This window comes from Streptomyces candidus (assembly GCF_014207445.1).
In the GTDB taxonomy this organism is placed as follows: Bacteria; Actinomycetota; Actinomycetes; order Streptomycetales; family Streptomycetaceae; genus Streptomyces; species Streptomyces candidus.
The window spans coordinates 55596-281726 of record NZ_JACHEM010000003.1 but is presented as its reverse complement, the minus strand read 5'-3'; the positions used below and the strand labels follow the sequence as shown (position 1 = coordinate 281726).

At 71.0% G+C, this 226131-nt stretch carries 212 protein-coding genes, 4 tRNA genes and 4 pseudogenes (2 of these 220 running past the window's edge); 58 read left to right on the top strand and 162 right to left on the bottom strand.

Going from position 1 to position 226131, the window contains the following annotated elements; translation table 11 throughout:
* Positions 1 to 80, top strand: the 3' end of a protein-coding gene (locus HNQ79_RS07260; protein WP_185028165.1) for a hypothetical protein. Its footprint begins 775 nt before the window's first position; 80 of the gene's 855 nt are visible here — the last part of the coding sequence; the start codon falls outside the window, past its left edge; the stop codon is at positions 78 to 80.
* 70 nt (positions 81 to 150) lie between these two features.
* Here HNQ79_RS07260 and HNQ79_RS07255 read toward each other — a convergent pair whose 3' ends face one another.
* A complete protein-coding gene (locus tag HNQ79_RS07255) occupies positions 151 to 2241 on the bottom strand; it encodes a cell division protein PerM (protein ID WP_185028163.1) in 2091 nt (696 codons plus the stop codon).
* Between the two features lie 161 nt (positions 2242 to 2402).
* On the opposite strand from HNQ79_RS07255, the gene HNQ79_RS07250 reads away from it, so the two are divergent.
* Positions 2403 to 3962, top strand: a complete 1560-nt coding sequence (locus tag HNQ79_RS07250) for a helix-turn-helix domain-containing protein (protein ID WP_185028162.1) — start codon at positions 2403 to 2405, stop codon at positions 3960 to 3962.
* Between the two features lie 121 nt (positions 3963 to 4083).
* Here HNQ79_RS07250 and sucD read toward each other — a convergent pair whose 3' ends face one another.
* The 6 genes from sucD to HNQ79_RS07220 all read right to left on the bottom strand — a co-directional run bounded on the left by sucD (position 4084) and on the right by HNQ79_RS07220 (position 11985).
* A complete protein-coding gene (gene sucD, locus HNQ79_RS07245; RefSeq protein ID WP_185028160.1) occupies positions 4084 to 4968 on the bottom strand; it encodes a succinate--CoA ligase subunit alpha in 885 nt (294 codons plus the stop codon).
* 21 nt (positions 4969 to 4989) lie between these two features.
* Positions 4990 to 6171, bottom strand: coding sequence for an ADP-forming succinate--CoA ligase subunit beta (gene sucC, locus HNQ79_RS07240; RefSeq protein WP_185028158.1), 1182 nt, complete (start codon positions 6169 to 6171; stop codon positions 4990 to 4992).
* Positions 6172 to 6452: 281 nt separating this feature from the next.
* Complete coding sequence (locus HNQ79_RS07235; protein ID WP_229923361.1) at positions 6453 to 7586, bottom strand: VWA domain-containing protein; 1134 nt, start codon at positions 7584 to 7586, stop codon at positions 6453 to 6455.
* A gap of 182 nt (positions 7587 to 7768) precedes the next feature.
* Entirely contained in the window at positions 7769 to 10243 is a 2475-nt protein-coding gene (locus HNQ79_RS07230) for a DUF5682 family protein (RefSeq protein WP_221507445.1), read from the bottom strand.
* On the bottom strand, positions 10240 to 11406 hold the full coding sequence (locus tag HNQ79_RS07225) for an ATP-binding protein (protein WP_185028154.1): 1167 nt from the start codon (positions 11404 to 11406) through the stop codon (positions 10240 to 10242). The genes HNQ79_RS07230 and HNQ79_RS07225 overlap by 4 nt, the downstream gene beginning before the upstream one ends.
* Before the next feature lie 129 nt (positions 11407 to 11535).
* Complete coding sequence (locus HNQ79_RS07220; RefSeq protein WP_185028152.1) at positions 11536 to 11985, bottom strand: MmpS family transport accessory protein; 450 nt, start codon at positions 11983 to 11985, stop codon at positions 11536 to 11538.
* Positions 11986 to 12114: 129 nt separating this feature from the next.
* Between HNQ79_RS07220 and HNQ79_RS07215 the strand changes: the two genes are divergently transcribed.
* Together HNQ79_RS07215 and HNQ79_RS07210 are read left to right on the top strand one after the other, a co-directional pair.
* Positions 12115 to 13488, top strand: coding sequence for an SWIM zinc finger family protein (locus tag HNQ79_RS07215; RefSeq protein WP_185028150.1), 1374 nt, complete (start codon positions 12115 to 12117; stop codon positions 13486 to 13488).
* Positions 13489 to 13548: 60 nt separating this feature from the next.
* Positions 13549 to 15288: a DUF5691 domain-containing protein gene (locus tag HNQ79_RS07210; protein ID WP_185028148.1), complete on the top strand. Its 1740-nt coding sequence runs from the start codon at positions 13549 to 13551 to the stop codon at positions 15286 to 15288.
* A gap of 27 nt (positions 15289 to 15315) precedes the next feature.
* Here the strand turns inward: HNQ79_RS07210 and icmB are convergent, their stop codons facing one another.
* Positions 15316 to 15723, bottom strand: a complete 408-nt coding sequence (gene icmB, locus HNQ79_RS07205; protein WP_185028146.1) for a coenzyme B12-dependent isobutyryl CoA mutase small subunit — start codon at positions 15721 to 15723, stop codon at positions 15316 to 15318.
* A 407-nt stretch (positions 15724 to 16130) separates the two neighbouring features.
* On the opposite strand from icmB, the gene HNQ79_RS07200 reads away from it, so the two are divergent.
* On the top strand, positions 16131 to 17036 hold the full coding sequence (locus HNQ79_RS07200) for an esterase/lipase family protein (protein WP_185028144.1): 906 nt from the start codon (positions 16131 to 16133) through the stop codon (positions 17034 to 17036).
* A 255-nt stretch (positions 17037 to 17291) separates the two neighbouring features.
* Positions 17292 to 18887 carry a M23 family metallopeptidase gene (locus tag HNQ79_RS07195; protein WP_185028142.1) on the top strand — a complete coding sequence of 532 codons (1596 nt, stop codon included), beginning with the start codon at positions 17292 to 17294 and terminating at the stop codon, positions 18885 to 18887.
* A 77-nt stretch (positions 18888 to 18964) separates the two neighbouring features.
* On the opposite strand, the gene pcrA is transcribed toward HNQ79_RS07195, so the two are convergent.
* Both pcrA and HNQ79_RS07185 read right to left on the bottom strand, forming a co-directional pair.
* Positions 18965 to 21436 carry a DNA helicase PcrA gene (gene pcrA / locus HNQ79_RS07190; protein ID WP_185028140.1) on the bottom strand — a complete coding sequence of 824 codons (2472 nt, stop codon included), beginning with the start codon at positions 21434 to 21436 and terminating at the stop codon, positions 18965 to 18967.
* Between the two features lie 140 nt (positions 21437 to 21576).
* Positions 21577 to 21930: a hypothetical protein gene (locus HNQ79_RS07185; RefSeq protein WP_185028138.1), complete on the bottom strand. Its 354-nt coding sequence runs from the start codon at positions 21928 to 21930 to the stop codon at positions 21577 to 21579.
* A 359-nt stretch (positions 21931 to 22289) separates the two neighbouring features.
* Here HNQ79_RS07185 and HNQ79_RS07180 point away from each other — a divergent pair, with 359 nt between their 5' ends.
* Together HNQ79_RS07180 and HNQ79_RS07175 are read left to right on the top strand one after the other, a co-directional pair.
* Positions 22290 to 23375 (top strand): C40 family peptidase, encoded by a 1086-nt coding sequence (locus tag HNQ79_RS07180; RefSeq protein ID WP_185028136.1) that lies wholly within the window; start codon positions 22290 to 22292, stop codon positions 23373 to 23375.
* An 86-nt stretch (positions 23376 to 23461) separates the two neighbouring features.
* A complete protein-coding gene (locus HNQ79_RS07175; protein WP_185028134.1) occupies positions 23462 to 23617 on the top strand; it encodes a hypothetical protein in 156 nt (51 codons plus the stop codon).
* Positions 23618 to 23623: 6 nt separating this feature from the next.
* On the opposite strand, the gene HNQ79_RS07170 is transcribed toward HNQ79_RS07175, so the two are convergent.
* The 3 genes from HNQ79_RS07170 to HNQ79_RS07160 form a co-directional block, all read right to left on the bottom strand.
* Positions 23624 to 24742: an alpha/beta hydrolase gene (locus HNQ79_RS07170; protein WP_185028132.1), complete on the bottom strand. Its 1119-nt coding sequence runs from the start codon at positions 24740 to 24742 to the stop codon at positions 23624 to 23626.
* An 89-nt stretch (positions 24743 to 24831) separates the two neighbouring features.
* Positions 24832 to 25542, bottom strand: a complete 711-nt coding sequence (locus HNQ79_RS07165) for a LuxR C-terminal-related transcriptional regulator (protein WP_185028130.1) — start codon at positions 25540 to 25542, stop codon at positions 24832 to 24834.
* Positions 25539 to 26843 carry an ATP-binding protein gene (locus HNQ79_RS07160; protein ID WP_185028128.1) on the bottom strand — a complete coding sequence of 435 codons (1305 nt, stop codon included), beginning with the start codon at positions 26841 to 26843 and terminating at the stop codon, positions 25539 to 25541. Before HNQ79_RS07160 ends, HNQ79_RS07165 begins: the two co-directional genes overlap by 4 nt.
* A 153-nt stretch (positions 26844 to 26996) precedes the next feature.
* Between HNQ79_RS07160 and HNQ79_RS07155 the strand changes: the two genes are divergently transcribed.
* Both HNQ79_RS07155 and HNQ79_RS07150 read left to right on the top strand, forming a co-directional pair.
* A complete protein-coding gene (locus HNQ79_RS07155; protein WP_185028126.1) occupies positions 26997 to 28370 on the top strand; it encodes a PspC domain-containing protein in 1374 nt (457 codons plus the stop codon).
* Complete coding sequence (locus HNQ79_RS07150) at positions 28357 to 28620, top strand: hypothetical protein (protein WP_185028124.1); 264 nt, start codon at positions 28357 to 28359, stop codon at positions 28618 to 28620. Before HNQ79_RS07155 ends, HNQ79_RS07150 begins: the two co-directional genes overlap by 14 nt.
* Here HNQ79_RS07150 and HNQ79_RS07145 read toward each other — a convergent pair.
* From HNQ79_RS07145 to guaA, 4 genes are all read right to left on the bottom strand, one after another.
* On the bottom strand, positions 28527 to 29051 hold the full coding sequence (locus HNQ79_RS07145; RefSeq protein ID WP_185028122.1) for a DoxX family protein: 525 nt from the start codon (positions 29049 to 29051) through the stop codon (positions 28527 to 28529). The genes HNQ79_RS07150 and HNQ79_RS07145 overlap by 94 nt on opposite strands.
* 105 nt (positions 29052 to 29156) lie before the next feature.
* Positions 29157 to 30446, bottom strand: coding sequence for a hypothetical protein (locus HNQ79_RS07140; protein ID WP_185028120.1), 1290 nt, complete (start codon positions 30444 to 30446; stop codon positions 29157 to 29159).
* Between the two features lie 128 nt (positions 30447 to 30574).
* Positions 30575 to 31183, bottom strand: coding sequence for a Uma2 family endonuclease (locus tag HNQ79_RS07135; protein WP_185028118.1), 609 nt, complete (start codon positions 31181 to 31183; stop codon positions 30575 to 30577).
* A 125-nt stretch (positions 31184 to 31308) separates the two neighbouring features.
* The gene (gene guaA / locus HNQ79_RS07130) at positions 31309 to 32886 is read right to left on the bottom strand and encodes a glutamine-hydrolyzing GMP synthase (RefSeq protein WP_185028116.1); all 1578 of its coding nucleotides are present in this window, start codon (positions 32884 to 32886) and stop codon (positions 31309 to 31311) included.
* Positions 32887 to 33201: 315 nt separating this feature from the next.
* Between guaA and HNQ79_RS07125 the strand changes: the two genes are divergently transcribed.
* Both HNQ79_RS07125 and HNQ79_RS07120 read left to right on the top strand, forming a co-directional pair.
* On the top strand, positions 33202 to 33519 hold the full coding sequence (locus HNQ79_RS07125) for a chorismate mutase (RefSeq protein WP_185028114.1): 318 nt from the start codon (positions 33202 to 33204) through the stop codon (positions 33517 to 33519).
* Between the two features lie 484 nt (positions 33520 to 34003).
* A complete protein-coding gene (locus tag HNQ79_RS07120; protein WP_185028112.1) occupies positions 34004 to 34999 on the top strand; it encodes an LAETG motif-containing sortase-dependent surface protein in 996 nt (331 codons plus the stop codon).
* Positions 35000 to 35142: 143 nt separating this feature from the next.
* On the opposite strand, the gene HNQ79_RS07115 is transcribed toward HNQ79_RS07120, so the two are convergent.
* The 6 genes from HNQ79_RS07115 to HNQ79_RS07090 form a co-directional block, all read right to left on the bottom strand.
* Positions 35143 to 37002 carry a GMC family oxidoreductase N-terminal domain-containing protein gene (locus HNQ79_RS07115; protein WP_229923340.1) on the bottom strand — a complete coding sequence of 620 codons (1860 nt, stop codon included), beginning with the start codon at positions 37000 to 37002 and terminating at the stop codon, positions 35143 to 35145.
* A gap of 82 nt (positions 37003 to 37084) precedes the next feature.
* Positions 37085 to 38701 (bottom strand): succinic semialdehyde dehydrogenase, encoded by a 1617-nt coding sequence (locus tag HNQ79_RS07110; RefSeq protein WP_185028108.1) that lies wholly within the window; start codon positions 38699 to 38701, stop codon positions 37085 to 37087.
* A 201-nt stretch (positions 38702 to 38902) separates the two neighbouring features.
* Positions 38903 to 40609 carry a serine/threonine-protein kinase gene (locus tag HNQ79_RS07105; RefSeq protein ID WP_268253551.1) on the bottom strand — a complete coding sequence of 569 codons (1707 nt, stop codon included), beginning with the start codon at positions 40607 to 40609 and terminating at the stop codon, positions 38903 to 38905.
* A 150-nt stretch (positions 40610 to 40759) separates the two neighbouring features.
* Positions 40760 to 43690, bottom strand: coding sequence for a serine/threonine kinase C-terminal domain-containing protein (locus HNQ79_RS07100; protein WP_185028106.1), 2931 nt, complete (start codon positions 43688 to 43690; stop codon positions 40760 to 40762).
* 218 nt (positions 43691 to 43908) lie between these two features.
* Positions 43909 to 46203 carry a serine/threonine-protein kinase gene (locus HNQ79_RS07095; protein ID WP_185028104.1) on the bottom strand — a complete coding sequence of 765 codons (2295 nt, stop codon included), beginning with the start codon at positions 46201 to 46203 and terminating at the stop codon, positions 43909 to 43911.
* A 293-nt stretch (positions 46204 to 46496) separates the two neighbouring features.
* A complete protein-coding gene (locus HNQ79_RS07090) occupies positions 46497 to 48203 on the bottom strand; it encodes a glycerol-3-phosphate dehydrogenase/oxidase (protein WP_185028102.1) in 1707 nt (568 codons plus the stop codon).
* Positions 48204 to 48521: 318 nt separating this feature from the next.
* Here HNQ79_RS07090 and HNQ79_RS07085 point away from each other — a divergent pair, with 318 nt between their 5' ends.
* Complete coding sequence (locus tag HNQ79_RS07085) at positions 48522 to 49784, top strand: nucleotide sugar dehydrogenase (protein ID WP_185028100.1); 1263 nt, start codon at positions 48522 to 48524, stop codon at positions 49782 to 49784.
* 126 nt (positions 49785 to 49910) lie between these two features.
* On the opposite strand, the gene HNQ79_RS07080 is transcribed toward HNQ79_RS07085, so the two are convergent.
* The 4 genes from HNQ79_RS07080 to HNQ79_RS07065 all read right to left on the bottom strand — a co-directional run bounded on the left by HNQ79_RS07080 (position 49911) and on the right by HNQ79_RS07065 (position 54252).
* Positions 49911 to 51038, bottom strand: coding sequence for a GuaB3 family IMP dehydrogenase-related protein (locus HNQ79_RS07080; RefSeq protein WP_185028098.1), 1128 nt, complete (start codon positions 51036 to 51038; stop codon positions 49911 to 49913).
* A 102-nt stretch (positions 51039 to 51140) separates the two neighbouring features.
* Positions 51141 to 52643: an IMP dehydrogenase gene (gene guaB / locus HNQ79_RS07075; protein WP_185028096.1), complete on the bottom strand. Its 1503-nt coding sequence runs from the start codon at positions 52641 to 52643 to the stop codon at positions 51141 to 51143.
* A 170-nt stretch (positions 52644 to 52813) separates the two neighbouring features.
* Positions 52814 to 53401, bottom strand: a complete 588-nt coding sequence (locus HNQ79_RS07070) for a sigma-70 family RNA polymerase sigma factor (protein ID WP_185028094.1) — start codon at positions 53399 to 53401, stop codon at positions 52814 to 52816.
* Between the two features lie 239 nt (positions 53402 to 53640).
* Positions 53641 to 54252: a response regulator transcription factor gene (locus HNQ79_RS07065; protein ID WP_003948568.1), complete on the bottom strand. Its 612-nt coding sequence runs from the start codon at positions 54250 to 54252 to the stop codon at positions 53641 to 53643.
* A 322-nt stretch (positions 54253 to 54574) separates the two neighbouring features.
* Between HNQ79_RS07065 and HNQ79_RS34425 the strand changes: the two are divergent.
* Positions 54575 to 54898 (top strand): annotated as a pseudogene (locus tag HNQ79_RS34425) (WhiB family transcriptional regulator); the annotation flags it as partial.
* 267 nt (positions 54899 to 55165) lie between these two features.
* On the opposite strand, the gene HNQ79_RS07055 reads toward HNQ79_RS34425, so the two are convergent.
* Positions 55166 to 56062, bottom strand: a complete 897-nt coding sequence (locus HNQ79_RS07055; protein ID WP_185028092.1) for a LysR family transcriptional regulator — start codon at positions 56060 to 56062, stop codon at positions 55166 to 55168.
* A gap of 82 nt (positions 56063 to 56144) precedes the next feature.
* On the opposite strand from HNQ79_RS07055, the gene HNQ79_RS07050 reads away from it, so the two are divergent.
* Together HNQ79_RS07050 and HNQ79_RS07045 are read left to right on the top strand one after the other, a co-directional pair.
* Positions 56145 to 56831 carry an MOSC domain-containing protein gene (locus HNQ79_RS07050; protein WP_185028090.1) on the top strand — a complete coding sequence of 229 codons (687 nt, stop codon included), beginning with the start codon at positions 56145 to 56147 and terminating at the stop codon, positions 56829 to 56831.
* 66 nt (positions 56832 to 56897) lie between these two features.
* Complete coding sequence (locus tag HNQ79_RS07045) at positions 56898 to 57671, top strand: SDR family NAD(P)-dependent oxidoreductase (protein WP_185028088.1); 774 nt, start codon at positions 56898 to 56900, stop codon at positions 57669 to 57671.
* 214 nt (positions 57672 to 57885) lie between these two features.
* Here HNQ79_RS07045 and groL read toward each other — a convergent pair whose 3' ends face one another.
* The 4 genes from groL to HNQ79_RS07025 form a co-directional block, all read right to left on the bottom strand.
* Positions 57886 to 59517 carry a chaperonin GroEL gene (gene groL, locus HNQ79_RS07040; protein ID WP_185028085.1) on the bottom strand — a complete coding sequence of 544 codons (1632 nt, stop codon included), beginning with the start codon at positions 59515 to 59517 and terminating at the stop codon, positions 57886 to 57888.
* Between the two features lie 111 nt (positions 59518 to 59628).
* Positions 59629 to 59937, bottom strand: coding sequence for a co-chaperone GroES (gene groES, locus HNQ79_RS07035; protein ID WP_185028083.1), 309 nt, complete (start codon positions 59935 to 59937; stop codon positions 59629 to 59631).
* 214 nt (positions 59938 to 60151) lie between these two features.
* Positions 60152 to 61057, bottom strand: a complete 906-nt coding sequence (locus HNQ79_RS07030) for a polysaccharide deacetylase family protein (protein WP_185028081.1) — start codon at positions 61055 to 61057, stop codon at positions 60152 to 60154.
* A complete protein-coding gene (locus HNQ79_RS07025) occupies positions 61057 to 62085 on the bottom strand; it encodes a polysaccharide deacetylase family protein (protein ID WP_185028079.1) in 1029 nt (342 codons plus the stop codon). Before HNQ79_RS07025 ends, HNQ79_RS07030 begins: the two co-directional genes overlap by 1 nt.
* 120 nt (positions 62086 to 62205) lie before the next feature.
* Between HNQ79_RS07025 and HNQ79_RS07020 the strand changes: the two genes are divergently transcribed.
* A complete protein-coding gene (locus HNQ79_RS07020) occupies positions 62206 to 63582 on the top strand; it encodes a class I SAM-dependent methyltransferase (RefSeq protein WP_185028730.1) in 1377 nt (458 codons plus the stop codon).
* Positions 63583 to 63592: 10 nt separating this feature from the next.
* Positions 63593 to 63907: a hypothetical protein gene (locus HNQ79_RS07015; protein WP_185028077.1), complete on the top strand. Its 315-nt coding sequence runs from the start codon at positions 63593 to 63595 to the stop codon at positions 63905 to 63907.
* A 256-nt stretch (positions 63908 to 64163) separates the two neighbouring features.
* Here the strand turns inward: HNQ79_RS07015 and HNQ79_RS07010 are convergent, their stop codons facing one another.
* The 6 genes from HNQ79_RS07010 to tsaB form a co-directional block, all read right to left on the bottom strand.
* Positions 64164 to 64526, bottom strand: a complete 363-nt coding sequence (locus HNQ79_RS07010; RefSeq protein WP_185028075.1) for a hypothetical protein — start codon at positions 64524 to 64526, stop codon at positions 64164 to 64166.
* A gap of 200 nt (positions 64527 to 64726) precedes the next feature.
* A complete protein-coding gene (locus tag HNQ79_RS07005; RefSeq protein WP_185028073.1) occupies positions 64727 to 65248 on the bottom strand; it encodes a hypothetical protein in 522 nt (173 codons plus the stop codon).
* Between the two features lie 96 nt (positions 65249 to 65344).
* A complete protein-coding gene (locus HNQ79_RS07000) occupies positions 65345 to 65644 on the bottom strand; it encodes a hypothetical protein (protein ID WP_185028071.1) in 300 nt (99 codons plus the stop codon).
* The gene (tsaD, locus tag HNQ79_RS06995) at positions 65641 to 66759 is read right to left on the bottom strand and encodes a tRNA (adenosine(37)-N6)-threonylcarbamoyltransferase complex transferase subunit TsaD (RefSeq protein ID WP_185028069.1); all 1119 of its coding nucleotides are present in this window, start codon (positions 66757 to 66759) and stop codon (positions 65641 to 65643) included. The genes HNQ79_RS07000 and tsaD overlap by 4 nt, the downstream gene beginning before the upstream one ends.
* Complete coding sequence (gene rimI / locus HNQ79_RS06990) at positions 66756 to 67226, bottom strand: ribosomal protein S18-alanine N-acetyltransferase (protein WP_185028728.1); 471 nt, start codon at positions 67224 to 67226, stop codon at positions 66756 to 66758. The genes tsaD and rimI overlap by 4 nt, the downstream gene beginning before the upstream one ends.
* Positions 67227 to 67264: 38 nt before the next feature.
* Positions 67265 to 67921, bottom strand: coding sequence for a tRNA (adenosine(37)-N6)-threonylcarbamoyltransferase complex dimerization subunit type 1 TsaB (gene tsaB / locus HNQ79_RS06985; protein ID WP_185028067.1), 657 nt, complete (start codon positions 67919 to 67921; stop codon positions 67265 to 67267).
* A 181-nt stretch (positions 67922 to 68102) separates the two neighbouring features.
* On the opposite strand from tsaB, the gene HNQ79_RS06980 reads away from it, so the two are divergent.
* Positions 68103 to 68681 (top strand): hypothetical protein, encoded by a 579-nt coding sequence (locus HNQ79_RS06980; protein WP_185028065.1) that lies wholly within the window; start codon positions 68103 to 68105, stop codon positions 68679 to 68681.
* Between the two features lie 52 nt (positions 68682 to 68733).
* Here HNQ79_RS06980 and HNQ79_RS06975 read toward each other — a convergent pair whose 3' ends face one another.
* From HNQ79_RS06975 to HNQ79_RS06950, 6 genes are all read right to left on the bottom strand, one after another.
* Positions 68734 to 68928 carry a hypothetical protein gene (locus HNQ79_RS06975; RefSeq protein WP_185028063.1) on the bottom strand — a complete coding sequence of 65 codons (195 nt, stop codon included), beginning with the start codon at positions 68926 to 68928 and terminating at the stop codon, positions 68734 to 68736.
* Between the two features lie 157 nt (positions 68929 to 69085).
* Positions 69086 to 69622, bottom strand: a complete 537-nt coding sequence (tsaE, locus tag HNQ79_RS06970; RefSeq protein ID WP_185028061.1) for a tRNA (adenosine(37)-N6)-threonylcarbamoyltransferase complex ATPase subunit type 1 TsaE — start codon at positions 69620 to 69622, stop codon at positions 69086 to 69088.
* The gene (locus HNQ79_RS06965; RefSeq protein ID WP_229923342.1) at positions 69582 to 70898 is read right to left on the bottom strand and encodes an alpha/beta fold hydrolase; all 1317 of its coding nucleotides are present in this window, start codon (positions 70896 to 70898) and stop codon (positions 69582 to 69584) included. Before HNQ79_RS06965 ends, tsaE begins: the two co-directional genes overlap by 41 nt.
* A gap of 28 nt (positions 70899 to 70926) precedes the next feature.
* Positions 70927 to 72150 carry an alanine racemase gene (alr, locus tag HNQ79_RS06960; RefSeq protein ID WP_185028726.1) on the bottom strand — a complete coding sequence of 408 codons (1224 nt, stop codon included), beginning with the start codon at positions 72148 to 72150 and terminating at the stop codon, positions 70927 to 70929.
* Between the two features lie 635 nt (positions 72151 to 72785).
* The gene (locus HNQ79_RS06955) at positions 72786 to 74342 is read right to left on the bottom strand and encodes an NAD(P)H-hydrate dehydratase (protein ID WP_185028057.1); all 1557 of its coding nucleotides are present in this window, start codon (positions 74340 to 74342) and stop codon (positions 72786 to 72788) included.
* Between the two features lie 185 nt (positions 74343 to 74527).
* Positions 74528 to 74896 (bottom strand): holo-ACP synthase, encoded by a 369-nt coding sequence (locus tag HNQ79_RS06950; RefSeq protein ID WP_185028055.1) that lies wholly within the window; start codon positions 74894 to 74896, stop codon positions 74528 to 74530.
* A 225-nt stretch (positions 74897 to 75121) separates the two neighbouring features.
* Between HNQ79_RS06950 and coaA the strand changes: the two genes are divergently transcribed.
* Entirely contained in the window at positions 75122 to 76108 is a 987-nt protein-coding gene (coaA, locus tag HNQ79_RS06945; protein WP_185028053.1) for a type I pantothenate kinase, read from the top strand.
* A gap of 114 nt (positions 76109 to 76222) precedes the next feature.
* On the opposite strand, the gene glmM is transcribed toward coaA, so the two are convergent.
* The 4 genes from glmM to HNQ79_RS06925 all read right to left on the bottom strand — a co-directional run bounded on the left by glmM (position 76223) and on the right by HNQ79_RS06925 (position 80748).
* Complete coding sequence (glmM, locus tag HNQ79_RS06940; protein ID WP_185028051.1) at positions 76223 to 77581, bottom strand: phosphoglucosamine mutase; 1359 nt, start codon at positions 77579 to 77581, stop codon at positions 76223 to 76225.
* Between the two features lie 143 nt (positions 77582 to 77724).
* Entirely contained in the window at positions 77725 to 78252 is a 528-nt protein-coding gene (rpsI, locus tag HNQ79_RS06935; protein ID WP_185028049.1) for a 30S ribosomal protein S9, read from the bottom strand.
* Positions 78253 to 78296: 44 nt separating this feature from the next.
* Positions 78297 to 78740: a 50S ribosomal protein L13 gene (rplM, locus tag HNQ79_RS06930; RefSeq protein ID WP_185028046.1), complete on the bottom strand. Its 444-nt coding sequence runs from the start codon at positions 78738 to 78740 to the stop codon at positions 78297 to 78299.
* A 388-nt stretch (positions 78741 to 79128) separates the two neighbouring features.
* A complete protein-coding gene (locus HNQ79_RS06925; protein ID WP_185028044.1) occupies positions 79129 to 80748 on the bottom strand; it encodes an ABC-F family ATP-binding cassette domain-containing protein in 1620 nt (539 codons plus the stop codon).
* Between the two features lie 525 nt (positions 80749 to 81273).
* Here HNQ79_RS06925 and HNQ79_RS06920 point away from each other — a divergent pair.
* Complete coding sequence (locus HNQ79_RS06920; protein ID WP_185028724.1) at positions 81274 to 82137, top strand: hypothetical protein; 864 nt, start codon at positions 81274 to 81276, stop codon at positions 82135 to 82137.
* 101 nt (positions 82138 to 82238) lie between these two features.
* On the top strand, positions 82239 to 83432 hold the full coding sequence (locus tag HNQ79_RS06915; protein ID WP_185028042.1) for a hypothetical protein: 1194 nt from the start codon (positions 82239 to 82241) through the stop codon (positions 83430 to 83432).
* Positions 83433 to 83491: 59 nt separating this feature from the next.
* On the opposite strand, the gene HNQ79_RS06910 is transcribed toward HNQ79_RS06915, so the two are convergent.
* The 32 genes from HNQ79_RS06910 to rpsJ all read right to left on the bottom strand — a co-directional run bounded on the left by HNQ79_RS06910 (position 83492) and on the right by rpsJ (position 102074).
* The gene (locus tag HNQ79_RS06910; RefSeq protein WP_185028041.1) at positions 83492 to 84304 is read right to left on the bottom strand and encodes a hypothetical protein; all 813 of its coding nucleotides are present in this window, start codon (positions 84302 to 84304) and stop codon (positions 83492 to 83494) included.
* 232 nt (positions 84305 to 84536) lie between these two features.
* Entirely contained in the window at positions 84537 to 85400 is an 864-nt protein-coding gene (truA, locus tag HNQ79_RS06905; protein WP_185028039.1) for a tRNA pseudouridine(38-40) synthase TruA, read from the bottom strand.
* 114 nt (positions 85401 to 85514) lie between these two features.
* Positions 85515 to 86003 (bottom strand): 50S ribosomal protein L17, encoded by a 489-nt coding sequence (gene rplQ / locus HNQ79_RS06900; RefSeq protein ID WP_185028037.1) that lies wholly within the window; start codon positions 86001 to 86003, stop codon positions 85515 to 85517.
* Between the two features lie 97 nt (positions 86004 to 86100).
* Entirely contained in the window at positions 86101 to 87123 is a 1023-nt protein-coding gene (locus HNQ79_RS06895) for a DNA-directed RNA polymerase subunit alpha (RefSeq protein WP_185028035.1), read from the bottom strand.
* 225 nt (positions 87124 to 87348) lie between these two features.
* Complete coding sequence (gene rpsK, locus HNQ79_RS06890) at positions 87349 to 87753, bottom strand: 30S ribosomal protein S11 (protein WP_003948617.1); 405 nt, start codon at positions 87751 to 87753, stop codon at positions 87349 to 87351.
* A 72-nt stretch (positions 87754 to 87825) separates the two neighbouring features.
* On the bottom strand, positions 87826 to 88206 hold the full coding sequence (gene rpsM / locus HNQ79_RS06885; protein WP_185028033.1) for a 30S ribosomal protein S13: 381 nt from the start codon (positions 88204 to 88206) through the stop codon (positions 87826 to 87828).
* Positions 88207 to 88401: 195 nt separating this feature from the next.
* Complete coding sequence (gene rpmJ, locus HNQ79_RS06880; RefSeq protein WP_009740505.1) at positions 88402 to 88515, bottom strand: 50S ribosomal protein L36; 114 nt, start codon at positions 88513 to 88515, stop codon at positions 88402 to 88404.
* 57 nt (positions 88516 to 88572) lie between these two features.
* Positions 88573 to 88794, bottom strand: coding sequence for a translation initiation factor IF-1 (gene infA / locus HNQ79_RS06875; RefSeq protein WP_003956442.1), 222 nt, complete (start codon positions 88792 to 88794; stop codon positions 88573 to 88575).
* Between the two features lie 423 nt (positions 88795 to 89217).
* On the bottom strand, positions 89218 to 90054 hold the full coding sequence (map, locus tag HNQ79_RS06870) for a type I methionyl aminopeptidase (RefSeq protein ID WP_185028722.1): 837 nt from the start codon (positions 90052 to 90054) through the stop codon (positions 89218 to 89220).
* A gap of 126 nt (positions 90055 to 90180) precedes the next feature.
* Positions 90181 to 90834, bottom strand: a complete 654-nt coding sequence (locus HNQ79_RS06865; RefSeq protein WP_185028031.1) for an adenylate kinase — start codon at positions 90832 to 90834, stop codon at positions 90181 to 90183.
* The gene (gene secY, locus HNQ79_RS06860) at positions 90834 to 92153 is read right to left on the bottom strand and encodes a preprotein translocase subunit SecY (RefSeq protein ID WP_185028029.1); all 1320 of its coding nucleotides are present in this window, start codon (positions 92151 to 92153) and stop codon (positions 90834 to 90836) included. The genes HNQ79_RS06865 and secY overlap by 1 nt, the downstream gene beginning before the upstream one ends.
* Positions 92154 to 92376: 223 nt before the next feature.
* Positions 92377 to 92832, bottom strand: a complete 456-nt coding sequence (gene rplO / locus HNQ79_RS06855) for a 50S ribosomal protein L15 (protein ID WP_185028027.1) — start codon at positions 92830 to 92832, stop codon at positions 92377 to 92379.
* 1 nt (position 92833) lies between these two features.
* A complete protein-coding gene (gene rpmD / locus HNQ79_RS06850; RefSeq protein WP_185028025.1) occupies positions 92834 to 93016 on the bottom strand; it encodes a 50S ribosomal protein L30 in 183 nt (60 codons plus the stop codon).
* Positions 93016 to 93618 (bottom strand): 30S ribosomal protein S5, encoded by a 603-nt coding sequence (gene rpsE / locus HNQ79_RS06845; protein ID WP_030084329.1) that lies wholly within the window; start codon positions 93616 to 93618, stop codon positions 93016 to 93018. Before rpsE ends, rpmD begins: the two co-directional genes overlap by 1 nt.
* 46 nt (positions 93619 to 93664) lie before the next feature.
* Positions 93665 to 94048, bottom strand: coding sequence for a 50S ribosomal protein L18 (rplR, locus tag HNQ79_RS06840; protein WP_185028023.1), 384 nt, complete (start codon positions 94046 to 94048; stop codon positions 93665 to 93667).
* A 3-nt stretch (positions 94049 to 94051) separates the two neighbouring features.
* Complete coding sequence (rplF, locus tag HNQ79_RS06835; protein WP_185028021.1) at positions 94052 to 94591, bottom strand: 50S ribosomal protein L6; 540 nt, start codon at positions 94589 to 94591, stop codon at positions 94052 to 94054.
* A gap of 21 nt (positions 94592 to 94612) precedes the next feature.
* A complete protein-coding gene (gene rpsH / locus HNQ79_RS06830) occupies positions 94613 to 95011 on the bottom strand; it encodes a 30S ribosomal protein S8 (RefSeq protein WP_067163170.1) in 399 nt (132 codons plus the stop codon).
* Positions 95012 to 95232: 221 nt separating this feature from the next.
* Entirely contained in the window at positions 95233 to 95418 is a 186-nt protein-coding gene (locus tag HNQ79_RS06825; RefSeq protein ID WP_003956452.1) for a type Z 30S ribosomal protein S14, read from the bottom strand.
* Positions 95419 to 95420: 2 nt separating this feature from the next.
* Positions 95421 to 95978: a 50S ribosomal protein L5 gene (gene rplE / locus HNQ79_RS06820; RefSeq protein ID WP_185028018.1), complete on the bottom strand. Its 558-nt coding sequence runs from the start codon at positions 95976 to 95978 to the stop codon at positions 95421 to 95423.
* Positions 95978 to 96301 (bottom strand): 50S ribosomal protein L24, encoded by a 324-nt coding sequence (gene rplX / locus HNQ79_RS06815; protein ID WP_108151516.1) that lies wholly within the window; start codon positions 96299 to 96301, stop codon positions 95978 to 95980. Before rplX ends, rplE begins: the two co-directional genes overlap by 1 nt.
* 2 nt (positions 96302 to 96303) lie before the next feature.
* Entirely contained in the window at positions 96304 to 96672 is a 369-nt protein-coding gene (gene rplN, locus HNQ79_RS06810) for a 50S ribosomal protein L14 (RefSeq protein WP_003974257.1), read from the bottom strand.
* Positions 96673 to 96800: 128 nt separating this feature from the next.
* Positions 96801 to 97085, bottom strand: a complete 285-nt coding sequence (gene rpsQ, locus HNQ79_RS06805; RefSeq protein WP_028812368.1) for a 30S ribosomal protein S17 — start codon at positions 97083 to 97085, stop codon at positions 96801 to 96803.
* The gene (rpmC, locus tag HNQ79_RS06800) at positions 97085 to 97309 is read right to left on the bottom strand and encodes a 50S ribosomal protein L29 (protein WP_138894199.1); all 225 of its coding nucleotides are present in this window, start codon (positions 97307 to 97309) and stop codon (positions 97085 to 97087) included. The genes rpsQ and rpmC overlap by 1 nt, the downstream gene beginning before the upstream one ends.
* Positions 97309 to 97728: a 50S ribosomal protein L16 gene (rplP, locus tag HNQ79_RS06795; RefSeq protein WP_119286204.1), complete on the bottom strand. Its 420-nt coding sequence runs from the start codon at positions 97726 to 97728 to the stop codon at positions 97309 to 97311. Before rplP ends, rpmC begins: the two co-directional genes overlap by 1 nt.
* Positions 97729 to 97733: 5 nt before the next feature.
* Positions 97734 to 98573, bottom strand: a complete 840-nt coding sequence (rpsC, locus tag HNQ79_RS06790; protein ID WP_185028016.1) for a 30S ribosomal protein S3 — start codon at positions 98571 to 98573, stop codon at positions 97734 to 97736.
* Positions 98573 to 98920 carry a 50S ribosomal protein L22 gene (gene rplV / locus HNQ79_RS06785; protein WP_004571827.1) on the bottom strand — a complete coding sequence of 116 codons (348 nt, stop codon included), beginning with the start codon at positions 98918 to 98920 and terminating at the stop codon, positions 98573 to 98575. Before rplV ends, rpsC begins: the two co-directional genes overlap by 1 nt.
* Positions 98921 to 98961: 41 nt before the next feature.
* A complete protein-coding gene (rpsS, locus tag HNQ79_RS06780; RefSeq protein WP_185028014.1) occupies positions 98962 to 99243 on the bottom strand; it encodes a 30S ribosomal protein S19 in 282 nt (93 codons plus the stop codon).
* Between the two features lie 12 nt (positions 99244 to 99255).
* Positions 99256 to 100092 carry a 50S ribosomal protein L2 gene (gene rplB / locus HNQ79_RS06775; RefSeq protein ID WP_185028012.1) on the bottom strand — a complete coding sequence of 279 codons (837 nt, stop codon included), beginning with the start codon at positions 100090 to 100092 and terminating at the stop codon, positions 99256 to 99258.
* Between the two features lie 40 nt (positions 100093 to 100132).
* A complete protein-coding gene (gene rplW / locus HNQ79_RS06770; RefSeq protein ID WP_185028010.1) occupies positions 100133 to 100450 on the bottom strand; it encodes a 50S ribosomal protein L23 in 318 nt (105 codons plus the stop codon).
* Positions 100450 to 101100: a 50S ribosomal protein L4 gene (gene rplD, locus HNQ79_RS06765; protein ID WP_185028008.1), complete on the bottom strand. Its 651-nt coding sequence runs from the start codon at positions 101098 to 101100 to the stop codon at positions 100450 to 100452. The genes rplW and rplD overlap by 1 nt, the downstream gene beginning before the upstream one ends.
* Positions 101101 to 101107: 7 nt before the next feature.
* On the bottom strand, positions 101108 to 101752 hold the full coding sequence (gene rplC / locus HNQ79_RS06760) for a 50S ribosomal protein L3 (RefSeq protein ID WP_185028006.1): 645 nt from the start codon (positions 101750 to 101752) through the stop codon (positions 101108 to 101110).
* A gap of 13 nt (positions 101753 to 101765) precedes the next feature.
* Entirely contained in the window at positions 101766 to 102074 is a 309-nt protein-coding gene (gene rpsJ / locus HNQ79_RS06755) for a 30S ribosomal protein S10 (RefSeq protein ID WP_003948644.1), read from the bottom strand.
* A 545-nt stretch (positions 102075 to 102619) separates the two neighbouring features.
* Here rpsJ and HNQ79_RS06750 point away from each other — a divergent pair.
* The gene (locus HNQ79_RS06750; RefSeq protein ID WP_185028004.1) at positions 102620 to 103477 is read left to right on the top strand and encodes an RpnC/YadD family protein; all 858 of its coding nucleotides are present in this window, start codon (positions 102620 to 102622) and stop codon (positions 103475 to 103477) included.
* Positions 103478 to 103547: 70 nt separating this feature from the next.
* Here HNQ79_RS06750 and HNQ79_RS06745 read toward each other — a convergent pair whose 3' ends face one another.
* Both HNQ79_RS06745 and HNQ79_RS06740 read right to left on the bottom strand, forming a co-directional pair.
* Positions 103548 to 103763 carry a DUF397 domain-containing protein gene (locus tag HNQ79_RS06745; RefSeq protein ID WP_185028002.1) on the bottom strand — a complete coding sequence of 72 codons (216 nt, stop codon included), beginning with the start codon at positions 103761 to 103763 and terminating at the stop codon, positions 103548 to 103550.
* The gene (locus HNQ79_RS06740; RefSeq protein WP_185028000.1) at positions 103760 to 104617 is read right to left on the bottom strand and encodes a helix-turn-helix domain-containing protein; all 858 of its coding nucleotides are present in this window, start codon (positions 104615 to 104617) and stop codon (positions 103760 to 103762) included. The genes HNQ79_RS06745 and HNQ79_RS06740 overlap by 4 nt, the downstream gene beginning before the upstream one ends.
* 159 nt (positions 104618 to 104776) lie before the next feature.
* On the opposite strand from HNQ79_RS06740, the gene HNQ79_RS06735 reads away from it, so the two are divergent.
* From HNQ79_RS06735 to HNQ79_RS06720, 4 genes are all read left to right on the top strand, one after another.
* Complete coding sequence (locus tag HNQ79_RS06735) at positions 104777 to 105205, top strand: ATP-binding protein (RefSeq protein WP_185027998.1); 429 nt, start codon at positions 104777 to 104779, stop codon at positions 105203 to 105205.
* A gap of 314 nt (positions 105206 to 105519) precedes the next feature.
* Positions 105520 to 106566: a hypothetical protein gene (locus HNQ79_RS06730; RefSeq protein ID WP_185027997.1), complete on the top strand. Its 1047-nt coding sequence runs from the start codon at positions 105520 to 105522 to the stop codon at positions 106564 to 106566.
* 55 nt (positions 106567 to 106621) lie between these two features.
* Positions 106622 to 107212, top strand: a complete 591-nt coding sequence (locus HNQ79_RS06725; RefSeq protein WP_185027996.1) for a Uma2 family endonuclease — start codon at positions 106622 to 106624, stop codon at positions 107210 to 107212.
* 384 nt (positions 107213 to 107596) lie between these two features.
* The gene (locus HNQ79_RS06720) at positions 107597 to 109795 is read left to right on the top strand and encodes a PIG-L family deacetylase (RefSeq protein ID WP_308437325.1); all 2199 of its coding nucleotides are present in this window, start codon (positions 107597 to 107599) and stop codon (positions 109793 to 109795) included.
* A 189-nt stretch (positions 109796 to 109984) separates the two neighbouring features.
* On the opposite strand, the gene tuf is transcribed toward HNQ79_RS06720, so the two are convergent.
* From tuf to HNQ79_RS06650, 14 genes are all read right to left on the bottom strand, one after another.
* Positions 109985 to 111178, bottom strand: coding sequence for an elongation factor Tu (gene tuf, locus HNQ79_RS06715; RefSeq protein WP_185027995.1), 1194 nt, complete (start codon positions 111176 to 111178; stop codon positions 109985 to 109987).
* Positions 111179 to 111390: 212 nt separating this feature from the next.
* Positions 111391 to 113520, bottom strand: a complete 2130-nt coding sequence (gene fusA, locus HNQ79_RS06710; protein ID WP_185027994.1) for an elongation factor G — start codon at positions 113518 to 113520, stop codon at positions 111391 to 111393.
* 38 nt (positions 113521 to 113558) lie between these two features.
* Positions 113559 to 114029 carry a 30S ribosomal protein S7 gene (gene rpsG / locus HNQ79_RS06705; RefSeq protein WP_185027993.1) on the bottom strand — a complete coding sequence of 157 codons (471 nt, stop codon included), beginning with the start codon at positions 114027 to 114029 and terminating at the stop codon, positions 113559 to 113561.
* A 2-nt stretch (positions 114030 to 114031) separates the two neighbouring features.
* Positions 114032 to 114403, bottom strand: a complete 372-nt coding sequence (rpsL, locus tag HNQ79_RS06700) for a 30S ribosomal protein S12 (RefSeq protein WP_003948652.1) — start codon at positions 114401 to 114403, stop codon at positions 114032 to 114034.
* Between the two features lie 455 nt (positions 114404 to 114858).
* Positions 114859 to 118758 carry a DNA-directed RNA polymerase subunit beta' gene (locus HNQ79_RS06695; protein ID WP_185027992.1) on the bottom strand — a complete coding sequence of 1300 codons (3900 nt, stop codon included), beginning with the start codon at positions 118756 to 118758 and terminating at the stop codon, positions 114859 to 114861.
* A gap of 128 nt (positions 118759 to 118886) precedes the next feature.
* On the bottom strand, positions 118887 to 122372 hold the full coding sequence (rpoB, locus tag HNQ79_RS06690; RefSeq protein ID WP_185027991.1) for a DNA-directed RNA polymerase subunit beta: 3486 nt from the start codon (positions 122370 to 122372) through the stop codon (positions 118887 to 118889).
* Positions 122373 to 123021: 649 nt separating this feature from the next.
* Positions 123022 to 123405, bottom strand: coding sequence for a 50S ribosomal protein L7/L12 (rplL, locus tag HNQ79_RS06685; RefSeq protein ID WP_185027990.1), 384 nt, complete (start codon positions 123403 to 123405; stop codon positions 123022 to 123024).
* Between the two features lie 111 nt (positions 123406 to 123516).
* Complete coding sequence (gene rplJ, locus HNQ79_RS06680; RefSeq protein ID WP_185027989.1) at positions 123517 to 124047, bottom strand: 50S ribosomal protein L10; 531 nt, start codon at positions 124045 to 124047, stop codon at positions 123517 to 123519.
* A 324-nt stretch (positions 124048 to 124371) separates the two neighbouring features.
* The gene (locus HNQ79_RS06675) at positions 124372 to 125319 is read right to left on the bottom strand and encodes an SCO4651 family lipoprotein (protein WP_185027988.1); all 948 of its coding nucleotides are present in this window, start codon (positions 125317 to 125319) and stop codon (positions 124372 to 124374) included.
* A gap of 224 nt (positions 125320 to 125543) precedes the next feature.
* Positions 125544 to 126266 carry a 50S ribosomal protein L1 gene (gene rplA, locus HNQ79_RS06670; RefSeq protein ID WP_185027987.1) on the bottom strand — a complete coding sequence of 241 codons (723 nt, stop codon included), beginning with the start codon at positions 126264 to 126266 and terminating at the stop codon, positions 125544 to 125546.
* A gap of 107 nt (positions 126267 to 126373) precedes the next feature.
* The gene (gene rplK / locus HNQ79_RS06665; RefSeq protein WP_185027986.1) at positions 126374 to 126808 is read right to left on the bottom strand and encodes a 50S ribosomal protein L11; all 435 of its coding nucleotides are present in this window, start codon (positions 126806 to 126808) and stop codon (positions 126374 to 126376) included.
* Positions 126809 to 126984: 176 nt separating this feature from the next.
* Complete coding sequence (gene nusG, locus HNQ79_RS06660) at positions 126985 to 127923, bottom strand: transcription termination/antitermination protein NusG (protein WP_185027985.1); 939 nt, start codon at positions 127921 to 127923, stop codon at positions 126985 to 126987.
* Positions 127924 to 128006: 83 nt separating this feature from the next.
* Complete coding sequence (secE, locus tag HNQ79_RS06655) at positions 128007 to 128285, bottom strand: preprotein translocase subunit SecE (RefSeq protein ID WP_185027984.1); 279 nt, start codon at positions 128283 to 128285, stop codon at positions 128007 to 128009.
* Between the two features lie 106 nt (positions 128286 to 128391).
* Positions 128392 to 128464 (bottom strand) — tRNA-Trp (locus tag HNQ79_RS06650).
* Positions 128465 to 128660: 196 nt separating this feature from the next.
* On the opposite strand from HNQ79_RS06650, the gene HNQ79_RS06645 reads away from it, so the two are divergent.
* Together HNQ79_RS06645 and HNQ79_RS06640 are read left to right on the top strand one after the other, a co-directional pair.
* The gene (locus tag HNQ79_RS06645; RefSeq protein WP_185027983.1) at positions 128661 to 129887 is read left to right on the top strand and encodes a pyridoxal phosphate-dependent aminotransferase; all 1227 of its coding nucleotides are present in this window, start codon (positions 128661 to 128663) and stop codon (positions 129885 to 129887) included.
* Between the two features lie 165 nt (positions 129888 to 130052).
* Positions 130053 to 131096, top strand: a complete 1044-nt coding sequence (locus HNQ79_RS06640; protein WP_185027982.1) for an adenosine deaminase — start codon at positions 130053 to 130055, stop codon at positions 131094 to 131096.
* A 3-nt stretch (positions 131097 to 131099) separates the two neighbouring features.
* On the opposite strand, the gene HNQ79_RS06635 is transcribed toward HNQ79_RS06640, so the two are convergent.
* Positions 131100 to 131723: a TetR/AcrR family transcriptional regulator gene (locus tag HNQ79_RS06635; protein WP_185027981.1), complete on the bottom strand. Its 624-nt coding sequence runs from the start codon at positions 131721 to 131723 to the stop codon at positions 131100 to 131102.
* A gap of 99 nt (positions 131724 to 131822) precedes the next feature.
* Between HNQ79_RS06635 and HNQ79_RS06630 the strand changes: the two genes are divergently transcribed.
* Positions 131823 to 132455: an NAD(P)-dependent oxidoreductase gene (locus HNQ79_RS06630; RefSeq protein WP_185027980.1), complete on the top strand. Its 633-nt coding sequence runs from the start codon at positions 131823 to 131825 to the stop codon at positions 132453 to 132455.
* A 15-nt stretch (positions 132456 to 132470) separates the two neighbouring features.
* Here the strand turns inward: HNQ79_RS06630 and HNQ79_RS06625 are convergent, their stop codons facing one another.
* The 9 genes from HNQ79_RS06625 to HNQ79_RS06585 form a co-directional block, all read right to left on the bottom strand.
* Positions 132471 to 133535 carry a UDP-N-acetylmuramate dehydrogenase gene (locus HNQ79_RS06625; RefSeq protein ID WP_221507490.1) on the bottom strand — a complete coding sequence of 355 codons (1065 nt, stop codon included), beginning with the start codon at positions 133533 to 133535 and terminating at the stop codon, positions 132471 to 132473.
* Between the two features lie 169 nt (positions 133536 to 133704).
* Positions 133705 to 134097 carry a DUF3291 domain-containing protein gene (locus tag HNQ79_RS06620; protein WP_185027977.1) on the bottom strand — a complete coding sequence of 131 codons (393 nt, stop codon included), beginning with the start codon at positions 134095 to 134097 and terminating at the stop codon, positions 133705 to 133707.
* Between the two features lie 305 nt (positions 134098 to 134402).
* Positions 134403 to 135860, bottom strand: coding sequence for a DHA2 family efflux MFS transporter permease subunit (locus tag HNQ79_RS06615; protein WP_185027975.1), 1458 nt, complete (start codon positions 135858 to 135860; stop codon positions 134403 to 134405).
* 80 nt (positions 135861 to 135940) lie between these two features.
* On the bottom strand, positions 135941 to 136498 hold the full coding sequence (locus HNQ79_RS06610; protein WP_185027973.1) for a TetR/AcrR family transcriptional regulator: 558 nt from the start codon (positions 136496 to 136498) through the stop codon (positions 135941 to 135943).
* Positions 136499 to 136642: 144 nt separating this feature from the next.
* The gene (locus tag HNQ79_RS06605) at positions 136643 to 137071 is read right to left on the bottom strand and encodes a MaoC family dehydratase (RefSeq protein WP_185027971.1); all 429 of its coding nucleotides are present in this window, start codon (positions 137069 to 137071) and stop codon (positions 136643 to 136645) included.
* Position 137072: 1 nt separating this feature from the next.
* Positions 137073 to 137525, bottom strand: a complete 453-nt coding sequence (locus HNQ79_RS06600; protein WP_185027970.1) for a MaoC family dehydratase N-terminal domain-containing protein — start codon at positions 137523 to 137525, stop codon at positions 137073 to 137075.
* Between the two features lie 88 nt (positions 137526 to 137613).
* Positions 137614 to 137778, bottom strand: coding sequence for a 50S ribosomal protein L33 (gene rpmG / locus HNQ79_RS06595; protein WP_007265873.1), 165 nt, complete (start codon positions 137776 to 137778; stop codon positions 137614 to 137616).
* 89 nt (positions 137779 to 137867) lie between these two features.
* Positions 137868 to 137940 (bottom strand) — tRNA-Met (locus HNQ79_RS06590).
* Positions 137941 to 137988: 48 nt separating this feature from the next.
* A tRNA-Thr gene (locus HNQ79_RS06585) sits at positions 137989 to 138061 on the bottom strand.
* Positions 138062 to 138322: 261 nt separating this feature from the next.
* Between HNQ79_RS06585 and HNQ79_RS06580 the strand changes: the two genes are divergently transcribed.
* Positions 138323 to 139597 carry an amidohydrolase family protein gene (locus tag HNQ79_RS06580; protein ID WP_185027968.1) on the top strand — a complete coding sequence of 425 codons (1275 nt, stop codon included), beginning with the start codon at positions 138323 to 138325 and terminating at the stop codon, positions 139595 to 139597.
* Positions 139598 to 139685: 88 nt separating this feature from the next.
* Positions 139686 to 140342, top strand: a complete 657-nt coding sequence (locus HNQ79_RS06575; protein WP_185027966.1) for an SDR family oxidoreductase — start codon at positions 139686 to 139688, stop codon at positions 140340 to 140342.
* Between the two features lie 257 nt (positions 140343 to 140599).
* Here the strand turns inward: HNQ79_RS06575 and HNQ79_RS06570 are convergent.
* Positions 140600 to 140681 (bottom strand) — tRNA-Tyr (locus HNQ79_RS06570).
* Between the two features lie 190 nt (positions 140682 to 140871).
* On the opposite strand from HNQ79_RS06570, the gene HNQ79_RS06565 reads away from it, so the two are divergent.
* The 3 genes from HNQ79_RS06565 to HNQ79_RS06555 all read left to right on the top strand — a co-directional run bounded on the left by HNQ79_RS06565 (position 140872) and on the right by HNQ79_RS06555 (position 142829).
* Positions 140872 to 141360: a YajQ family cyclic di-GMP-binding protein gene (locus HNQ79_RS06565; RefSeq protein WP_185027964.1), complete on the top strand. Its 489-nt coding sequence runs from the start codon at positions 140872 to 140874 to the stop codon at positions 141358 to 141360.
* Between the two features lie 213 nt (positions 141361 to 141573).
* The gene (locus HNQ79_RS06560; protein WP_185027962.1) at positions 141574 to 142080 is read left to right on the top strand and encodes a methylated-DNA--[protein]-cysteine S-methyltransferase; all 507 of its coding nucleotides are present in this window, start codon (positions 141574 to 141576) and stop codon (positions 142078 to 142080) included.
* A 92-nt stretch (positions 142081 to 142172) separates the two neighbouring features.
* A complete protein-coding gene (locus HNQ79_RS06555; protein ID WP_373312514.1) occupies positions 142173 to 142829 on the top strand; it encodes an alpha-ketoglutarate-dependent dioxygenase AlkB family protein in 657 nt (218 codons plus the stop codon).
* Between the two features lie 15 nt (positions 142830 to 142844).
* Here HNQ79_RS06555 and HNQ79_RS06550 read toward each other — a convergent pair whose 3' ends face one another.
* The 13 genes from HNQ79_RS06550 to HNQ79_RS06490 all read right to left on the bottom strand — a co-directional run bounded on the left by HNQ79_RS06550 (position 142845) and on the right by HNQ79_RS06490 (position 155163).
* Positions 142845 to 143117, bottom strand: coding sequence for a GlsB/YeaQ/YmgE family stress response membrane protein (locus tag HNQ79_RS06550; RefSeq protein WP_185027957.1), 273 nt, complete (start codon positions 143115 to 143117; stop codon positions 142845 to 142847).
* Between the two features lie 93 nt (positions 143118 to 143210).
* Entirely contained in the window at positions 143211 to 143603 is a 393-nt protein-coding gene (locus tag HNQ79_RS06545; protein ID WP_185027955.1) for a YccF domain-containing protein, read from the bottom strand.
* Positions 143600 to 144463: a zinc metalloprotease HtpX gene (htpX, locus tag HNQ79_RS06540; protein WP_185027953.1), complete on the bottom strand. Its 864-nt coding sequence runs from the start codon at positions 144461 to 144463 to the stop codon at positions 143600 to 143602. The genes HNQ79_RS06545 and htpX overlap by 4 nt, the downstream gene beginning before the upstream one ends.
* 157 nt (positions 144464 to 144620) lie before the next feature.
* On the bottom strand, positions 144621 to 146237 hold the full coding sequence (locus HNQ79_RS06535) for an NADH-quinone oxidoreductase subunit N (RefSeq protein WP_229923365.1): 1617 nt from the start codon (positions 146235 to 146237) through the stop codon (positions 144621 to 144623).
* 2 nt (positions 146238 to 146239) lie between these two features.
* Positions 146240 to 147814, bottom strand: coding sequence for a complex I subunit 4 family protein (locus HNQ79_RS06530; protein WP_229923343.1), 1575 nt, complete (start codon positions 147812 to 147814; stop codon positions 146240 to 146242).
* Positions 147815 to 147817: 3 nt separating this feature from the next.
* Positions 147818 to 149854: an NADH-quinone oxidoreductase subunit 5 family protein gene (locus tag HNQ79_RS06525; RefSeq protein WP_185027948.1), complete on the bottom strand. Its 2037-nt coding sequence runs from the start codon at positions 149852 to 149854 to the stop codon at positions 147818 to 147820.
* Positions 149851 to 150234, bottom strand: a complete 384-nt coding sequence (nuoK, locus tag HNQ79_RS06520; RefSeq protein WP_185027946.1) for an NADH-quinone oxidoreductase subunit NuoK — start codon at positions 150232 to 150234, stop codon at positions 149851 to 149853. The genes HNQ79_RS06525 and nuoK (HNQ79_RS06520) overlap by 4 nt, the downstream gene beginning before the upstream one ends.
* Positions 150234 to 150971 carry an NADH-quinone oxidoreductase subunit J family protein gene (locus HNQ79_RS06515; RefSeq protein ID WP_229923344.1) on the bottom strand — a complete coding sequence of 246 codons (738 nt, stop codon included), beginning with the start codon at positions 150969 to 150971 and terminating at the stop codon, positions 150234 to 150236. Before HNQ79_RS06515 ends, nuoK (HNQ79_RS06520) begins: the two co-directional genes overlap by 1 nt.
* Positions 150968 to 151555 (bottom strand): NuoI/complex I 23 kDa subunit family protein, encoded by a 588-nt coding sequence (locus HNQ79_RS06510; protein WP_185027944.1) that lies wholly within the window; start codon positions 151553 to 151555, stop codon positions 150968 to 150970. The genes HNQ79_RS06515 and HNQ79_RS06510 overlap by 4 nt, the downstream gene beginning before the upstream one ends.
* 2 nt (positions 151556 to 151557) lie before the next feature.
* Positions 151558 to 152526 carry a complex I subunit 1/NuoH family protein gene (locus HNQ79_RS06505; protein ID WP_185027942.1) on the bottom strand — a complete coding sequence of 323 codons (969 nt, stop codon included), beginning with the start codon at positions 152524 to 152526 and terminating at the stop codon, positions 151558 to 151560.
* On the bottom strand, positions 152523 to 154124 hold the full coding sequence (locus HNQ79_RS06500) for an NADH-quinone oxidoreductase subunit C (RefSeq protein WP_185027940.1): 1602 nt from the start codon (positions 154122 to 154124) through the stop codon (positions 152523 to 152525). Before HNQ79_RS06500 ends, HNQ79_RS06505 begins: the two co-directional genes overlap by 4 nt.
* The gene (locus tag HNQ79_RS06495; RefSeq protein ID WP_185027938.1) at positions 154121 to 154768 is read right to left on the bottom strand and encodes an NADH-quinone oxidoreductase subunit B; all 648 of its coding nucleotides are present in this window, start codon (positions 154766 to 154768) and stop codon (positions 154121 to 154123) included. The genes HNQ79_RS06500 and HNQ79_RS06495 overlap by 4 nt, the downstream gene beginning before the upstream one ends.
* The gene (locus tag HNQ79_RS06490; protein WP_185027936.1) at positions 154759 to 155163 is read right to left on the bottom strand and encodes an NADH-quinone oxidoreductase subunit A; all 405 of its coding nucleotides are present in this window, start codon (positions 155161 to 155163) and stop codon (positions 154759 to 154761) included. The genes HNQ79_RS06495 and HNQ79_RS06490 overlap by 10 nt, the downstream gene beginning before the upstream one ends.
* Before the next feature lie 278 nt (positions 155164 to 155441).
* On the opposite strand from HNQ79_RS06490, the gene HNQ79_RS06485 reads away from it, so the two are divergent.
* The 7 genes from HNQ79_RS06485 (at position 155442) to HNQ79_RS06455 (ending at position 165344) form a co-directional block, all read left to right on the top strand.
* Complete coding sequence (locus tag HNQ79_RS06485; RefSeq protein ID WP_185027934.1) at positions 155442 to 156692, top strand: sensor histidine kinase AbrC1; 1251 nt, start codon at positions 155442 to 155444, stop codon at positions 156690 to 156692.
* A 177-nt stretch (positions 156693 to 156869) separates the two neighbouring features.
* On the top strand, positions 156870 to 158195 hold the full coding sequence (locus tag HNQ79_RS06480; RefSeq protein WP_185028714.1) for a sensor histidine kinase AbrC2: 1326 nt from the start codon (positions 156870 to 156872) through the stop codon (positions 158193 to 158195).
* A gap of 155 nt (positions 158196 to 158350) precedes the next feature.
* Positions 158351 to 159010 (top strand): response regulator AbrC3, encoded by a 660-nt coding sequence (locus HNQ79_RS06475; protein ID WP_185028712.1) that lies wholly within the window; start codon positions 158351 to 158353, stop codon positions 159008 to 159010.
* A 301-nt stretch (positions 159011 to 159311) separates the two neighbouring features.
* Positions 159312 to 161261, top strand: a complete 1950-nt coding sequence (locus tag HNQ79_RS06470) for a 2-oxoacid:acceptor oxidoreductase subunit alpha (RefSeq protein WP_185027932.1) — start codon at positions 159312 to 159314, stop codon at positions 161259 to 161261.
* The gene (locus tag HNQ79_RS06465; protein WP_185027930.1) at positions 161254 to 162333 is read left to right on the top strand and encodes a 2-oxoacid:ferredoxin oxidoreductase subunit beta; all 1080 of its coding nucleotides are present in this window, start codon (positions 161254 to 161256) and stop codon (positions 162331 to 162333) included. The genes HNQ79_RS06470 and HNQ79_RS06465 overlap by 8 nt, the downstream gene beginning before the upstream one ends.
* Positions 162334 to 162539: 206 nt before the next feature.
* The gene (rarD, locus tag HNQ79_RS06460; protein WP_185028710.1) at positions 162540 to 163526 is read left to right on the top strand and encodes an EamA family transporter RarD; all 987 of its coding nucleotides are present in this window, start codon (positions 162540 to 162542) and stop codon (positions 163524 to 163526) included.
* A gap of 444 nt (positions 163527 to 163970) precedes the next feature.
* Positions 163971 to 165344, top strand: coding sequence for a M28 family metallopeptidase (locus HNQ79_RS06455; RefSeq protein ID WP_185027928.1), 1374 nt, complete (start codon positions 163971 to 163973; stop codon positions 165342 to 165344).
* A gap of 138 nt (positions 165345 to 165482) precedes the next feature.
* On the opposite strand, the gene HNQ79_RS06450 is transcribed toward HNQ79_RS06455, so the two are convergent.
* The 7 genes and pseudogenes from HNQ79_RS06450 to HNQ79_RS34930 form a co-directional block, all read right to left on the bottom strand.
* Positions 165483 to 166070, bottom strand: coding sequence for a TetR/AcrR family transcriptional regulator (locus tag HNQ79_RS06450; protein WP_185027926.1), 588 nt, complete (start codon positions 166068 to 166070; stop codon positions 165483 to 165485).
* Between the two features lie 286 nt (positions 166071 to 166356).
* Positions 166357 to 167235 carry an ABC transporter permease gene (locus tag HNQ79_RS06445; RefSeq protein ID WP_229923345.1) on the bottom strand — a complete coding sequence of 293 codons (879 nt, stop codon included), beginning with the start codon at positions 167233 to 167235 and terminating at the stop codon, positions 166357 to 166359.
* Positions 167196 to 167360, bottom strand: a complete 165-nt coding sequence (locus HNQ79_RS33495; RefSeq protein WP_229923370.1) for a hypothetical protein — start codon at positions 167358 to 167360, stop codon at positions 167196 to 167198. Before HNQ79_RS33495 ends, HNQ79_RS06445 begins: the two co-directional genes overlap by 40 nt.
* A gap of 47 nt (positions 167361 to 167407) precedes the next feature.
* Complete coding sequence (locus HNQ79_RS06440) at positions 167408 to 168352, bottom strand: ABC transporter ATP-binding protein (RefSeq protein ID WP_229923346.1); 945 nt, start codon at positions 168350 to 168352, stop codon at positions 167408 to 167410.
* 82 nt (positions 168353 to 168434) lie between these two features.
* Positions 168435 to 169721: a LolA family protein gene (locus tag HNQ79_RS06435; protein ID WP_185027919.1), complete on the bottom strand. Its 1287-nt coding sequence runs from the start codon at positions 169719 to 169721 to the stop codon at positions 168435 to 168437.
* A gap of 245 nt (positions 169722 to 169966) precedes the next feature.
* Positions 169967 to 170977: a polyprenyl synthetase family protein gene (locus HNQ79_RS06430; RefSeq protein ID WP_185027917.1), complete on the bottom strand. Its 1011-nt coding sequence runs from the start codon at positions 170975 to 170977 to the stop codon at positions 169967 to 169969.
* Positions 170978 to 171689: 712 nt separating this feature from the next.
* Positions 171690 to 171824: pseudogene (locus HNQ79_RS34930) on the bottom strand (helix-turn-helix domain-containing protein); the annotation flags it as partial.
* A gap of 63 nt (positions 171825 to 171887) precedes the next feature.
* On the opposite strand from HNQ79_RS34930, the gene HNQ79_RS06420 reads away from it, so the two are divergent.
* Positions 171888 to 173051, top strand: a complete 1164-nt coding sequence (locus HNQ79_RS06420; protein WP_185027915.1) for an epoxide hydrolase family protein — start codon at positions 171888 to 171890, stop codon at positions 173049 to 173051.
* Positions 173052 to 173113: 62 nt separating this feature from the next.
* Here the strand turns inward: HNQ79_RS06420 and HNQ79_RS06415 are convergent, their stop codons facing one another.
* The 17 genes from HNQ79_RS06415 to HNQ79_RS06335 all read right to left on the bottom strand — a co-directional run bounded on the left by HNQ79_RS06415 (position 173114) and on the right by HNQ79_RS06335 (position 194109).
* Positions 173114 to 173803 (bottom strand): GOLPH3/VPS74 family protein, encoded by a 690-nt coding sequence (locus HNQ79_RS06415; protein WP_185027913.1) that lies wholly within the window; start codon positions 173801 to 173803, stop codon positions 173114 to 173116.
* 184 nt (positions 173804 to 173987) lie between these two features.
* Positions 173988 to 175226 carry a fumarylacetoacetase gene (gene fahA, locus HNQ79_RS06410; protein ID WP_185027911.1) on the bottom strand — a complete coding sequence of 413 codons (1239 nt, stop codon included), beginning with the start codon at positions 175224 to 175226 and terminating at the stop codon, positions 173988 to 173990.
* A gap of 319 nt (positions 175227 to 175545) precedes the next feature.
* Positions 175546 to 177852 (bottom strand): DNA helicase RecQ, encoded by a 2307-nt coding sequence (recQ, locus tag HNQ79_RS06405; RefSeq protein WP_229923347.1) that lies wholly within the window; start codon positions 177850 to 177852, stop codon positions 175546 to 175548.
* Positions 177853 to 177987: 135 nt separating this feature from the next.
* Complete coding sequence (gene nuoN / locus HNQ79_RS06400; RefSeq protein ID WP_185027908.1) at positions 177988 to 179655, bottom strand: NADH-quinone oxidoreductase subunit NuoN; 1668 nt, start codon at positions 179653 to 179655, stop codon at positions 177988 to 177990.
* On the bottom strand, positions 179652 to 181223 hold the full coding sequence (locus HNQ79_RS06395; RefSeq protein WP_185027906.1) for an NADH-quinone oxidoreductase subunit M: 1572 nt from the start codon (positions 181221 to 181223) through the stop codon (positions 179652 to 179654). Before HNQ79_RS06395 ends, nuoN begins: the two co-directional genes overlap by 4 nt.
* Positions 181224 to 181228: 5 nt before the next feature.
* A complete protein-coding gene (nuoL, locus tag HNQ79_RS06390; protein WP_185027904.1) occupies positions 181229 to 183175 on the bottom strand; it encodes an NADH-quinone oxidoreductase subunit L in 1947 nt (648 codons plus the stop codon).
* 15 nt (positions 183176 to 183190) lie between these two features.
* A complete protein-coding gene (gene nuoK / locus HNQ79_RS06385) occupies positions 183191 to 183490 on the bottom strand; it encodes an NADH-quinone oxidoreductase subunit NuoK (RefSeq protein WP_185027902.1) in 300 nt (99 codons plus the stop codon).
* Positions 183487 to 184335, bottom strand: a complete 849-nt coding sequence (locus HNQ79_RS06380; RefSeq protein WP_185027899.1) for an NADH-quinone oxidoreductase subunit J — start codon at positions 184333 to 184335, stop codon at positions 183487 to 183489. The genes nuoK (HNQ79_RS06385) and HNQ79_RS06380 overlap by 4 nt, the downstream gene beginning before the upstream one ends.
* Positions 184332 to 184982 carry an NADH-quinone oxidoreductase subunit NuoI gene (gene nuoI / locus HNQ79_RS06375; RefSeq protein WP_185027897.1) on the bottom strand — a complete coding sequence of 217 codons (651 nt, stop codon included), beginning with the start codon at positions 184980 to 184982 and terminating at the stop codon, positions 184332 to 184334. The genes HNQ79_RS06380 and nuoI overlap by 4 nt, the downstream gene beginning before the upstream one ends.
* Positions 184975 to 186336, bottom strand: coding sequence for an NADH-quinone oxidoreductase subunit NuoH (nuoH, locus tag HNQ79_RS06370; RefSeq protein ID WP_185027895.1), 1362 nt, complete (start codon positions 186334 to 186336; stop codon positions 184975 to 184977). Before nuoH ends, nuoI begins: the two co-directional genes overlap by 8 nt.
* The gene (locus tag HNQ79_RS06365) at positions 186333 to 188879 is read right to left on the bottom strand and encodes an NADH-quinone oxidoreductase subunit G (RefSeq protein ID WP_185027893.1); all 2547 of its coding nucleotides are present in this window, start codon (positions 188877 to 188879) and stop codon (positions 186333 to 186335) included. Before HNQ79_RS06365 ends, nuoH begins: the two co-directional genes overlap by 4 nt.
* Positions 188876 to 190249, bottom strand: a complete 1374-nt coding sequence (gene nuoF, locus HNQ79_RS06360; RefSeq protein WP_185027890.1) for an NADH-quinone oxidoreductase subunit NuoF — start codon at positions 190247 to 190249, stop codon at positions 188876 to 188878. Before nuoF ends, HNQ79_RS06365 begins: the two co-directional genes overlap by 4 nt.
* On the bottom strand, positions 190246 to 191088 hold the full coding sequence (nuoE, locus tag HNQ79_RS06355) for an NADH-quinone oxidoreductase subunit NuoE (RefSeq protein ID WP_185028706.1): 843 nt from the start codon (positions 191086 to 191088) through the stop codon (positions 190246 to 190248). Before nuoE ends, nuoF begins: the two co-directional genes overlap by 4 nt.
* 17 nt (positions 191089 to 191105) lie before the next feature.
* Positions 191106 to 192446, bottom strand: a complete 1341-nt coding sequence (locus HNQ79_RS06350; protein ID WP_185027888.1) for an NADH-quinone oxidoreductase subunit D — start codon at positions 192444 to 192446, stop codon at positions 191106 to 191108.
* Complete coding sequence (locus HNQ79_RS06345) at positions 192443 to 193165, bottom strand: NADH-quinone oxidoreductase subunit C (RefSeq protein WP_373312520.1); 723 nt, start codon at positions 193163 to 193165, stop codon at positions 192443 to 192445. Before HNQ79_RS06345 ends, HNQ79_RS06350 begins: the two co-directional genes overlap by 4 nt.
* Before the next feature lie 11 nt (positions 193166 to 193176).
* Positions 193177 to 193731: a NuoB/complex I 20 kDa subunit family protein gene (locus tag HNQ79_RS06340; protein ID WP_185027884.1), complete on the bottom strand. Its 555-nt coding sequence runs from the start codon at positions 193729 to 193731 to the stop codon at positions 193177 to 193179.
* A gap of 18 nt (positions 193732 to 193749) precedes the next feature.
* Positions 193750 to 194109 carry an NADH-quinone oxidoreductase subunit A gene (locus HNQ79_RS06335; protein WP_019755222.1) on the bottom strand — a complete coding sequence of 120 codons (360 nt, stop codon included), beginning with the start codon at positions 194107 to 194109 and terminating at the stop codon, positions 193750 to 193752.
* 795 nt (positions 194110 to 194904) lie between these two features.
* On the opposite strand from HNQ79_RS06335, the gene HNQ79_RS06330 reads away from it, so the two are divergent.
* Both HNQ79_RS06330 and HNQ79_RS06325 read left to right on the top strand, forming a co-directional pair.
* Positions 194905 to 195786 carry a C40 family peptidase gene (locus HNQ79_RS06330; protein WP_185027882.1) on the top strand — a complete coding sequence of 294 codons (882 nt, stop codon included), beginning with the start codon at positions 194905 to 194907 and terminating at the stop codon, positions 195784 to 195786.
* 178 nt (positions 195787 to 195964) lie between these two features.
* Positions 195965 to 196828, top strand: coding sequence for an SDR family oxidoreductase (locus HNQ79_RS06325; RefSeq protein ID WP_185027880.1), 864 nt, complete (start codon positions 195965 to 195967; stop codon positions 196826 to 196828).
* A gap of 16 nt (positions 196829 to 196844) precedes the next feature.
* Here HNQ79_RS06325 and HNQ79_RS06320 read toward each other — a convergent pair whose 3' ends face one another.
* Together HNQ79_RS06320 and HNQ79_RS06315 are read right to left on the bottom strand one after the other, a co-directional pair.
* A complete protein-coding gene (locus HNQ79_RS06320; protein ID WP_185027878.1) occupies positions 196845 to 197771 on the bottom strand; it encodes a serine/threonine dehydratase in 927 nt (308 codons plus the stop codon).
* Between the two features lie 210 nt (positions 197772 to 197981).
* Entirely contained in the window at positions 197982 to 199280 is a 1299-nt protein-coding gene (locus HNQ79_RS06315) for a geranylgeranyl reductase family protein (RefSeq protein WP_185027876.1), read from the bottom strand.
* Positions 199281 to 199418: 138 nt separating this feature from the next.
* Between HNQ79_RS06315 and HNQ79_RS06310 the strand changes: the two genes are divergently transcribed.
* The gene (locus tag HNQ79_RS06310) at positions 199419 to 199964 is read left to right on the top strand and encodes a GNAT family N-acetyltransferase (protein WP_185027874.1); all 546 of its coding nucleotides are present in this window, start codon (positions 199419 to 199421) and stop codon (positions 199962 to 199964) included.
* A gap of 48 nt (positions 199965 to 200012) precedes the next feature.
* On the opposite strand, the gene HNQ79_RS06305 is transcribed toward HNQ79_RS06310, so the two are convergent.
* The 8 genes from HNQ79_RS06305 to HNQ79_RS06270 all read right to left on the bottom strand — a co-directional run bounded on the left by HNQ79_RS06305 (position 200013) and on the right by HNQ79_RS06270 (position 206653).
* Positions 200013 to 201308, bottom strand: a complete 1296-nt coding sequence (locus HNQ79_RS06305) for a serine/threonine kinase C-terminal domain-containing protein (protein ID WP_185027872.1) — start codon at positions 201306 to 201308, stop codon at positions 200013 to 200015.
* A 123-nt stretch (positions 201309 to 201431) separates the two neighbouring features.
* Positions 201432 to 202421 carry a glutaminase gene (locus HNQ79_RS06300; protein WP_185027870.1) on the bottom strand — a complete coding sequence of 330 codons (990 nt, stop codon included), beginning with the start codon at positions 202419 to 202421 and terminating at the stop codon, positions 201432 to 201434.
* Positions 202421 to 203113: a demethylmenaquinone methyltransferase gene (locus tag HNQ79_RS06295; protein WP_185027868.1), complete on the bottom strand. Its 693-nt coding sequence runs from the start codon at positions 203111 to 203113 to the stop codon at positions 202421 to 202423. The genes HNQ79_RS06300 and HNQ79_RS06295 overlap by 1 nt, the downstream gene beginning before the upstream one ends.
* 134 nt (positions 203114 to 203247) lie before the next feature.
* Positions 203248 to 203802: an imidazolonepropionase-like domain-containing protein gene (locus tag HNQ79_RS06290; protein WP_185027866.1), complete on the bottom strand. Its 555-nt coding sequence runs from the start codon at positions 203800 to 203802 to the stop codon at positions 203248 to 203250.
* 7 nt (positions 203803 to 203809) lie between these two features.
* On the bottom strand, positions 203810 to 205006 hold the full coding sequence (gene mqnC, locus HNQ79_RS06285) for a cyclic dehypoxanthinyl futalosine synthase (RefSeq protein WP_185027864.1): 1197 nt from the start codon (positions 205004 to 205006) through the stop codon (positions 203810 to 203812).
* Between the two features lie 124 nt (positions 205007 to 205130).
* A complete protein-coding gene (locus HNQ79_RS06280; protein ID WP_185027862.1) occupies positions 205131 to 205391 on the bottom strand; it encodes a helix-turn-helix domain-containing protein in 261 nt (86 codons plus the stop codon).
* A complete protein-coding gene (locus HNQ79_RS06275; RefSeq protein WP_376699977.1) occupies positions 205391 to 205681 on the bottom strand; it encodes a DUF2975 domain-containing protein in 291 nt (96 codons plus the stop codon). The genes HNQ79_RS06280 and HNQ79_RS06275 overlap by 1 nt, the downstream gene beginning before the upstream one ends.
* 12 nt (positions 205682 to 205693) lie before the next feature.
* The gene (locus HNQ79_RS06270; RefSeq protein ID WP_185027860.1) at positions 205694 to 206653 is read right to left on the bottom strand and encodes a PrsW family intramembrane metalloprotease; all 960 of its coding nucleotides are present in this window, start codon (positions 206651 to 206653) and stop codon (positions 205694 to 205696) included.
* 94 nt (positions 206654 to 206747) lie between these two features.
* Here HNQ79_RS06270 and HNQ79_RS06265 point away from each other — a divergent pair, with 94 nt between their 5' ends.
* Both HNQ79_RS06265 and HNQ79_RS06260 read left to right on the top strand, forming a co-directional pair.
* The gene (locus HNQ79_RS06265; protein ID WP_185027858.1) at positions 206748 to 207956 is read left to right on the top strand and encodes a cation:proton antiporter; all 1209 of its coding nucleotides are present in this window, start codon (positions 206748 to 206750) and stop codon (positions 207954 to 207956) included.
* 409 nt (positions 207957 to 208365) lie between these two features.
* Positions 208366 to 209397 (top strand): alpha/beta hydrolase, encoded by a 1032-nt coding sequence (locus tag HNQ79_RS06260; RefSeq protein ID WP_185027856.1) that lies wholly within the window; start codon positions 208366 to 208368, stop codon positions 209395 to 209397.
* Positions 209398 to 209504: 107 nt separating this feature from the next.
* On the opposite strand, the gene HNQ79_RS06255 is transcribed toward HNQ79_RS06260, so the two are convergent.
* On the bottom strand, positions 209505 to 210377 hold the full coding sequence (locus HNQ79_RS06255) for a menaquinone biosynthetic enzyme MqnA/MqnD family protein (protein ID WP_268253552.1): 873 nt from the start codon (positions 210375 to 210377) through the stop codon (positions 209505 to 209507).
* Positions 210378 to 210744: 367 nt separating this feature from the next.
* On the opposite strand from HNQ79_RS06255, the gene HNQ79_RS06250 reads away from it, so the two are divergent.
* Positions 210745 to 210948 (top strand): cold-shock protein, encoded by a 204-nt coding sequence (locus tag HNQ79_RS06250; protein WP_112451444.1) that lies wholly within the window; start codon positions 210745 to 210747, stop codon positions 210946 to 210948.
* A 174-nt stretch (positions 210949 to 211122) separates the two neighbouring features.
* Here the strand turns inward: HNQ79_RS06250 and HNQ79_RS06245 are convergent.
* Positions 211123 to 212844, bottom strand: a pseudogene (locus HNQ79_RS06245) (AMP-dependent synthetase/ligase).
* 91 nt (positions 212845 to 212935) lie between these two features.
* Here HNQ79_RS06245 and HNQ79_RS06240 point away from each other — a divergent pair.
* The 6 genes from HNQ79_RS06240 to HNQ79_RS06215 all read left to right on the top strand — a co-directional run bounded on the left by HNQ79_RS06240 (position 212936) and on the right by HNQ79_RS06215 (position 217652).
* Entirely contained in the window at positions 212936 to 213970 is a 1035-nt protein-coding gene (locus tag HNQ79_RS06240) for an AraC family transcriptional regulator (protein WP_185027855.1), read from the top strand.
* A gap of 134 nt (positions 213971 to 214104) precedes the next feature.
* Complete coding sequence (locus tag HNQ79_RS06235) at positions 214105 to 215307, top strand: lipase family protein (RefSeq protein ID WP_185027853.1); 1203 nt, start codon at positions 214105 to 214107, stop codon at positions 215305 to 215307.
* Between the two features lie 344 nt (positions 215308 to 215651).
* On the top strand, positions 215652 to 215891 hold the full coding sequence (locus HNQ79_RS06230) for a hypothetical protein (protein ID WP_185027851.1): 240 nt from the start codon (positions 215652 to 215654) through the stop codon (positions 215889 to 215891).
* Positions 215892 to 216081: 190 nt separating this feature from the next.
* On the top strand, positions 216082 to 216315 hold the full coding sequence (locus HNQ79_RS06225; RefSeq protein ID WP_185027849.1) for a chaplin: 234 nt from the start codon (positions 216082 to 216084) through the stop codon (positions 216313 to 216315).
* A gap of 144 nt (positions 216316 to 216459) precedes the next feature.
* Positions 216460 to 217287: a chaplin gene (locus tag HNQ79_RS34420; protein ID WP_185027847.1), complete on the top strand. Its 828-nt coding sequence runs from the start codon at positions 216460 to 216462 to the stop codon at positions 217285 to 217287.
* A 50-nt stretch (positions 217288 to 217337) separates the two neighbouring features.
* Positions 217338 to 217652 carry a hypothetical protein gene (locus HNQ79_RS06215; RefSeq protein WP_185027845.1) on the top strand — a complete coding sequence of 105 codons (315 nt, stop codon included), beginning with the start codon at positions 217338 to 217340 and terminating at the stop codon, positions 217650 to 217652.
* 159 nt (positions 217653 to 217811) lie between these two features.
* Here HNQ79_RS06215 and HNQ79_RS06210 read toward each other — a convergent pair whose 3' ends face one another.
* Positions 217812 to 218303 (bottom strand): DUF5949 family protein, encoded by a 492-nt coding sequence (locus HNQ79_RS06210; RefSeq protein WP_185027843.1) that lies wholly within the window; start codon positions 218301 to 218303, stop codon positions 217812 to 217814.
* Positions 218304 to 218807: 504 nt separating this feature from the next.
* On the opposite strand from HNQ79_RS06210, the gene HNQ79_RS06205 reads away from it, so the two are divergent.
* The 3 genes from HNQ79_RS06205 to HNQ79_RS06195 all read left to right on the top strand — a co-directional run bounded on the left by HNQ79_RS06205 (position 218808) and on the right by HNQ79_RS06195 (position 221847).
* Positions 218808 to 220055, top strand: a complete 1248-nt coding sequence (locus HNQ79_RS06205; protein WP_185027841.1) for a cytochrome P450 — start codon at positions 218808 to 218810, stop codon at positions 220053 to 220055.
* Between the two features lie 78 nt (positions 220056 to 220133).
* A complete protein-coding gene (locus HNQ79_RS06200) occupies positions 220134 to 220346 on the top strand; it encodes a ferredoxin (RefSeq protein WP_185028700.1) in 213 nt (70 codons plus the stop codon).
* 148 nt (positions 220347 to 220494) lie between these two features.
* A complete protein-coding gene (locus tag HNQ79_RS06195; protein WP_185027839.1) occupies positions 220495 to 221847 on the top strand; it encodes a 3-oxoacyl-ACP reductase in 1353 nt (450 codons plus the stop codon).
* A gap of 117 nt (positions 221848 to 221964) precedes the next feature.
* Here HNQ79_RS06195 and HNQ79_RS06190 read toward each other — a convergent pair.
* The 5 genes and pseudogenes from HNQ79_RS06190 to mqnE all read right to left on the bottom strand — a co-directional run.
* Positions 221965 to 222584 (bottom strand): annotated as a pseudogene (locus HNQ79_RS06190) (TetR/AcrR family transcriptional regulator).
* A gap of 424 nt (positions 222585 to 223008) precedes the next feature.
* On the bottom strand, positions 223009 to 224382 hold the full coding sequence (locus tag HNQ79_RS06185; protein WP_185027837.1) for a dicarboxylate/amino acid:cation symporter: 1374 nt from the start codon (positions 224380 to 224382) through the stop codon (positions 223009 to 223011).
* Positions 224383 to 224746: 364 nt separating this feature from the next.
* The gene (locus HNQ79_RS06180; RefSeq protein WP_185028698.1) at positions 224747 to 224998 is read right to left on the bottom strand and encodes a DUF4229 domain-containing protein; all 252 of its coding nucleotides are present in this window, start codon (positions 224996 to 224998) and stop codon (positions 224747 to 224749) included.
* Between the two features lie 180 nt (positions 224999 to 225178).
* Entirely contained in the window at positions 225179 to 225712 is a 534-nt protein-coding gene (locus HNQ79_RS06175; RefSeq protein ID WP_185027834.1) for a GNAT family N-acetyltransferase, read from the bottom strand.
* A gap of 115 nt (positions 225713 to 225827) precedes the next feature.
* Positions 225828 to 226131, bottom strand: the end of a protein-coding gene (gene mqnE, locus HNQ79_RS06170; protein WP_185027832.1) for an aminofutalosine synthase MqnE. The gene runs 860 nt beyond the window's last position; 304 of the gene's 1164 nt are visible here — the last part of the coding sequence; the start codon falls outside the window, past its right edge; its stop codon occupies positions 225828 to 225830.

The window sequence follows — 226131 nt, the reverse complement described above, 5'->3', positions numbered from 1 at the left end:
CCCTGACGAAGTCGGCACAGCTCTCGTGCAACGAGGAACTGCCCAAGTCGTTGATCCCGGTCTTCGGAGTGAAGGAGTAGGAGCGGCGGGCGCTCGTCGGGGGCGGGCAGCCGCTGTTCCGCCGCGCCCGCACGACCGGCGCTCCGCCCTCTACTCCCCCCGCTCCCGCTCCTCCGGAAGCTCCGGCACCAGCCCCCCGGACGCGTCTCTCAACGCCGCCCACCGGGCCTCCCGCGCCTCGCTGTCATGCCAGTTGTCGGCCTCCCCCGCGTACGGCGATCCGTCTCCGGTAGCACCCGGGGCCTCGGCCGGCCCGGGGACGGCCGGCGCCGCAAAAGGCTCTTTCGGTACGGGAGGCACGGGTGGCGGGGGGCCCGGGGGAGGCGTGAGCGGCATGGGCGGCACGGCAGCCGCGGACGTTTCGAGGGTCACAGGCGGCCGGGCGGTATCGGGCGTGGGGGGAATCGCGGGGGTCGCGGGGATCGCAGGGGCGTCGGGAAGCACGAGTACCTCGGAGATCGCAGGTGCCTCGGGAACGGGCCCGTCGGGGACCACAGTCGGGTCGGGAACCGCGGGTCCGTCGGGGACCACAGTCGGATCGGGAACCGCGGGTCCGTCGGGGACCACAGTCGGATCGGGGATCGCAAGCGCGTCGGGCACCCCGGGCGGGTCAGGGATCGCAAGTACGTCGGGGGCCACGGGTGCCACGGGGGGCTCGGGCAGCAGAGGTACCCCAGGCGCCCCCCGCCCGAGCGAGACCCAGGAGGCCACGGGAGGCACGTACCCGGCAGCCCCTCCGGAAGTCACGGTGTCCCCGGCGTCCTCGCCGGTCCCGGGAGCCCCGGAGGCCGCCTGGGTCCCGCCACCGGAGAAGACCCGGAAAACCCGCCATCCCCGCCAGGGCCCCCGCAGGCGCCAGGCCCGTAGCCCCAGTGCCCCGAGCGTCCCCACGCCCGCCGTCCAGACCGCCGCGCCCAGCCCCGTGGCCCACCACACCGGGCCGAACTCCGCCAGCCGTTCCGCGCCCAGCGGTCCGCCCGACGCCGCCGCCAGCACCGCCGTCGCCGCCCCGCAGCCGGCCCCGGCGAGCGCAGCCGTACCCGCCGTCCTGCTCCGGCTCCAGGCCTCCTCCCGTACGGCATACGCGGGCGCGGCCACCCGTACGGTGAACCACGCCACCGCCAGCCCGGCCGCCAACGGCGCTGCCGAAGCGGCCCAGTTGAGCGGCGTGGCAGGGACCTGTGCGGGCAGCGCCGCCAGCAGCGGGAAGTCCGGCAGCGCGACGTCCCCCGTCGTCCCGAGCGGCGAGACGGTCGCCCCCGTCCCCAGCCCGAACCCCGGCCCGATCCCGTACGAAGCCGCCCAGACGGCGGCGTTGGGCACCAGTGTCAGCGCCAGCAGCAGCACCGCGAACCGCCCGGACCACTCCCCCGCGAGCTGCTGGAACGACTGCTGCGCGAGCTCCGCGTGCATGGTCAGCGACGCTCCGACGACCAGAGCCCCGCCGCCCACCAGCGCCGTCGTCCCGGCTGCCGCCGCCCGCGCCGCGGCCGCGAGCCGGGCGCGCACGAAGGCGCGCCGCACGCCCTCCGGGACCCATCCTGGCAGCGGGCCGCGCGGGCGCCCGTACGCGGTCCACACCCCGGCCCCGGCGGCGGTCGCCACGACGAGTGGCACGTACACGGCCGCGCCGAGCGGTTCGGCGGGCAGCGGTCCCCCGGCTGCGTAGAACACTGCGGCGCATCCCACCAGCAGGTAGCCGACCGTCACGCCACCGAAGGCCGTCCAGCCGGAGGGCACGTTCCGCCGGTCGTCCTCGTCCTCGTCCTCCTCCAGCGCGTCCCTGGCCGCCCGGTGCGCGAGCCACAGCGGCAGCGCGGCAAGGAGCAGCGGGGTCAGCCCGACGGGCGCGGCGACCCCGCTCAGGGTCTCGGCGCGCACGAGGTCGGCGCCGTGCGCGAGCAGCCACAGACCGGCGGCGATGCGCAGCGCGGCTCCGGCGCCCGCGTCCGGGTACGGCGAACTGATCCACAGCACCATCACCACGACGGCGAACGTCCCCAGCCCCAGCCCGGCGGCCAGCGCCCCGCGCAGCAGACAGACGACCGACGCGGACGACACGACGGGTCCGAACACCGCGGACGACCCGGGCGCCGCGGAGCGCGGCCCCCCGTTGCCCTGCTCGCGCTCGTTGTGGCGCTCGTGCTGGTGGTGGGGCTGGGCCACTGGGTTCGGGTTCACGTCGCCATGCTGCCCACGACACGCGCCATCTTCACGTAACGGGTGAATGACCGCCGTGTCGCTCAATATACGTTTATGTACTTTTTCGTCCGATTCAGTGCAACGCGGGTCGCGGGGGCCGCGGGGACCACAGAGGCGGCCGGGGCCGGGGAGGCTCGTCCATGACGCACATCCTCCGGTCCGCCACCACCTCCGCACCCGCGGCGCCCACCACTCCCGCCGCACCCCTCGCTCCCGCGACCTCCGCTGCTCCCGGGGCACCCGTCGCTCCCACGGCGCCCACCGCGCCCGCCGCGCCCGCTGCTCCCACCGCCGGGCCGCCGGACCCCCTGCCGCCCCCGAAGGAGCGCCGAAGGCTGCGCGAGGCCAAGGCGCTGTCGCAGGCACAGGTGGCGACGATCCTGGGCGTCACCCGCGAAACGGTCCGCGCCTGGGAAACGGGCCGCACCACCCCCCGCGGTCACAAGGGGGAGGTGTACGCCGGGCTCCTCGCCGGCATCGAAGAAGAACTCAGGACCGAGGGCCGCGCCACCCCGGCCCGTACCGGCCCCCCGCCCGATACGCGGGACGCACCTGACGCACCGGCATCGGCCGCCCCGCAGGCCTCGGAGGAAGCCGCTGCCGGGACAACCCGCACGAACCCCACCGCCGCCCCGGCCCGACCCGCCGGAACGGCCCGCACGGATCGCCCCGCCGAACGGGTCCGTGCGCGCACGGATCACCCCGCCACCCCGGCCCGCGGGAAGTCCCCCGCCGCGCCGGAGCACCCCGGCGGCCTCCCGCAGCCGGGCCGTCGCACCCCCGCCCAGGCCTTCGACGAGCTCTACGCGCGCACCGCACCCTCCCTGGTCCGCCAGGCCTACCTCCTCACCGGGCGCAACCGGCTTGCCCGGGAGACGGTCGAGCGGGCCTTCCAGCTCGCCTGGCAGCGCTGGCCCGCGGTCGCCACCGACCGCGATCCGGCGGGCTGGGTGCGCGCGGCGGCGTACGAGTACGCGATGTCCCCCTGGCACCGCCTGCGTCCCGGCCACCGGCGCGTCGACGAACCCACCGCGGCGCCGGAGCCCGCGGCAGCGGCGACGGGCGCGCCGTCGGACTGCGGGCCGCCCGCGGAGCCGTCCGCAGCCGGATCCGAGGCCGTCTCCGCGAACGGGGCCGGACCGGCCGCCGTCCCCCGCGCCCTCCTGCACGCCCTGCTCGAACTGCCGCCCCCGTACCGCCGCACCCTCGTCCTCTACGACGGCCTCGGTCTGGACCTGCCCGAGACCGCGGCCGAGACCGAGGCCACCACCCCGGCCGCCGCGAGCCGACTGGAGTACGCACGCTCCGTCGTGGCCCGCCGGCTGCCGGAGGTGGCCGAGGCCCGCACCCCCGCGGAACAGTCCGCCCTGCTGCAGGAACGTCTCGGCACGCTCGCGCTCGCCCAGCCGGCGGACGGCCTCCCGCCGGGCGAGGCGGTACGGACGGGCGGCGAGCGCAGAATCCGGTTCTGGACCCGGGCGGCCATCGCGTTCACCACGCTGATCATCGGCGCGACCGCGTTCACCCTCGCGACCGCTCCGACCCGGTACGAATCGCCGCGCCCTCCGGGCGAACCGGTCGGTGGGGTCCCCGCGCACAGCGGACCGCAGCGGCTGTCCTCGTACGACATGCAACTGCGCGCCAAGCTCCGCGCCGAGCCCGAGGCCGGCCCGGAGCGCCTGCTTCCGCAGCCCCGCTGAGAGGTCGCGGAAGGCGTCGCACAACGCACGTGGCCCGCCCCCCGTCTCCGGGGTGCGGGCCACGTGCTTACGGAAAACCGTGCCGGCGCCGCAGGCGGACGCCGTGAACGGGTGCTGCGGATCAGCCCGCGAGGATCGCGCGCGCCAGCTTCGCCGTCTCGGTCGGCGTCTTGCCGACCTTGACGCCGGCGGCCTCAAGGGCCTCCTTCTTCGCCTGGGCGGTGCCAGACGAACCGGAGACGATCGCGCCGGCGTGACCCATCGTCTTGCCCTCGGGGGCGGTGAAGCCCGCGACGTAGCCGACGACCGGCTTCGACACGTTCTTCGCGATGTAGTCGGCCGCACGCTCCTCGGCGTCGCCGCCGATCTCGCCGATCATGACGATCAGGTCGGTGTCGGGGTCGGCCTCGAACGCGGCGAGCGCGTCGATGTGCGTCGTACCGATGACCGGGTCGCCACCGATGCCGACGGCGGAGCTGAAGCCGATGTCACGGAGCTCGTACATCATCTGGTACGTCAGCGTGCCGGACTTCGAGACCAGGCCGATGCGGCCCGGCTTCGTGATGTCGCCCGGGATGATGCCGGCGTTGGACTGGCCCGGGGTGATGAGACCGGGGCAGTTCGGGCCGATGATGCGGGTCTTGTTGCCCTTGGCCGAGGCGTACGACCAGAAGGCGGCCGAGTCGTGGACCGCGATGCCCTCGGTGATGACGACGGCGAGGGGGATCTCGGCGTCGATCGCCTCGACGACGGCGGCCTTGGCGAAGGCCGGCGGCACGAAGAGGACGGACACGTCCGCGCCCGTCTTCTCCATGGCCTCCTTGACCGAGCCGAAGACCGGGACCTCCGTGCCGTCGAAGTCGACGGACGTGCCGGCCTTGCGCGGGTTCACGCCGCCGACGATGTTGGTGCCGTCGGCCAGCATGAGCTTGGTGTGCTTCATGCCCGTGGCACCGGTCATGCCCTGGACGATGACCTTGCTGTCCTTGGTGAGGAAGATAGCCATGGTGTTTGGAGTCCCTCTTCCTTACTTCGCAGCTGCGGCGAGCTCGGCGGCCTTGTCGGCCGCGCCGTCCATGGTGTCCACGCGCTGCACGAGCGGGTGGTTGGCGTCGGAGAGGATCTTGCGACCCAGCTCCGCGTTGTTGCCGTCGAGACGGACAACGAGGGGCTTGTTGACTTCCTCGCCCTTGCTCTTGAGCAGCTCAAGGGCCTGAACGATGCCGTTGGCGACCTCGTCGCAGGCGGTGATGCCGCCGAAGACGTTGACGAACACGGACTTGACGTCCGGGTCGCCGAGAATGATCTCCAGGCCGTTCGCCATGACCTCTGCGGAGGCGCCGCCACCGATGTCGAGGAAGTTGGCGGGCTTCACGTTGCCGTGGTTCTCACCGGCGTACGCGACGACGTCCAGGGTCGACATGACCAGACCGGCACCGTTTCCGATGATGCCGACCTCGCCGTCGAGCTTGACGTAGTTGAGGTTCTTGGCCTTGGCGGCAGCCTCGAGCGGGTTGGCTGCGGCCTTGTCCTCAAGAGCCTCGTGGTCGGGCTGGCGGAAGTCGGCGTTCTCGTCGAGAGAGACCTTTCCGTCCAGCGCCAGGATGCGGCCGTCCTTGGTCTTCACCAGCGGGTTGACCTCGACGAGGAGGGCGTCCTCCGCGACGAAGGTGTCCCACAGGGTCACCATGGCCTCGGCGACACCCTCGGCCACGTCGGCCGGGAACTTCGCCAGCGCGACGATCTCGCGGGCCTTCTCGATGGTGACGCCGTCGTTGGCGTTGACCGGGACCTTCGCGAGGGCCTCGGGAGTCTTCTCCGCGACCTCCTCGATGTCCATGCCGCCCTGCACCGAGGCCATGGCCAGGAAGGTGCGGTTGGTGCGGTCGAGGAGGTACGAGACGTAGTACTCCGCCTCGATCTCCGGAGACAGCTCGGCGATCATCACCTTGTGGACCGTGTGGCCCTTGATGTCCATGCCGAGGATGTCCGTCGCGCGAGCGACTGCCTCGTCGGGGGTGGCGGCGAGCTTCACGCCGCCGGCCTTTCCGCGGCCGCCGACCTTCACCTGAGCCTTGACGACGGACTTGCCGCCCATCCCCTCAGTGGCCTTGCGCGCCGCCTCAGGCGTGTCAATGACTTCACCGGCCAGCACCGGTACACCGTGCTTGGCGAAGAGGTCCCTCGCCTGGTACTCGAACAGGTCCACGCGCGTCCGTCCCTTTTCTGGTGTTCGCGGTTCGTTATCGCGGTTCGTGTGTTGAATGCGATGGGCGTGCCGCGAAGGCAACGTGACAGCGCTGTCACTAGGGAGGCGTACACGGTTCCGGTACGCGGCATGTCCGTCTCGCAGGTTATCCCCGAGGGACGTGGGTCCCTAAATCGCAGCTCACACCTGAGCGGTGATACCTGTCACAGAGTGCCACTCGCAGCCTTGAGCGCTGTCACGCAGTGTCCGACGGACCGGACGTCCGGTGTTCCCTTGTCCGGTCATGCCGTGTCCGGTACCGGTATGGGCCTCCTCTCGACGGCCGCCGCCATGACCTCGGGGAACAGGTCCGGGGTACAGGCGAAGGCGGGGGCTCCGAGGGCGGCCAGGGCCGCCGCGTGCTCGCGGTCGTAGGCGGGGGCGCCCTCGTCCGAAAGGGCGAGCAGCGTGACGAACTGGACCCCGGAGGCCTTCATCGCGGCGACCCGCTTGAGCATCTCGTTGCGTATGCCGCCCTCGTACAGGTCGCTGATCAGGACGACGACGGTGTCGGCGGGGCGGGTGATCCGGGACTGGCAGTACGCGAGGGCCCGGTTGATGTCGGTGCCGCCGCCGAGCTGGGTGCCGAAGAGCACGTCCACGGGGTCGTCGAGGTCGTCGGTGAGGTCGACGACGGCGGTGTCGAAGACGACCAGTCGCGTCCGCAAAGAGCGCATCGACGCGAGGACGGCGCCGAAGACGGACGCGTAGACGACGGAGGCCGCCATCGAGCCCGACTGGTCCACGCAGAGCACGACCTCCTTCTTGACCGACTGGGAGGCCCGCCCGTGTCCGATCAGCCGTTCGGGTATCACGGTGCTGCGGCCGGGGACGTAGTTCTTGAGATTGGCGCGAATCGTACGGTCCCAGTCGATGTCGTGATGCCGGGGCCGCTGGACGCGGGCGCTGCGGTCCAGAGCGCCCGTGAGGGTGGCGCGGGTGCGGGAGGCAAGGCGCTTCTCCAGATCCTGCACGACCTTGCGCACGACGGCCCTGGCGGTCTCCTTGGTGGTCTCGGGCATCGCCTTGTTGAGCGAGAGGAGCGTGCCGACCAGATGGACGTCGGCCTCTACGGCCTCCAGCATCTCCGGCTCCAGGAGCAATGCGGACAGCCCGAGCCGGTCGATGGCGTCGCGTTGCATGACCTGGACGACGGAGCTGGGGAAGTACGTCCGGATGTCGCCCAGCCAGCGGGCGACCGACGGTGCGGAGGCGCCGAGTCCGCCGGACCTGTCGCCGCTCCCGCCCTGCGTCCCGCTGTGAGCTCCCGAGGCGCCGCGGCCGCCGTAGAGGGCGGTGAGGGCGCCGTCCATCGCGGCGTCCCGGCCGGTGAGCGCCCGGCCGGTGCCGTCGGCGGAGCCGCCGCCGAGAACCATCCGCCATCGCCGCAGCCGCTCGTCGACAGCGGATTCCGGTGCGGTGGGGGCGGGTGGGGGTGCGGGGGTGGCGGTGGCGGTGGCGGTGGCGGGATCGGACGCGGTTGTGGTGGCGGGGGCAGGGCTGGGGCCGGGTGTGGGGTCGGCGGCGGGGGCGGGCGTGGAGGTGGGGCCGGGTGGGGTCATGGGGTGGTCGCCTCCGTCGGAGCGTCTTCCTGGTCAATGCCCAGCAACAGGTGCAGGATCGGAAGCACGGCGTCGGCGCGCGCCGGGTCGAGCGCGGGTCCGAAGCCCGGTGCGGCGGCCTCCGTCCCGGCTCTCGGCCCGCCGCCGGCTGGTCCGGCGGGTCCGCGCCGGACCAGCTCGCCGAGGGTGCGCCGCACCCCCGCCTCGTACGCCGAGAACGTGCGCCGCAGCAGCGGCAGCACATCGGTGAAGGCGTCCGGCGCCACCTCGGTGAGCCAGGCGTCGACCAGGCCGAGGAGGCGCTGGTCGTGGATCAGGAGCATGCCCGATCCGGACGCGCCGCCGGCGAAGCCCTCGACCCAGGCCGCCGCGTCGGCCGGCGGATTTCCGGGCGAGAGGGCGAGGCCCATGAGACGTGCGGTCTCTTCCTCGTCGAGCCGCCCGTCGTCGAGGAGGAGGCGGACGGCCCGGCCCCGGATCACTCCGGCGACGCTGTCCCGCCCCGCGAGCTTGCCCAATACGTGGGCCCACCGCGCGCGCAGGGCAGCGGAGCTGTCGCCGCCCCGCTCCCCGGCGGGACGGTCGAGGAGGGCTGTCACGGTGTGCACGGCATCGAGGTGGCCGCGCATTTCGGCGGCGCCTTCCGCGTCCAGACCCGTACAGGCGGGGGGCAGACCGACACAGATCCGTTCGGCGAGGCCCGCGGCGACGTCGGTGAGGGCGGCGGTGCCGGTGCCGCGCACATCGCCGTACCTGAGGGTGCGGGCGAGGGCGGGGAGTGCCTGGGCGAGGTGACCGACGTCGCTGTCCAGGGCGGCGCGGTCGGCGAGACAGCGCATCACCACGGGCAGCGCGTCGGGGAGTTCGGCGAGCAGACAGCGTTCGGCCAGGGCGGTGATGTCCGCGAGCGCCTTCGCCGAGACCGCCTGGGACTGCGCTTTCGCGGTGGCGGCGGCCAGGACGGTAGTGCCCCAGATCCCTGCCTCGGCGACCTTTACCGACAGTTCGGGCTCCCAGCGCAGCCGCCAGCCCTCGCGGAAGGTGCCGGTGCTGCCCCGCGAGACGGCCGGCTCGCCCCAGCCGACGCCGAGCAGCCGCAGTCGGTGCAGCAGGCGGCTGCGGGCGGCGTCGGTGTCCTTGCGCAGGTCGAGATCCAACTCCCGCACCGCGGCTTCCGCTGTGAGCCGCAGGGTGCGCTGCTGCCGGGTGAGGTCGCGTTGCAGCGGGACGGCGGGGGCTCCCTCCGGCACCTCGCCCAGCACGTCGCCGACGACCAGCCTGTCGTGTACGAGCGAGAGCGGTACGTCGGAGCCCTCGCACATGACGGCCCGGATCGCGTCGGTCGTCTCGGTGAGCCCCGCGAGCGGCCGCCCGCGCATGACGGCGAGGGCCTCGGCGAGCCGTACGGCCTCGATGACGTGTGCGGAGGAGACGGGTCGGTCCTCGTCGCGCAGCAGCCCGGCGGCCTTGGTCATCCAGCGCACGACCGGCTTGTCCGCCGCGTCGAACAGGTGGCCGTACCAGCCGGGCGAGTCGATGCCCGCGCCGTATCCGCTGCGCCGGGCGAGCCGGCGGTGGGTCCAGGGGACCCAGGTCAGCTCGGCCTTGACCTTGGGCAGCCCCTTGAGGAGTGCCCGGTCGGCGGTCAGGGCGGGCGGCCTGCCGGCCAGCGCGGGAACGTGCCACGCGCCGCAGACCACCGCGACGTCGTCGCCGAACTCCTTATTCGCCGCGCGCAACTGGAGGCGCATGTGTGCCTCGCGCACCAGGTCGTGGCGGTGCCCCGCGTCGCCGTACTCCTCGCGCAGCGCCGCCATGGCGTCGGCGACGGCCTGGAACGGGGCGAACGCGTCGCTCTCCCCGGCGGCGCGGTGCTCGACGACGTCCTCCCACCAGCGCTCCGGGTCGTCGTACCCTGCTGCGTCGGCGAGCACGGCGAGCGGGTCGACCCGCAGCGCGGCGGACCCGCCTCCGTCTTCCTCGGGTCTGTCGTCGAACTCAACACCCGGTACGGCCCCGTGGCCGTCCTGACCGCTCTCCTCGGGCTCTTCGCGGGCCGCCAGCGAGTGCGCGGCCGGCAGGTCGATGAAGCGGACGGCCGCGTCGTGCGCCAGCGCCCAGCGGATGGCGACCCACTCCGGGGAGAACTCGGCGAGCGGCCAGAACGACGCCCGGCCCGGGTCGTCCCGCACGTGTGCCAGCAGGGCGACCGGCGGCCGCATCCCCGGATCCGCGGCGAGCGGGAGCAGGGCGTCCCCCTCCGGCGGCCCCTCGATCAGCACGGCGCGCGGACGCGCTGCGTCGAGTGCCTCCCGCACCGCGCGGGCCGAACCGGGGCCGTGATGGCGCACTCCCAGAAGCCAGGGCCCCCGCGGGGGCGACGAGGGGGCGCCCGGTGGTCCGGCGGGCCGGGCAGCCGTGCCCGCAGGGGCTTCGGGTGCCACGGCCGCAACGTCCGCGGCGGTCGTCATGCGGTCACCTCGCGGCAGGCGCGGTAGAAGTCCTTCCAGCCGTCCCGCTCGCGGACGACGGTCTCCAGGTACTCCTGCCAGATGACCCGGTCCGCCGCCGGATCGCGGACCACCGCACCGAGAATTCCGGCGGCGACGTCTCCCGGGCGCAGCACGCCGTCGCCGAAGTGGGAGGCGAGGGCGAGACCGCCGGTGACGACGGAGATCGCCTCGGCGGTGGACAGCGTTCCGGACGGGGACTTGAGCTTGGTACGGCCGTCCTCGGTGACTCCGGAGCGCAGCTCACGGAAGACGGTGACGACGCGGCGGATCTCGTCGACGGCCTCGGCGCCACCCGGCAGGTCGAGGGAGCGGCCCAGCTGTTCGACCCGTCGGGACACGATGTCGACCTCGTCCTCGGGCGTCGCGGGAAGCGGCAGGACCACCGTGTTGAACCGGCGGCGCAGGGCGCTGGAGAGGTCGTTGACGCCGCGGTCGCGGTCGTTGGCGGTCGCGATGAGGTTGAACCCGGAGACGGCCTGGCACTCCTGGCCGAGTTCGGGGATGGGCAGCGTCTTCTCGGAGAGGATCGTGATCAGCGTGTCCTGCACATCCGCCGGAATGCGGGTCAGTTCCTCGACGCGGGCGGTCATCCCCTCGGCCATGGCCCGCATGACCGGGCTCGGTACGAGGGCTTCACGGCTGGGACCGTGCGCGAGGAGCTGGGCGTAGTTCCACCCGTACCGGATGGCTTCCTCGGGCGTGCCGGCGGTGCCCTGGACGAGCAGCGTGGAATCGCCGCTGACGGCTGCGGCCAGGTGTTCGGACACCCAGGTCTTGGCGGTGCCGGGAACGCCGAGCAGCAGCAGGGCGCGGTCGGTGGCGAGCGTGGTGACGGCGACCTCGACGATACGGCGCGGACCCACGTACTTCGGTGTGATCACCGTGCCGTCGGGGAGCGTGCCGCCGAGGAGATAGGTGGCCACTGCCCAGGGCGAGAGCCTCCAACGGGCGGGCCGCGGCCGGTCGTCGGCCGCGGCCAGCGCCTTGAGTTCCTCCGCGAACGCGTCCTCGGCGTGCGGTCGCAGGGCTTCGGGCGCTTCCGGCGGCATCCCGACGCCGGCCGGGCCGGCCGTGTCCGCCGTGCCGTCCGCATCGGTCGAGTCGATTGCAGGCGTGGTCATGGAATCCCCCTCCAGATATCCCGGATGTGGTTTCCACGGTGCACCATGCCACTGACAATCAAGCGTCGTCGCAGGTCGGAGCCCAAATACCGAGCACCCGCGGGCACTTCGGAGCAGGGCGCTGCGGGGCTACCTGTTCATGGGTGCGGCGGCGATGCAGCCGCCCATCACTGCCTTCTGCCCCTTGGCCTCGGCCAGCACCTTGCCCTTGTAGACGATCTTGCAGGCGATGTCGGCGTCGGTCTTGAGCATGTCGGCGGCCTCGGGCATCACGGAGGGCGGCATGGCGCCCTTCAGCGTGACGGTCTTCTGCCACGGGACGGCCGGCTTGTCGACCGTGTCCTCCTCCGGGGCGAGGTCCGTGCCCTTGCCGCCGCTGTACTTGATCAGCACGACGTCCTTGCCTGTGACCTCGTACGTCACCTCGTAAGGCGTCTTGAGCAGCTCGTCGGCCGCCTTCTCCGCCCCCTGGGAAGCACCTGCCTTCACGGCCTCCTCCACCCCGGCGCACGCGCCGAGACCGAACAGGAGGGCCGTGACGGCGGCGGCGCAAGTAGCGGTGCGGGCAGTGCGGTTCATCTCTGGGGTCCCCCGGATCAGGAAGTGCGGAGATCGCACAGAAGCGCAAAGGCCAGGCAAAGTCAAGCGATCGACCGGCGGCCCCGCAGGTCAGACCGATTGTCAGTGGTGGCGTCTACCGTCGGAGACATGAATCAGCTGGGGGTTCGCTGGACGGCGGAACAGGTGCTGGCACTGGCTCCTGACGCCGCGTCGGCACGTGCGGGAAGCAGACTCGGCACCGCCGTGCCGTGGTCGGACGCGGGGTACGACGGCACCGGCGCGCTATGGGGACTGTGCCGGGGCAGCGGCACCCGTCCGTACCGGACGGCCGTGGACCTGACGGGACCCGGGGCCGCCGCCAAGTGCAGTTGTCCGAGCCGGAAATTCCCCTGCAAGCACGCGCTGGGCCTGCTGCTGCTCTGGGTCTCGGACGACCCGGTCGTCGTGCGGGAGACAGCGCCCGCGGACTGGGCGGCGGAATGGCTCGACGCCCGCAGGGAGCGGGCGGCGGCCAGGGGGAGCGCGGAGGAGGAACCGGGGGCGGCGAGCGTGGCCCCCGCCGCCAGGACCGCCGATCCCGAGGCGGCCAGACGGCGGGCGGAGCGCCGGGAGGCCCGGATCAGTGCGGGTGCCGCGGAGCTGGAACAGCGGCTGGCGGACCTGTTGCGCGGGGGACTGGCCGCCGCCGAGCACGCGGGGTACGGGATGTGGGAGGAGACCGCGGCACGCATGGTCGACGCACAGGCCCCGGGACTGGCGTCCCGGGTGCGGGAGTTGGGCGCCCTCCCCGCCTCCGGGCCCGGCTGGCCCGTGCGGCTTCTGGAGGAGTGCGCGCTGCTGCACCTTCTCGACGAGGCGTGGCTCGGCCGCGCACGGCTGCCGTCCGCGCTCGCGACGACCGTACGGACGAGGGTCGGACTGCCCTCCTCCCCCGGCGGCCCGGCGCTCCGCGACCGCTGGCAGGTGCTCGCCCAGTACGACCAGGCCGACAGCAGGGTCGCCACCCGCAGGATCTGGCTGTACGGGCAGGACCGCGGGCGCACGGCACTGGTGCTGTCCTTCGGTGCGGCCGGCCGGGCGCCCGAGGTGTCGCTGCCGGTGGGGCTCGCGGTCGACGCCGTATTGCTGCCGCACGGCGGTGCCGGACAGCTGCGGGCAACCCTGGGCGAGCAGTTCGTCCCGCCGTTTCCCGCTTCCGGGACACCCCCCGGCGGAAGCGTCACGGACGCGGTCGAGGCGTACGGACGCGCTCTGCGGGAGGACCCCTGGCTGGAGTCCTGGCCGGTCGTGCTCGCGGCGGTGATACCGGCCATGACGAACGACGGGTGGCAACTGGCCGACAAGGACGGCCGGTCGGCCCTCCCCCTCGCACCGCGGGCCCTGGGCAGGCCCGGCCTGTGGAAGCTCGTCGCCCTGTCCGGCGGCGGACCTCTCGACGTCTTCGCCGAACTCACCCCCCAGGGCCTCCTCCCCCTCACCGCCTGGTCCCCCGGCTCGCCCGCCCCCACCCCCCTGACCTGACCAGCCCGGCTCCGTAACCGCCGCCCGCACCGCGCCCGCCCACTCTCCCGGAGGGACCCGATGACCGGCCCCGGCCCCCAGCCCGCCCCTGCTGTCCCTGCCACCCCCACCTGGGAAGACCTCGTCACCTCCGCCCTCCTGGGCACCGACCGGCGCCCTCCTGCCACCGGAACCGGTGCGGGCTCGGGCCCCGGCACGGGCGCCGGGACCGGCACGGAGGCCGCCAGCGGCCCCGCCCCGGACGCCGGCCGCCGCGCTCGTTCCGGACCCCCCAAGGAGCCGCCCCTCGCCCTCCTCGACGCTGCCGCCCTGCACACCGTTCGCCGCCGGGCAGCCCTGCTCCCCGCCGCCGCCGGACCTGCCCTCCCGGTGGCCCCGCCGGACCCCCGCCCCGCCCTCCCTCCTGCCGCCCGGCGCCGCCTCGCCCAGCTTCTCGCCGACCGCGCCGCCCCCGCCCAGGCCGCGGGCCGCCGCGGCAGTGCCCCCGACCTGACCGAACTCCTCCCCCAGTGGCTGGCCGCCGCCAACCTCCGCCGTTTCCAGGCGCCCCCGGCCCTCCTCCCGGCCCTCCTCGACGCGGCCCGCGCCCGCACCGATCTGCGTCCGCAGGCCCTGCAGTTCGCGGGGACGCGCGGCCTGTGGCTGGCCCGCCTCAACCCGCAGTGGAAGTTCGCCCTGCGCGGCACCGCGGGCGGCACCACGCTCCCCGACATACGGGACGCGGAGGCCGTACGGAACCTCTGGGAGGAAGGCCTGTTCGCCGAGCGGGTCGGTCTCCTCGGCGCCGTGCGCGCCGCCGATCCGTCCGCCGCACGCACCCTTCTCGCCTCGACCTGGCAGAGCGAGCGGGCCGAGGACCGGCTGATGTTCCTGGACTCGCTGCGCGCCGAACTGAGCGCTGCGGACGAGGACTTCCTGGAACATGCGCTCGCGGACCGCAGCCGCAACGTCCGGTCCGTGGCCGCGGAACTCCTCTCCGCGCTGCCCGCCTCCGCGTTCGCCGCGCGGATGGCGGCGCGGGCCACCTCCTGCGTCGGCCTCGACCGGACGGGCGACGGCGGCATCGTGGTGGAGGCGCCGCACGAGTGCGACGCGGCGATGCAGCGGGACGGAATCGTCGCCAAACCGCCCACCGGCCGGGGGGAGAGGTCGTGGTGGCTGGGACAGCTGGTGGAGTCCGCGCCGCTGCCGGCGTGGAGGGCGCGCCTCGGCGGACGCACCGCCGAGGACATCGTCGCGCTGCCCGTCTCCGACGGGTGGCAGGAGGAACTGCACGCGGCCTGGTGCCGGGCGGCGATACGGCAGGGTGACGCGCAGTGGGCGCGCGCCCTGCTCGGCCCGCCCGCCCTGCCGCCCGACTCCGGCCCCGGCACGGCCTCGCTCGCCGAACGGGCGAAGCTGCTGGCCGCCCTGCCGGACGAGGAGCGGGCCGGCTGGGTCGCCGCGTTCGTCTCGGCGCACGGCCTGTCGGAAGCGTTCCAGCTGTTGGGCGTGTGTGTGGTGCCGTGGTCGCGGACGCTGGGGCGCGCAGTGGTCGACGCACTGGACATCGCGCGGGACGCCGGAAGTTACCCGTGGAGCTTCAGCGGAGTGATGGGCCTGGCCGAACGCTGCCTCGACCCGGGCGAGGCGGACCGCCTGGCCGTCCTCACCACCACACCGGACGAGGCGGAGGGAGCGGCTCCTGGGGCGGGCGGCTACTGGTCGGAGGCGTTCCAGCGGCTGGTGGGGACGCTCCGGCTGCGGGCCGCCATGCGGGCGGAGCTGGACGGCACCGCGCCGGAGGGCACCGCGCCATAGCCCCCGCCCGCCGTACCGCCGCGCCCGCTACACCCCGACGCGGACGTTCGCCCGCACCCACTCCACGATCTGCGTCGTCGTCGCACCCGGCGTGAAGAGCTCCGCGACGCCCTTCGCCTTCAACGGCGCGATGTCGTCCTCGGGGATGATGCCGCCGCCGAAGACCTTGATGTCCGCCGCGTCCCGCTCCTTCAACAGGTCGATGACCTTGACGAAGAGCGTGTTGTGCGCACCGGACAGGATCGACATGCCGATCGCGTCCGCGTCCTCCTGGATCGCGGTGTCCACGATCTGCTCGGGGGTCTGGTGCAGGCCGGTGTAGATGACCTCCATACCCGCGTCCCGCAGCGCACGGGCGATGACCTTCGCCCCACGGTCGTGCCCGTCGAGACCCGGCTTGGCGACCACCACACGGATCGGTCCAGTAACACCCATCGCTGCTGCCTCCCAGTACGCACGCGCCGCCGTTGGCGCGCAACGTCCCCCGCCCCGGGAGGGACAGGGAAGTGAACGAACGTTATCCCGCTGACCACAGCATCCCGCACGCCGCCGTTTCGCGGCGAGTGGAGAGGGGGAAATCACACGTGGGACATGTTCGCTGAGCGTCGTATCCGCATCGGTCGGCAGGGTGAGCAGGAAGACGGGACGAGCACCGCCACCGCCGCACCGGGGCACGGACGCACGGGGAGCCGCAACGAGGTCGCCGTACCACCGCGCCGTCAGCCGCCCGGCACGGCGGTACGGCCCACTCCCCCTCTCCACCGGCCTCCGTCACGGCACCCATGAGGGCACACGGGGATCGAGGCCGTCCCCACGCGTGCCGTTCGGGAGGTCGGCCATCCATGAAGGTCACCCCATTCCGCCCCTTTCCCCTCTCCACGATCTCCGCCGTCTCGCCGCTCCTCCGTGCCACAGCGCTCGAACTGGCCATTTTCTGCGGCCACTTGTTGCTCTATCCGTCGGGGATACGGGCGGAACGCAGCGCCGAGTCCGGCCCTGCCACCGCCGGGCGGCCCCCCGACGAACCGTTCCCGCCGACCGGACAGCCCCCACCGACCAGGCCGTCCGCACCGGCCGGACCGCCCGCACCGGCCGAACTGCCGTGCCCGGCACGCCCGCCGGTCGTTCTGCTGCACGGGTTCGCGGACAACCGCTCGGTGTTCGTGCTGCTCCGGCGTTCACTGGCCCGGCACGGCTGGCGTCATCTCGCCTCGCTCAACTACTCGCCGCTCACCTCCGACATCCGCGTCGCAGCCGAACTCCTCGGCAGCCACGTGGAGGAGGTCTGTGCGCGCACCGGGCACCGGGAGGTCGACATCGTCGGGCACAGCCTCGGCGGTCTGATCGCCCGCTATTACACGCAGCGACTTGGCGGCGACACGCGCGTGCGCACTCTTGTCACTCTCGGAACTCCGCACGAGGGAACACGCGTCGCACCGCCCATGAGTGCCCATCCCCTCGTCCGTCAGATGCGACCCACATCTTCCGTGATCGAGGAACTGGCACTGCCCGCACCCGGGTGCCGCACACGCTTCGTGAGTTTCTGGAGCGACCTTGATCAATTAATGCTTCCGGTGGAAACGGCCCGCATTCACCATCCCGATCTGATCGCCCGGAACGTGCAGGTCAGCGGGATCGGTCATCTCGCGCTGCCGGTCCACCCGGCTGTCGCAGCCGCGATCCGCCAGGCGTTGCAGAGCCAGGGAAACACCGACGCCGACGCCGCAGGAAATGTCTCCGTCGCGTGAACGTAAGGCCCGTGCGCGTCCGGTGAAAGAGCCGTGATCACGGCCCCGCAACTCTCGAACATTCGCCGAACGCAGCCGCAGAGCCACGCCCGCCGTCCACCAAAAGACGGCCGATTGCCCGTTTCCTGCTCGCTCAAAACCAGCCGGAGATTGTCGTCGTCGCATACCGCCGGGTACAGTCGCGCCACTGCTTCCACTCTGGGCGCCCCCGGGCTCCCGGGCACAGGTCCTGCTGCCGAGGCGAGAGAGACGTTGGTGAACGACCAGCAACCCCACGCCGGGTACGACACGTACCCCACCGGCACCTTCGAGAACGGCACCTACGAGAACGACCCCCTCTTCGGCGGTCCGTCCGGTACCAGTACCCCCACCGGCACGTACGACACCTCCCCCTGGGACACCGGCTCGCACGAGAACACCGCGTACGGCGCCTACGCCGCGCACTCGCAGCAGGCACACACCCTGGGTCAGGGCCCCGACCAGGGCCAGAGCCAGGGGTACGACACCTCCGGCAGCTGGGCCGGACCCGGCGACCACGGGCACACCGCCGACATCCCCGCCCAGGCGGGCCCGCTCTCCTACGGCTACGACAGCGGCGACGCGCCGACCACCGGGCAGTGGGACGCGCAGGTCTGGAACCAGGCGGACCAGATCCACCAGGCCCAGCAGTCGCCCTTCGAGAGCGGACAGTTCGACGCGACCCAGTTCGCGTACACGGCCGACAGCTCCGTGGGCCACCAGTGGCAGCCGTACGACCCCAGCCCCGAAACCGCCACCTTCGAAGCGGGCACCTTCGGGACGGGCACCTTCGAGACGGGCGATGCGGGCCACTTCGAACCCGGCGGGCTCGGAACCGGCACCTACGAAGCAGACAGCTTCGACGCCGGCAGCGTCAGCACGAGCGGCGTCGACACCGGCGTCTTCGACGCCTCCGACTGGGACCCGGCCGCTGATTCGGAGCCCGCGGACACCGCCGCCGCCGACGGCGACTACAGCACCGCCGAGTTCCCCGCCGTCCTCGAAGTCCCCGACGACGCGGACGGTCCCGGTCCCGTACCGGAACCCGTGGCGGCCGGCCCCCGTGCCGCCCGCCGAGCCCCCGCGGGCCGTGGCCGCCGCCGCCCGCCCGCCAAGCGCTCCGCGTTCATCAAGGTCGCCGTGCCCTCCGCCTGTGTCATGGGCGTCGCAGGAATCGCCGCCGCCTCCGTGAGCGGCGTCGCCGGAGCCGAAGAGACGAAGCCCAAGCCGGTCGCCCTGACCACCGCCGACCCGGCCACCGTCAAGGCCGTCGCGGTCAACCGCAAGCTCGACACCCAGCTCGCAGGACTGAGCGCCGACGCCCGTGACTTCGGCGACCGCGCCAGCCGTACGCAGGAGCGCATCGACCTCAAGGTGCGGCAGGACGCGGAGCGCAAGCGCAAGGCCGAGGAGGCCGCCCGCAAGGAGGCCGCCCGTCCGAAGTTCGTGCTCCCCGTCGAACAGCACGGCCTCAGCGCGTACTACGGGCAGGCGGGCGTCAACTGGGCGGCGGTGCACACCGGCATCGACTTCCCCGTCGGATACGGCACGCCGGTGATGGCGGCGACCGACGGCGAGGTCAGCTACCAGTACAACAGCGCGTACGGAAACATGATGAAAGTCGTCTCCCCGTCGGGCACCGAGACCTGGTACTGCCACCTCTCCACCACCAAGATCCGCTCGGGACCGGTGAAGGCGGGCGACGTCATCGGCTACGCGGGCGACTCCGGCAACTCCACCGGCGCCCACCTGCACTTCGAGGTCCGGCCCGCCGGCGGATCCGCCGTCGACCCGCTGGCCTGGCTGCGCAGCAAGGGGCTCGACCCCACGTAACCGCCCGTCCCGTCACCGGAGCGGGCCCGCGCCGGACTGTCCGGTGCGGGCCCGCTTCCGTGCGTACGGCGAGGGTGTTACAGCTTCTCCACGGGTGCGTACCGCAGCAGCAGCTTCTTCGGGCGGTCGCCGCCGAAGTCGATGGTGGCCTGCGCGTCGGAACCGGAGCCGGTCACCGTGACCACCGTGCCGAGGCCGAACTGGTCGTGGGTGACCCGGTCGCCGACCGCGAGCGAGATGACCGGCTTGTCGGACGTACGCCGGGTGGCGAAGCCCGACGGGCCGCCGCGCGCACGGGACTGCGACAGCGACGAGGAGAGGGACGCGGCCACGCCGCCGGCCTTGGAACCGGAGACCGGACCGGCCGGGATCTGCGCACCGGTGCGCTTCCACTCCACGTGGGTGTCCGGGATCTCCTCCAGAAAGCGGGAGGCCGGGTTGTACGAGGGCTGGCCCCAGGCGCTGCGCATGGTGGAGCGGGTCAGGTAGAGCCGTTCGCGGGCGCGGGTGATGCCGACGTACGCGAGGCGGCGCTCCTCCTCCAGTTCCTTGGTGTTGCCCAGGGAGCGCATGTGGGGGAAGACGCCGTCCTCCATGCCGGTGAGGAAGACGACCGGGAATTCGAGGCCCTTGGCGGTGTGCAGGGTCATCAGGGTGATGACCCCGGAGCCGTCCTCGCTCTCGTCGGGAATCTGGTCGGAGTCGGCGACCAGGGCCACCTTCTCCAGGAACTCGGCGAGCGTGCCGGTGTCCTCGCCCTCGCGCTCCTGCTCGAACTCCAGGGCCACGGCGGCGAGTTCTTGGAGGTTCTCGATGCGCGTCTCGTCCTGGGGGTCGGTGGAGGCCTGCAACTCGGCGAGGTAGCCGGTGCGTTCGAGCACGGCTTCCAGGACGGTGGCGGGTCCGGCGCCGGACTCGACGATCGTACGGAGCTCCTCCATCAGCGTGTTGAAGCGCTTGACGGCGTTGGCCGAGCGGGCGGCCATTCCGTACGCCTCGTCGACGCGGCGCAGGGCCTGCGGGAAGCTGATCCGCTCGCGCAGCGAGAGGGCGTCGATCATGGCTTCGGCGCGGTCGCCGATGCCGCGCTTGGGCACGTTGAGGATGCGGCGCAGCGGGACGGTGTCCTCGGGGTTGGACAGCACGCGCAGGTAGGCCAGGACGTCCCGGACCTCCTTGCGCTCGTAGAAGCGGACACCGCCGACGACCTTGTACGGCAGGCCGACCCGGATGAAGATCTCCTCGAAGACGCGGGACTGGGCGTTCGTGCGGTAGAAGACGGCGACGTCCCCGGCCCTGGCGTCGCCCGCGTCGGTGAGCCGGTCGATCTCCTCGGCGATGAACTGGGCCTCGTCGTGCTCGGTGTCGGCGACGTACCCGGTGATCCGGGAGCCGGCGCCGGCGTCGGTCCAGAGGTTCTTCGCGCGGCGGTTCTCGTTGCGCTCGATGACGGCGTTGGCGGCGCTGAGGATCGTCTGGGTGGAGCGGTAGTTCTGCTCCAGGAGGATCGTCCTGGCGTCCGGGTAGTCCTCCTCGAACTGGAGGATGTTGCGGATCGTCGCGCCGCGGAAGGCGTAGATCGACTGGTCGGCGTCACCGACGACGCACAGCTCACCGGGGGCGTCGGTGGGGCCGGACGGGCCGACCAGCTCCCGTACCAGCGTGTACTGGGCGTGGTTGGTGTCCTGGTACTCGTCGACCATGACGTGCCTGAAGCGCATCCGGTAGTGCTCGGCGACGTCCGGGAACGCCTGGAGCAGGTGCACCGTGGTCATGATGATGTCGTCGAAGTCCAGCGCGTTCGCCTCGCGGAGGCGGGCCTGGTACATCGCGTACGCCTGGGCGAGCGTCTTCTCGAAACCGTCGGCGGCCTGTCCGGCGAAGGTCTCCTCGTCCACCAGTTCGTTCTTGAGGTTGGAGACCTTGGCGCTGAAGGATTTCGGCGGGAACTTCTTCGGGTCGAGGTCCAGGTCGCGGCAGACCAGGGCCATCAGGCGCTTGGAGTCGGCGGCGTCGTAGATCGAGAAGGAGGAGGTGAAGCCCAGCTTCTTGGACTCGCGGCGCAGGATGCGCACGCAGGCGCTGTGGAAGGTGGACACCCACATCGCGTTCGCGCGCGGGCCGACCAGGGCCTCGACGCGCTCCTTCATCTCCGCGGCGGCCTTGTTGGTGAAGGTGATCGCCAGGATCTGGCCGGGGTGCACTCCGCGGGCGGCGAGCAGGTGCGCGATGCGGTGGGTGAGCACGCGGGTCTTGCCGGAACCGGCTCCGGCCACGATGAGCAGCGGCGACCCGGCGTGCACGACGGCGGCGCGCTGGTTGTCGTTCAGCCCGTCGAGCAGTGCCGCGGGGTCGACGACCGTACGGGGCGCGCCGTCGCGGTAGTACGCGTCCCTGGGCGGGGGCGGACCGTCGAACGCGCCTGCGAAGAGGTCGTGCGGAACCTCCTCCGGAGGTACGCCTGCGTCGGTGTCCTCCGGGGGCGGCGGGGGCGAGTCGTCCCTGGACTGGAGGCCGGCCAGGAAACTGTCGTCAAAGAGGCTGCTCATCGTCCACCGAGTCTAGGCGGAGCCACTGACAACCGGTCCCGGAATGCGCCACCACGGAAGGTGACCGGCCGGTGACCGGCCACCGGGGCGGGCCGGCGCCGCCCGGGGAACGGCCGCCCTCGGGGCGGTGGGGCGCGAGGTCAGACCCAGAGGACGGCGAGGAAGACGTTCAGTGTCGTCAGGGCGCCGACCGCGGCGAACAGGCCCTTCTCCGCCTTCTCCTCGTCACGCTTGACGTAGACGATGCCCAGGATCACCACGAGGATCGCCAGTTTGATGCCGATCTTGATGTGGTTGAGGGCATGGCCCTGGGCCTCGTTGATGCCGACCAGGATCATGCCCGTGATCAGCATGAGCAGCGCTCCGTGCAGCATCGCGGGCCCGAAGCGGGCCGTGCCCGCGCTCATCGCCTTCATCTGGGTGAGGAAGCCGCCGAGGAGCGAGGCGATGCCGATGATGTGCAGGGCCACGAAGAAGTGGAGGAGTACGTCCATGACACGGAGCCTAGCCACGCCTTAGCAGGCTCCCCGCGCCAGGGCGGGCCCCTCCGCCCCTTTGGTCACGGAGCAGGCGGGAGTAGTGGTTCCGCATTCCTGGCGGCAGTCAACGGCGGTCAAGGGCTGACCACTTTCGCTCAGTAGCGGGCATTCGAAGGCCGTGCCGTGAGGCCCAGGTTTAGCGTCCCTCCCCAGGCGGCCGACTCCCCACCGCCGCCCCGGCCCCGGGGCGGCTGTCGGCCGCCGTCGCCACATACACCGGCGGCGGTCCCGTTCCCCCTGTCCGGGACCGCCGCCGGCCGCGTACGGAACCCGCGTCCGCGACGGACGCACCGTGGAAGGACGTGAACGCCCTCGTGGCAGCGCACCGTAAGCCCAAGCAGCGCTCGCTCATCGGCAGCACCGCACGCCGCGCCCGCTCCGCCCGCACCACCGCGGTCACCCTCGCCCTGGCGGGCGCCGCGGGAACCACCGCGCTGGAGGGCACCGCACAGGCGGAGCCGACGCTCACGGCGGCCCAGATCAAGTCGAGGATCGACACGCTGTACCACGACGCGGAGGCCACCACCGAGGCGTACAACGGCGTCAAGGAGAAGTCCGAACGGACGAAGAGGTCGCTGGACGCACTGCGGGACGAGGCGGCACGCAGGACGGAGCGGCTGAACGCGGCCCGCGACGCGCTCGGCGCGCTGGCCACGGCCCAGTACCGCTCCGGCGGCGTCGAGCCCGCGCTCCAGGTCGCGCTGACCTCGGACCCCGACCGGTACCTGGAGCGCGCCGCGCTCGCCGGACGGGCGGGCGACCGGCAGGCCGTCACGGTGCGGGGCGCACAGCGGCAGGCCACCGAGGTGGCCCGGCTGCGCGGGACCGCCGACCGGCGCTTCGCCGAACTCACCGCCGCGCGGGCCGAGCTGCAGAAGCACAAGGCGATGATCCAGGGGAAGATCGCCGAAGCCGAGGCCCTGCTCGCCCGGCTCACCGCCGCCGACCGGGCCGCGTACGCCGCCCAGGACGGGCACGGCGGGACGAACGGGGACCGGGCCGACCGCGGCGCGCGCGCCGGCCTTCCGCGCGGCGGCACCCGCGCGCCCAACGCCCGCGCCGCGCAAGCCGTCTCGTTCGCCTACGGCGCGCTCGGGAAGCCCTACGTCTGGGGTGCCACCGGTCCCGCCTCCTTCGACTGCTCGGGCCTGACCCAGGCCGCCTGGCGGTCCGCGGGCGTCGCCCTGCCCCGTACCACCTACACCCAGATCAACGCGGGACAGCGCCTTTCGCGTTCCCAGCTCGCACCGGGAGACCTGCTGTTCTTCTACTCCGGCATCACACACGTCGGCCTGTACATCGGCGACGGCAAGATGATCCACGCCCCGCGGCCCGGCGCCCCGGTACGCATCGCCCCGATCGACGAGATGCCGCTGACCGGAATGACACGACCCGCGTGAGAGACCGCATCACCGGTTCGGGGGCGGGTACACGTCCGGCAAGGGCCGTGACCTCCACGGCGCACGAGACGACCGGAGGAACAGCCATGCCGGGCATCATCAACAAGCTCAAGAGCTACGCACGCAGTCCGCAGGGGCAGCGCACCATCCGCCGCCAGGCGTCCGACCCGCGACGCCGCGCTCAGGCCAAGTCGCTGCTGGGCAAGCTGCGCGGCGGCCGGACGGGCGGCCGCAGGTACTGACCCCTGCTACGTGCCCACCTGCTCCGAAAGCCACCGGAACACCTCCGGCACCTGCTGCTTCCACACGCTGGTGCCGTGGGGCCCGGTCAGTTTCACCACCCGTACCGTGGTCGGCTCCTTCGCCACGCTCTTCAACGCGGTGCCGCTCTCATAGCCGTCGCCCGCCGCACCCGAGACGAACAGGGCGGTGCGCGGCGGCTTGCCCGCGTCGGTGGCCTTCTTCAGGAGCAGGTACGGGTTGTTGGCGCGCCGCAGCTCCGGCGTCGCCGCGGTGAGCGCGGCGGGTTCCCCGTTGGGGTCGTTGAAGCCGGAGAGGCTCACGCCCGCCCGGTAGCGGTCGGGGTGGGCGACGGCCAGCCTGGCGGCGCAGTGGGCGCCTGCCGAGTACCCGCCGACCGCCCAGTCCGCAGCCCTGTCGGAGGCGCGGAAGGTGTCGGAGACCATCCTGCGCACATCGACGCTCAGCCACGTCTCGGCGTTGACCTTGCCGGGGGTGTTGGCGCAGCCGCTGTCGGTCTGGTCACCGAGCAGGTTGGTGCGCGGCGAGACCAGGATGAACGGCTTGACCTTGCCCTGCTCCATGAGCGGCTTCAGCTGCTTGTTCACCTCAAGGGCGCCGAACCAGGCCTTCGCGGAGCCCGGGTAGCCGGGCAGCAGCTCGACCACCGGGAACTTCTTGTCCCGGTACGCCGGGTCGTCGTACTGCGGCGGCAGCCATACGTACACCTCGCCCTCGACGCCGGATATCCGGCCCCTGAGCTGGGTGACCCGCACACCCTCGCCCATCCTGGCGTCGGTGACCGGCGTGAAGCGGGCCGGCTGCTTCGGCTGCTCGGACAGCTTCTGGCCGCCCGTGCCGTCGGGCCCGAGGTCGGCTGCGGCACCCGAGTGGTCCCCGGTGCCCAGGAGGTCGTCCCACGTGTCGTACAGCCCGTTGGCGTTGTTGACCGCGACGAAGACCACCGTGATGGCCGTGATCTGCGCGAACAGCAGCATCAGCACGCGGGTGCCGCCGCGCACGAGGGCGGGTCCGCGCAGCCGGCTCCACAGCGCCAGGGGCAGCACGAACGCGACCACGAGGAGGCATGCCGCTGTCACGAGGAAGGGGGTGCCGGTCAGACTCATCACATGGGTACTAGAGGGGCGATCCCGCTCCGGGGTTGCTCGCGGTCACGCCCCTGTCCTGTGATGCACGTCCGCCTGCGGCTCGCACCTCAGACGAGCCGCCGCGCGGTCGCCCAGCGGGTCAGCTCGTGCCGGTTGGAGAGCTGGAGCTTGCGCAGCACCGCGGAGACGTGCGACTCGACCGTCTTCACGGAGATGAACAGCTGCTTGGCGATCTCCTTGTACGCGTAGCCGCGCGCGATCAGCCGCAGCACCTCGCGCTCCCGCTGGGTGAGCCGGTCCATGTCCTCGTCGACCGGCGGCGCGTCCGTCGAGGCGAACGCGTCCAGAACGAACCCGGCGAGCCTCGGCGAGAACACCGCGTCCCCGTCCTGCACCCGGAACACCGAGTCGATCAGGTCGGCCCCGGTGATCGTCTTGGTGACGTAACCGCGCGCGCCGCCCCGGATGACCCCGATGACGTCCTCCGCCGCGTCCGACACCGACAGCGCCAGGAACCGCACGGGGCGCTCCGCGTCCGACATCAGCGGCGCGCACCGGCGCAGCACCTCCACCCCGCCGCCGCCGGGCAGGTGCACGTCGAGGAGGACCACCTCGGGCCGGGTCGCCGTGATGACGGTGACGGCCTGGTCGACGTCGGCGGCCTCGCCGACCACCTCGACGCCGGTGACCGCGGTCTGGCCGATCTCGGCCTGCACTCCGGTACGGAACATCCGGTGATCGTCGACCAGCACCACCCGTACCTGCCGGCCGGGGCCGTGCCCCTGCCCCTCCGTGGCCTGTGCGCCCTGTTCGGTCATGAGTCCGCCGCCCTCTCCATCTCCAGCTCGACTTCCGTGCCCCCGTCGGGCGCGGAACGCAGCCGTGCGCTGCCGCCGTTGCGTTCCATCCGGCCGATGATCGACTCCCGTACACCCATCCGGTCGGCCGGTATGGCGTCGAGGTCGAAGCCCGGCCCCCGGTCGCGTACGGACACGAAGACCAGACGGCCCTCGACCTCCGCGAAGACCTGCACCGCGCCGCCCTCGCCACCGTACTTGGCGGCGTTCACCATCGCTTCGCGCGCGGCCTGCATCTGTGCGGCCAGCTTCTCGTCGAGCGGGCAGTCGCCGACCACCACGACCTCCAGGGGCACCCCGTGCTTGTCCTCGACCTCGGCCGCGGCCCGCTTCACCGCGTCGGCGAGCGTGGCGGGTTCCTCCGACTCGTCCTTGCCGGTGCCCTCGGGCCGGTACAGCCAGTTGCGCAGTTCCCGCTCCTGGGCACGCGCGAGGCGGCGCACCTCCGAGCCGTCGTCGGCGTTGCGCTGGATCAGGGTGAGGGTGTGCAGGACGGAGTCGTGGACGTGGGCGGCGACCTCGGCCCGCTCCTGGGCGCGGATGCGCATCAGGCGCTCCTCCGAGAGGTCCTGCCCCATGCGGACCAGGTACGGACCGGCCAGCAGCCCGACCCCGACGATGACCGCGAGGGCGGCCGTCAGGACGTTGCCGAGCTGGGCGGCGGAGCCCCGGACGACCAGGAAGACGGTGAAGCCGACCCCGACCAGGGCGACCCCGGCGAGGCCGCGCATCACCTGGAGCATCCGGCGTCGCCCGCTGTCGGCCTCCGTCCAGTGCGCCCGGCGGGCGTTGTCGGCCTGCCGCCAGACGAGCACGACGCCCGCCCCGGTCAGCAGCAGCGGCCACACGTACCGGCCCGAGCCCGCCGTGTCGACGTTGCTGATGAAGATCGCGGCCCCGACGCACACCGCGACGAGCGCGGCGACCTGCCCCTTGTCGGGCATCCGCAGCCTGCGCCGCCCGTCCGGCAGTGTCTCGAAGGCACTGCGCGGCTCGGCCCCCACCCCGCCGACGCCCAGCGGCACGACGAACCAGAACACGGCGTACACCAGCGCGCCCAGCCCCTGCGTCAGGAACAGCGCGAGGAACGCGATCCGCACCCAGGCCACCGGCAGCCCCAGGTGCCCCGCCAGACCCCGGGCGACCCCGCCGAGCATCCGACCGTCCGCGCTGCGGTAGAGCTTGCGCGGCGGTGGCTCCGCCGAGTCCTGCTCGGAGGCGGGAGTGCGGGCCGCTCGGCGGCTCGGGGCGATGGACGACATGACTCGATGGTCACACGGTGACCGGGCCCGGCACATGGGGGAAGACCCCGGAATCCCCTGAGGGAAACCGCAGGGTGCGACCTGCGGAAATCAGGGATCAGCCAGGGTCGCCCCAGGTGCCGCGGGCCGCGGATGCCGGTCACCATGGGGCGTATGACAGAAGTCCACGACGAAGCGACGGCCGCCGTCCGGCCCGGCCGGGCGGGCGGCCCGGCAGCCGGTCCCGGTCCGGCGGGCGCCCCGGGCACCGCCGCGGGGGCCGAAACGGCCGGCTCCGTCGCCGAGTCCCCCCCGCGGCTGCGGCGCAGCCGGCGGCACAGGACCGTCGGCGGCGTCTGCGGCGGGCTGGGCCGGTACTTCGACGTCGACCCGGTGATCTTCCGCGTCGTGCTCGGCGTGACCGCCGTGACCGGCGGCATCGGCTTGATCGCGTACGGCTTCGCCTGGCTGCTGATCCCGCTGGAGGGCGACGACGAGAACGAGGCCAAGCGGCTGCTGACCGGCCGCGTCGACGGTCCCGCGCTGGTCGCCGTGCTCCTCGCCCTGCTCGGCTGCGGCATGTTCCTCTCGCTGCTGCACAACGGCGGCGCGTTCGGCTTCTCCGTCATGCTCCTGCTGGTCGTGGGGGTCAGCACCGTCTGGTCCCGGCAGCGCCGGGCGGCCGCCGCCTCCGACGAGCCGGGCACCGCCCCGGTCGCCGACGTCGCCGCGCCCCCCGAGACGAAGGCCCCGCCGGTTCCCGGCGCCCCGTCCTGGTGGCGCGACCCGATCGTCAAGGACGGCACCACGGGACCCGTTCCGTACGGCTACCTCTGGGGGCCGCCCGAGGCGCTTCCCGCGGACCGACGCCCGGCGAAGGACGGCCTCGTGCCCCCGGCCCGCGCACGGGATCCGCGCCCCCGCTCCCTCGGCGGCCTCACCTTCCTCGTCGCCGTGATCGCCGGAGGGGCCGGCACGGCGGCGCTCTGGCACTCGCATCCGCTGGGCACCAGTCTCTCGGTCGGACTGGCCTGCGCACTCGCGGTGTTCGGCCTCGGGCTGGTCCTCGCGTCTGTCTTCGGACGCGTCGGCGTCGGAACGATCCTCCTGGCGCTGCTCACCGCCGGCCTGCTGACGGCCGCCACGACGATCCCCAAGGACATCACCGCCCACTGGGGCACCGAGAGCTGGCGTCCGGCGGGCGTCGAAGCGGTCCAGCCGCGGTACGAACTCGGCGCCGGCGAGGGGCGGCTCGACCTCAGTGCCGTGACCGTGCCGCCCGGCACCACCCTGACCACCGGTGCCGAGGTCGGCGCGGGTGTGCTGCGCGTGATCGTCCCCCGCGACGCGACCGTCGAGGTGACCATGGAGGTCGGCATGGGTGACATCCAGCTCCCCGACCAGCGTCCCGACGACATCGACGTGCACTCCGGCCGGCACGAGACGCGCACCCTGCCGCCGCCCCCGGGGGCGGAGCCGGCCGGAACCCTCACGCTCCGCCTCGAAGTGGGCGTCGGACAACTGGAGGTGCAGCGTGCCGCGTCATGACTTCCTGCCGGGCCGCGCGGTCCTGGGCCTGACCTTCCTGACCGTCGTGGCCGTGTACGGCGCCGACGAGTCGGGGGCCTGGCACACTCCGTGGTGGACGCCGGTCCCGGTGCTGTGCGGCGGCCTCGTCGTCGCCGCGGCCGCCGCCCTGGTCGGCTACGGCATCCGGCGGCGGTGCAGGGCGCGCATCGCGTCCAGCGAGAAGACCGACGACCCGGCGAGCACCAGCGGCAGCCACGCCATCAGATAAGCGAGGTCGTTGCCGTAGTAGTACGGGGTGGTCTGCCAGCTGACGGTCAGCCACAGGCTGAGCGAGATCAGCGCCCCGCCGACGGCCGCCACCCGCCCGAATATCCCCACCAGGGTGGCGAGCCCGACGAGGAGTTCCGCGACCGCGAGACCGTAGCCGAAGCCCTCGGGGGCCTTGAGCGCCAGGTCGACGAGCCACGGCACGGCCGAAGCGTCGCGCACCGAGCTCATCACCTGACCGATCGAACCGTTGCCGCTCGCGGACAGGAAGGCGCTGTCGGTGAGCTTGTCGAGGCCCGCGTAGACGAAGGTGACGCCGAGGAACACACGCAGCGGGAGCAGGGCGAAGCGGCTCGCGGTGTGCTTCCAGCCCCGTGGTTCGTTCGTTCCGTACGCGCGCGTGCCGCCCGTCCCGTATCCGCCGTATGCCATGGTCCGGCCCCGCCTTCCTCGCGCTGTGCCTCACGTCCCGTCTCCCGACCCTACGTTCGACGCGGGGGCGGGGGGCTCAGCGGGTGGTGCGGTCGATCGCCGGGCTCAGTCGGTGACGTCGATCTCGCAGCGGTTCGTCTCGACGCCCGCCGCCGTCACCACCTGCACGGCGACCCGTCCCGGCTCCACCTCGACCGGTACCGGCACGGTCAGCGTGCTGTCCGTCGGATTCGCGAAGCCGCCCGGCACCGGCACCAGCGGCACGTGGACGTGGACCGTCCCGATCCGTACGACCATCCGCGCCAGCCGGTCCGGGGTCTGCGCCCCGGGCGGCACGAATCCGGCGCCCCGGATCTCGATGTCGTCGCCCGTGCGGACCGGGCCGTCGAGGTCACCCGCTTCCCTGCCCCGTACGACGGACAGCACGACCGGACGGCCGCCCTCCGCGTACTTCCCGGCGAAGTACGTCGCCGCGGACACCGCCACGAGCAGGGCCAGCCCCCAGGGCAGGTCGGGCAGTTGTTCCGGCCGCCTGGCGAGCCGTACGGCGGCGAAGACGACGGCGACGGTCGACACGAGGACGAACTGCACGTCGCCGAAGTTGCCGCGCCCGGAGTCGTCCGTCAGCAGGTCGGCCGCGCGCGGCCGGTCCGCCCGTACCTTCTGGAGGGTCTGCTTCCGCACCCGTACGCCGACCACGCGGCGTACCACCACGGCGATCGCGCAGGTCAGCGCGAGGACGGTCAGCACGCCCGCGCCCCGGGCCAGGTCGAGTCCCGCGATCAGCGCGTCCCGGTGGGCGGGGCGGGACGCCCCGGCCAGTTGCACCGCGAGCACCAGCACCGCGAAGACGGCCAGCAGGATCCAGCAGGCCGCGACGGTGCGCGAGGTGGAGAGCCGGTTGTCCTCGCCGATCAGCGGTGCGAGCAGCCCCCCGCGCTTGCGGTGCACCCGCGCGGCGGCCGTCAGCAGGGCGGCGGTGACGACGGCGGCCACCAGCCCCGCGGTACGGGCGAGCGTCCAGCCCGTACCGATGGCGGTGAACGCCTGGACCAGCGCGAGGGCCACCACGGCCCCCCACAGCACCAGCAGCGTCCTGCGCCACAGCAGCCGCAGCCACACGTCGCCCGCCTCCCGCGCCCGCTCGGCGACGTCCCGCGCCGACTGCGTCAGCTCGTCCGACACCCACTGCCGGGAGGCGCCGGCCGAGTGGGCGACCGCGGCGGGCAGCCCTCCCCCGGTGGCGAGTTCGTCGCGTTTGGCCAGGAAGGCGGCCACCGCACGCCGATGGCCCTCCCGGGCGCCGCTGGGGCAGTCGCCGCAGACACAGCCTCCGCCGTGCCCCGTGCCGTGCCCGCTGTCGTGCGTGCTCCGTCTCGCCTCTTGCACTGCCACGACAACTGCCGCCCTTTCCCTGCCCGAGCCACCCACGACGGGTGAACGTCCATGCCTCGCACGGGAATTGTGCCGTACCGGGAAGCGCGTGCGGCCCGCGGGCAGGCGGAGGCGGGGTGACGGCGGGGTCAGCGGGAGGTGCGGCGGCGGTCGATCGCGGTGAGGTCGATCTCGAGCGGGTACGGGACGTCCAGCTTCAGGGTGCGGTGGTGGATGCCGGTCGGGACGTACGCCTTGAGCGCGGGGTCGAGTTCGTAGACGTAGACGACCGGCAGGCCCTCGTTCTCCTCCACGCGCCAGAAGTGCGGGACGCCGGCGGCGGCGTACTTGCGGGGCTTGACCTCGCGGTCGCGGTCGCGGGACTCGTCGGAGACGACTTCGACGGCGAGGACGACGTCTACCGGACGGAGAAAGGTCCGCTTCGGTCCGGTGTCCGCGCCGGTGGGCACGACGAGCACGTCCGGCTCCGGTCGGTTCCGGACGTCCAGCTCGACGCTGAACTCGCGGAAGACGTCAAGGTGCTCCGGGGCTTGGTCGAGCAGGCTGTTCTCCAACAGACGCATGGTGCGCATGTGGAAAGTGGTCTGCGGACGCATGAAAACGAGGCTCCCGTCGATCAGCTCCGTGTGCGGAGGCAGATTCGGGAGTGTGTCGAGGTCGTCCGCCAGCCAGCCGCCCGCGGGAGGGCGGGGCCACTCGTAGTCCTCGGGCAGCTCGTAGTCACGTGCGGCGCTCATGATTGCTCCCATGGGACGGAGTCTCGCCTGTCGATTGAGCGTACCCAGCGGGTACGCCGATGCCGCCGCCCAAACGAATGAGCGACGGCATCGGCGCTGACCTCAAGCAGGCCCGAGCAGGGGGATTACTCCCACTCGATCGTCCCCGGCGGCTTGCTCGTCACGTCGAGCACGACCCGGTTGACGTCCGCCACCTCGTTGGTGATGCGCGTGGAGATCTTCGCGAGCACGTCGTACGGCATGCGCGTCCAGTCCGCCGTCATGGCGTCCTCGGAGGACACCGGGCGCAGCACGATCGGGTGGCCGTACGTGCGGCCGTCGCCCTGCACGCCCACCGAGCGCACGTCGGCGAGCAGCACGACCGGGCACTGCCAGATCTCGCGGTCGAGACCGGCCGCCGACAGCTCCTCGCGGGCGATGGCGTCGGCCTCGCGCAGCAGGTCCAGGCGGTCCTTGGTGACCTCGCCGACGATGCGGATGCCGAGGCCGGGGCCGGGGAAGGGCTGGCGCTGGACGATCTCGTCCGGCAGACCGAGTTCCTGGCCGACCATCCGGACCTCGTCCTTGAACAGCTGGCGCAGCGGCTCGACGAGTTCGAACTCGATGTCGTCGGGGAGACCGCCCACGTTGTGGTGGGACTTGATGTTCGCGGTGCCGGTGCCGCCGCCGGACTCGACGACGTCCGGGTAGAGGGTGCCCTGGACCAGGAAGGCGACGTCGGGGCCCTCCTCCTGCATGATCTCGAGCTGCGCCTGCTCGAAGACGCGGATGAACTCGCGGCCGATGATCTTCCGCTTGGTCTCCGGGTCGGAGACGCCGGCCAGCGCGTCGAGGAAGCGCTTCTCGGCGTCGACGACCACCAGGCGGGCGCCGGTCGCGGCGACGAAGTCCTTCTCGACCTGCTCCGTCTCGCCCTTGCGCATCAGACCGTGGTCGACGTAGACGCAGGTCAGCTGGTCGCCGATGGCCTTCTGGACGAGGGCGGCGGCGACCGCGGAGTCCACGCCGCCGGACAGGCCGCAGATGGCGCGCTTGTCACCGACCTGCTCGCGGATGAGGGCGACCTGCTCCTCGATGACGTTGCCGGTGGTCCAGGTGGGCTCGATGCCCGCGCCGCGGTAGAGGAAGTGCTCCAGCACCTGCTGGCCGTGCGTGGAGTGCATGACCTCGGGGTGGTACTGGACGCCGTAGAGCTTCTTCTCGTCGTTCTCGAAGGCGGCGACCGGCACGACGTCCGTGGACGCGGTGACGGTGAAGCCCTCGGGAGCGGCGGAGCACGCGTCGCCGTGCGACATCCACACCGACTGGTCGTCCGGGGTGCCCTCGAAGAGCGTCGAGCCGGACCGGGTGACCTTCAGCGGCGTACGGCCGTACTCGCGGGCGCCGTTGTCGTCGACGGTGCCGCCGAGCGTGGTGGCCATGATCTGGAAGCCGTAGCACATGCCGAACACCGGCACGCCGGCCTCGAAAAGGGCGCGGTCGATGGCGGGGGCGTCCTCGGCGTACACCGAGGACGGACCGCCGGAGAGGATGATCCCCTTCGGATTCCTGGCGAGCATCTCGGCCACCGGCATGGTGCTCGGGACGATCTCGCTGTAGATCCGGGCCTCGCGGACACGGCGGGCGATGAGCTGGGCGTACTGGGCACCGAAGTCGACGACGAGAACGGTGTCTGGCGCGGCAGCGGGGGACGCAGATGACACTGGCGGCCTTCCGGCGGTGGGAGCAGGTGGGTCGGTGTTGTCGATTCTACCGGGGATGACGGTGCCCGGTTCGTCTCACCGTACGAGCCCCGGGTTGACGCGCCACGCGTGCGTGGGGCGATACTGGCGCCATGCGCAAGCACCAGACCTCCGTCTTTACCTATGGCATCCGGCCCGTCCGGCTGCCACGGTCGTGCTGCTTGTAGCAACTGACAAGCGACTTCCCAGGCGCCCCGGGCCGACAGGCCCGGGGCGCTCTGTCGTTTCCGGACCCGGTGACCCGCGGGCGCTCCCCGACACCCCAGGAGTACGGACATGAGCGCCACCATCCCGACGACCCTCCCCGCCCCCGCAAGCGCCACCGACGTCACGGGTGCCCGCACCGAGGACGCCGCCGCCCTCATCACCGGCGCACGCGAACGCATCGACGCCCTCGACGACCGGATCATCGGCCTCGTCCAGGAGCGCATGGCGGTCTCGGCGGTCATCCAGGAGGCCCGGATCACCTCGGGTGGCCGCCGCGTCAACCTGTCCCGCGAAATGGAGGTCCTCGGCCACTACAGGGACGCGCTCGGCAAGCCCGGCACGACGCTGGCGATGACGCTGCTCGAACTGTGCCGGGGGCGCGTCTGACGTGCGCGCCCGGCCGGGTGCCTCAGGTGGGGCAGCATGCGGCGGCGGGGCGCGTGCCTCCGGTGGGGCACGGTGCGGCGGCGGGGCGCGTGCGTTCCCGCACTCACCCGTACGGCGCGTGACCGGACCGCGGGCGGCTTCGTTGGTCCCGGTGCCACGCGTGGCCTCGGCTGGGGCGTGTGACGCACGGGCTCCGGCCCTGCGTCGTGGGACCTCGCCCCAGCGTGCGACCGGACGGTAGGGGACAGCCGCACCGGTCGCCCCAGGCGGTCGGCTCCGGGGACGCCCGGAGCCGGTCGACAGGGGACACGGCGCCCTGTGACGCGGATCACGTAAAGATCCTGTGAGTCCGGGTACAACCTTTCCCCTTGGCCACGGGTCTCCCCTGCGTATCCACGGGACTCTCGATGTACTCCCGCATCGCAGGCCCCTCACATCTCGTGCCACGTCCCCCATGTAGGCGCGCCAGACTTTCTGAGGTCCCATGAAGCTCCGCCGTTCCCTGGCCCTCGCGGCCGCCACGGCCGTCATAGCTCCGGTCGCGCTGCTGTCGGCGCCCGCCGCGTACGCGACCACGCCCACGCCCACCCCGACCGCCACCGAGACGGTGACCCCGAGCGGTACGCCCACGCCTCCGGTCACGCCGTCCGCCACGCCGACCGCGACGGAGAGCGTCGAGACGACGCCGAGCCAGACGCCGGGGACGCCGACCAAGTCGCCGGAGACCACGCCGAGTTCGCCCGCGGCCACCACGCCCGGCAAGACGCCTTCCGGCACGCCGGCCCCGACCGCCTCGGAGAACCCGGGCGAGGGCGAGGACCTGCTGTGCGAGGAGGCCCTGATCGACGTCTCGATCAGCGGCCTGCCCGGCAAGATCGCCGCGGGCAGCGGCTGGCACTCGTTCAACATGAACATCCTGAACAAGTCCGACCGCACGCTGGACGGCGTCGCCTTCTTCGCGGGCGCCTCCTCCGACGCGCTGGGCGAGAACCTCTTCACCACCAAGCAGGTCGAGCTCCAGGCGTACGACGAGTCCACGAAGACCTGGTACTCGATCAGCGAGGACGGCCAGAGCGCCGGTTACGTGGGCGAGACCGACAGCCTCGCGCCCGACTACGAGGTCGACGTCAAGCTGCGCCTCAACGTCAAGCCGGGCGCTCCGGCCGGTGCGGGCTTCTCGCTCGGCGGCGGCGCGTACCTGGACGAGGAGTCGGAGTGCTTCGGCTTCGGCGAGACCTCGTACAAGTTCCAGATCGTCAAGGCCGGTACGGACACGTCCGGCACCAAGCCGCAGGAAGGCGGCAAGACGCCGCTGCCCAGCGGCAAGCCGGCCACCGGCAGCGTGCCGCAGGTCACCGGCAGCCTGGCGGAGACCGGTGCGTCCTCGCAGCTGCCGATGTTCGGCATCGCGGGCGGTGCGGCCGTCGCGCTCGGCGCGGGTGCGCTGTTCATCGTGCGCCGTCGCAAGTCCGAGGCGTAACCGCACGGGTACCTGACCGACCGGGTACCGGGTAGCGCGAAGAGGCTGCGTTCGGAGGGGAATGCAGCCTCTTTGCGTGCCCGGACGGGCGCGTTGACGGTCGTTCGGGTGGCCGGCCGCCCGGAAGGCGTGGCCCGGGAGGCCTACGGCTTCTTCGGCGGCACCGGCGGGACCGCCAGCAGCGGCAGCCTGAGCGCGCCGAACGCCTCCGCCGGAACGGCCGGGTGCTTCGGCTCCACCGGGGCCAGTCGCACGTACGCCTCGCCCTGGGGCGGACGCGGGTCCTGCTCGCCCTTGTTGGGCCACAGGGACATCGCCCGCTCGGCCTGCGCGGTGATGGTGAGGGAGGGGTTGACGCCCAGGTTGGCGGAGACGGCCGAACCGTCCACGACCGAGATGCCCGGGTGCCCGTAGAGGCGGTGGTAGGGGTCGATGACGCCCTCCTCCGCGCTCGCGCCGATCGGGCAGCCGCCGAGGAAGTGCGCGGTGAGCGGAGTGCCCATCAGCTCGCCGACGTTGCTGCCCGCGAAGCCGTTGATCTCCTTGGCGAGCAGGGACGCCGCCCGGGTCGCTTCGGGTATCTGCTTGGGGTTGGGGGCGCCATGGCCCTGGCGGGCGGTGAGCAGGCCCTTGCCGATGCCGTCCGGTTTGCGGTACGTGGTCAGGGAGTTGTCCAGGGACTGCATGACCAGCCCGATGATGGTCTTCTCCGACCAGCGGTGATTGGAGAGCGAGCGGGCGGCCTGCGTCGGGTGGCGGACCACGTTGGCGATCCAGCCGAGCGCGCGCGGGAACTTCTGCGCGTACGGCACCTGGAGGATGGACATCGTCCCCATCGCGTTGGAGCCCTTGCCGTAGCGGACCGGTTCGATGTGGGTGTGCGCGTCCGGGTGGATGGACGACGTGATGGCGACGCCGCGGGTGAAGTCGACCTTCCCCGAGCCGTCGGAGGTGCCGAGCTGTGCGCCGTGCGCCTTGCGGTAGCGGCGGTCCGTGGTCTGGGAGCCCACCAGCGCCTCGGAGTTGGTGCGGGTCAGTTCGCCGAGCCGGGACGAGATGCGCGGCAGGTGGCCGCCGTCCTTCATGGTGTGCAGGAGGGTCTGGGTGCCGTAGGTGCCTGCCGCGACCACCACGTGGGGGGCGCGGAAGACCTTGCGGGTGCCCTTGCGGCGGGCGTCGGTGGGGGCCGTGGCGACGCGGTGGCCGCCGTCGGGGTGCTCGGCGATGCCGAGGACGGACGTCATGGGGTGGATGACGGCGCCGGCCCGCTCGGCGAGGTGCAGGTAGTTCTCGGTGAGGGAGTTCTTCGCGCCGTGACGGCAGCCGGTCATGCACTCGCCGCACTCGGTGCAGGCCCTGCGGGCCGGGCCCCGGCCGCCGAAGTACGGGTCGGGCACCTCCTCGCCGGGTCCGGTCGTCGCTGAACCGCCGGCGTCCCGCCCGTCGCCGTAGAAGACGCCCACCGGAGCGAGGTGGAAGGTGTCCCCCACCCCCATCGCCTCGGCGGTCGCCTTCAGGTGCACGTCGGAGGGCGTCATGGTCGGGTTGAGGCGTACGCCCAGCATCCGCTCGGCCTGGTCGTAGTACGGGGCGAGTTCGTCCTTCCAGTCGGTGATGCCCGCCCACTGCGGGTCCTCGAAGAAGGGGGTGGGCGGCACGTAGAGGGTGTTCGCGTAGTTCAGTGAGCCGCCGCCGACGCCCGCGCCCGCCAGGACCATGACGTTTCCCAGCAGGTGCACGCGCTGGATCCCGAACAGACCGAGCGCCGGGGCCCACAGGTAGTTCTTCAGGTCCCAGGAGCTCTTGGGCAGGGTGTCGCGGGTGAACCTCCGTCCGGCCTCCAGAACGCCGACGCGGTAGCCCTTCTCGGTGAGCCGGAGCGCGGCGACCGCGCCGCCGAAACCGGAGCCGACGACGAGGACGTCGTAGTCGTACGGGGTGCTGTCGGGCTCGCTCGTCCTCGCGGCCGCGTCCTGGTGGTGGGCAGAGCTCTCCTGTGGCACGTGCACTCCTCGTTCGGTGAAAAGTGAATAGGGACACGGCATGCGGCGGTCGGGGCGGGGCTCATTGTCCTGCCCCGGGCCGTCAGCGCAGCCGCAGTGCCTTCATCACCCGGAGGCTGGTCGTCATGAACGCCGCGTACTTCTCGTCGTCCATGCCGAAGGACGGCGCGAGCGGCACCAGCCGCTGCTGCGCGACGGTCTGCGCCTCGGTGTACTTGAGGATGCCCTCGGCGCCGTGCCGCCGGCTCAGCCCGGACTCCTTCATTCCGCCCATCGGGGCCCGGACGCTGGCGTATGCGGGGGCGTAGCCCTCGTTGATGTTGACGGTGCCGGTGCGCAGGCGGGCGGCGACGGCGTGGCCGCGCTTGCCGTTCCTGGTCCAGACGCTCGAATTGAGGCCGTACGCGGTGGCGTTGGCCTCCTCGATCACCTCGTCCTCGTCGCGGAACCGGTAGATCGAGACGACCGGGCCGAAGGTCTCCTCGGCACAGACCGCCATCGGGGCCTCGACGCCTTCGAGGACGGTCGGCTCGTAGAAGTAGGGGCCCACGTCGGGGCGGGCGGTGCCTCCGGCCAGGACGGTGGCGCCCTTGTTGACGGCCTCCTCCACGTGCCGGGTCACCGTCTCCAGCTGGCGCGGGCCGGCCAGGGAGCCCAGATCGGCGCCGTACGCCAGGGCGGTGCCCAGCCGCATCGCCTTCGTGCGGGCGACGAAACGCTGCACGAAGTCGTCGGCGACCGACTCGTGGACGTACAGCCGCTCGATGGAGATGCAGAGCTGCCCGGCGGAGGCGAAGCAGGCGCGGACGGCTCCGGCGGCGGCCTTCTCCACGTCGGCGTCCTCAAGGACGAGCATGGCGTTCTTGCCGCCGAGTTCCAGGGAGACGCCGACCAGGCGGGCACCCGCGCTCTGCGCGATCTCCCGTCCGGTGCGGGTGGAACCGGTGAAGGAGACGTAGTCGGCGTGCCGGACGACCTCGGGGCCGACGACCGGGCCCTCGCCGAGGACGACCTGGAAGACCTCGGGCGGCAGGCCCGCCTCGACCAGCAGGTCCCGGCCCCACAGGGCGGACAGCGCGGTCTCGGTGTCCGGCTTCATGACGAGACCGTTGCCCGCGACGAGAGCGGGCAGGCAGTCGCCCACGGACAGCTCGAACGGGTAGTTCCACGGCGCGATCTGGCCGACGACACCGCGCGGCCGGCGCTGCTCGGTGACCTTGGTGAGGGTCGGCACCGCCCCGATGTGCCGCTTGGCCCGCAGGTACGCGGGGGCCTGGCGGCCGTAGTGCCGGGCGGCCATCGCGACGGCCTGGACCTCCTCGTGCGCGTGCAGCCGGGCCTTGCCGGTCTCCAGCTGGATCAGGTCGAGGATCTCGGCCTGCCGCTGGAGCACCAGGTCGTGGAAGCGCAGCAGGACCGCGGCCCGCTGCTTGACGGGCACGGCCTCCCACACCGGCTGGGCGGCGCGGGCCCGTGCGAAGGCGACGGCGACGTCCTCGGGCGTGGACTCGGGCAGGTCGGACAGCTTCTCGCCGGTGAACGGGCCGTGGTGGGCGGTCCGTCCGGAGCCGGCCACCCCGCGGGTCAGCTGGGCGACGACTTCGGGGGTGATCACGTCCGCCGCCGTGCGCGCGCCGGCGGGCGCGGGAGCGACGGGGTTGGTGCCGAGGGGTGCCGTGAGGGCCTGCGAGTCCGTCATGGACGCGAGCGTATGGCCCGGCGGGCACTTTTGGTACCCGTCGGTAACGGCTTTTCGCCGCCTCGCACGACTGCGCCAGCAGACACTGGCACATAAGCCCTGATCAGCGGCGCTTCCCCGACGGAGCACGGGAGACCGAGGATCTTCGGGCGTCCGGCGAGGTACGGGGCACCGCACCCGGGACGCGGGGTGCGGCGGCCGTCAGCCGTCCGTGCTCCAGCCCCGGAGCACCTGGCGGAACCGGGCGCGTGTCTCCGCCCGGGACCCGTCCGGCCCCGTCACGTAGATCGCGTACTCCGGGGCGCCGCCGTCCCCGAAGTGCATCCGGTCCAGTGCGTACCGCTTGCCCGGGTGGTCCGTCCTCTCCGTGTACGTGAACTCCAGGAGTCCGCTGGGGCGGTCCCGGTAGACGTCCTCCGTCAGCTGCAGCCGTTCGAAGCCGGGCAGCCGCTTCGACAGCCCCTTCTCCACGTCCACCAGGTGCCGGTAGGGGGTGTCGAAGTCCGGCGAGGGGTCGATGTTGACGCGGATGCGGTGGCGGCCGCCGTCCGGCGAGTAGTCGTACTGGTTCTCCTTGGACCGTTCGCGCCGCCATCCCTGGGGGACGGGCAGCCGGAAGCCGTCCCCCCGCTCCCAGCGCCAGCCGGCCGGGAGGGTTCTGTCGGTGCCCGGGTCCTGCTTCGGGTCCTGCTCGTCGTCCCCGCCCTGCCCGGCACCCTCGTCCTTCGCCGTGCCGCCGTCCTGCTGCGGTGTCCGCACCGGTCCCACCGCCGCCTCCGCACCCCTGCCCGCGTCGTCGGCGTCCAGGAGCCGCAGGACCCCGAAGACCGCCCCGCCGCCGAGAACCGCCGCCGCCAGCACGGTCAGCGCGACCTTGCCGCGCGTTCCGCCCCGTGTCCGCACGGGTCCGGTCGGCGCACCGTAGGCCCCGGGCGCCGGGCCCGTTCCTGGCGCATGCGCCGGCAGCGGCGTCGTGGGCTGCGCGGGCACGACGGCCCGCAGTTCGTCCTCGGTCACCCGGCGGGTCGGCACGTGCGCCTGTGCCTGGAGCGGCGCCCGTCCCTCCCTCGCCTCCCGCAGCATCCGCTCGGTCTCGGCCGCCGTCGGCCGCTCCCGCTCCTCCTTGCGGAGGAGCGCGACGACGACGGGACCGAGTGCGCCCGCCCGGTACGACGGCGCGGGCTCCTCGGAGACGACCGCCTGGAGCGTGCCGATCGGCGACGTACGGCGGAACGGCGAGCGCTCCTCGACGGCCGTGTACAGCGTCGCGCCGAGCGCCCACAGGTCGGAGGCGGGCCCCGGGTCCTCGCCGCGGATCCGCTCCGGTGCCAAGTAGTCGATGGAACCGACGAGTTCACCGGTACGGGTGATCGTCGAGTCGCCCTCGATGGCCGCGATGCCGAAGTCGGTGAGCAGCACCCGGCCGTCCCTGGCCAGCATCACGTTGCCGGGCTTGACGTCCCGGTGCAGCACACCGACCGCGTGCGCGGCGCGCAGCGCGCCGAGGACGTGCAGGCCGATCCGGGCGGCCTCGCGGGCGTCGCAGGGCCCGGTCTCCTTGAGCGCGTCCGCGAGGGAGGGCCCGTCGACGTACTCCATGACGATCCACGGCCGGTCGTCGTGGTCGAGCACGTCGTGGACGGTGACGACGCCGGGATGGTTGATCCGGGCCGCGGCGCGCGCCTCCTTCTGCGTACGCGCGTGCAGCAGCGCACGGTCGGCCTCGGCCGCGTACAGACCGGCCCGCAGTTCCTTGATGGCGACGGTGCGGTGCAGCACCTCGTCCCGGGCGCGCCAGACGCGTCCCATGCCGCCGCTGCCGAGGACGTCGCCCAGGCGGTAGCGCCCCGCCAGCAGTTGACCCGCCGTCGTGCCGCTGCCCGCTTCCCCGCCGCTGCCGTTCGCCACGTTCCCGCCCACCGCCCCGTGTCTTCGACGGCCCAGGTTACGGATCGGGCCTGCGACGGGGGAACAGAGGGCCGATCACGAGACCGCACCGTGACCGGGCCGGTCCTCTTCGGCACGGGGTCCGGCGGGCCCGCCGCCCCTCGTCCGCCACTACGTCGTGGGCCGGTAGTACCGCACCGCGGCGTCGAACACCTCGGTCACCTCGTCGCGCGCGGAGTCGGGGCCGATGACCTGGACGATGTGGTACTTCCCGGCGATGATCATCGCCCGGTTGCGCACGAAGACGTCCCGGCCGCTGCTGTCCGTCCAGGTGAACTGGCCCTCCGCGAGCGCCTGCTGTCCGATCCCGATGCGCTTGAGCCCGCCGGAGGTGGCCCAGGTGGAATCGCGCAGCGGCTGCAGCTCCCGCTCGACCCTGAGCTGGTAGGCCATCGGGTCGCCGCCCTTGTCCTTGACCGTGTCACGGCCGGGAACGACGACGAGCTCGATGTCGTTGCCCTGGTAGCGGACCTGGCGGTCCTCGTTCATCTGCGTCCGCTGCCAGTTCTTGGACACGGCGACCTGGAAGCCGTCCGGGTCCTTGCGCAGGACGTACCCGGCGGGCAGGTCGGAGGCCGGGGCCGGCTGGGCGGGCGGCTCGTCGGTCCGCTCACCGGCGGGCGGGGACGCGTCGCCGTTCTTGTCGTCGGCCGGCGGCGGGTCGGCGGGGGCGTCGTCGGAGGGCCCGGGAGCGGGCTGCTGCGGCCCGGACGACGCGGGCTGCCCGCTGCCAGCGTCGCGCCCGTCCCGCGCGGCCTCCCCGCCCTTCGGCAGGAACAGCACGGCGACCGCCACGGCCGCCGCCAGCCCCGCCATGACGAGCACCAGGAGCCACTTGCCCAGCGAGCGCGGCTGCCGGCCGCCGATCCGTGGCTCCCGCTGCACGCGCGGGGCGCGCGGCGGCCCGGCGCCCTTGGCCGCCTTCGTCCGGCCCCTGTCCTGCTTGTTCCGGTGCCGTCCGTGCTGCGCGCCGCCCCGCCGCTTGCGGACGAGTTCGCCCCTGCGCCGTACGATCGGCAGCCGCGCGGCGTCGGGCGGCGACGACGGCAGCGGTACGACCTTGGTTCCCGCGTCCGGCTCGGGAGCCGACCGCACGAGCGACCGCAGCCAGCCCCGCAGCTCCTCGAAGTCGGGACGCTCGGTGGGGTCCTGACGCAGCAGCGACTCCACGACCGGCCGCAGCGGACCGCACTCCTCCGCGAAGGCGGCCGGCTCGGCGCACACCATCTGCACGAGTTCGGCGGCGTTGTCCTCCGGGTAGGGCGCGTGCCCCTGCACGACACGGAACAGCAGGGCGCCCAGCGCCCACAGGTCGGTGGCCGGACCGATCGGCGGAGCCAGCTGCCAGTTCTCGTACACCGGTCCGGCCTGCTCGGGCGCCCAGCGCTCGGTGACCGCGCCGACGACCGCGATGCGGGTCTGCCGGGAGCGCTCGGCGGCGAGCGGCGTGCTGGGGCCGCGATACGGCAGCCCGGCGATGACGTCGTCCCACCGCCCGCCCGAGGACGGCGGCTCGGCGGACCCGGCGGGGACAGCGAGCTGTCCGCGGGAGGAGCCCTGCGCACCCTGCGACCCGTGGGGGTGCCGGGGCGGCCCGGCGCCCCGGGCGGCCGGCCGGGCGGGACCGGGGTGACTGTGCCGAAGGTCGTCCGCGCGCAGCGCCTCGCCGCCCGCGCCGCCCGAGGACCGGGGCAGCGCGCCGTGCCAACTGCCGCCCGGCTCCTGGCCGCCGACCCGCTCGACGCCCTTGCCGCGCTCCCCGGCCGGGCCGTGCCCCGGGTTGGCCCGGCGCCCGGCCCCGGCGCCCCGCTCGGCGGGTGCGCCGCGTTCCACGTCCGTACCGCGCGCGGGGTCCCCGGCGCGCGGGGTCCCCGGGGTTCCGGCGCTCCCGTAGGGGGACACCGCCCCGCCCGGCCGCTGTCCGTACGGTTCACCGGCCGCCGTACGGACCCTGCCGGGCGCTTCGCCGTACGGGGCGACCGGCCCGGTCCCGGCGGCCGCGGCCCCGTACGGGGACACCGCTCCCGGGGCCGTGCCGCCGCCCGGCCCGCTGTCCGGGTCCTGGAGGTACGGGCTGCGCGACGGCTCGACGGCCTGGCGGCGCTGGTCCTCGGTGGCCCTGGCCGCGGCCCGCGCACCGGCCCGGTAGGCGGCTATCGCTCCGGCCCGTGCCGCCCGCGGGTCGGACTCCGCGGGCGCGGGGGGCAGGGCGCGGTCCCCGTGCGGCCGGGTCGGCTCCGCGCCGGAGTCGGGCGCGGAGCGGCCCATGAAGTCGGTGGGGAGCGCGGGCAGCGCCGAACCGTGCGCGCCTCCCGCACCTGCGAGGCCCTCGTCCCCCTGCGCCACGTGACCGCGCGGCACCGGAACCGACGCCTCGCCCCAGCCGGCCGTAGGGCCGCCCGGCGCCGGGGCACCTGCGGCGCCGCTTTCCGGCAGGACTCCGCCGCCCGCGCCGGGGATCGGCGCGTATCCGCACAGGGCCTCCTCGGCCGCGCCGGCCGCCAGCCCCGTCAGGACGATGCGGCCGTCGTCGCAGACCAGCACGGTACGGACGGTGATGTTCCGGTGGGTCCAGCCGTGCGCGTGCAGCACCCGCAGCGCGGTGAGCACGTCGGAGGCGACCTCGGCCGCCCGGTACGGGCTGAGCGGGGCCTCAGCGAGCAGTGCCGCCAGCGGGCGCGCGGCCACCAGCTCACTCACTATCCAGAGGGAGCCGTCTTCCTCGAAGACGTCGAAGACCTGGTCGAGACGGGGGTGGTCGGGGATCTGGGCTGCGGCCTGCGCCGCTTCGATCGCCCGCCGCACCGCCGGGTCGCCGGACCTGCGGGGTCCCCGGCCGGGGGCCGGCCGCCGGTGCACGGGGCCGCCGTCGGCGTCGACGAACTCCGCCTCCACCACCTCGGGCAACGGCACCTGCCGTACCAGGACCTCCTGGCCGCTCGCTCCGTCGAAGGCCCGGGTCTCCACGAGGTCGTACTCGTCGGAAGGCGGCAGCGGCAGGCGGTAGCGGCCGGCGAGCACCCGACCCGCGTAGTCGTCCACGACGCCTCCCCAAAGCGCGCTGTTCCCTGCTGGTCCCGGTCTTCCGCGACCGTGTCCCCGGACATGCGAACCGCCGCAAACCGTCAATCCCGGTCGTTTACCGGCTTATTGCGGCTGCGTACGGTCCGCGGGGTCTCACGATACGTGGCAATACCCCGTCGCGAGGCAGTGTCAACGCATCCTGCCCGGACATCCGTTGGGCAATCGCGGAGCGGGCGTCAGGACGTCGGCCTGAACGTGGCGAACGCCGTCTCGCGCAGCTTGGTGCACTCCTCGCCCTGCCAGGCGTCCGCCGGGCAGCTCACCATGATCGCGTAGCCGCGCTTGCCGTCCACCTTGAAGCCGCGGTTGAGCACGTGTATCAGCTTGCCCTGCTGGACGCGTTCGAACTCCCAGTCGGCGGTGGTGGGGTAGCCGTTGTAGTCGACGGGACGTATGCCGAGGTGCTTGTACCCCTGACTGCTGCCGCTGACGACGGCGACCGCGGCGGCCCACGCCGCCTTCGCGTCGTCCTTCGGGCTGGCGTTGAAGTCGACCTGCACGCGCGGGAATCCGCCGCCCTTGCTGTATATCCCGCCCGAGCTCCGCCCCGCCACGCCCGTCCTCTTGAACCCCTCGGGCATCGCCATGGTGAAGCGGAACTGGGAGTCCGTGACGGTCTCGAAGCCCGCCGGAACCGCGTTGCCGTCGGGCTTCTGGGTGCTCGGATCGCCGGAGGGCTTGGTTCCGTCCGTCGCGCCGCCGGTCTCGCCGCCCGCCGTGTCGTCCTTGTCCTTGTCCGGGGCGGCGCCCTTGTCGGGTTCGGTGCCCTTGTCCGTGCTCTTGTCCGTGCTCTTGTCGCTCCCGCCGGAGGCGGCGCCGCCGGACGTGGCCGCGCCGTTCTTGCCCTCCTCGCCCCTGCCCTTCGCGTCGTCCTTGGCCAGCGCGAGCGCGAGGACCGTACCGAGGACGGCGATCACCGCCACCACCGCGACCACCAGCAGCGCACGCTTGCGCGCGGCGGGCGACATACCGCCGACCGTCCCGGGCGAGGTGCCCCCGCCGGAGCCGGAGCCCGCACCGGACGACTGCATCGCGGCCGTGGCGGCCCCCGCGGCGGACGCGCCGGCGACCGCCGACGCCACCGGAGCGGTGGCGGCAGCCGCGGGCGCCGCGGCCTTCTTCGCCTTCGGGGTGCGCGCCGGCTTGGCCGTGCGGGGCGCCGCCGGCGTCCGGGCGGCCACCGGCTCGGCGGGCAGCGGGGGAAGCGGAACCACCTTCGTGGCATCGGACCTGGCCAGTTCGTCGCCGGCCGCCTCCGCGTCGTCCAGCTGGCTCAGCACGTCGTTCAGGAGCGCCCGCGCCCCCTTGTCGTCAAGCCGCTGCGCCGGGTCCTTGGCGAGCAGACCGTAGATAACCTCCTCCAGCGGGCCCGCGTTCTTCGGCGGGTCCACCGGCTCGGTCATCACCGCGGTCAGCGTCGCGATGGCCGACCCCTTGTCGTACGGCGGGACTCCCTCCACCGAGGCGTAGATCAGTCCGCCCAGCGACCACAGGTCGGCGGCGGGGCCGGGCTTGTGGCCGCGCGCCCGCTCCGGCGAGATGTACGAGGGGGCGCCGACGAGCATGCCGGTGGAGGTGATCGAGGGGTCGCCCTCGACCTGGGCGATACCGAAGTCGGTCAGTACGACCCTGCCGTCCTCGGCGATCAGTACGTTGGACGGCTTCACGTCGCGGTGCAGGATGCCCTGGCGGTGCGCGGCGCGCAGCACGTCGAGGATCGCCAGGCCGACCTCGGCGGCCCGACGCGGCGTCAGCAGGCCGTCCTCACGGACCGCTTCGGCGAGCGACTTGCCCTCGATGAGCTCCATGACGATCCAGGGCCGGTCGTCCTCGTCGACCACGTCGAAGACGGTCACCGCGCCGTGGTTGCGGATCCGGGCGATGGCCTTGGCCTCGCGCAGGGTACGGGTGATCAGGCGGCGCTTCTCGTCCTCGTCGATGGCGGTCGGGAAACGCAGCTCCTTGACCGCGACCGTGCGGCCGAGGGTCTCGTCGACGGCCCGCCAGACGGTGCCCATGCCGCCCCTGCCGAGGACGTCGCCGAGCCGGTAGCGGCCCGCCAGCAGTCGCCCCTGTACCTCCTTCGAGGTGTCGGAGGCCGCGTCCTTGGCCGCTTCGGCCGCCTTGGCCTCGGCCTTCCGCGCGGCGAAGTCCCTCGCTGCGGCTTCCTTGGCCGGGGTGTCCCCGGCCGCGGCGGCGGCCTTCTCGTCGGAGGCGGCCTTGCGGCCGGACACCGCGTTGCCGGCCGGTTTTCCGACCGAGTCACCGGCGGCGCCCCGGGACCCGGCACCCCTGCCCGGGGACGCGGCAGGTTTGTCCTGCGGCGCGGCACCCTCGTCCGCGGAGGCGGCGCGCTCGTCCTGGGAGACGGCTCCCTCGTCCGCGGACGCCGCAGCCTTGTCCGCGGCATCCTTCTTGTCGGACACGGCGTCCTGCGTGCTCTTCCGCGACTGCTCCGGCTCGTCCGACATGCGTCCCCTCTGCGATCCCTGATCTTCGCCCCGTGCCCCGGCCGTACGAACGCGTCGCAGACCCACTCGGCAGCTTCTCCGGCGATGCGGCAACCCGCCCTGGCAGAGCCCTCATTGTCTCTCACGCGCAGACCGCCGACACCCCCGGGGCGCAACGCACCCTCACGCCGCGCCCCTCTTCCTTCCCACCCCCACTCGCGTCCCGTCCCAGTCCGGCTCCGCCCCTGCGGCGGCGCCGCCGCGGCGTGCGCTCCGCGGCGGCCTTCCTTCCCGGATTCCCCGTAACGGCCCTCCTACAACGGTGCGATGTCCGGCGCTCCCAGCCGCGCCGCGTCCGCCGTCAGGTCGTCCGGCTGACGCTGCGACTCGCGCTCCGCCTCGACCCGCTTCTCGTAGTGCTCGACCTCGCGTTCGACCTGCCCCTTGTCCCAGCCCAGCACGGGTGCCATCAACTCCGCGCACTCCAGGGCGCTTCGGGTGCCACGGTCGAAGGTCTCGATCGAGATGCGCGTACGCCGGGTCAGCACATCGTCCAGGTGCCGGGCCCCCTCGTGCGAGGCCGCGTAGACGACCTCCGCGCGCAGGTAGTCCTCGGCGCCGGTCAGCGGATCTGCGAGCCCCGGGTCCTCCGCGATCAGGTCCAGCACCTCCTCCGCCAGGGACCCGTACCGGTTCAGCAGGTGCTCGACGCGCACCACGTGCAGTCCCGTCCGGGCCGCGATCCTGGCCCGCGCGTTCCACAGGGCCCGGTACCCCTCGGCGCCGAGCAGCGGCACGTCCTCCGTGACGCACTCCGCGACCCGCACGTCCAGCGCGTGCACGGCCTCGTCCACCGCGTCCTTCGCCATCACCCGGTACGTCGTGTACTTGCCGCCCGCGACGACCACCAGGCCGGGCACCGGGTGCGCCACCGTGTGCTCGCGGGACAGCTTGCTGGTGGCGTCCGACTCCCCTGCCAGCAACGGCCGCAGCCCCGCGTACACCCCCTGCACGTCGTCCCGGGTCAGCGGCACCGCCAGCACCGAGTTCACGTGCTCCAGCAGGTAGTCGATGTCCGCGCTGGAAGCCGCCGGGTGCGCCTTGTCCAGGTCCCAGTCGGTGTCCGTCGTCCCGACGATCCAGTGCCTGCCCCAGGGAATGATGAAGAGGACCGACTTCTCGGTGCGCAGGATCAGCCCGGTGGACGAGTGGATCCGGTCCTTGGGGACCACCAGGTGGATTCCCTTGGACGCGCGCACGTGGAACTGGCCGCGCTCCCCGATGAGGGCCTGGGTGTCGTCCGTCCACACCCCGGTCGCGTTCACCACCTGCTTGGCCCGGACCTCGTACTCCCCTCGGGTCGCGACGTCCTCGACCCGCACCCCGACGACCCGCTCGCCCTCCCGGAGGAAACCGACGACACGCGCCCGGTTGGCGACCTGCGCCCCGTACGCGGCGGCCGTGCGGACCAGCGTCGCCACGAAGCGGGCGTCGTCCATCTGCGCGTCGTAGTACTGCAGCGCGCCCGTCAGCGCGTCCTTCTTCAGCGCAGGGGCCACCCGCAGCGCGTGCCGGCGCGTCAGGTGCCGGTGCATCGGCAGTCCGCGTCCGTGCCCCGAAGACACCGACATCGCGTCGTACAGCGCCACGCCCGAGCCCGCGTACCACCGCTCCCAGCCCTTGTGCTGGAGCGGGTAGAGGAACGGCACCGGCTTCACCAGGTGCGGAGCCAGCCGTTCCAGCAGCAGCCCGCGTTCCTTCAGCGCCTCCCGCACCAGGGCGAAGTCGAGCATCTCCAGATAGCGCAGCCCGCCGTGGATCAGCTTGCTCGACCGGCTGGAGGTGCCGGAGGCCCAGTCGCGGGCCTCGACGAGTCCGGTGGACAGGCCCCGGGTCGCGGCGTCCAGCGCCGTCCCCGCACCGACCACGCCCGCGCCCACCACCAGCACGTCCAGTTCCCGCTCGGCCATCGCGGCGAGCGCCTCGGCGCGCTCGGCCGGTCCCAGTGTCGCTGTCCTCACTGCTGCCTCCCGTTGGTGCGGTTGGTGTGGTGCGGTTGGTGCGTCTGGTGCGGTCCTCTCGGACGGGTGTGACCGGGGCCACGAACCCGATTCTCGCCGCAGGCGGGCCCTTCAGCCACCGCCTGTGGACAACCGGGGGGTGGACGCAGCACGCGACCCCTCTCCACGATGCCCCGAAATCCCCCATAACGGTCATATTTACGCCTAGTCTGACATTTCCTCGGCTCGAACTGTCCACAGGGCTTGCGCGCCGCCCCGCCCCCGGTTAAGGAGGCGTCGTCGCGGGCCCGGGGACCCAAGGGAAGGACGGCTCACGCCATGCCCGCAGACCTCGCCGTCATCGGACTCGGACACCTCGGCCTCCCCCTCGCCCAGGCCGCCGTCGCCGCCGGCATCGCCACCATCGGGTACGACACCGACCCGCGCCCCGTCGCCGAGCTGGCCGCCGGCCGCTCACCCGTGGACGGCTCGCTCTCGGCCGCGGAGATCCGCCGCATGCTCGCCAGGGGGTTCCGCCCGACCACCGATCCCGCCGAACTGGGCCGGGTCCGCACCGCCGTGATCTGCGCGCCCACCCGCCTCGGCCCGGACCGCACCCTGGACCTGTCCGCCGTCGAGGCCGCCGCCCGCACGCTCGCCGCGCGGCTGCGCCCGCACACCACCGTGCTGCTGGAGTCCGCCGCCTACCCGGGCGCGACCGAGGAGTTCCTGCGCCCCCTCCTGGAGCAGGGCTCCGGCCTGCGCGCGGGCCGCGACTTCCACCTCGCGCACTCCCCCAGCCGCCTGGACCCCGGCAACCGGACCCACGACTACGCGCACACCCCCAAGGTGATCGGCGGCCTCACCCCCGCCTGCACCGAGTCCGCCGCCGCCTTCTACGGCCGCCTCACGGACAAGGTCGTCCGCGCCCGCGGCCCCCGCGAGTCCGAGACCGTCGGCGTCCTGGAGAGCAACTACCGGCACGTCAACATCGCCCTCGCCAACGAGATGGCCGTCCTCTGCCACGACCTCGGCGTCGACCTGTGGGACGTCATCCGCTGCGCGGAGACCAAGCCGTACGGCTTCCAGGCCTTCCGCCCCGGACCCGGCGTCGGCGGCCACAGCGTCCCCCTGGACCCCAACTACCTCTCGTACAGCAGCCGGACCCCCGGCCACCCGCTGCGCATGGTCGGTCTCGCCCAGGAGATCAACGGACGGATGCCGCAGTACGTGATCCAGCGCTGCGCCACCCTCCTCAACGAACACGGCAAGTCCGCCCGCGGCGCCCGCGTCCTGCTCCTGGGCGTCACCTACAAGCCCGACCTCGCCGACCAGGAGGGCTCCCCCGCCCCCGAGATCGCCACCCGGCTGCGCGACATGGGCGCCCACCTCACCTACCACGACCCCCACGTCCCGCACTGGCGCGTGCGCGACGTCCCGGTCCCGCGCGCCGACTCCCTCTACGAGGCGGCGGCGGCGGCCGACCTGACGATCCTGCTCCAGCACCACCGCACCTACGACCTCCAGGGCCTCGCCGTGAAGGCCCAGCTCCTGCTGGACACCCGGGGCGCGAGCCCGGCGGGCGCAGCGCACCGGCTGTGAAGGGGGGCCGCGTACCGCAGAGACACCGGTGGCCCGCCACCTCCGCGAAGAGGTGCCGGGCCACGGGCTTACGCACGCGAGCGCTCAGCCGTACGGCGCGGGCAGCCGGCCGTACGGAGGAGCGGGTCAGCGGCGGTGCTGCGAGTCCGCCACCGTCACCTCGACGCGCTGGAACTCCTTGAGCTCGCTGTAGCCCGTCGTCGCCATCGAGCGGCGGAGCGCTCCGAAGAGGTTCATCGAACCGTCCGGGATGTGCGCCGGGCCGGTGAGGATCTCCTCGGTGGTACCGACGACACCCAGGTTCATCCGCTTGCCGCGCGGCACGTCCTCGTGGACGGCCTCCATGCCCCAGTGGTGGCCCCGGCCGGGCGCGTCCGTGGCACGGGCCAGCGGGGAGCCCATCATCACGGCGTCCGCGCCGCAGGCGACGGCCTTCGGGATGTCGCCGGACCAGCCGACGCCGCCGTCGGCGATGACGTGCACGTACCGGCCGCCGGACTCGTCCATGTAGTCGCGGCGCGCGGCGGCGACATCGGCCACCGCGGTCGCCATCGGCACCTGGATGCCCAGCACGTTGCGGGTGGTGTGCGCCGCGCCGCCGCCGAAGCCCACCAGCACACCGGCGGCACCGGTGCGCATCAGGTGCAGCGCCGCGGTGTACGTGGCGCAGCCGCCGACGATCACCGGAACGTCCAGCTCGTAGATGAACTGCTTCAGGTTCAGCGGCTCGGCGGCACCGGAGACGTGCTCGGCCGACACGGTCGTGCCGCGGATCACGAAGAGGTCGACACCGGCGTCGACGACGGCCTTGGAGAACTCCGCCGTGCGCTGCGGGGAGAGCGCGGCGGCGGTGACCACACCCGAGTCGCGCACCTCCTTGATGCGCTGCCCGATCAGCTCCGCCTTGATGGGCTCGGCGTAGATCTCCTGGAGGCGGCGGGTGGCGGCGCCCTCGTCGTTCAGCTCGCGGATCTCGTCCAGCAGCGGCTCGGGGTTCTCGTACCGCGTCCACAGCCCTTCGAGGTTCAGGACGCCCAGTCCGCCGAGCTGCCCGATGCGGATGGCGGTCTCCGGGGAGACGACCGAGTCCATGGGGGCGGCCAGGAACGGCAGCTCGAAGCGGTAGGCGTCGATCTGCCAGGCGATCGAGACCTCCTTCGGGTCCCGCGTACGCCGGCTCGGCACGATGGCGATGTCGTCGAACGCGTACGCCCTGCGGCCGCGCTTGCCGCGCCCGATCTCGATCTCAGTCACGTTGTGTGGCCTTTCCCTCTTGGTCTGCCGTTCCAGTATCCCCGACACGCCCGAAAGGGACGGCCCCGGGAATCCGGAACCGCCCCTTCCAGGACGCGGGTGCTACTTGCGGCTGTAGTTCGGCGCCTCGACCGTCATCTGGATGTCGTGCGGGTGGCTCTCCTTGAGGCCCGCCGACGTGATCCGGACGAAACGTCCCTTGCTCTCCATCTGGTCCACCGAGGCGGCGCCCACATAGCCCATCGTCTGGCGCAGTCCGCCGACGAGCTGATGCAGCACGTTGGCGAGCGGACCGCGGTAGGGCACCTGGCCCTCGATGCCCTCGGGGACGAGCTTGTCGTCGGAGGACACCTCGGCCTGGAAGTAGCGGTCCTTCGAGTACGAGCGGCCCTGACCGCGGGACTGCATCGCACCCAGCGAGCCCATGCCGCGGTACGACTTGAACTGCTTGCCGTTGATGAACATCAGCTCGCCCGGCGACTCCTCGCAACCCGCGAGGAGGGAGCCCAGCATCACGCTGTCCGCGCCCGCGGCGAGGGCCTTGCCGATGTCGCCGGAGTACTGGAGGCCGCCGTCGCCGATGACCGGGACGCCCGCCGCACGGGCCGCCAGCGCGGCCTCGTAGATCGCGGTGACCTGCGGGACGCCGATGCCGGCGACCACACGCGTGGTGCAGATCGAGCCGGGGCCGACTCCGACCTTGACGCCGTCCACACCCGCGTCGACCAGGGCCTGGGCACCGTCGCGGGTCGCCACGTTGCCGCCGATGACGTCCACGTTCACGGCCGACTTGATCTTGGCCATCCAGGAGAGGGCGTTGCTGTTGTGGCCGTGCGAGGTGTCGACGATAAGGAAGTCCACGCCCGCCCCGGCCAGCGCCTGGGCGCGGTCCAGCGCCTCGGGGCTCGCGCCGACGGCCGCGCCGACCAGCAGCCGGCCCTCGGCGTCCTTGGCGGCGTTGGGGTACTGCTCGGCCTTCTTGAAGTCCTTGACCGTGATGAGGCCCTTGAGGACGCCCGCGTCGTCGACCAGCGGAAGCTTCTCGATCTTGTGGCGGCGCAGCAGTTCCATGGCGTCCACGCCGGAGGTGCCGACCTTGCCGGTGACCAGCGGCATCGGCGTCATGACCTCGCGCACCTGGCGCGAACGGTCCGACTCGAAGGCCATGTCGCGGTTGGTGACGATGCCGAGCAGCTTGCCCGCCGGGTCGGTGACCGGGACGCCGCTGATGCGGAACTTGGCGCACAGCGCGTCGGCCTCACCGAGCGTGGTGTCGGGGCCGACCGTGATCGGGTCGGTGACCATGCCGGACTCGGAGCGCTTCACGAGGTCGACCTGGTTGACCTGGTCCTCGACCGACAGGTTGCGGTGCAGTACGCCGACGCCGCCCTGCCGGGCCATCGCGATGGCCATGCGGGACTCGGTCACCTTGTCCATCGCCGCGGACAGCAGCGGGATGTTCACACGAACGTTCCGCGAGATGAGGGACGAGGTGTCGACCGCGTTGGGGAGCACTTCGGAGGCGCCCGGCAGCAGCAGCACATCGTCGTAGGTCAGCCCGAGCGTCGCGAATTTCTCCGGCACTCCATCGACGTTCGCAGTCATGACACCTTCCCAAATGGTCTTGCCCGGCGCGGATGTCCATGCTAACGGGAACCCGAGGTGTCACATTCCACGATCATGACAACCGGCCGAGTTTGTACGTTTCTCCTGCACGCGGGTACGCCGATGCGGTAGGCGGTGCGCGGTACGGCAGGAGCGGGCCGGTCCGCGGGTCACTGCCCCGCGAGGGCGCGGAGTCTGCTCAGTGCCCTGTGCTGCGCCACCCGCACCGCGCCCGGCGACATCCCGAGCTTCTGTCCCGTCTCCTCCGCGGTCAGCCCGACCGCGACCCGCAGCACCAGCAGTTCACGCTGGTGCTCGGGAAGGTTGGCGAGCAGCTTCTTGGCCCAGGCGGCGTCGCTGCTGAGCAGCGCCCGCTCCTCCGGGCCGAGCGAGTCGTCGGGCCGCTCCGGCATCTCGTCGGAGGGCACCGCGGTCGACCCCGGGTGGCGCATGGCCGCCCGCTGCAGGTCGGCGACCTTGTGCGCGGCGATGGCGAAGACGAACGCCTCGAAGGGGCGTCCGGTGTCCTTGTAGCGCGGCAGCGCCATCAGCACCGCGACGCACACCTCCTGCGCCAGGTCCTCCACGAAGTGACGAGCATCACCGGGCAGCCGGGACAGCCGGGACCTGCAGTAGCGCAGGGCCAGCGGGTGCACGTGGGCGAGCAGGTCGTGGGTGGCCTGTTCGTCGCCCTCGACGGCGTGGTGCACCAGGGCACCGATGGCCCCCTGGGCCGCCACCGCCTCGTCGTCGCGCATCGGTCCATGGTGCCTTGACGTTCCGGCATCCGCGCCGCCGCGCCCGTAGTTGTGCACTGAAGCGTTATGAGCAGGTACGCCAGGACTCATCTCCCGCGCCCTCCCCTTCCGCTCGACCGATCCGTTCCCGAGGAACCCCATCCCTCAAGGATGCGGCATCGGCCGCCGAACCGGGATCGGGCGTCCTGCTCCCCGCCCGCGCGAGGGCGAGCGGGGGACCAAACTCACCTGCTGTCCGGTCAGCGGACCAGGCCCCAGCGGAACCCCAGCGCCACCGCGTGCGCACGGTCCGAGGCGCCCAGCTTCTTGAAGAGCCTCCTGGCGTGCGTCTTGACGGTGTCCTCGGAGAGGAACAGCTCGCGGCCGATCTCGGCGTTGGAGCGGCCGTGGCTCATTCCCTCCAGCACCTGGATCTCCCGGGCGGTGAGGGTGGGGGCGGCGCCCATCTCGGCGGACCGCAGCCGGCGCGGGGCGAGCCGCCACGTCGGGTCGGCGAGCGCCTGCGTGACGGTCGCGCGCAGCTCGGCGCGGGACGCGTCCTTGTGCAGATAGCCGCGGGCCCCGGCGGCGACCGCGAGCGCGACCCCGTCGAGGTCCTCCGCGACCGTCAGCATGATGATCCGGGCGCCGGGGTCGGCGGACAGCAGGCGCCGGACCGTCTCGACACCGCCGAGACCGGGCATCCGTACGTCCATCAGAATCAGGTCCGAACGGTCGGCGCCCCAGCGGCGGAGGACTTCCTCGCCGTTGGCCGCAGTCGTCACGCGCTCGACACCGGGCACGGTCGCGACCGCGCGACGGAGCGCTTCTCGGGCAAGCGGGGAGTCGTCGCAGACGAGGACGGATGTCATGACCGTCCTCCGCAGCTCTTGCGCGTCACCTTGGGCCTCCAGGCTGAATACAAGTCGTCACCTGTGCGGTTGACGCTCTCGGACACCTGCCCGATCGCCTTTTCCTTCAACCGCCTCAGCCAACTCAACGACGGTCACTCGAAAGAGTTACGGCCCGTGATCCGGCCTCTCGTGCCCCCACTGCCCCATTTAGTCGCTTTTCTTCCCTTTTGCTGGTGTCTGTGGCTAGATTTCCAATGAGTCATATTTTCATCTACTCAGATAGTAGATGTACCGTCTCGCACAGAGTTTCCGCCTCAGCACAGACGCAAGGGGACAACCAATGGCAGATTTCTCCCGCCTTCCCGGACCCAACGCCGACCTGTGGGACTGGCAGCTCCTCGCGGCCTGCCGCGGGGTCGACAGCTCGCTGTTCTTCCACCCGGAGGGCGAGCGCGGGGCCGCGCGAAGCGCACGTGAGAACTCGGCGAAGGAGGTCTGCATGCGGTGCCCGGTGCGCGCGCAGTGCGCGGCGCACGCACTCCAGGTCCGCGAGCCCTACGGGGTGTGGGGCGGCCTCACCGAGGACGAGCGCGAAGAGCTGATGGGCCGCGCCAGACACCGGCTGGTTCCGGCAGGAGGCGCCGTCGGCGGTACGGCGGCGGGGACGGCCGCGAAGAAGCAGGACCCGGTGACGGGCGGCGGCATGCAGCACGCCCGACGCGTCACCCTGCTGAAGTAGTCCGCCGCCGACGCCGGCAACGGCCGCCGTCCATCCTTGAAGGAACGTTTCTTCACCACACCGCCCCGCCCCGCGGTCAACCACCCGGATGGCGGCAGGTCGGGCGGCGGGGGCGCCGGGCAACTGCACGGAGGGCCGGCCCCGGCGCCCCACGGACGAAAGGCGGCGCCCGGCCGGCCGGACGAGGGGTGATCAGCGGGCCGCGGCGAGTGCCAGCTGGTCGAGCGTGGCCGCCACGGCAGGCACCTGCGCCAGGTCCGGCAGGGTGAGCGCGACGATCTCGCGCTGTACGGCAGGTTCCACCGCGACGGTGCGCACCGCCTTGTGCAGGACCGACTCCAGCGCCAGTTCCGGCAGGACGGCGACGCCGAGCCCCGCGCCGACCAGGCCCATCACCGCCGGGTAGTCGTCGGTCGCGAAGTCGATGCGGGGAGCGAAGCCCGCGCTCTCGCAGACCTCGACGAGTTGCCGACGGCAGCGCGGGCAGCCCGCGATCCAGGGTTCCTCGGCCAGTTCGCCGATGCCGACGGTGCCGGCCCCGTCGAGCCGGTGCCCCTCGGGGACGAGGCCGACCAGCCGGTCGGTGAGGAGGGGGCGTACGACCAGGTCGGTCCAGTCCTCGGTGGCACCTCCCGGCCCGTACCGGAAGGCGAGCGCCACGTCGCAGTCGCCCTCGCGAAGCATCTCCACCGAGCGCGGCGGCTCGGCGTCGACGAGGGAGACGCGGGTGCCGGGGTGGGCGGCGCGCAGGGCGGCGAGGGCGGTGGGGACCAGGGTGGAGCTGCCGGAGGGGAAGGAGACGAGCCGGACCCGGCCGGCCCGCAGGCCCGCGATGGCGGCGACCTCCTCCTCGGCGGCGGTGAGCCCGGCGAGGATGCCCACCGCGTGCCTGACCAGGGCCTCGCCGGCCTGGGTGAGGCGCATTTCGCGGCCGGTGCGGATGAGCAGGGTGGTGCCCGCCGACTGCTCCAGGGCCTTCATCTGCTGGCTGACGGCCGGCTGGGTGCAGCCCAGCTCGCGGGCGGCGGCGGAGAAGGACCCGGTGGCGGCGACTGCGCGCAGGACGCGGAGGTGGCGGGCTTCGATCATGGGCCGAGTATAAGACGAGCTTGGGTGCAGGAGAGAATTGCGGGTCGGAGCTTTGAGTTCGGCTCGGCTAGCGTTCTGCGTCATGAAGCTACTGAGTGTCAATCGGGGGCGGGCCGCGGCCAGCGCCCACACCGGCCAGCCGGAAGGGCTGACGGGCATAGGCAAACGGCCCGCCGAAGGGCCGGTGGAGGTGCGCGATCCGGGGCCCTCCGGCACCGGCGGCAGCGGGCTCGTCGGCGACGACGTGTGCGACCTGCGGCACCACGGCGGCACCCGGCAGGCCGTGTACGCGTATGCCCGCGAGGAGCTGGACCACTGGGAGGCCGAGCTCGAACGCCCCCTGCGCAACGGGGAGTTCGGCGAGAACTTCACCACCCTGGGCCTGGACGTGAACGGGGCACTGCTCGGCGAGCGGTGGCGGGTCGGCCCGGACCTGGTCCTGGAGGTGACCGCCTCCCGCATCCCGTGCCGTACCTTCGCGGGCGCGCTGGACGAGAAGCAGTGGGTGAAGCGCTTCACTGCGGCGGCGGTCCCGGGCGCGTACCTCAAGGTGGTGCAGCCGGGCTCGGTACGGGCCGGGGACGCCATCGCGGTGCTGCACCGGCCCGCGCACGAGGTGACGGTGGCGACGCACTTCCGGGCGCACACCCTGGAACGCGACCTGCTGCCACGGCTGCTGGAGGCCGGGGACGTGCTCTCCCCGTACACCCGGGAGAAGGCACTCGCTCACCTGGACAAGCACGGCAGCGTGGCACGGGCGGGCAACTAGGGCGGAGAGCGCACCGGTTGGGGATCGGGGCGGTCGGCGATGATCCGGGGCACTACCGTGGTCCACATGACGACTGCACTGATCACCGGAGCGACCGCAGGCATCGGCTCCGCCTTCGCACGGCGGCTGGCCGCCGACGGGCACAACCTGGCGCTGGTGGCCCGGAACACCGAGCGCCTCCGGGAACAGGCGACGGAACTGCACGACAAGCACGGCGTGGAGGCGGAGGTCCTGGCCGCCGACCTGTCCACGGACGAGGGCATCGCGGCCGTCGAGGAGCGGCTCGCGGACCGCACGCACCCGGTGGACCTGCTGGTCAACAACGCCGGCTTCGGCAATAAGGGCGAGTTCCTCGAAGTCCCGATGGCCGACGAGCTCACCATGCTCAAGGTGCACTGCGAGGCGGTGCTGCGGCTGACGTCGGCGGCTGTGCGCGGCATGAAGGAGCGGCGGCGCGGCGGGGTCGTCAACGTCGCCTCGGTGGCCGCCTTCGTGCCGCGCGGGACGTACGGGGCGAGCAAGGCGTGGGTGGTGCAGTTCACCCAGGGCGCGGCGAAGGACCTCAGCGGGAGCGGGGTGCGGCTGATGGCGCTGTGCCCGGGTTTCGTACGCACGGAGTTCCACGAGCGCGCCGGGATGGGCACGGACAACATCCCGTCGTGGATGTGGCTGGACGCCGACAAGCTGGTGGCGGAGGCGCTCAAGGACCTCGCCCGGGGCAAGACGCTGTCGATCCCGGACCCGCGCTACAAGGCGCTGATGGGTGTGGTGAAGGTGGCGCCGCGCGGACTGCTGGGCGGGATCACGTCGAAGACGGGGCGGAAGTACGGCCCGCGGTAGGCCCGTCCGGGGGCTGTGCCGCGCGCGTCGTGGCACAGCGGCTCCCGGCCCTCCGCAGCAGGGCCCCCGGCCCCGGGAGCTGTGGCCGTGACCGCCCGCCACCGCTGTCCGCGGCGCATGCCAGGACGCGCCGAAGCCCGGCTCGCCGTCGCGATGACGGGGAGCCGGGCTTCGGCGCGGTGCGGCCGGACCGGTCGTACTGCCGGTCCTTCACTCAGTGCGAGTGGCCGTGGCCACCGTGGCTGTGACCGGCGTCGCCCTCGTCCTCGGCCGGCTTCTCGACGACCAGGGTCTCGGTCGTGAGCAGCAGCGAGGCGATGGACGCGGCGTTCTCCAGCGCGGAGCGGGTGACCTTGACCGGGTCGATGACGCCGGCCTTGACCAGGTCGCCGTACTCGCCGGTGGCGGCGTTGAAGCCCTGGCCCTTGTCGAGCTCGGAGACCTTCGAGGTGATGACGTAGCCCTCGAGGCCGGCGTTCTCGGCGATCCAGCGCAGCGGCTCGACGGCGGCGCGGCGGACGACCGCGACACCCGTGGCCTCGTCGCCGGTCTTGCCGAGGTTGCCCTCCAGGACCTTCACGGCGTGGACGAGCGCGGAGCCACCACCGGAGACGATGCCCTCCTCGACCGCGGCGCGGGTCGCGGAGATGGCGTCCTCCAGACGGTGCTTCTTCTCCTTGAGCTCGACCTCGGTCGCGGCGCCGACCTTGATGACGCAGACGCCGCCGGCGAGCTTCGCCAGGCGCTCCTGCAGCTTCTCGCGGTCCCAGTCGGAGTCCGTGGACTCGATCTCGGCCTTGATCTGGTTGACGCGGCCCTTGACGTCCTCGGCGTTGCCGCCGCCGTCGACGATGACCGTGTCGTCCTTGGAGATCGTGACGCGGCGGGCGGTGCCCAGTACGTCCATGCCGGCCTGGTCGAGCTTGAGGCCGACCTCCTCGGCGATGACGGTGGCACCGGTGAGGGTGGCCATGTCGCCGAGCATCGCCTTGCGGCGGTCGCCGAAGCCGGGGGCCTTGACGGCCACGGCGTTGAACGTGCCGCGGATCTTGTTGACGACGAGGGTGGAGAGCGCCTCGCCCTCGACGTCCTCGGCGATGATCAGCAGCGGCTTGGAGCCACCGTTCTGGATGACCTTCTCCAGGAGCGGCAGCAGGTCCTGGATCGAGCCGATCTTGCCCTGGTGGATCAGGATGTACGGGTCGTCGAGGACGGCCTCCATACGCTCCTGGTCGGTCACCATGTACGGGGACAGGTAGCCCTTGTCGAAGGCCATGCCCTCGGTGAAGTCCAGCTCCAGGCCGAAGGTGTTGGACTCCTCGACGGTGATGACACCGTCCTTGCCGACCTTGTCCATCGCCTCGGCGATGAGCTCGCCGACCTGCTGGTCCTGCGCGGAGAGCGCGGCCACGGCGGCGATGTCGGACTTGTCGTCGATCGGGCGGGCGGTCGCGAGGAGCTCCTCGGACACGGCCTTGACGGCGGCGTCGATGCCCTTCTTCAGGGCGGCCGGGGAGGCGCCGGCGGCGACGTTGCGCAGGCCCTCGCGGACGAGCGCCTGGGCCAGCACGGTGGCGGTGGTCGTACCGTCACCCGCGATGTCGTTGGTCTTGGTCGCCACCTCCTTCACCAGCTGGGCGCCGAGGTTCTCGTACGGGTCGTCGAGCTCGACCTCGCGGGCGATGGTGACGCCGTCGTTGGTGATGGTCGGGGCGCCGAACTTCTTGTCGATGACGACGTTGCGGCCGCGCGGGCCGATCGTCACCTTCACGGTGTCGGCAAGCTTGTTGACGCCGCGCTCAAGGGCGCGACGGGCGTCCTCGTCGAACTTCAGGATCTTCGCCATGGAGCTTTTCAAGTCCTCTCGGAATACGAACTGCGCAAAACGAGCCGCGCCCCTGACCACCCGGCGTGTGAGCGGGGGCCAGGGGCGCGGTTCAAGCAATGCAGAAGTGAGTTACTTCTCGATGATCGCGAGAACGTCGCGAGCCGAGAGGACGAGGTATTCCTCGCCGCTGTACTTCACCTCGGTGCCGCCGTACTTGCTGTACAGCACTACGTCGCCGACGGAGACGTCGAGCGGCAGGCGCTCGCCGTTCTCGAAGCGGCCCGGGCCCACGGCCAGGACGACGCCCTCCTGGGGCTTCTCCTTGGCGGTGTCCGGAATGACCAGGCCAGAGGCGGTGGTCTGCTCTGCGTCGAGCGGCTGGACCACGATGCGGTCCTCAAGCGGCTTGATGGCAACCTTGGAGCTTGCGGTCGTCACGATCCGGTCTCCCCCTTCGGAGATCTCACGGGGTTAACAGTCTGGGGTGGCGACCAGGAGGATCCGTCGTCGCGGGTGCCGGACCTGCCCGTCGCTGTGTTGGCACTCTCCAGTGGTGAGTGCCAGCACCGAGACTATGACGCGGTTAGCACTCGGTCAAGCGGAGTGCCAATCGAGGCGGGCCGGATGTGCCGGGTGAGGACGAGAAGGCTGCTCACAGGTAGTCCTCCAGGCGGGCCACCGTGAAGCCCTGGTCCTGTATGCGGCGCAGCATGCGGGCGGTCATCTCGGTGATGGTCGAGCCCTTGAGCTCGTCCGGGCCGCGGAAGTGGGCGAGGACGATGTCGCCGGACCTGAGCCGGTCGCCCTCCGCGTACCGCATGTCGTGGATCTGCATCGACTCGCGCCACAGGACCAGTGCCTTCACCCCGCAGCTGCCCGCCGCGCGCACGGTGTCGTCGTTGTAGTTGCCGTACGGCGGACGGAAGAGGGTCGGGCGGGTGCCGAAGCGGGCTTCGAGGCGGTCCTGCTGGTCGCAGATCTGTTTGCGCTGGCCCTCGTAGGGGAGCGTCCGCAGATTGGCGTGGCCCGTGGTGTGGTTCTGGATGGCGCCACCGCCCGCGTCGCGCAGCCGCGCGAAGTGGCCGTAGTCGCTCCCCGCGACGCTGTCCGTGAGGAACATGCTGATCGGGAGCTTCAACTCGCCGACCATCCGCACGAATTGCGGGTCCTTCTCGGCCCCGTCGTCGAAGGTGAGGAAGACGACCTTGTCGTTCGTCCGCACCCGGTCGAACACGACGGGCGGACCGGACGGCTTGAGCACCGGCGTACGGTCCGGCTTCGCCGGAGCCGGTGCGAGGGGCCCCGCCAGTCCCCATGTCGCGTACGCCTTCAGCGGTACGCCCCGGGCGTCGGCCCCCGGCGCGGCGGCAGCACCCTGGCCGGGGGTGGTTCTGTCGGGGGTGGTGTCGTCGGGGGTCGGTGCGGTCGCTTTCGGGGGCCCACCCCCCTCCCCCTCCCCGGCGCCCCTTCCGGAGCATCCGCCCGCCCCCACCACCAGCACGCCGGCCGCCAACGCCCCCGCCACCCACGACACCGACCGGCGTGCCCGTACTCGCATCAGACGTAGTCCTCCAGCTTGGCCACGGCGTAGCCCTTGGCCGTGATCGTCTTCATGACGCGACGAATCATGTCGGGCATGGATCCCTTCCAGTCACCCGGCCCCCGGAAGTGGGTGAGCACGATGTCGCCGGGGTGCAGGTCCTTGTCCCACTCGCGCCATTCCATCCGGTCCGGAAAGGCTTCGGCCGCCCACAGCGGAACGGCTCTGACCCCGCATGTCTTGGCGGCGCGCAGGGTGTCCCTGTTGTAGTTGCCGAAGGGGGGCCGGAAGAGCGGAGGCCGGGTGCCGTAGCGCCGTTCCAGGTTGGTCTGCTGCCCGCAGATCTCCTTCTTCTGCTGCCGGTAGGAAAGTCCGGGCAGGTAGCGGTGGTTGAGGGTGTGGTTGTGCAGCGCCACGCCCTTGTCCTGCATCTTCTTGAAGTAGCCGTAGTCCTCCTTCACCACGTAGTCGGCGAGGAACGCGCTGTAGGGGATCTTCAGCTCGTCCATCATCCGGATCAGCTCCGGGTCCTTCTCGGCGCCGTCGTCGATGGTCAGGAAGACGACCCGCTCCTTGACCGGCACGGTCGTGAAGACCGGCGGCAGCGACTCGGACACCTGCCCGTCCACCTCGAAGCCCTTGCGGGTCCCGATCCTGGGCTTGACGGCGGGCGGTGCGGGTGCTGCCAGCGGCGTCTGGGCGAGGCCCCAGCGCCTTGCGGCGACGGCCCGGGCCACCTGCTGCGCCTCGGCGGCCTCCCGGGCGCGCCGCGCCTGCTCAGCGGGCGGGAGCAGAGCCCCCGCCGCACCGTCCACCGTCCTGCCCGTACGGTTCTCCCCCGGCCCGTTCTCCCCCGGCCCGTTTCCCCCCTTCAGCGCGGCGGCCCCGCTCCGCCCGCCCGTCTCCTCCTGTGCCGGGGTGGCGCACCCCGAGGCGATCGCGGCCAGTACCAGGACCGCGATGCCCATGATTACGCTTTTCCGCCCCCCTGCTCCTGGGTTGTGCACAGGAAGACCTCTTTCTTCGGTTTGTCGTACAAGTCGCATGGCGCCGCATCCTGTCAGCGAGAAACCCCGCGCACCCGCCGACACCGCGAGGGGATGCGCGCCGTCCCCCACTCGGCGCACACCCGGCCCGGCCGACGCAGCCCCCTGGCCTGGCCCACAATGGGCCGGGTGACGAACCACCCCGGCCGCCCCGCCACCGACTCCCGCGCCACCCCCGCCACCTGCGCCGACATCCCCGCCGCAGGCCGGGCCGCCGACCCCGCGACCGCCGCCTTCCGCGCCCTGTTCACCGAGGAGGGTCAGGCCCTGCTCGCCGAGCTGCGGGACCACGACCCCGCCCAGGAGCTGGCCGTGGCGACGCGGCTGCGCCGCGACCACTCCCCCGAGCTGGTGTCGGCGGCGCTGTCCCAGGCGCGGCTGCGCCAGCGGGCGGTGGCGAAGTTCGGGGCTGAGGACGCGCACCGGATGTACTTCACGCCCAACGGCGTCGAGCAGTCCACCCGCAGGTCGGTCGCCGAGTACCGGGCGGCCCGCTTCCGTGCCCTCGGCCCGGTCCGGGTCCTCGACCTGTGCGGCGGCATCGGCGGCGACGCCCTGGCGATGGCCCGCGCGGGCCTGTCCGTCGAGGCCGTGGACCTCGACCCGACGACCTGCCTGGCCGCCCGCGCCAACGCGGAGGCACTGCTCCCGGACCCGGCCGCGCTGACCGTCGTCACGGCGGACGTGACGTCGTACGACCTGACCGGTGCGCAGTCGCTCTTCGTCGACCCGGCGCGCCGGTCGGGGGCGCGCGGCAGGATCTTCGACCCCGAGGCGTACTCCCCGCCGCTGTCCTTCTCCGTCGACGCGGTGCGGAAGGCCGGTCTCGGCGCCATCAAGATCGCCCCCGGCATCCCGCACGAGCTGGTCCCGGACGACTTCGAGGCCGAGTGGATCTCCGACAACGGCGACGTGAAGGAGGCGGTCCTGTGGCACGCGGCAAACGCGCCCACCCACGGGGCCGGCAGCTCCCCGGCCCCCGGAGCCTGCTCCACCCCCGGTGGCTCCCCGGCCCACGGGGCCGCCTCCGCCGCCCCGGTCGTCGCCGGTGTCCGCCGCGCCACCCTGCTGCCGTCCGGCGTGAGCCTCGTCGGCCGGGGTCTGCCGGACCCCGCCGTGCGGAAGGTAGGCCGGTACCTCTACGAGCCGGACGGCGCGGTCATCCGCGCGCACCTCGTCGCCGAGGTCGCCGAGGAGCTCGACGGCGGACTGATCGACGAGACGATCGCGTACATCACCGCCGACGAGCTGCGCCCCACGCCGTATGCCACGCCGTACGAGATCACCGACGAACTCCCCTTCGGTGTGAAGAAGTTGAAGGCCCTTCTGCGGGAGCGCGAGGTCGGCGTCCTGACCGTCAAGAAGCGTGGTTCGGCCGTCGAGCCGGAGGAGCTGCGCAAGAGGATGAAGCTCTCCGGCAAGAACTCGGCCACCGTCTTCCTGACCCGGGTCGCCGGTGCCCCCGCCATGCTCGTGGGCCGCCCCGCACACCCGTAGCGTCATGCCCATGTCCTACACCGGCGAGGCTCTGGACGAACTGCGGCGGGTGCTCGGACACCGCGCCGGCGACGAGTACGGCTGGTCGGCCCACGCCGGAACCCTGAGCTGGTCCTGCCTGCGGACCGCCGAGCACATCGCGCACGATCTGACGGCGCACTCGGGGCAGTTGGCGGCCCGGCCCGACGACTCCTACCTGCCGATGGACCTCACCGTCCGGCCCGGGGCCTCCCCCGGCGACCTGCTGCGCGTGATCACCGCCGCGGGTGGGATGCTCGCCGCAACCCTCGCCGCCTCCGGGCCCGAGGTACGGGCGTACCACTGAGGCCCGTGCGACCCGACGGGGTTCGAGGCGATGGGCGTGCGGGGTACACCGGGCAGTCCGGATCGGCGGGCACTGGACGGCCGGATCGGGAGGCACCGGACGGCCGAATTGGAGGGCGCATCAGGGGCCTGAGGGCATCGGCCGGCCGGGCCGGAGTGCACCAGGCAGTGGCCGGATCCGGGCGCACCGGACGGCCGGAGGAGCGCACCGGACGGTTGCGCCAAGGCGACGGGCGGCAGGCTGCCGGGCCGCCGCGTCAGAGGTCGGTCAGTTCGTCCGCGTACACCTGCGAGAGCGGCTGCGGGCCCACGTACTGCTGGCAGTTGCACGTGCCGGCCTCGAAGCGGACGGGCTTCTTGTTCTCGTCCCAGGCGGTCGGCGTCTCGACCAGCTCGTGGCACTTGCCGGCCTTGTCGTGCTTCGCGAGGTGGTGCGTGCAGCCGCAGATCGGCTCCGGGGGCTTCTGCGCCGCCTCCAGTGCCAGCCGTTCCTGCCGGTGCGCCTCGATCCGTTGCAACTGGCGTTCGTGCCGGGTGGCCAGTGCCTGACGGCCGGCGTTCGCGAGCCCGCCGAAGCCGCCCATCATGAAGAAGATGAACAACCACCAGTACCAAGCCATTCGGACGTTCCTTCCCCCGGCTGCCACGCCTGTACGACCAGAGTACGCCGTTCGGCCGTAGGGGGGCCGGGGGCGTCGGCGGCCGCGCGAACCGGCCTTTCCGGCTGCCGCACGGGGGCGGGGAATGCGCACGGGCCGCCTCCGAGGGCCAGGAGGCCCTGCGGAGGCGGCCCGTGCGGGACCGGCCGAGGGGGACGGGACTACCGGGGTTCCGGTGTCAGCGCGCCCTTCTCGGTCGCGGTCGCGGGGGCGGTGAGGTCCACCGGGAGCGCGGTGTCCGCGGGGACCGCGGCATTCGCCGGGAGCTGCTCGGCCTGCGCTTCGCCGTCCGCCGCCGACCGGTGGTGGCCGCACCAGCCGACATGGCCGAGGTTGTCGACGTACTTGGCGCTCATCCAGCCGGAGCGGTCCCACAGCTTGAACCAGACCGCGTTGCCGGCGACGTTCTGGCCGCGCACCTTGCACGCGATGCGGACCATGGCGTGTCCGCGGTACGAGCCGATCCGCGCCGAGTGCGTGGTCGGGCGGGACCGGACGAACTGGCCGTGCTTCGCCGTCACCTTCCCCGCGACTCCGTGCCGTGCGGTGGCCTGCGCGCTCTCCGTGCCCGCGGCGGGCGCGGGGGACGTGGCGAGGGCGACGGCCGGGGCACACAGGGCGAGCGCGATTCCGACGGACACGGCGCCCAGGCGGGCCTGGGCGACCTTCAGCTGTACGGACATACTCCGGGACTCCTTCGGTGACGACGGGGGGGACACCCCTGGCATCGCCGAGTCTCAAAGGGAATTGTCCGAAAAGCGGTCAGCGCCACTCGCAGGTCAGCCGTTCGGCCCAGCTCCGGCCGACGCGTCCCGTCCGTCGGCCTCGACCGACTCGAAGCGCCACCTGTGCACCGCCCGCGCGATCAGCTCCGCCTCGGGTTCCGGGAGTTCGGGCAGCTCGGCCTCGTAGGGCGCGTCCCACCAGGTGATGACGAGGACCCGGCCCTGCGGTGCCCGCAAAATCTCCCGGCGCACGGGTGCGGCGGCGAGGACCTCCGCCTGGGCGTGGGCCCACTCCAGGAGTTCGGGGCCCCTGCCGTCGACGGCGCGGGCCTCCCACATCAGGGCGACGGTCATGAGTAGAGGTTGTCCTTGCTGATCTCGTGGACGTGGTCGTGGGAGTGCGTGTGCCCGTGTCCCGGTACGTGCGGTTCCGTCACCGGCAGCGAGGAGTCCGCCGAGAGATCCCAGTCGGAGGCCGGACGGTTGCGGGCGACCATCTCCGCCCCCAGTGCGGCGACCATCGCGCCGTTGTCCGTGCACAGGCCGGGCCGTGGGACGCGCAGCCGGATTCCGGCCCGTTCGCAGCGCTCGGCGGCGAGGGCGCGCAGCCGGGAGTTGGCGGCGACGCCGCCGCCGATCATCAGGTGGTCGACGCCCTGGTCCTTGCAGGCGCGCACGGCCTTCTTGGTCAGCACGTCGACGACCGCCTCCTGGAAGGACGCGGCGACGTCGCGCACCGGGACCTCCTCGCCCGCGTTGCGCCTGGCCTCGATCCAGCGGGCGACGGAGGTCTTGAGGCCGGAGAAGGAGAAGTCGTACGCCGGGTCGCGGGAGCCCGTCAGGCCGCGCGGGAACGCGATGGCCCTGGGGTCGCCCTCCTTGGCGAGGCGGTCGATGACCGGACCGCCGGGGAAGCCGAGGTTCAGCACGCGGGCGATCTTGTCGAAGGCCTCGCCCGCCGCGTCGTCGATGGTCGCGCCCATCGGGCGGACGTCGGAGGTGATGTCGGGGGCGAGCAGCAGGGAGGAGTGCCCGCCGCTGACCAGCAGCGCCATGGTCGGCTCGGGGAGCTTGCCGTGTTCGAGCTGGTCGACGCAGATGTGCGAGGCGAGGTGGTTGACGCCGTACAGGGGCTTGCCCAGGGCGTACGCGTAGGCCTTCGCGGCGGTCGTGCCGACCAGGAGCGCGCCCGCGAGACCGGGACCCGCGGTGACCGCGATGCCGTCCAGGTCGGCGGCGGCGATGCCGGCTTCCTTGAGCGCGCGTTCGATGGTGGGGACCATCGCTTCGAGATGGGCGCGCGAGGCGATCTCGGGGACGACTCCGCCGAACCTGGCGTGCGTGTCGACGCTGGAGGCGACCGCGTCGGCGAGCAGCGTCGTGCCGCGGACGATGCCGACGCCCGTCTCGTCGCAGGAGGTCTCGATGCCGAGGACCAGGGGTTCGTCGATACCGCTGGTGAGGTTCATGACTGGATCTTCTCTGTCTCTTCGGTCGTCGTGCGGCGCATCACGAGCGCGTCGACGTTGCCCGGCTGGTAGTAGCCCTTGCGGAAGCCGATCGGCTCGAAGCCGAAGCGTTCGTACAGCTTCTGCGCGCGCGTGTTGTCGACCCGTACTTCCAGGAGGACTTCGGTGCACTCGAAGGCGGTGGCGTGCTTGAGCAGGTCGGCGAGCAGGCGTGCGCCGAGGCCGGTGCCCCACTGGTCGCGGGCGACGGCGATGGTCTGGACGTCGCCGAGGTCACCGGCGGCGGCGAGGCCCGCGTACCCGACGATGCGGCCGGTGGCCGGGTCCTCGGCGACGACGTAGCGGCGGGTGGCGCGGGGGCCGCGCGCGTGGGCCAGCTCGGACCAGAACATGCCGGGCGACCAGGCGTCCTCGGGGAACAGCTCGTGTTCGAGGGCGAGCACGGGATCGATGTCCCACCAGCGCATTTCGCGCAGCACCTGTGCCACGGCGGTCGCGGAAGGGGTCACTTGGGGGTGACCACCTTGTAGTTCTTGGGGACCTGCGCGTCGGGGCGGCGCAGGTAGAGAGGGAGGGGCGCGAGGAAGCCCTCGCCGCCCGCGGCCAGCCGCTCGGCGGCCAGTGAGGCGAGGGCGGCGGCCGACACGTGTTCGGGGCCGCGCGCGTCGGGGAACGCCTCGGGGTACAGGAGGGCGCCCGCGCCCACCACGGGCAGGCCGGCGAGCCGGTCTGCGAGGTCGGCGGGGCGGTCCACGGCGGGTTCGGTGATACGGGTGCGGGGGTCGTCGTAGCGCGCCCAGTACACCTCCTTGCGGCGGGCGTCGGTGGCCACCGCGAAGGGCCCTTCCACCTCGCTCGCGTACGCGAGCGCGTCCAGCGTGCACAGTCCGTGCACGGGGACGCCGAGGGCGAAGCCGAAGGTCTCCGCCGTCGCGAGCCCGACCCGCAGGCCGGTGTACGGGCCGGGGCCGACGCCGACGACGAGGTCGGTGACGGCGTCGAGTTTCAGCCCGGCGTCGCGCAGGGTGGTATCGACGAGGGGCAGCAGCAGTTCCCCGTGCCGGCGGGCGTCGATCCGGGTGGTCTTGGCGACGACGGAGCTGCCGTCGTGGAGGGCGACGGTGACGGCGGGGGTGGCGGTATCCACAGCGAGCAGGAGCACGCAAACAGCCTACGGCCCGGACGGCGGAAGCACGGCGTCCGGACGGTCCGCGCACCGGCTGCTACCGTCACGACAAGTGGTGCGGAAGCTCGTGCGCCAGGTCGCGGCAGGGCCCGGTGGCGGGCTCGCGCGGAACGCGGCGCGGAGCCTCGGACAGAGGCGGAACGAAAGGTGCAGCAAGGTGGCTAGCAGCAGCTCGGGAATCGTGGCCGGGCTCACCGCGGGGGCACTCGCCGTCGTCGGCTTCCTCAGCTACCAGGCCTCGGCGAACGCGCCCGACTCGGTGGCCGCGCCCAGTGCGTCGGTTTCCCCCGGCCCGACGCCCACCGTCAAGGGGAAGGCGGCCCAGCCGTCGCCGCTGGCCCTGCCCGCCGACTCCGGGACCGGCACCCGGGTCGTGTACTCGCTGTCCGGCAAGCGCGTGTGGCTGGTGGACACCAACGCTCCGGCGGCGGCGCGGCAGAAGCCCCCGACGTACCCGGTCGCGCCGAGCGCGGTCAGCCCGTCGCCGGACACCTACCGGGTCTCCACCCGCTCGCTGCGGATCACCGGATCGGACGGCAAGCCGGTCGAGCACGTGGTGCGGTTCGCGAACGTGGACGGGGTGACGGTCGGATTCAGCGCGGCCGTCGACGGCACGATGCCGACGCCGGGCGCGCAGCCCCAGGAGGGGACGGGCGCGGTACGGATGGCGCGCGAGGACGCCACGAAGGTGTGGGAGTTCGCGACGGTCGGCGTCACGATCGTCGTCGTGCCCTAACCCTCGTACGGGTTACTCCCGGACGTCGGGGCGGGCGAAGCGGCAGGGGTCGCTAGGCGGCTTCGCGGCGCCCGGCGGCCCCCTCTTCGCTGTCCGCGGCCCGCTCGGCCGCTTCCCGGGGCGGGGTCGACACCGCCGTGGCCGCCGCGCACGAGGCGAGCAGCGCGCGCATGGTCACGGGAGCACCGGTGCCGGGCGCGGCGGCAGGCGTCATGGGCTTCTCGACTTCTCGTTCCGGTGCCGACATGGACGCCTCCTGGGGCGAGGGGGGCAGGCGCAGCGAGACGGGAGGTTAGGCTGACCTAACCACGGTCTCCCGACCATGTGACCACGCCCGGCACCCCGGATGCAACATCTTCCCGACACGTTGTCGGAATCTACCGGGAGAACGTACGGCGGGCCGCTCAGGTTCCCAGTGCCGCCAGCTCGCCTCCCGCCCAGCGCTGCCCGATCCCGTCCAGCCGTACCGTGCGCACATCGTCGTCGGTGTCTCCGGTCGCGCGGTCGATGACGACGTGCAGCCGGTCCTCGGAGAGCTCCTCGACCTTGCCGTCGCCCCACTCCACGACGATCACCGATTCGGGCAGCGACACGTCCAGGTCCAGGTCCTCCATCTCGTCGAGCCCGCCGCCGAGCCGGTACGCGTCGACGTGCACCAGCGGCGGCCCGTCGCCGAGGGAGGGGTGCACTCGGGCGATGACGAAGGTCGGCGAGGTCACGGCTCCCCGTACGCCCAGACCCGCACCGAGGCCGCGGGTCAGCGTGGTCTTGCCCGCGCCGAGCTCGCCGGTGAGCATCACGAGGTCGCCGGGGCGCAGCAGCCTCGCCAGCGAGTGCCCCAACTCCCCCATTTCGGCCGGGGAGTTGACGGTGAGAAGGTGAGAGTGGACCGGGATGACGTCAGGGGCGTTCGCAGCGGCCCCGCTGTGCGGTGCTTCCATGGGAATCAACGTTAGCCGTCGGCGGCAGGACACCGACGCGGGCCAGCAGCTCCGCGAGGCGCGCGCTCACCAGCTCGGGGTGTTCGAGCATGACGAGGTGACCGGCGTCGGGGACGACGACCAGCTCCGAGTCCGGCAGCAGCGCGGCGATGGCCTCGCTGTGCGAACTGGGGGTGACCAGGTCCGCCACCCCGGCCAGCACCAGCACCGGCACCTCCGCGAAGATGCGCAGCGCGGCCGTCTTGTCGTGGTCCTGGAAGGCCGGGTAGAACTCGGCGACCACGTCTATCGGCGTCCCCTCGATCAGCCGCTCCGCGAACCGGGCGACCGCCGGATCCACGTCCCGCGACCCGAAGGAGTACCGCTTCACCACGCCCGCGAACAGGTCGGCGGTGGCCCGCCGCCCCCGCTCCACCAGTTCCGTCTGCGTGCCCAGGGTGCGCAGGACACGGGGCAGGACACGGCGCACCGCGTTGACGCCCGCGACCGGCAGCCCGAAGCTGACCTCGCCCAGCATCCCGGACGACGTGCCGACGAAGGCGACGCCGACGACACGCTCGCGGATCAGCTCCGGGAACTGGTCGGCCAGCGCCATCATCGTCATGCCGCCCATCGAGTGCCCCACCAGCACCAGGGGTCCCTCGGGCGCCGCGGTGTCGATGACGGCCTTCAGGTCCCGGCCGAGCTGGTCGATGTCGACGGGCACGCCGTGCGCCTGCCCCGCCCCGCGCGCGGAACGGCCGTGGCTGCGCTGGTCCCAGTGCACCGTGCGGACCACACCGCGCAGGGCGGCGCGCTGGAAGTGCCAGGAGTCCTGGTTGAGGCAGTAGCCGTGGCTGAAGACGACGGTGACCGGTTCGGCGGCGCGGCAGCCGAGGAGCGCGGAACGCCCGTCACCCGGCGCGGGCGTCCCCGCCCCGCCCCGGCCCGCCCCGTCGGACCCGCGAGGTCCCTCGGGGCCGTCCGAGGCGTCCGGGTCGTCGGTCTCGTAGTAGAGCTCGGTGCCGTCGTCGGCGAGGGCCGTACCGGGGGTGCCGCGCAGCGCCCCGTACGGGGCGGTCGCGTCGAGGGCGAGCCGGGCCTTCTTGCGCATGCCCCGGCCGACGGTGAGCCGTTCGATGGCCACGCCGGCGGCGGCTCCCGCCGCGACCACCCCTATGGCGGTCCCGGCCAGTCCCGCGCGACGCCAGCCCCCGGCCGGCGCCGAGGCGCTACGGGCCGCGTCGGCCGCCACCCGGGCCGCGGCGGTCACGCCCTCCGCGCTGCTCTCGCTCACGTACCGCTCCTCGCTGCTGCGCTGGTGCCTAGCTGTCCCCGGACGCCCTGTCGCGCGCGTCCGGGCCCCCGTCGACATCCCCATCGACATGGACGCGCGGCACGCGCTGACCGATGCGCGTGACGATCTCGTACGCGATCGTGTCAGCGGCCCGCGCCCAGTCCTCGGCGGTCGGCTCGCCCTGTTCACCCGAGCCGAACAGGATCGCTTCTGCCCCCGGTTCGACGGTTTCACCGCCCAGGTCGACCACGAACTGGTCCATCGCGACGCGACCGCAGGCCCGCCGCCACCGGCCGCCGACGAGAACCGGGCCGCGCCCCGATGCGTGGCGCGGCACGCCGTCCGCGTACCCCAACGGGATCAGGGCGAGAGTGGTGTCGTGTTCGGTGACGTAGTGGTGCCCGTAACTGACGCCGTGCCCCGCCGGGACCTGTTTGACCAGGGCGACGGAGGCACTGAGCTTCATCACCGGGCGCAGGCCCAGCTCGGCGGGCGTGCCGAGTTCGGGGCTCGGCGAGACGCCGTACATCGCGATTCCGGTCCGTACGAGATCGAAGTGCGCGTGCGGGAGGGTCAGGGTGGCCGGTGAGTTGGCGAGGTGGCGCACCTCGGGGGTGAGGCCGCGGGTCTCGGCGTACGCGACCATCTCCCGGAACGCGGTGAGCTGAAGGTCGATGGACGGGTGGCCGGGCTCGTCGGCGCACGCGAAGTGCGACCACAGACCGGTCACCTTCACCGTGCCCTCGGCCTCGGCGGCGCGGGCCGCGGCGACCAGTCCGGGCCAGTCGGCGGGCTGGCAGCCGTTGCGGCCCAAGCCCGTGTCGGCCTTCAGCTGGATCTTCGCCGTGCGGCCCAGGGCGCGGGCGGCGTCGCTTACCTCGCGCAGCGACCACAGGCCGCTGATCCCCATGTCGAGACCGGCCTCGATCGCCTCCCGCCAGGGCCCGCCCGGGGTCCACAGCCAGCACATCACGCGCGCGTCGGCCTCGGTGATCCCGGCGGCGCGCAGGGCGAGCGCCTCCTGCGGGGTGGCCGTGCCGAGCCAGGTGGCACCCGCCTGGAGGGCGGCGCGGGCACAGGGCAGCGCGCCGTGCCCGTACGCGTCGGACTTCACGACGGCCATCAGTGCGGCGCGCGGGGCGCGCTCGCGCAGCGACCGGACGTTGGCGCGCAGGGCGGCGAGGTCGATCTCGGCGCGGGCGCGCACGGGGGGCAGCGCCGTCGCCTGCGTCACCTCTGTCACCGACTGCATCATCGCCCTGCTCATCACGTCGTTCGTCCCGGTCTTCACGGTCATCGCCCCCAGTCTCGCAGAGCGGTCCGGCACACCCGGCGCAGGCTGCGCACCGGCGGCCCGCCGCCGGGCGGCCCCACGAGCCGCCCGGCACGCGCCTGCTCACGCCGTGCCACACCGTCGGCCCGGCCGATTCACCCGTGCGGCAGGCCGTGCGTGGTGCACGGGGCGAACGGGCCGCCGGATGAGACGCAGCGGCAGGCTCGCGTCCAGGAGCCCGCCGCACGCCGCGGAAGCTGAGGAATCCATGGAGCGCGCCCCCTCGTCCGCATACCCGCGCTGTCCGCCCTCGTGGCCGTGGCGGTCGTCGCCGCCCCGGTGCCGTCCGCGTCAGCCACCCCCTCGGGGGCCGCCGTCCCGGCCACGTACGCCGCGCCCGGACCGCCGTGCACCCGCGCCCACCGGCCCGTACCGGGCGGAACTGAAACGCAAGCTGCGCCTCAAGGTCGACGGCAAGCAGTCACCGGCGGACTGCGTCGCCATCCGCGGACTCCAGCGAACATCCCCGTCACCTGGAACCTCAAGACCCCCCTCACCCCCACCCATCCCTAACCCCCGCCACACACCCCGCCCTGTGGGCAGAGGGCCGCCCCCTACCCCCTCCCCACCCCCCGCCAGGCCCCCGCCACCGCACCCGCCACATCGCCCGCCCCCACCGGCGCACCCCGCGCCGCCGACCTCCCCGCCAGCCCGTGCAGATACGCCCCCACCGACGCCGCGTCCACCGCCGCCAGGCCCGCCGCCAGCAGCGACCCCACCAGCCCCGACAGCACGTCCCCGCTGCCCGCCGTCGCCAGCCACCCCGTCCCCGTCGGGTTGACGCGCACCGGCCGCCCCCCGTCCGGCGGCGCGACGAGCGTCGTCGACCCCTTGAGCAGCACCGTCGCCCCGTACTTGACCGCCAGTTTCCGTACGGAGTCCAGCCGCCCCGACTCCACCTCCGCGCGCTCCACCCCGAGCAGCCGCGCCGCCTCCCCCGCGTGCGGCGTCAGCACCGTGGGCGCGCTCCGCCCCCGTACCTCCTGCGGGTCGAGGCCCGCCAGGGCGTCCGCGTCGAGGAGCACCGGCACGTCCGACGCCAGTACGTCGGCCCGCGCGTCCTTCACCCGGTCGTCCAGTCCGGGACCGATCACCCACGACTGCACCCGCCCCGCGTCCGCGGGCGCCCCCCCGCTCACCAGCACCTCGGGAAACCGGGCCAGCACCGCGTCCCCGCCCTGCCCGACGTAGCGCACCGCGCCCGCGCCCCCGTGGAGCGCGCCCGCGACGGCGAGCACCGCCGCCCCCGGGTAGCGGGCCGAACCGGCGACGACGCCCACCACGCCCCGCCGGTACTTGTCGCTCTCCGCAGCCGGTACGGGCAGCAGCGCGGCCACGTCGGCGTGCTGGAGCGCCTCCAGGTCGGCGGGGGTCCCGGCGGTCTCCAGCCCGAGATCGACGAAGCGCAGCGCCCCGGCCCGTTCCTTCGCCGGGTCGATCAGCAGCCCCGGCTTGTACGCCCCGAACGTCACGGTCACGTCCGCCCGTACGCATGCGCCGTCCACCCGGCCGCTGTCGGCGTCGACGCCGCTCGGCAGGTCCACCGCGACCAGCACCGCCCCGGAGGCCTCGGCCGCGCGCACCAGCGGCACCGCTTCGGGGCGCAGCCCTCCCCGGCCGCCGATCCCGGTGATCGCGTCCATGACCAGATGGGCGCGGTGCAGCGCCACGTACGCGGCGGACCCGGTACCGCCACCGGCGTGCGCCAGCGGGGCGGCGGGCCCGTCCGCACCCGTCCCGTGACCCTCGTGCACCTCGTGCACCTCGTGCACCTCGTGCGGTCCCGTCACGACCCGGCCCCCGGCGGCCATCAGCGCGGCGAGTCCGCCCGGGTGCGCCCGCTGCCGCGCGTCGACGAGCACGGCCGTCACACCGGCCCCGCGCCGGGCGAGCCGCGCCCCGGCGTACAGGGCGTCGCCCCCGTTGTCGCCGGCGCCGACGAGCAGCACCACCCGGGCGCCGTACACACGCCCCGGCGCCCGGCCCAGCAGGTCGGCGCAGGCGGCGGCCAGTCCCGCCGCCGCCCGCTGCATCAACGCCCCTTCGGGCAGCCGTTCCATGAGCTCGCGCTCGGCGTTCCGTACGGTCTCCACGCTGTAAGCAGTACGCATACGCCCGAGTCTGCTCCCACACGCCCCCGCTCACACACCGGCCGCTCGGCGACCCGCCGATCAGCGAGCACCCGCCCGGCGGCCCGGTCGTCCTGCCCGGCGCCGCGTGCCACGGCTGCCCCGCGGGACCTGTGGTCGGCTGACCCGTGACCCGCCTCCGCCCAGCCCCTCCGCCGGCCCGCCCGTCACCCCTCCGCGATCACCACCGCCGAGGCCACCCCCGCGTCATGGCTGAGCGACACGTGCCAGGACCGCACGCCCAGCGCCTCGGCCCGTGCGGCGACGCTCCCCGACACCCGCAGCCTCGGCTGCCCGCTCTCCTCGACGTACACCTCGGCGTCCGTCCACAGCAGCCCGGCCGGCGCCCCCAGCGCCTTGGCGAGGGCCTCCTTGGCGGCAAACCTCGCCGCCAGCGAGGCGATGCCCCTGCGCTCCCCGCTCGGCAGCGTCAACTCCCGTTCGGAGAAGAGGCGTTCGGCCATCTGCGGGGTGCGCTTCAGCGCCGCCCCGAACCGCTCGATCTCGGCGACGTCGATCCCGACCCCAACAATCACGTGTCCACCCTCGCTCACTCGCTCACACCACGGTCACGGCCCCGCCGGGCCTCCGCCGCACAGCCCCGCGGCCCCGCGAAGAAGGTCCTGCGGGGGCGCGACGAGGACCGACGGCTGAAGAAGCGTAGGCGTACCCGGCGCCCGGACCGGCCGGTCGGCGGTCCCGCCCCCACGTGACCCACCCCACCCCCCTCGATCGGCGACAAGCGGCCCCGACCCCCGACAATGGACCGTGTGATCACTTCGCCGCCACGAAGCTCCCACCGCCGGGCAGAGTCGTCCCCGTACCTGGACCTCACCCGTGCCGAGTGGAGCGCCCTGCGCGAGAAGACGCCGCTGCCCCTCACCGCCGAGGAGGTCGAGCGGCTGCGCGGTCTGGGCGACGTCATCGACCTCGACGAGGTGCGCGACATCTACCTCCCGCTGTCCCGGCTCCTCAACCTCTACGTGGGGGCGACCGGCAACCTCCGCGGCGCCCTCAACACCTTCCTCGGTGAGAACGGCACCCAGCGCGGCACCCCCTTCGTCATAGGGGTCGCGGGCAGCGTCGCGGTCGGGAAGTCCACCGTCGCCCGTCTCCTCCAGGCACTCCTCGCCCGCTGGCCGGAGCACCCGCGCGTGGAACTCGTCACCACGGACGGCTTCCTCTACCCGATGAAGGAGCTGGAGAAGCGCGGCCTGATGGCCCGCAAGGGCTTCCCCGAGTCGTACGACCGCCGCGCCCTGACCCGGTTCGTCGCCGACGTGAAGGCCGGAAAGGACGAGGTCACCGCACCCGTCTACTCGCACCTGATCTACGACATCGTCCCCGACCAGCGCCTCACCGTGCACCGCCCGGACATCCTCATCGTCGAGGGGCTCAACGTCCTGCAGCCCGCCCTGCCCGGCAGCGACGGCCGCACCCGGGTCGGTCTCGCCGACTACTTCGACTTCTCGGTGTACGTCGACGCGCGCGCCGAGGACATCGAGCAGTGGTACCTCAACCGGTTCCGCAAGCTGCGCGCGACCGCCTTCCAGAACCCGTTCTCCTACTTCCGCAAGTACACCCAGGTGTCCGAGGAGGAGGCGATGGCGTACGCCCGCAACACCTGGCGCACCATCAACCGCGCCAACCTCCTGGAGAACGTGGCCCCCACCCGCGGCCGGGCCACCCTGGTCGTCCGCAAGGGCCCCGACCACAAGGTCCAGCGGCTGTCGCTGCGCAAGCTCTGACCGCTTCCGTACGTACGGGAGGGGCCCGACCGTCGCACTCCCGGTCGGGCCCCTCCCGTACTGCCGTCATCCACGTACGGCGGTGCCGCCGTACGTGGATACGGTGCGCGTCGCTCAGCCCAGCGCGGACTTCACCACGTCGGCCAGCCGCTCCGCGACCGCCTTCGCCTGTTCGATGTCGGCGGCCTCCACCATCACCCGTACCAGCGGCTCGGTGCCCGAGGGGCGCAGCAGTACCCGGCCGGTGGAGCCCAGCTCGCGCTCGGCCTCGGTGACGGCAGTCGCCAGCTCCGGCGACGTGCCGACCCGCGACTTGTCGACGTCCGGGACGTTGATGAGGATCTGCGGCAGCCGCGTCATGACGCCCGCGAGGTCCGCGAGGGTGCGGCCGGTGGCGGCGACCCGGGCGGCCAGCATGAGACCGGTCAGGGTGCCGTCGCCGGTGGTGGCGTGGTCGAGGACGATGACGTGCCCGGACTGCTCGCCGCCGAGGGCGTAGCCGTGCTCCTTCATCGACTCCAGCACGTAGCGGTCGCCCACGCCGGTCTGCACGACCTCGATGCCCTCGCCCTCCATGGCCAGCTTGAAGCCGAGGTTGGACATCACGGTGCCGACGACGGTGTTCTTGCGGAGCTGACCGGCCTCGCGCATGGCGAGCGCCAGCACGGCGAGGATCTGGTCGCCGTCGACCTCGTTGCCCGCCGCGTCCACGGCCAGGCAGCGGTCGGCGTCGCCGTCGTGGGCGATGCCCAGGTCGGCGCCCTGCTCGACGACGGCGGCCCGCAGCCGCTCCATGTGGGTGGAGCCGTAGCCGTCGTTGATGTTGAGGCCGTCGGGCTCGGCGCCGATGGTGACGATCTCGGCCCCGGCCCGCGCGAAGGCCTCGGGGGAGACCCGGGAGGCCGCGCCGTGCGCCTCGTCGAGGACGACCTTCAGGCCGTCGAGACGGTTCGGCAGGACGCCCATCAGGTGCGCGATGTACTTGTCGAAGCCCTCGTCGTAGTCCGAGACGCGGCCCACGCCGCCGCCGGTCGGACGGTCCCAGGAATCCCCGCCGCGGTGCTGCGTGTAGACCTTCTCGATCCGCGCCTCCAGCTCGTCGGCCAGCTTGTGGCCGCCGCGCGCGAAGAACTTGATGCCGTTGTCGGGCATCGCGTTGTGGCTGGCGGAGAGCATCACGCCGAGGTCGGCGCCCAGCGCACCGGTGAGATACGCCACCGCCGGGGTGGGCAGCACACCGACGCGCAGGACGTCCACGCCCGCGCTCGCCAGGCCCGCCACGACGGCGGCCTCCAGGAACTCTCCCGAGGCGCGCGGGTCGCGGCCGACCACGGCCGTCGCCCGGTGGCCCTCGAAAGTGCCCGCCTCGGCGAGCACGTGCGCCGCCGCGACCGACAGACCGAGCGCGAGCTCCGCCGTCAGATCCGCGTTGGCCACACCGCGCACGCCGTCCGTGCCGAAGAGTCGTCCCACAGCTGTCCTCCGAAATACTCCGAAAACGCAAACCCCTGAGCGTCTTCTGCCCGTTGTACGCCCACGGTTGAATTAAACGAACGCCCCGGCGGCACGAAGAGTGCCACCGGGGCGAACGGTGATGCTGCCGAGCAAGCTCGTGATTAACGCTTGCTGTACTGCGGCGCCTTGCGGGCCTTCTTGAGACCGGCCTTCTTGCGCTCGACCGCACGGTCGTCGCGGGAGAGGAAGCCGGCCTTCTTCAGCGTGGCGCGGTTGTTGTCGACGTCGGCCTCGTTCAGCGCGCGGGCGACACCGAGACGGAGCGCACCGGCCTGACCGGACACGCCGCCACCCGAGATACGGGCGATGACGTCGTAGCGGTCGTCCAGTTCGAGCACCTTGAAGGGCTCGTTGACTTCCTGCTGGTGGACCTTGTTCGGGAAGTAGTCCTCGAGCGTACGCCCGTTGATCTTCCACTTGCCGGAGCCCGGAACGATCCGGACACGGGCGATGGCGTTCTTGCGACGGCCAAGGCCGGCGGCGGGCTGCGGGTCGCCGAAGCGGCCGGCGAGCGACTCGCTGGTGTACTCGCCCTCGACGGGAACCTCCGACTCGAAGGTGGTCACCTCAGCGAAGGTCTCTTCGCCCTCGGTGCCCTCGACGGGGTTCTCAACAGTGGTCTCGGCCACGATTCTCCTCAGATCTTTCTGTACGTCTTAGGGGGTGGCCGGAACTACTGCGCGACCTGGGTGATCTCGAACGGAACAGGCTGCTGGGCAGCGTGCGGGTGCTGGTCGCCCGCGTAGATCTTCAGCTTCGAGAGCATCTGACGGCCCAGGGTGTTCTTGGGGATCATGCCCTTGATGGCCTTCTCGACGGCCTTCTCCGGGCTCTTCTCCATGAGCTCGTCGTAGCGCATCGAACGCAGACCGCCCGGGAAACCGGAGTGGCGGTACGCCATCTTCTGGGTCTTCTTGTTGCCGGAGAGGTGGATCTTCTCGGCGTTGATGATGATGACGAAGTCACCCATGTCCATGTGCGGGGCATAGGTCGGCTTGTGCTTGCCTCGCAGGAGGTTCGCTGCCGTGGTCGCCAGACGGCCCAGGACGATGTCCTGAGCGTCGATGATGTGCCACTGGCGAGTGACATCGCCGGGCTTGGGGCTGTACGTACGCACTTCGTAGCCTTCGCTTCTTCAGTGGATGGGATCCAGACACACCTGAAGCGATCATGCAGCTGGGGCCCGCAATGCCGGGGACGATGCCCGTATGCGAGCCACTGGTAACTGCTCCAGGGAACCTACGTAAGGGCCGATCGCGTGAGTACGCCGATGCCGATACGCATAACAACAGCCGAGACTACCCGCGTCCCCCCGGACGGGTCAAAACGCGCTGCCCCTCGTCGGCCCCCTGCTGGCTCCCCCGGGCGACGGGGCCGCGCCCCCAGCGGGGCGGAACGGGCGGGCAAGGAGGGCGGCCGGCCCCCGGAACCGATCCCCCACCCGGGCCCGCCCCAGCACCGGTCCCGCGCACCTGCAAGCCCCGGCGGGCCCCGGACGCCGGCCCCTACCGCGCCCGCTCCACCCTGCGCTCGTCCCACACCGGCTCGGCCGTCTCCCGTACGACCCCGTCCGAACCGAAGACCAGGTAGCGGTCGAAGGACTTCGCGAACCACCGGTCGTGCGTGACGGCCAGCACCGTCCCCTCGTACGCCTCCAGCCCCTCCTGAAGCGCCTCGGCCGACTCCAGGTCCAGGTTGTCCGTCGGCTCGTCGAGCAGCAGCGCGGTGGTCCCCCGCAGTTCGAGCAGCAGGATCTGGAACCGGGCCTGCTGCCCGCCCGACAGCCGGTCGAAGTTCTGGTCGCCCTGCCCCTCCAGCTCGTACCGGCGCAGCACGGACATCGCGCCGCCCCGGTCCTTGGAGTGCTCCGCCCACAGGATGTCGACCAGAGTCCGTCCCATCAGCTCCGGATGCGCGTGCGTCTGGGCGAAGTGCCCGGCCACCACCCGCGCCCCCAGCTTCCAGGTGCCCGTGTGCGCGACCTCCTCCCCGGCCAGCAGCCGCAGGAAGTGCGACTTCCCCGACCCGTTCGACCCGAGTACGGCGACCCGCTCCCCGTAGAAGACCTCCAGGTCGAACGGCTTCATCAGCCCGGCCAGCTCCAGGCCCTCGCACGTCACGGCCCGCACCCCGGTCCGGCCGCCCCGCAGCCGCATCGTGATGTCCTGCTCGCGCGGCGGCTCGGGCGGCGGGCCGGCCTCCTCGAACTTCCGCAGCCTGGTCTGCGCCGCGTGGTACCGGGACGCCAGCTCGTGGCTGATGGAGGCCGCCTGCCGCAGGTTCAGCACCAGCTTCTTCAGCTGCGCGTGCTTCTCGTCCCAGCGCCGCCGCAACTCCTCGAAGCGCGCGAACCGTTCCTTGCGGGCCTCGTGGTACGTGTCGAACCCACCACCGTGGATCCACACCTCCGACCCCGCCGGCCCCGGCTCCACACTCGCGATCTTCTCCGCGGCCCGCGACAGCAGCTCCCGGTCGTGGCTGACGAAGAGAACCGTCTTGCGCGTCTCCTTCAGCTTCCCCTCCAGCCACCGCTTGCCCGGCACGTCCAGGTAGTTGTCCGGTTCGTCGAGCAGCAGCACCTCGTCCGGCCCCCGCAGCAGCGCCTCCAGCACCAGCCGCTTCTGCTCACCGCCACTGAGCGTGCGCACCTCACGCCACTGCGCCTTCTCGTACGGCACCCCGAGCGCGGCCATGGTGCACATGTCCCAGACGGTCTCCGCCTCGTACCCCTGCACCTCCGCCCAGTCGCTCAGCGCCTGCGCGTACTCCATCTGCGCGGCCTCGTCGTCCCGCTCCAGGATGGCCGTCTCAGCCTTGTCGACGGCGGCGGCAGCGGTACGGATCCTCGGCTGAGCCACCGAGACCAGCAGGTCGCGTACGGTCCGCTCGTCGCGTACGGACCCCACGAACTGCCCCATCACACCGAGCCCGCCGCTCACGGTCACCGACCCGCCGTGCGCCTGCAGCTCCCCCGCGATGATCTTCAGCAGCGTCGTCTTGCCCGCCCCGTTGGGCCCGACGAGGGCAACGACGGCCCCTTCCCCCACCCGGAACGAGACGTCACCGAGCAGCACCCGCCCGTCCGGCAGGTAGTACTCGACGTGGCCGACCTCAAGATGTCCCATGCCGTGCATTCTCGCCGCCCGGCGCTCCCCGCCCCAACCGGATTACGACGCCGGCCCGGCACCGCACCCGTCCCGCCCGCCCCAACGGGCCCCGACAGCCCGTACACCGCACCGATCCGCCTCGTTAGGATGCGCGGCATGAGCTTCGGGCATGGGGGGCCCTCCGGCGGCCCCGCGGGACAGCCCCCGCACGGCAACACCCCACCGCACCAGGAGGGTGACGACACCGCCCGGCATCCGGACCCGCGGTCCACCCCACCGGGCCGGGACGACGGGAACCCGTGGCCGGGGCAGGCCGGCCGGAGCCACACGCCGGGACAGGACGGGCGCAGCCCCGGGAACGGGCAGTACGGCCAGCCCGCCCGGCGACCCGTCGCGGACATGCCCCCGGTGCAGCTCGTCCAGCCCACCCCTGTCACCGCACCCACACCCGCATCCGCACCAATTCCGGCGCAGGGACCCGCGCCCGCATCCGCCCCCGGTCGGTTCCCCCTCCCTCCCCTGCCCCCCTCGTCCGCCGGTCCCATCGGCAGCTCCGGCAGCACCGCCGGCACCGGGCCGAACGGGAGCACCGGTCCGACCGGCCCCACCCCCGACTGGTCCGCCCTCGCCGACGCCGCGGCGACCCGGTCCCGCCGCAAGCGACTTCTCTACGTCGGCGGTGGCGTGCTGGCCACTCTCGCCGTCGGCGCACTCGTCGCCACGGCGGTCGTCTCGTCCGGCAGTCCCTCCGACGGCAAGAACGCCGCTCTCCCCTCGGCCGAGTCCCTTCCCGCCGAGGGCAACGCCCCCACTCCGTCCTTCTCCCCGGTGGCCCCGCCGCCCCCGCCGGACCCGAAGGAGTTCATTTCCCACGCCCAGAAGGACAGGGCCCCGCTGAGCGCAGCCACACTCTTCCCGGGCAGGACCCTCGCGCTGGAGGGCCGCACGTACACCAAGGGCGCCACGCACCAGACCAACGAATGCGCCGCCACCACCCAGGGCGCACTCGGCGGCATCCTCACCCGCAACGGCTGCGGCCAGGTCATCCGGGCGACGTTCATCAAGAACAACACCGCGGTGACGGTCGGCGTGGCCGTCTTCGGCACGGAAGCCCAGGCGCTCAAGGCCAAGGAGCAGGTGAAGGACGGCATCGCCTCCCTCCCCGGCTCCGGCGTCCCCACCTTCTGCCGCAACGGCACGATCTGCCGCAAGACCGCCAACTCCTACGGGCGTTACGCCTACTTCACCGTCGGTGGCTTCACCGACAACAAGACGGACGTCACCACCGCGGACAAGTCCGTCTACGCCCTGGGCGACGACGCGGCCAAGTACACCTTCCTCCGCATCCACGAACGAGGCCGCGCCCAGGCCTCCGCCGCCGCGGCCTCCGGCACCGTCAACGGCTGACCCGGCCCCGCGCCTCCACCCCTCTGGCGGCCCACCCGCCCCCTGACTACCCTGACGCCGGGGCGGCGCACGGGCCCGCCCACGGTCGGGGGCTGCCACACATGTATACGGACGACGACGACCACCAAGCACCGGACTCCCCCGCCGCGCCCGCCGCAGGGAGTGCCGAAGCCTCCCCCCGAGGCCAAGCCCCAGCCACCTCCGGCACCGGCACCGGCACCGGCACCGGCACCGGCAAAGCCGACCCGGGCGCAGCCCACGCCCCCTCAAACGGCGATCCCGCCCCGAACGGCCCCACCCGCAACAGCCCCGCCCGCAACGCCCCTCCGCCCGCCGGTCCCACGCCCGGCTGGCCCCAGTTGCGCCTCAGTGCTCCCCTCGCCCCGGTTGCCCCCGGTGCCGCCCCCATCCGGTCCCGGTCGCCCTCCAGCTCTCCGCGCAGTCCCCGTACCGAGGAGGAAGCACCGGGCACCCAGGCCGCCCGAGGGCCGCGCGGTCCGCGGCTCGCCGCCCCGCGTCCCCTGCCTCCGCGGGCCCCACGTCCCGGGCTCCCGGTCCGCCGCTCACCGGACCCCGCCACCACCACCCTGCGCACCGGCGGCCGCCCGCAGGACCCGCCCACCACCACCCTGCGCACACCACCGGCTCAGCTGCCCGGCCTGCCCCAGCCCGGCAGGGGCCACGGCTCCCACGGCCCCCGGCCACCCACCGGAGCCCACACCGGAGACCCGCAGCACCAGCCACCGCATCCCGCCCCCCGCTACCACCAGCACCGCCAGTACCCGGACGAACTCCCCGCCCCCGGCCCGTCCCACGCGGCCACACCGGCCGACGCGCACGCCGCGCTCCGCCGTCGCGCCACCGGCCCGACCACCGGTCTCCTGCACTCCGTCGGCTTCACGCTGCTCGCTGTCGTCGAGTACTTCCGCAGCCTCGTCAACAACCTCTCCCCGGTCCAGCGCGCCGCCGGTGGCTCGGCCGAGCTGCGTGACATAGCCGCCTTGCAGGGGGACCTGCTGCACCAGGACTGGTATCAGGCGGTCGGCGACCTCGCCCGGATCGCCACCTTCGACCAGCCCCGCGCAGCCCTCTGGGCCGCCGTCTTCCTCGCGCTCGTCGTACGCCTCAACCGCAGCGGCCCCGCCCGCCTCCAGATCGTCCTGTCGGTTCTGGCCGCCGGCTACTGCGGGCTGCTCGCCCTGGTCTGGTTCCCGTTCCTGTACGGCCTCGGCGGCGCGAGCGTCGCCGCCCTGGCGGCGACCGGTGCCCTCCTCTGGGCCGCCACCCGCCGCTGACCCAAGGCTTGCGGCCGCGCCCCGGGACCGACACACCGCGCCCCGAGTCTCCCCGCGGGCTACCCCCGGTAGACCATCGTGCAGAGCAGCGTGTCTCCCCCGTCGACCTGCCACGACCAGTAGTACGTCCGGTCCCTGGCCGCCCGCGCGCAGTCCCCCGGCGCGCGCCCGGACGAAGGGCCGTACACCCCGGTGATGTGCAGGACCGTGTCGTAGGGGGCCGCGGGCCGTTTTACCGTGCAGTCGACCGCCGTCATCGATCCCAGCCGCATCCGTGCACCGCCCTGGCCGCCCTCGCGTTTCTCCGCCAGCACGCAGTACCCGGCCCGGTACCGCCGGGTCAGGCACAGGACCCGCTTTCCGGCGTCGCTCACGCTCACGACGTACGACAGTCCGTCGCCCGTCGGGCAGGCGCTCCACCCGGTCCGTACCGCGCTCACCCGGGTCAGCCCGGCGTCTCCGGAACAGGCGGCCTTCCGCGGTATTCGGGTGTTCCAGCCCTTTCCCGTGTCGAAGAGGGCGAGGCAGTCCCCGGCCCGTACCGCGGCGAACGCCCGAGCCCGCTCCTCCGCGTCCGGCTCGTCGTCCCGTTCGCCCGCGTTGTCACCCGCACCGCCGCCCCCGCTCGCGGCAGCCCCCGTACCCTTCCCGGAGCTCGCGGCGACGCCACCGGAGGGGACGGTCCCCGAGCTGCCCGAAGTCCCGGACGCGGCGGGCGGCTTCGACGCCCGGGGAATGCCGAGCACCGCGCCGACCGCCCCCGTCCTGCGCCCCCCGTCGCCCTCCTCCCACACCTGTGGCAGCACCCCGGCCACCAGCGCCAGCACCGCGACGAACAGCACCACCGCCCCGCGCTTCTGTGCCCCCGTCATCACAGCCCCCAAGGCCCCACCGCTCGGAAGCCCCCCGTGAGCCACCCGAGTCGATGCGTGAAATCACCATCGCACAGCCCTCTGACAATGCCCCCGACCCAGCAAACCCGAGCCCCGCCCCTCAGAGCCCCGGCCCCCGGACTCAGGGCCCCGGCGCCGGACAGTCGCCGCACACCCCACCGCCCGAACCCGCCCGGAGCCACCCAGCCCCGGCCCTCAACCCCTCACGCCCTCAACAGCACCCGCCCCCGCCACCCGTCGGCAGCGTCCGCACGTTCCGCGCCTCCACGGCCCGCGCCGCCAGCAACTCGTCCGCCGGATACGCCACTTCCTCCAGCGTCAGCCCGTGCGCCTTCACCACGTGCACCGACGAGTCCCGTACCCCGGCGGCAAGGACCTTCGCCGGCCACTCCACCCCGCGGTGCCCGTCCCCCACGTACAGCAGCGCGCCCACCAGCGACCGGACCATGTTGTGGCAGAACGCGTCGGCCCGCACCGTCCCGGTGACGACGCCGTCCGCCCCCCGCTCCCACCACAGCTCCTGGAGGGTACGGATCGTCGTCGCTCCCTCCCGCTTCTTGCAGTACGCCGCGAAGTCGTGCTCCCCGAGCAGCCCCGCCGACGCCGCGTTCATCGCGTCGACGTCCAACGCCCAGTCGTGCCACAGCACGTGGCTGCGGATCAGCGGATCCACACCCCCCGGGTGGTCCGAGACCCGGTACCGGTAGCGCCGCCAGATCGCCGAGAACCTGGCGTTGAAACCGGCCGGCGCCTCCGCCACCCGCCACACCCGCACGTCGTGCGCCAGCCGTCCCGCCAGCCGTCGCAGCAGCTTCTCCCGGTGCTCCTGCCAGACGTCCACCGGCAGGTCCACGTGCGCGACCTGGCCGCGCGCGTGCACCCCCGCGTCGGTCCGCCCGGCCACCGTCAGGTCGAAGTTCCGTTCCGACCGCGTCACCGTCCGCAGCGCCGCCTCGATCTCCCCCTGCACGGTCCGCCGCCCGCTGGGCTGCTTCGCCCACCCGGAGAACTCCCTGCCGTCGTACGAGAGGTCCAGCCGCACCCGTACGAACCCGTCCGCCACCTCGTCAGCCACAGCCAACCTCCACACTCACGCCCACTGAGGACCCACCGACCCGAAGACCCGCAACGCGGAACGGGCCCGCCCCCAGAAAAACTGGGGACGGGCCCGTCCACGTACTGCTCGGTGCTACTTGGACTCGTCGCCCTCGGGCTTCGTGTCCTCGACGCCCTCGGCCTGGTCGGCCTTCTTGGCGTCGTCTTCCTTGACCGCGCGCTTCGTCGCAGCCTCGGCCTCGCCGACAGCGTTCTGCTGCACGGTCAGGGCCTCGACCAGCTCGATGACCGCCATCGGGGCGTTGTCGCCACGACGGTTGCCGATCTTCGTGATGCGGGTGTAACCACCGGGGCGGTTCTCGTAGCGCGGCGCGATCTCGGTGAAGAGCGTGTGGACGACGCTCTTGTCCGTGATCGTCTGAAGGACCAGGCGACGGTTGTGGATGTCGCCCTTCTTCGCCTTGGTGACGAGACGCTCGGCGACGGGGCGCAGGCGGCGGGCCTTGGCCTCCGTCGTCGTGATGCGGCCGTGCTCGAAGAGCGACTTCGCCAGGTTGGCGAGGAGCAGCTTCTCGTGCGCGGCGCTGCCGCCCAGACGGGCACCCTTTGCGGGACGCGGCATGGTGTTTCTCCTTGTGATCTGCACCGGCCGTATCAGGTACCGGTGTCAGTTACCGACGGGCTAGTGCCCGCCGGAAGATTTCAGCAGTCCCTGAGGACTAGTACTGCTCGGTCTCCACGAAACCGGCATCCGCGTCGTCGTCGGCGCCGAAGGCGTCGGCGGCGGCGGTCGGGTCGAACCCGGGAGGGCTGTCCTTGAGGGCCAGGCCCATGCCGTTGAGCTTCATCTTGACCTCGTCGATCGACTTCGCACCGAAGTTGCGAATGTCGAGCAGGTCCGCCTCGGAGCGGGCCACGAGCTCGCCCACCGAGTGGATGCCCTCGCGCTTGAGGCAGTTGTACGACCGAACGGTGAGCTCCAGCTCCTCGATCGGCAGCGCCAGATCGGCGGCCAGGGCGGCGTCCGTCGGGGACGGACCCATGTCGATGCCCTCGGCGTCGATGTTGAGCTCGCGCGCCAGACCGAACAGCTCGACCAGGGTCTTGCCTGCGGACGCCATGGCGTCACGCGGGCGCATGGCCTGCTTGGTCTCGACGTCGACGATCAGCTTGTCGAAGTCGGTGCGCTGCTCGACACGGGTCGCCTCGACCTTGTACGTGACCTTGAGCACCGGGGAGTAGATGGAGTCGACCGGAATACGACCGATCTCCTGGCCCACCTGCTTGTTCTGGACGGCGGAGACGTAACCGCGACCGCGCTCGACGGTCAGCTCCATCTCCAGCTTGCCCTTGCCGTTGAGCGTGGCGAGGACCAGGTCCGGGTTGTGCACCTCGACACCGGCCGGGGGCGCGATGTCGGCAGCGGTGACCAGGCCGGGACCCTGCTTGCGCAGGTACATCACGACCGGCTCGTCGTGCTCCGAGGAGACGACCAGCTGCTTGATGTTGAGGATGAGGTCGGTGACGTCCTCCTTGACGCCCGGCACGGTGGTGAACTCGTGCAGGACACCGTCGATCCGGATGCTGGTGACAGCGGCACCCGGGATGGACGACAGGAGGGTACGGCGCAGCGAGTTGCCGAGCGTGTAACCGAAGCCGGGCTCCAGCGGCTCGATGACGAACCGGGAGCGGTACTCGTCGACGACCTCTTCGGTCAGCGACGGGCGCTGTGCAATAAGCATGGGGTTCCTTTGTTCTTGGCGCCCACTATTTGACGCCAACTACCACAAGGGTACGGGCGGTACGCCTCGTAAGAGCCGTACCGCCCGAAACGTGACCCGGGCAGCGAGGAGGTCGGTCTCCACGCCGCCCGCGTCACGACTGTGCTTTTCCGGGGGACAACCCCCGAACCCCCGGCCGTACAAGCGGTACGGCCAGGAGGCACGGCGCCGTGAGGCGCCGATGGGTCAGACGCGACGGCGCTTCGGCGGGCGGCAGCCGTTGTGCGGCGTCGGGGTGACGTCCTGGATCGAGCCGACCTCCAGGCCGGTGGCCTGGAGCGAGCGGATCGCGGTCTCGCGGCCGGAGCCCGGACCCTTGACGAAGACGTCGACCTTGCGCATGCCGTGCTCCTGCGCGCGGCGGGCGGCCGACTCGGCGGCCATCTGCGCGGCGAAGGGGGTCGACTTGCGCGAGCCCTTGAAGCCCACGTGGCCGGCGGAGGCCCACGAGATCACGTTGCCGGTCGGGTCCGTGATGGACACGATCGTGTTGTTGAACGTGCTCTTGATGTGCGCGTGGCCGTGAGCGACGTTCTTCTTTTCCTTGCGGCGCACCTTCTTGGCAGCGCCCTGACGTCCCTTGGGGGGCATGTCTTACTCCAGATGGAGAGGGAGGTGATCGGTCCTACAGCGAAGACCGCTTGAAAAGCGTCCGGCTGAGGACTACTTCTTGCCCGGCTTCTTCTTACCGGCGATGGCGCGACGCGGGCCCTTGCGGGTACGAGCGTTCGTGCTGGTGCGCTGGCCGTGGACCGGCAGGCCGCGACGGTGACGCAGGCCCTGGTAGGAACCGATCTCCACCTTGCGGCGGATGTCGGCCTGCACCTCGCGACGGAGGTCACCCTCGGTCTTGAGGTTGGCGTCCACGTACTCGCGGATCTTGACGAGGTCCTCTTCGGCCAGGTCGCGAACACGGGTGTTCGGGTTCACACCGGTGGCGGCAAGGGTTTCCTTCGCCAGGGTGCGGCCGATGCCGAAGACGTAGGTGAGGGCGATCTCCACACGCTTTTCGCGCGGGATGTCAACACCTGAAACGCGTGCCATTCAATGGCTCCAGTTGTTAGTTCGGGGGTCTTCCACAGAGCTGCTCCCGGCCGCCGACCCCACGAGTGAGGTGGTACGTCCGGGTCCCCGGCCCCCGCCGGAGGTGCCGCCGGCCCTGTCGACCGGTCGTGCCCTGCGTATGTACGAATTGCTTGCGTCGCGCGAAGAACTGCGAGATGCAGGAAAGGTCGTGCGTCAGCCCTGGCGCTGCTTGTGGCGCAGGTTTTCGCAGATGACCATGACCCGGCCGTGACGGCGGATCACCTTGCACTTGTCGCAGATCTTCTTGACGCTCGGCTTGACCTTCATGGGATGTCAGGTTCTCCGGGTCAGTGCCACTAGCCCCCCGGAAGGGGCACGGCAGATCTACTTGTACCGGTAGACGATCCGGCCACGCGTCAGGTCGTACGGAGAGAGCTCCACGACGACCCGGTCATCCGGGAGGATGCGGATGTAGTGCATCCGCATCTTGCCGCTGATGTGCGCGAGGACTTTGTGACCGTTCTGCAGTTCCACCTTGAACATTGCGTTCGGGAGGGACTCGATCACGGTGCCCTCGATTTCGATGGCACCTTGCTTCTTGGCCACGCTTCGCCCTTCGAATCGGCTACCTTGATCGACTCTCATGCGGTCTACCGGCAGATTGCAGGCATACGGATGCACGAGAGCCGACGAGTCAGTCTACGTCAGGCCCCTCGAAAAGACGAATCCGTCAAGTTTGCCCAACACTGATGATCGTTATGCGGCATTCACCCCACCGGCACGGGCCCGACGCGGAGCAGCACCGTACGGCCCAGTCGGGAAACTCCCCCTGGACCCGCCGCCCGCGAACCTCAGCCCAGCGGGTCGGGAGCCGCCGTGATGCCGGCACCTCCCCCCACGCAGCCCTCGCGGGCTCGACGCCCAGAGGCGCCTCACCTGCTTCGTACTGCCGCGCCGGCCTCCGACCGGCAAGGCGCGACCGACCGGAGCCGGACGAGAAACACCCGGACCACCCGCCGCCCGCGAACCTCAGCCCAGCGGGTCGGGAGCCGCCGTGATGCCGTACTCCGCCAGCTTCGCCTTGCCGCCGTCGACCGCGGTCAGCACCAGCGGGCCGTCCTCGGTGAGGGCGATGGAGTGCTCCCAGTGCGAGGACCAGGTGCCGTCCGTCGTGATGACGGTCCAGTCGTCGGCGAGCACCTCGGTCTGCGCGGTGCCCAGCGAGACCATCGGCTCGATGGCCAGGCACACGCCGGGGACCAGCTTGATGCCCTTGCCGCGCTTGCGCGTGACGTAGTTCAGCAGGTGCGGGTCCATGTGCATCTCGGAGCCGATGCCGTGCCCGCCGTAGTCCTCGATGATCCCGTACTTGCCGGTGGCCGGCCGCGGCTGGCGGCGGATGTAGCCCTCGATGGACTTCGAGATGTCGACGAGCCGGTTGCCCTGCTTCATGGCGGCGATACCCGCCCACATCGACTCCTCGGTGACCCGGGAGAGCTCGACCAGCTCGGGCGCGTGGCCGCTGCCGACGAAGGCGGTGTACGCCGCGTCGCCGTGCCAGCCGTCGATGATCGCCCCGCAGTCGATGGAGATGATGTCGCCGTCCTTGAGGACGGTCTTCTCGTCCGGGATGCCGTGCACGACGACCTCGTTCACCGAGGTGCAGATGGTGGCCGGGAAGCCGCCGTACCCCAGGAAGTTGGACTTCGCGCCGTGCTCGGCGAGCACCTTGCGGGCGACCTCGTCGAGGTCCTTCGTACTGGCGCCGGGAACGGCCGCCTCACGGGTCGCCGCGTGAATGGCGGCGACGACCAGCCCCGCCTCACGCATCTTCGCGATCTGCTCGGGAGTCTTGATCTCCACCATGGATGTGCCTTCCACGCTCGTTTGTCTTCGGTCTCAACAGTACGGCCGCACGGAGAAGGCCGCGGCGCCTCAAGGACACCGCGGCCTTCACCGTCGTACGTATGGAACCCGGCAGCGTACGGCTGCCTAGGCAGTCCTGTTCAGGGCGTCCATCGCGCGCTCGGTCACCTCGGCGACCTTGCCCTCCGCGGAGAGGGTGACCACCAGGCCCTGCGCCTTGTAGTGGTCGATGATGGGCTCGGTCTGCGTGTGGTAGACGTCGAGCCGCTTGCGCACGGTCTCCTCGGTGTCGTCCGGACGCTGGTAGAGCTCGCCACCGCAGACATCGCAGACGCCCTCGGTCTTCGGCGGGCTGTACGTGGCGTGGAAGACGTGGGCGGAATCGTTGCGGCAGATGCGCCGGCCGGCGATCCGCTTCACGACCTCTTCCTCCGGGACCTCCAGGTCCAGAACCGCGTCCAGCTCCTGCCCCTGGTCCTTCAGCGCCGCGTCCAGGGCCTCGGCCTGGAAGACGTTGCGCGGGAAGCCGTCGAGCAGGAACCCGTTCTCGGCGTCGCTCTGGGCCATACGGTCCAGCGCCATACCGATCGTGACCTCGTCGGGGACCAGATTTCCGGCATCCATGATGGCCTTGGCCTGCTTGCCGAGGGCGGTGCCCTGGCTGATGTTGGCCCGGAAGAGGTCTCCCGTCGAAATGTGCGGGATCGACAGGTTCTTGGCGAGGAACGCGGCTTGCGTTCCCTTGCCCGCGCCCGGCGGCCCGACGAGGACGATACGCATCAGCGGAGGAACCCTTCGTAATTGCGCTGCTGGAGCTGGCTCTCGATCTGCTTCACGGTCTCCAGACCCACACCCACGATGATGAGGATGCTTGTGCCGCCGAACGGGAAGTCCTGGCTGGCACCGAAGCCGGCCAACGCCATCGTCGGCACGAGAGCGATCAGACCCAGGTACAGCGATCCCGGCCACGTGATGCGGTTCAGCACGTAACTCAGGTACTCAGCAGTAGGTCGACCTGCCCGGATGCCCGGGATGAAGCCACCATACTTCTTCATGTTGTCGGCAACTTCCTCGGGGTTGAACGAGATCGCCACATAGAAGAAGGCGAAGAACACGATCAACAGGAAGTACGTCGCGATGTAGTACGGATGGTCGCCCTTGGTCAGGTTCGAGGAGATCCACTGCGCCCACGGCGCGGAGGAACCGGAGAACTGGACGATCAGGGCCGGGATGTAGAGCAGCGACGAAGCGAAGATGACGGGGATGACACCCGCCTGGTTCACCTTCAGCGGGATGTAAGTGGAGGTCCCGCCATACGACTTGCGGCCGACCATGCGCTTCGCGTACTGGACGGGAATGCGGCGCTGCGCCTGTTCGACGAAGACCACGAGGCCGACCATCGCGAACCCGACGAGGATCACGATGCCGAACTCGATCCACCCGTCGGCCATCTTGCCGCCCTCCTTGATGGACCACAGGGAGGTCGGGAAGCCGGCGGCGATCGAGATGAACATCAGGATGGACATGCCGTTGCCGATGCCGCGGTCCGTGATGAGCTCGCCGAGCCACATCACCATCGCGGTGCCGGCGGTCATCGTGATGACCATGACCATCGTCGTGAAGATGGACTTGTCGGGGACGATCTGCGAGCGGACCGACTCGGGGCAAGCCTGGAACAGCGCACCGGAGTTGGCGGTCGCGACCAGGCCGGTGCCCTGGAGGACGGCCAGCGCCACGGTCAGATAACGCGTGTACTGCGTGATCTTCGCCGTGCCCGACTGCCCCTCCTTCTTCAGGGCTTCGAGCCGGGGAATGACCACGGTCAGCAGCTGAAGAATGATGCTCGCCGTGATGTACGGCATGATGCCGAGCGCAAAAATGCTGATCTGCAACAGCGCGCCACCGCTGAACATCTGCATCATCCCGAGGAGCCCGCCGCCGGACTCCGCCTGGTTCAGGCAGATCTGGACGTTCTTGTAGCTCACACCGGGAACCGGGACGTGGGACCCCAGCCTGAACAGCACGATGATGCCGAGTGTGAAGAGCAGCTTCTTGCGCAGGTCGGGCGTCTTGAACGCCCGGGCGAACGCGGTGAGCACGGTGCCTCCTGCGACCCCCGCGCTACTGCGTCAAGGGTGACGGTATTGAGGATCGACGAATACGTATCAGTCAAAGAACGAGCGGACAGCGTTGTGGGCACACCGCGCGAAAGTTAACAGTGCACGCCACCATACCGGCGGACCCCGCCCCCTAGGAACGACCAACCGGGGATGCCCCATATGAGAGGCATCCCCGGTCGGATGTTCAAGCCATCGAGCTGTCTCAGACGAGCTCGGTGACGCTGCCGCCGGCGGCAGCGATCTTCTCCTTGGCGGAGGCGGAAACGGCGTCAACCGAAACCGTCAGCGCCACGGAGATCTCGCCCTGGCCCAGGACCTTGACGAGGGAGTTGTTGCGCACCGCGCCCTTGGCGACCAGGTCGGCCACCGTGACCTCTCCACCCTCGGGGTAGAGAGCGCCGAGCTTGTCCAGGTTCACGACCTGGTACTCGGTGCGGAACGGGTTCTTGAAGCCCTTGAGCTTCGGCAGACGCATGTGGAGGGGCATCTGCCCACCCTCGAAGCGCTGCGGAACCTGGTAACGGGCCTTCGTGCCCTTGGTACCACGACCTGCGGTCTTACCCTTCGACGCCTCACCACGGCCCACACGGGTCTTCGCGGTCTTGGCGCCCGGGGCGGGCCGGAGGTTGTGGACCTTCAGCGGGTTGTTCTCCGCCATGTCAGTCGACCTCCTCAACCGTCACGAGGTGGCGGACGGTGTGAACCATTCCGCGGAACTCGGGGCGGTCATCCTTGACAACCGAGTCGTTCAGGCGCTTGAGGCCGAGCGAACGCAGGGTGTCGCGGTGGTTCTGCTTGCTGCCGATGTACGACTTCGTCTGCGTGATCTTGAGGCGAGCCATTACGCACCCGCCCCAGCACGTGCACGAAGGAGAGCCGCGGGGGCGACGTCCTCGAGGGGCAGACCGCGGCGGGCCGCGATCTCCTCGGGACGCTGCAGGCCCTGGAGGGCCGCCACGGTCGCGTGCACGATGTTGATCGCGTTGGACGAGCCAAGCGACTTCGACAGGATGTCGTGAACGCCTGCGCACTCGAGCACGGCACGCACCGGGCCACCGGCGATAACACCGGTACCGGGGGACGCCGGCTTGAGCAGGACGACGCCCGCGGCCTTCTCACCCGTGATCGGGTGAGGGATCGTGCCCTGGATGCGCGGAACCTTGAAGAAGTTCTTCTTGGCTTCCTCGACACCCTTGGCGATGGCCGCGGGAACTTCCTTGGCCTTGCCGTAACCGACACCTACGGTGCCGTCACCGTCTCCGACCACGACGAGCGCGGTGAAGCTGAAGCGACGACCACCCTTGACAACCTTGGCAACGCGGTTGATCGCGACAACGCGCTCAACGTAAGCGGTCTTCTCGGCGGCAGCGCCACCGTCGCGACCCTTCCGGTCCCGCCGCTCGCCGCCACCGGCACCGCTTCCGCGGCGCTGGGGTCCAGCCATTGGATTTACCTCTCTCTGTTACGTCCGTTAGTCCCGGAACCGGGGCTTAGAACTTCAGCCCGGCTTCGCGGGCGGCGTCAGCCAGAGCGGCAATGCGCCCGGCGTACCTGTTGCCACCACGGTCGAACACGACGGTCTCGACGCCGGCGGCCTTCGCACGCTCGGCGACAAGCGCGCCAACCTGCTTGGCCTGGGCGCTCTTGTCGCCCTCGCCGCCGCGGATCGAGGTGTCCAGGGTCGACGCCGACGCGAGCGTGTGGCCCGCGATGTCGTCGATGACCTGCGCCACGATGTTGCGGTTGGAGCGGGTCACGACCAGGCGAGGACGCTCCGGCGTACCGGAGACGTGCTTGCGGATGCGGACGTGACGACGCTTGATGGCAGCGCGCTTGTACGCGTCACCCTTGGCGATCTTTACACCGTATGCCATGGCTTACTTACCCGCCTTTCCGACCTTGCGGCGGATGACCTCGCCGGCGTACTTGACGCCCTTGGCCTTGTACGGGTCGGGCTTCCGCAGCTTGCGGATGTTAGCGGCGACCTCGCCGACCTTCTGCTTGTCGATGCCCTCGACGCTGAGCTTCGTGGGCGACTCGACCTTGAAGGTGATGCCTTCGGGGGCCTCGATAACGATGGGGTGGCTGTAGCCCAGGGCGAACTCCAGGTTGGAGCCCTTCGCCTGGACTCGGTAACCGACACCGCTGATCTCGAGCGCCTTGCTGTATCCCTGGGTCACGCCGGTGATCATGTTCGCCACCAGCGTGCGGGACAGGCCGTGCAGGGCCTTGTTCTGACGCTCGTCGTTGGGACGGGTGACGTTGAGAACGCCGTCCTCGTCCTTAACAATCTCGATCGGCGCAGCAACAGTGTGCGAGAGGGAACCCTTGGGGCCCTTCACGGCAACCGTGCGGCCGTCGATGGTGACGTCCACACCAGCGGGAACCTGGATGGGGAGCTTGCCGATTCGCGACATGAGCTTTCCTTCCTTTCCCGACTACCAGACGTAGGCGAGGACTTCCCCACCTACGCCCTTCTTGCCTGCCTGCTGGCCGGTCAGAAGACCGTGCGACGTGGAGATGATCGCCACGCCGAGGCCGCCGAGGACCTTGGGCAGGTTGGTGGACTTCGCGTAAACACGCAGACCCGGCTTCGAAATACGCTTGATGCCGGCAATCGAACGCTCGCGGTTGGGCCCGAACTTGAGCTCAAGGACGAGGTTCTTGCCGACCTCGGCGTCCTCGACCTTCCAGCCCGTGATGAAGCCCTCCTGCTGGAGGATCTCCGCGATGTGCGACTTGATCTTGCTGTGCGGCATCACGACGGTGTCGTGGTACGCCGAGTTCGCGTTACGCAGACGCGTGAGCATGTCTGCGATGGGATCAGTCATGGTCATGAATTGGCCTTCGGCCTCTCTCGCCGGGGTTTCCTGTATGCGCCATCCCTCTCCCCACTCAGAGGCGGGACGGGTGCGGTGCGGGGACCTACGGCGTAGTAAGTCGTTATGGGCGGCAGGCGCCCAACCCTTCTAGCCTACGGCATCGAGGGTGGGGCTCCTGCCGACCAGATACTTACCGAGAGCCCTGGAAAATCGGTACGCCCAAAGGGGAGTACGGACTACCAGGAGCTCTTGGTCACGCCCGGCAGCTCGCCACGGTGAGCCATCTCACGAAGGCACACGCGGCACAGGCCGAACTTGCGGTAAACGGAGTGGGGCCGGCCACAGCGCTGGCAGCGCGTGTACGCACGCACGCCGAACTTCGGCTTGCGAGCGGCCTTAGCGATCAGAGCCTTCTTCGCCACGGTCAGTTCTCCTTGAACGGGAAGCCGAGGTGACGCAGCAGGGCACGACCCTCGTCGTCGTTGGTCGCCGTGGTGACCACGGTGATGTCCATGCCCCGGACCCGGTCGATCTTGTCCTGGTCGATCTCGTGGAACATGACCTGCTCGGTGAGACCGAAGGTGTAGTTGCCACGGCCGTCGAACTGCTTCGGCGACAGACCACGGAAGTCGCGGATACGCGGCAGCGCGAGCGACAGCGTACGGTCCAGGAACTCCCACATGCGGTCACCACGGAGGGTGACGTGGCAGCCGATCGGCTGACCCTCGCGCAGCTTGAACTGCGCGATCGACTTGCGGGCCTTGGTGACGGCCGGCTTCTGACCCGTGATGGTCGTCAGGTCCTTGATGGCCCCGTCGATCAGCTTCGAGTCACGGGCGGCGTCGCCGACACCCATGTTGACCACGATCTTGACGAGGCCGGGGATCTGCATGACGTTCTCGTAGGAGAACTCTTCACGCAGCTTGCCCGCGATCTCCTCGCGGTAGCGCAGCTTGAGGCGCGGTGCGGTGGTGGCAGTCATCAGATGTCCTCACCAGTCCGCTTGGCAACGCGGATCTTGTTGCCCTCGTCGTCAAAGCGGTAGCCGACGCGGGTAACGACCTTGTTGCCGTCCTTCTCCACAACCAGCTGAACGTTGCTGACGTGGACCGGAGCCTCGGTCGTCACAATGCCGCCGGTCTGCGAACCGCGAGCGGTCTGACCGGCCTTCGTGTGCTTCTTGACCCGGTTGACACCCTCGACCAGGACGCGGTCCTCGCGGGGGAAGGCCTGAATGACCTTGCCCTGCTTGCCCTTGTCCTTACCGGTGATGACCTGTACCAGGTCGCCCTTCTTGATCTTCATGCTTACAGCACCTCCGGCGCGAGCGAGATGATCTTCATGAACTTCTTCTCGCGCAGCTCACGGCCCACCGGGCCGAAGATACGGGTGCCGCGGGGGTCGCCGTCGTTCTTGAGAATGACAGCGGCGTTCTCGTCGAAGCGGATGTACGAGCCATCCGGGCGACGACGCTCCTTGACGGTGCGAACGATGACCGCCTTGACGACGTCACCCTTCTTCACGTTGCCACCGGGGATCGCATCCTTGACGGTGGCGACAATGACGTCACCGATGCCCGCGTAGCGGCGACCCGAGCCACCGAGAACACGGATGGTGAGAATTTCCTTCGCACCCGTGTTGTCGGCGACGCGAAGTCGCGACTCCTGCTGGATCACGTCTATCTCCTGATCGTCTGCCGGTTCCCGGTGGGGCCGTATCGCTACGGCCCCACCGAGCCTGGCGGAACTGCCTGAAGGGAAACCCCTTCAGGGCGTATCTGTGGGAATTCCCTTGCGGGAATTACCTACTTGGCCTTCTCGAGGATCTCGACGATGCGCCAGCGCTTCGAGGCCGACAGCGGACGCGTCTCCATGATCAGGACGCGGTCGCCGACACCGGCAGCGTTGGACTCGTCGTGAGCCTTGAGCTTGTTCGTACGGCGGATGACCTTGCCGTACAGGGCGTGCTTGACGCGGTCCTCGACAGCGACGACGACGGTCTTGTCCATCTTGTCGCTGACGACCAGACCCTCACGGGTCTTGCGGAATCCGCGCTGCTCAGTCGTCTCAGTCACATTCTTCTCGCTCATCAGGCGCTCTCCACCGTCTCGATGCCCAGCTCGCGCTCGCGCATCAGGGTGTAGATCCGGGCGATGTCCTTACGGACGGACTTGAGCCGGCCGTGGTTCTCGAGCTGCCCGGTCGCCGCCTGGAAGCGGAGGTTGAACAGTTCTTCCTTGGCCTCACGGAGCTTCGCGACGAGGTCCTCGTCGTTCAGCTCGCGCAGCTCAGTCGCCTTCGTACCGGCCACCATCACGACTCACCTGCCTCGCGCCGAACAATCCGGCACTTCATCGGAAGCTTGTGAGCAGCGCGGGTAAGCGCCTCACGAGCAATCTTCTCGTTCGGGTAGGACAGCTCGAACATCACCCGACCGGGCTTGACGTTCGCGATCCACCACTCGGGGGAACCCTTACCGGAACCCATGCGGGTCTCGGCAGGCTTCTTCGTGAGCGGACGGTCCGGGTAGATGTTGATCCAGACCTTGCCGCCACGCTTGATGTGACGGGTCATCGCAATACGAGCCGCTTCGATCTGGCGGTTCGTCACGTAGGCCGGGGTCAGCGCCTGGATGCCGTACTCGCCGAATGCGACCTCAGTACCACCCTTGGCCATACCGCTGCGCTTGGGGTGGTGCTGCTTGCGGTGCTTGACCCTACGAGGGATCAGCATGTCGGTCAGGCCTCCGTTCCGGTGCTCTCGGCCGGAGCAGCGGCGGCGGGAGCGTCGGCCTTGGGGGCCTCGGCTGCCGGCGCGGACTGCTGCGGCTTGCGGCCGCGGCCGCCACGCTCGCCACCACGGCCACCACGGGCCGGGCGGTCGGCAGCGCCGCCACCACGGGCCGGGCGGTTACCCGCACGGGCCGCGGCGTTCTCGGCGCGAACCTCGGCGATGTTCTTGACGTCGCCCTTGTAGATCCAGACCTTGACGCCGATACGACCGAAGGTCGTCTTGGCCTCGAAGAAGCCGTAGTCCACGTTCGCGCGGAGCGTGTGCAGCGGCACACGGCCCTCGCGGTAGAACTCCGACCGGGACATCTCGGCGCCGCCGAGGCGACCGCCGCACTGGATCTTGATGCCCTTGGCGCCGGCCTTCATGGTGCCCTGCATGCTCTTGCGCATGGCACGGCGGAAGGAGACGCGGGAGGAGAGCTGCTCGGCAACGGCCTGAGCAACCAGCTGAGCGTCCATCTCGGGGTTCTTGACCTCGAGGATGTTCAGCTGGACCTGCTTGCCCGTGAGCTTCTCGAGGTCGCCGCGGATGCGGTCGGCCTCGGCGCCACGGCGGCCGATGACGATGCCCGGACGAGCGGTGTGGATGTCCACACGCACGCGGTCACGGGTGCGCTCGATCTCCACCTTCGAGATGCCGGCGCGCTCCATGCCGGACGTCATCATCCTGCGGATGGCGACGTCTTCCTTGACGTAGTCCTTGTACAGCTTGTCGGCGTACCAACGGGACTTGAAGTCCGTGGTAATGCCGAGCCGGAACCCGTGCGGGTTTACCTTCTGGCCCATTACCGGGTTCCTTCCTTGCTGCTGACGACCACGGTGATGTGGCTGGTCCGCTTACGGATCCGGTAGGCACGGCCCTGAGCACGCGGACGGAACCGCTTCAGGGTCGGGCCCTCGTCCACGTACGCCTCGCTGATGACCAGCGAAGAGGCGTCGGTGTGGTCGTAGTTGTGTGCGGCGTTGGCAATGGCGCTGTCAAGCACCTTGCCGACCGGCACGCTCGCGGCCTGCGGGGCGAAGCGCAGGACCGCCTGAGCCTCCGTGGCATCCATGCCACGGATAAGGTCCACCACGCGGCGGGCCTTCATGGGCGTGACGCGGATGTACCGCGCCTGGGCCCTGGCTTCCATGGTTGTCCCTTCGGTGTCGTTCATAGTCATCGCACCCCGCCTTAGCGGCGCTTCGACTTGCGGTCGTCCTTGACGTGGCCGCGGAAGGTGCGGGTCGGCGCAAACTCGCCGAGCTTGTGGCCGACCATCGACTCGGTGACGAACACCGGGACGTGGATCTTGCCGTTGTGCACCGCGATGGTGTGACCCAGCATGCTGGGGGTGATCATCGAGCGCCGGGACCAGGTCTTGATGACGTTCTTGGAGCCTGCCTCGTTCTGTACGTCCACCTTCTTGCTGAGGTGTCCGTCGACGAAGGGCCCCTTCTTGAGACTGCGCGGCATCTAAACCCGCTCCTAGCGCTTCTTGTTCGACTTGCGGCGGCGGACGATGTACTTGCTCGAAGCCTTCTTCGGCGAGCGAGTACGACCCTCCTTCTGACCCCACGGGGAGACCGGGTGACGACCACCGGAGGTCTTACCCTCACCACCACCGTGCGGGTGGTCGACCGGGTTCATCGCCACACCGCGAACGGTCGGGCGAACGCCCTTCCAGCGCATGCGGCCGGCCTTGCCCCAGTTGATGTTCGACTGCTCGGCGTTGCCGACCTCGCCGATCGTGGCGCGGCAGCGGGCGTCGACCAGGCGGATCTCTCCGGAAGGCATACGAAGGTGGGCCATGGTGCCCTCCTTCGCCAGCAGCTGCACGGAGGCACCGGCGGAGCGGGCGAACTTCGCACCGCCACCGGGCCGCAGCTCGATGTTGTGGATGGTGGTACCCACCGGGATGTTGCGCAGCGCGAGGTTGTTGCCCGGCTTGATGTCGGCCCCGGGGCCGTTCTCGATCCGGTCACCCTGCGACAGGCCACGCGGGGCGAGGATGTAACGCTTCTCGCCGTCCGCGTAGTGCAGCAGCGCGATGCGCGCGGTGCGGTTGGGGTCGTACTCGATGTGCGCGACCTTGGCGGGCACGCCGTCCTTGTCGTGACGACGGAAGTCGATCACGCGGTAGGCGCGCTTGTGGCCACCACCCTGGTGGCGAACGGTCACACGACCGGCGTTGTTACGGCCGCCCTTGCTGTGCAGGGGGCGGACCAGCGACTTCTCCGGCGTGGACCGCGTGATCTCGACAAAGTCGGCTACGGAGGAGCCACGGCGGCCCGGCGTAGTCGGCTTGTACTTGCGGATTCCCATTTCTCAGTCCTCGTCCGATTCCGGACGATCCAGACCGCCGTTAGGCGGTCGGACCGCCGAAGATGTCGATACGGTCGCCCTCGGCGAGGGTCACGATGGCCCGCTTGGTGTCGGCACGCTTGCCGAAACCGGTGCGGGTGCGCTTCCGCTTGCCCTGACGGTTGATCGTGTTGACTCCGGTGACCTTGACCGAGAAGACCGCTTCCACGGCCTGCTTGATCTGGGTCTTGTTGGAGCCGGGGGCGACGATGAACGTGTACTTGTTCTCGTCGAGCAGCGCGTAGCTCTTCTCCGAGACGACCGGCTTGACAAGAATGTCGCGGTGGTCCGTGAAGGTCTTGCTGGTAACGGCGCTCATCAGGCGTCGCTCCCTTCGGTCTCATCGGCCTGGGGGCCAGACACGAAGGACTCGAAGGCGGCCTTGGTGAAGACCAGGTCGTCCGAGACGAGCACGTCGTACGTGTTCAGCTGGCCCGGCTCCAGGATGTGCACCTGGGGCAGGTTGCGGGCGGAGAGCCACGCGGCCTCGTCCGAACGCTCGGCAACCAGGAGCACGTGCTTGCGCTCGCTGACCTTGCCCAGCAGGGACTTGGCGGCCTTCGTGGAAACCGCACCCTCGACCACGCCGGTGACGACGTGGATACGAGCATTGCGGGCCCGGTCGGTGAGGGCACCGCGCAGGGCGGCGGCCTTCATCTTCTTGGGGGTCCGCTGCGAGTAGTCACGCGGCTGCGGGCCGTGGACGACGCCACCGCCTGCGAACTGCGGGGCGCGGGTCGAACCCTGACGGGCGCGGCCGGTGCCCTTCTGGCGGTACGGCTTCTTGCCGCCACCACGGACTTCGCCGCGACGCTTGGTCTTGTGCGTGCCCTGGCGGGCAGCGGCCAGCTGAGCGACAACGACCTGGTGGATCAGCGGAATGCTGACCTTGGCGTCGAAGATCTCCGCGGGGAGGTCGACGGTCCCGGTCTTGTCGCCTGCCGGCGAAAGGATGTCAATGGTGCTCATCGGTTCCTCAAACCCCCTTGGCCGCGGTGCGGACCAGGACGAGGCCACCGTTGGGGCCGGGAACGGCGCCCTTGATGAGCAGCAGACCCTTCTCGGCGTCAACGGCGTGGACGGTCAGGTTCTGGGTGGTGACCCGCTCGTTACCCATGCGACCCGCCATGCGCATGCCCTTGAAGACACGGCCGGGGGTGGCACAGCCACCGATGGAACCAGGCTTGCGGTGCACGCGGTGGGCACCGTGCGAGGCCTTGCCACCGGCGAAGTTGTGACGCTTCATGACACCGGCGAAGCCCTTGCCCTTGCTGTTGCCCGTGACGTCAACCTTGACGCCGGACTCGAACACCTCGGCAGTGATCTCCTGGCCCAGCGTGTACTCGCTGGCGTCAGGGGTGCGGAGCTCCACCAGGTGGCGGCGGGGGGTCACGTCGGCCTTGGCGAAGTGACCCTTGAGGGGCTTGTTCACCTTGCGCGGGTCGATCTCGCCGAAGGCGATCTGGACCGACTCGTAGCCGTCGTTGTCGTTCGTACGTACCTGCGTCACGACGCACGGCCCGGCCTTGACGACGGTCACCGGGACAACCCGGTTGTTCTCGTCCCAGACCTGGGTCATGCCGAGCTTCTCGCCCAGGACGCCCTTGATGTTCTTCGTCATCTCGGCCGTCCCCTCAGAGCTTGATCTCGATGTCGACGCCTGCCGGCAGGTCGAGACGCATCAGCGAGTCAACCGTCTTCGGCGTGGGGTCGAGGATGTCGATGAGGCGCTTGTGCGTGCGCATCTCGAAGTGCTCGCGAGAGTCCTTGTACTTGTGCGGCGACTTGATGACGCAGTACACGTTCTTCTCAGTGGGCAGCGGCACCGGGCCTGCGACCGACGCACCAGTGCGGGTCACCGTCTCGACGATCTTCTTCGCCGAGGAGTCGATGACCTCGTGGTCGTAGGCCTTGAGCCGGATGCGGATCTTCTGTCCCGCCATGGCTACTAGTAGTCCTTTGTCTCATAACGCTCTGGAACCCGGGAAGCTGCGCTCTGCTTGCTCAGCACTGCCCTCTTCCGACCCACGCGGTCGGGCGTGTCGCATCCTCGCCAGTGCAAAACCCCAAAGGATTTCCCTGCTGTAAGGGATGCGGTCCGCAACCGCAAGCCGGGGGAGAACACCCACCGGGTGCCTGGTCGGCACCGCACTGGCACTTCCCGAAAGATTCCCGTACGTCCGCCTCAGCGCCGCCCATGGGGCAGTTGGGGCGACGAGTACTGTGGGACTCGCTTCCGGTCCTCCCGGCGGGAGGCGTGCAGCATCGATACTCAACCGAGCAACCCCGACAGTCTGCCATACGGGGCACGGTGCACGCCAATCGGGCGGAAGAGATTACCCGGAGCGTGACGGAGGTCAAACCTCGGCCTGCGGCAGCGGCTCTACAGCCCTTCCCGCGTACGGACATTTCTGCGAGTGACCACCCGTGCGGAGCACGGCATGCCAAAGGCATGTGCCAGCGGCTTTTCGTCTGCCAGCGTGCTCGCATGGTCAGTTCCTCGCACGAGGCAATGCACCGCCTCTTCCAGGAGGATCCCGGGGTCTTCGCACGCACGGCGCGCGCCCTGGGGCACTCCTTCACCGATCCCGTCGAGGTCTCGGTACTCCCGACCGACCTCACCGAACCGAGCCCGCTGGAACGCCGGGTGGACACGCTGCTGCGTTTCGACACGGCAGGCCCCGAAGGCAGCTTCCTGCTCGCCGTCGAGGCGCAGAGCAAGCGGAGCGACACGAAACCGGCGAGCTGGGCCTACTACGCGTCGTACCTCTACACGAAGTACGCCCTGCCGCCGGTCCTGCTCGTCATCTGCCACGACCGGGCCACCGCCGCCTGGGCCGCCCGGCACGTCGACATCGGTCCGCCGCAGTGGCCGACCCTCACCCTGCGCCCCCTCGTACTGGGCCCGCAGAACGTCCCTGTCGTACTCGATCCCGACGTCGCCCGCGCCGACATCCCGCTCGCGGCGCTCTCGGCGATCACACACAGCGACCATCCGGACATCGGTGCCATACTGAAAGCACTGGCCGGCGCCCTGAAATCACTGGGCGAGGACGATGCGAGCATCTTCATCGAGCTCACCGAACAAGGCCTGGGCACCGCCCCGGCAGCCACGACCTGGAGGGAACTCATGGCCGTCGACCTCTCCTTCTTCCGCTCGGAAACCGCGCAGAAGCTCCGCGGCGAAGGGCTCGCCGAGGGGCTGCTGTTGGTCTTGGACCAGCGTGGGATCGCGCTGACGGACGACGACCGCGCCCGCATCACCTCGTGCACGGACCACGACACCCTCACCGCCTGGATGACACGCGCCCTCAACGTCACCACGGCCGACGAACTGTTCCAGTAGGGGTCATCGAGAAACCCCTGCTCGGGGACGTTCCGGGCAGGGGCTCGTGGTCGGGGTCGCGTGGGCCGCGTCAGCGGTGGTCGTCCGTGGCGTACGGGACGAAGTCGGCCCACGTCGTGCTCATGAAGCCGAGCCGGGGGCCCTCGGGGTGCTTGGAGTCGCGGACGTGGACGGTGCCGGGGGCAGTTGCGACCTCAACGCAGTCCTGGCCGTCGCCGCTGTCGCTGTAGCTGCTCTTGAACCACTTCGGCTCGGAAGTAGGTCCGGCAGAGGGCTTGTGGATCATGTCTCTCCCAGCACTTGCTCGATGAAGGCCAGTGACTCCCGTGGCGTGAGAGCCTGGGCCCGGATCATCCCATAGCGCAACTCAAGGATTCTGAGCTGCTTCGGGTCGAAGACCGGGCGGCCACTGAACGCCCCCTCAGAACGTCCTACGGCAGTGCCGTCGGGGAACTTCAGTACCTGGATCAACCCACCCGTGCCGGGATGCTCCTCGCATCTGGTCGGCATCACCTGGATTGCCACGTTCCTCAACTGCCCCACTTCCAGAAGGCGTTCGAGCTGTCCACGCCACACCATTGAGCCTCCCACCGGACGGCGGAGCGTAACCTCCTCCTGCACGAAGCTGAGAGACGGGATGGGCTGGCGCTCAAAGATGGAGCGCCGAGCCATGCGAGCCGCCACGATGCGATCTGTCTCATCCGGCGTATAGGCAGGCAGCCACGACGCGAACAGCGCCCGCATATGCGCCTCGGTCTGCAGCAGGCCGTGAATGTTGTGGGTGCCGTACGCAGAAAGCTCCACCGCCCGCGCCTCCATCTTCGCCAGGTCCCGCACCTTCTTCGGGTACCTGGCCTCCGCCACGTCGTCCTTCATCGCGGCGATCCTCCCGCCCGCCCCCAGCGCCTCGTCCGACCGGTCCAGGTACTCCGGGCGCGGGATGCGCCGACCGCCCTCGACCTTGTAGACCAGGTCCTCCCCGTACCCGATCCGGGTCGCGAACTCCCCCGCCCGCATCCCCGCCGCCTCCCGCCACAGCTTCAGCTGGCGGCCCACCGTGGCCACCACCGCCGCGCCCTGTTCGTCGTCCGGGTCGACGTCCCAGCCGGGTTCGTCCACGTTGCCGTCGTCCACGTTCATCTACGCGCCACCTCCGACGTGCCGTTCTCCGTCAACCGGACCTGTCCCCCGCCAGGCACCCCGGACAGTCGGGACAGGACTGGACAGCGTCGGGACAGTCTCCGTACGCAAGGGCGATCTCCCTGTGCACGGTACGCACGCCCGGACACGCTGAGTGATGTGAACCAACAAAGCAGTGACAAGCCTCAACTCCGCACGTGCGTGCGGGAGTTCACCGTTCAGCTCTCCTCCACCCGGCGCGGGGCCCGGCTCGCCCGGTTGCTCGCCGTGGAGCAGCTGCGGTCCTGGGGGCTCCCCCTGGAGGAACCGGCGCACATCGTCGCCGAGCTGGCAGCCAACGCCGTCACGCACGGTCGCGTACCGGGCAGGGACTTCCGGCTCGCCCTGTCCGTCGACGACGCCGGAACGCTCCGAATCGAAGTCACCGACGCGTGCGGCGACCGAATGCCCAGCGCCGCGGCGGAGAGCGCGGACGAGGAGTCCGGACGCGGTCTGCTCCTCGTGGAGGTGCTCGCCGACAAGTGGGGTGTCACCCCCGGCCCCTACCCCTGCAAGACCGTGTGGGCCGAGTGCGCGGTGGCCGACTGAGGGGCGAAAGCCGCAGGTGGGACCGGATCGCGGTCCGCCTCGACCCGGTGCGCCACGACCCGCTCCCCGTGGACGTAAAACACCTTCAATACTCGGGGAACCAGAACCTCACCCAACCCCACCAGCCTCCCGGCGGGACCGCCGCGCGGCTCGTCACCCACATGGGTGGTCTCTGCCAACTCGGGTGGATTCGCGAAGGGTTGGCGGGCATATGCTCGCCCCGACAACCACAACTCCAGACATACGTCGGCCCCCGGCCGGGACTGCGAATCCCGATCGAGGGCCTGACCAACGAGGAAGAAAGCCGCTTCCCGATGGATACGAACGAGCTTAACGCGCCCTCGCGCGCCCCGTCCCGTGTACGCCGACCCAACACCCGATCCGGTGTCATTCACGAGAACACCCGGCACCGCAACCGCTTCACCGTCGTCGGCGACCACTTCTCCCAACACCCCGACCTGAGCTTCCTGGCACGCGGCTTGGGGCTGTACATCCAGTCGCTCCCCGACGGCGTGATCATCGCGATCAAGCTCCTGTCGGCCCGCTTCCCCGAGAGCGAGGCGCGGATCGCCACCGGCCTCCGCGAGCTGGAAACCGCCGGCTACCTCTCCCGTGACCGGGTACGGCTGCCGAACGGGCAGATCGTGACCCGGACCACCTTCCGCAACCACGTGGAAGCGGAAGCAGGAGCGGCTGCCCCGGCCGTACGGCAGGACCGCACACCCCGCCCGCCCCGCCCGCCCCGCGAGCAGGCCCCGGCGCGCCCCTCGGTACAGCGACCCGCGCCATCCCGTGCCCCGTCCGCGCCGCCGAGCCCCGTCGACGCACCGCCGCAGGAGCAGGCGCAGGCGTCCGGCGAACTGCCCCCGCTGTGGGCCGGGTTTGACGACGTACCCCCGCAGAAGCAGCCGGACGTACCGGCCACACCCGTTCCGCCCCAGCGGCCCCAGCAGGCCCGGCGGTCCCGGCTCCCCCTGCCCACCCCCCAGACCTTCGACCCCGAACGCGACCAGGCCGCCCGGGACCTCCTCGCCTCGCTGCGCGTGGACGACCCCCGGCTCACCCTCGCCGACCGGGACGTACACCGGCTCGGTCCCGCCGTGGCGAGCTGGCTGGAGCGACGCGTGGCGCCGGAAGCGGTGCGACAGGAACTCCTCAAGGGGCTGCCGGAGCGGCCGGACAGCCCCCGGGCGCTGATCGCGCACCGGCTGACGGTGAACATGCCCGGCGCGCTGCCGCCCGCGCCCGTCGTCGTACGGCCGGACCCCATGCAGGACTGCGACGGCTGCGGCCGGGTGTTCCGCGCGCCGCGGCCGGGGCGCTGCGGCGACTGCCGAACCGGGAGCGAGGCAGCGGCCTAGCATGAACGTGACGACCCTTCCTGCCCCCGGGCACGGACGACGAGGAGCGCACGCCATGACCATCGCCCCGGACAGCGCACGTCAGGGCAGCCCGGACTACCGGGCCATGAGCGACGCCGTCGACCACCTACGGGACCGCCTTCCCGGCAAATTCGAGATCACCAAAGAAGGAATCGTCCACGACATGATGACTCCGGGTCGTCCCCACGAATACACCGCCGGGCTTGTCAGCCGCCGCCTGGAGAAGACCATGGCGGACGGCATCTGGGCCTTCACGGGCACGCCCGACGTGGAGGACGAGCCCGAGGGGATCAAGCGTCACCCCGATGTCATGGTGATCCCCGAGGAGGACATGGAGGGCGAAGGCGCCTTCGACCCGCGCACCCTCCTGGCCGCCATCGAGATCGTCTCCCGATCCAACCCCGACAACGACTGGGTGAGCAAGATGCGGGACTACCCCCTGCTCGGCATCCCCGTCTACGCGATCTTCGACCCCCGCACCGGAAGCGGAGCCGTCCTCTCCGAGATCCACTCCACCCCCGACGGCCCCCGCTACGCCACCCGCAAGGACTTCGTCTACGGCGAGGACGTCACCATCGCCGACTGGACGATCTCCACGGAAGGGCTCCCGCGCTACGCCGAATGAGCAGGTGGCGGCCACGGAGACCGCACGCTGGTGGCGGCCACAGGGGCGCCACACGCCCAGCGGGCCGGGTGACCCGGTGGCGGCTACGAGGACCGCGCCGGTGACGGTCATGGGGACCCCACGCCCACAGCAGGCCGGACAACCCGGTGACTGCCACGGGAACCGCGCGTCCCCAGCGGCTCGCCCATCGCCGCGTCCCCGTCCGCCTCGTGAACTGGCCCACTCCCCGTCCCGGTCAGGCAACCGCCCGCCCCCGTCCTCCGTCTAGCTGGTCGCAGCAGGGCGGCCACCCCTTGTCGGGAAGTCGCCGCCCGCCGCGGAGAATGACCAGGCGCAGCGAGAACGACCCTCCGCTGCCGGGGCAGCGGACGGAGAACTTCACACGTGAGCAGCACGACAGCCGGGCCCGGCCTGCCCGAAGGCCCGGTCGGCACCGGCATGCCCGGCACGCGCGAGCCGGGACGGACGGCGCCCGGACTGCACCGCCGTACCCTCCTCGCCGCCGCCGGTGCCACCGCGGGCGCCCTGGCCCTCTCCTCCTGCACCGTCCCGCCGCCGCGCCGCCGCGACCCGGTGGCCAACCCCGGGCCGGGCCGGCCGATCTCCACCGCCGAGCGGCCGCTGCTGCTCCAGGTCCTCGCGCACCCGGACGACGACCTCTACTTCATGAACCCGGACTCCCGGCGCCTGCTGGAGGCCGGTACCCCGGTCGTCTCCGTGTACGTCACGGCGGGTGAGGCCAACGGGGTCAACCACCCGCCGGGCCGCCCCCGCCCCAAGCCCGACAAGACCGCGTACGCCTCGGCCCGCCAGCAGGGGCTGCGGCAGGCGTACGCCACGCTTCTGGGACTGCCGAAGTTCAGCCCGTGGCAGCGCAGCGTGCTCACCCTGCGCGGGGACAAGCACGCCGAGCTGAACACGCTCTCCCACGGCGACCGCCGCGTCGACCTCGTGTTCCTCAACGTGTCGGTGAACGCCTCCCGCAACCGTCCCGCGATGACCGCGCTGTGGGAGGACCGCGGGATGACCCAGCACACCCTGGTGCCGGACAACACCCCGCTGAAGAAGTCGAGTTCGTACGACTACGAGCAGCTGGTCGACGCCCTCGCCGGGTTGTACGACCGCTACCGTCCCACCGTCGTGCAGACCCTCGACCCCGATCCGGACATCCAGAACAGCCCCGAGCGCTTCCGCAGGAAGGACAGCGAACAGCGCGGCTACTCGGACCACCCGGACCACACCGCCGTGGCCTGCTTCAGCTGGGCCGCGCTGATCCGCTGGGTCGCGGAGACCGCAGACCAGGACAAGCCGCTCCCCCGTTTCGCCGCCACCGCCTTCCGCGGCTACTACAACCACCACTGGCCCAAGAACCTCCCCAAGAGCGTCCTGAGGGAGAAGGCCGGGACGCTCGTGCCGTACGGCGGCGACGTCGACTGGCAGTGCGGCAACCCGGCCGGCTGCGGTGACTACGGGGTCGGCAAGCGGCGTCCGCTGGAGAACTGGAAGGGCTGGGTCAACTCCACCAACTACCGTTACCCGGGGCCGCAGTTGGTGACCCACCAGCAGGGCGGAGCGCTGACGGCGTACGGCGTGCTGGGGCTGCGCCTGGTCCGCTGGCGGGCCGCCGGGAACGGCACATGGAGCGCCCCCGAGGACCTCGGCGGCGGCCCGCTCGCTCCCGTGATCGGGCAGGCCGTGCTGCGGGAGCACAACGGGGGCAAGCACTCCGGGCAGCTCCTCTTCGCCCTGCGTTACGCCGCGCTCGGCGGGCACGGCAGCGCGAACACCCGTGAGGTCGTCCAGTACGACGGCCGGGCCTGGACCGGACTGGGCTCCCCCGAGAAGCTTCCCGACCGCTCCCGCCGCATCGGCGTCCCGGTCGCGGTCACCGCGGGCGACGGCCGCGTCCACCTCTTCGTACGGAACGCCTCGAAGAGCGTCAGCACCCGGGTACGCGAGGCCGACGGCCAGTGGGGCCCGTGGCGCACCCTCGAAGGGCCCGACGCGGACAGCCCGAGCCCGTACGAGCAGGCGCCCCTCAAGCGCGGCAGCCGCTCCCCCGTCGACGGCAACGGCCCCGGCAACGGCGACGGCGTCCAGGACGGGCTGTCCGCGGTCGTCGACGCCCAGGGGCTGGTCCACCTCTTCGCGGCCGCCCGTACCTCCGTCCGCCACTGGGCGCAGACCGTGCCCGGCGGCCCGGTGACCCTGCGCCCGGCGAGCCGGCTGCCCGCCCCCGGCGACATACCGCGCGCCCTGGCGTACGAGGACGGCACACTCGGCGTCCTCTACCGCCGTCCGGTCAGCGCGCGCCTCACCGCCGTCCGCCCGGACGGCACCGCTCTCCCCGGCGGGCCGGCCCTGCCCGGGTACGGGCCGGTGGCCGCGCTGAGCGACCCGGCGGGTCCCGTCCTGCTCGGCCGCACGGAGCAGGGGGCGCTGCAACTGCGCTCCGCGAAGGGCACGTTGAGCAAGCGCCCGGGGGCGTGTGTCGGCGCGCCCGCGCTGCTGCGCACGACCGCCGGTGCCCCCGCCGTGGTCGGCCTCGGCGCGGACGCGACGCCCTGGCTCTGGCTGCCGTAGCGCCGTGGGTTCGTAGCACCCGTACGCCCGTCGGCGGTTTCCGTACACCGTCGGCGGGCGGCCGTGCGGACCGGCCGCCCCCGGACAACAGAAAGGCCCCGGCTCCCACCGCTTGCGCGGCGGGGCCGGGGCCCTTCCCTTGGAACGTGGAGCTCAGTCAGCGAGCTGCCAGGTCAAACCACCAGGTGATTACTTGGTGATCTTGGTGACCTGGCCGGCGCCGACGGTCCGGCCACCCTCACGGATGGCGAACTTGAGGCCCTCCTCCATGGCGACCGGCTGGATCAGCGCGACCGACATGACGGTGTTGTCGCCCGGCATGACCATCTCGGTGCCCGCGGGCAGCGTGACGACGCCGGTGACGTCCGTGGTGCGGAAGTAGAACTGCGGGCGGTAGTTGTTGAAGAAGGGGGTGTGACGGCCACCCTCGTCCTTCGACAGGATGTACGCCTGCGCCTCGAACTCCGTGTGCGGGGTGACCGAGCCCGGCTTGATGATGACCTGGCCGCGCTCGACGTCCTCGCGCTTGATGCCACGGAGGAGCAGACCGACGTTCTCACCGGCCTGGCCCTCGTCGAGCAGCTTGCGGAACATCTCGATGCCGGTGACCGTGGTGGTGGTCTTCTCTTCCTTGATACCGACGATGTCGACGGTCTCGTTGACCTTGAGGACACCACGCTCGATACGGCCGGTGACGACGGTGCCACGACCGGTGATCGTGAAGACGTCCTCGATCGGCATCAGGAACGGCTTGTCGACGTCGCGCTCGGGCTGCGGGATCGACTCGTCGACGGCGGCCATCAGGTTCAGGACCGACTGGCCCCACTCCTTGTCGCCCTCGAGCGCCTTGAGCGCCGAGACCTTGACGACCGGCAGGTCGTCGCCCGGGAACTCGTACTCGGAGAGGAGCTCACGGACCTCGAGCTCGACGAGCTCCAGGATCTCCTCGTCGTCCACCATGTCGGCCTTGTTCAGCGCGACGACGATGTAGGGGACGCCTACCTGGCGGGCCAGGAGGACGTGCTCCTTCGTCTGCGGCATCGGGCCGTCGGTGGCGGCAACCACGAGGATCGCGCCGTCCATCTGCGCGGCACCCGTGATCATGTTCTTGATGTAGTCCGCGTGACCGGGGCAGTCAACGTGGGCGTAGTGACGCGACTCGGTCTGGTACTCAACGTGGGCGATCGAGATCGTAATACCACGCTGGCGCTCTTCGGGAGCCTTGTCGATCTGGTCGAAGGCCGAGGCCTCGTTCAGGTCGGGGTACGCGTCGTGCAGCACCTTGGTAATGGCGGCCGTGAGGGTCGTCTTACCGTGGTCAATGTGACCGATGGTGCCGATGTTGACGTGCGGCTTAGTCCGCTCGAACTTTGCCTTCGCCACTGGATCCTCCTGCGGAGTGGTTCTGTACGCCTTGCTTCATCGGCGCCAGGTGATCTTTGCTGGGATGCCGGCGCCCGGGGCATTCAGCACGGATTGCGCTGAATGCCCCAGTGGCTCCGGTGATAAGCCTAAAGCGTGTGCTCATACGGGTCGGAACCCGCACTCGCGATGAGCAACTCGTGAAGAGTCGCCCGGTTGAGTGACTCGGGGAGTTACTCGCCCTTGGCCTTCGCGATGATCTCCTCGGCGACGTTCCGCGGAACCTCGGCGTAGGAGTCGAACTGCATCGAGTAGCTTGCGCGACCCGAGGTCTTGCTGCGGAGGTCTCCGACGTAGCCGAACATCTCCGAGAGGGGCACGAGGCCCTTCACGACGCGAGCGCCGCTGCGCTCCTCCATGGCCTGAATCTGGCCACGGCGGGAGTTCAGGTCGCCGATCACATCGCCCATGTAGTCCTCGGGCGTGGTGACCTCGACGGCCATCATCGGCTCAAGGAGCACGGGAGAGGCCTTGCGGGCACCCTCCTTGAAGGCCTGCGAACCGGCGATCTTGAAGGCGAGCTCCGAGGAGTCCACCTCGTGGTAACCACCGTCGAGAAGGGTGACGCGGACGCCGACCATCTCGTAACCGGCCAGGATGCCGAACTGCATGGCTTCCTGGGCGCCCGCGTCCACCGACGGGATGTACTCCCGGGGGATGCGGCCACCGGTGACCTTGTTGACGAACTCGTACGACGCGTCGCCACCCTCGATGGGCTCAAGGGCGATCTGCACCTTCGCGAACTGGCCGGTACCACCAGTCTGCTTCTTGTGCGTGTAGTCGATGCGCTCGACGGTCTTGCGGATCGTCTCGCGGTACGCGACCTGGGGCTTGCCGACGTTCGCCTCGACGCGGAATTCGCGCTTCATGCGGTCGACGAGCACCTCGAGGTGAAGCTCGCCCATACCACCGATGATGGTCTGGCCGGTCTCCTCGTCCGAGTGGACCTGGAAGGACGGGTCCTCCTCCGAGAGACGCTGGATGGCTACACCCAGCTTCTCCTGGTCACCCTTGGACTTCGGCTCGATGGCGACCTGAATGACCGGCGCCGGGAAGTCCATGGACTCCAGGATGACCGGGTTCTTCTCGTCGCACAGCGTCTCACCGGTGGTGGTCTGCTTGAGACCCATGACGGCGATGATGTCGCCGGCGCCCACCGATGCGATCTCCTCACGCTTGTTCGCGTGCATGCGGTAGATCTTGCCGATGCGCTCCTTCTTGCCCTTGACGGAGTTCAGTACAGAACTGCCGGCCTCAAGGCGGCCCGAGTAAACCCGGACGAAGGTGAGCTTGCCCAGGTGCGGGTCGCTCATGATCTTGAACGCGAGGCCCGAGAAGGGCTCCTCGTCCGACGGCTTGCGCGCGATGACCTTCTCCGGGTCCTTCACGTCGTGGCCTTCGATGGCCTCGACGTCCAGGGGAGAGGGCAGGTAGCGCACCACGGCGTCGAGCAGGGGCTGAACGCCCTTGTTCTTGAACGCCGTACCGCAGAACACGGGGCTGACGGTGACGGAGTCGGCGCTGCCCTTCGACGCGAGCGTGATGCGGCGGATGGCCGCCATCAGCTGCTCCTCGGAAGGCTCCTGGCCCTCCAGGTACAGCTCCATCATCGCGTCGTCGTGCTCGGCGACCGTCTCCAGCAGCTTGCCGCGCCACTCGTCGGCAGCCTCGATGTGCGTGTCCGGGATGTCGACCGTGTCGTACATCTCGCCCTTGGCGGCCTCGGCGGACCAGACAAGAGCCTTCATCGCCACGAGGTCGACGACGCCCTTGAAGTCGGCTTCGGCACCGATGGGGAGCTGCATGACGAGCGGGACCGCACCGAGGCGGTCGACGATCATGTCGACGCAGCGGTGGAACTCGGCACCCGTACGGTCGAGCTTGTTGACGAAGCAGATGCGCGGCACGCCGTAGCGGTCCGCCTGACGCCAGACAGTCTCGGACTGGGGCTCGACGCCGGCCACACCGTCGAACACGGTGACAGCGCCGTCGAGGACGCGGAGCGAACGCTCCACCTCGACGGTGAAGTCGACGTGACCCGGGGTGTCAATGATGTTGATCGTGTGATCGACATCATTGAGCGGCCAGTGGCAGGTCGTCGCGGCAGACGTGATCGTGATGCCGCGCTCCTGCTCCTGCTCCATCCAGTCCATCGTGGCAGCGCCGTCGTGGACTTCACCGATCTTGTAAGACACACCGGTGTAGAAGAGGATCCGCTCGGTGGTGGTCGTCTTGCCCGCGTCGATGTGGGCCATGATCCCGATGTTGCGGACCTTGGCCAGGTCAAGCGAAGTGGTGGCCATAAGGCTCAATCTTCTCTCGGTCTCGATGTGGGTAGCGACTACCAGCGGTAGTGCGCGAAGGCCTTGTTGGACTCGGCCATCTTGTGGGTGTCCTCACGCTTCTTGACGGCAGCGCCAAGACCGTTCGAGGCGTCGAGCAGCTCGTTCATGAGGCGCTCGGTCATGGTCTTCTCGCGGCGGGCGCGGGAGTAACCCACGATCCAGCGGAGCGAGAGGGTGGCGGCGCGGCCGGGCTTGACCTCGATCGGCACCTGGTAGGTGGCGCCACCGACACGGCGGGACTTGACCTCAAGCGACGGCTTGACGTTCTCAAGCGCGCGCTTCAGCGTGATGACCGGGTCAGCGCCGGTCTTCTCGCGGAGGCCTTCCATGGCGCCGTAGACGATCCGCTCGGCGGTGGAACGCTTGCCGTCGAGCAGGATCTTGTTGATCAGCGACGTCACAAGAGGAGATGCGTAGACCGGGTCAATGATGACCGGGCGCTTCGGGGCGGGGCCCTTACGAGGCATTCTTACTTCTCCTTCTTGGCGCCGTAGCGGCTGCGAGCCTGCTTACGGTTCTTGACGCCCTGCGTGTCGAGGGAACCGCGGATGATCTTGTAACGAACACCCGGAAGGTCCTTCACACGACCGCCACGCACGAGCACGATCGAGTGCTCCTGCAGGTTGTGGCCCTCACCCGGGATGTAGGCCGTGACCTCGATGCCCGAGGTCAGGCGCACACGCGCGACCTTACGGAGCGCCGAGTTCGGCTTCTTCGGGGTGGTCGTGAACACGCGCGTGCAGACGCCGCGGCGCTGGGGCGAACCCTCAAGCGCGGGCGTCTTGTTCTTCTCGACCTTGTCCTGCCGGCCCTTACGGACCAGCTGCTGGATCGTAGGCACTACTTCTCCGGTTTCTGTGTGCCGATCACTGTGAAACTAACCTGAAACAGTCACCGACCCACGCGGTCGGGTGTGTCGGATCCGGCACGCTTCCGCGGAACGGAAGAGGACGCGAATCGCGAAGGCCCACATAAAGACGGACTCGCTCTGCGGCTGTAAACACGCACAGGAGCCCAGGCACAACCCAGGCACAAGGTCTGAGCGTACCTACCGCATCGACCTGGGTCAAAACAAATGCGAGGGGGCCACCCGGCGCCGGACCGGGGACCTGTCAATACCGAGGTTCCGGACGCGTGCTGCACGGTCCGCCGCTGGTCCTGCCGGCCACCCCGTAGGCCTACCTCCAGGGACAGCCCTGAGGGGTACGACGAGGCCAGGACGCCCTCCCCGCCCGCACACGCCGAAGGGCGGCCACCCACGGGGTGACCGCCCTTCGTACGTACAGCTGCACGCTCTTACTGGTTGTACGGACCGTAGTCGTAGTCCTCCAGCGGAACGGCCTGGCCGGAGCCAGTGCCGAAGGGCGAGTAGTCGATGTCGTCGTAACCGACGGCCGAGTACATCGCGGCCTTGGCCTCTTCGGTCGGCTCGACCCGGATGTTGCGGTAGCGGGACAGGCCCGTACCGGCCGGGATGAGCTTACCGATGATGACGTTCTCCTTGAGGCCGATCAGGGAGTCGGACTTGGCGTTGATCGCCGCGTCCGTCAGGACCCTGGTCGTCTCCTGGAAGGAAGCCGCGGACAGCCACGACTCCGTCGCCAGCGAGGCCTTGGTGATACCCATCAGCTGCGGACGGCCGGAGGCCGGGTGGCCGCCTTCCGTGACCACACGACGGTTCTCGGTCTCGAACTTCGAGCGCTCGACGAGCTCGCCCGGCAGCAGTTCCGCGTCGCCGGACTCGATGATCGTCACGCGGCGCAGCATCTGCCGGATGATGATCTCGATGTGCTTGTCGTGGATCGACACACCCTGGCTGTTGTAGACCTTCTGGACTTCGCCGACCAGGTGGACCTGGACCGCGCGCTGACCGAGGATCCGCAGCACGTCGTGCGGGTTGGTCGCACCGACGGTGAGCTTCTGGCCCACCTCGACCGGGTCGCCCTCGCCCACCAGCAGACGGGCACGCTTGGAGATCGGGAATGCCGTCTCCTCGCTGCCGTCGTCCGGCGTGACGACGATCTTCTTGGTCTTCTCGGTCTCCTCGATCCGGATGCGGCCCTTGGCCTCCGAGATCGGGGCGACACCCTTGGGCGTACGAGCCTCGAAGAGCTCGACGACACGGGGCAGACCCTGGGTGATGTCGTCACCGGCCACACCACCGGTGTGGAAGGTACGCATGGTGAGCTGCGTACCGGGCTCACCGATGGACTGGGCGGCGATGATGCCGACCGCCTCACCGATGTCGACGAGCTTGCCGGTGGCCAGCGAGCGTCCGTAGCAGAAGGCACAGGTGCCGACCGCGGACTCGCAGGTCAGGACCGAGCGGGTCTTGACCTCCTCGACGCCGTGCATGACCAGCTGGTCGATGAGCACGTCACCGAGGTCGACGTTGGCAGGCGCGATGACCTTGCCGTCGATCACGACGTCCTCCGCCAGCATGCGGGCGTAGACGCTGGTCTCGACGTCGTCGGTCTTGCGGAGGATGCCGTCGGCGCCCTTCTCCGCGATCTTCAGCTTGAGGCCGCGGTCGGTGCCGCAGTCCTCCTCGCGGATGATCACGTCCTGCGAGACGTCCACCAGACGACGGGTCAGGTAACCCGAGTCGGCGGTACGCAGGGCGGTGTCGGCGAGACCCTTACGGGCACCGTGGGTGGAGATGAAGTACTCCAGCACGGACAGGCCCTCGCGGAACGACGCCTTGATGGGACGAGGAATCGTCTCGTTCTTGGCGTTGGACACCAGACCACGCATACCGGCGATCTGACGCATCTGCATCATGTTTCCTCGGGCACCCGAGTCAACCATCATGAAGATGGGGTTCGTCTTGGGGAAGTTCGCGTTCATCGCCTCGGCAACCTCGTTGGTCGCCTTGGTCCAGATCGCGATGAGCTCCTGAGTGCGCTCTTCCTTGGTGATCAGACCGCGCTCGTACTGCTTCTGGACCTTCTCGTCCTGCTCCTCGTAGCCCTTGACGATGGCCTTCTTGGCCTCGGGCACGACGACGTCGGAGATGGCCACGGTGACGCCCGAACGGGTCGCCCAGTGGAAGCCGGCCGCCTTCAGGTTGTCGAGCGTCGCCGCCACGATGACCTTGGGGTAGCGCTCCGCCAGGTCGTTGACGATCTCGGAGAGCTGCTTCTTGCCCACCGAGTAGTCGACGAACGGGTAGTCCTCGGGCAGCAGCTCGTTGAAGAGCGCACGGCCCAGGGTCGTACGGAGACGGAACGGGTCACCGGTCTGCCACTCGGGCTCGCCCTCCTCCGCGGTCGGCGGGGTCCAGCCACGCGGCGGGACGGTGCCTACGGGGAAGCGGATGTCGACCTTCGCCTGGAGCGACAGCTCCCGGTTGTCGAACGCCATGGTCGCCTCGGCCGAGGAGCCGAAGGACCGGCCCTCACCGATGACCTTGCGCTCTTCCTCGTCGGTCGTGAGGAAGAACAGGCCCAGCACCATGTCCTGGGTCGGCATGGTGACGGGACGACCGTCGGCCGGCTTCAGGATGTTGTTCGAGGACAGCATCAGGATGCGGGCCTCGGCCTGCGCCTCCGCGGAGAGCGGCAGGTGCACGGCCATCTGGTCACCGTCGAAGTCCGCGTTGAACGCGGTGCAGACGAGCGGGTGGATCTGGATGGCCTTGCCCTCGACCAGCTGCGGCTCGAAGGCCTGGATGCCGAGGCGGTGCAGCGTGGGCGCACGGTTCAGCAGAACCGGGTGCTCCGCGATGACCTCTTCCAGCACGTCGTACACGACCGTGCGGCCGCGCTCGACCATGCGCTTCGCGCTCTTGATGTTCTGCGCGTGGTTCAGGTCCACCAGGCGCTTCATCACGAACGGCTTGAAGAGCTCCAGCGCCATGGCCTTCGGCAGACCGCACTGGTGCAGCTTGAGCTGCGGACCGACGACGATCACGGAACGCGCGGAGTAGTCCACACGCTTGCCGAGGAGGTTCTGACGGAACCGGCCCTGCTTGCCCTTGAGCATGTCGGACAGCGACTTCAGCGGACGGTTGCCGGGGCCCGTGACCGGGCGACCACGACGGCCGTTGTCGAAGAGCGCGTCGACGGCCTCCTGAAGCATGCGCTTCTCGTTGTTCACGATGATCTCGGGGGCACCGAGGTCCAGGAGTCGCTTCAGGCGGTTGTTGCGGTTGATCACGCGGCGGTACAGGTCGTTCAGGTCGGAGGTCGCGAAGCGGCCACCGTCCAGCTGCACCATCGGACGCAGGTCCGGCGGGATGACCGGTACGCAGTCCAGCACCATGCCCTTGGGGCTGTTGCTGGTCGACAGGAACGCGGAGACGACCTTGAGGCGCTTGAGCGCGCGGGTCTTCTTCTGGCCCTTGCCGGTCCGGATGATCTCGCGGAGGCGCTCGGCCTCCTCCTCCAGGTCGAAGGACTCCAGGCGCTTCTGCAGAGCAGCCGCACCCATGGAACCGTCGAAGTACGTGCCGAAGCGGTCACGCAGCTCGCGGTAGAGGAGCTCGTCGCCCTCCAGGTCCTGGACCTTGAGGTTCTTGAAGCGGTTCCACACCTCGTCGAGGCGGTCGATCTCGCGCTGGGCGCGGTCACGGAGCTGCTTCATCTCGCGCTCGGCACCTTCGCGCACCTTGCGGCGCACGTCGGCCTTCGCACCCTCGGCCTCAAGCTCGGCGAGGTCCGTTTCGAGCTTCTTGGCGCGGGCCTCCAGGTCGGAGTCACGGCGGTTCTCGACCTGCTGGCGCTCGACGGAGACGTGCGCCTCCAGCGAGGGCAGGTCGCGCGTCCGGCGCTCCTCGTCCACGAAGGTGATCATGTACGCGGCGAAGTAGATGACCTTTTCGAGGTCCTTCGGCGCGAGGTCGAGCAGGTAACCGAGGCGCGAGGGAACGCCCTTGAAGTACCAGATGTGCGTGACGGGGGCGGCCAGTTCGATGTGGCCCATCCGCTCACGACGCACCTTGGCGCGAGTGACCTCGACGCCGCAGCGCTCACAGATGATGCCCTTGAAGCGGACACGCTTGTACTTGCCGCAGTAGCACTCCCAGTCCCGGGTCGGACCGAAGATCTTCTCGCAGAAGAGTCCGTCCTTCTCGGGCTTGAGCGTGCGGTAGTTGATGGTCTCCGGCTTCTTCACTTCGCCGTGGGACCAGGTCCGGATGTCGTCCGCGGTGGCAAGGCCAATCCGCAGCTCGTCGAAGAAGTTGACGTCGAGCACTTGTCGTCAATCCCTCTTTCGGGGGTTCGAGCCCCTCGCTTGCGCGAGATTCATGGGCACTTCAAATGGTCTGAACGGGTCCGGGGAGGGCCGGGGGTCTCCGGTGAAGGAGACCCCCGGCCGGCCCGTCAGACCTCTTCGACGCTGCTCGGCTCGCGCCGGGACAGGTCGATACCGAGTTCCTCCGCTGCGCGGAAGACGTCCTCGTCCGTGTCACGCATCTCGATGGACATGCCGTCCGAGGACAGCACCTCCACGTTGAGGCAGAGCGACTGCATTTCCTTGATGAGCACCTTGAAGGACTCGGGAATGCCGGGCTCCGGAATGTTCTCGCCCTTGACGATGGCCTCGTAGACCTTCACGCGGCCGGTCACGTCGTCGGACTTGATCGTCAGCAGCTCCTGGAGGGCGTACGCGGCGCCATAAGCCTCCAGCGCCCACACCTCCATCTCACCGAAGCGCTGACCACCGAACTGTGCCTTACCACCCAGCGGCTGCTGGGTGATCATCGAGTACGGGCCGGTCGAACGCGCGTGGAGCTTGTCGTCGACCAGGTGGTGGAGCTTGAGGATGTACATGTACCCGATCGAGATCGGGTCCGGGAACGGCTCACCGGAGCGGCCGTCGAACAGGTTGGCCTTGCCCGAGGGCTGGACCAGCCGGTCACCGTCGCGGTTGGGGATCGTGGCCTCGAAGAGGCCGGTGATCTCGTCCTCGCGCGCACCGTCGAACACCGGGGTGGCGACGTTGGTGCCCGGGGCGACCTGGTCGGCGCCGATCGCCTGGAGGCGCTGCGCCCAGTCGTCGGCCAGCCCGGAGACGTCCCAGCCGCGGCTGGCGAGCCAGCCGAGGTGGATCTCCAGGACCTGTCCCGGGTTCATTCGGGACGGGACACCCAGCGGGTTCAGGATGATGTCGACCGGGGTGCCGTCCTCCAGGAACGGCATGTCCTCGATCGGCAGGATCTTGGAGATGACGCCCTTGTTGCCGTGACGGCCGGCGAGCTTGTCACCATCGGTGATCTTGCGCTTCTGCGCCACGTAGACGCGGACCAGCTGGTTCACGCCCGGCGGCAGTTCGTCGCCCTCTTCGCGGTCGAAGACGCGGACGCCGATGACCTTGCCGATCTCGCCGTGCGGCACCTTCAGCGAGGTGTCGCGCACTTCGCGCGCCTTCTCACCGAAGATCGCACGGAGCAGGCGCTCCTCCGGCGTCAGCTCGGTCTCACCCTTGGGCGTGACCTTGCCGACGAGGATGTCGCCGGCGACGACCTCGGCACCGATGCGGATGATGCCGCGCTCGTCGAGGTCGGCGAGGACCTCTTCGGAGACGTTCGGGATGTCCCGGGTGATCTCCTCCGGGCCGAGCTTGGTGTCACGGGCGTCGACCTCGTGCTCCTCGATGTGGATCGAGGAGAGGACGTCGTCCTGCACCAGACGCTGGCTGAGGATGATCGCGTCTTCGTAGTTGTGGCCCTCCCACGGCATGAACGCCACGAGGAGGTTCTTGCCGAGCGCCATCTCACCCTGCTGGGTGGCGGGACCGTCGGCGAGGACCTGGCCCTCGATGACCCGTGCGCCCTCGTCGACGACAACCTTCTGGTTGACCGAGGTGCCCTGGTTCGAGCGGGAGAACTTGGCGATCCGGTACGTGGTGTACGTGCCGTCGTCGTTGGCGACGGTGACGTAGTCCGCGGAGACCTCCTGGACCACACCCGCCTTCTCCGCCTTGATGACGTCACCGGCGTCGACCGCACAGCGGTACTCCATGCCGGTGCCGACGAGCGGAGCCTCGGACGTGATCAGCGGCACGGCCTGACGCATCATGTTCGCGCCCATGAGCGCGCGGTTCGCGTCGTCGTGCTCCAGGAAGGGGATCATCGCGGTCGCGACCGACACCATCTGGCGCGGCGAGACGTCCATGTAGTCGACGTCGTCGCCCGGGATGTAGTCGATCTCTCCGCCACGGCGGCGGACCAGGACGCGCGACTCGGTGAAGCGCATGTCCTCACCGAGGGTCGCGTTCGCCTGGGCGATCACGAACCGGTCCTCCTCGTCGGCCGTCAGGTAGTCGACCTCGTCGGTGACGACACCCTCGGTCACGCGGCGGTACGGGGTCTCGACAAAGCCGAAGGCGTTGACGCGACCGTAGGAGGCCAGCGAACCGATCAGACCGATGTTCGGGCCTTCGGGGGTCTCGATCGGGCACATGCGTCCGTAGTGGGACGGGTGCACGTCTCGGACCTCGAAGCCGGCCCGCTCACGGGACAGACCACCGGGACCCAGCGCCGAGAGACGACGCTTGTGCGTCAGACCCGACAGCGGGTTGTTCTGGTCCATGAACTGCGACAGCTGCGAGGTGCCGAAGAATTCCTTGATCGACGCCACGACCGGGCGAATGTTGATCAGGGTCTGCGGCGTGATCGCCTCGACGTCCTGGGTCGTCATGCGCTCACGCACGACGCGCTCCATCCGGGCCAGACCCGTGCGGACCTGGTTCTGGATGAGCTCGCCGACGTTGCGCAGACGACGGTTGCCGAAGTGGTCGATGTCGTCGGTCTCGACGACGATGTTCCGGCCCGACTCGCCGACCGTCTCGACCTCGCCGGCGTGCAGCCGGACCAGGTACTTGATGGTGGCGATGATGTCCTTGCTGGTGAGGACACCCGCGTTCAGCGGCTCGTCCGCGCCGAGCTTCTTGTTCACCTTGTAGCGGCCGACCTTCGCGAGGTCGTAGCGCTTCGGGTTGAAGTAGAGGTTCTCGAGCAGCGTCTGAGCGGCCTCACGCGTCGGCGGCTCGCCCGGACGCAGCTTGCGGTAGATGTCGAGCAGCGCGTCGTCCTGGCCCTGGGTGTGGTCCTTCTCCAGGGTGGCGCGCATGGACTCGTACTCGCCGAACTCCTCCAGGATCTGCTCGGTCGTCCAACCGAGAGCCTTGAGGAGAACGGTGACGGACTGCTTGCGCTTGCGGTCGATGCGGACACCGACCATGTCGCGCTTGTCGATCTCCATCTCCAGCCAGGCACCCCGGGACGGGATGATCTTGGCGGAGAAGATGTCCTTGTCGGACGTCTTGTCGATGGAGGAGTCGAAGTAGACACCCGGCGAGCGGACCAGCTGCGACACCACGACACGCTCGGTGCCGTTGATGACGAAGGTGCCCTTGTTGGTCATGAGCGGGAAATCGCCCATGAAGACCGTCTGGGACTTGATCTCGCCGGTCTCGTTGTTGGTGAACTCGGCGGTGACGAAGAGCGGGGCGGCGAACGTGAAGTCGCGCTCCTTGCACTCGTCGATCGAGTTCTTCGGGGGCTCGAAACGGTGGTCGCGGAACGTCAGCGACATCGACCCGGAGAAGTCCTCGATCGGAGAGATCTCTTCGAAGATCTCCTCCAGACCGGACTTCGTGGGGACGTCCTGTCCACTCTCGAGAGCGGCCTCGACGCGACCCTTCCAAGCGGCGTTCCCGAGCAGCCAGTCAAAGCTCTCGGTCTGCAGCGCGAGGAGGTTCGGAACCTCGAGGGGCTCCTTGATCTTTGCAAAGGAGATGCGCAGCGGGGCGGTGCTGGCGCCGTTGTTCGTATTGGAGGTCGAGGCGTTGCGCGAGGCGGCCAAGAGGGGGTCCTTCCGAGGGCTCGGACTCACTACGCGCGTACCGGTCCCACGTCGGACACAGAGACAGAACGGCCCAGATCAGGAAAGCCCAGATCAGGGCGGATCATTCCTCGGTGCTCAAGCATGGGCATGCCCCTGGTGACGGGCAGGAGGCAGCTAACAGGCAGCGCAAAGGGTCAGTGTAGCCACTTGGCCCACTGATGTCCAGAGCGGGTTTTTGGGGACCCTCATCGGCCTCTTTGTTCTTCTCAACGCCACTGCCACGACTGCGGTTGTGCCAACGTCACGGGTGAGCCCTCGCGCCCTGCGGACGCACCTCGATACTGCCCTCTTCGTCTTCGATCCATGCCTCGGAGCCGGATCGATGTAACGACGCGTCCTGAGAATTGCGCGCTGCGTGCCGTTCGTCAAGGCCCCCCGCCACCTCAGGGCTCCGGTCACCTGCCCGGACCGCCACGACGGCGTACAACGGGCGCACAGCGGGCCTGTGGGGCGCACAACGAAGATCACCCTACTCGCCGCAAGCGGCTGCGCCCAGCCACCTGAGGGAACGCCGAAGGGCGACCACCCAATTGGATGATCGCCCTTGGCGGTGCCGGCGTTACACCTCTCGGTGTTTCTCCGGCGAAAGAGTCAGAGACTCAGAGGGTCACTTGACCTCGACGGCCGCACCGGCGCCCTTGAGGGACTCGGCAGCCTTCTCGGCGGCCTCCTTGGTGACCTTCTCGAGGACCGGCTTCGGAGCGCCGTCGACGAGGTCCTTGGCCTCCTTCAGACCCAGCGAGGTCAGCTCACGCACGACCTTGATGACCTGGATCTTCTTGTCGCCCGCACCGGTGAGGACGACGTCGAACTCGTCCTGCTCCTCGGCGGCCTCGGGGGCAGCGCCACCGGCGGCGGGGCCGGCAACGGCGACGGCCGCGGCGGCGGTGACGTCGAACTTCTCCTCGAAGGCCTTCACGAACTCGGAGAGCTCGATGAGGGTCATCTCTTCGAACTGCGCGAGCAGGTCGTCCTGGGACAGCTTCGCCATGATGGCGTCCTTCCAATAAGTCGGCAGGTGCCGGATGTACTTGTCGGCGGGCGTACGTTCGGCCCGCTGCGGTCGTGTCCCTAGTGGGCTACGACCAATGCGCGAGCCGAGTTACTCGGCACCGCCCTGCTCATCACGCTTGACGCGAAGAGCCTCCGCAGTGCGGACGAACTTCGACGGCAGCGCCTGGAAGAGCTGAGCAGCCTGGGACTGCTTGCCCTTGAAGGCACCGGCGAGCTTGCTGAGCAGAACCTCGCGGGACTCGAGGTCCGCGAGCTTCTTGATCTCATCGGCGGTCAGCGCCTTACCGTCAAGGACACCGCCCTTGATGATGAGGTTCGGGTTCTCCTTGGCGAAGTCACGAAGACCCTTCGCCGACTCCACCGGGTCACCGGTGATGAAGGCAACTGCCGTCGGACCAGTGAACTGGTCGTCCAGCGAAGTGATCCCGGCCTCGTTGGCCGCGATCTTGGTCAGCGTGTTCTTCACCACGGCGTACTGGGCGTTCTCACCGAGCGAACGACGCAGCGTCTTGAGCTGCGCGACGGTGAGACCCCGGTACTCGGTCAGCACGGCGGCGTTCGAGCTGCGGAACTGGTCCGCGAGCTCGGCTACCGCGGCAGCCTTGTCGGGCCTTGCCATAGAGCGTCGGCCTCCTTCCGGGTGATGAGGACCGCTCAGAAGGGGCTCGAAATACGAAACGCCCCGGCGCAAGCGCACGGGGCTGAGCTCAACCAGAGAACTGGGAACTTTCCACGAACACCTGCGCAGGTCGTCCGCGTCTAACTAGCGGATCCTTCGGCCACCGCATCCTCTTGCGAGCACACGGCAACGACCAGCGGTCTTTGGCTTCTTCGAGAGCGTACGCGAACGGGTCCGCGCGAGGCAAATCGGGCCGTGCGGACACCCGCCCGCACGGCCCGGCCGCGTCCCGCCCGACTGCCTGTCCGCCTGCGAGACCGTGTCTCACATGCCTTCGGCGCCCGCTCCGGCCTTCTCCAGCTCCTTCATCATTTCCATGAAGTCGACGGTGTCCTTGGCCGGCGGGGTCTGGACGACGGCCTCGGCCCCGTAGTCCGAGTAGTTCATGGTGATCTTCATCGTGCCCTGCGGCGACTGCACGCCGAGGAGCATCTTGGCGGGGTAGCCGTTGTCGTCGACCCAGACGTCCGTGTCGTACCCCTTGATGCCGGCCTTGTTCATGTTCGCGAGGAGCTGCTCACGCTGCACGGCGGTGAGCTGCTTGTCGACGTCCTTGTTCGTCTTCAGCATCTCGGCGACCGTCAGGGTGCCCTTGTAGTGCTGCGTCGGCACGCCCGCCACGTTCTCCGCGCCGACGTGCTTGAGGTTGGGCGACTCAAGCAGCATGCCGAGCTGCTGGGACGGGTCCTGGTTGGCGTTCTCCAGGCTGCCGGTGAACTGCCGGGCGGCACCCTTGCCGCCCATCGCGGCGGCGTCCTTGAGGTCTATCTTCATCCAGCGCTTGCCGTCCGCGCCGGCGGCGGCCTGGGCGCCCATGTCCATGTACATGATCTCGTCGACCATGATCATGCGGACCTGCCCGGGGCCCTTCCCGCCGGCCGCGAGTCCACCCTGCGGCTTCATGGTCATGTCCATGATCGTGGGACCCCAGCCCAGTGTCCCGGACATCTCGATGTTGCCTGCTTCGGGACCCGCCATGCCCGCCGGCATGGTCATCGTCATCCGCACCTTGGCGGACTTGGCGTCGGCCGTCTTCTTGTACGCGGCCTTGAGGACCCTGGCCGCACCGGCCCGGTCCTGCACCTTCGGTGCCTCGGCCCCGGCGGCCTTCTTCCCGCCCTGCTCGGCGCCGTCCTGGCACCCCGCGAGGCCCACCACGGCCACCAGTGCCACCGCGGACATCCCCGCCCGCTTCCAGCCAACTGCGTTCATGCTTCCCCGCCCCTTGCGATGTTCTTGTGAATACCGTGACGTTAACGCACGCCACTGACAGCCGTCGTACCCGTTTCCGAGCCGAAACGGGGCCGCCTTCACTTCCGGCCACCGGCAGGAACGGCGCGGCGCGGCGCACGAAAAAGCCGCTCCCGCACCTCGCGAGGAGGTGCGGGAGCGGCTTCGGTGCGCGGAACCCGCGCCGGCCGTGAGAGTCAGAGGACTCAGACGTCGGCCGGGTTCTCCTCGACGAGGAGGTTGCGGGTGCGGTTGGCGTCCAGCGGGATGCCGGGGCCCATCGTGGTGGCCAGCGTGGCCTTCCTGATGTAGCGGCCCTTGGCGGCGGACGGCTTCAGACGGAGGACTTCCTCCAGCGCCGCGGCGTAGTTCTCGACCAGCTTCGTCTCGTCGAAGGAGACCTTGCCGATGATGAAGTGCAGGTTCGAGTGCTTGTCGACGCGGAACTCGATCTTGCCGCCCTTGATGTCCGTGACAGCCTTCGCCACGTCCGGGGTGACCGTTCCGGTCTTCGGGTTGGGCATCAGACCACGCGGGCCGAGGACGCGGCCGAGGCGGCCGACCTTGCCCATGAGGTCCGGGGTGGCGACGACGGCGTCGAAGTCCAGACGGCCCTTCGCCACTTCGTCGATCAGTTCGTCGGAGCCGACAATGTCGGCGCCCGCGGCTTCCGCGGCCGCAGCACGGTCACCGGTCGCGAAGACCAGGACCCGGGCGGTCTTGCCGGTGCCGTGCGGAAGGTTCACGGTGCCGCGGACCATCTGGTCGGCCTTGCGCGGGTCGACACCCAGACGCATGGCGACCTCGACGGTGCCGTCGAACTTGACCGAGCTGGTGTCCTTGGCGATACGGACGGCTTCGAGGGGGGCGTACAGACGCTCCCGGTCGATCTTGGCGTCCGCAGCGCGGAGAGACTTGCTGCGCTTCACTGCTGCTCCTGTGTCAGGTATTCACCATGCGGCTGCCGCCGCGTGGCAGGTGTGGAGTCGTGGTGCGGGCCGCGCGTGGCCCTTCCACTGTCGTACGAAGGGGCTGATCAGCCCTCGACCGTGATGCCCATGGAACGGGCGGTGCCGGCGATGATCTTGTCGGCGGCGTCGAGGTCGTTGGCGTTCAGGTCGGGGAGCTTGACCGTGGCGATCTCGCGGACCTGAGCGGCCGTGAGCTTCGCGACCTTGGTCTTGTGGGGCTCGCCCGATCCCTTGTCCACACCAGCGGCCTTGAGGATCAGCTTGGCGGCCGGCGGCGTCTTCGTCACGAAGGTGAAGGAACGGTCTTCGTAGACCGTGATCTCCACCGGCACGACCATGCCACGCTGCGACTCGGTCGCGGCGTTGTAGGCCTTGCAGAACTCCATAATGTTGACGCCGTGCTGACCGAGCGCCGGGCCGACCGGCGGGGCCGGGTTGGCGGCGCCCGCGTTGATCTGGAGCTTGATAAGCCCCGTGACCTTCTTCTTCTTGGGAGGCATTGCTCTCTCCGGGTCCTAGTGAGAGTTTCGGCCAACCATCCGATCATCCGGATGGAGGCATACCGCACAACGATAACGGGTATAGACGTGCGGCTAAAAACCGAGCAGGTCAGACCGGCTTTCGCAGCCCGATCTGACCTGTTCGGAAGCTCTTGTCAGAAGTGTCTGACCTGGGGTCAGTTCTTCTGGATCTGGTCGAAGCTGAGCTCGACCGGAGTCTCGCGGCCGAAGATCTCGACGAGGCCCTTGACCTTCTTCGAGTCGGCGTTGATCTCGTTGATCGTGGCCTGGAGGGTCGCGAACGGGCCGTCCGTGACGGTGACCGCGTCGCCGACCTCGAAGTCCAGTACCTGGACCTCCATCTTGCGCTGCGGCGCCGGCTTGCCCTCGGCCTCGGCCGCCTCGCGGGCTGCCTTCTCCTCGGCCTCCGGGGCGAGCATCTTGACGATCTCGTCCAGGGTCAGCGGGTACGGGTCGTAGGCGTTGCCCACGAAGCCGGTGACGCCGGGGGTGTTGCGGACGACGCCCCAGGACTCGTTGGTCAGGTCCATGCGGACCAGGACGTAACCCGGGAGCTTGTTCTGACGGACGTTCTTGCGCTCGCCGTTCTTGATCTGAACGATTTCTTCTTCCGGCACTTCGGCCTGGTAGATGAACTCTTCGACGTTCAGGGAGACGGCGCGCTGCTCCAGGTTTGCCTTCACGCGCTTCTCGTACCCGGCGTAGGTGTGGATGACGTACCACTCGCCGGGCAGGGTGCGCAGCTCCTCGCGGAGGGCGGCGATCGGGTCGACGGGCTCGGCGTCCTCCGCCTCGGCGGCGTCCTCCGTGTCGGTCCCGGCCTCCGCCTCGACCTCGTCCGCCCCGTCCGCCTCTTCGGCGTCGGCGACCGCGGTCTCGTCCTCGGCGTCCTCGTCGGATCCGGCGACCACTGCGGTCTCGTCCTCGACGTGCAGGGCGGCCTCTTCGGCGGGCTCGCCGGCGGCGGCTTCAGCAGCGTCGGCCTGGTCGGGCTCCACAGCGTCCGCCGCCTCAACGATGGCGGTCTCGTCCTCAACGGACTCGACGGCGCCCACCGTCGGCTCGCCGGCGTCGTTCAGGTTCGGGTCAGACACGGTGGCTGCTTCTTCCTGGATACACAAATGGGTGGAACGCGCGAAAGGGGCGCCCGTGAGTGGAGGCGCCCTACGCGAGGTTTTTAGCCGAAGACGTACTTCACCACGGACGAGAAGCCCTGGTCGATGACGGTCACGATGCCGATCATGATCACCACGAAGATGATGACCACGGTGGTGTACGTCGACAGCTGACTGCGAGTGGGCCAGACGACCTTGCGGAGTTCCGCGACGATCTGGCGGTAGAACTGCGCGAGGCGGCCCAGCGGGCCCTTCTTGCCCCGCTTGCCGCCCTTGCGTGCCTTCTTCGGCGTCTCGTCCTGGGCATCAGGCATGTCGATGGAGCCCACGGCGTCCGTCACGCTACTCACCTGATTCCGGGTCGTGGCCGTGCCGCGCCCGGTGGAGCCGCACGACAATGCAGAGAAGTACGTACATGCGCACACATCCTGGCGAAGGAGTGTGTAGCAGGGCCGGAGGGACTTGAACCCCCAACCGCTGGTTTTGGAGACCAGTGCTCTACCAATTGAGCTACGACCCTTTGTGGTTCCCCCAACCTACCGCATCCGACCGAGTGCACGGAGTGCGCTCTGCTGGAGCGGGCTGCTGTGGGCCAACGACAGGTGAGTGTACGTGCTCCACGGCCCCGCGTCGAACAGATAGCGGCCCGACGCGGCGGTGACCAGTCCGCGAAACCCCTGTACGAGGGCCCCCGGGGGTCTGGGACCATGGGCCGCATGAGCGCTGCTACCCCTCCGACCGAGCGCCGGGTCTCCGCCCGCGTCGGTGCCATTTCCGAGTCCGCCACCCTCGCCGTGGACGCGAAGGCGAAGGCCCTCAAGGCCGCGGGCCGCCCCGTGATCGGCTTCGGCGCGGGCGAGCCGGACTTCCCCACCCCGGACTACATCGTGCAGGCCGCGATCGAGGCCTGCGCCAACCCGAAGTACCACCGCTACACCCCGGCCGGCGGTCTGCCCGAGCTGAAGAACGCGATCGCCGCGAAGACGCTGCGCGACTCCGGCTACGAGGTCGACGCCTCGCAGGTCCTGGTCACCAACGGTGGCAAGCAGGCCATCTACGAGGCCTTCGCCGCGATCCTCGACCCGGGCGACGAGGTCATCGTCCCGGCCCCGTACTGGACGACGTACCCCGAGTCGATCCGTCTCGCGGGCGGCGTGCCGGTGGAGGTCGTGTCCGACGAGACGACCGGCTACCGGGTCTCCGTGGAGCAGCTGGAGGCCGCGCGCACCGAGCGCACGAAGGTCGTCCTGTTCGTCTCGCCGTCCAACCCGACCGGCGCGGTCTACAGCGAGGCCGACGCGGAGGCGATCGGGCGCTGGGCGCACGAGCACGGTCTGTGGGTGCTGACCGACGAGATCTACGAGCACCTGGTGTACGGGGACGCGTCGTTCACGTCGCTGCCGGCGATCGTGCCGGAGCTGCGTGACAAGTGCATCGTGGTCAACGGCGTGGCGAAGACGTACGCGATGACGGGCTGGCGGGTCGGCTGGATCATCGGCCCGCGGGACGTGGTGAAGGCGGCGACGAACCTCCAGTCGCACGCCACGTCCAACGTCTCCAACGTGGCGCAGGTGGCGGCGCTGGCGGCCGTCTCCGGATCGCTGGACGCGGTCGAGGAGATGAAGACCGCCTTCGACCGGCGCCGCAGGACGATCGTGCGGATGCTGAGCGAGATCGACGGCGTCGTCTGCCCCACCCCGGAGGGCGCGTTCTACGTGTACCCGTCGGTGAAGGGGCTGCTCGGCAAGGAGATCCGGGGCAAGCGCCCGCAGACCTCCGTCGAGCTGGCCGCGCTGATCCTGGAGGAGGTGGAGGTCGCGGTCGTTCCGGGCGAGGCCTTCGGCACGCCGGGCTACCTGCGGCTCTCGTACGCGCTGGGTGACGAGGACCTCGTCGAGGGCGTGTCACGGCTCCAGAAGCTCCTCTCGGAGGCGCGCGACTAGCTCCTGGGTGCCTGCCGCGTCCCTGTGCGGGGTGCGGTGCGCCTCTTCGGGGCAAGTTGAGACGGTCCCCGGCCCGACGGCCGGAGGACCGTTTCTGCGTTCGGGGGTGCACCCGTTGGGGAAAAGCGGGTTCCGGGCGCGTCCCGCGTACGGCAAGATCCTTGGATGCCCGTCCTTTCCGGGGGTACCCCCCCGCGTGTACGTGATCTCACCCTGCTCCCCAAGGCTCATCTGCACCTGCATTTCACCGGGTCGATGCGCCCTTCCACCCTCCTGGACCTGGCCGAGAAGCACGGCGTCCACCTCCCCGACGCGCTGACCGGCGCGGAGCCGCCGAAGCTGCGGGCCACCGACGAGCGGGGCTGGTTCCGCTTCCAGCGGCTGTACGACGCGGCACGGTCCTGCCTGCGCACGCCCGAGGACATCCAGCGGCTGGTGCGCGAGGCGGCGGAGGAGGACGTGCGGGACGGGTCGGGGTGGCTGGAGATCCAGGTCGACCCCACCTCGTACGCGCCGCTGCTCGGCGGGCTGATCCCGGCGCTGGAGATCATCCTGGACGCGGTCGACAGCGCGTCGCGGGAGACCGGGCTCGGGATGCGGGTGCTCGTCGCGGCGAACCGCATGAAGCACCCGCTGGACGCGCGCACGCTGGCGCGGCTGGCGGTACGGTACGCGGATCGCGGGATCGTCGGCTTCGGGCTGTCCAACGACGAGCGGCGCGGCATGGCGCGGGACTTCGACCGCGCCTTCGCCATCGCCCGGGAGGGTGGGCTGCTGGCCGCGCCGCACGGCGGTGAGCTGGCCGGGCCCGCTTCCGTACGGGACTGCCTGGACGACCTGGACGCGTCGCGGATCGGGCACGGGGTGCGGGCCGCCGAGAATCCGCGGTTGCTGAAGCGGCTCGCGGACCGGCAGATCACGTGCGAGGTGTGCCCGTCGTCCAACGTGGCGCTCGGCGTGTACGAGAAGCCCGAGGACGTACCGTTGCGCACCCTCTTCGAGGCGGGGGTGCCGATGGCGCTGGGCGCCGACGACCCGCTGCTGTTCGGGTCGCGGCTGGCGGCGCAGTACGAGCTGGCGCGCGAGCACCACGGGTTCACGGACGCCGAGCTGGCCGAGCTGGCGCGGCAGTCGGTGCGGGGGTCGGCAGCACCGGTGGACGTGCGGGAGAGGCTGCTCGGCGGGATCGACGCGTGGCTGGCCGGCTGATCCCTACCCGCTGATGCCTGCCAGGAGGGTGGCGGCGAGGGCGGCGGCGAAGTCGTCGACGTCCTGCGGGGGCGGTGCGCCCACGGTGCCGGCCGGGTCGTAGGCGAAGGCGCGCTGCGCGCAGGCGCCCATGAGGAGCGAGGCGGCCGCGAAGGTGTCGGCGGTCGCGGCGATGCGGCCCGCGGACTGTTCGGCGCGGAGGTAGGAGTCAAGGCCTTCGATGGGCATGTGGGGGCCGGTGCCCAGCTCCCGCATGGCGGCGTCGTGACGGCTCTTGAGCTTGGCCTCGGCGTAGAGCGAGGCGGCGATCGGGAAGCTCTCGGCGTAGAAGAGGGTGGCCTGGCGGGCGATCTCGGTGAGGTTCTGCTCGACGGTGCGCCCGCCGGGGTCGAGGACCAGGCGGTGGAGCAGCGGGGTCAGGCGGGGCAGCCGTTCGCTGAGCACGGCGACGAAGAGGTCCTCCTTTCCGGCGAAGTGCTTGTAGAGCGCCGCCTCGGAACAGCCGGCCAGCCGCGCGATCTCCTTGGTGGTGGCGCGGGACAGGCCGAGGGTGCGCATCAGCTCGTGAGCGGCGTCGAGGATGCGCTCCCGGGTCGGTTTCTGCGGCTGGGGCCGTGACGGCGACATACGAACTCCGGACGGAATCGGTGACAGGGCTTGACGGGTGAGTGAGCACTCACCCACCCTCGGGGTGAGTGAATACTTACCCACCCGAGGAGACGCACGATGAAGCTCACGGTATTCGGCGCCACCGGCGGCATCGGACGGGAGATCGTCCAGCAGGCACTGGCCGCCGGGCACGAGGTCACGGCAGTCGTACGGGACCCGGCGCGGTGCGCGGTGAAGGGCGAGCGGCTCACCGTGTTCCGGTCGGACGTGTCGGACCCCGAGCAGCTGCGGGAGGCCGTCGCGGGCCGGGACGCGGTCCTCTCCGGCCTCGGGGCGCGCAGCGCCAGGGACGCGGGCATCACCACGACGTTGACCCGGGTCGTCCTGCGGGCGGTGGAAGCGGCGGGCCCCCGGCGGCTGGTGGTGGTCAGCGCCGCTCCTGTCGGCCCCGTGCCGGAGCGGCAGCCGGCCATGGACCGTGTCATGGTCAGGGTGATCAGCCGGGTGCTGAGGGGCGTGTACGACGATCTGCGCGCCATGGAGGGCGAGTTGGCGCGCTCGGCGACCGACTGGACCTCCGTACGGCCGCCGCGGCTGACGGACGCGCCGCTCACCGGCGTCTACCGCAAGGTGGTCGGCGGAACCCCGCGCAGCGGGCGGGCGATCGCGCGGGCCGATGTGGCCCACGCGATGCTGGCGACGCTGGACGACCCGACGACGCTGAGGCAGGGGGTCGGGGTGGCGTACTAGGCGCGTACGGAGGCCTCACAGGGCGCAGTTGACCGTCACGGGCTCGTTGACGAGGGTCACGCCGAACGCGTCGTGCACGCCGGCGACGACCTCACGGGCGAGGGCCAGGAGGTCCTCGGTGGTGGCACGGCCCCGGTTGGTGAGGGCGAGGGTGTGCTTGGTGGAGATGCGGGCGGGGCCTTCGCCGTATCCCTTGGTGAAGCCGGCGCGGTCGATCAGCCAGGCCGCCGAGGTCTTGGTCAGCCCCTCCCCCGCCGGAAAGGCGGGCGGCGCGGTGTCGGGGCCGAGGGTGGCGTGCACGCGCGCGAGAAAGGCGGCGAACTGTGCCTCGTCGAGAATCGGGTTGGTGAAGAAGGAGCCCGCCGACCAGGTGTCGTGGTCCTCCGGGTCCAGCACCATGCCCTTGCCCGCGCGCAGGGCGAGCACGGTCTCACGCGCGACGGCCGCACTCACCCGCTCTCCCGCTTCGACGCCCAGGGCGCGGGCGGTCTCCGGGTACTTGATCGGCGCGGACAGCCCGCCCGCGTCCTCCAGCTCGAAGCGCACGCGCAGCACCACGTAGCGGTGCGGGTCCTCCTTGAAGCGGCTGTGACGGTACGAGAAGGCACAGTCCGCGTCGGTGAGGGTGACCCGCTCTCCCGTACGACGGTCGTACGCGTCGACCTCGGTGATCGTGCTGGAGACCTCCTGGCCGTACGCGCCGACGTTCTGGATCGGCGTCGCACCCGCGGAACCGGGAATTCCGGCAAGGCACTCGATGCCCGCGAGACCGGCTTCGACGGTGCGGGCGACGGCGTCGGTCCAGACCTCGCCGGCGGCCAGCTCCAGCTTGGTGCCGTCGAGGCGGAAGCCCTGGGTGGCGATGCGCAGAGCGGTGCCGTCGAAGCCCCCGTCGCCGATGACCAGGTTGCTGCCGCCGCCGACGATCAGCAACGGGGTGCCCGACCCGTCGGCCTCGCGGACGGCGGCGATCACCTCGTCATCGGTGCGGGCCATGACCAGACGGGCCGCGGGGCCGCCGAGGCGGAAGGTGGTCAGGGGGGCGAGGGGGGCATCGTGGAGTTCCTGCACGGGGTCCAGCGTACGAGAGGCCCGGTGCGGGGATCACCGGGCGGCCGGGGTGTGGTGGGCGGAGGGGCTGGGCGCGGGTCCGGGTTGGGGCGTGGGCGCGGGCCGGAGCCCAGGTCCGGGCTGGGCGCGGGTGAGGGTCCGGGGAGAGCGGCGGGGTGCCGCGGCCCGGCGGGGGCGATCAGGTCCGGTTCCCGTCGAGGCGCTGGAGGGCGTCGGACCAGTCCAGCGGAAGGGCGTCCGCGCCGGTCGTCCAGGACACGAAGTCCGACCCCTTCATCAGCGCCTTCAGCGCGCGGGCACTGCTCCGGTGCGGGTCGCTGCCCGCGAATCGGTGCAGGGCCTCGGGGGACTCCCATACCGACAGCGTCCAGAAGGTGCGGCGCAACAGGCGGGCCCGCAGGGTGACCCCGTGGGCGCCGGGCGCGGTCCGTATCTGCCACATGATGCGAGGCGTCCGCGCGAAGAACCGGAACGCTCCCAGAAGGGTCCGGGTTTCGAAACGGGAGGCCATGGCATGGACCTCGGCGTGCGGCGCGGGACGGTGCGGGGCGAACCAGGGAAGCTCGGGCACGGGTGTTCTCCGATCGTGACGGGGGCCGGGCCGTGCCCGGCGAGGGGTGTGCGCACCGGGGCTGGCAGGTTTGCTGGGGTGTACGGGACGGGTGCGGGCGACGGATGCGCGTGGGCCGTGGCGTGGGCAGGGGAAGGGTTTCCGAGCGCGGGGCATGGGCCGACGCGGGCGGCCTGCGTGCCTGCCCGGGAGGGCGCGGGGCGGGGCACAAGCAGGACCGGCTCTGGCGGCCCGCTCCGGCTCCGCATCCGGCGGCAGAACGTCCACGCTCGCCCGCCCGCCGTTCCCGCTCGCCCGCCGCCCGTTCAGGCGCGACCGAGGCCGCTGCGAGCCTGCTCGGCCGCCGAGCCCGCCACCGCGGTGCCGCCGAGGACCGTCCCGTCCGCCGGCTTCGTACGGGGGATGAGCAGCGCCGCGAGCGCGGCCAGCGCGACCGCTGCGGCGCCGATCCAGACGGCCGGGACGGTCCCGTCGGTGAAGGCGGCCGGGGAGCTGTAGCCGCCACGGGACGCGAAGACCGCGCCGAGGACCGCGACACCCAGCGCGCCTCCCACCTCGCGCAGGGCGTTGTTGGCCCCGGAGGCGATGCCCTGTTCGGCCGGGCGGACGCTCGCCATGACGACGCCGGCGGCAGGGGCGAAGTACAGCGCCATGCCGACGCCACCGACGATCAGGGCGGGGAGCTGGGCGGCGTACGACACGTCCGGGCCGATGACCAGCGCGAAGAGCGCGAGTCCCAGTGCCTGGAGGGCCAGGCCCGCCGCGACGACGGGCCGGCCGCCGATCCGGTCGGAGAGGATGCCCGCGAATGGTGCCACCAGCAGGGGCATGCCTGTCCAGGGCAGCATCCGCAGCCCGGCCTCGGTGGGCGAGTGGCCGAGGGCGCCCTGCATGAACTGCGTGAGCAGGAAGATCGAGCCGAACATGCCCAGGAACATCAGCAGGCCCGCGAGGTTGATGCCGAGGAACGCACGGTTCTTGAACAGGCGCATGGGGAGCATAGGGTTCCTGTGCCGGAACCCGTGCAGGACGAAGCCGCCGAGCAGTGCCGTGCCGGCGAGGAGCCCGGCGAGGATCGGGGTGCTGGTCCAGCCGTCCTCCTGGCCGTTGACCAGGGCGTGGACGAGACCGAAGAGGCCGCCGCTGACGAGGAGGGTGCCGGGGATGTCGAGGCGGGCGTTCGGGGCGTACGACTCCCTGAGACGCAGGGCGGCGAGGGGCAGCAGGACCAAACCGACGGGCACGTTGAGCCAGAAGATCCACTGCCAGGACAGGTGCTCGGTGAGGCTGCCGCCGATGAGCGGCCCGCCAGCCACAGCGAGGCCCGTGACGGCGCTGAAGATGCCGAGGGCGGCTCCCCTGCGGGCTGCGGGAACAGCCGCGGTGAGCAGGGTGAGGGTGAGCGGCATCATGATCGCGGCCCCCACTCCCTGTATCGCGCGGGCCGCGATCAGCGCGTCGATGCCGGTGGCGAGCGCGGCGGCCGCCGAGGCCCCGGTGAAGACGGTCAGCCCCGTCACGAAGAGGCGACGGCGGCCGAACCTGTCGCCGAGCGCCGCGCCGAGCATGAGCAGTACGGCGAAGGTGAGCGTGTACGCGTTGACCGTCCACTGGAGGTCGGACAGCGCTCCCCCGAGGTCGGCACGGATCGAGGGCAGGGCCGTGGTGACGACGAGGTTGTCCAGAGCCGCCATGAATCCGGCGGCGCTCGTGATGATCAGAGTCCAGACGGCGCCCGGGCGCCGTGGCGTGGGCTTGTTCACCGCTGCTCCCCCTGCTCATTAGTTATTGATCACTAAGTTCCACGGGCAGAAAACACCCGCCGGATTCCGGCGCATGTCACTCATTCCTTGGGCTGCGGCGGCTGGTCGAAGCCGGTCCACGCCCGGTGCTCGGGGGGATATCCGAGGGACACGAATACGTTGATGAGCATCCCGTACGCGAAGAACTGGGTGGTCTCCCCGACGTCGGCGCCCAGCTTGAGGTGGACCGTGTCGAACATCTCCATCCAGCTCGCCCTGATCGGCTCGCCGAACTCGTGGTCCCCGACCGCTTCGGCGGATGCCACGGCGACGTACACCTGCATCTGCATGTGCAGCATGTCGGGGTCGTCCGCGATGAGGGCCCGGTAGGCCGCGCCCATGGCGTCCAGCGCCTCCTGGCCCTCCAGCCCTTCGCCGGCCTTCCGGAAGACCTCCGTGGTGTCCTCGACGCAGCGCTTGGCCGCGGCGAGGAAGATGGCCTGTTTGTTCGGGAAGAGACGGAAGAGGTACGGCTGGGACACGCCGACGCGCTGGGCGATCACCTCGGTGGAGGTGCCCCGGTATCCGGCACGGGCGAACTCGACCATCGCCGCCCGGATCACGCTCTCGCGCCGCTCCTCGGCACTCATCCTGACCATGCGAGAAAGTTAGTGTCCAATCACTAACGTCGTCAAGGGGCGGCACGCGCGGTAACCGGACGGGAAAGTGCGTCCGGCACGCGGTAAGGGGCGGCCCCCAGGAGATCGCCCCTGGTGGAGATCACCCCTTACCCGACACGCACCTCAGCTGAGCTGCACCACCGCGCGGGACATCCCGAGCACCTTCTGGCCTGCGCTCGTCGCGGTGAGGTCCACCCGGACCCGGTTGCCGTCCAGCAGGGCGGCCACCTTGCCGCTGACCTCGATCAGTGCTCCCGTACCGTCGTTCGGCACGACGACCGGCTTGGTGAAGCGCACTCCGTACTCGACGACCGCGGCCGGGTCGCCCGTCCAGTCGGTCACCACCCGAGCCGCCTCCGCCATGGTGAACATGCCGTGCGCGATCACGTCAGGCAGCCCGACCTCGACCGCGAACTTCTCGTTCCAGTGGATCGGGTTGAAGTCGCCGGAGGCACCGGCGTACCGCACCAGTGTGGCGCGGTCCACGGGGAAGGACTGGGCGGGCAGCTCGGTGCCGACCTCGACGTCCTCGAACGCGACCTTGGCAGCCATCTCACGCCTCCTCGGCGGCACGTGCCACCAGCTTCGTCCAGGCGGTCACCACGTGCTCGCCGCTCTCGTCCCGGACCTCGCCACGGATGTCCAGGATGTCGTTTCCGGCCATCGACCGGATCGCCTCGATGGTGGAGGTGACCGACAGCCGGTCCCCCGCCCGTACGGGACGGGTGTACGCGAACTTCTGGTCCCCGTGCACCACCCTGCTGTAGTCGAGGCCCAGCTGCGGGTCCTCTATCACCAGGCCGGCGGCCTTGAAGGTGATCGCGAAGACGAAAGTCGGCGGAGCGATCACATCCGGGTGCCCGAGCGCCTTGGCGGCCTCGCGATCGGTGTACGCGGGATTGCCGTCGCCGACGGCTTCGGCGAACTCGCGGATCTTCTCCCGGCCGACCTCGTACGCCGAGGTGGGCGGATAGGTCCGCCCCACGAAGGACTGGTCGAGCGCCATGAACCCGTTACCTCCTGAGAATCGTCGTGACATACGACACGAGGCCGCCCCCAGTAATTCGGGGACGGCCTCGTGTACGAGCCTGTACTTAGCGCGTTTCGCGGTGCGCCGTGTGCGAGTTGCAGCGCGGGCAGTGCTTCTTCATCTCCATGCGGTCCGGGTTGTTACGCCGGTTCTTCTTGGTGATGTAGTTCCGCTCCTTGCACTCCACGCAGGCCAGCGTGATCTTCGGGCGGACGTCGGTGGCAGCCACGTGAGTGCTCCTTGGACGGACGGATGTACGGATGAACGCAAAAAAGAGTAGCCGATCGGAGGACCGACCCTACAATCGGCTACTGCGCGTAGCGGTGACCGGACTTGAACCGGTGACACAGCGATTATGAGCCGCTTGCTCTACCGACTGAGCTACACCGCTTTGATGTCTGGATCACCTCCCCCGAGGGGGAGGATCTCCGAACACCAGAGCCCCAATGCGGAATCGAACCGCAGACCTTCTCCTTACCATGGAGACGCTCTACCGACTGAGCTATTGGGGCGAGCGAGGAAGACATTACACGGGTGTGCACCGATCCCCCAAATCCATATCGGAGCCCCCGCGGGACGCCGGTAAAACGCCTCCCGCGCCCCCTTCGCACCACCCGTCCCGTAGGCCACCCGAGCCCACTCCGGTACGACTTTCGCGCTCCTCCCCGAAGCGCCGGAACACCGCCCCTAGGCTCGGCCGCACGCTGCGTGATCCTGGGTGCCGGCCACCGCCCCGCCGCGTCCCCTCCGTCCGAGTCCCCGCCAGGAGCGCGATGTCCGACAGTCAGCCGCAGCCGCCCCACCGCCCGGGGAACTCCGGCAGCTCCGGCTCCGACGACGGCCCGCGGCACGGCACCACCGCACTGCTGCTCAGCCGGGCCCGGCTCACCGACGGCCGCACGGTCGACGTACGGATCAGCGACGGGCTCATCGAAGCGGTCGGCACGGCGGGGAGCCTTTCCGCGCACGGCGCCTCCCGCGTGGATCTCGCCGGCTTCCTGCTGCTGCCCGCCCCCGCGGAGCCGCACGCGCACAGCGACACCGCGCTGACCGCCGACGTGGACGGACCGGTCTCGTACGCCGTCCAGGACGTGCAGCGGCGCGCCACCGAGGCCGCCCTGCTGCAGCTCGGGCACGGGGCGACGGCGCAGCGCTCGCATGTGCGCATCGGGGACGTGCGGGGGCTCGGGCCGATGGAGGCGGTGCTCCGGGCCCGGCGGTCGCTGCGCGGTCTGGTGGACCTGTCGGCGGTCGCGGTCCCCCGGCTGCTGACCGGAACGGCCGGGGCGGACGACCTGGCCATGCTGCGGGACGCCGTGAAGATGGGCGCCACGGCGGTGGGCGGCTGCCCGGACCTGGATCCGGACCCGACGGGGTACGTGGAGCGGGTGCTGGAGGTGGCGGCCGAGCAGGGCCGCCCGGTCGACCTGCACACGGAAGGCGACGACCCGGTCCGGCTGACGCGGCTCGCGGCGATGGCGGGCGGCCTGCGCCCCGGGGTGACGATCGGCCCCTGCGGCGGGCTCTCCCGGCTGCCGCTGGAGGTGGCGGTGCGGGCGGCAGACCAGTTGGCGGCGGCCGGGGTGGGCGTGGTGTGCCAGCCGCAGGGCGGCTGCGGCGGGGTGGAGCAGCGGGGGATCGCGCCGGTACGGCTGCTGCGGGCCGCCGGGGTGCGGCTCGCGGCGGGCAGCGGGGCCCTGCGGGACGTGGCGAACCCGGTGGGGCGCGGGGACCCGCTGGAGGCGGCGTACCTGCTGGCCTCGCAGTGCGGGATGCGGGCGCAGGACGCGTACGCGTCGGTGGCTGCGCTGGCACGGGAGGCGATGGGGCTGCCGGAGGTGCGCCTGGAGGCGGGGTTCCCGGCGGAGCTGGTGGCCGTACGGGGCGAGCGGCTGTCGGGAGTGCTGTCGCTGGCGTACAGCAGGATCGTGGTGCACCGGGGCCGGGTGGTGGCGCGGACCAGCGCGGTGCGCGAGTACTGCGACTCGGTGGCGGCCGTGGAGCTCGAACTTCCGCGCCAGGGGCGGGGAGGCGGGGCGGGCGCCTGAGGGCCGCCGGGCGCCCGTACAGCCGCTCGGAGGGTGGTACGGGCGGCACTCTGAGCGGCGGCGGCCGGGTGGGCGTACGGTCGGGAGCATGCGCACTGTCATCGCGGGTGGACATGGTCGGATCGCGTTGCGGCTGGAGCGTCTGCTCGCCGCGCGCGGAGGCGAGGTCGCGGGCATCGTCCGTGACCCGAAGCAGAGCGAGGACCTGCGGTCGGCGGGCGCCGAACCGGTCGTCCTCGACCTGGAGTCGGCCTCCGTGGAGGAGGTCGCGGCGGTTCTCCGGGGCGCCTCGGCGGCGGTCTTCGCGGCCGGGGCGGGGCCGGGCAGCGGGGTCGCACGGAAGGACACGGTGGACCGGGACGCGGCGGTCCTGTTCGCGGACGCGGCACAGCGGGCGGGGGTGCGCCGCTATGTGGTGGTGTCCTCGATGGGCGCCGACCCCCAGCACCCGGGCGACGACGTCTTCGACGTGTACCTGCGGGCCAAGGGGGCGGCGGACGCAGACGTCCGGGGCCGGGACGGTCTGGACTGGACGATCCTGCGGCCGGGGATGCTGACGGACGACGCGGGCACCGGCCTGGTGTCGCTGGGGGTCTCCACCGGGCGCGGGCCGGTCTCCCGGGACGACGTGGCGGCCGTACTTGCCGAGCTGCTGGAGACGCCCTCCACGGCCGGCCTGACGCTGGAGCTGATCGGCGGAAGCGTGCCGGTGTCGGTGGCGGTGAAGGACGTGGCCGGGAACTGAACACCGGGCCCCGCGACGGGCCCCGGTCCGCCGTGACGAAGAAGACGTACAGGACCGACCCGCGCCTGCGGCCGGACCCGCGCGAGTGGGAGACGGACTTGGCCTTCCGGCCGGCGGACCGAGGCTCCCGCCCGGCAAGACTCCCGGGACGGAAACCGGGGCCACCGGCGGCCAGGAACGGTCAGGGGGAGAGTCGCCCGCAGGGAAAACCCAAAGGCCCCTGATCCGCGTTTCCGCAGTTCAGGGGCCTTCTTTTGTGGCGGCGCCAGGATTCGAACCTGGGTAGGCTAAGCCGACGGATTTACAGTCCGTTCCCATTGGCCACTCGGGCACACCGCCATGGGACGTCTCCGTGGATCTTCGCCTCGCGGCGCTTTTCCCTGGGGACGACGTAAACGATACCCGATGACCAAGGGTGCTCCGCCACCGGATTGATCCGCGCCCGGCGTCCGGCCGGGTGGCTAGGCTTTGCCCCGTACCCCCGAGGCTTTACGCCGTACCCGTCACCCACACCAAGGAGCCACAGGACATGGCCGACTCCAGTTTCGACATCGTCTCGAAGGTCGAGCGGCAGGAGGTCGACAACGCCCTCAACCAGGCCGCGAAGGAGATCTCCCAGCGCTACGACTTCAAGAACGTCGGCGCCTCGATCTCCTGGTCCGGCGAGAAGATCCTGATGGAGGCGAACTCCGAGGAGCGCGTCAAGGCCATCCTCGACGTCTTCGAGACCAAGCTGGTCAAGCGCGGCATCTCGCTGAAGGTGCTGGACGCGGGCGAGCCGCAGCTGTCCGGCAAGGAGTACAAGATCTTCGCCTCCATCGAGGAAGGCATCTCGCAGGACAACGCGAAGAAGGTCGCCAAGATCATCCGCGACGAGGGCCCCAAGGGCGTCAAGGCGCAGGTGCAGGGCGACGAGCTGCGCGTCAGCTCCAAGAGCAGGGACGACCTCCAGGCGGTGCAGGCGCTGCTCAAGGGCAAGGACTTCGACTTCGCGATCCAGTACGTGAACTACCGCTGAGGCGGCACCGACACGACAGCGGTCTCCGGACGGGGGCGGTGGGCGGCTCCGGGCCGGCTGCCGCCCCGTTCGCGTGGGCGCGGCGGGGTGCGCGGCCCGGGACCGGTCGGCCGTGGTGGAGAGCCGTGTCCGAATACCGCCGGATCGCCGCTCGCCGGGGGCGCAGAATCGGGTCGGGAAGCGCGGTGGGCGCCGCGCGGAGAGGATGGGGACATGAGGGTCTACGCGCACCTCGACAGCCCGCTGGGCGAGCTGCTGCTGGTCGGCGAGGCGTCGGCGGTGGCACCGGGCGGGGTCGCCCTGTGCTCGCTGTCGGTGCCCGGACAGAAGGGCGGGGCCGGGCTCCAGAACGGGTGGCGGCACGCGCCGGAGGTGTTCGGTGCGGTGGCGGAGCAGCTGAAGGCGTACTTCGCCGGGGAGCTGCGCCGGTTCGATGTGGCGTACGCGCAGGGTTCGGGGACCGGGTTCCAGCGGCGCGTGTGGGCTGCGGTGGACGCGATCCCGTACGGGGAGACGACGTCGTACGGGAAGCTCGCCGCGTCGATCGGGGCATCCCGGCCGGCGGTCCGGGCGGTCGGCACCGCGATCGGGCGCAATCCGCTGCTGGTGCTGCGACCCTGTCACCGGATCCTCGGGGCGGACGGGTCGCTGGCGGGGTACGCGGGCGGGCTGGAACGCAAGCGGTGGCTGCTGGACCTGGAGGCGGGCACGCGGGCGTGAGCGGGAGGCGCTCGGCGGCGGGAGGCGCCGGTGTGCGATTGGCGTGAGCGGGATTGGCGTGAGCGGGAGGCCGTCGTGAGCGAGGGGCCGTGGTGAGCGGGCTGTTCTCGTTGCCGCGGGAGGAGGTGGCGCCCGGGGCCGTGCACGTGCCCGGGTGGCTGTCGGCGGAGCAGCAGCGGGAGCTGGTCGTGGTGTGCCGCGAGTGGGCTCGTGGGCCGGTGCCGATCCGGCGGACGAAGCTGCCGGGCGGCGGGGTCATGTCGGTGCGCTCGGTGGGCGTGGGGTGGCACTGGCAGCCGTACCGCTACTCGCGCACGGCGGACGACGTCAACGGCGCGCGGGTTGCCGCTTTCCCGGACTGGCTGGCCGACCTGGGCCGGCGCGCGCTGGTCGACGCCTACCTGGACGAGCACGCGGCGGACGGATACGCCCCGGACGCCGGGCTGATCAACTTCTATGGCGGCGACGCCCGGATGGGCATGCACCAGGACCGGGAGGAGCGGTCCGGTGCGCCGGTGGTGTCGCTGAGCATCGGCGACAGCTGCGTCTTCCGTTTCGGCAATACGGAGAACCGCGGTCGCCCCTACCGGGACGTGGAGCTGGGGTCCGGGGATCTCTTCGTGTTCGGGGGGCCTTCGCGCTTCGCGTACCACGGGGTGCCGAAGGTGCGGCCCGGGACGGGTGATCCGGCGACCGGGCTGGCCGGTGGCCGGCTGAACATCACGTTGCGGGTGACGGGACTCGGCTGACCGGCGTCGGCGCCGTCACCGGTGCGAGCGGGAGTGGCCGAAGAGTAGCCGGTAGGCGATGAGCAGGACGAGCGAGCCGCCGACGGCCGCGATCCAGGTCGGACCGTCGTAGAACTGGTTGGCGATCTCCCGGTCGAGGAAGCGGGTGGAGATCCAGCCGCCGAGGAAGGCGCCCGCGATGCCGATCAGTGTGGTGCCGACCAGCCCGCCCGGGTCGCGGCCGGGCAGCAGGACCTTGGCGATGACTCCGGCAATCAGGCCGAGGACGATCCAGCCGACGATGCTCATGTGGGTCCCCCGTGGGTTCGTGCGGTGCGCGCGCGTGACACGTGTGTTCTCTCGTAGAGGAGGACGCAGCCGACGGCGCGGGGGTTGCGCAGGTCAGCGGGCGCCGAAGGGCTGGTCGGTGGGGACGATCTCCTTGCCCAGCGGCAGCAGGGACACCGGGATGAGTTTGAAGTTGGCGACGCCGAACGGAATGCCGATGACCGTGACGCACAGGGCGATGCCGGTGACGATGTGACCGAGCGCCAGCCACCAGCCCGCGAGGACCAGCCACAGGACGTTGCCGACGCAGGACGGGGCGCCCGCGTCCCGGCGGTCCACGACGGTCTGCCCGAAGGGCCACAGGGCGTACAGGCCGATGCGGAAGGCGGCCAGGCCGAACGGGATGCCGATGACCGTGACGCACAGCAGGAGTCCGGCGACCAGGTAGCCCAGGAAGAGCCAGAAGCCGCTCAGGACCAGCCAGATGAGGTTGAGGAGTGTCTTCACGGGCGGGGGCCTGCCATCCGTTCGAGTCGGGCGATGCGTTCCGCCATGGGCGGGTGGGTCGAGAACAGCTTCGCCGTGCCCCCGCCGGGACGGAACGGGTTCGCGATCATCATGTGGCTCGCGGTCTCGATCCGCGGTTCGGGGGGCAGCGGCAGTTGTTTCGTACCCGCGTCGAGCTTGCGCAATGCGCTGGCCAGGGCGAGGGGATCGCCGGTGAGCTGGGCGCCGGAGGCGTCGGCCTCGTATTCGCGGGAGCGGCTGACGGCGAGCTGGATGATCGAGGCGGCCATGGGGCCCAGGATCATGATCAGCAGCATGCCGAAGATGCCGGGGCCCTCGTTGTCGTTGGACCTGCCGACGGGGATCAGCCACGCGAAGTTGACCAGGAACATCACGACGGAGGCGAGGGCTCCGGCGACCGAGGAGATCAGGATGTCCCGGTTGTAGACGTGACTGAGTTCGTGACCGATGACGCCGCGCAGTTCGCGTTCGTCGAGGATCTGGAGGATGCCCTCGGTGCAGCAGACCGCGGCGTTGCGCGGGTTGCGGCCGGTGGCGAAGGCGTTGGGGGCCTGGGTGGGCGAGATGTAGAGGCGGGGCATCGGCTGGCGGGCGGCGGTGGAGAGCTCGCGGACCATGCGGTAGAGCTGGGGCGCCTCGAACTCGCTGACGGGGCGGGCGCGCATGGCGCGCAGGGCCAGCTTGTCGCTGTTCCAGTACGCGTACGCGTTGGTGCCGAGTGCCACGCAGAGCGCGACGAGCAGTCCCGTACGGCCGAAGAAGCTGCCGATGACGAGGATGAGCGCGGACAGTCCCCCGAGGAGTGCGGCTGTCTTCAACCCGTTGTGCCGGCGGTGCACGGTACGCCCTCCAGATGGTGCGGCAGGGGAACACCTGAGTCGGTGGTTCTTCCACTGGTCAGTGGACCTTCCTTACCTGGTCAACGCCAGGCGGAGGTCGCTAGTTCCCTTGTGCATCAAGGAGGGGGGCTGAGCCGTTCGGGTGGGTGGGGCGCGGCTACTGGAAGAGGTTGCCGGTGGCGAAGCGGAGGATGAGCTGCGGGACGCCGGAGAGGACGATGCCGGCGGCGAAGGTCAGGACGATCGCCAGCGCGAGGGGAACGGGGACGGGGAGCGCGGGCCGACGGGGCGCTCCTCCGCCCTCTGCGGGCGCCGGGGTGCCCGCTGCGGACTCCTGGGAGGCCGGTGCGCCGTCGGGGGTGCGGAAGAGCAGTGCCGTCCACTGGAGGTAGTAGAACAGCGCGATCACGACGTTCACGGCCATGACGACGGCCAGCCAGCCGAGGCCCGCGTCGACCGCGGCCGAGAAGACGGCGACCTTCGCGAAGAGGCCGATGATGCCCGGGGGCAGGCCGGCCAGGCACAGCAGGAAGAAGCCCAGGGCGAGCGCGGCCAGGGGGTTGGTGGCGTACAGGCCCCGGTAGTCGGCGAGCCGGTGCAGGGGCCTCGTACGGGCGACGACGGCGGCCACGGCGAACGCGCCGAGGTTCACGACGGCGTACATCAGGGCGTACGCGACGGTGGAGCCGATCTGGGTGTCGCTGGTGTAGGCGGCCGCCGCGATCGGGACCAGGAGATAGCCGGCCTGTCCGACGGACGACCAGGCGAGGAGCCGGATCGCGCCACGCGCGCGGGTGGCGGACTGGCGCAGGGCGGCGACGTTGCCGACGGTCATGGTGAGAGCCGCGAGGACGGCGAGCGCCGGGCCCCAGACGTCGGCGTACGACGGGAAGGCGACGACGGTGACGAGGATGAGCCCCGAGAAGCCGACCGCCTTGCCGACGACGGACAGGTAGGCGGCGACCGGGAGGGGTGCGCCGACGTAGGTGTCGGGGACCCAGAAGTGGAAGGGCGCCGCGGCGGTCTTGAAGGCGAAGCCGACGAGGGTCAGCGCGACGCCCGCCTGGGCGAGGGTGTCGAGCTGGGCGGGGACGTCGTCGAGGCGGGTGGCGATCTCGGTGAGGTGCATCGTGCCGGTCGTCGCGTACACGAAGCTGACGCCGAGAAGCATGACGGCGGTCGCGGTGACCGAGGAGAGGAAGAACTTCAGGGCCGCTTCGGAGGACCGCTTGTCGCCACGGCGCAGCCCGACGAGGGCGAAGGCGGGCAGGGAGGCGACTTCGAGGGCGACGACGAGGGTGGCGAGGTCGCGGGAGGCGGGCAGCAGGGCCGCTCCGGCCGCGGAGGACAGCAGCAGGAACCAGTACTCGCCCGCGGGGATCCGTGTGTCGTCCTTGGCGGCGGTGATCGACAGAAGTGCGGTGAGCAGGGCGCCGCCGAGGACGAGGGCCTGGACGGCCAGGGCGAAGTGGTCGGCGGTGTAGCTGCACGCCGTGGCGTCGTCGACCAGGCAGAAGGTGGTGCGGTCGCCCTTGCGGAGGGGGATCAGGGCGAGCAGTGCGACGACGAGGCCCGCGACCGAGGCGAGGCCCAGCAGGTGCTTGCGGCTCTCCCGTACGAAGAGGTCGGCGACCAGGACCAGGAGGGCGACGGCCGCCACGACGACGGGCGGGAGGATGGCGAGCCAGTCGATGCTCTGGACGACGGACTCGGCGGCCGTCCGGGCGGGGCCGGTGGCACCGGTGACGGCCACGGTGACGGCTTCTGCGGCCACGGTCACGACTTGCCTCCTGCGAGGAGCTTCTGGACGGCCGGGTCGGTGAGGCCGAGGAGGACTGCGGGCCAGAGGCCGGCGAGGACGGTGAGGGCGACGAGCGGGGTCCAGGCGGCGAACTCGTAGCCCTGGACGTCGGCGACGGGTCCGGCGTTCGCCCGCCGCTGCCCCATGCAGACGCGGCGCACGACGATCAGCAGGTACGCGGCGGTGAGGAGCGTCCCGAAGCCGGCGACGGCCATGAAGGTGAGGAACGCGGGTCGGCTGAGCCCTTCGGCGGGGTCGAACGCGCCGAACATGGTGAGCATCTCGCCCCAGAATCCGGCGAGTCCGGGCAGTCCGAGGGAGGCGACGGCGCCGAAGGCCAGGAGGGCGCCGAAGCGGGGGGCGCTGCCGTAGAGGGCGGCGCCGGTGGCCCCGGCGAGGGTGTCCAGGTCCGCGGTGCCGTAGCGGTCCTTGAGCGCGCCGACCAGGAAGAACAGCAGGCCGGTGATCAGGCCGTGGGCGATGTTGGCGAAGAGTGCGCCGTTGACGCCGGTGGGGGTCATCGAGGCGATGCCGAGGAGGACGAAGCCCATGTGGCCGACGGAGGAGTACGCGATGAGGCGCTTCAGGTCGCCGTTGTTCCCCTTGCGGGCCAGGGAGAGGCAGGCGAGGGATCCGTAGACGATGCCCACGACCGCGAAGGCGGCCAGGTAGGGGGCGAAGGTGTGCATGCCTTCGGGGGCGATCGGCAGGGCGATGCGGACGAAACCGTACGTGCCCATCTTCAGCAGCACTCCGGCGAGGAGGACCGAACCGACGGTCGGGGCGGCCGTGTGGGCGTCCGGGAGCCAGCTGTGCAGGGGCCACATCGGGGTCTTGACCGCGAGGCCGGCGGCGATCGCGAGAACTGCTGTGACCTGCACGGACGTTGTCAGGCCGCGGCCGTTGTCAGTGGCGAGTGCCACCATGTCGAATGTGCCGGACTTCAGGCCGATGAGGAGGAGGCCGAGCAGCATCACGACGGAGCCGAGCAGGGTGTAGAGGATGAACTTCCAGGCCGCCCGCGTGCGTTGGGCGCCTCCCCAGCGTGCGATGAGGAAGTACATCGGGATGAGGACCATCTCGAAGGCCAGGAAGAACAGGATCAGGTCGAGGACGGCGAAGGTGGCGAGGGTGCCGGACTCCAGGACGAGCAGGAGCGCGACGAATGCCTTCGGGGACGGGCCCGCGGGCATCTTGAAGTAGCTGTAGAGCGCGCAGAGGAAGGTCAGTAGCGCGGTCAGCACGAGGAGGGGGAGCGAGATGCCGTCGACGCCGAGGTGGATCCGGATGTCGAGCGCCGGAATCCAGTGGAGGTTGGTCGTCGCCTGCATCCTCGCGGGGCGGCTGTGGTCGAAGCCGAGCACGAGGACGATCGCGGCGAGGAGGACGGCGCCGGTGACGACGATCCCGTGCCGCAGGACGGCCTGGTCGGGGCTCTTGCCCTTGAGCCCCGGGGGTGCCGGGAGGAGGGCGGCGGCCGCGCCGACGAGCGGGCCGGCGACGATCAACGCCAGGAGGAACTGCATCACGGATTCGCTGATATCGATCATGGCTCACGCTCCGGCGGCGGCGACGAGGACGGCGGCGATCGCCAGGACGACGGACCCGGCGAGCAGGGCGCCGAGGTAGGTCTGCACGTTGCCGGTCTGGGCACGCCGGACGGCGGTGCCGAGCCAGCGCGGGAGGGTGCGGGCGCCTCGTACGTAGGTCTCGACGACCTCGCGGTCCAGGAAGCGGACCAGTTCGGCGGCGGCCCGTACCGGACGGACGAAAAGGGTGGCGTAGAGGGCGTCCAGGTGGAAGCCGGTGGCCGCGTGGCGGTGCAGGGGGCCGAGGAGGAGACGGCCGGGGTCGCCGGGGTCGGGGGCTGGGGCGAGGTCGCCGTAGGCCGCCGATGGGGTCTCCCCTGCTCGAACGGAGTTGAGAGCTCGGGGAAGGGTGGCGATGGCCGCCTCCTCGGAGGTGGCGGGGTCCGCGTCCGGGTGCGCGGCGACCGCGCCGAGGGGCACGCTGCCGTCCGCCCGGTAGCGCAGGGCGCGCCAGGCGGCGTACGTCATGATGCCGCCCACGGCGGCGACGCCGGTGCCGAGGACGGCGGTGGTGACGGTGGGGGTGAGGGCGTGCACGTCGAACCAGCCCGCGAGCTGTCCGACGGCCAGGCCGAGGGCGAGGGAGGGGACGGCGAGGACCCACAGGACCGCGCTCATCGCGATCGGCTGACGGCCGTGGTCCGGGGCGGCGGGGCCGTGGCCGCGGAAGGCGAGGAGCCAGAGGCGGGTGGCGTACGCGGCGGTGAGGAGTGCGGTGAGCAGACCGGAGAGCAGGACGATCCAGCCGGCGCCGGCCGGGGCGGTGACGGAGTCGCCGAGGGCGGTGTGTTCGGCGGCGACCAGGACGGCTTCCTTGGAGAAGAAGCCGGCGAACGGGGGCATCGCGGCGAGGGCGAGGAGCGCGATCGTCATCGTCCAGTAGGCGTCCGGGATGCGCTTCGGAAGGCCGCCCATGCGGGACATGGCGGACAGGGAGTTGGTGCCGGCGGCGTGGATGATCACGCCGGCGCCGAGGAAGAGGAGGGCCTTGAACGCACCGTGCGACAGGAGGTGGAAGACGGCGGCACCGCGGTCGCCGACGGCGAGGGCGCCGGTCATGTAACCGAGCTGGCCGATCGTCGAGTACGCCAGGACGCGTTTGATGTCGTCCTGGGCAAGGGCGGCGAGGGCCGAGCCGACCATGGTGACCGCGGCCAGCACCGCCAGGACGGTCATGGCGGCGGCGGAGGCGGCGAAGACGGGAAGGAGGCGGGCCACGAAGTAGACGCCGGCGGCGACCATCGTCGCGGCGTGGATCAGCGCGGAGACGGGCGTGGGGCCCGCCATCGCGTCCGGCAGCCAGGTGTGCAGCGGGAACTGCGCCGACTTGCCCGCCACACCCGCGATGAGGAGAAGCGCGATGACCGTGGGGTGCTGGAGGCCGCCGGTGGCGACGGTGTCCAGGATGCCGGTGATGCGGAACGTACCGGCGTCGGCGGCGAGGGCGAACAGGCCGAACAGGAAGGGGACGTCGCCGAGCTTGGTGACCAGGAACGCCTTGAGGGAGGCGGCGCGGGCTTCGGGCGTCTCCCAGTAGTGGCCGACGAGGAAGTACGAGCAGATGCCCATGACCTCCCAGCCGACCAGCAGCACCATCAGGTCGCCGGAGTAGACGACGAGCAGCATCGCGGAGGTGAAGAGGGAGACGAGTGCCGCGTACGAGGCGTAGCGGGGGTCGTCGCGCAGGTAGGCCGTCGAGTAGACCTGGACGCAGGTCGCGACGACGGTCACCAGGACGGCGACGAGGGCCGCGAAGCCGTCGATGTGCAGGGCGAGGTCGATGGGGACGGAGCCGGTCGGGGTGAGCCGGGTGGCGGCGTCGATCACCTTCCCGCCGCCCTGGTGCACGGCGACGGTGAGCGCGAGGGCCAGTGCGGCGAGCGTCGGGAGGATCGCCAGCGGGCGTGCGAAGCCGCCGGCCCTGCGCCCGACGAGCAGGCCGGCGGCGGCGCCCAGGAACGGGAGCAGGGGGACGAGGACGGCGAGGGTCGGGGTGGTCACGCGGCGGCCTCTGCCTTCTGTGCCGGGCCGTCGGGGGCTTCGGTGGCGTCGTCGGGGTCGTGGTCTTCGCCTGCCGTCTCGGCGGTGTCGCGGAGCTTGTCGATGTCCGAGGTGCCGCGGTTGCGGTACACCATCAGGACGATCGCCAGCCCGATGCCGATCTCGGCGGCGGCGATGGCGATGGTGAAGAGGGTGAGGGCCTGGCCGGAGTGCAGGGTGTCACGGAGCCAGACGTCGAAGGCGACCAGGTTGAGGTTGACGGCGTTGAGCATCAGCTCGACGGACATCAGGACCAGGATCGCGTTGCGGCGGGCGAGGACTCCGTACAGGCCGACGCAGAAGAGGAGGGCGGCGAGGACCGCCGGGTAGGCGAGGTGCATCAGCGCTGCTCCTTCTGCGGCGGCTCGCTGGGATCCGCCGTCGGGGGGCGGCCGGGGGCCTCCTGCGCCGGCCGGCTGCGGGTCTCCTTCGCGGGCCGGCCGGGGGTCCGCGTCCGTCGGCCCGGGTTCGGCCTCCCGGGCTCACCGGCGGACCCGGGCCCACCCGTGGTGCCGGGCTCGGCGGCCGCCGCGTTCTTGCGGGAGAGGACGATCGCTCCGACCAGCGCCGCCAGCAGCAGGACGGAGAGCGCTTCGAAGGGGAGCACCCAGTGCTGGAAGAGGATCCGGCCGGTCACCTCGGTGGAGCCCTGGACGGGCCCTTCCAGGTCGATCCAGGTGTGGCGGAACGCGTCGACGACCACCCAGACGAGGGCCGCGCCCGCCGCGACGGCCACCGCGAGGGCGACCGGGCGGTTGCCCGAGTCCGCGTCCGGTGAGCGGCCGATGGGAGCTCTGGTGAGCATCAGGCCGAACAGGAGAAGGACGACGACGGAGCCGACGTAGATCAGGACCTGGACCCAGGCGATGAACTCGGCCGTGAGCAGCAGGTATTCGACGGCGAGGCCGCCGAGGGCGACGACCAGCCACAGGGCGGCGTGCACGAGCTGCTTGGTGGTGACCGTGATGACCGCCGCGCCGAGGGTGACGACGCCGACGAGCAGGAACGCGATCTCGACGCCGCTCGGGGAGAGGAAGCCGGGGCCTGTCGCGGCGAGGACGCTGGTGGTCGTGATCACGCCGGTCCCTCCTGTTCCCGGGCGGTCTGCTGTCCCCGGGCCGCTTCGGCCTCCGCCGCCTGCTGCGCTTCGAGCTTGTCGGCGGTCTTGCGGGCGGCCGCGATCTCCTTCGGTTCCTCCGCGCCCGGATCGAGGGCGGGGGGCTCCGGTACGGTCCACATCCACTCGCGGAGCTTGTCCCGCTCGTGGGTGAGTTCGTGGATGTCGGTTTCCGCGTACTCGAACTCCGGCGACCAGAACAGGGCGTCGAAGGGGCAGACCTCGATGCAGATCCCGCAGTACATGCACAGCGAGAAGTCGATCGCGAAGCGGTCGAGGACGTTGCGGCTGCGCTCGCGTCCGCCGGGGGCGGCGGGCGGCATCGTCTCCTTGTGGGAGTCGATGTAGATGCACCAGTCGGGGCATTCTCGGGCGCACAGCATGCAGACCGTGCAGTTCTCCTCGAACAGGCCGATCACCCCGCGCGTGCGGGGCGGGAGTTCGGGCTGGGTCTCGGGGTACTGCGCGGTGACGGTCTTCTTCGTCATCGTGCGGAGGGTGACGGCGAGGCCCTTGGCCAGGCCGCTCCCGGGGATGGGTGCCATGACTACTGGATCGCCACCTTCACGATGCCGGTGAGCGCGATCTGCGCGAGTGCGAGCGGGATGAGTACGGTCCAGGACAGCTTCTGGAGCTGGTCCTCGCGCAGGCGCGGGTAACTGACCCGCAGCCAGATCACGACGAACGCGAGGACCGCGGTCTTGAGCAGGGTCCAGACCCAGCCGAGGCCGTCGGCCCCCCAGGGTCCGTGCCAGCCGCCGAGGAACAGGACGGTGGTCAGGCCGCAGACGATGACGATGCCCGCGTACTCGGCGAGCAGGAACAGCGCGAAGCGCAGGCCCGTGTACTCCGTGTACGCGCCGAAGATGATCTCCGAGTCGGCGATCGGGGCGTCGAACGGCGGGCGTTGCAGCTCCGCGAGTCCGGCGGTGAAGAAGACGAGCGCGCCGATGATCTGCCAGGGCAGCCACCACCACTCCCAGGCGTTCAGAATGCCGCCGAGGGAGACCGTGCCGGCCGCCATCGCCACGGAGGCGGCGGCGAGCAGCATGGGGAGTTCGTACGCGAGGAGCTGCGCGGCGGTGCGCAGACCGCCGAGGAGCGAGAACTTGTTGGCCGAGGCCCAGCCCGCCATCAGGGAACCGAGCACGCCGACGCCCATGACGGCGAGCACGTAGAAGATGCCCGCGTCGATGTGCTGACCGACGGCGCTCTCGCTCGGGCCGATGGGGATGACGAGCAGCACCAGGAGGTACGGGAGGAGCGCGAGGGCGGGGGCGAGCTGGAAGATACGGCGGTCGGCCCCGGCGGGGACGATGTCTTCCTTCTGCGCGAACTTCACGCCGTCGGCGACGAGCTGGGCCCAGCCGTGGAAGCCGCCCGCGTACATGGGACCGAGGCGGCCCTGCATGTGCGCCATCACCTTGTGCTCGGTCTGGCCGACCAGCAGGGGCAGGACCAGAAAGAGGACGAAGACGAGGAGCAGGCGGAGGGCGACGTCGAGTACGTCGTTCACGCGGGATCGCCTCCGGCGGGGGTGGGTGGAGTGTCGTCGGGCTCGGGCTCGGGCTCGGGCGCGGGCCGGCGGCCGGTGGTGTCCGCGTTGCGCTCGGTTCGGCGGGCGGCGGTGTCGGGCTCGGGCTCGTTCCGGTGCTTGGAGGTGCCCGCGTCGGGTTCGGGCAGACGGTCGGTGGTGTCTGCGTCGGCCGCGGCCGGGCGGTCCCCCTCCTGGCCGGTCCGGTGGGTGGGCTCTGGGCCCGGGTCGGCGCGCCGGGCGAGGGCCGGGTCCTCGAAAGCGGGGCGGGCATGGTGCCACGGGGCGTCGAAGCTGCGTACCGCCGGAGGGGCGGAGTCCGGTAGGGCGGCCTCCGGCCGGGCGGATTCCGGTACGGCGGACTGCGCTGCGTCGGGCTCCGGTACGGCCGCCTCCGGGGTGGCGGACCCCGTCGTGCCGGGATCCGGTGCGTCGGGCTCGGACACGCGCGGCTCGGTCATGCCGGGCTCGGACACGTCTGGCTCAGACACACCCGGCTCGGACACCTCTGACGCCGACACGCCCAGCTCGGACACAACCGGCTCGGACACAACCGGCTCGGACACGCTGCGCTCCGCCGGTGTCCGCTCCGACGCGGGGCGTGCCTGGGCGGCGGGCTCCGTGACGGAGGGTTCGGATGAGGCAGGTCCGGAGTCGGGAGGCGTCTGCGTCCCGGACCCCGGTGCGGCGGCCTGCGATGCCGAACCCTGGCTCACGCTGCGGGAACGACGGGCCGGAGCGGCCGTCTGCGAAGCCGGTGTGTCCGAAGCCGCTCCCGGCGACTGGGATGCCGAACCCTCGGTCACGCTGCGGGAACGCCGGGTCGTGCCAGCCGCAGCCGCAGGGGCAGCCGGCGCACCCGACGTGGTGTCCGGCGATGCCTGCGACGCCGAGCCCTCGGTCGCGCTGCGGGTGCGGCGGGCGGGGCGGTCCGTGGCCGCTCCCGTGCGGGCGCCGGCGCCCGCGGCTCGGGCGCCCCGGGCCGGGCGGGCCGCGGCGGCCGGGAGTTGTCCCTTGAGGGGGCCCCATTCGTTCGGGTCGGGGACGCCCGGCGGGAGCATCTGCCGCCGCTTGGGGCCGCCGTGGTCCGACTCGCCGGGCTCCTTCGCACCGGGCCACGCCTTGGCGACGCGGGCGGCCAGCACGAAATCCTTGCGCAGGGGGTGGCCCTCGAAGGTGTCCGGGAGGAGGAGCGGCGCGAGGTGCGGGTGGTCGGTGAACGCGATGCCGAACATCTCGTGTGTCTCGCGCTCGTGCCAGCCCGCGCCCGCGTAGACCCCGGTGGCCGTGGGCAGGACGGCGGCGCTGTGCGGCACGGTCGTACGGATGAGCAGGCGGCGTACCGTACGGCCTTCGAGGGAGACCACGTGGGCGGAGACGAGGAAACCGGTGCCGGGCTCGTCGACCGCGCTGAGCCAGTCGAAGTACGTGCACCCGAGCTCGTCCCTGGCGGTCTCCAGGGCGGTGATCCACGAGCCGGCGGGCACGTCGACGGTCAGCAGGTCGTACGCGTGCCCGGCCGTGGCCTCCTCGCCGAAGACCTCGGTGACGGAGTCGGGCAGGCCGTCGTAGGCGCTCACTGGCCACCAACTCCCGGTGCGGGTGCGGGCGGAGGGCTCACCAGGTCGCTCTGCAGATAGGCAACGGACGGGCGGCCCGCCGAGTTCCCGTAGCGGTCGGCGAGGGACTCGCGGGCGATTTTCTCCTGGAGCTTGAGGATGCCCTGGAGCAGCGCTTCGGGACGGGGCGGGCAGCCGGGTACGTACACGTCGACCGGGATGATCTGGTCGACGCCCTTGGTGACGGCGTACGAGTCCCAGTACGGGCCGCCGCAGTTGGAGCAGGCGCCGAAGGAGATCACGTACTTGGGTTCGGGCATCTGCTCGTACAGCCGCTTGACGGCCGGGGCCATCTTGTCGGTGACGGTGCCCGAGACGATCATGAGGTCGGCCTGGCGCGGGCCGGGCGCGAAGGGGATCACGCCGAGCCGGATGAAGTCGTGGCGGGCCATGGACGCCGCGATGAACTCGATCGCGCAGCAGGCCAGGCCGAAGTTGAACACCCAGAGGCTGTAGCGGCGGCCCCAGTTGAGGACCACCTTCATCGGCTCGGGCGCGAGGCGGGAGAGGACTCCGAGGCGCTGCGGCGCGGGGAGGTCCACCGGTGCGCCCTTCGGGTCCGGAGCGGGAGTTGCGGCGGGGGTCACGGCGGGGGTCACGTCCATTCGAGGACGCCCTTCTTGTATGCGTACAGCAGGCCCACGGCCAGGAAGCCGAGGAAGACGAACATCTCGACCAGAGTCGTGGCGCCGTAGCCGGGCGCCGCGAAGACCGTCGCCCACGGGAAGAGGAAGATCGAGTCGACGGCGAAGATCACGTACAGGAACGCGTAGACGTAGTAACGGACCTGGGTGTGCGCCCAGCCCTCGCCGACGGGGTCGACTCCGCACTCGTACGTCATGAGCTTCTCGGGGGTGGGCACCACGGGGCGCAGCAGGCGACCCGCCCCGAAGGCCACCGCGACGAAGAGCACGCCGAGGGCCGCGAGCAGGCCGACCACCGAGTAGCTCTGGAAGTAGTCGGCGGCGAGCACGGGGGCGTCCGCCGCGGGCTGTGGCATCGCGTCCTGCGGCCTCACGTGCGCCGCCGCCCTTCGATCGGCACGGTCGGTTCCGGCACGTCCCGTCCCTCCGGTCGTCGATCTGTCACGCACGGGAGTCTAGGGCCTGGTTGCGGCTTCGCCGGTGCCGGATGAGCCGGGAACTTGGCGAAGGTCCGGTGCGTGCTCGCGTCCGGGGAACGAGGGCCCGCCGGGAGGGCCGGGGTGGGGTTGTCCCCACCCCGGCTCCCCCGCCCACCCCATGGCGCGGGGTTGCGCGGCCCGGCAGGCTGGGGCGCATGACCGCCAGCTCCGGTGCACCTACGCCCGGCTCCGAACCCCCTCCGACCCGCGCCTTCGCCTTCGACCGGCACATGTGGAAGGAGGTCGCGCATCTGCTGCTCGACCTCCCGGCGGCCCTGATCGGGTTCGTCGTGACGGTGATCGTCATGGTGCTCGGCAGCGGCCTCGCCGTCACGGTGATCGGGTTGCCGCTGCTGGCCGCGGGGCTGGTGGCGGCCCGGCGGATCGGCCGGTGGGAGCGGGCACGCGCGCGCGTACTCCTCGGGGTGCGGGTGGACGAGCCGAGCCCGCTCAGGGCGGCCCGCACGCAGGACGGTCTCTTCCCCTGGCTGTGGACCGCGCTGAAGGACCCGGTGGGCTGGCGGTCGGTGCTGTACTCGGTGATCCGGCTGCCGTGGGGAATCCTGACGTTCACGGTGGCGCTGGTGAGCACGGTGCTGCTGTGGCCGGTACTGGGGTACGTGGCCCGGGGGCTGACCAACGTGGACCGGGCGATGGTCCGGGGGCTGCTGTCGCCGTCGGGCGAGCTGGAGCGGCGCATCGCGGAGCTGGAGTCCGACCGGGGGGTGGTCGTCGACACGGCCGCCGCCGACCTGCGGCGCATCGAACGCGACCTGCACGACGGGGCGCAGGCCCGCCTCGTCGCCCTCGCGATGGGGCTCGGGCTGGCGAAGGAGAAGCTGCTGGACGACCCGGAGACCGCGGCGAGGATGGTCGGCGAGGCGCACGGCGAGGTGAAGCTGGCGTTGCAGGAACTGCGCGACCTGGCCCGTGGCATCCACCCCGCGGTGCTCACCGACCGGGGCCTGGACGCGGCCCTGTCGGCGATCGCCTCGCGGTGCACGGTCCCGGTGCAGGTGACGACGGAGCTCGGTGAGCGGCCGGCGGAGGCCATCGAGGGCATCGCGTACTTCACGGTCTCCGAGCTGCTCCAGAACGTCAGCAAACACAGCCGGGCGCGGTCCGCGTCGGTCGACGTGTGGCGGTCCGGCAGCCGGTTGCTGATCCAGGTCCGGGACGACGGGCTCGGCGGTGCGCGGCTGGACGGCGGTACCGGGATGGCGGGGCTCGCGGACCGGCTGGGGGCGGTGGACGGGCTGTTGACGGTGGATTCGCCGCCGGGCGCGGGGACGACCGTGACGGCGGAACTGCCCTGGCGGGAGCGGGCGCCGGGGGAGACGCGCGACGGGGGACGACGGGCGGGCGGGCGGGTCGCCGCCGACGGGCAGGGGCACCGGGTGCGGTAGACGGCAGGGGGTGCCCTGCGATGCGGCGCGGGGCCGGGGGTGGGGTAAACCCCCGGGAAGGACGGAGCTTTACCTCATGGTCCGGGGCGTCGCGGACCAGCAGTCTTGGACAAGCACAACCACCGGGCATCCGGCCCGGCGGCGGCAGCGTTCCGCACGGAAGAAACGGACGGCATCATGGCCACGGACTACGCCCCTCGCACCCGGGACCACGGTCCCCGGGAACATCGCGTTCCGCCGGTACTGCGCGCGCCGTTCGAGGGCCGGGCCTGGCGTGAGCTCGCGTACGTGGTGTGCGGCCTGCCGCTGGCCATGGTGGCCTTCGTCCTCGCGGTGAGCACCATCTCGCTGGGGGCCGGGCTGCTGGTGACCTTCCTCGGCATCCCCGTACTGGCCGGTGGGCTCGCCCTGTTCCGGGGCTTCGGCGCGCTGGAACGGGCCCGGGCCCGGGTGCTGCTGGGGCTGGACGTGCCGCCGCCGCAGGCTCTGCGCAAGGCCAGGCCCGGTGCGATGGGCTGGATCGGGGCGGTCCTGAAGAGCGGGGTGTCCTGGCGGCACCTGCTGTACGGGGTGCTGCACATGCCGTGGGCGGTCTTCTCGTTCAGCGTGGCGGTGGTGTTCTGGTCGTACGGCCTGGCAGCCCTCACGTACCCGCTGTACGGATGGGCCGTCACGCACGCGGACGGCTCGAAGGGCGTCCAGCTCTACAGCGACATGGACAACCAGGTCTACCTGAACACCCCGCTGGAGATGGCTCTGATCAGCGCGATAGGCCTGGTCCTCGTGATCGCCTGCCCCTGGGTCACCCGGGCCCTGGTGTCGGTGGACCGGCTGATGGTGTCCGGCCTGCTCGGCCGGTCCGCCCTCGACAGCAGGGTCAGCGAGCTGGAGTCGGACCGCGGGGTGGTCGTCGACACGGCCGCCGCCGACCTGCGGCGCATCGAACGCGACCTGCACGACGGGGCGCAGGCCCGCCTCGTCGCGCTGGCCATGGACCTCGGGCTCGCGAAGGAGAAGCTGGCCGAGGACCCCGAGGCGGCCGCCCGCATGGTGGACGAGGCGCACGGCGAGGTGAAGGTGGCGTTGCAGGAACTGCGCGACCTGGCCCGCGGCATCCACCCCGCGGTGCTCACCGACCGGGGCCTGGACGCGGCGCTGTCGGCGATCGCCTCGCGGTGCGCGGTCCCGGTGCAGGTCGAGGTGGACCTGCCGGCCCGGCCGGCCCCGGCGATCGAGGGCATCGCCTATTTCACGGTCTCCGAACTCCTCCAGAACGTCAGCAAGCACGCCCGGGCCACCCGGGCGTCGATCGAGGTGTGGCACACGGACGGGCGGCTGATGCTCCAGGTCACCGACGACGGCCGGGGCGGCGCGAGCACGGGCGGCGGTTCGGGGCTGGCGGGTCTCGCGGAGCGGCTGGACGCGGTCGACGGCGTCCTGGTCGTCGACTCCCCCGCCGGTGGTCCGACGACGGTCACCGCGGAACTGCCCTGGCGCGGCTGACCGGCCGGGCCCGGGTGCGACGGCGCCCGCTCCGGATTCCCCTCCCCTCTCTTTCCCGCCACTCGGGCGCAGACCGGTCCGGGTGCTGGGATGCTGGGGGCGGTCGAATGCTGGACACACCGGAGCTGGGGGCAGGAAGAGTCGTGGGAGACAGGGTGCGCGTGGTCATCGCCGAGGATTCGGTACTTCTTCGGGAGGGCCTCACCCGGTTGCTGACCGACCTCGGCCACGACGTGGTCGCGGGTGTCGGGGACGGGGAAGCCCTGGTCAAGACCGTGGCCGAACTGGCCTCGCGGGGGGAGCTGCCGGACGTCGTGGTGGCGGACGTGCGGATGCCGCCGACGCACACCGACGAGGGGGTCAGGGCCGCGGTGCGGCTGCGGCGGGAGCACCCCGGCATCGGGGTGCTCGTCCTGTCGCAGTACGTGGAGGAGCAGTACGCGACGGAGTTGCTGGCCGAATCCAGTACGGGGGTCGGCTATCTGCTGAAGGACCGGGTCGCCGAGGTCCGGGAGTTCGTGGACGCCGTGGTGCGGGTGGCCAGGGGCGGCACCGCCCTGGACCCCGAGGTGGTGGCCCAGCTCCTGGGCCGGAGCCGCAAGCAGGACGTCCTGGCCGGGCTCACCCCGCGCGAGCGGGAGGTCCTGGGGCTCATGGCGGAGGGGCGGACCAACTCGGCGGTCGCCAAGCAGCTGGTGGTGAGCGACGGGGCGGTGGAGAAGCACGTCAGCAACATCTTCCTGAAGCTCGGCCTGTCGCCGAGCGTCGGGGACCACCGGCGGGTGCTGGCGGTGCTGACGTATCTGAATTCCTGAGGGCCGGCGGGCAGGGGTCGGCGAGGGTCCGGCGGTGCCGGGTCGAGCGGGGCTCGACCCGGCTGCGGGACCGGAACCGAAGGATGAGGTCAAAGCGTCTGCAGCACAGGTTCCACTCAGGCTTGAAACAGCGGTCCGGGGGCGGATGAATCGTGGGGAATCGGGTCGAAGAGGTGTCTCAAAAGCGGTCCCGGCATGTGGGCGGGCCGAGTTGGGCGACTCTCGCGGACGTAGGGTTGCCCCGGGACGACCGGTCGGCCGGCCGTTCCGGAACAGCCGCCTCTGAGGGAGGTCCAGTTCAGTGACCAGCCAGGTCAACAGTCCGGCCGTGCAGGCCGACGGAGCAGGCGTCGACGAAGCCCTCGACGCCCCGGTGACAGTTCCGGTCAAGGCCCCGGAGAAAGAGGTCCGCCGACTGGACCGGGTGATCATCCGGTTCGCGGGGGACTCCGGTGACGGCATGCAGCTCACCGGTGACCGCTTCACGTCGGAGACCGCGTCGTTCGGCAACGATCTCTCGACGCTGCCGAACTTCCCCGCCGAGATCCGCGCCCCCGCCGGAACGCTGCCGGGCGTCTCCAGCTTCCAGCTGCATTTCGCCGACCACGACATCCTCACCCCGGGCGACGCCCCGAACGTCCTGGTGGCGATGAATCCCGCCGCGCTGAAGGCGAACCTCGCCGATGTGCCGCGCGGGGCCGAGATCATCATCAACACCGACGAGTTCACCAAGCGGCCCATGGCCAAGGTGGGGTACGAGACGTCCCCGCTGGAGGACGGTTCGCTGGACGGTTACAGCGTCCACCCGGTGCCGCTGACCACCCTGACCGTCGAGGCGCTGAAGGACTTCGGTCTGTCGCGCAAGGACGCGGGCCGCTCGAAGAACATGTTCGCGCTGGGCCTGCTCAGCTGGATGTACCACCGGCCCACCGAGGGCACGGAGGCGTTCCTGCGGCGCAAGTTCGCGAAGAAGCCCGACATCGCCGAGGCCAACGTGGCGGCGTTCCGGGCGGGCTGGAACTTCGGCGAGACGACCGAGGACTTCGCGGTGAGTTACGAGGTGGCCCCGGCCACCGCCGCGTTCCCTCCGGGCACGTACCGCAACATCTCCGGGAACCTGGCGCTCTCGTACGGGCTGATCGCGGCCGGACAGCAGGCCGACCTGCCGCTCTACCTCGGCTCCTACCCGATCACCCCGGCCTCCGACATCCTGCACGAGCTGTCGCGGCACAAGAACTTCGGTGTGCGGACCTTCCAGGCGGAGGACGAGATCGCGGCGATCGGCGCCGCTCTCGGGGCCGCGTTCGGCGGCCAGCTGGCCGTCACGACCACCTCGGGGCCCGGTGTCGCGCTCAAGTCGGAGACCATCGGGCTGGCGGTGAGCCTGGAGCTGCCGCTGCTGATCGTGGCCATCCAGCGCGGCGGTCCGTCGACCGGGCTGCCGACCAAGACCGAACAGGCCGATCTGCTCCAGGCGATGTACGGGCGCAACGGCGAGGCCCCGGTGCCGGTGGTCGCGCCCCGTACGCCCGCCGACTGCTTCGACGCCGCGCTGGAAGCGGCGCGCATCGCGCTGACGTACCGGACGCCGGTCTTTTTGCTGAGCGACGGTTACCTGGCCAACGGCTCCGAGCCGTGGCGCATTCCCGGCCTCGACGAACTTCCCGACCTGCGCGTGCAGTTCGCCAAGGGCCCCAACCACGAACTGGCCGACGGCACCGAGGTGTTCTGGCCGTACAAGCGCGATCCCGAGACCCTGGCCCGGCCCTGGGCACTGCCCGGCACCCCCGGCCTCGAACACCGCATCGGCGGCATCGAGAAGCAGGACGGCACGGGCAACATCTCCTACGACCCGGCCAACCACGACTTCATGGTCCGCACCCGGCAGGCCAAGGTCGACGGCATCACGGTGCCCGACCTGGCGGTCGACGACCCGGACGCGGCCCGCACCCTGGTGCTCGGCTGGGGCTCGACGTACGGGCCGATCACGGCGGCGGTACGACGGCTGCGCGGCGAGGGCGTCGCGATCGCGCAGGCGCACCTGCGTCACCTCAACCCCTTCCCGGGGAATCTCGAAGAGGTGTTGAAGCGTTACGACAAGGTGGTCGTACCGGAGATGAATCTCGGGCAGCTCGCCACGCTGATCCGGGCGAAGTACCTCGTGGACGCGCGTTCGTACAACCAGGTCAACGGAATGCCGTTCAAGGCCGAGCAGCTGGCAACGGCCCTCAAGGAGGCCATCGATGACTGAGACGGTCACGTCGAGCGAACCCAAGCACTCACTGCTGTCCCTCGTGCCCCGGGCCGAAGGCAAGCAGTCGATGAAGGACTTCAAGTCCGACCAGGAGGTGCGCTGGTGCCCGGGGTGCGGGGACTACGCCGTGCTGGCCGCCGTGCAGGGGTTCATGCCGGAGCTGGGACTGGCGAAGGAGAACATCGTCTTCGTCTCCGGAATCGGCTGCTCCTCCCGCTTCCCGTACTACATGAACACCTACGGGATGCACTCCATCCACGGCCGCGCCCCGGCCATCGCGACGGGACTCGCCTCCTCGCGGCGGGACCTGAGCGTGTGGGTGGTCACCGGTGACGGCGACGCGCTCTCCATCGGCGGCAACCACCTGATCCACGCGCTGCGCCGCAACGTCAACCTCAAGATCCTCCTGTTCAACAACCGGATCTACGGCCTGACCAAGGGCCAGTACAGCCCCACCTCCGAGGTCGGCAAGATCACCAAGTCGACCCCGATGGGCTCCCTGGACGCGCCCTTCAACCCGGTCTCGCTCGCGATCGGTGCGGAGGCGTCCTTCGTCGCCCGCACCGTCGACTCCGACCGCAAGCACCTCACCGAAGTGCTGCGGCAGGCCGCCGACCACCCGGGCACGGCGCTCGTCGAGATCTACCAGAACTGCAACATCTTCAACGACGGCGCCTTCGAGGCCCTGAAGGACAAGGAGCAGGCACAGGAGGCGGTGATCCGGCTGGAGCACGGGCAGCAGATCCGCTTCGGCGCCGACGGCGCCAAGGGGGTCGTGCGGGACGCGGTGACGGGTGATCTGAAGGTGGTCGCGGTGACCGAAAAGAACCAGTCGCAGATCCTCGTCCACGACGCGCACCAGGCGTCGCCGACCACCGCCTTCGCGCTCTCCCGCCTCGCCGACCCCGACACCCTGCACCACACTCCGATCGGTGTCTTCCGCTCCGTCGAGCGGCCGGTGTACGACACCTTGATGGCCGACCAGCTCGACACGGCCATCGAGCGGGACGGCAAGGGAGACCTGGGCGCGCTGCTCGCGGGCAAGGACACCTGGACGGTCGTCGGCTGACCGCCGTACCCGCACACCTCCGCGAAGGAGCGCCCGGCCCGCACCAGGGGCCGGGCGCTCCTTCCGTGCTTCCGGACGCCCCCGCCTGTCATGACCGTATTGCGGAACGGACATGACAGGCGAGGCCGGGCGGGCTTACCGTCGTCGGCGACGGGTGTATGCAGAGTGCATGTTCCGGGCGGGAGGCCAGAGCCGTGTCGATGTCGCTGGAGACCAAGGACGAACAGCGGGCGGGACTGCTGTACGGCATCGGGGCGTACGGAATGTGGGGACTGGTCCCCCTGTTCTGGCCGCTGCTGAAGCCCGCCGGGGCGATCGAGATCCTCGCGCACCGGATGGTGTGGTCGCTGGCCGTGGTGGGCCTGGCACTGCTGGCCGTCCGGCGCTGGGGCTGGGTGCGCGACCTGCTGCGCCAGCCGCGGAAACTGGGCCTGATAGCCGTCGCCGCGGCCGTCATCAGCGTCAACTGGGGCCTCTACATCTGGTCGGTCAACAGCGGCCACGTCGTCGAGGCCTCGCTCGGCTACTTCATCAACCCTCTCGTCACCATCGCCATGGGCGTCCTGCTGCTCGGCGAACGGATGCGGCCGGCGCAATGGGCGGCGGTCGGGGTCGGCGCCGCGGCGGTCGTCGTGCTGGCGGTCGGGTACGGGCAGCCGCCATGGATCTCGCTGGTCCTGGCGTTCTCGTTCGCCACGTACGGACTGCTCAAGAAGAAGGTCAACCTGGGCGGGCTGGAGTCGCTGGCCGCCGAGACGGCCATCCAGTTCCTGCCCGCCCTGGGGTACCTGGTGTGGCTCGGGGCGTCCGGCGGAGCGGCGTTCGGGGCGCACGGCGCGGGGCACGCGGCACTGCTCGCCGCGACGGGCGTCGTCACCGCGGTGCCCCTGGTGTGCTTCGGGGCGGCGGCGATCCGGGTGCCGCTGTCGGTGCTGGGGCTGTTGCAGTACCTCGCGCCGGTGTTCCAGTTCGTGCTGGGGATCGTGTACTTCCACGAGGAGATGCCGGTGGAGCGGTGGGCGGGCTTCGGCCTGGTGTGGCTCGCGCTGACGGTACTGACGTGGGACGCGGCGAGGACTGCGCGGGGCGCGGCGGTGGAACGGAACGCGGCGGCGCGGGCCCTGGCGGCAGCAGCGGCGGCCGAGGCGACGGCGGACGTGGAGGCGGCACGGCCGGCGCGGGCGGGGCGGTAGGCCGGAGCGGCATCGAGGGGCGGGTGAGGGTGCGCGGGGCGGGGCGGACGGGGTCGGGGCCGGTGATGAACTCCAGAAGCGCGCCCGTGCTCTGCTCAGCGACCCCGACGAGGTGCCTGGTGGGGAGTTCGTCCTGTCCGGGTCGAGCGCGGACCCCATTGCCCACGGCCGGACACGGCCTCGCCGTCGAAGCCGCACGGAAGGGCCCTGCCCCGGCGGCCGTCGCCTATCTCGTCCGGCGCACCAAATGATCACGTCGGGCGAAGTGGGTTCGTTATCCGAACAGCTCTGACCGGATTACGCCCTTGACGGTGAGAGGAACTCTCGCTGAACATCAGGCACGCACTACGCACGCGTCACCGCTCAACTGCCTTACAGGTCATACCGGTTCGGCCAGTTCCCGCACGTTCCGTCCCATCCCCGTTCGGAATCCGGAGCCCCCCCATGACGCTTTCCCCCTCCCCCGTCGGCAGATCCCGGATATCCGGCAGATCCGGCAGGGTCGCCGCTGTCGCCGCCGTCGCCGTCGCCGGTCTGCTCGCCGGAACCGCCTCCGCCTCCGCCGGCACCACCGCCGCACCCGCCTCGGCGGGCGCGACAGCGCAGGCGCTCGCCGCACCCGACATCCCGCTGGCCAACGTCAAGGCCCACCTCACCCAGTTCTCCTCCATCGCCGCCGCCAACGGCGGCAACCGCGCCCACGGCCGCCCCGGCTACAAGGCGTCCATCGACTACGTGAAGGCCAAGCTGGACGCAGCCGGGTTCGCCACCTCGCTCCAGACCTTCACCACCAGCGGCGCCACCGGCTACAACCTGATCGCCGACTGGCCGGGCGGCGACCCGAATAAGATCGTGATGGCGGGCGCGCACCTGGACTCGGTGTCCTCCGGTGCCGGAATCAACGACAACGGGTCGGGCTCCGCCGCCGTCCTGGAGTCCGCGCTGGCCGTCTCGCGCGCCCAGTTGAAGCCGGACAAGCACCTGAGGTTCGGCTGGTGGGGCGCGGAGGAGCTGGGCCTCGTCGGCTCGAAGGCGTACGTCAACAGCCTCCCGTCCACCGAGCGCGCGAAGTTCGCGGGGTACCTCAACTTCGACATGATCGGGTCGCCGAACCCCGGCTACTTCGTCTACGACGACGACCCGGCCATCGAGAAGACCTTCAAGGACTACTTCGCCGGTCTCGGCGTCCCCACCGAGATCGAGACGGAGGGCGACGGCCGCTCCGACCACGCCAGCTTCAAGAACGTCGGCATCCCCGTCGGCGGCCTGTTCACCGGGGCGAGCCGCACCAAGACCGCGGCCCAGGCGCAGAAGTGGGGCGGCACCGCCGGACAGGCCTTCGACCGCTGCTACCACTCGTCCTGCGACAACACCGCCAACATCAGCGACACCGCCCTCGACCGCAACAGCGACGCCGTCGCGCACGCGCTGTGGACGCTGTCCGCCGGCGGCACCACTCCCCCGCCGACCGGCGACGACTACGAGAACACGACCCCGCTGGCGATCCCCGACGCCGGTGCGGCCGTGACGTCCCCGATCACCGTGTCCGGCCGTACGGGCAACGCGCCCGCCACGCTGAAGGTCTCGGTGAACATCAAGCACACCTGGCGCGGGGACGTGGTCATCGACCTGCTCGCCCCGGACGGGACCGCGTACCGGTTGAAGAATTCCAGCAGCGGCGACTCCGCCGACAACATCATCGAGACGTACACGGTGAACGCGTCGAGCGAGCCGGCCAACGGGACCTGGAGGCTGCGCGCCCAGGACGTCGCACGCCAGGACACCGGCAGCCTGACCAGCTGGAAGCTCACCTTCTAGCCGGCCGTCGGCACCCTGCGGCCGGAGCTGCGCCCTTCCGCCCGACGTACCGGACGCAGGGGAACGGCTGCCGGCCGACCACACCACCGCACCGCACCCGCTGAACCCTGCCGCCCCCGACGCGCGTCCACTCCCGCGTCAGGGGCGGCAGTCCAGCGACCGCAGTACGTGGTCGACCAGTTTTACCGTGCGCTCCGGGCTGTGCGGCGGCTTGCGCAGTGCGTAGCGGTAGTAGAGCGGCCCGTACAGCAGCTCCACGGTCATCTCCAGGTCGGCGTCGGCCGCCAGCCGCCCCTGCCGCTGGGCGCTCTTGAGCCGGTTCACGGCCGCGGTGAAGCGCGGAGTGATGAACTGGTCGTGGACCGCCCGGGTCAGCTCCGCGTCGTGGTGCAGCTCCGAGAGGATCCCGATGTAAGCGGGACCGAACGGAGGCGTCGTCAGCAGCCGCACCACCCGGTTCATCTGCGTGTAGAGGTCGCCGGCCAGGTCCCCGGTGTCCGGGAAGGGCGCCTCGGAGTCGACCTTCTGACCGACGGCTTCGAGGAGCACGGCCCCCTTGGAGGGCCACCAGCGGTAGATCGTCTTCTTGCTGACGCCCGCTCGGGCGGCGATCGCCTCCATGGTGACTCCGCCGTACCCCTTTTCGGAGCACAGGTCGATGGAGGCCGCGAGGATCGCCTGTCGGGACTTCTCGCTGCGTCGCTGCGGATTGGGCGTCGCGCTCACGCCCGGAGTTTAGCGGGCGGCGACACGCACCGTGTTGACAGCGGAAGGGCAGCCTCCAACAATAGCCACGCGAGGGGGAACGGTCCGTGTCGTGTCGAGCCGCATCGGGGGACGGCTCGGGACGGCACAGGCTCAGGGCCGGTCCCGTACGCCGGAGGGGAACGTACGGGGCCGGCCCCGTACCCCCTTCCGGCACCTCGCACCCGCCGGCGCCTCGGCTCCTCCCGCATCCCACCCGCCTGCGCTGCAGCCGTGTTCGCCTCCGGTGCCGCGCACCGGGGATGCTCTACGTCGTGATGTCCCGGGTCGTGAAGCGCGCCCAGGCCGCCGCGCCGAACACCGCCGCGTACGCGCCCTGGAGACCGAGGTTCTTCGCCAGGTCGTCCCAGAAGACGGGCTCGCGCAGCAGGTCCGCGAAGGACAGCCAGTAGTGCGGGAACAGGTACGGGTGGATCGCGTGCAACTGCGGGATCGTGTCCAGGATCTGCACCGTGATCAGCAGGCCCACGCTCGCCGCCATCGCGGCGATACCGCTGTGGGTGAGCGTGGAGACGAAGAGGCAGAGCGCGGCGAACCCGATGAGTGACGCCGCTGCGGCCAAGGCGATCGCCACCACCCGCAGCAGCCCCTCCCCGAGGCCGATCGGTACACCGGAGATCGTCATGACCTCGCCCACCGGGAACAGCAGCGCCCCGGTGGCCAACGCGGACGCCGCCACGACGAGGGTGGCCACGAGGCAGAAGGCGAGCGTGCCGACGTACTTGACCAGCAGGAGCCGGGCGCGTCCGGCGGGAGCGATTAGCAGATAGCGCAAGGTGCCCGCGCCGGCCTCTCCCGCGACGGCGTCACCCGCGACGACGCCGACGGCCATGGGCAGGAACACCGGGAGAGTGGCGGCGAGCGCGGCGAAGACCAGGAAGAGACCGTTGTGGGTGATCTGCGCGAAGAAGGCCGGTCCGCCTCCCTGGCCGCCGGACCCGGTGGAGCCGTCACCGGTCTCGACCTTGACGGCGACGCCGATCAGTACGGGTACGCCTGCGAGCACCGCCAGCAGCGCGAGCGTCCGCCAGCGCCGGAAGGTGACGCCCAGCTCGGAGCGGAGGAGACCCCACGACCACAGAGGACTCACAGGACGCACAGGCCCCACGGCTTTCCGCGCCCGCATCCCACGAGCACCCGCACCCGTTCCGGTGCCCGCGCCAGCACCGACACCGACGTCCGCACCCGTGCCCGCGCCAACACCGGCACCGGCTCCGACAGCCACACCGGCTCCCACAACTGCACCCGCACCCGGCCCGTCCCCCTCGTCCCCCGCGCCCGCCCCCCGCGCGTCCCGTTCAGCCCGTGACATCGAAGCCCTCCCCCGTCAGCGCCACGAACGCGTCCTCCAGCGAGGCCCGCTCGGCCCCGAAGCCGGTGACCCGGACCCCCGCGTGGACCAGCGCCGCGTTCAGCTCCGCCAGACCGGGGCCGGAGGTTTTGGGGGCCGCCCCGGTGACGCGTCCGTCGCCGACCTCCAGGTCGGTCACGCCCCGTTCCTTGAGGACCCGCGCCGCCTCGCCCGTGTCCGGGGTGCTGACGACCAGGCGGCCCCGGGCGCCCGCCGCGAGGTCGGCGACCGCGCCCTGGGTGATCAGGCGACCCCCGGCCATCACCGCCGCGTGCGTGCAGACCTGTTCGATCTCGTCCAGGAGGTGGGAGGAGAGGAAGACCGTGGTGCCCTCGGCCGCGAGTTCCCTGACGAGGGAGCGGATTTCCCGCATCCCCTGCGGGTCCAGCCCGTTGGTCGGCTCGTCGAGGACGAGGAGTTCGCGGGGCTGGAGGAGGGCCGCCGCGAGGCCGAGCCGCTGCTTCATGCCCAGCGAGTACGCCCGTGCCTTCTTGGCGCCCGCCGGGGTCAGCCCGACCCGGTCGAGTGCGGCGGCGACCCGCGCCCCGCGGGTGCGCGGATCGGCGGTGGGGTCGGCGGCGTCGTACCGCAGCAGGTTGTCGCGTCCGGACAGGAAGCCGTACAGCGCGGGGCCTTCGATGAGAGCGCCCACGTGCGGAAGTACGGTGCGGGCGGCGGCCGGCATCGGCCGGCCGAGCACCCGCGCCGTGCCGGAGGTCGGCTCGATCAGGCCCATCAGCATCCGGATGGTCGTCGTCTTCTCCGAGCCGTTGGGCCCGAGGAAGCCGAACACGCTCCCGGCCGGGACGGACAGGTCGAGGCCGTCGACGGCGAGCTGACCGCCGCGGAACCGCTTGGTGAGCCCGCGGGTGGCGATCACGGGCTCCGCCACGGATGCGGCGGAGCCTCTTTCCCCACCGGTCAGCTCGTCCACCGTCCGACCCCGACCCTCCCGGTGCGTCCGCCCACTTGCCCTACTTCGCTTCGTTGGCGGCCTTCACCAGGGCATCCTTGGTGACCGCGCCGACGTACACCGTGCCGTCGTCCGTCATCAGCGCGTTGACCAGGCGGGTCGAGAAGACCCGGCCCTCGCCGAACTTGCCGGACACCTTGTCGCCCAGCGAGTCGAGCAGACCCTGGGCCTCCGCGGGCATCTCGCCCTTCTTCGCCCCGGCTCCCACGCCCGGAGCCCCGGTGTTGATCCGGGCGATCGACGTCCAGCCCTCGCCGAGGACCTCGACGCCGCCCGCACCGGCGCCGCCCTTGCCGAACTCCTTCTCCAGGTCCTTGCCGAAGTCCTTGCCGAGGCCGAAGTCCCCGGAGTTCTTCCCCTTGCCGCCCTCGTGGTCCTTCAGCGCGTCGGCCTCGGTGACCTTCGCGCCCTTGGGCGGGCTGAAGTCGAAGGTGCCCGCGGCCGGCCTGGCGAAGTCGACCTTGGTGAAGCCGGCGTCGACCACGGCCTTGCCACCGCTGCTCGGGGAGAGCGTGAACTTCAGCGGAACGCCGTTCTTCGCGTCCACCGCGACCCGGATCTCGCCGACCGTCGAACCGGACTGCTTGGGCTTGATGAGCAGCTGGTACGCGTCCCGGCCCGCGACCTGCGCCGTGCCGTCGACCGTCACGGACGTGTCCTTCTCGGACGCCTTGAGTGCCTGCTCGGCGAACTCCTTGGGCGTGCTCGGCATCCCCTCGGGCAGCCTCTGGTGCTTGTCGGAGTCGCGCTCGCCCCGGTCCGCGTCGCGCGGCGCCTTCGCGTGGAACACCTCGTTCGAGGCACTGTCGTACGCCCAGACCTGGTCCTTGTTGTGGATCAGGCTGTACTCGGAGGCCTCGTCGAGCAGCGACACCTTCTGCCGGTCGGGGCCGTCGGCCGCGACGCGCAGCGTGTGCGTACCGGAGGCGAGCTGCATCAGCTTGGCCTGCGGGTCGGCGGACGAACCCTCGCCGGAGCCGCCCCGGGCGTCCTTGGCCGCGCCGCCGAGGCTGCCGGCCAGGCCGCCGAGCGAGGGCAGGCCCAGGTCCGTGCTGATCCTGACGGTGCCGGACAGCTGCTGGGTGTCCGAGGCGGCCATCTTCTCGATGAGCTGCTGCGCGGTGATCTGCGGCAGGTCCGGGTCGCCGGCGCTGGCGAGCGCCGGGACGAGTCCGAGAGTCAGCCCCGCCACCCCCGCCACCGCGACCGGCACCGCGTAACGCGCGGCCTTGCGGCGGCGCACCGTCCGGGTGCCCTCGGTGGTCTCTGCGTTGCCGTTCGGTGCCATGTGTGCCCCTGCCTCCGTGAAGTTGGCGGCCGTCGTCCTCACGTTCGTCCCCACCCCCGCGCCGCCATTCTCACCCGAAATGGTCAGGAGTGGTGAGGTCAATCAGACCAAAATGGGCGGCTCATTGCATCAGCCCCCGGGTGCAACCTCGTCTACACCCACGGGATGACAGAAACCACCCGCTCGTCCCCCACCAGGGGGTGGGGAAGAACAGGTGGCTCCTACAGGGACTTCGTACGCGGCCGTCAACCCGCCCGGTGCACCACCGCGTCGCACAGTTCCGCCAGTGCCGACTTGGCGTAGCAGTCCGGCAGCGGCGCCAGGGCGGCCCTGGCCTCCTCCGCGTACCGCACGGTGTCGCGCCGCGCCTGCTCCAGGGCGGGGTGCGCCCGCAGCTGCTCCAGCACGGCGGCCAGTTCCGCGTCGCCCGACAGATCGCCGTCGAGCCGTGCGCACAGCTCGATGTCCTCGGGCCGCTCCTCGGCCTCCGCCATGGCCCGCAGGTGCAGCACCGGCAGCGTGGGGATGCCCTCGCGCAGGTCGGTGCCGGGGGTCTTGCCCGACTCGTGGCTGTCGCTGGCGATGTCGAGGACGTCGTCGGCGAGCTGGAAGGCGGTGCCCAGGCGCTCGCCGTACTGCGTGAGGATGTCGACGACGCTCTCGTCCGCGCCGGCGATCATCGCGCCGAACCGGCAGGAGACGGCGACCAGCGAGCCCGTCTTGCCCGCCATGACGTCGAGGTAGTGGTCGATCGGGTCACGTCCGTCGCGCGGTCCGGCGGTTTCCAGGATCTGACCGGTCACCAGGCGTTCGAACGCCCCGGCCTGGATGCGCACGGCCTCCGGGCCCAGGTCCGCAAGGATGTGCGAGGCGCGGGCGAAGAGGAAGTCGCCGGTGAGGACCGCGACGGAGTTGTCCCAGCGCGAGTTCGCGCTGGGCACGCCGCGGCGCACGTCCGCCTCGTCCATCACGTCGTCGTGGTAGAGCGTCGCCAGGTGCGTCAGTTCCACGACCACCGCGGAGGGCACGACGCCCGGGGCGTGGGGGTCGCCGAACTGCGAGGCCAGCATCACGAGGAGTGGCCGGAAACGCTTCCCACCTGCGCGTACGAGGTGCTGCGCGGCCTCCGTGATGAAGGGGACCTCGCTCTTGGTCGCGTCGAGCAGTCCCTCCTCGACGGCTGCCAGTCCGGCCTGGACATCGGTCTCCAGGGCCTGGTCCCGCACGCTCAGTCCGAACGGCCCGACGACGGTCACGAGGGTTACTCCTGTCTGCTGACGATCACACGGATTGTCGATCTGTCGCTGGCATCACTCAACAAGTCAGCCTATCCCGTCGACTTTCGATCACCGAGACCAGCGCCCTGTCCCCTTCAGCACAGTCTGAAATGACCGACTTGTTGATGTAGAGCTGCTTCGACCAGGAATATTTCCTTTGTCGCGAATAGAGCCCCACCCCCGGCCCGGCGTACGGCACGCTCGTCTGTCTGGTGTCCGTGGCGGGCGGCTGGCTCGCGGACCGCATCCTCGGTTCGTACCGCGCCGCCCTGTGGGACGGCGTCCTCACCGCCTGAGGCCACTACGCGATGGCGGTGCCCACCGACGTGGCCGCCGCGAGCAGCGCGGCGAGTTCCCCGACCCGGCGCACCAGCTCCGGGGGCTCGTGCACCTCGAAGCGGGATCCGAACAGGCCACAGGTGGAGGACGAGTTCGTCGAGGGAGTCCGACCCGGCGCGCAGGATGCAGGACCGTCCGTCGATGTCCTCCAGCGTTCCCACGGTGGGCGGGATCACGGCGGCGGCCCGCTCCATCGGCACCCGCAGGACGCCCGGGCCCGGTAGCGGTACGCGGCCGTGGACACGCCCTGCGAGGTTCGGGAGGCCACCTTCTCGACGGTCAGCTCGCGCGGGGCGAAGCGCGGGCCGGCCGGGACGCGGGTGCGCAGCCGGTCGAGGCGGAAAGTGCGGCAGCGCAGCTTGTCGATGTCGCGGCGGACGGTCCGGACGTCGACGCCGAGGCGTTCGGCGAGCGCGGAGCCCGGCCAGTCGCGCGGGGTCTGGAGGAGGGAGAGCAGTCTCAGGAGGCGTGCGGAGGTTTCCGGCATGACCGTGGAATCCGGCAGCCGGCTAGGACCAAAGGTGTCCCAGGTGCCGCCTAGGTTCTTCTCATGAGCCGAAACGAGCAGGTCACTCCGTTCCGCGTCGACATCCCGCAGCACGAGTTGGACGCCCTGCACGCGAAGCTGGATGCCATCCGCTGGCCGGCCCCGCTGCCCGGCGACGGCTGGGACACCGGCGCTCCGACGCGGTGGCTGCGCGGGCTCGTCTCGTACTGGCGGGAGACGTACGACTGGCGGGCGGCGGAGCGCGAACTCAACCAGTACCCGCAGTTCACCACGGAGATCGACGGGCAGCGCATCCACTTCCTGCACGTCCGCTCGCCCGAGCCGGACGCGCTGCCGCTGGTGCTGACGCACGGCTGGCCGGGGTCTGTCGTCGAATTCCTCGACGTCATCGGCCCGTTGACCGACCCGCGCGCGCACGGCGGCGACCCCGCGGACGCCTTCCACGTCGTCATTCCCTCCCTCCCCGGCTTCGGCTTCTCCGGCCCGGTCGCCGAGAGCGGCTGGGACACCGCGCGGATCGCCCGCACCTGGGCGGAACTGATGCACCGGCTGGGATACGAGAGGTACGGGGCGCAGGGCGGGGACCTCGGGGCGAGTGTGTCACCGGAGTTGGGCCGGGTGGCCACCGAGCACGTGGTGGGCGTCCATGTGAACGGCGACCCGGGTCCGATGCCGGACCTTCCGCTCACGGAGGCGGAGTCGGCGTCGCTCAGTCCGCTGGAGCGGGACCGGATCGCCCGCATCGAGGCGTTCATGCGGGAGGAGTTCGGCTACCTCGCAATCCAGTCGACACGCCCACAGACGCTCGGCTACGGGCTGATCGACTCGCCGGTCGCCCAGCTCGCCTGGATCATGGACAAGTTCCGCGAGTGGACGCACCCGCGTTCCGTCGACCCCGAGGACATTCTCGGCCGGGACCGGCTGCTGACGAACGTGATGCTCTACTGGCTGACCGGAACGGCCGCGTCCGCCGCATACGTGGGCTACGCCCAGGAGCAGGCCTGGGGCGAGCCGAACAAGAACTCCGGCGTTCCGACGGGCGTACTGGTGCTGGCGCACGACGTGGGCATCCGGCGGTACGCGGAGCGGGAGAACACGATCGTACGGTGGACGGACGTGACCGACCGGGGCGGCCACTTCGCGGCGCTGGAGGAGCCGGACCTGCTGACGAAGGACGTCCGGGAATTCTTCCGGACGCTGCGGTAGGAGTGGCACGGACCCGGTGCGGGTCGTGCGGCGTCCCGCCCGGCGACATCCGGGGCGGGCGCTCAGCCGCCTCCCCCGTGGCTGGCCGCCTTGTCGCCGTCCACCGCGCTGCGGACCGCCTTGGCAGTCCACTCCCGCTTGGCGAGATCGCGCATCGCCGCCCGCAGGGGGCGGGCCGCGTAGCCGGGGAAATGGCGGTTCGCCAGGTCGGTGGCGGAGAGGAGGGCGGCCAGCAGCCGGTCGCGGGGATCGGGGAAACCGGACTTCGCCGCCACGGTCAGCCGACGGTGGAGCGGAGCCGACCGGTCCGGTCCTGCGGCCGGGTGGCGGATCAGCGGGAAGAGGCCGAGGACCCGCCTCGACTCGCGCCGCAGTACGCCCCGTTCGACCAGCCGGTCCAGGTAGAGCCCCGTCGCCTCGCGCCGGGTGCGCCGGATGAAGGAGGCGGTGCGGATGCCGCTGTCCCGCCCCTTCCCCGGTCCTGGCAGTCCGGCGAGCAGCTGCACCGCGACCGGGTCGGCCGCCGGCCCGGAGGTCAGGGCGGCCGGCGGGACCGGCGTGCGGACCCGCACCCTGCTGTGGTCCCGCTCCACGCAGCCCGCCCCCTCCAGGACCGCGAGGACGGCGCCCGCCACCCCGTACTCCAGGTAGCGGAGGCTGACACGCGCGCCGCCCTTCTCGGGGTGGAGGCCGAGCAGCAGCAACTCCTCGGGCAGGGACAGGTGCGGCTCGTGCGGCGGGTCGGCGGGCATCAGAACGTCAGCCTCCAACGAGAGGGCCCCGGGCTCCCCTTCAGGCTTCCCCGACGCCCGGGGTTTCAGCCCCCGACGACCTTGCCCGCGACGGATTTCGGCCCACGGGCCGGCGCATCGTCGACCGTGCCGGGCCCCGGCCCGCTTCGTACCCGACGTGTTCCGGCGCCCCCTCGGTCCGGTGTCAGCCCGCCGCCACGATGCGACCGGTGACCTCGCCCAGTCCCACGCGTGTGCCGTCCGGGCCCGGGGCCCACGCCGTCAGGGTGACTTCGTCCCCGTCCTCCAAGAACGTCCGCTTGCCCTCGGCGAGTTCGATCGGGTCGCGTCCGTTCCAGGTCAGTTCGAGCAGCGAACCGCGCTGACCGGTCTCGGGACCGCTGACGGTGCCCGATCCGTACAGGTCGCCCGTGCGCAGCGACGCCCCGTTGACCGTCATGTGCGCGAGCTGCTGCGCCGCCGTCCAGTACATGCCGGCGAACGGCGGCTCGGCGACGACCTGGCCGTTGATGGCCACGGAGATGCGCAGGTCGAAGCCGCCCGGATCCTCGTCGTCCGCGTCGTCCAGGTACGGGAGCAGCGGGAGGTCCCTGACGGGCGGGGCGACGCGGGCGGCCTCCAACGCCTCCAGCGGCGTCACCCACGCCGACACCGACGTGGTGAACGACTTGCCGAGGAAGGGGCCCAGCGGAACGTACTCCCAGGCCTGGATGTCGCGCGCCGACCAGTCGTTGAGGAGCGACAGGCCGAAGACGTGGTCGCGGAAGTCGGCCAGCGCGACGGGCCTGCCCAGCTCGGACGGCGTGCCGACGACGAAGCCGACCTCGGCCTCGATGTCCAGCTTCACCGAAGGGCCGAAGACGGGCGCGGGGTCGGTGGGCGCCTTGCGCTGGCCGGAGGGGCGCACCACGTCCGTCCCGGAGACCACGACGGTGCCGGACCGGCCGTGGTAACCGATCGGCAGGTGCTTCCAGTTGGGCGTCAGCGCGTCGCCGTCCGGGCGGAAGATCCTGCCGACGTTCGTGGCGTGGTGCTCGCTCGCGTAGAAGTCGACGTAGTCCGCGACCTCGTACGGCAGGTGCAGCGTGACCGCGCCGAGCGGGTGCAGCAGCGGCTCTATGTCCTCGCGGTGCGCGGGGCTGGTGAGCCAGGCGGTGAGGGCGCGGCGCACGTCGCGCCAGGCGGTGCGGCCCGCCGCGAGCAGCGGGTTGAGGGAGGGCTGGGCGAGGAGCTGGGCGTACGGGGAGCCGAGCGCCAGCGCGGCGGCTCCCGCGTCCAGCACGTGGCCGCCGATACGGACTCCGACACGGCGCCGCTCGGGCGCGTCCGCGGTGGAGAACACGCCGTAAGGGAGGTTGTGCGGACCGAAGGGGTCGCCCTCGGGGACGTCGAGCGGGGACGCTGGCGTGGACTGCTCGGGCATGGGGTACTGCCTCGCTTTCCGGGTCGTTGGCACACACGTTACGTGGGGGACGCCTGACACGGCAGGGGCCAAAGAGTTCGCAATGTCCGGAAAGCCCCTGCGGGGGGCGGGAACTCCGCCGAGGCATCCGTTCCGCCACGAACGAGTACTGCCCCGCCCCTCACGCCCGCGGCACCAGCAGCATCCGCACCCGGCAAGCGCCACGCACCAGCAGCAGCCCCACCCGGACCCGTACCAGCCGCGCCGACACCGGAACCCGCACCCGCACCCGCACCCGCAGCAACCTCGATGACGGCGCCCGCCCGGCCCCGGCCCCCGCCTAGTCCTCCGGCGGCGGCTCCATGTCCCACTCCGGCTCCGCATCCCAGTCCCACTCCGGCTCGGCGGCCCGCGCGCCGCCCCGGGCCGGCGCCGCGACCGCAGCTGAGGCCGGGGCCGGGGCCGGGGAACGTCCAGGTTCAGGGGCCGGTACCGCAGCCGATGCCGCAGCCGATGACCGGCCCGATGCCGACGCCGGGGCCGGGACCGAAGCCCGCGCCGGCACCTCCTCCGCCGTCCCGCCCGGAGCCTGTGCGGACGCCGGTGCCCCGGTCGGCTCCCCGAGCCCCGCGAGGACCTCCAGGACGCCCTCGCCGTACGTGGCCAGCTTCTTCTCGCCGAGCCCGCCGACCTGGCCGAGCTCCTCCATCGACCGGGGCCGCACCGTCGCGATCTCCTGCAACGTCGCGTTGTGGAAGATCACGTACGGCGGAACCCCCTGCTCCTTGGCCAGGTCCGTCCGCCAGGCCCGCAGCGCCTCGAAGACCGGCACGACCTCCGCCGGGAGGTCCACCGCCGCCGCCTTCGGCTTCCGCTCGCCGCGCGAGCCGCCGGCCCCACGCGCCGCCGCGGCCCGCTTCGGCTCCTTGCGCAGCCGGATCTCCCGCTCTCCGCCGAGGACCGCCCCGCTCGCCCCGGTCAGTACCAGCGTCCCGTACTCGCCCTCGACGGCCAGCAGCCCCTGGGCCAGCAACTGCCGTACCGTGCCGCGCCATTCGGCCTCGGTGAGGTCCTGGCCGACGCCGAAGACGGACAGCTGATCGTGGTCGAACTGGATGACCTTCGCGGACTTCTTCCCGAGCAGGATGTCGATGATCTGCCCGGCCCCGAACTTCTGCCGCCGCTCCTGCTTGAGCCGCCACACCGTCGACAGCACCTTCTGCGCGGGCACGGTCCCGTCGATGGTCTCCGGGGGGTTCAGACAGGTGTCGCAGTTCCCGCAGTTCTCGGCGGTCGCCTCCTGCCCGAAGTAGGCGAGCAGCTGCCCCCGCCGGCACTCGGCGGTCTCGCACAGCGCGAGCATCGCGTCCAGGTGGGCGGCCGCCCGCCGCCGGAAGGCCTCGTCGCCCTCGCCGCTCTGGATCATCTTCCGCTGCTGGACGACGTCCTGGAGCCCGTACGCCATCCAGGCCGTCGACGGCGCCCCGTCACGCCCCGCGCGCCCGGTCTCCTGGTAGTACCCCTCCACGGACTTCGGCAGGTCCAGGTGGGCGACGAACCGTACGTCCGGCTTGTCGATGCCCATTCCGAAGGCGATGGTCGCGACCACCACCATCCCGTCCTCCCGGAGGAACCGCGCCTGGTTGCGCGCCCGCGTCCCGGAGTCCAGCCCCGCGTGGTACGGCACGGCCTCGATGCCCTGCCGGCACAGGAACTCCGCGGTGGCGTCCACGGACTTCCGCGACAGGCAGTAGACGATGCCCGCGTCCCCGGGGTGCTCCTCCTTGAGGAAGGCCAGCAGCTGCTTCTTCGGCTCGGCCTTCGGAACGATGCGGTACTGGATGTTCGGCCGGTCGAAGCTGGCGACGAAGTGCCGCGCGCGGGGCATGCCGAGCCGCTGGGTGATCTCCTTGTGGGTGGCCGCCGTGGCCGTCGCCGTCAGGGCGATCCGCGGCACGTCGGGCCAGCGCTCGCCCAGTACCGACAGGGTCAGGTAGTCCGGCCGGAAGTCGTGCCCCCAGGACGCCACGCAGTGCGCCTCGTCGATGGCGAAGACGGAGACCTTCCCGCGCGACAGCAGTCCCAGCGTCGAGTCCAGCCGCAGCCGCTCCGGCGCGAGGTACAGCAGGTCGATCTCACCGGCGAGGAACTCCGCCTCGACCGTCCGGCGCTCGTCGAAGTCCTGCGTGGAGTTCATGAACCCGGCGCGCACGCCGAGCGCCCGCAGTGCGTCCACCTGGTCCTGCATGAGGGCGATCAGCGGCGAGATCACGACGCCCACGCCGGGCCTGACCAGGGACGGGATCTGGTAGCAGAGCGACTTCCCGGCACCGGTGGGCATGAGCACGACCGCGTCGCCGCCGGCCACCACGTGCTCGATGATCTCCGCCTGCTCGCCGCGGAACGCGTCGTACCCGAAGACCCGGTGCAGCGTCCGCAGCGCATCGCTCTCCGCGACGCCCGCCCCCGCGTGCACGTCGGCCGTCCCAGGACCGGCCGTCCCCGTACCGCCCGCCGCCGTGCCCGGCGTCTGCGTACCCGGCGTCTGCGTACCCGGCGTCTGCGTACCGGTTGTTCCGTCCGTGCCGTCCACGTCCACCATTCCGCTCGACCCACTCATCCCGCTCGTCACGCCCGTCACGTTCATCGCGCTGTCCCCCGTATCCGATTCGCCGCCCACCCACCACGGTAGAGGCCGGCACCGACAACCCGGACCAAAAGCCGCCGCCCGGCACCCCCACGAAGGGGCTGCCGGGCGGCCGCATTCCGGGCGTAGCAAGGGCTACCGGACGAAAGTCCCCGCCTGCCCCGCCAGGTCCAGGAAGTACTGCGGCGCGACGCCGAGCACCAGTGTCACCGCCACTCCCACCCCGATCGCCGCCATCGTCAGCACCGACGGCACGGCGACCGTGGGGCCGTCCGCCTTCGGTTCGCTGAAGAACATCAGCACGATCACCCGGATGTAGAAGAACGCGGCGATGGCCGACGACAGCACACCGACCACGACCAGCACCCCGGCCCCGCCCTCGGCCGCCGCTTTGAAGACCGCGAACTTCCCCGAGAACCCGGAGGTCAGCGGAATGCCCGCGAAGGCGAGGAGGAACACCGCGAAGACCGCCGCGACCAGCGGGGAGCGCCGCCCCAGCCCGGCCCACTTCGACAGGTGCGTCGCCTCGCCGCCCGCGTCCCGCACCAGCGTGACGACGGCGAAGGCGCCGATCGTGACGAAGGAGTACGCGAGCAGGTAGAAGAGGACGGACGAGATCCCGTCCGGGGTGGCCGCGATGACACCGGCCAGGATGAACCCGCCGTGCGCGATCGAGGAGTACGCGAGCAGCCGCTTGATGTCGGTCTGGGTGATGGCGACGATCGCGCCGCCCAGCATGGTGACGATCGCGACGCCCCACAGCACGGGCCGCCAGTCCCAGGTGAGGCCCGGCAGGACGACGTACAGCAGGCGCAGCAGCGCGCCGAAGGCCGCGACCTTGGTGGCCGCCGCCATGAAACCGGTGACCGGGGTCGGAGCGCCCTGGTAGACGTCCGGGGTCCACATGTGGAACGGAACCGCGCCGACCTTGAAGAGCAGACCCATCAGGATCATCGCCATGCCGATGAGCAGCAGTGCGTCGTTGCCCATGGTGCCGGCGAGCGCCGGGTCGATCTGCTGGACGGTGCCGTCCACCACGTCGGCGATCTTCGCGTACGAGACGGAGCCCGCGTACCCGTAGAGCAGCGCGATGCCGAACAGCAGGAACGCGGAGGAGAACGCGCCGAGCAGGAAGTACTTCACGGCCGCTTCCTGCGACATCAGCCGCTTGCGGCGGGCGACGGCGCACAGCAGGTACAGCGGCAGCGAGAAGACCTCCAGCGCGATGAAGAGGGTCAGCAGGTCGTTCGCCGCCGGGAAGGCGAGGAGCCCCGCCACGGCGAACATCGCGAGCGGGAAGACCTCGGTGGTGGCGAAGCCGGCCTTGACTGCGGCCTTCTCGGCGGCGCTGCCGGGCACGGCCGCCGCGTCCGCCGCGAACGAGTCGACGCGGTTTCCGTGCGACACCGGGTCGAGCCGCCGCTCGGCGAAGGTGAAGACGGCGACCAGCGACGCCAGCAGGATCGTCCCCTGGAGGAAGAGTGCCGGGCCGTCGACCGCGATGGCGCCCTCGGCCACGATCTGCGCCTTCGTGGTGGCGAACCCGCTCGTGGCGAGGCCGATGATCGCCGCGAAGGCCGCGGCGATCGCGACCACCGCGATGAACAGCTGGACGTAGTAGCGCCCCTTGCGCGGTACGAAGGCTTCCGCCAGCACCCCGAGCACGGCCGCGCCGACGACGATCAGGATCGGCGCCAGTTGCGCGTACTCGATGGTCGGTGCGTCGAAGGTGGCCCCCGGGGTGCCCGGGGGTGGGGCCGCCGCCAGACTCGTCCACAGGGTGTGGACAGATGTTGCGCTCACTTCGCGGCCTCCACTTCAGGCTTGGGGTCCTGCTTGTTCACGTCCTGCATGGTGTGGGTGATCGCCGGGTTGACGATGTCGGTCAGCGGCTTCGGATAGACGCCGAGCCCGATCAGCAGCACGATCAGCGGAACGGCCACCGCCAGTTCCCGGGCCTTGAGGTCGGGCATGCCGCTGACCTCGGCCTTCACCGGGCCGGTCATGGTGCGCTGGTAGAGCACCAGGACGTACAGCGCGGCGAGCACGATGCCGGTGGTGGCGACGATCCCTACCACCGGGTATGCGGCGAACACGCCCACCAGCACCAGGAACTCGCTGACGAACGGGGCGAGTCCCGGCAGCGACAGGGTGGCCAGACCGCCGATCAGGAAGGTGCCGGCGAGCAGCGGGGCCACCTTCTGCACCCCGCCGTAGTCGGCGATGAGCCGTGAGCCGCGCCGGGAGATCAGGAAGCCCGCGACCAGCATCAGCGCGGCGGTGGAGAGCCCGTGGTTGACCATGTAGAGCGTCGCGCCGGACTGGCCCTGGCTGGTCATCGCGAAGATGCCCAGGATGATGAACCCGAAGTGCGAGATCGACGCGTAGGCGATGAGCCGCTTGATGTCGCGCTGGCCGACGGCGAGCAGCGCCCCGTACACGATGCTGACCAGCGCAAGGACGAGGACGACGGGCGTCGCCCACTTGCTGGCCTCCGGGAAGAGCTGGAGGCAGAAGCGCAGCATCGCGAACGTGCCGACCTTGTCGACGACCGCCGTGATGAGGACGGCAACCGGGGTGGTCGCCTCGCCCATCGCGTTGGGCAGCCAGGTGTGCAGCGGCCACAGCGGCGCCTTCACCGCGAAGGCGAAGAAGAAGCCCAGGAAGAGGAGGCGTTCGACGTTGGTCGACATCTCCAGTGTTCCGGCCGCGCGCATCTCGGCGATCTCCGAGAGGGAGAACGTCCCGGCGACGACGTACAGGCCGATGACGGCGGCCAGCATGATCAGGCCGCCGACCAGGTTGTAGAGGAGGAACTTGACGGCGGCGTACGACCGCTGGGTCGCCGCTGCCTCGTCCGTGCCCGCGTGCGCCCGGTCCCCGAAGCCGCCGATGAGGAAGTACATCGGGATGAGCATGGCTTCGAAGAAGATGTAGAAGAGGAAGACGTCGGTGGCCTCGAAGGAGAGGATCACCATCGCCTCGACCATCAGGATCAGCGCGAAGAAGCCCTGGGTGGGCCGCCAGCGCTTCGACTGCGTCTCCAGGGGGTCGGCGTCGTTCCAGCCGGCCATGATCACGAACGGGATGAGCAGGGCGGTCAGGGCGATCAGCGCCACCCCGATGCCGTCCACGCCCAGTTCGTAGCGGACGCCGAAGTCCTTGATCCAGGAGTGCGACTCGGTCAACTGGTACCGGTCGCCGCCCGGTTCGAACCGTACGAGCACGATCGCGGCCAGCGCGAGCGTGCCGAGCGAGAACAGCAGCGCGAGCCACTTGGCGACCGTGCGACGGGCGGCCGGCACGGCGGCGGTGAGGATGGCACCGGCCGCCGGGAGAACCGCCGTCGCGGTGAGCAGGGGAAAGGACATCGTGATCAGACCGCCCTCATCAGCAGGGTCGCGGCGATGAGGATCGCCGTACCGCCGAACATCGAGACCGCGTACGAGCGGGCGTAGCCGTTCTGGAGCTTGCGCAGCCGGCCCGAGAGCCCGCCGACCGAGGCGGCGGTGCCGTTGACCACGCCGTCGACCACCGAGTGGTCGAGGTAGACGAGCGAGCGGGTGAGGTGCTCGCCGCCGCGGACCAGGACGACGTGGTTGAAGTCGTCCTGGAGGAGGTCGCGGCGGGCTGCCCGGGTGAGCAGCGAACCGCGCGGCGCGACCACCGGCACGGGCTTGCGGCCGTACTGGAGGTACGCGGCGGCCACACCGAGCAGCAGGACCACGATCGTCGCGCCCGTGATGACGGGTACGGAGATCGGCGGGTGCGGGTGCTCGAACCGGGTCACCGGGGCGAGCCAGTTGGCGAAGCGGTCGCCGATGGCGAAGAAGCCGCCGGCGAAGACCGACCCGAAGGCGAGCACGATCATGGGGATCGTCATCGACTTGGGCGACTCGTGCGGGTGCGGCTCGCTGTGGGAACCGTGCGTCTGCGCGGCGGGCTCGACGTCCGGCTCCGCCGGGGACGCGGTGGCCTTGTTGCGCCAGCGCTCCTCACCGAAGAAGGTCATCAGCATCACACGCGTCATGTAGAACGCGGTGAGTCCCGCACCCAGCAGGGTGGCCGCGCCGAGGATCCAGCCCTGGGCGCCGCCCGCGGCGAACGCCGCCTCGATGATCTTGTCCTTGGAGAAGAAGCCGGACAGACCGGGGAACCCGATGATGGCCAGGTAGCCGAGGCCGAAGGTGACGAAGGTGACCGGCATGTACTTGCGCAGGCCGCCGTACTTCCGCATGTCGACCTCGTCGTTCATGCCGTGCATGACGGAACCCGCGCCGAGGAAGAGACCGGCCTTGAAGAAGCCGTGCGTCACCAGGTGCATGATCGCGAAGGCGTAGCCGATCGGGCCGAGCCCGGCCGCGAGGATCATGTAGCCGATCTGCGACATCGTCGATCCGGCGAGCGCCTTCTTGATGTCGTCCTTGGCGCAACCGACGATCGCACCGAACAGCAGCGTGACCGCACCCACGACGGTCACCACCAGCTGGGCGTCCGGCGCGGCGTTGAAGATCGCACCGGACCGGACGATCAGGTAGACGCCCGCGGTGACCATGGTGGCCGCGTGGATGAGGGCGGAGACCGGGGTCGGGCCCTCCATCGCGTCGCCGAGCCAGGACTGGAGCGGCACCTGCGCCGACTTGCCGCACGCGGCGAGCAGCAGCATCAGGCCGATCGCGGTGAGCTTGCCCTCGCTCGCGCCCTCCGCGGCCCCCAGCACCGGCCCGAAGGCGAAGGTCCCGAAGGTGGTGAACATCAGCATGATCGCGATGGACAGGCCGATGTCACCGACGCGGTTGACGAGGAACGCCTTCTTGGCCGCCGTCGCCGCGCTGGGCTTGTGCTGCCAGAACCCGATGAGCAGGTACGAGGCGAGCCCGACGCCCTCCCAGCCGAAGTACAGCAGGAGGTAGTTGTCGGCGACGACGAGCAGGAGCATCGCCGCGAGGAAGAGGTTCAGGTAGCCGAAGAAGCGCCGGCGGCGTTCGTCGTGCTCCATGTAGCCGATCGAGTAGACGTGGATCAGGGTGCCCACACCGGTGATCAGCAGGACGAAGGTCATCGACAGCTGGTCGAGCTGGAAGGCGATGTCCGCCTGGAAGTCCGCGACCGGGACCCAGCTGAACAGCTTCTGGTGCAGGGCACGGTCGCCCGCGTCCTTGCCGACCATGTCGAAGAAGAGGACGGCGCCGATACCGAACGACGCCGCGGCGAGCAGCGTGCCCAGCCAGTGGCCGGCCCTGTCCAACCGGCGGCCGCCGCACAGCAGTACGGCCGCTCCGAGCAGTGGCGCCGCGACGAGCAGCGCGATCAGGTTCTCCACTTTTCTTCCGACCCCTTACAGCTTCATCAGGCTGGCGTCGTCGACCGAAGCCGTGTGGCGGGCCCGGAACAGCGAGACGATGATCGCCAGCCCGACCACGACTTCGGCGGCGGCGACGACCATCGTGAAGAACGCGATGATCTGGCCGTCGAGGTTGCCGTGCATCCGGGAGAACGCGACGAGCGACAGGTTGCACGCGTTGAGCATCAGCTCGACGCACATGAACACCACGATGGCGTTGCGCCGGATCAGCACGCCCGCCGCACCGATGGTGAACAGCAGGGCGGCGAGATAGAGGTAGTTGACCGGGTTCACTTGGCTGCCTCCTCTGCACGGTCATGGTCACGGCCGCGGTCGGGATGGCTGTCGGTGTCCCGGCCCAGGCGCTCCTCGGAGCGCTGTTCGAGCGCCTTGAGGTCGTTGAGGGCCTCGTGGGACACGTCGCGGATCTGGCCGCGCTCGCGCAGCGTCTGCATGACGGTCAGCTCGGACGGGGTCCCGTCCGGGAGCAGGCCCGCGATGTCCACCGCGTTGTGCCGGGCGTAGACGCCCGGTGCGGGCAGCGGCGGCAGGTGCTTTCCGTCGCGTACGCGCTTGTCCGCCAGCTCCCGCTGGGTCTTGGCGCGTTCGGTGCGCTCGCGGTTGGTGAGGACCATCGCGCCGACGGTGGCGGTGATCAGCAGGGCGCCGGTGATCTCGAAGGCGAAGACGTACTTGGTGAAGATCAGTTCCGCGAGCCCCTGCACGTTGCCGCCCGCGTTGGCCCTGGCGAGGCCGTTGAACTCGGCGAGCCGGGCGTGGCGGATGCCGGCGATGAGCAGGACGCCGAAGCCGAGTCCGCATCCGGCGGCCAGCCAGCGCTGCCCCTTCAGCGTCTCGGTCAGGGAGTCGGCGGCGGTGACGCCGACGAGCATCACGACGAAGAGGAAGAGCATCATGATCGCGCCGGTGTAGACGACGATCTGGACGATGCCGAGGAAGTACGCCCCGTTGGCGAGGTAGAAGACCGCCAGGACGATCATGGTCCCGGCGAGGCACAGCGCGCTGTGCACGGCCTTCTTCAGCAGGATGGTGCACAGTGCGCCGACGACGGCGACGGTGCCGAGGATCCAGAACTGCACGGCCTCGCCGGTAGAAGCGGCGGCAGCGACGGTGTTCACCCGCCCACCACCTTCGCCGACGCGGGCTCGTCCTCGCCGAACGTGGAGGCGGCCTCCTGGGGCCGCTCCCCCTTGCTCAGCGCGACCTGCCGTTCCGTACCCGGAGCGGCCTCGGTGACCAGGCCCCGGTAGTAGTCCTGCTCGTCGGTGCCCGGGAAGACCGAGTGCGGAGCCTCGACCATGCCCTCGGTGAGGCCGGCGAGGAGCTGCTCCTTGGTGTAGATGAGGCTCTCGCGGCTGCTGTCGGCCAGTTCGAACTCGTTGGTCATCGTGAGCGCCCGGGTGGGGCACGCCTCGATGCACAGCCCGCACAGGATGCAGCGGGCGTAGTTGATCTGGTAGACGCGGCCGTACCGCTCGCCCGGGGAGTAGCGCTCCTCCTCGGTGTTGTCCGCGCCCTCGACGTAGATCGCGTCGGCGGGGCAGGCCCAGGCGCACAGTTCGCACCCGATGCACTTCTCCAGACCGTCCGGGTGCCGGTTGAGCTGGTGACGGCCGTGGAAGCGCGGCGCCGTCACCTTCGGCGTCTCCGGGTACTGCTCGGTCAGCCGCTTCTTGAACATGGCCTTGAAGGTCACGCCGAAGCCGGCCACGGGGTTCTGCCAGGGGGTCCGGGGGTCCTCGCCCCGGGAAGATGCGTCAGACACCGTCAGCCTCCTTTCCGTCACTCTGGGTAGCCGTGTGGTCAGTATTGCCGCCGCCACTGACAACGAGCTCGCGCTCACCGCGCGAACGCCTGCGCGGGACCGGCGGCAGCGTCTGGCCGGGCAGCGGGGGCACCGGGAATCCACCGGCCATCGGGTCGAAGGCGGGCTCGTCGTCCGCCTCCTCGGCCTTGCCGCGCCGGAAGATGTCCCAGACGAACGACAGCAGCAGGATGGCGATCACCGCCCCGGCGACGTACAGCACGATCTGCTGGTACTCGACGTTGGCGTTGCGCAGCGCCCGAACGGTCGCCACCAGCATCAGCCAGACCACCGAGATCGGGATCAGGACCTTCCAGCCGAGCTTCATCAGCTGGTCGTAGCGCACGCGTGGCAGCGTGCCGCGCAGCCAGATGAAGAAGAACAGCAGCAGCTGCACCTTGAGGACGAACCAGAGCATCGGCCACCAGCCGTGGTTCGCGCCCTCCCAGAACGTGCTGATCGGGTACGGGGCCCGCCAGCCGCCCAGGAAGAGGGTGACCGAGACCGCCGAGACGGTGACCATGTTGACGTACTCGGCCAGCATGAACAGGGCGAACTTGATCGACGAGTACTCGGTGTTGAAGCCGCCGACCAGGTCGCCCTCGGACTCCGGCATGTCGAACGGCGCGCGGTTCGTCTCGCCGACCATGGTGACGACGTAGATGATGAACGACACCGGCAGCAGCAGGATGTACCACCGGTCGGCCTGCGCCTCCACGATCGTCGACGTCGACATCGACCCCGAGTAGAGGAAGACCGACGCGAAGGCCGCGCCCATCGCGATCTCGTACGAGATCATCTGCGCGCAGGAGCGCAGACCGCCCAGGAGCGGGTACGTCGACCCGGACGACCAGCCGGCGAGGACCATGCCGTAGATGCCGACCGACGCGCACGCGAGGATGTAGAGCATCGCGATGGGCAGGTCCGTGAGCTGCATCGCCGTGCGGTGGCCGAAAATCGACACCTCGTTGCCCGCCGGCCCGAAGGGGATGACGGCGATCGCCATGAACGCGGGGATGGCCGCGATCACCGGCGCGAGGACGTAGACGACCTTGTCCGCGCGCTTGACGACCACGTCCTCCTTGAGCATCAGCTTGATGCCGTCGGCGAGCGACTGGAGCAGACCCCACGGTCCGTGCCGGTTGGGCCCGATGCGCAACTGCATCCAGGCGACGACTTTGCGCTCCCACACGATGGCGAAGAGCACGGTGACCATCAGGAACGCGAAGCAGAAGACGGCCTTGATCGCGACGAGCCACCAGGGGTCCGTGCCGAACATCGACAGGTCTTCCACGGCGAGCGGGTACGTCGTCATGCCGTCACCTCCGTGGGGGAAGCGGCACCGGAGTCGGCGCCACGGGCGGCGGGGGCGAGGGTGACCAGCTGGCCGGGGCGGGCCCCGGTGTCGACGAGGACGCCGCCGCCCACGGAGTTCATCGGGAGCCAGACCACACGGTCGGGCATCTCGCTGATCCACAGCGGCAGTTCGACGGTTCCCGCCGGGCCGGTGACGGCGAGGACGTCACCGTGCCGGACACCGGTCTCGGCGGCGGTGGCGGCGGAGAGCCGGGCCACGGCCGCGTGCCGGGTGCCGGCCAGGGCCTCGTCGCCGTCCTGGAGCCGACCCTGGTCGAGCAGCATCCGGTGGCCTGCCAGAACGGCCTCCCCGGCGCCCGCGCGGGGCAGCGGGCGGGCGGTCTCCAGCGGGGCGGACGCATACGTTCCGTCCCAGCCGGCGAGCCGGTCCAGTTCCCGCCGTACGGACTTCAGGTCCGGCAGCCCGAACCGGCCGCTCCGGTCGCCGCCCGCGGCGGCGGCCATCGCGTCGGCCAGCATGTGCAGCACCCGCGCGTCGCTCGGCGCGAGCGTGCGGGTCATCTGCTCGGGCTTGAGCGCGGCCTCGAACATCCGCGCCCTGCCCTCCCAGTTGAGGAAGGTGCCGGGCTTCTCGGCGACGGCGGCCACCGGCAGGACGACGTCCGCGCGGTCGGTGACCTCGCTGGGCCGCAGCTCCAGCGAGACCAGGAAGCGCACCTCGTCGAGAGCCGCGCGGGCGCGCGCCGGGTCCGGCAGGTCCGCGACTTCGACGCCCGCGACGACCAGGGCGAGCAGTTCGCCGGTCGCGGCGGCCTCGACGATCTGGCCGGTGTCGCGCCCGTAGCGGTGCGGCAGTTCGGCCACTCCCCAGACGGCCGCCACTTCGTCGCGCGCGCGGGGGTCGGTCGCGGGGCGTCCGCCGGGCAGCAGCGACGGAATCGCGCCCGCCTCGACGGCGCCGCGCTCGCCTGCCCTGCGCGGGATCCACACCAGTTCCGCACCGGTGGCCAGCGACGCCCGTACGGCGGCGGTCAGCGCTCCCGGCACCCCGGCCAGGCGTTCCCCGACGACGAGGACCGCACCCGGCTCGCGCAGGGCGTCGGCGGCGCGCACGCCGTCGGCGTCCAGGCCCGCGTGCGAGGTGAGCGCGTCCAGCCACTCCGTCTCGGTGCCGGGGGCGGCGGGCAGCAGGACGCCGCCCGCCTTCTCCAGGCCGCGGGTGGCGTGCGAGGCGACGGCGAAGGTGCGCTGGCCGTACTTGCGGTGGGCCTTGCGCAGCCGCAGGAAGACGCCGGGGGCCTCCTCCTCGGACTCGAACCCGACGAGCAGCACCGCCGGGGCCTTCTCCAGCGTGGTGTAGGTCGTCCCCGTGCCGTCGAGGTCGCGTCCGCGCCCGGCGACGCGGGCGGCCAGGAAGTCGGCCTCCTCGCTGCTGTGCACGCGGGCACGGAAGTCGACGTCGTTGGTGTCCAGGACGACCCGGGCGAACTTGCCGTACGCGTAGGCGTCCTCGACGGTCAGCCGGCCGCCGGTGAGGACACCGGCGCGGCCGCGTGCGGCGGACAGCCCCTCGGCCGCCGCCGTCAGGGCCTCCGGCCAGCTCGCGGGCTCCAGTTCACCGGTGTCGGGGTTGCGGACCAGCGGGGTGGTCAGCCGGTCGGGGCGCTGGGCGTAGCGGAAGCCGAACCGCCCCTTGTCGCACAGCCACTCCTCGTTGACCTCCGGGTCCTCGGCCGCCATGCGCCGCATGACCTTGCCGCGCCGGTGATCGGTGCGGGTGGCGCAGCCACCGGCGCAGTGCTCGCAGACCGACGGGCTCGACACGAGGTCGAAGGGCCGGGAGCGGAAGCGGTACGCGGCGGAGGTGAGGGCGCCGACCGGGCAGATCTGGATGGTGTTGCCGGAGAAGTACGACTCGAAGGGGTCGCCCTGGCCGGTGCCGACCTGCTGGAGCGCGCCGCGCTCGATCAGCTCGATCATCGGGTCGCCCGCCACCTGGTTGGAGAACCGGGTGCAGCGCGCGCACAGCACGCACCGTTCGCGGTCCAGGAGCACCTGGGTGGAGATCGGGACGGGCTTCTCGTACGTCCGCTTCCTGCCGTCGAACCGGGAGTCGGGGTCGCCGTGCGACATGGCCTGGTTCTGCAGCGGGCACTCGCCGCCCTTGTCGCAGACGGGGCAGTCCAGCGGGTGGTTGATGAGGAGCAGTTCCATCACACCGCGCTGCGCCTTGTCGGCGACGGGCGAGGTGAGCTGGGACTTCACCACCATTCCGTCGGTGCAGGTGATGGTGCAGGAGGCCATCGGCTTGCGCTGGCCCTCGACCTCGACGATGCACTGGCGGCAGGCGCCGGCCGGGTCGAGGAGGGGGTGGTCGCAGAACCGGGGGATCTCGATGCCGAGGAGTTCGGCGGCGCGGATCACCAGCGTGCCCTTGGGGACGCTGATCTCGATGCCGTCGATCGTCAGCGAGACGAGATCCTCCGGGGGGACCGCCGCCTCGCCGCCCCCGGAGGGCGCGCTGTTGGTCGTGACGGTCATGCGTTCACCTCCGTGCTGTCTGCGTGCCGGTCGGCCCAGAGGGTCGACTTGGCGGGGTCGAAGGGGCAGCCCTTGCCGGTGATGTGCTGCTCGTACTCCTCGCGGAAGTACTTGAGCGAGGAGAAGATCGGCGAGGCCGCTCCGTCTCCGAGCGCGCAGAAGGACTTGCCGTTGATGTTGTCGGCGATGTCGTTGAGCTTGTCGAGGTCGGCCATGTGGCCCTTGCCGGCCTCGATGTCCCGCAGCAACTGGACGAGCCAGTAGGTGCCCTCGCGGCAGGGGGTGCACTTGCCGCAGGACTCGTGGGCGTAGAACTCCGTCCACCGGGTGACGGCCCGCACGACGCAGGTGGTTTCGTCGAAGCACTGGAGCGCCTTGGTGCCGAGCATGGAACCGGCGGCGCCGACGCCCTCGTAGTCCAGGGGCACGTCGAGGTGCTCGTCGGTGAACATCGGCGTCGAGGAGCCGCCGGGGGTCCAGAACTTGAGCCGGTGCCCGGCGCGCATGCCGCCGCTCATGTCGAGCAGCTGCCGCAGGGTGATGCCGAGCGGGGCCTCGAACTGGCCGGGGTTGGTGACGTGGCCGCTCAGCGAGTACAGCGTGAAGCCCGGGGACTTCTCGCTGCCCATCGAACGGAACCAGTCCTTGCCCTTGTTGAGGATCGCGGGAACCGAGGCGATCGATTCGACGTTGTTGACCACAGTGGGACAGGCGTAGAGCCCGGCGACCGCGGGGAAGGGGGGACGCAGCCGGGGCTGGCCGCGCCGGCCTTCGAGCGAGTCGAGCAGCGCGGTCTCCTCTCCGCAGATGTACGCGCCCGCCCCCGCGTGCACGGTGAGTTCGAGGTCGAGTCCGCTGCCGAGGATGTTCGTCCCGAGGTAGCCGGCGGCGTACGCCTCCCGCACGGCCTCGTGCAGCCTGCGCAGTACGGGGACGGTCTCTCCGCGCAGATAGATGAAGGCGTGGTGCGAGCGGATCGCGTAGCACGCGATGACGATGCCCTCGATGAGGCTGTGCGGGTTCGCGAAGAGGAGCGGGATGTCCTTGCAGGTCCCCGGTTCCGATTCGTCGGCGTTGACCACCAGGTAGTGCGGCTTTCCGTCGCCCTGCGGAATGAACTGCCACTTCATTCCGGTGGGGAATCCGGCGCCGCCGCGACCGCGCAGGCCGGAGTCCTTGACGTACGCGATGAGGTCGTCCGGGGTCATGGCGAGGGCCTTGCGCAGGCCCTCGTACCCCTCGTGCCTGCGGTAGGTCTCCAGCGTCCAGGACTGCGGGTCGTCCCAGAACGCGGACAGGACGGGCGAGAGCAGCTTCTCCGGGCTGTCACCGTTGCCGTTGCTGTTGATCTCGGCTGCCAAGGTCATCACTCCCCCTCCTCTGACGAGGGTCCTTGCGGGTGCTGCTCGGGTGCCGCGGCCGGGTCGGAGGCCGAGGTGGACTGCGGGGCGTCGTGCGAGCTGAGGTGTTCGGAACCGCTCTGCGGGCCGTCCTGCCCGGCGTCCTGCCGGTGCTCGCCGCGCGGCGACACGACGCGGGTCCGGCCCGGCACCTCGCCCTTGGCGAGTTTCAGGCCGATCAGTGAGGCGGGTCCGGCGCCGCCGGACGCCTCGACCGCTCCCGGGCGCTCGTCGGGGAACCCGGCGAGAATGCGGGCGGTCTCCTTGTACGTGCACAGGGGTGCACCCCGGGTGGGCTCGACGGGGCGGCCGGACCGCAGGTCGTCGACGAGTTTCTTCGCCGACTCCGGGGTCTGGTTGTCGAAGAACTCCCAGTTGACCATCACCACGGGGGCGTAGTCGCAGGCGGCGTTGCACTCGATGTGTTCGAGGGTGACCTTGCCGTCGCCGGTGGTCTCGTTGTTGCCGACGCCGAGGTAGCTCTTCAGCTCGTCGAAGATGGCGTCGCCGCCCATGACGGCGCACAGGGTGTTGGTGCAGACGCCGACCTGGTAGTCGCCGGAGGCCTTGCGCCGGTACATCGTGTAGAAGGTGGCGACCGCGGTGACCTCGGCGGTGGTGAGGCCGAGGACGTCGGCGCAGAACGCCATGCCGGTGCGCGAGACGTACCCCTCCTCGGACTGCACGAGGTGCAGCAGGGGCAGCAGGGCGGAGCGGCTGTCGGGGTAGCGGGCGATCACCTCCCCGGCGTCCGCTTCGAGGCGGGCCCGGACCTCGTCCGGGTAGGCGGGGGCGGGCAGTTGGGGCATGCCCAGTGACACATCGGTCATCGGTCGACGCCTCCCATCACGGGGTCGAGGGATGCCACCGCGACGATGACGTCGGCGATCTGGCCGCCCTCGCACATCGCCGCCATGGCCTGGAGGTTGGTGAAGGACGGGTCCCGGAAGTGGACCCGGTAGGGGCGGGTGCCGCCGTCGGAGACGACGTGCGCGCCGAGTTCGCCCTTGGGGGACTCGACGGCCGCGTACGCCTGCCCGGCGGGGACCCGGAAGCCCTCGGTCACCAGCTTGAAGTGGTGGATCAGGGCCTCCATGGAGGTGCCCATGATCTTCTTGATGTGGTCGAGCGAGTTGCCGAGCCCGTCGGCGCCGATGGCGAGCTGGGCGGGCCAGGCGATCTTCTTGTCCGCGACCATGACCTCGCCGGGCTTCTTCAGCCGTTCCAGGCACTGCTCGACGATGTCGAGGGACTGGCGCATCTCTTCGAGCCTGATCAGGAAGCGGCCGTAGGAGTCGCAGGTGTCGGCGGTGGGGACCTCGAAGTCGTAGGTCTCGTAGCCGCAGTACGGGTCGGTCTTGCGCAGGTCGTGCGGCAGGCCGGCGGAGCGCAGGACCGGGCCGGTGGCGCCGAGCGCCATGCAGCCGGTGAGGTCGAGGTAACCGACGTCCTGCATGCGGGCCTTGAAGATGGGGTTGCCGGTGGCGAGCTTGTCGTACTCCGGCAGGTTCTTGCGCATGGTCTTCAGCAGCTCGCCGAGCTTGTCCATGGCGCCGGGCGGGAGGTCCTGGGCGAGTCCGCCGGGGCGGATGAACGCGTGGTTCATCCGCAGTCCGGTGATCAGCTCGAAGGCGTCCAGGATGAGTTCGCGGTCCCGGAAGCCGTAGATCATGATCGTGGTGGCGCCGAGTTCCATGCCGCCGGTGGCCACGCACACCAGGTGCGAGGAGAGCCGGTTCAGCTCCATCAGCATGACGCGGATGATGCTGGCCCGGTCGGGGATCTGCTCGGTGATGCCGAGCAGCTTCTCGACGCCCAGGCAGTACGCCGTCTCGTTGAAGAACGGCGTCAGGTAGTCCATGCGTGTGACGAAGGTGGTGCCCTGCGTCCAGTTCCGGAATTCGAGGTTCTTCTCGATGCCGGTGTGGAGGTAGCCGATGCCGCAGCGGGCTTCGGTGACGGTCTCGCCGTCGATCTCCAGGATCAGTCGCAGCACGCCGTGCGTGGACGGGTGCTGGGGGCCCATGTTGACGACGATGCGCTCGTCGTCGGCCTTCGCGGCGGACTGGACGACCTCGTCCCAGTCGCCTCCGGTGACCGTGTAGACGGTGCCTTCGGTGGTCTCCCTGGCCGAGGCGGAGGAGGGGGAAGAAGGGGGTGTGGTCACGAGTACGACCTCCGCTGGTCCGGAGCCGGGATCTGGGCGCCCTTGTACTCGACGGCGATGCCGCCGAGGGGGTAGTCCTTGCGCTGCGGGAAGCCCTGCCAGTCGTCCGGCATCATGATCCGGGTCAGGGCGGGGTGGCCGTCGAAGATCAGGCCGAAGAAGTCGTACGCCTCGCGCTCGTGCCAGTCGTTGGTGGGGTACACCGCGACGAGTGACGGGACGTGCGGGTCGGCGTCGGGGGCGCTGACTTCGAGGCGGATCAGCCGGCCATGGGTGAGCGAGCGCAGGTGGTAGACCGCGTGGAGTTCACGGCCCTTGTCCTCCGGGTAGTGCACGCCGCTCACGCCGGTGCACAGTTCGAAGCGCAGCGCCGGGTCGTCGCGCAGGGTGCGGGCCACCTGGAGCAGGTGCGCGCGGGCGATGTGGAAGGTGAGTTCGCCGCGGTCGACGACCGTCTTCTCGATGGCGTTCGAGGGCAGCAGGTCCTGCTCCTCCAGCGCGCCTTCGAGTTCGTCGGCCACTTCGTCGAACCAGCCGCCGTACGGGCGGGAGGACGCGCCGGGGAGGGCGATGGTGCGGACGAGGCCGCCGTAACCCGTGGTGTCCCCGCCGTCGTTGGCACCGAACATGCCCTTGCGGACGCGGATGACCTCGCCGTCCGCGTCGCGCTGGGCGGGCACACCCTCCGGGGCGCTCTCGTCCTGGCTGTTGCCGTTCACGTGCTTGTCGCTCACCGGAGCAGGCCCTTCATCTCGATGGCGGGGAGCGCCTTGAGGGCCGCCTCCTCCGCCTCGCGGGCCGCTTCCTCCGCGTTCACGCCGAGCTTGGAGCCCTGGATCTTCTGGTGGAGCTTGAGGATCGCGTCGATGAGCATCTCGGGGCGGGGCGGGCAGCCCGGCAGGTAGATGTCGACGGGCACGATGTGGTCGACGCCCTGGACGATCGCGTAGTTGTTGAACATGCCGCCCGAGGAGGCGCAGACCCCCATCGAGATGACCCACTTGGGGTTCGGCATCTGGTCGTAGACCTGTCGCAGGACCGGCGCCATCTTCTGGCTGACCCGGCCCGCCACGATCATCAGGTCCGCCTGTCGCGGCGATCCGCGGAAGACCTCCATGCCGAAGCGGGCCAGGTCGTACCGGCCCGCTCCCGTCGTCATCATCTCGATGGCGCAGCAGGCGAGGCCGAAGGTCGCGGGGAAGACGGAGGACTTCCGTACCCACCCCGCTGCCTGTTCGACGGTCGTCAGCAGAAATCCGCTCGGCAGTTTCTCTTCGAGTCCCATGGGTGACCCCTCAGCCCCTCAGTCCCATTCCAGGCCGCCGCGACGCCACACATACGCGTACGCGACAAAGACGGTGAGCACGAAGAGCAGCATCTCGACGAGCCCGAAGATCCCGAGGGCGTCGAAGGAGACCGCCCACGGATAGAGGAAGACGATTTCGATGTCGAAGATGATGAACAACATCGCCGTCAGGTAGTACTTGATGGGAAAGCGGCCGCCTCCGGCCGGCGTCGGAGTGGGTTCGATGCCGCACTCGTACGCTTCGAGCTTTGCCCGGTTGTAGCGCTTGGGACCGATAAGCGTGGCCATGACCACGGAGAAGATCGCAAACCCTGCCCCGAGGGCGCCGAGCACAAGGATGGGCGCGTAAGCATTCACCCTCCTCGCTCCTTCCAGTCGTCCTTGACCGTTGGACCGCGCCGGGCTCGTGCTTGCCCCGGAGCGGGGGGCCGGTGCGCCTCGCCGCGAGGACCGTATGAAGATCGCGGATATGTGAGGCAGTTCACAAGCCTGACTGCCCCGCATCCTATGCCTGCCGGTCTGTGATCTGCGACACGGGGTGCGTCAACGACTTTGTGATCTCCACCACCTGACGAAGGATCATGAAGCCGGATGAGCGGTGATCTACATACCGGAAGCGCGCGAGTGATCACCAGACGTGACATTCGGTGGCGTCGTCGCTGGTCGGAGGCGTGCCGCTCTATCAAGAGGTGGCCCCTACAAGCAAATTGGAGCCGGACGCACCCTCGTGATAATTGCCCGGCGGGCCCCTCGTGGACCGCCCCGCACATCCACCCCTCCGCGCACTCACCCTCGCGAGGGGAGCCGCGGAGACGGGTGGACGCGTGCGCGCGTTCACGAGCCGACGGCCCTCCCCGGCGGAGGAACTGGCGCGAGGGCGGACGGAGCGGGCCGGACGTGTGACCTGCGTCACTCTCAACGCCCCGTCAGACAAGCGGGCTTGGCCATGCGTGTGAACGGATGGTAGGCGTCAGGGCATTTCGGGCGTATCGCGGAAAACCCTTGATCACAGGGTTGAAACAGGCTGTCCGTTTTGCCCTTTACGGCGTCAATAAGACGGCGCGGACGCCGAATTCGGCTCGCGAGTTGGCAGCTGTGGCGGACACCACGTTTCTTGATGCAGACTCGTTACCTCTGATAGCGGTTGTTCTCATGTCCCACACCGCTCACATACCCAGTCACCGGAAGCCCCGCCGCAGCGCCTCGAAGATGGCGCTCCGTGCCGGAGTTGCCGGTGGTGTTCTCAGCACCATCGCGGTGGCTGGTGCAGCCGCCCCGGCGCATGCCGAGCCGGTGCACGAGACCGTCGAGATGCCCACCCTCACCACCCCCGTCGCCCACAGCGCGACGACGACCGCCGCCGCGGTCACCGCGAGCGCCGAGGCCACCCAGGCCCTCGCGTTCGAGTACGACCGTGAGGCCCGTCAGCAGGCCGCCGCCACCGACGCCATGAAGGACGCCAAGCAGGCGCTGGCCGAGGCGGACCGCAAGGCCGAGGCCGAGAAGAAGGCCGAACAGGCCCGCAAGAAGGCCGAGGAGAAGGCCGAGCAGGAGCGCGCGTCGCGGTCCTCCGCCCGTACCGACCTCAGCTCGTACTCGGGCTCCTCGTCCGCCAAGGGCACGAACGCGTCCGCTTCGTCCTCTTCCTCCCCGTCCACCGCCTCGTCCTCCCAGGCCACCGGCAGCGCCGCGTCCGTGATCGCGTTCGCGCGGGCGCAGGTCGGCGACGCGTACGTCATGGGCAGCACCGGCCCGAACGCCTGGGACTGCTCGGGCCTCATGCAGGCCGCGTTCCGCACCATCGGCGTCGACCTGCCGCGCGTCTCGCAGGGGCAGTCGACCGCGGGCACCCAGGTCGGCCTGGACAACCTCCAGCCCGGCGACATCCTTTACTGGGGTGCCGCGGGCAGCGCGTACCACGTGGGCGTCTACGTGGGCGGCGGCAACTTCGTCGGCGCGCAGAACTCCAGCACGGGTGTCGTGGAGCGTCCCCTCTCCTACGACCCGCCGACCGGCGCGGTGCGCGTTCTCTGATCCCACCGGTTCGTCCTGAGCACGGCCGAAGGGCCGTCGTCCCCCCGCTCGGGGACGGCGGCCCTTCGGTGTGCGGTGGGGCGGGAGGGAAGTCACCTCCTGCCGTGGCACGGAGGGACCGCGCCAGGCCGGGTCAAGTAGGACGGGCGTTGGCCTCGTTGAGGAATACGTTGCCGGTATGACGATTCTGGTGACCGGGGCGACCGGCGTGGTGGGGCGGCAGGTGGTCGGGCAGTTGACGGCGGCCGGGGAGCGGGTGCGGGCGCTCAGCCGACGGCCGGAGGAGGCGGAACTGCCCGACGGCGTCGAGGTGATGGGCGGGGACCTTGACGTACCCGCGGGTCTGGCGCCCGCGCTGCGCGGCGTGGACCGCCTCTACCTCTTCCCGCACCCGGCCACCGCGCGCGAGGTCGTCGCGCTCGCCAGGGACGCGGGGGTACGGCGGATCGCCGTGCTGTCGGCGGCGGCGGTGACGGTCGGGATGGACACCGTGATGCACCCGGTGGTGGAGCAGGCCGTACGGGAGTCCGGGCTGGAGTGGACCTTTGTGCGCCCGGCCGGGTTCATGACCAACATGCTCCAGGTCTGGGCGCCCATGGTGCGGGCGGAACGGGTCGTGCGCTACCCGTACGGGGACGATCCGGGCGACTCCCCCGTCCACGAGGCCGACGTCGCGGCGGTCGCGGTGGCGGCGCTGCGGGAGGACGGCCACCACGGGAAGGCGTACACGCTGACCGGTCCGGCCCGGGTCACCGTGCGCGAACAGGTCGCCGCGATCGGAGCCGCGCTCGGCGAGGAGGTGCGGTACGAGGAGGTCACCCGGGAGCGGGCCCGCGAGATACTGCACGCCCAGGGCGGCTTCGCCGCGCAGTCCGCCGATCTGCTGCTCGGCTTCGTGGACTACGGCGGCGGCGACGACACCGCGGCCAACGACGGGTACGAGAAGCTGATGGAGCCCTGGCCGGACCTCGCCGAGGCACTGGGGCGCCCGGGGCGCACGTACCAGGAGTGGGCCAGGGACCACGCCGCCGATTTCCGCTGAGGGAGCCGGACGGCTGTCAGGCGAGGTCCCCGAGGCCCGTGTTCGCCCCGCACAGCACGATCGCGGTGCGCTCGCCGGGCTCCGGGGTGTACGCACAGGCCGTGGCCGCCGCGTGCTCGACGGCGAGGCGGTGCTCGTCCCAGAGCTGCTGCCGCGCCCGTACGATCGCCGCGTCCGGTACGAGGACGGAGCGCACCCCCCGACGGCGCGCGACGGCCAGCGCGGTCTCCGACACCCGGGTCGCGCCGAGGGAGTCGGCGGCCACCGAGTCCACGGCGGCGTCGACGACGTGGCCTGCGGCGAGGGCGGCGTTCAGGGCGCGGCAGTTCTCCGGCTCGACGGCGACGACCTCGACTCCCGCTTCCAGGGCGGCGGTCGCGACCCCGGCGAGGAGTCCGCCGCCGCCGACGGAGACGACGAGGGTGTCCAGGCCGTCCGGGACCCGGCGCAGGATCTCCTCCGTGAGGGTGCCCGCACCGGCCGCGATGAGCGGGTGGTCGTACGCGTGGGAGGCGAGCGCGCCGGAGGACACGGCGAACTCCTCGCAGGCGGCGCGCGCTTCGTCGTACCGCCTGCCGACGAGCCGTACCTCCGCACCGTACGAGCGCAGCCTGGCGACCTTCACCGGCGGCGCCGTCTCCGGCAGGAAGACCGTGGCACGCACCCCGTGCGCACGGGCCGCCCAGGCACAGGCGAGCCCGGCATTGCCGCCGGAGGCGAGGGTGAGCCCGGCGTCGGGCAGCAGGCCCGCCTCGCGGTGGGCGAGGAGGAAGTTCATGGCGCCGCGCGCCTTGAAGCTGCCGGTGTGCTGCATGAATTCGAGGGCGAGGACGGTGCTGCCGTGCGCCGGGGCGACGGTGACGGGACGTACGTGCCCGGCGATCCGCTCGGCGGCGGCATTGATGTCGCCGGGGGTGAGGGGAGGGGTGGCGGGATGCTGCACGGCTGCTCCAAGGGCCGGGGCGGGGCCCCGGAGGACGTGGGCGGGACGGGGTGCTCCCCGCCGCGAGGGGGCCGGGGAGGGCGGGGGCCGCGCGCGCGGGCGGCCCCGGCTCTCCCGGCCGCCCGCCCGCGCGCGGAACCCCCGTGACTCGACAAGTCGGTAAGGAACAACGTGCTCCTGCGGCCCGCGCGCGGCACCCCGCGCCGGCCGCTACGAGTTCGGCGCGACCTTCGCCAGGCCGTTGATGATGCGGTCCATCGCGTCGCCGCCCGTCGGGTCCGTCAGGTTGGCGAGCATCTTGAGGGTGAAGCGCATCAGGACCGGGTGGGTGAGGCCCCGTTCCGTGGCCAGCTTCATGATCTTGGGGTTGCCGATGAGCTTCACGAACGCGCGGCCCATCGTGTAGTACCCGCCGTACGTGTCCTTGAGGACCTGCGGGTAGCGGGCCAGGGCCATTTCGCGCTGGGCGGGGGTGGCGCGGGCGTGGGCCTGCACGATGACGTCGGCGGCGATGTGGCCGGACTCCATCGCGTAGGCGATGCCCTCTCCGTTGAAGGGGTTGACGAGGCCGCCCGCGTCACCGACCAGCAGCAGTCCCTTGGTGTAGTGCGGCTGCCGGTTGAAGGCCATGGGGAGGGCCGCGCCCCGGATGGGCATGGTCATGTTCTCCGGGGTGTAGCCCCACTCGGCGGGCATCGAGGCGCACCAGGCCTTGAGCACCTCGCGCCAGTCCAGCTCCTTGAACGCCTTGGAGGAGTTGAGGATGCCCAGGCCCACGTTGGACGTGCCGTCGCCCATGCCGAAGATCCAGCCGTAGCCGGGCAGGAGGCGGTCCTGGGGGCCGCGCCGGTCCCAGAGCTCCAGCCAGGATTCGAGGTAGTCGTCGTCGTGGCGGGGCGAGGTGAAGTACGTGCGCACCGCGACGCCCATCGGGCGGTCCTCGCGGCGGTGCAGGCCCATCGCGAGGGACAGCCGGGTGGAGTTGCCGTCGGCGGCGACGACGAGCGGGGCGTGGAAGGTGACGGGGAGCTTCTCCTCGCCGAGCTTGGCCTCGACGCCGGTGATGCGGCCGGTGCGCGGGTCCAGGACCGGTGCGCCGACGTTGCACCGCTCGTACAGCCGGGCGCCCGCCTTCTGCGCCTGCCGGGCGAGCTGCTCGTCGAAGTCGTCGCGCCTGCGGACGAGTCCGTAGTCGGGGAAGGACGCCAGTTCCGGCCAGTCGAGCTGGAGCCGCTGCCCGCCGCCGATGATCCTGAGCCCCTTGTTGCGGAGCCAGCCCGCTTCCTCGGAGATGTCGATGCCCATGGACACCAGTTGCTTGGTGGCCCGGGGGGTGAGGCCGTCGCCGCAGACCTTCTCGCGCGGGAAGGCCGTCTTTTCGAGGAGGAGTACGTCGAGACCGGCCTTGGCCAGGTAGTACGCGGTGGCGGAGCCGGCGGGTCCGGCCCCGACGACGATCACATCTGCACTGTGCTCGGAGGGGGGCGCGGTCGCGGGCTGCTCGGTCACGGCGGAATCTCCCGTAAGACTCGAAGGCGGTGGGGTGAGGGGGTCACAGGGATTGTGTGTCGACTGGGTGCCTTGACTGCACAAGCCGAAGGGCAGTCTATGGGGGCGTACTCCTCACACATCTGAAGGGCTGCCCTCATGACCCTCACTCCGCCCGCCTCTCCCGCGCTGCCCGCGGTGCTGCCCGCCGTGCGGCTGCGTGTACCGACCGAGGAGGACGCGTACGCCTGGTACGACGCCTTCAAGAACCCTGAGGTCATGGAGTTCCACGGCGGAAGGCCGCACGGCGTCTCGGTGTACGAGGAGCTGACGGCCCGGCAGCGCAAGCACGACGCCGAACTGGGCTTCTGCCTGTGGACGCTGCTCGACGAGAACGACACGGTGATCGGCTTCACCGGTGCGCAGCCGTGGCCCCACCAGCACTTCGGGCCGGTCGGCGAGATCGAGATCGGGTGGCGGCTGGGGCGCGAGTACTGGGGGCGCGGGTATGTGACCGCCGCCGCGCAGGCGACGCTGGTACGGCTGCGGGCGGCGGGCGTACGGGAGGTGTCGGCCATGGTCGACGCGCGCAACGCACGGTCGCTGGCGGTCTGCGAGCGGCTGGGGATGCACAGGGCGGAGACGTTCGTCGTGCCGCGGTCGGAACCGGAGCGCAGGGGCTACCGCTTCACGTTGTCGCTCTGACGTCCGGCGGGCGGGCGGGGCCTCGTGCGGGAGGCCCCGCCCCGCCTTTCACTCGGTGAGCCGCCACGAGGCGGTCGCGTGCCCGAAGATCTCCTGGGCGCGCGGCCAGTCCCGTTCCCGGGCCGTGGTGTAGAGCGAGTAGTCCGTGCCGTTCGCGGCGATGTAGCCCTGGTCGATGGCGCGGATCCGCTCGCCGCTCCCCTTCCTGAGGTACGTGTACTCCCAGACGGCGCCGGGGCGGCCCTGGAAGGTGTTGCGCTCCAGCCGGATGCGCTGGTAGCCGCTCTGCCGCTTGCGGGTCACCTGCTCCAGGTTGCGGAAGTTCTCGTACGAGGAGGCGTAGTCGGGGTTCCGGACGACGCCCACCAGCAGGTGCTCCATGCCCGTACTGCCGCCGTAGGTGACCTGTCCCTGGCGGTTCCCGATGCGGTGCCAGACCTCGGGGACGAGCAGGGCGAACCCCTCGGGGTCGTCGGCCTGTCTGAACCCGGCGGGGGCCGCCCCCGTGTCCGGGGGCGGCGCCACGTCGTCCGATTCGCCGGGGACGTCGGAGGGAGCGGCGGGAACCTCCGGCGCGGGCCGGGGAGGGGAGGGGTCGCTGCGGGGGCTGCCGTCCTCGGCGGTGGGAGTGTCGCCCTGCGCGGGGCCGGGGGCGGGAGCGGGTCCGGCGGGGCTGGAGGCGGGGGCGCTCGCCACGCTCTGCGCGCCCGCACCACCCCCGGAGTCCCTGTCCTCCAGGAACAGGACGCCCGCGGTGATGCCGCCCCCGACCACGACGGCACCGAGCAGGGTGCCGGCCCAGACGGCGAGGGGCCGCCGGGGCCGGGTCGCGGGGGCGGGAGCGGGTCCGACCGGGAACACGAAGCCGGGGCCGACGGTGGCCGGATGGGCGGCGGCCGGTTCCGCGGGCCGGCCGGCCGCGGTGGGCGCGTGAACGGGCGGCGGCCGGTACGGGGACTCCGGCCGGTACGGGGGCTCGGGCCGGGGTGGGGCGGCCGGCGGGTCGATACGGCTCTGCGTGACGGCGGCCGCCATGTCCGCGGCGGACGTGCCGCTGCGCCCTCCGTCCGCGGTGGTCCCCTCCCGTCCGACCGGCCCCTCGGGCAGGTCGTCGGCCCTCTGCTGCACGGGAGTCGACCGGTCGTCAGCCGGAGGACCCACCGGGGGCCACGGAACGGACGCGGGGCCCGGGAGGGGCGGGTCCACCCGGGTCGCCGTACGGGGCGGTACGGGCGTCGCCCCGGACTCCGGGTCCGCCGCCTCCTTCCGTACCTCTCCGCAGCTCGCGCAGAGGCGGGCCTCCTCGGGGGTGGCGGTCGCACAGTGGGGACAGTTCAGCGCCATGAGGGGCTCCGGGGAAGGGCAGGGGATGAGCGGTCGGTCACGCCCAGTCGGCCGTGGGTGACTGCACTGACTCATCCTGCCCGCCCGGCGGTTCCCGCAGAACCCCCGCGACGGGCCCGCCTGCTAGAACACCGAGAGCCCCGTCAACGTGGTGAACCGGTCCAGTGCCGCTATGCCCGCCACCGAGTTCCCCTGGGCGTCGAGCCCCGGGCTCCACACGCACACCGTGCACACCCCGGGCACCACCGCGACGATCCCGCCGCCGACGCCGCTCTTGCCGGGCAGTCCGACCCGGTAGGCGAACTCGCCCGCCGCGTCGTACGTCCCGCAGGTCATCATCACCGCGTTGATCTGCTTGGCGAGGCGGCGCGGCAGCAGCCGGGTGCCGTCGGCGCGCAGCCCGTGGCGGGCCAGGAAGCGGGTGGCCAGGGCCAGGTCGGCGCAGTTCATCTCGATCGAGCACTGCCAGAAGTAGTGGTCGAGGAGGGCGGGGATGGAGTTGGCGATGTTGCCGTACGAGGCCATGAAGTAGGCCAGGGCGGCGTTGCGGTCGCCGTTGTCGGACTCGGAGGTGGCGACCTCGGGGTCGAAGGCGACGTCCGGGTTGCCGCTCTCCTGGCGTACGAATTCGAGGAGTTCGCTGCTCGCGTCGCCGGTGAGGGTCTGCAGGCGGTCGGTGACGACGAGCGCACCCGCGTTGATGAACGGGTTGCGGGGGATGCCGTTCTCGTACTCCAGCTGCACCAGGGAGTTGAACGGGTTGCCGGACGGCTCCCGTCCGACCCGCTTCCACAGGTCGTCGCCGCCCTGGGCCAGGGCGAGCGCGAGGGCGAAGACCTTGGTGATGGACTGGGTGGAGAAGGGCCGCTGCCAGTCCCCCACCCCGTACACCTTGCCGTCGAGATCGGCGACGGCCATGCCGAAGCCGGGCTCGACGCAGGCGAGGGCCGGAATGTACGCCGCGATCTGGCCCCTGCCGATCTGCGGGCGGATGTCCTCCTCGATCTGTCCGAGGATGCTCTGGAAGTCGAAGTCGACGGGCGGGTCGGGTTCGGGCTGGGGCCCGTGTGCCGTCTGCCCGGCCGCCGCTCCCCCGCCGCCTGCCGTGCCCATCAGACCCGTACACCCCGGTGGAGCGCCACGATGCCGCCCGACAGGTTGCGCCAGGCGACCTGGGACCATCCGGCGCCCTGGAGCCTGGTCGCGAGGCCGCGCTGGTCGGGCCACGCGCGAATGGACTCGGCGAGGTAGACGTACGCCTCGGGGTTGCTGGAGACGGCCGTGGCGACCGGCGGCAGCGCCCGCATCAGGTACTCGGTGTAGACGGTGCGGAAGGGCGCCCAGGTCGGCTGGGAGAACTCGCAGATCACGATCCGTCCGCCCTTCTTCGTCACCCGGAACATCTCGCGCAGCGCGGCGTCCGTGTCGACGACGTTGCGCAGCCCGAAGGAGATGGTGACGACGTCGAAGGACTTGTCGTGGAAGGGCAGCTTGGTCGCGTCGCCCGCGGTGAGCGGCAGGTGCGGGTGCTTGCGCTTGCCCTCCCGCAGCATGCCGACGGAGAAGTCGCAGGGCACGACGTACGCCCCGGTCGCCGCGAAGGGGAGCGAGGAGGTGGCGGTGCCGGCGGCGAGGTCGAGGATCCGCTTGCCCGGCCCGGCGTCCACCGCCTTCGCCACTTCCTTGCGCCAGAAGCGGTCCTGGCCGAGGGAGAGCACGGTGTTGGTGAGATCGTAGTTCGCCGCCACGTCGTCGAACATCGAGGCGACTTCGTGCGGCTGCTTGTCCAGGGATGCTCGGGTCACCCGGCCATTGTGCCGGTTGGCGGAGGGGCAGGCATGGGCGGCTCTCTGAGCCGGGGCTCCCCGAGTTCCGGGAATCCGCGCGGCCGGCCGCGCCGCACCCGCACCGCCGTCCGCCCGGCGGCTCCCCCGGGGGCTCAGGCCCGCCGGAACACCAGTCGTCCCCCGACCACTGTCGCCAGGCACTCCCCGCCCGGCTCCGCGAAGACCGCGAAGTCGGCGACGGCCGAGGACGTGAGCGGGTCCGGGCGCGGCGCGGGCAGCACCCGTACCGGCGAACGGTCGACGGCGGCCCGTACGGCAGGATGGGTGAACGGGCCCGCGACGGCGGTCACGCCCTGCGCGAGCAGGCGCTGTACGCCCCGCCGGGCGCTCGCCCCCCATCGCTCGCCGGTCATCCCGAGGCCGTGCAGCCGCGCCCCGGAGAGGGGCTCGGTGCCGAACTCGGCGGCCTCGCGGGGGTCGGGCCAGTAGTGCGCCTGGAGGAGGGCGACGGCGTCCGGCTCGAAGCGTCCGGGGGCGAGATGTCCGTCCCACTCCCTGGTCCGCGCACCCGCGCCGACGCGCGCGGCCAGTTCGTCGTACCCGCCGACGGCCGTGATGCGGTCGCCGTCCACGACGACCGCGTCGCCGGCCGGGTCCTGCGCGCCGTCCGCGGTACGGATGCCGCGCGCCCGGTGAATGGTCGGCACAACGGCCTCAGTTGGAGGCGAGGAGCTTCAGCTCGGGGTGAGCGGTACCGCCCTCGATCGCCGTGGAGGAGAGGTGCGAGACGACGTGGTCGTCGACCGGGTCGTTCGCCGGGTCGGTGTGCACGACGAGGTGCTCGTACGTCGTGGCGCGCTGCGCCGGGACCCGCCCCGCCTTGCGGATCAGGTCGATGATCTCCATCCGGTTGGAGCGGTGCTTGGCTCCGGCGGACGAGACGACGTTCTCCTCCAGCATGATCGAGCCGAGGTCGTCCGCGCCGTAGTGCAGGGAGAGCTGGCCGACCTCCTTGCCGGTGGTCAGCCAGGAACCCTGGATGTGCGCGACGTTGTCGAGGAAGATCCGCGCGATGGCGATCATGCGGAGGTACTCGAAGAGGGTGGCCTGCGTCCGTCCCTTCAGCGCGTTGTTCTGCGGCTGGTAGGTGTACGGGATGAACGCGCGGAAGCCGCCGGTCCGGTCCTGTACGTCGCGGATCATGCGCAGGTGCTCGATGCGCTCGGCGTTGGTCTCGCCCGTGCCCATGAGCATGGTGGACGTCGACTCGACGCCGAGGCGGTGCGCCTCCTCCATGATCTCCAGCCAGCGCTCGCCGGACTCCTTGAGCGGCGCGATGGCCTTGCGGGGGCGGGCCGGGAGCAGCTCGGCGCCGGCGCCCGCGAAGGAGTCGAGCCCGGCGGCGTGGATCCGCTGGATCGCTTCCTTGGTGCTCACCCTGGAGATGCGGGCCATGTGCTCGACCTCGGAGGCACCGAGGGAGTGGATGACCAGCTGCGGGTACGCCTTCTTGATCGCCGAGAAGTGCTCTTCGTAGTACTCGACGCCGTAGTCCGGGTGGTGGCCGCCCTGGAACATGATCTGCGTGCCGCCCAGCTCGACGGTCTCCGCGCAGCGGCGCAGGATGTCGTCCAGGTCGCGGGTCCACACGTCGGGGCTCTTCGGCGCGGCGTAGAAGGCGCAGAACTTGCACGCCGTGACGCACGAGTTCGTGTAGTTGATGTTGCGCTCGATGATGTACGTCGCGATGTGCTCGGTACCTGCGTAACGGCGGCGGCGCACGGCGTCGGCGGCCTGGCCCAGCGCGTGCAGCGGGGCGTCCCGGTACAGGTCGAGGGCCTCCTCGGGGGTGATGCGGCCACCCTCGGCGGCACGGTCAAGGACTGACTGGAGGTCGGCCTTCTCGGTCACCGGGGCGGTTCCTTCCCAAAGGGGTGCACGGCAGGGTGCGGGGCGTACGGCAAGACCGATCCAGCGTACGCCAGGGCGGTGGCCCCGCCGTGGGCGGCCGGACCGCGCCCCGGCGGGGCCCCGTTCAGGCCGGTCCGGCGGGACCGGTGGGGTGGGCGGGACCGGCGGGGTCGTGGCTGATCAGGTCCCCGGGCTGGCACTCCAGCACCTCGCAGAGCCGCGACAGGGTCGAGAAGCGGACGGCCTTGGCGCGCCCGTTCTTCAGCACGGACAGGTTCACGACGGTGATGCCGACCTGTGCGGACAGTTCGGTGAGCGTCATGCCGCGTGCGGCGAGGAGGCGGTCGAGGTGGATCCGGATCGAGTGGGGTTCCTCTTCGGGCATCAGACGGTCCCTTCGAGGTCCTCTCGCATGCGTACGCCCTCGCGCATGATCTTCCCCAGGACGACGGCGGCCAGTCCCGCGAGGACGAGCACCTGCGGCCCGGCGACCGTCGGGCCGGAACCCACCATGGGTGCCATGCTGCCGACCAGCCAGGAATCCGACCAGCCCGCCAGGAGACCCGCGAGCGGGGAGCCCACGGCGACGAACCAGCCGAGGAAGAACAGCCGCCCGGCCACAATGTCGGTGAAAGGCCCTTCCTGCAACACCCCCTTGAGCAGCCGGCTGAACAGCAGCAGCCCGTGTCACGCGCGGTCCGGGGTCCCTCCGCGGGGCGGCGGGGCCGGCGTGCGGGCGCGGGAGGAGCGGGCCAGGGTGGCGAGCCAGGCCACGCCGACCAGCGAGACCAGGATCAGGCCGCCCACGGAGAAGAGGGTGAACAGGTGCTGCTGCGCCGCGGTCGGTTCCGGGATGTGTCCCTGGGCGAACAGGGAGCGCTGCAGGTCGTCGGCGGGTGCGAGACGGGCGACGATCCAGATGGCGAGGCCGTGCATGGAGTCCCACAGGGCGTGCAGCAGGGAGACGCCCAGATAGGTGCCGAGGACCGGGCCCGAGAAGCGGAAGCGGCCGTCGGGCGAGCGGAAGCCCAGCAGCGCCCCGCCCGCGATCGCGGTCCACAGACCGTGCCCGAAGGGGGCCAGCAGGCCGCGCAGCACCTCGGTCTCCAGCAGCGCGCGAAGGTCGAGGCCCCGCAGGGTGACGACGGAGTTGAAGGCGTACCCGGCCGACTCGAACGCGGCGAAGCCGAAGCCGACGGCCGCACCGAGGACCAGACCGGCACGCAGTCCCCGCAGCTGCCTGTGCCGGCGCACGACGAAGACCAGCGCCAGCAGCTTGGCCAGCTCCTCGATGAGGCCGACGCCGATGAACATCCACCACGACGGGCGCAGCAGATAGCTCTCCATGACCGACGCACCCAGCACACCGAGAATGCCGCCGGTCACGAAGCAGCCCGCGATCAGCCCCAGGCCGAGGTCGCGGCCGTGCCGCTCGTACGCCCACAGGACGAAGACCAGCGGCACGAGGAAGCTGCCGAGCAGGATCAGGGTGGGCAGCAGGGTGGTGTTCCGGGTCGCGTACGTGACGACGGCCGCCAGGATCCACAGGGCGAGCCCGCCGAACAGGCAGCGCCGCCACAGACCCGGGCGGGGAGCGGAATCGGGGGCCGCGGGACGGGGCGGGGCGGGTGCGGCGTGCGGACTCATCGAACCTCCGGAGACGGACTCGTCGATCGCCCACGGAGACCCACCACGAGGCCCCGGAGGTCCACTTTGCGCCAATTTATGCTAATCAGTACCCATGTCGCACCCCGGGACCCTCATCCTGATCATGGCCGTCGCGGTCCTCGCGCCCCTGCTGGCGTATCTGACCGCCCGTCGGCTGGCCGTACCCGTGGCGATCTTCGAGATCGCCCTCGGCATCGTTGTCGGCCCCGACGTGCTCGGCTGGGCGCACCACGACGAACTCATCGACACGCTCTCCCACCTGGGCCTGGCAATGCTGATTTTCCTGGCCGGGTACGAGATCGAGTTCCGGACGGTACGCGGCGACACCCTGCGCCGATCCGTGGCGGCCTGGGTGGTGACCCTGCTGGTCGCGCTGGGAGCCGCGTTCGCGCTCACCGGCGGTGAGGTCGCCAAGAGCTTCGTCATCGGGACCGCGCTGACCAGTACCGCGCTCGGCGCCGTCCTGCCGATGCTGCGTGACTCGGGGAGGCTGGAGGGCCGTTTCGGCACGGTGGTCATGGCCTTCGGCACGGTCGGCGAGTTCGGCCCGATCATCGCCATCTCGCTGCTGCTCAGCGGCCGGTCGCCGGGCATCTCGACGGTGCTGCTGTGCGCCTTCGCCGCCATTACGGCGGGCGCGGTGTTCTGGGCGCTGCGGCCGCGCCCGCCGTGGTTCTCGCGGATCATCGCCAAGACCCTGCACAGCAGCGGCCAGTTCGCGGTCCGGCTGGTGATGCTGCTGCTCGCCGCGATGCTCGGCCTGTCGTACGCCTTCGGCCTGGACACCCTGCTCGGCGCCTTCGCCGCCGGGCTCCTCACCCGGCTCGTCCTGGCCGGCGCCGCCCCCGAGCACAGCGGCGAGGTCCTCGGCAGGATCGAAGCGATGGGTTTCGGGTTCCTGGTGCCCCTCTTCTTCATCGTCACCGGCATCGACTTCGACCTCGACGCCCTGTTCTCCGGCGGCCGCCCCCTGTTGCTCCTGCCGGTCTTCCTGCTGCTGTTCCTGCTGCTGCGCGGCGGCCCGGCCTACCTGCTCGCCCCGCGCGACCTGTCCCGCCGGCAGCGCACCTCGCTGGCCCTGTACTCGGCCACCTGCCTGCCCCTGGTCGTCGCCATCACCACCATCGGCCTGGACGAGAACGTCCTCACGGCGGGCGAGGCCGCCGCACTGGTCGGTGCGGCCATGGTGTCCGTACTGCTCTTCCCGCTGCTCGCTCCCCGCCTGCTGAAGGACGGCGCACGCCGCACCGAGCGGGCGGACGCGACCCAGGAGACCTGGTGAGGGGCAGCCCTGACGCCGGGTGAGCGTGCCGTGCGGCTTGCCCTGCTGCGCGGAGGGTGACCCGTACCGGAGCGCGCCGTCCGGGGTGCGGGTGAGGACCAGGTCACCGTGGCGGTGCCGTGCGGCGCGCCGGCCATGCCGCCCGACCCCAGCCGCCCGAGCAGCCGGTAGTCACCGATATTCTGCGGTTGATCCGCTTCCAGCGGTTGCATGGCGTGCGCTCCCCCGAAGAACCGACCCTGCACTCGTACCGCGGACCACAGTAGGCCCGACGTGTACGCAATCACTCGGACAATTCGGGCATGGGGCGAACCGAAGCAGCGGCAGCCGCATCTTCCTCTGCGCGACCCCCACCGCACCCACCCGCCACCATCCGTCCCCCACCCCGCCGTCCGCCCGGAGTCCGAGAATGAATCGCCTGACCAGCCGCCTGATAGCCGTCACCCTGATCGGCTCCGCGACCCTCCTGTCGCTGACGGCCTGCTCCGACGAGGGCGATCCGTACAGCTTCAACTCGGCGGACGGCAACGGCGGCGCGGTCCGCAAGAGCGGCCTCGACCGGTCCTCCGCCACCGCCCACGACGCCAAGAGCCTCCTGCCGACGGGACCGCGCGCGGACTTCTCCGTCTTCCGCACCCTGGACGACGGCACCAAGATCGCGCAGACGACGCTGACCGGAATGAAGTCCGGGTTCACCGGCAAGGTCTGGGTGTGGGCACCCAAGCAGTACTTCGACCCCCGGTACGCGGACAGCGGCTTCCCCGTACTGATCGCACTGCCTGGGTCGTACGGATTCGACAGCAACTACTGGACGAAACCCACCAACCGGTTCCTCGACACCGTCGCGAGGATGGCGGACGAGGGTACCGGCCTGCCCTTCCTCGTCGTGATGCCCGTGCTGAATCCGGAAAAGCGCTATTACGACGGAAGCGATATCCCGGGCCGGCCGAAGATGGGCACCTGGATGACACAGGACGTTCCCGATTTCGTCCGGGCGAATTTCCGTACCTTCGATTCGCGGGACGGCTGGGCGTTCATGGGTTCGTCGTCCGGCGGATTCGTCGCGCTGAAATCCGTACTCAAGTACCCGAACCGTTTCAAGGCGGCCATCTCGTCGGGTCCGGACATCGTTCCGGATTCCCCTCTGTGGAAGGGCCACCCGCGGGAGAAGCTCGCGAACAACCCGCGCAAGCTGGCCGGTGACCTGCTCGGGCGCAAGGACGCCCCGGACGTCTACCTGGCGTTCCAGGTGGGGTCCACGGAAACGCTGATCCCCCGGGTCAACCGATTCATCAGGGAGTTCGGCAAGGGCCCGATCAAGACCCGGCTCCAGGTCGTCCCGGACGGCGTCCACAACCCGGCGACGTACGTGCGGGGCATGGAGGCGGGCAGCCTGAGCTGGCTCAGCTCGCACCTGAAGGCGCCGGTGCCCGCCGCGTAGCGACGTGCGCACCGCCCGCCGGCACGTGCTCCCCCGTCGGGCCGCTTCTCCCCGCCCGCGACCGACGGCTCGCCGCTCGCTACTCGTCGCTCCCTACTCGCTACTCGCTACTCGCCGAGCAGGGTGACGTGGACGTCCTCCGGATAGCCGGTGGTCGCGCCGGTCCTGCGCGCGAACTCCCGCACGCCCTCGATCTGGTCCGGCCCGAAGCGGAAGTCCAGCGTCGTGAAGTACTTCTCCAGGAGATCCGCGTCGAAGTCCTCCCAGCGGGCGGCCTGATCGGCGACCCGGTCGACCTCCGCGAGGGACAGGTCCCGGGATGCCAGAAACGCCTCGTGGGCCGTGTGCACGTGGTGCGGTTCGCGCGCCAGATAGTCCTTGCGGGCCGCCCACACCGCGAAGACGAACGGCAGCCCCGTCCACTCCTTCCACATCTGCCCCAGGTCGTGGACCTGGAGGCCGAGCCGGGGCGCGTCGTGCAGCGAGGCACGCAGGGCCGCGTCCCCGATGAGCACGGCGGCGTCCGCCTCGCGCATCATCAGGCCGAGGTCCGGCGGGCACGTGTAGTAGTCGGGCTCCACGCCGTACTGCTCGGCAAGGAGCAGCTGCGCCAGCCGTACGGAGGTGCGCGACGTCGACCCGAGGGCCACCCGCGCCTTGTCCAGCTCCGCCAGCGGCACCTTCGAGACGATCACGCACGACATCACCGGGCCGTCGCAGCCGACCGCGAGGTCGGGAAAGGCGACCAGGTCGTCGGCGTTGCGGAGGAACTCGACGAGGGTCACGGGCGAGATGTCCAGCTCGCCGCGCACGAGCTGCTCGCTGAGCCGCTCGGGGGTGTCCTTGGTCAGCTCGAAGTCCAGCAGGGTCCCGGTCCGTGCGAGGCCCCAGTACAGGGGCATGCAGTTCAGGAACTGGATGTGGCCGACGCGGGGCCGGGTGCGGTTCGGCGTCAGCTCGCCAGCGGTTGAATTGTCCACATCGTGAGGCTAGACCCGGCCGGAGCGGAGGACCCCTCCGGGGGTGGTCGCGAGCCCCGCCGGAGGGCGTCGCCAGCGGTGGGCACGGGCGGCGTCGGAAGCCCCGCCGGAGGGCGTCCGGAGCAGCGCATAAACAGACTTCTGTACCCCTCCCGGGGACAGCCGACACGCCCGTTTCAAACATCCGGGTGACGTGATCTTTCCCTCTACCGCTTGGCTGAGGGTGCGTGCTAGGCTCGCCCGCAAGTTGCAGTTTGGTTTCCCTTGCAGTACAGAGCCTGCGGAGCATGTAACCCCGCGGGCTTTTGTTTTCAGACTTCCTTGTAGGTTCTGGAGCAGGGCAACCCTTTGGCCCATGGGAGGGCTTATGGCTACCGGAACCGTCAAGTGGTTCAACGCTGAAAAGGGCTTCGGCTTCATCGCCCAGGACGGCGGCGGCCCGGATGTCTTCGTCCACTACTCCGCGATCAACGCGGCTGGCTTCCGCTCCCTCGAGGAGAACCAGCTCGTGAACTTCGACGTCACGCAGGGCCCGAAGGGCCCGCAGGCGGAGAACGTCACCCCCGCCTAAGTCCTCGGACTCAATCGGAACCGACCGATCGCGGTCGATTACCCGCATTACCCAAGGAGCCCTGTTCCCGGTTTACCGGAACAGGGCTCCTGCCTTGTGCCGCCCCTTTCCCGCACGCCCGCCGACACGCTCGTGGCCGCCGTTGCCCGCACGCCGGCCGCCGCCGGTCCGTCGCTACCGGTACAGCGCCTCGATCTCTTCCGCATGGCGTTCCAGAACCGCACGCCGGCGCACCTTCAACGTCGGCGTCAGCGCCCCGCCCGCGACGCTGAAGTCCTCGTCGAGGACCGCGAAGGCACGGATGCGGGCCGGCCGGGACGCCTGCGCGTTGGCCGCCTCCACGGCCTGCCCGACCAGCTCCCGCACCGCCGGGTGCTGTCCGGGACGCTCCCCCAGCTCGTGGCCCTCCCGGGCCGCCCAGGCCGCTGTCTACTCCGCGTCCAGGGTGATCAGCGCGACCGGATGCGGGCGCCGGTCGCCCGCCAGCACCGCGTGCGACACGTACCGGGACTGCTGCAGCGCGTGCTCGATGGGGGCCGGGGCGAGGTTCTTGCCCGCGGACGTGATGATCAGGTCCTTCTTGCGCCCCGTGAGCGTGAGGTAGCCGTCGGCGTCCAGGCACCCCAGGTCGCCGGTGTGCAGCCAGCCGTCCGCGTCGAGGACCTGCCGGGTGGCGGCGGTGTCCCCGTGGTACCCGGCGAAGACCATGGGGCCGCGAGCCAGCACCTCCCCGTCCTCCTCCGCGATACGGATCTCGCAGCCGGGATAGGCCTGCCCCACCGTCCCGTACCGGACGGCCCCGGGCCGGTTCAGCGAGATCACCCCGCCGGACTCCGTCATTCCGTAGCCCTCGTACACCGGGACCGAGCAGGCCCGCAGGAAGTCGAGGGTCTGCGGCGCGATCGGCGCGGCCCCGGTGAGGGCCCAGCGCAGCCGCCCGCCGAAGGCGCCGCGCACGAGACTGTAGAGCGACTTCTCGGCGGCCTCGTACGTCGCCCGGTCGGCGTCCGGAAGCCGCCCTTCCGCCGCGAGGAGCCCGACCCGTACCGCCTCCTGGAACCGTTCCTTGCCGCCCTCCTGCGACTCCGCGAGCCCCAGTACCACCGAGTGCACCTTCTCGAAGAGACGCGGCACGGACGGCAGGTGCGTGGGCGCGACCTCCGCCAGTTCCCCGATCACCTCCTCGATCCGGCCGCCGAAGTAGCACAGCTCGCCCCCGAACAGGAGGGTGTTGAACTCGATGAGCTGGGCGAGGAGGTGCGCGAGCGGCAGGTAGAGGTACGTCCGGTCGCCGGGCCCGCCGTCGATCGTCTCGGCTCCGCCGTCGAGCACGGCCCCGAAGTTGGCGTGCGTGAGCCCGCACCCCTTGGGGGGACCCGTGGTGCCGGAGGTGTAGACGAGGGAGCAGAGGTCATCGGGGCGCACCGAGGCGGCGCGGGCAAGGAACCCGTCGAGGGGGACGGAGTCCCGGGGCAGCCCGCCCAGCTCGTCGAAGAGGACCGTCCGTGCCCCCGGAGCCGCTCCCGCCACGCGCTTCGCCTGCGCCGCGCTCTCGCACAGCACCAGCCGCGCGCCCGAGTCGCCGAGCACCCACGCCACTTCGCTCTCCCCCGCCGTCGGGTAGACGGGCACGACGACACCGCCCACCGCCAGCACCGCGAAGTGCGCGTACGTCCACTCGACGCGGGTCTCGCCGAGGATGCCGATCCGGTCGCCGGGGCTCACCCCGGCCGCCATCAGCCCGCGCCCGATCTCCCGCACCCGGTCGCGGAGCCTGCCGTAGGAGACGGGCCCGGCCCCCTTCGCCCGGAGGGCGGGCAGCTCCCCGTACCGCTCCCCGGCCCATTCGGTGAACTCCGCCAGCGCCGGTGGGCGCTCCTTCGTCGTCGCCGTCATGACTCGAAGGTAAGTACGTACGGCAGTGGGGGAGATGACGGGAAACGTCACCCCCGCTGACCCGCGCGCTCAAAGCCGCTACCGTCGCGCCATGGGGAAGCGGACGATCACCGTGCACCATGTACGCGCCGTGCTGCGCGGGGCCGAACGCGCCGGCGCGGACACCGTCCCGCTGCTGCAGGCGGCGCAGATCCCGCCGCTCCTCCTCGGGGACGACCGGGCCAGGGTCACGAGCGTCCAGTTCGCCCGCCTCTTCCGGGCGCTGTACCGCACGACCCAGGACGAGTTCCTGGGCCTCTCCGCCACCCGCAGCCGCCCCGGCACCTTCGCGATGATGTGTTACGCCGCGCTGGCCTGCCCCGACCTCGGCCGCGCGACGGAACGCGGAACCGCCTTCTACGCCCTCTTCGACGGCGGGCCCGACCTCACCCTGCGCCGGACCGGGACCGAAGCGGTCTTCACCGTGCACAACCCGCTCCACACCGACGAGGACCGCTTCCTCACCGAGTGCATGTTGATCATCTGGCACCGGCTGTGCAGCTGGCTGACGGGTCGTCGCCTCCCGCTGCTCTGGGCGGAGTTCGGCTATCCGCCGCCGCCCCACCAGGACGAGTACGAGTCCCTCTTCGGCTGCCCGGTGCGCTTCGGGGCCGCCCGGACCGCCGCCGGCTTCGACGCCCACTGGCTGGACGCACCGCTCGTCCGGGACGAGGCGGCCCTCGACGCGCTCCTCCGCCGCGCCCCGTTCGACCTCCTCACCCGGCGCGAGTACGGCACGACCGTCGCCGAGCAGGTGCGCCGCTCCCTCGCCCGCTCGCTGCGCACCTCCCCCCGTCTGCCGACGCTGACCCAGACCGCCGCCCGCCTCGCTGTCAGCCCGGCGACCCTGCGCCGTCGCCTCGACCGCGAGAACACGTCGTTCCAGCAGCTCAAGGACGCCGTGCGCAGGGACGCCGCGATCGCCGGCCTCACCGAGGGCCGCGAGCCGATCGCCGAACTCGCGGCACGGCTCGGCTTCTCGGAGGACACCAGCTTCCACCGGGCGTTCCGCAGGTGGACGGGGACGACACCGGGTGCGTACCGAGTGGCGGTGCACACGTACGGGACTCCGCGTCAGCGAAGCTGAGCATTCCGGTCAGCGCCTTTCCTCGTTCCCTGTCACTACGTTCTCCTCACACACATCCGCAATGCCGCGCCAGACCGCCGTACGAGAGAGCCGCACCCCCCATCCCCCCACTCGCTGCTCGTAGGGAGAGCCGTATGTCCGTGTCCGTACGTCACAGAGTGCTCGCGGCGTCCGCAGCCCTCGCCCTGTCCGCCGCCCTGCCGTCCGCCGCGACGGCGACGGCCGCCGAGAACGCGCCCACCTCTACCCGGGCTCCGGCCGCGCAGACCGCCGCCGCGCCCGGCGACCTCGTCTCCACCTCACCCACCGCCTTCCGCACCGTCCCCCTGCAGCCCACGAACACCGACGCGTGGCACATCGAGTACCGCTCGACGACCGCGAAGGGCGCACCGAACACCGTCTCCGGCACGGTCATCGTGCCCAAGGACGGCAGGAAGGGCCCGCGCCCCCTCGTCACGTACGCCGTCGGCACGGTAGGCATGGGTGACCAGTGCGCCCCGAGCGCGGGCTTTCCGCACGGCACGACCGTCGAAGCGACCCTCATCAACCAGGCCGTGCAACGGGGCTGGGCGGTCGCCGTCACCGACTACGAGGGACTCGGCACCCCCGGCGACCACACGTACACCGTCGGCCGCGCCGAGGGCCACGCCGTCCTGGACGCCGCCCGCGCCGCCCTTCGCCTCCCGCCCTCCGCCACCGGCCTCACTCCCGCCTCCCCGGTCGGCATCATGGGCTACTCGCAGGGCGGCCAGGCCAGCAGCTGGGCGGCCGAACTGCACGACTCCTACGCCCCCGAACTGAACGTCAAGGGCACGGCGACCGGCGGCGTCCCCGCCGACCTGATGGAGGTCGCCGCGTTCAACGACGGCAACGTCGGCGCGGGCCTCATCCTCATGGCGGCGGCCGGTCACGACACGGCCTACCCCGAGCTGAATCTCGACTCGTACCTCAACATGCGGGGCAAGGCGTACGTCGACTTCATGCGGAAGAACTGCGTGGCGATCAACTCGATCTCCGCCCCGTTCAAGCGCATCAGCGAGGTCACCACCAGGAACCCGCTGGAAGCCCCCGACTGGCAAGCCAGGCTCGCGGACTCAAGGCTCGGCACCCACGCCCCCGACCACCCGGTGTACCTCTACCACGGCGGCGTCGACGAACTGATCCCGTACCAGGTAGGCGCCCGGCTCCGGGCCGACTGGTGCAGGACGGGCGCAAACGTCCAGTGGCGCTCGCACCCCCTCCTCGGCCACATCGGCGGGGTGACGGCCGGAGCGTCCCCGGCCATGGACTGGCTGACCGACCGCTTCACAGGCAAGCCCTCCACCGGCAACTGCTAGGCGCCACACCCCGAGCTGCGAAAAGGGGGCCGCAATGGGTTCGGGCCCCCTTTTCGCGCACGCACGCCAGGGAACGGGCCGACGCGCGCACACCTGGGAAACGAGGGGAGCGCCGGAACGTTATTGCGCGATCTCCCCACCTCGGGCGGCCACTCCCTGCCGAGCGCCGAGCGGGTATGCGGTTGTTCCGTTCCGTATCCGCGGCGTTGGCGGGCCTGCGGGCCGCGGCTGCCCCCAGAGGGACGGGGCACCGATCAGGGCGCGAATGCCACGGGACGGAGCGTTACTTCCGAAGGGTGCGGCTCGTTGCGCCTGCGACCAGCCGAATCACGCAGGAGAAGTCAATGCGCCACCAGCAGGCCTGCGCCGCCGCTCTCGCCGCCCTCGTCTCCGCCTCGGCCCTGGTAACCGCCAGCACCGCTCGGGCCGCGACCCCCGAGGTGCCCCCGGCGCCCCGTCCCGCCGCCGCGGCGGCCGACGACCTGCTCGGCGGGCTCCCTGTCCTGGGAGGTCTGACCAGGGGCGGGCCCCCCGCCGCGGCCGTCCCCGCAGGACTTCTCGGCGGTCTTCCTCTTGGGGGCTGAGCCCCTTCATTCGCCGACTTGTATGCAGTGGCCTTTCAGGTGACAAGGAAAATTCACGGAATTGAGTGAGTTTCCTCCCTGCCGTCAGATCGTTATGTATGAAGACGGCGGCACTACGGGATTCCCATGTGGACTCGTGCAGCGCGAAATACGTGGCTGTTCAGGGTGCCACCGAAAGAAAGGTCACGCAATGAAGTACAAGAAGTTCGCCGTGGTTTTCGCCGGTTCGCTGATGGCCCTGGGTGCGGCCTCCCCCGCCATGGCAGAAGCCGAGGCCGAGGCCGTGGCATCGAACTCCCCCGGCGTCGTCTCCGGGAACGTGGTCCAGGTTCCGGTCGAGGTGCCCGTGAACTTCTGCGGCAACACCGTCAACGTGATCGGTCTGCTGAACCCGGCCTTCGGCAACACCTGCGTCAACAAGTAATTCAGCATCCGAACCCTCGCGCGTTCGGAACCCGGTCGGCCCCTGAGTACGCGCCATGTACTCAGGGGCCGACCAATCAGCGCCTCCGCATGTGTGGACGAGCAATCGGCTCCCCCGCAAGCATGAAAGACAGGGAACGGCGAAGTGCGACAAGTATTGCGAAAGAGCGTGCTGGTAACCGCAGCCGTCTCGGGCGTCCTCTCCATGACCGGGGGCCATGCCTACGCCGACGCGGTGAGCGAGGGCACGGCCTCGGACTCGCCGGGTGCTCTCTCCGGCAACAGCGCGCAGGTTCCGGCACATGTTCCCGTGAACGCCTGCGGCAACACGGTCGACGTCATCGGCCTGCTGAACCCCGCGTTCGGCAACAAGTGCGCCAACGGGCCGATCCCTCCGGCAGGTCGGCCGCCGACCGGCACGCCCCGGTCCCATGAGCCCCCCGCGGAAGAGCCGCCCGCCTACGAGCACCCGGCAGAAGAGCCACCCGCCTACGAGCACCCGGCAGACCAGCCTCCGGCGGACGAGCCGCCCGCCGACGTACCCCCGACGGATCAGCCGCCGAAGGACCAGCCCCCCGCCGACGAGCCTCCGACGGACCAGCCCCCCGCCGACGAAGAGCCCCCCGGCGAGCCGCCGGTAGACCAGCCCCCGTCGGAGCAGCCCCCTGCTGACCAGCCCCCGTCGGGCAAGCCGCCCGTCGGCGAGCCGCCGGTCGTCGTCCCCCCGGTCGTCGGCAATCCCCCGGTCGGCAAACCCCCGGTGAGCCGGCCGCCGTCGGAGCCGACGCCCGGCAAGTCCGCAGGGCCGGGTAAGCCGCGCACTGTCGAGACGCCCGTTCAGCGCGCCGAGGCCGGCAAGGCACTCCTCGCCGACACCGGGGCCGGCGAGCTCGGTGGCGCCGCTGCCCTGAGCATGGCCCTTCTGGGCGGTGGCGTACTGCTGACCCGTCGCGGACGCGTCGCCCAGCGCTGAAGCCGGCACAGACAGACGAAACCCACCCCGCACGGAATGAGGAAATTTCTATGAAGCGCACGAAGGCGGCTTCGGTTCTGGCCGCGTCGATGGTGGTCGTAGGTGCGGGTTCCTCGTCGGCGGTCGCGGAGTCCCGCATGCCGGCCAGTCCCTCGACGAGCGCCCACCCGGGTGTGGCGCAGGTGGTGGGGGCCGACCACGCCCACTCCGAGCCGCTCGGCGCTCCGATCCCGCTCGTCGACTCCGCGAAGGGCGTGGCCAGGACGGCGAGTGACGCGAAGAACGCGGCCCCGGGGAAGCTGCTCGGCAGCGCGGTCGGCGGCAACAGTACGGGCACGATGCTCGGTGGGCTTCCCCTCGGCTGACGAGGGGGCGGTCCGGCCGGAGCGGTCGTACGCGGACCAGGACGTGCGCGCCGCAACCTGGCCCAGGTTGTCGGATACGACACCGGGGGAGCTGGCCGCCACGCTCTCCGCCTCGCTCCCGGCAGCGGCCGTACCGGCGGTGACACCCGCGAGCGGAACCTACGGTGGCGCGGCCGGGAGACGGCAGTGGGCGGCGGCACGGATGGTGTCCTCGTCGCCCACGAACGCCTGGAGCTGCTCCCGGGTGACCGGCTGTCCGGGCCGGTGGTACGGCCAGGGGCGGGTGGTGAACATCAGGTGCACCTGCCCGCGCTTCTCGGCCGCGGCGGTCCACTGGGGCGGGACGCTGCACGTGACGTTGAGGGGCGGCAGGGTCAGCACCGCGTTGCTGCCGTCCACCACGAGGGTCACCGGGACGCTGGACAGCGCACCGTTCACGATCGCGCCGCCGACCGGCAGCTTCGCACCGGCGAGTAGGGCCCGGACGGCGGCTTCGCCTTCTTCGCTGGTGCCGGTCCCGTCACCGAGGGTGTATGCGAGGAGGAAGGCCGCGTCGTGTCCGTCGTCGGCGTGTTCTCCCGCCCAGGCGAGCACGGCCACAGTGCCCAGGTGTCTGCGGTTGAGAGGTGCGGCGGTTCGGGAGGAAGCCATGCGACAGGACGGTAATTGCGCGGACTGGGCGTACAGCCACGCATGTCACCCACTCAGGCTAAGGAACGCCCCGCCGTAGCCCGTACGGGTAACCGCTCGGGCCCGCGGTGGCGTCACATGGGTTCGCCCATCGACGTCCGCCATTCCGGCCGCGGATCCGCGCCCACGCCCGTCCAGTACTCCCGGCCGCGCACGATCCGCCCTCCTCGACCGTCCAGAACGAGGCCGCGCGGAACAGGCCCAACTCCTGGTGCGGCACCTCGACCTCGGAGACCACCTCGTTGCCCTCGGCGACAACGGGACCCGATCGCGCGGTACGACGGCGGAGTGCCGGTGAAAGCCGGAGTGGCCGGGACGTACGGACCTGTCGAGACGGTCCTCGTCACCTGGCCGGCCCACCCGTCGTCGGCCCTTTGGCCGAACATCGCGTAGACCGACTGGGAGCCCCGGGCATCTAGTGGGGAGTGATCGGTAGAGGTCCTCCGCTTCCCTGTGAGGTTGTCCGTGACTGAGTCACCCGTGACCGAGACGTTCGAGACCGAGACCCCCGTCGCCAGGTCGCCCCTGTCCGGGTCGCCCGTCGTCTTTCCGCAGGACCGCGCCTGCCCGTACGCCCCGCCGCCCGGGTACGAGCCGCTGCGCGCGTCGGGGCGGCCCGTCAGCCGGGTGGAGATCTACGACGGGAGCGAGGTGTGGATGGTGAGCGGGCTCGCGGAGGCGCGGGCGCTCCTCGCCGACCAGCGGCTCTCGTCGGACCGCTCGCGGCCGGAGTTCCCGGTGTTCCAGCGGCGGCTGGAGAAGGTGGAGCGAAGGCGGGTGGAGCTGTTGGGCGTCGACGACCCCGAACACAACGTACAGCGCCGGAAGTTGATCCCCGGGTTCACGCTGAAGCGGACCGCGGCGCTGCGGCCCGCGATCCAGGAGACCGTGGACCGGCTGCTGGACGAGATGGTGGAGCGTGGCGCCCCGGCCGACCTGGTGAGCGCGTTCGCGTTGCCGGTGCCCTCGATGGTCATCTGTGCGCTGCTCGGGGTCCCGTACGCGGACCACGACTTCTTCGAGGAGCAGTCGCGAAAACTGCTGCGGGGACCCGAGCAGGAGGACGTGGAGACGGCACGGGACGCCCTGGACGCATACATCGGCGATTTGGTGGAGCGGAAACAAGCCGGAGCGCAAGGGCTGCCCGTCGGACTGCTGGACGACATGATCGACGTCTTCGAGGACCGCGAGGAACTGGTCAACCTCGCGGAGATCCTGCTCATCGCGGGGCACGAGACGACCGCGAACATGATCGCGCTGGGAACGTTCACGCTGCTGGAGCACCCGGAGCAGCTGGCCCGGTTCCGGGCGGCGGACGACGCGGGCGTGGTGGCGGCCTGCGAGGAGCTGCTGCGGTACCTGTCGATCGCGGACGGGATGGCGCGGCTGGCCACGGAGGACATCGAGATCGCCGGGGTGACGATCCGGGCCGGGGAGACGGTGGTGCTCGCGACGTCGCTGATCAACCGCGATCCGGCGACGTTCGAGGCGCCGGACGCGCTCGATGTGGAGCGCCGGGAACGGCACTTGGCGTTCGGGTTCGGAATTCATCAGTGCCTGGGGCAGAACCTGGCGCGCGCGGAGATGGAGATCGCGCTCGGGACGCTGTTCCGGCGGCTGCCTGGGCTGCGGCTGGCCGTACCGGCGGCGGAGGTTCCGCACAAGCCGGGCGACACGATCCAGGGGCTGTTCGAGCTGCCGGTGACGTGGTGAGGGGTGGAAGACGTGCAGGAGGGCCTACGGGAGGACGTACGTGATGCCGTACGGGCCGGACAGGTGAGCGGGAGCGGGATGGACATCGGGATCAATAAGGACGTCTGCATCGGGGCGGGCCAGTGCGCGCTGCTCGCGCCACGGGTCTTCACCCAGGACGACGAGGGGCTGTCGGAGCTGGCGGAGGACTGGGAGCAAGCGGCGGCGGGACCCGGCGCGCCGGTACGGGAGGCGGCGCGGGCCTGCCCGGTGGGCGCGATCAGCGTGACGGACGTGCGGTCCGCGTCCTAGGTTTCCGAGCCGCGCCGCCCTCCCTCGTACGGTTTGCCGCCGAAACGGACCGCCGTCGGCCGGTCGGTCCAGCCCGGTCGGGGTACACGGCTCACAGGAACGCCCGCTCGGGCGTGTGTGCGGGTCGTACGAATGGGGAGTCTGGGCAATGGCTGCTGATCGCTATCGGCGTCTCGCGGGTACGGCCCCCGGCCGGTTCCTGACCCGGCGGCTCGGGCTGCCGCAGCCGGAGGAGCTGGTGCGGTGGACACCGGAACAACCGCTGCTGGACGGGAAGTTGCTGGTCCTGTCAGCGGGCGGTGCGAGGCGCACGTCGGCGCTCTGCGCACTGCTCGCCCGTACCGGAATGGACGTCGTGCGCTCGGAGGCGCGCGACCCGGCGGTCGTCGTGCTGGACGCCTTTGGCGTGGCGACGGTGGAGGACCTCGCGACGGTGCACGCCGCGCTGCATCCGGTCGTGGGGTCGGTGCGGGCGAGCGGGCGGGTGGTGGTGATCGGCGCGACCCCGTCCGACGGCGACCCCGAACAGGCCGCGGTGCAGGTCGCGCTGGAGGGGTTCGTACGGTCGCTGGCGAAGGAGCTGGGTCGGGGACGGACGGCACAGTTGGTGCGACTGGCCGCGGGCGGTCCCGGAGCGGGGGGTCCCGCGGGAGACCCGGCCGTCGCCGCGGCGGAGTCGACGCTGCGCTTCCTGATCTCGCCGAAGTCGGCCTACGTGAACGGACAGGTCGTACAACTCAGCCCGGTTGAGGGTGGAGTGGCGGTTGACGACTGGGAGAGGCCGCTGGCCGGGCGTACCGCCCTGGTGACCGGGGCGGCCCGGGGCATCGGCGCCGCCGTCGCCACCGCACTGGCGCGGGACGGTGCGCAGGTCGTGTGCGTGGACGTGCCGCAGGCGGCGGAGGAGCTGGAACGGACGGCCGTACGGGTCGGTGGGACGGCCCTCGCCCTGGACGTCACCACTCCGGAAGCCGCCGACCGCATGGCGGAGGCCGGACCGCTCGACGTCCTCGTCCACCACGCGGGTCTCACCCGGAACCGGCGGCTGGCCGACATGTCGGAGACGGCGTGGAGTGCGGTGCTCGACGTCAACCTGGGGGCGGTCGTGCGGACCACCCGGGCATTGGTGAAGTCCGGGACCCTGGGGGCCGGTTCGCGCATCATCGCCACCTCCGCCGTCGCCGGGCTCGCGGGCAGCGCGGGGCAGACGAACTACGCCACGGGCAAGGCGGGCGTGGCGGGCCTCGTACGGGCACTGGCGCCGGGGCTCGGCTCGTACGGCATCACGGTCAACGCGATCGCACCCGGCTCCATCACGACACGGACCACGACGGCATCCCCGCGCCTCGTGCGCGAGGCCGGCCGCCGGATGAACTCCCTCGCTCAGTCCGGCTGCCCGGAGGACGTCGCCGAGACGGCGGCCTGGCTCGCTCACCCTGCTTCGGCGGCGGTCAACGGGCAGGTGGTGCGGGTGTGCGGACAGAGCATGCCGGGGGCGTGAGGCGAACGGCGGAACTCGGGCGCTACGTGGGGCGGCACCGCCGTGCGAGGGGGCTACGGCGTGCGGCGCCGCCGTGCGTGGGGGCCGGCAGGAACGGACTCGGCGTTCCCCGGGCGGTTATGGGGGTGGGGGTGGCGTCCAGGGGTTGTCGCGGAGGAGGTTTTGCAGGCCCGCCCAGGCGAAGTTCATCAGCGTCGACGCGGCTACCCGCGCGGTGACTCCTGGCGTCGCGTTCGCCCAGTCGGCGAGGGATTCGGCCGCGCCCACCAGCGCCTGCGCCAGGCCCGTCACCTCCGCGTCGGGCAGGAGGGGATCGCGGCGTGCCTCGCGGGCCGCGTCGTCAGGTGCGTCACGAACGCCGCCATGTCCTCACGCATCGCGGTGACCTCGGTGGCGAAGGGCTCCCCGTGCGTGCGGGCCCGGCGGTGCAGCACGGCCCAGCCGTCCGGATTCTCGGCGGTGTGCGTGAAGAAGGCGGTCAGCCCGTCCCACAACTGCCGGTCCGCGGGCAGCCCCGGCTCGATGCCCGCCCGCACGGCCGCCACCAGTGCGCCCGCCTCACGCCGAATGCACGCCGTGAAGAGTTCGTCCTTGGAGTTCAGGTACAGATAGACGAGCGGTTTCGACACCCCGGCCAGCTCCGCGATCTGGTCCATCGAAGCGGCCCGGTATCCGAGCCTGGCGAAACTCTGCACGGCCGCGTCCAGCATCTGCTGCTCCCGCGCCGCCCGCGGCATCCGTCGAACCTTGCCGCCGCCTCCCGGTCCTCGCCCCAACCGTTCCGTCTGCCCCACTTGTCCCCCCTGCCCCAACCGCCCACGTGGTCACCGGCAAGGGTACGGGCCCCACTGGGACGGCAGGGTGGGTCCGGACCACATCCGTGCCCGAAAACCCCGAGCGGGGCGCGAGGTGCGCCGTATGCACCTATCGGCCAGAAAGCGCTGGTCGGGTGAGGGCCCCTGGCTTCGCTCGCCGGGATCGGCACGAGTGACCACCCCACATGCCCGGACGGTGCGGAGGTCGTACGGAATTTCCGTACCGGACCAGCTTGTGCGGTGCCTCCCGCGCACCCCGAGGACAGGCGAAAGCCCCCCACCGGCGTGCGGTGGGGGGCTTTCGCCCAGTACTTCTCTCAGTGCTGCCGGATGATCGTCGGGCCGGTCATGCGGTGACCGGCACGCGCTCCTCGGACTTCTCGGACTTTTGCAGCTCGGCGGGCTCGTAGTCGTCGACCGGGGACGCCGACGCCGAGTTGAACATGTCGTGGTCGAGGATCTTCTCGCGGGCCGCGACGATCACCGGGACGGCTGCCTGGCCTGCGACGTTCGTCGCCGTGCGCATCATGTCGAGGATCGGGTCGATCGCCATTAGGAGACCGACGCCCTCCAGCGGCAGGCCCAGAGTGGAGAGGGTCAGGGTCAGCATGACCGTCGCGCCGGTGAGGCCCGCGGTGGCCGCGGAGCCGATGACCGAGACGAAGACGATGAGCAGGTACTCCTTGATGCCCAGCTGCACGTCGAAGATCTGCGCGATGAAGATCGCGGCCAACGCCGGGTAGATCGCGGCGCAGCCGTCCATCTTGGTGGTCGCGCCGAACGGGACGGCGAAGGAGGCGTACTCCTTCGGAACACCCAGGCGCTCGGTGACCCGCTGGGTGACCGGCATGGTGCCGACCGAGGAGCGGGAGACGAAGGCCAGCTGGATGGCCGGCCAGGCGCCCTTGAAGAACTGCAGCGGGCTGACCTTGGCGACCGTGGCCAGGAGCAGCGGGTAGACGCCGAAGAGGACGAGGGCGCAACCGATGTAGATGTCCGCGGTGAAGGTCGCGTACGGGCCGAGCAGGTCCCAGCCGTACTGCGAGACCGCCTTGCCGATGAGGCCGACGGTGCCGAGCGGGGCCAGCAGGATGACCCACCACAGGGCCTTCTGGAGAAGCTCCAGGACCGAGGTGGAGAGGGTGAGGATCGGCTTGGCCTTCTCGCCGAGAGCGAGGGCCGCGACGCCTGCCACCACTGCCATGAAGACGATCTGGAGGACTTCCAGGTCCTGGAACGGCGTGATGATGTCCGTCGGGATGATCCCGGTGAGGAAGTCGATCCAGGAGCCCGCGTCCTCGGGCTTCTTGCCGTCCGCCTTGGTGAGGCCGGTGCCCGCGCCCGGGTTCGTGACCAGACCGATCACCAGGCCGATGGCCACCGCGATCAGCGACGTGATCATGAACCAGAGGAGCGTGCGGCTCGCCAGTCGGGCTGCGTTGTTGACCTGGCGGAGGTTGGTGATCGATACCAGGATCGCGAAGAAGACCAGCGGGGCGACTGCCAGCTTCAGCAGGCCGACGAAGGTCTTGCCGATGGTGTCCAGGGTCGTGCTGAGCGAGGCGATGTCGTACTGCCGGGCCAGCCAGCCGAGCAGGACGCCGAGGGCCAGGCCCAGCAGGACCTGGACTCCGAACGGGATCCTGGATATGGGGTTCTTCTTCTTGGGCTTCGCAGGCTGCTCAGCCTGGTCGGCCTGCTGCGCGGGGGACGCGGACACGGACACACTCCGGTGAAGGAAGCTGCGGGGACAGCAGGGGGAGGGGGGAGAAAAGGTCGCGCTGAACTTCGAGAATTCGAGAGTTCGAGTCTTCAGGCGGAGCGGCGACAGGCGGCCGAGACCCGGCGGCAGAGATCGACATGCAGGCGCGCCACGAGCGGAACGCTCTTGAGGTTGCGGGGCGCGGCGGATGTCGTCATGCGGAACACGTTAACACTCGCACTTTGAGAACATCAAAGGTCTTCTTTGGGGGGAAAGTGGTCGGATGTGGCGCAGGTGCGGTGAAAAACGGGCGGCGCCCCGGGAGTTGAGCCAGTGGCTCGTTCCCGGGGCGCCGAGGCGTGTGACGCAGCTTACGGACCGCTTACGCGAGGTCCTCCTGCCGGCGGTTGGCCTCCATGCGGGCCTTGGTCTCGTCGACCTTCTCCACGATGCGCACGGACATCGCGTCGCGCTGCTTGCGGAGCAGGACGAAACTGAGCGGCGCGGAGACGACGATCGCGAGCAGCATCACCCACATCACGTTCGAGACGCCGCCGAGGCCGGAGGGCAGGACGCGCAGGCTGACCAGAATCCAGATCGCGCCGAAGCAGGCGGCGAAGACGCCCAGGCGCATCGCGGTGTAGCGGATCGTCGCGTGCTTGGTGCTCACGTCATGGGTGCTCACGGCGGGACCTTCTTCTCAGCAGCGGCCAAACGGGCTCCACCCAGTACAGCACAGGGACCCGGCGCACCTGCCGGGCCCCTGCGGTTCCGGGCCGCTCCCCGCGGGGTGCCGACGTGGGGCGGCGGTGTCTCAGGTGAGCGACAGGAGCATGATCACGTCGTCCCGGTCGTCGCCCGGGGCGACCCGGATCGCGCCCGGTACGCGACCGACCTCCTTGTAGCCGCAGGTCGCGTAGAAGGTGTCCGCGCCGATGCCGCCCCGGCAGGTCAGCCGGATCGCCTCGATGCCGGGCATCGTGCGGGCGGCGTCGGCGGCGGCCGACAGCAGGGCGCGGCCGTGCCCCTTGCCCTGGTGCCTGGGGTGGACCATCACGGTGTAGAGCCAGAGCCAGTGGGTCATCAGCCGGTGGGTGTTGCGGGTGAGGTACGCGGTGGCGGCGACGGCGCCGTCCTCGTCGTACCCGACGAGCAGCCGGGTGCGGCCCTCGGCCATGGCGACGAAGTGGTGGACCAGCTCGGTCCGTATCTGCTCGGGATCGGCCGGCGGGACGAACCCGACGGCGCCGCCCGCGTCGGTGACGTCCGCCCAGAGGGCGATCAGACCGTCCCGGAGGGCGGCGTCCACGGGCGGGTCGAGAACGAAGCGGAGTGGTGCGTTGTCCATGGGCGGCACGCTAGCCGGAACGCGAGGAGCCCCGGCCCGGAGGGTGCTCCTCCGGGCCGGGGCTCTCGTGCGTACGGACGACGGCCGGGGCTCTCGCGCGTACGCGAGGTGGGGGTCAGACGCGCATCGCCTGCGGGGTCTCGCGGCGGGCGGCGTCCGGGCCTTCGTACTCCTTGATGATCTCGTAGCGCGTGTTGCGCTCGACGGGGCGGAAACCGGCGTCGCGGATCAGTTCCAGGAGGTCGTCGCGGCCGAGCTTGTTCGGGGTGCCGTAGTCGTCCGCGTCGTGCGTGATCTTGTACTCGACGACCGAGCCGTCCATGTCGTCCGCGCCGTGCTGGAGGGCGAGCTGGGCGGTCTGCACGCCGTGCATCACCCAGAAGACCTTGACGTGCGGGACGTTGTCGAACAGGAGGCGG

Excerpts from the sequence above, each read along its gene's own strand:
- HNQ79_RS07250 (WP_185028162.1), top strand. The coding sequence starts at position 2,403 with ATGACGCACATCCTCCGGTCCGCCACCACCTCCGCACCCGCGGCGCCC.
- sucD (WP_185028160.1), bottom strand. The coding sequence starts at position 4,968 with ATGGCTATCTTCCTCACCAAGGACAGCAAGGTCATCGTCCAGGGCATG.
- HNQ79_RS07235 (WP_229923361.1), bottom strand. The coding sequence starts at position 7,586 with ATGGTTCTCGGCGGCGGCTCCGCCGACGGCACCGGCCGGGCGCTCACC.
- HNQ79_RS07230 (WP_221507445.1), bottom strand. The coding sequence starts at position 10,243 with ATGACGACCGCCGCGGACGTTGCGGCCGTGGCACCCGAAGCCCCTGCG.
- HNQ79_RS07225 (WP_185028154.1), bottom strand. The coding sequence starts at position 11,406 with ATGACCACGCCTGCAATCGACTCGACCGATGCGGACGGCACGGCGGAC.
- HNQ79_RS07220 (WP_185028152.1), bottom strand. The coding sequence starts at position 11,985 with ATGAACCGCACTGCCCGCACCGCTACTTGCGCCGCCGCCGTCACGGCC.
- HNQ79_RS07215 (WP_185028150.1), top strand. The coding sequence starts at position 12,115 with ATGAATCAGCTGGGGGTTCGCTGGACGGCGGAACAGGTGCTGGCACTG.
- HNQ79_RS07210 (WP_185028148.1), top strand. The coding sequence starts at position 13,549 with ATGACCGGCCCCGGCCCCCAGCCCGCCCCTGCTGTCCCTGCCACCCCC.
- icmB (WP_185028146.1), bottom strand. The coding sequence starts at position 15,723 with ATGGGTGTTACTGGACCGATCCGTGTGGTGGTCGCCAAGCCGGGTCTC.
- HNQ79_RS07200 (WP_185028144.1), top strand. The coding sequence starts at position 16,131 with ATGAAGGTCACCCCATTCCGCCCCTTTCCCCTCTCCACGATCTCCGCC.
- pcrA (WP_185028140.1), bottom strand. The coding sequence starts at position 21,436 with ATGAGCAGCCTCTTTGACGACAGTTTCCTGGCCGGCCTCCAGTCCAGG.
- HNQ79_RS07185 (WP_185028138.1), bottom strand. The coding sequence starts at position 21,930 with ATGGACGTACTCCTCCACTTCTTCGTGGCCCTGCACATCATCGGCATC.
- HNQ79_RS07175 (WP_185028134.1), top strand. The coding sequence starts at position 23,462 with ATGCCGGGCATCATCAACAAGCTCAAGAGCTACGCACGCAGTCCGCAG.
- HNQ79_RS07170 (WP_185028132.1), bottom strand. The coding sequence starts at position 24,742 with ATGAGTCTGACCGGCACCCCCTTCCTCGTGACAGCGGCATGCCTCCTC.
- HNQ79_RS07165 (WP_185028130.1), bottom strand. The coding sequence starts at position 25,542 with ATGACCGAACAGGGCGCACAGGCCACGGAGGGGCAGGGGCACGGCCCC.
- HNQ79_RS07160 (WP_185028128.1), bottom strand. The coding sequence starts at position 26,843 with ATGTCGTCCATCGCCCCGAGCCGCCGAGCGGCCCGCACTCCCGCCTCC.
- HNQ79_RS07155 (WP_185028126.1), top strand. The coding sequence starts at position 26,997 with ATGACAGAAGTCCACGACGAAGCGACGGCCGCCGTCCGGCCCGGCCGG.
- HNQ79_RS07145 (WP_185028122.1), bottom strand. The coding sequence starts at position 29,051 with ATGGCATACGGCGGATACGGGACGGGCGGCACGCGCGCGTACGGAACG.
- HNQ79_RS07135 (WP_185028118.1), bottom strand. The coding sequence starts at position 31,183 with ATGAGCGCCGCACGTGACTACGAGCTGCCCGAGGACTACGAGTGGCCC.
- HNQ79_RS07125 (WP_185028114.1), top strand. The coding sequence starts at position 33,202 with ATGAGCGCCACCATCCCGACGACCCTCCCCGCCCCCGCAAGCGCCACC.
- HNQ79_RS07120 (WP_185028112.1), top strand. The coding sequence starts at position 34,004 with ATGAAGCTCCGCCGTTCCCTGGCCCTCGCGGCCGCCACGGCCGTCATA.
- HNQ79_RS07110 (WP_185028108.1), bottom strand. The coding sequence starts at position 38,701 with ATGACGGACTCGCAGGCCCTCACGGCACCCCTCGGCACCAACCCCGTC.
- HNQ79_RS07095 (WP_185028104.1), bottom strand. The coding sequence starts at position 46,203 with ATGTCGGACGAGCCGGAGCAGTCGCGGAAGAGCACGCAGGACGCCGTG.
- HNQ79_RS07085 (WP_185028100.1), top strand. The coding sequence starts at position 48,522 with ATGCCCGCAGACCTCGCCGTCATCGGACTCGGACACCTCGGCCTCCCC.
- guaB (WP_185028096.1), bottom strand. The coding sequence starts at position 52,643 with ATGACTGCGAACGTCGATGGAGTGCCGGAGAAATTCGCGACGCTCGGG.
- HNQ79_RS07070 (WP_185028094.1), bottom strand. The coding sequence starts at position 53,401 with ATGCGCGACGACGAGGCGGTGGCGGCCCAGGGGGCCATCGGTGCCCTG.
- HNQ79_RS07065 (WP_003948568.1), bottom strand. The coding sequence starts at position 54,252 with ATGACATCCGTCCTCGTCTGCGACGACTCCCCGCTTGCCCGAGAAGCG.
- HNQ79_RS07055 (WP_185028092.1), bottom strand. The coding sequence starts at position 56,062 with ATGATCGAAGCCCGCCACCTCCGCGTCCTGCGCGCAGTCGCCGCCACC.
- HNQ79_RS07050 (WP_185028090.1), top strand. The coding sequence starts at position 56,145 with ATGAAGCTACTGAGTGTCAATCGGGGGCGGGCCGCGGCCAGCGCCCAC.
- HNQ79_RS07045 (WP_185028088.1), top strand. The coding sequence starts at position 56,898 with ATGACGACTGCACTGATCACCGGAGCGACCGCAGGCATCGGCTCCGCC.
- groL (WP_185028085.1), bottom strand. The coding sequence starts at position 59,517 with ATGGCGAAGATCCTGAAGTTCGACGAGGACGCCCGTCGCGCCCTTGAG.
- HNQ79_RS07030 (WP_185028081.1), bottom strand. The coding sequence starts at position 61,057 with ATGCGAGTACGGGCACGCCGGTCGGTGTCGTGGGTGGCGGGGGCGTTG.
- HNQ79_RS07025 (WP_185028079.1), bottom strand. The coding sequence starts at position 62,085 with ATGCGACTTGTACGACAAACCGAAGAAAGAGGTCTTCCTGTGCACAAC.
- HNQ79_RS07020 (WP_185028730.1), top strand. The coding sequence starts at position 62,206 with ATGGGCCGGGTGACGAACCACCCCGGCCGCCCCGCCACCGACTCCCGC.
- HNQ79_RS07015 (WP_185028077.1), top strand. The coding sequence starts at position 63,593 with ATGTCCTACACCGGCGAGGCTCTGGACGAACTGCGGCGGGTGCTCGGA.
- HNQ79_RS07010 (WP_185028075.1), bottom strand. The coding sequence starts at position 64,526 with ATGGCTTGGTACTGGTGGTTGTTCATCTTCTTCATGATGGGCGGCTTC.
- HNQ79_RS07005 (WP_185028073.1), bottom strand. The coding sequence starts at position 65,248 with ATGTCCGTACAGCTGAAGGTCGCCCAGGCCCGCCTGGGCGCCGTGTCC.
- HNQ79_RS07000 (WP_185028071.1), bottom strand. The coding sequence starts at position 65,644 with ATGACCGTCGCCCTGATGTGGGAGGCCCGCGCCGTCGACGGCAGGGGC.
- tsaD (WP_185028069.1), bottom strand. The coding sequence starts at position 66,759 with ATGAACCTCACCAGCGGTATCGACGAACCCCTGGTCCTCGGCATCGAG.
- rimI (WP_185028728.1), bottom strand. The coding sequence starts at position 67,226 with ATGCGCTGGTGGGACATCGATCCCGTGCTCGCCCTCGAACACGAGCTG.
- HNQ79_RS06975 (WP_185028063.1), bottom strand. The coding sequence starts at position 68,928 with ATGTCGGCACCGGAACGAGAAGTCGAGAAGCCCATGACGCCTGCCGCC.
- tsaE (WP_185028061.1), bottom strand. The coding sequence starts at position 69,622 with ATGGAAGCACCGCACAGCGGGGCCGCTGCGAACGCCCCTGACGTCATC.
- alr (WP_185028726.1), bottom strand. The coding sequence starts at position 72,150 with ATGCAGTCGGTGACAGAGGTGACGCAGGCGACGGCGCTGCCCCCCGTG.
- HNQ79_RS06955 (WP_185028057.1), bottom strand. The coding sequence starts at position 74,342 with ATGCGTACTGCTTACAGCGTGGAGACCGTACGGAACGCCGAGCGCGAG.
- coaA (WP_185028053.1), top strand. The coding sequence starts at position 75,122 with ATGGACCGTGTGATCACTTCGCCGCCACGAAGCTCCCACCGCCGGGCA.
- HNQ79_RS06925 (WP_185028044.1), bottom strand. The coding sequence starts at position 80,748 with ATGGGACATCTTGAGGTCGGCCACGTCGAGTACTACCTGCCGGACGGG.
- HNQ79_RS06915 (WP_185028042.1), top strand. The coding sequence starts at position 82,239 with ATGTATACGGACGACGACGACCACCAAGCACCGGACTCCCCCGCCGCG.
- HNQ79_RS06910 (WP_185028041.1), bottom strand. The coding sequence starts at position 84,304 with ATGACGGGGGCACAGAAGCGCGGGGCGGTGGTGCTGTTCGTCGCGGTG.
- rplQ (WP_185028037.1), bottom strand. The coding sequence starts at position 86,003 with ATGCCGCGTCCCGCAAAGGGTGCCCGTCTGGGCGGCAGCGCCGCGCAC.
- HNQ79_RS06895 (WP_185028035.1), bottom strand. The coding sequence starts at position 87,123 with ATGCTTATTGCACAGCGCCCGTCGCTGACCGAAGAGGTCGTCGACGAG.
- rpsK (WP_003948617.1), bottom strand. The coding sequence starts at position 87,753 with ATGCCCCCCAAGGGACGTCAGGGCGCTGCCAAGAAGGTGCGCCGCAAG.
- rpsM (WP_185028033.1), bottom strand. The coding sequence starts at position 88,206 with ATGGCACGCGTTTCAGGTGTTGACATCCCGCGCGAAAAGCGTGTGGAG.
- rpmJ (WP_009740505.1), bottom strand. The coding sequence starts at position 88,515 with ATGAAGGTCAAGCCGAGCGTCAAGAAGATCTGCGACAAGTGCAAGGTG.
- map (WP_185028722.1), bottom strand. The coding sequence starts at position 90,054 with ATGGTGGAGATCAAGACTCCCGAGCAGATCGCGAAGATGCGTGAGGCG.
- HNQ79_RS06865 (WP_185028031.1), bottom strand. The coding sequence starts at position 90,834 with ATGCGTATCGTCCTCGTCGGGCCGCCGGGCGCGGGCAAGGGAACGCAA.
- rplO (WP_185028027.1), bottom strand. The coding sequence starts at position 92,832 with ATGGCGGAGAACAACCCGCTGAAGGTCCACAACCTCCGGCCCGCCCCG.
- rpmD (WP_185028025.1), bottom strand. The coding sequence starts at position 93,016 with ATGGCTCGCCTCAAGATCACGCAGACGAAGTCGTACATCGGCAGCAAG.
- rpsE (WP_030084329.1), bottom strand. The coding sequence starts at position 93,618 with ATGGCTGGACCCCAGCGCCGCGGAAGCGGTGCCGGTGGCGGCGAGCGG.
- rplR (WP_185028023.1), bottom strand. The coding sequence starts at position 94,048 with ATGGCATACGGTGTAAAGATCGCCAAGGGTGACGCGTACAAGCGCGCT.
- rplF (WP_185028021.1), bottom strand. The coding sequence starts at position 94,591 with ATGTCGCGAATCGGCAAGCTCCCCATCCAGGTTCCCGCTGGTGTGGAC.
- rpsH (WP_067163170.1), bottom strand. The coding sequence starts at position 95,011 with ATGACCATGACTGATCCCATCGCAGACATGCTCACGCGTCTGCGTAAC.
- rplE (WP_185028018.1), bottom strand. The coding sequence starts at position 95,978 with ATGACTGCCACCACCGCACCGCGCCTCAAGCTGCGCTACCGCGAGGAG.
- rplX (WP_108151516.1), bottom strand. The coding sequence starts at position 96,301 with ATGAAGATCAAGAAGGGCGACCTGGTACAGGTCATCACCGGTAAGGAC.
- rpsQ (WP_028812368.1), bottom strand. The coding sequence starts at position 97,085 with ATGAGCGAGAAGAATGTGACTGAGACGACTGAGCAGCGCGGATTCCGC.
- rpmC (WP_138894199.1), bottom strand. The coding sequence starts at position 97,309 with ATGGTGGCCGGTACGAAGGCGACTGAGCTGCGCGAGCTGAACGACGAG.
- rplP (WP_119286204.1), bottom strand. The coding sequence starts at position 97,728 with ATGCTGATCCCTCGTAGGGTCAAGCACCGCAAGCAGCACCACCCCAAG.
- rpsC (WP_185028016.1), bottom strand. The coding sequence starts at position 98,573 with ATGGGCCAGAAGGTAAACCCGCACGGGTTCCGGCTCGGCATTACCACG.
- rplV (WP_004571827.1), bottom strand. The coding sequence starts at position 98,920 with ATGGAAGCCAGGGCCCAGGCGCGGTACATCCGCGTCACGCCCATGAAG.
- rpsS (WP_185028014.1), bottom strand. The coding sequence starts at position 99,243 with ATGCCGCGCAGTCTCAAGAAGGGGCCCTTCGTCGACGGACACCTCAGC.
- rplB (WP_185028012.1), bottom strand. The coding sequence starts at position 100,092 with ATGGGAATCCGCAAGTACAAGCCGACTACGCCGGGCCGCCGTGGCTCC.
- rplW (WP_185028010.1), bottom strand. The coding sequence starts at position 100,450 with ATGAGCGCCGTTACCAGCAAGACCTTCACGGACCACCGCGACATTCTT.
- rplD (WP_185028008.1), bottom strand. The coding sequence starts at position 101,100 with ATGAGCACCATTGACATCCTTTCGCCGGCAGGCGACAAGACCGGGACC.
- rplC (WP_185028006.1), bottom strand. The coding sequence starts at position 101,752 with ATGACGAAGAACATCAAGGGCGTCCTGGGCGAGAAGCTCGGCATGACC.
- rpsJ (WP_003948644.1), bottom strand. The coding sequence starts at position 102,074 with ATGGCGGGACAGAAGATCCGCATCCGGCTCAAGGCCTACGACCACGAG.
- HNQ79_RS06750 (WP_185028004.1), top strand. The coding sequence starts at position 102,620 with ATGGTCAGTTCCTCGCACGAGGCAATGCACCGCCTCTTCCAGGAGGAT.
- HNQ79_RS06745 (WP_185028002.1), bottom strand. The coding sequence starts at position 103,763 with ATGATCCACAAGCCCTCTGCCGGACCTACTTCCGAGCCGAAGTGGTTC.
- HNQ79_RS06740 (WP_185028000.1), bottom strand. The coding sequence starts at position 104,617 with ATGAACGTGGACGACGGCAACGTGGACGAACCCGGCTGGGACGTCGAC.
- HNQ79_RS06730 (WP_185027997.1), top strand. The coding sequence starts at position 105,520 with ATGGATACGAACGAGCTTAACGCGCCCTCGCGCGCCCCGTCCCGTGTA.
- HNQ79_RS06725 (WP_185027996.1), top strand. The coding sequence starts at position 106,622 with ATGACCATCGCCCCGGACAGCGCACGTCAGGGCAGCCCGGACTACCGG.
- fusA (WP_185027994.1), bottom strand. The coding sequence starts at position 113,520 with ATGGCCACCACTTCGCTTGACCTGGCCAAGGTCCGCAACATCGGGATC.
- rpsG (WP_185027993.1), bottom strand. The coding sequence starts at position 114,029 with ATGCCTCGTAAGGGCCCCGCCCCGAAGCGCCCGGTCATCATTGACCCG.
- rplL (WP_185027990.1), bottom strand. The coding sequence starts at position 123,405 with ATGGCGAAGCTGTCCCAGGACGACCTGCTCGCGCAGTTCGAAGAGATG.
- rplJ (WP_185027989.1), bottom strand. The coding sequence starts at position 124,047 with ATGGCAAGGCCCGACAAGGCTGCCGCGGTAGCCGAGCTCGCGGACCAG.
- HNQ79_RS06675 (WP_185027988.1), bottom strand. The coding sequence starts at position 125,319 with ATGAACGCAGTTGGCTGGAAGCGGGCGGGGATGTCCGCGGTGGCACTG.
- rplK (WP_185027986.1), bottom strand. The coding sequence starts at position 126,808 with ATGCCTCCCAAGAAGAAGAAGGTCACGGGGCTTATCAAGCTCCAGATC.
- HNQ79_RS06645 (WP_185027983.1), top strand. The coding sequence starts at position 128,661 with ATGAGCGCTGCTACCCCTCCGACCGAGCGCCGGGTCTCCGCCCGCGTC.
- HNQ79_RS06640 (WP_185027982.1), top strand. The coding sequence starts at position 130,053 with ATGCCCGTCCTTTCCGGGGGTACCCCCCCGCGTGTACGTGATCTCACC.
- HNQ79_RS06635 (WP_185027981.1), bottom strand. The coding sequence starts at position 131,723 with ATGTCGCCGTCACGGCCCCAGCCGCAGAAACCGACCCGGGAGCGCATC.
- HNQ79_RS06630 (WP_185027980.1), top strand. The coding sequence starts at position 131,823 with ATGAAGCTCACGGTATTCGGCGCCACCGGCGGCATCGGACGGGAGATC.
- HNQ79_RS06610 (WP_185027973.1), bottom strand. The coding sequence starts at position 136,498 with ATGGTCAGGATGAGTGCCGAGGAGCGGCGCGAGAGCGTGATCCGGGCG.
- HNQ79_RS06605 (WP_185027971.1), bottom strand. The coding sequence starts at position 137,071 with ATGGCTGCCAAGGTCGCGTTCGAGGACGTCGAGGTCGGCACCGAGCTG.
- HNQ79_RS06600 (WP_185027970.1), bottom strand. The coding sequence starts at position 137,525 with ATGGCGCTCGACCAGTCCTTCGTGGGGCGGACCTATCCGCCCACCTCG.
- HNQ79_RS06580 (WP_185027968.1), top strand. The coding sequence starts at position 138,323 with ATGTCCGACAGTCAGCCGCAGCCGCCCCACCGCCCGGGGAACTCCGGC.
- HNQ79_RS06575 (WP_185027966.1), top strand. The coding sequence starts at position 139,686 with ATGCGCACTGTCATCGCGGGTGGACATGGTCGGATCGCGTTGCGGCTG.
- HNQ79_RS06565 (WP_185027964.1), top strand. The coding sequence starts at position 140,872 with ATGGCCGACTCCAGTTTCGACATCGTCTCGAAGGTCGAGCGGCAGGAG.
- HNQ79_RS06560 (WP_185027962.1), top strand. The coding sequence starts at position 141,574 with ATGAGGGTCTACGCGCACCTCGACAGCCCGCTGGGCGAGCTGCTGCTG.
- HNQ79_RS06550 (WP_185027957.1), bottom strand. The coding sequence starts at position 143,117 with ATGAGCATCGTCGGCTGGATCGTCCTCGGCCTGATTGCCGGAGTCATC.
- HNQ79_RS06530 (WP_229923343.1), bottom strand. The coding sequence starts at position 147,814 with ATGATCGATATCAGCGAATCCGTGATGCAGTTCCTCCTGGCGTTGATC.
- nuoK (WP_185027946.1), bottom strand. The coding sequence starts at position 150,234 with ATGCACCTCGCCTACCCGGCGGTCCTCGCCGCCCTCCTCTTCTGCGTC.
- HNQ79_RS06510 (WP_185027944.1), bottom strand. The coding sequence starts at position 151,555 with ATGGCACCCATCCCCGGGAGCGGCCTGGCCAAGGGCCTCGCCGTCACC.
- HNQ79_RS06495 (WP_185027938.1), bottom strand. The coding sequence starts at position 154,768 with ATGGACGTGACCCCCGCCGTGACCCCCGCCGCAACTCCCGCTCCGGAC.
- HNQ79_RS06490 (WP_185027936.1), bottom strand. The coding sequence starts at position 155,163 with ATGCCACAGCCCGCGGCGGACGCCCCCGTGCTCGCCGCCGACTACTTC.
- HNQ79_RS06485 (WP_185027934.1), top strand. The coding sequence starts at position 155,442 with ATGACCGCCAGCTCCGGTGCACCTACGCCCGGCTCCGAACCCCCTCCG.
- HNQ79_RS06480 (WP_185028714.1), top strand. The coding sequence starts at position 156,870 with ATGGCCACGGACTACGCCCCTCGCACCCGGGACCACGGTCCCCGGGAA.
- HNQ79_RS06465 (WP_185027930.1), top strand. The coding sequence starts at position 161,254 with ATGACTGAGACGGTCACGTCGAGCGAACCCAAGCACTCACTGCTGTCC.
- HNQ79_RS06455 (WP_185027928.1), top strand. The coding sequence starts at position 163,971 with ATGACGCTTTCCCCCTCCCCCGTCGGCAGATCCCGGATATCCGGCAGA.
- HNQ79_RS06445 (WP_229923345.1), bottom strand. The coding sequence starts at position 167,235 with ATGCGGGCGCGGAAAGCCGTGGGGCCTGTGCGTCCTGTGAGTCCTCTG.
- HNQ79_RS06435 (WP_185027919.1), bottom strand. The coding sequence starts at position 169,721 with ATGGCACCGAACGGCAACGCAGAGACCACCGAGGGCACCCGGACGGTG.
- HNQ79_RS06420 (WP_185027915.1), top strand. The coding sequence starts at position 171,888 with ATGAGCCGAAACGAGCAGGTCACTCCGTTCCGCGTCGACATCCCGCAG.
- HNQ79_RS06415 (WP_185027913.1), bottom strand. The coding sequence starts at position 173,803 with ATGCCCGCCGACCCGCCGCACGAGCCGCACCTGTCCCTGCCCGAGGAG.
- fahA (WP_185027911.1), bottom strand. The coding sequence starts at position 175,226 with ATGCCCGAGCAGTCCACGCCAGCGTCCCCGCTCGACGTCCCCGAGGGC.
- recQ (WP_229923347.1), bottom strand. The coding sequence starts at position 177,852 with ATGAACGTGACGGGCGTGACGAGCGGGATGAGTGGGTCGAGCGGAATG.
- HNQ79_RS06395 (WP_185027906.1), bottom strand. The coding sequence starts at position 181,223 with ATGTCCTTTCCCCTGCTCACCGCGACGGCGGTTCTCCCGGCGGCCGGT.
- nuoH (WP_185027895.1), bottom strand. The coding sequence starts at position 186,336 with ATGACGACGTACCCGCTCGCCGTGGAAGACCTGTCGATGTTCGGCACG.
- HNQ79_RS06365 (WP_185027893.1), bottom strand. The coding sequence starts at position 188,879 with ATGACCGTCACGACCAACAGCGCGCCCTCCGGGGGCGGCGAGGCGGCG.
- nuoE (WP_185028706.1), bottom strand. The coding sequence starts at position 191,088 with ATGCCCCAACTGCCCGCCCCCGCCTACCCGGACGAGGTCCGGGCCCGC.
- HNQ79_RS06340 (WP_185027884.1), bottom strand. The coding sequence starts at position 193,731 with ATGGGACTCGAAGAGAAACTGCCGAGCGGATTTCTGCTGACGACCGTC.
- HNQ79_RS06330 (WP_185027882.1), top strand. The coding sequence starts at position 194,905 with ATGTCCCACACCGCTCACATACCCAGTCACCGGAAGCCCCGCCGCAGC.
- HNQ79_RS06325 (WP_185027880.1), top strand. The coding sequence starts at position 195,965 with ATGACGATTCTGGTGACCGGGGCGACCGGCGTGGTGGGGCGGCAGGTG.
- HNQ79_RS06310 (WP_185027874.1), top strand. The coding sequence starts at position 199,419 with ATGACCCTCACTCCGCCCGCCTCTCCCGCGCTGCCCGCGGTGCTGCCC.
- HNQ79_RS06305 (WP_185027872.1), bottom strand. The coding sequence starts at position 201,308 with ATGGCGCTGAACTGTCCCCACTGTGCGACCGCCACCCCCGAGGAGGCC.
- HNQ79_RS06300 (WP_185027870.1), bottom strand. The coding sequence starts at position 202,421 with ATGGGCACGGCAGGCGGCGGGGGAGCGGCGGCCGGGCAGACGGCACAC.
- HNQ79_RS06280 (WP_185027862.1), bottom strand. The coding sequence starts at position 205,391 with ATGCCCGAAGAGGAACCCCACTCGATCCGGATCCACCTCGACCGCCTC.
- HNQ79_RS06270 (WP_185027860.1), bottom strand. The coding sequence starts at position 206,653 with ATGAGTCCGCACGCCGCACCCGCCCCGCCCCGTCCCGCGGCCCCCGAT.
- HNQ79_RS06265 (WP_185027858.1), top strand. The coding sequence starts at position 206,748 with ATGTCGCACCCCGGGACCCTCATCCTGATCATGGCCGTCGCGGTCCTC.
- HNQ79_RS06260 (WP_185027856.1), top strand. The coding sequence starts at position 208,366 with ATGAATCGCCTGACCAGCCGCCTGATAGCCGTCACCCTGATCGGCTCC.
- HNQ79_RS06250 (WP_112451444.1), top strand. The coding sequence starts at position 210,745 with ATGGCTACCGGAACCGTCAAGTGGTTCAACGCTGAAAAGGGCTTCGGC.
- HNQ79_RS06240 (WP_185027855.1), top strand. The coding sequence starts at position 212,936 with ATGGGGAAGCGGACGATCACCGTGCACCATGTACGCGCCGTGCTGCGC.
- HNQ79_RS06235 (WP_185027853.1), top strand. The coding sequence starts at position 214,105 with ATGTCCGTGTCCGTACGTCACAGAGTGCTCGCGGCGTCCGCAGCCCTC.
- HNQ79_RS06230 (WP_185027851.1), top strand. The coding sequence starts at position 215,652 with ATGCGCCACCAGCAGGCCTGCGCCGCCGCTCTCGCCGCCCTCGTCTCC.
- HNQ79_RS06225 (WP_185027849.1), top strand. The coding sequence starts at position 216,082 with ATGAAGTACAAGAAGTTCGCCGTGGTTTTCGCCGGTTCGCTGATGGCC.
- HNQ79_RS06215 (WP_185027845.1), top strand. The coding sequence starts at position 217,338 with ATGAAGCGCACGAAGGCGGCTTCGGTTCTGGCCGCGTCGATGGTGGTC.
- HNQ79_RS06210 (WP_185027843.1), bottom strand. The coding sequence starts at position 218,303 with ATGGCTTCCTCCCGAACCGCCGCACCTCTCAACCGCAGACACCTGGGC.
- HNQ79_RS06200 (WP_185028700.1), top strand. The coding sequence starts at position 220,134 with ATGGACATCGGGATCAATAAGGACGTCTGCATCGGGGCGGGCCAGTGC.
- HNQ79_RS06195 (WP_185027839.1), top strand. The coding sequence starts at position 220,495 with ATGGCTGCTGATCGCTATCGGCGTCTCGCGGGTACGGCCCCCGGCCGG.
- HNQ79_RS06180 (WP_185028698.1), bottom strand. The coding sequence starts at position 224,998 with ATGCGCCTGGGCGTCTTCGCCGCCTGCTTCGGCGCGATCTGGATTCTG.
- HNQ79_RS06175 (WP_185027834.1), bottom strand. The coding sequence starts at position 225,712 with ATGGACAACGCACCACTCCGCTTCGTTCTCGACCCGCCCGTGGACGCC.